181 protein-coding genes, 1 tRNA gene and 1 pseudogene (1 of these 183 running past the window's edge) are annotated in these 230,686 nt (G+C 37.5%); 88 read left to right on the forward strand and 95 right to left on the reverse strand.

From position 1 onward, the window contains the following. On the forward strand, nt 1-473 hold the 3' portion of the coding sequence (locus tag B154_RS0116790) for a T9SS type B sorting domain-containing protein (RefSeq protein ID WP_157580833.1). 1,378 nt of this gene lie to the left of the window's left edge; 473 of the gene's 1,851 nt are visible here — the last part of the coding sequence; its start codon lies beyond the left edge, outside the window; its stop codon occupies nt 471-473. 478 nt (nt 474-951) lie between these two features. Here the strand turns inward: B154_RS0116790 and B154_RS0116800 are convergent, their stop codons facing one another. Continuing rightward, on the reverse strand, nt 952-2,805 hold the full coding sequence (locus B154_RS0116800) for a tail fiber domain-containing protein (protein ID WP_018615426.1): 1,854 nt from the start codon (nt 2,803-2,805) through the stop codon (nt 952-954). A 398-nt stretch (nt 2,806-3,203) separates the two neighbouring features. Here B154_RS0116800 and B154_RS0116810 point away from each other — a divergent pair, with 398 nt between their 5' ends. Next, on the forward strand, nt 3,204-4,058 hold the full coding sequence (locus tag B154_RS0116810) for a sugar phosphate isomerase/epimerase family protein (protein WP_033411897.1): 855 nt from the start codon (nt 3,204-3,206) through the stop codon (nt 4,056-4,058). 4 nt (nt 4,059-4,062) lie between these two features. Here B154_RS0116810 and B154_RS28890 read toward each other — a convergent pair whose 3' ends face one another. The 4 genes from B154_RS28890 to B154_RS0116835 all read right to left on the reverse strand — a co-directional run bounded on the left by B154_RS28890 (nt 4,063) and on the right by B154_RS0116835 (nt 10,353). After that, entirely contained in the window at nt 4,063-5,436 is a 1,374-nt protein-coding gene (locus B154_RS28890) for a Na+/H+ antiporter (protein ID WP_083934982.1), read from the reverse strand. Nucleotides 5,437-5,635: 199 nt separating this feature from the next. Then, nucleotides 5,636-7,126 carry a TolC family protein gene (locus B154_RS0116825; RefSeq protein ID WP_018615431.1) on the reverse strand — a complete coding sequence of 497 codons (1,491 nt, stop codon included), beginning with the start codon at nt 7,124-7,126 and terminating at the stop codon, nt 5,636-5,638. A 169-nt stretch (nt 7,127-7,295) separates the two neighbouring features. Further along, the gene (locus tag B154_RS0116830) at nt 7,296-8,639 is read right to left on the reverse strand and encodes an HlyD family secretion protein (RefSeq protein ID WP_018615432.1); all 1,344 of its coding nucleotides are present in this window, start codon (nt 8,637-8,639) and stop codon (nt 7,296-7,298) included. 1 nt (nt 8,640) lies between these two features. After that, complete coding sequence (locus tag B154_RS0116835; protein ID WP_018615433.1) at nt 8,641-10,353, reverse strand: peptidase domain-containing ABC transporter; 1,713 nt, start codon at nt 10,351-10,353, stop codon at nt 8,641-8,643. Nucleotides 10,354-10,506: 153 nt separating this feature from the next. On the opposite strand from B154_RS0116835, the gene B154_RS0116840 reads away from it, so the two are divergent. Beyond that, nucleotides 10,507-11,457 (forward strand): NADP-dependent oxidoreductase, encoded by a 951-nt coding sequence (locus B154_RS0116840; RefSeq protein WP_018615434.1) that lies wholly within the window; start codon nt 10,507-10,509, stop codon nt 11,455-11,457. 55 nt (nt 11,458-11,512) lie between these two features. Here the strand turns inward: B154_RS0116840 and B154_RS0116845 are convergent, their stop codons facing one another. Together B154_RS0116845 and B154_RS0116850 are read right to left on the reverse strand one after the other, a co-directional pair. After that, entirely contained in the window at nt 11,513-11,953 is a 441-nt protein-coding gene (locus tag B154_RS0116845) for a hypothetical protein (RefSeq protein ID WP_018615435.1), read from the reverse strand. Between the two features lie 214 nt (nt 11,954-12,167). Next, a complete protein-coding gene (locus B154_RS0116850) occupies nt 12,168-12,749 on the reverse strand; it encodes a hypothetical protein (RefSeq protein WP_018615436.1) in 582 nt (193 codons plus the stop codon). Between the two features lie 455 nt (nt 12,750-13,204). Here B154_RS0116850 and B154_RS32505 point away from each other — a divergent pair, with 455 nt between their 5' ends. Further along, complete coding sequence (locus B154_RS32505) at nt 13,205-13,579, forward strand: hypothetical protein (protein WP_157580835.1); 375 nt, start codon at nt 13,205-13,207, stop codon at nt 13,577-13,579. After that, the gene (locus tag B154_RS0116860; protein WP_157580837.1) at nt 13,564-13,875 is read left to right on the forward strand and encodes a hypothetical protein; all 312 of its coding nucleotides are present in this window, start codon (nt 13,564-13,566) and stop codon (nt 13,873-13,875) included. The genes B154_RS32505 and B154_RS0116860 overlap by 16 nt, the downstream gene beginning before the upstream one ends. A 35-nt stretch (nt 13,876-13,910) precedes the next feature. Here the strand turns inward: B154_RS0116860 and B154_RS33435 are convergent, their stop codons facing one another. The 7 genes and pseudogenes from B154_RS33435 to B154_RS0116895 form a co-directional block, all read right to left on the reverse strand. Further along, nucleotides 13,911-14,561, reverse strand: a complete 651-nt coding sequence (locus B154_RS33435) for a hypothetical protein (protein ID WP_245542612.1) — start codon at nt 14,559-14,561, stop codon at nt 13,911-13,913. Between the two features lie 122 nt (nt 14,562-14,683). Further along, complete coding sequence (locus tag B154_RS33440) at nt 14,684-15,193, reverse strand: relaxase/mobilization nuclease domain-containing protein (RefSeq protein WP_245542613.1); 510 nt, start codon at nt 15,191-15,193, stop codon at nt 14,684-14,686. Beyond that, a pseudogene (locus tag B154_RS0116870) lies at nt 15,187-15,549 on the reverse strand (plasmid mobilization protein); the annotation flags it as partial. The gene B154_RS33440 and the pseudogene B154_RS0116870, both read right to left, overlap by 7 nt. A 293-nt stretch (nt 15,550-15,842) precedes the next feature. Then, on the reverse strand, nt 15,843-16,058 hold the full coding sequence (locus B154_RS0116875; protein ID WP_018615440.1) for a toprim domain-containing protein: 216 nt from the start codon (nt 16,056-16,058) through the stop codon (nt 15,843-15,845). Between the two features lie 110 nt (nt 16,059-16,168). After that, the gene (locus tag B154_RS0116880) at nt 16,169-16,642 is read right to left on the reverse strand and encodes a hypothetical protein (protein ID WP_245542614.1); all 474 of its coding nucleotides are present in this window, start codon (nt 16,640-16,642) and stop codon (nt 16,169-16,171) included. 35 nt (nt 16,643-16,677) lie between these two features. Continuing rightward, nucleotides 16,678-16,890, reverse strand: a complete 213-nt coding sequence (locus tag B154_RS33445) for a hypothetical protein (protein WP_245542615.1) — start codon at nt 16,888-16,890, stop codon at nt 16,678-16,680. A 425-nt stretch (nt 16,891-17,315) separates the two neighbouring features. Then, nucleotides 17,316-17,924 (reverse strand): HAD family hydrolase, encoded by a 609-nt coding sequence (locus B154_RS0116895; RefSeq protein WP_018615444.1) that lies wholly within the window; start codon nt 17,922-17,924, stop codon nt 17,316-17,318. A 238-nt stretch (nt 17,925-18,162) separates the two neighbouring features. Between B154_RS0116895 and B154_RS0116900 the strand changes: the two genes are divergently transcribed. The 3 genes from B154_RS0116900 (at nt 18,163) to B154_RS0116910 (ending at nt 20,574) form a co-directional block, all read left to right on the forward strand. After that, entirely contained in the window at nt 18,163-18,732 is a 570-nt protein-coding gene (locus B154_RS0116900) for a hypothetical protein (RefSeq protein WP_018615445.1), read from the forward strand. A 106-nt stretch (nt 18,733-18,838) separates the two neighbouring features. Further along, nucleotides 18,839-19,282 carry a hypothetical protein gene (locus B154_RS0116905; RefSeq protein ID WP_033411901.1) on the forward strand — a complete coding sequence of 148 codons (444 nt, stop codon included), beginning with the start codon at nt 18,839-18,841 and terminating at the stop codon, nt 19,280-19,282. A gap of 107 nt (nt 19,283-19,389) precedes the next feature. Beyond that, entirely contained in the window at nt 19,390-20,574 is a 1,185-nt protein-coding gene (locus B154_RS0116910; protein WP_018615447.1) for an MFS transporter, read from the forward strand. Nucleotides 20,575-20,884: 310 nt separating this feature from the next. Here the strand turns inward: B154_RS0116910 and B154_RS0116915 are convergent, their stop codons facing one another. The 3 genes from B154_RS0116915 to B154_RS0116925 form a co-directional block, all read right to left on the reverse strand. Continuing rightward, entirely contained in the window at nt 20,885-21,667 is a 783-nt protein-coding gene (locus B154_RS0116915; protein ID WP_018615448.1) for a murein L,D-transpeptidase catalytic domain family protein, read from the reverse strand. A 362-nt stretch (nt 21,668-22,029) separates the two neighbouring features. Further along, complete coding sequence (locus tag B154_RS0116920) at nt 22,030-22,854, reverse strand: ferritin-like domain-containing protein (protein ID WP_018615449.1); 825 nt, start codon at nt 22,852-22,854, stop codon at nt 22,030-22,032. A gap of 11 nt (nt 22,855-22,865) precedes the next feature. Then, nucleotides 22,866-23,570, reverse strand: a complete 705-nt coding sequence (locus B154_RS0116925; protein ID WP_018615450.1) for a ferritin-like domain-containing protein — start codon at nt 23,568-23,570, stop codon at nt 22,866-22,868. A gap of 217 nt (nt 23,571-23,787) precedes the next feature. Here B154_RS0116925 and B154_RS28900 point away from each other — a divergent pair, with 217 nt between their 5' ends. Further along, entirely contained in the window at nt 23,788-24,027 is a 240-nt protein-coding gene (locus tag B154_RS28900; RefSeq protein WP_018615451.1) for a DUF6496 domain-containing protein, read from the forward strand. Between the two features lie 83 nt (nt 24,028-24,110). Further along, nucleotides 24,111-24,650: a 2'-5' RNA ligase family protein gene (locus B154_RS0116935; protein WP_157580839.1), complete on the forward strand. Its 540-nt coding sequence runs from the start codon at nt 24,111-24,113 to the stop codon at nt 24,648-24,650. A gap of 39 nt (nt 24,651-24,689) precedes the next feature. On the opposite strand, the gene B154_RS0116940 is transcribed toward B154_RS0116935, so the two are convergent. Both B154_RS0116940 and B154_RS0116945 read right to left on the reverse strand, forming a co-directional pair. Then, nucleotides 24,690-25,802 carry an AI-2E family transporter gene (locus B154_RS0116940; protein ID WP_018615453.1) on the reverse strand — a complete coding sequence of 371 codons (1,113 nt, stop codon included), beginning with the start codon at nt 25,800-25,802 and terminating at the stop codon, nt 24,690-24,692. Between the two features lie 138 nt (nt 25,803-25,940). Next, nucleotides 25,941-27,482 (reverse strand): YifB family Mg chelatase-like AAA ATPase, encoded by a 1,542-nt coding sequence (locus tag B154_RS0116945; RefSeq protein ID WP_018615454.1) that lies wholly within the window; start codon nt 27,480-27,482, stop codon nt 25,941-25,943. 284 nt (nt 27,483-27,766) lie between these two features. On the opposite strand from B154_RS0116945, the gene B154_RS30825 reads away from it, so the two are divergent. The 3 genes from B154_RS30825 to B154_RS0116965 all read left to right on the forward strand — a co-directional run bounded on the left by B154_RS30825 (nt 27,767) and on the right by B154_RS0116965 (nt 30,371). After that, entirely contained in the window at nt 27,767-28,192 is a 426-nt protein-coding gene (locus B154_RS30825) for a response regulator transcription factor (RefSeq protein ID WP_018615455.1), read from the forward strand. 70 nt (nt 28,193-28,262) lie between these two features. Continuing rightward, nucleotides 28,263-29,606 (forward strand): tail fiber domain-containing protein, encoded by a 1,344-nt coding sequence (locus tag B154_RS0116955; RefSeq protein ID WP_018615456.1) that lies wholly within the window; start codon nt 28,263-28,265, stop codon nt 29,604-29,606. Between the two features lie 285 nt (nt 29,607-29,891). Continuing rightward, nucleotides 29,892-30,371 carry a DUF4126 family protein gene (locus tag B154_RS0116965; RefSeq protein ID WP_018615457.1) on the forward strand — a complete coding sequence of 160 codons (480 nt, stop codon included), beginning with the start codon at nt 29,892-29,894 and terminating at the stop codon, nt 30,369-30,371. 183 nt (nt 30,372-30,554) lie between these two features. Here B154_RS0116965 and B154_RS0116975 read toward each other — a convergent pair whose 3' ends face one another. After that, nucleotides 30,555-30,881: a hypothetical protein gene (locus B154_RS0116975; RefSeq protein WP_018615458.1), complete on the reverse strand. Its 327-nt coding sequence runs from the start codon at nt 30,879-30,881 to the stop codon at nt 30,555-30,557. Continuing rightward, nucleotides 30,844-33,489 (reverse strand): bifunctional YncE family protein/alkaline phosphatase family protein, encoded by a 2,646-nt coding sequence (locus B154_RS0116980; protein ID WP_018615459.1) that lies wholly within the window; start codon nt 33,487-33,489, stop codon nt 30,844-30,846. The genes B154_RS0116975 and B154_RS0116980 overlap by 38 nt, the downstream gene beginning before the upstream one ends. Before the next feature lie 283 nt (nt 33,490-33,772). On the opposite strand from B154_RS0116980, the gene B154_RS0116985 reads away from it, so the two are divergent. From B154_RS0116985 to nagB, 8 genes are all read left to right on the forward strand, one after another. Further along, on the forward strand, nt 33,773-34,993 hold the full coding sequence (locus tag B154_RS0116985; RefSeq protein WP_051084318.1) for an ROK family transcriptional regulator: 1,221 nt from the start codon (nt 33,773-33,775) through the stop codon (nt 34,991-34,993). Nucleotides 34,994-35,126: 133 nt separating this feature from the next. Continuing rightward, nucleotides 35,127-38,447: a SusC/RagA family TonB-linked outer membrane protein gene (locus tag B154_RS0116990; RefSeq protein WP_018615461.1), complete on the forward strand. Its 3,321-nt coding sequence runs from the start codon at nt 35,127-35,129 to the stop codon at nt 38,445-38,447. 30 nt (nt 38,448-38,477) lie between these two features. Further along, nucleotides 38,478-40,031: a SusD/RagB family nutrient-binding outer membrane lipoprotein gene (locus B154_RS0116995; RefSeq protein WP_018615462.1), complete on the forward strand. Its 1,554-nt coding sequence runs from the start codon at nt 38,478-38,480 to the stop codon at nt 40,029-40,031. Nucleotides 40,032-40,684: 653 nt separating this feature from the next. Beyond that, nucleotides 40,685-43,765 carry a SusC/RagA family TonB-linked outer membrane protein gene (locus B154_RS0117000; RefSeq protein WP_018615463.1) on the forward strand — a complete coding sequence of 1,027 codons (3,081 nt, stop codon included), beginning with the start codon at nt 40,685-40,687 and terminating at the stop codon, nt 43,763-43,765. A 7-nt stretch (nt 43,766-43,772) separates the two neighbouring features. After that, a complete protein-coding gene (locus B154_RS0117005; RefSeq protein WP_018615464.1) occupies nt 43,773-45,386 on the forward strand; it encodes a SusD/RagB family nutrient-binding outer membrane lipoprotein in 1,614 nt (537 codons plus the stop codon). Nucleotides 45,387-45,520: 134 nt separating this feature from the next. Next, complete coding sequence (locus tag B154_RS0117010; RefSeq protein WP_157580841.1) at nt 45,521-48,862, forward strand: VCBS repeat-containing protein; 3,342 nt, start codon at nt 45,521-45,523, stop codon at nt 48,860-48,862. A 10-nt stretch (nt 48,863-48,872) separates the two neighbouring features. After that, complete coding sequence (locus tag B154_RS0117015) at nt 48,873-50,192, forward strand: vanadium-dependent haloperoxidase (protein WP_018615466.1); 1,320 nt, start codon at nt 48,873-48,875, stop codon at nt 50,190-50,192. A 287-nt stretch (nt 50,193-50,479) separates the two neighbouring features. Then, nucleotides 50,480-52,402, forward strand: a complete 1,923-nt coding sequence (nagB, locus tag B154_RS0117025) for a glucosamine-6-phosphate deaminase (RefSeq protein WP_018615468.1) — start codon at nt 50,480-50,482, stop codon at nt 52,400-52,402. Between the two features lie 92 nt (nt 52,403-52,494). Here nagB and B154_RS0117030 read toward each other — a convergent pair whose 3' ends face one another. Then, the gene (locus B154_RS0117030) at nt 52,495-52,791 is read right to left on the reverse strand and encodes a hypothetical protein (RefSeq protein ID WP_018615469.1); all 297 of its coding nucleotides are present in this window, start codon (nt 52,789-52,791) and stop codon (nt 52,495-52,497) included. 482 nt (nt 52,792-53,273) lie between these two features. Between B154_RS0117030 and B154_RS0117035 the strand changes: the two genes are divergently transcribed. The 3 genes from B154_RS0117035 to B154_RS0117045 all read left to right on the forward strand — a co-directional run bounded on the left by B154_RS0117035 (nt 53,274) and on the right by B154_RS0117045 (nt 56,491). Further along, the gene (locus B154_RS0117035; RefSeq protein WP_018615470.1) at nt 53,274-54,806 is read left to right on the forward strand and encodes a TolB family protein; all 1,533 of its coding nucleotides are present in this window, start codon (nt 53,274-53,276) and stop codon (nt 54,804-54,806) included. 278 nt (nt 54,807-55,084) lie between these two features. Continuing rightward, entirely contained in the window at nt 55,085-55,840 is a 756-nt protein-coding gene (locus B154_RS0117040) for a LytR/AlgR family response regulator transcription factor (protein WP_026260265.1), read from the forward strand. 144 nt (nt 55,841-55,984) lie between these two features. Beyond that, nucleotides 55,985-56,491 carry a hypothetical protein gene (locus B154_RS0117045; protein WP_018615472.1) on the forward strand — a complete coding sequence of 169 codons (507 nt, stop codon included), beginning with the start codon at nt 55,985-55,987 and terminating at the stop codon, nt 56,489-56,491. A 122-nt stretch (nt 56,492-56,613) separates the two neighbouring features. On the opposite strand, the gene B154_RS0117050 is transcribed toward B154_RS0117045, so the two are convergent. The 3 genes from B154_RS0117050 to B154_RS0117065 all read right to left on the reverse strand — a co-directional run bounded on the left by B154_RS0117050 (nt 56,614) and on the right by B154_RS0117065 (nt 59,355). Beyond that, nucleotides 56,614-57,255 (reverse strand): DUF4142 domain-containing protein, encoded by a 642-nt coding sequence (locus B154_RS0117050; RefSeq protein ID WP_018615473.1) that lies wholly within the window; start codon nt 57,253-57,255, stop codon nt 56,614-56,616. A 181-nt stretch (nt 57,256-57,436) separates the two neighbouring features. Beyond that, a complete protein-coding gene (locus B154_RS0117060) occupies nt 57,437-58,324 on the reverse strand; it encodes a flavin reductase family protein (RefSeq protein ID WP_018615475.1) in 888 nt (295 codons plus the stop codon). Nucleotides 58,325-58,326: 2 nt separating this feature from the next. Then, nucleotides 58,327-59,355, reverse strand: coding sequence for a fumarylacetoacetate hydrolase family protein (locus B154_RS0117065; protein WP_018615476.1), 1,029 nt, complete (start codon nt 59,353-59,355; stop codon nt 58,327-58,329). Nucleotides 59,356-59,737: 382 nt separating this feature from the next. Here B154_RS0117065 and B154_RS0117070 point away from each other — a divergent pair, with 382 nt between their 5' ends. Continuing rightward, a complete protein-coding gene (locus B154_RS0117070) occupies nt 59,738-60,688 on the forward strand; it encodes an EamA family transporter (RefSeq protein ID WP_018615477.1) in 951 nt (316 codons plus the stop codon). 127 nt (nt 60,689-60,815) lie between these two features. Here B154_RS0117070 and B154_RS28910 read toward each other — a convergent pair whose 3' ends face one another. Beyond that, nucleotides 60,816-63,158, reverse strand: coding sequence for a PQQ-dependent sugar dehydrogenase (locus B154_RS28910; RefSeq protein WP_018615478.1), 2,343 nt, complete (start codon nt 63,156-63,158; stop codon nt 60,816-60,818). A gap of 933 nt (nt 63,159-64,091) precedes the next feature. Here B154_RS28910 and B154_RS0117080 point away from each other — a divergent pair. Together B154_RS0117080 and B154_RS0117085 are read left to right on the forward strand one after the other, a co-directional pair. Continuing rightward, on the forward strand, nt 64,092-64,886 hold the full coding sequence (locus B154_RS0117080; RefSeq protein WP_018615480.1) for a polysaccharide biosynthesis/export family protein: 795 nt from the start codon (nt 64,092-64,094) through the stop codon (nt 64,884-64,886). Nucleotides 64,887-64,900: 14 nt separating this feature from the next. Beyond that, nucleotides 64,901-67,210: a GumC family protein gene (locus B154_RS0117085; RefSeq protein WP_157580843.1), complete on the forward strand. Its 2,310-nt coding sequence runs from the start codon at nt 64,901-64,903 to the stop codon at nt 67,208-67,210. A 211-nt stretch (nt 67,211-67,421) separates the two neighbouring features. Here the strand turns inward: B154_RS0117085 and B154_RS28915 are convergent, their stop codons facing one another. Beyond that, nucleotides 67,422-68,312: an AraC family transcriptional regulator gene (locus B154_RS28915; RefSeq protein WP_018615482.1), complete on the reverse strand. Its 891-nt coding sequence runs from the start codon at nt 68,310-68,312 to the stop codon at nt 67,422-67,424. Between the two features lie 240 nt (nt 68,313-68,552). On the opposite strand from B154_RS28915, the gene B154_RS0117095 reads away from it, so the two are divergent. The 9 genes from B154_RS0117095 to B154_RS0117140 all read left to right on the forward strand — a co-directional run bounded on the left by B154_RS0117095 (nt 68,553) and on the right by B154_RS0117140 (nt 83,690). Continuing rightward, the gene (locus tag B154_RS0117095; protein WP_018615483.1) at nt 68,553-71,543 is read left to right on the forward strand and encodes a SusC/RagA family TonB-linked outer membrane protein; all 2,991 of its coding nucleotides are present in this window, start codon (nt 68,553-68,555) and stop codon (nt 71,541-71,543) included. 14 nt (nt 71,544-71,557) lie between these two features. Beyond that, a complete protein-coding gene (locus B154_RS0117100; RefSeq protein WP_018615484.1) occupies nt 71,558-73,120 on the forward strand; it encodes a RagB/SusD family nutrient uptake outer membrane protein in 1,563 nt (520 codons plus the stop codon). 286 nt (nt 73,121-73,406) lie between these two features. Continuing rightward, a complete protein-coding gene (locus tag B154_RS0117110) occupies nt 73,407-74,699 on the forward strand; it encodes an alpha-L-fucosidase (RefSeq protein WP_245542616.1) in 1,293 nt (430 codons plus the stop codon). Nucleotides 74,700-74,760: 61 nt separating this feature from the next. Then, nucleotides 74,761-78,306, forward strand: coding sequence for a VCBS repeat-containing protein (locus B154_RS0117115; RefSeq protein ID WP_018615487.1), 3,546 nt, complete (start codon nt 74,761-74,763; stop codon nt 78,304-78,306). Nucleotides 78,307-78,386: 80 nt separating this feature from the next. After that, nucleotides 78,387-80,045, forward strand: a complete 1,659-nt coding sequence (locus B154_RS0117120) for a UxaA family hydrolase (protein WP_018615488.1) — start codon at nt 78,387-78,389, stop codon at nt 80,043-80,045. Nucleotides 80,046-80,150: 105 nt separating this feature from the next. Beyond that, on the forward strand, nt 80,151-80,885 hold the full coding sequence (locus B154_RS0117125) for a (Fe-S)-binding protein (RefSeq protein ID WP_018615489.1): 735 nt from the start codon (nt 80,151-80,153) through the stop codon (nt 80,883-80,885). Beyond that, nucleotides 80,882-82,261, forward strand: coding sequence for a lactate utilization protein B (locus B154_RS0117130; RefSeq protein ID WP_018615490.1), 1,380 nt, complete (start codon nt 80,882-80,884; stop codon nt 82,259-82,261). The genes B154_RS0117125 and B154_RS0117130 overlap by 4 nt, the downstream gene beginning before the upstream one ends. Continuing rightward, nucleotides 82,254-82,841 carry a LutC/YkgG family protein gene (locus B154_RS0117135; RefSeq protein ID WP_018615491.1) on the forward strand — a complete coding sequence of 196 codons (588 nt, stop codon included), beginning with the start codon at nt 82,254-82,256 and terminating at the stop codon, nt 82,839-82,841. Before B154_RS0117130 ends, B154_RS0117135 begins: the two co-directional genes overlap by 8 nt. Before the next feature lie 60 nt (nt 82,842-82,901). Beyond that, nucleotides 82,902-83,690, forward strand: coding sequence for an L-fucose dehydrogenase (locus B154_RS0117140; protein WP_018615492.1), 789 nt, complete (start codon nt 82,902-82,904; stop codon nt 83,688-83,690). Here B154_RS0117140 and B154_RS0117145 read toward each other — a convergent pair whose 3' ends face one another. The 4 genes from B154_RS0117145 to B154_RS32510 all read right to left on the reverse strand — a co-directional run bounded on the left by B154_RS0117145 (nt 83,691) and on the right by B154_RS32510 (nt 86,531). Next, the gene (locus tag B154_RS0117145) at nt 83,691-84,533 is read right to left on the reverse strand and encodes a universal stress protein (RefSeq protein WP_018615493.1); all 843 of its coding nucleotides are present in this window, start codon (nt 84,531-84,533) and stop codon (nt 83,691-83,693) included. Between the two features lie 39 nt (nt 84,534-84,572). Further along, on the reverse strand, nt 84,573-85,442 hold the full coding sequence (locus B154_RS0117150; RefSeq protein WP_018615494.1) for a universal stress protein: 870 nt from the start codon (nt 85,440-85,442) through the stop codon (nt 84,573-84,575). 123 nt (nt 85,443-85,565) lie between these two features. Then, nucleotides 85,566-86,237, reverse strand: a complete 672-nt coding sequence (locus B154_RS0117155) for a BON domain-containing protein (RefSeq protein ID WP_018615495.1) — start codon at nt 86,235-86,237, stop codon at nt 85,566-85,568. A 123-nt stretch (nt 86,238-86,360) separates the two neighbouring features. Beyond that, a complete protein-coding gene (locus B154_RS32510) occupies nt 86,361-86,531 on the reverse strand; it encodes a hypothetical protein (protein WP_018615496.1) in 171 nt (56 codons plus the stop codon). A 138-nt stretch (nt 86,532-86,669) separates the two neighbouring features. Here B154_RS32510 and B154_RS0117165 point away from each other — a divergent pair, with 138 nt between their 5' ends. The 3 genes from B154_RS0117165 to B154_RS0117175 all read left to right on the forward strand — a co-directional run bounded on the left by B154_RS0117165 (nt 86,670) and on the right by B154_RS0117175 (nt 90,681). Beyond that, the gene (locus B154_RS0117165; RefSeq protein WP_018615497.1) at nt 86,670-87,806 is read left to right on the forward strand and encodes a phospholipase D-like domain-containing protein; all 1,137 of its coding nucleotides are present in this window, start codon (nt 86,670-86,672) and stop codon (nt 87,804-87,806) included. A 244-nt stretch (nt 87,807-88,050) separates the two neighbouring features. Continuing rightward, complete coding sequence (locus B154_RS0117170; protein WP_018615498.1) at nt 88,051-88,566, forward strand: hypothetical protein; 516 nt, start codon at nt 88,051-88,053, stop codon at nt 88,564-88,566. Between the two features lie 213 nt (nt 88,567-88,779). After that, on the forward strand, nt 88,780-90,681 hold the full coding sequence (locus tag B154_RS0117175) for a S9 family peptidase (protein WP_018615499.1): 1,902 nt from the start codon (nt 88,780-88,782) through the stop codon (nt 90,679-90,681). 12 nt (nt 90,682-90,693) lie between these two features. Here B154_RS0117175 and B154_RS0117180 read toward each other — a convergent pair whose 3' ends face one another. The 6 genes from B154_RS0117180 to B154_RS0117205 all read right to left on the reverse strand — a co-directional run bounded on the left by B154_RS0117180 (nt 90,694) and on the right by B154_RS0117205 (nt 98,521). After that, nucleotides 90,694-91,293, reverse strand: a complete 600-nt coding sequence (locus B154_RS0117180) for a GNAT family N-acetyltransferase (RefSeq protein ID WP_018615500.1) — start codon at nt 91,291-91,293, stop codon at nt 90,694-90,696. Between the two features lie 428 nt (nt 91,294-91,721). Further along, nucleotides 91,722-92,864: a Gfo/Idh/MocA family protein gene (locus B154_RS0117185; RefSeq protein WP_018615502.1), complete on the reverse strand. Its 1,143-nt coding sequence runs from the start codon at nt 92,862-92,864 to the stop codon at nt 91,722-91,724. Between the two features lie 53 nt (nt 92,865-92,917). Beyond that, nucleotides 92,918-93,937, reverse strand: coding sequence for a DUF3500 domain-containing protein (locus B154_RS28920; protein ID WP_018615503.1), 1,020 nt, complete (start codon nt 93,935-93,937; stop codon nt 92,918-92,920). Nucleotides 93,938-94,128: 191 nt separating this feature from the next. Further along, nucleotides 94,129-94,584, reverse strand: a complete 456-nt coding sequence (locus B154_RS0117195; RefSeq protein WP_018615504.1) for a response regulator — start codon at nt 94,582-94,584, stop codon at nt 94,129-94,131. Between the two features lie 363 nt (nt 94,585-94,947). Then, the gene (locus B154_RS0117200) at nt 94,948-96,114 is read right to left on the reverse strand and encodes a galactokinase (RefSeq protein ID WP_018615505.1); all 1,167 of its coding nucleotides are present in this window, start codon (nt 96,112-96,114) and stop codon (nt 94,948-94,950) included. A gap of 172 nt (nt 96,115-96,286) precedes the next feature. Continuing rightward, nucleotides 96,287-98,521: an alpha-galactosidase gene (locus tag B154_RS0117205; RefSeq protein WP_018615506.1), complete on the reverse strand. Its 2,235-nt coding sequence runs from the start codon at nt 98,519-98,521 to the stop codon at nt 96,287-96,289. Between the two features lie 275 nt (nt 98,522-98,796). On the opposite strand from B154_RS0117205, the gene B154_RS0117210 reads away from it, so the two are divergent. Continuing rightward, nucleotides 98,797-99,327: a hypothetical protein gene (locus tag B154_RS0117210; RefSeq protein ID WP_018615507.1), complete on the forward strand. Its 531-nt coding sequence runs from the start codon at nt 98,797-98,799 to the stop codon at nt 99,325-99,327. A gap of 68 nt (nt 99,328-99,395) precedes the next feature. Here B154_RS0117210 and B154_RS0117215 read toward each other — a convergent pair whose 3' ends face one another. From B154_RS0117215 to B154_RS0117225, 3 genes are all read right to left on the reverse strand, one after another. Then, nucleotides 99,396-100,937 (reverse strand): sigma 54-interacting transcriptional regulator, encoded by a 1,542-nt coding sequence (locus B154_RS0117215; protein WP_018615508.1) that lies wholly within the window; start codon nt 100,935-100,937, stop codon nt 99,396-99,398. Between the two features lie 150 nt (nt 100,938-101,087). Next, the gene (locus tag B154_RS0117220; RefSeq protein WP_026260268.1) at nt 101,088-102,185 is read right to left on the reverse strand and encodes a vWA domain-containing protein; all 1,098 of its coding nucleotides are present in this window, start codon (nt 102,183-102,185) and stop codon (nt 101,088-101,090) included. A gap of 543 nt (nt 102,186-102,728) precedes the next feature. After that, nucleotides 102,729-105,755: a glycosyltransferase family 117 protein gene (locus tag B154_RS0117225; RefSeq protein WP_018615510.1), complete on the reverse strand. Its 3,027-nt coding sequence runs from the start codon at nt 105,753-105,755 to the stop codon at nt 102,729-102,731. 339 nt (nt 105,756-106,094) lie between these two features. Here B154_RS0117225 and B154_RS0117230 point away from each other — a divergent pair, with 339 nt between their 5' ends. Beyond that, complete coding sequence (locus tag B154_RS0117230; RefSeq protein WP_018615511.1) at nt 106,095-106,832, forward strand: DUF481 domain-containing protein; 738 nt, start codon at nt 106,095-106,097, stop codon at nt 106,830-106,832. A gap of 104 nt (nt 106,833-106,936) precedes the next feature. Continuing rightward, nucleotides 106,937-109,414, forward strand: coding sequence for a TonB-dependent receptor (locus B154_RS0117235; RefSeq protein WP_018615512.1), 2,478 nt, complete (start codon nt 106,937-106,939; stop codon nt 109,412-109,414). Between the two features lie 171 nt (nt 109,415-109,585). Here the strand turns inward: B154_RS0117235 and tilS are convergent, their stop codons facing one another. Both tilS and B154_RS0117245 read right to left on the reverse strand, forming a co-directional pair. Next, nucleotides 109,586-110,995 carry a tRNA lysidine(34) synthetase TilS gene (gene tilS / locus B154_RS0117240; protein ID WP_018615513.1) on the reverse strand — a complete coding sequence of 470 codons (1,410 nt, stop codon included), beginning with the start codon at nt 110,993-110,995 and terminating at the stop codon, nt 109,586-109,588. Nucleotides 110,996-111,083: 88 nt separating this feature from the next. Continuing rightward, complete coding sequence (locus tag B154_RS0117245) at nt 111,084-112,769, reverse strand: glutamine--tRNA ligase/YqeY domain fusion protein (protein WP_018615514.1); 1,686 nt, start codon at nt 112,767-112,769, stop codon at nt 111,084-111,086. A 170-nt stretch (nt 112,770-112,939) separates the two neighbouring features. Here B154_RS0117245 and B154_RS32515 point away from each other — a divergent pair, with 170 nt between their 5' ends. Then, entirely contained in the window at nt 112,940-113,083 is a 144-nt protein-coding gene (locus B154_RS32515; protein ID WP_018615515.1) for a hypothetical protein, read from the forward strand. A gap of 69 nt (nt 113,084-113,152) precedes the next feature. On the opposite strand, the gene B154_RS0117255 is transcribed toward B154_RS32515, so the two are convergent. The 5 genes from B154_RS0117255 to pdhA all read right to left on the reverse strand — a co-directional run bounded on the left by B154_RS0117255 (nt 113,153) and on the right by pdhA (nt 116,769). Beyond that, entirely contained in the window at nt 113,153-113,560 is a 408-nt protein-coding gene (locus B154_RS0117255) for an EVE domain-containing protein (protein ID WP_018615516.1), read from the reverse strand. A 110-nt stretch (nt 113,561-113,670) separates the two neighbouring features. After that, nucleotides 113,671-114,402 (reverse strand): (Fe-S)-binding protein, encoded by a 732-nt coding sequence (locus B154_RS0117260; protein ID WP_018615517.1) that lies wholly within the window; start codon nt 114,400-114,402, stop codon nt 113,671-113,673. A 112-nt stretch (nt 114,403-114,514) separates the two neighbouring features. Continuing rightward, a complete protein-coding gene (ribH, locus tag B154_RS0117265) occupies nt 114,515-115,000 on the reverse strand; it encodes a 6,7-dimethyl-8-ribityllumazine synthase (RefSeq protein WP_018615518.1) in 486 nt (161 codons plus the stop codon). Between the two features lie 3 nt (nt 115,001-115,003). Then, nucleotides 115,004-115,699, reverse strand: a complete 696-nt coding sequence (locus tag B154_RS0117270; protein ID WP_018615519.1) for a tetratricopeptide repeat protein — start codon at nt 115,697-115,699, stop codon at nt 115,004-115,006. A gap of 74 nt (nt 115,700-115,773) precedes the next feature. Next, nucleotides 115,774-116,769, reverse strand: coding sequence for a pyruvate dehydrogenase (acetyl-transferring) E1 component subunit alpha (gene pdhA, locus B154_RS0117275; RefSeq protein ID WP_018615520.1), 996 nt, complete (start codon nt 116,767-116,769; stop codon nt 115,774-115,776). A gap of 235 nt (nt 116,770-117,004) precedes the next feature. Here pdhA and recF point away from each other — a divergent pair, with 235 nt between their 5' ends. The 4 genes from recF to B154_RS0117300 all read left to right on the forward strand — a co-directional run bounded on the left by recF (nt 117,005) and on the right by B154_RS0117300 (nt 123,348). Beyond that, nucleotides 117,005-118,087: a DNA replication/repair protein RecF gene (gene recF / locus B154_RS0117280; protein WP_157580845.1), complete on the forward strand. Its 1,083-nt coding sequence runs from the start codon at nt 117,005-117,007 to the stop codon at nt 118,085-118,087. Nucleotides 118,088-118,264: 177 nt separating this feature from the next. Further along, nucleotides 118,265-118,654: a DUF167 domain-containing protein gene (locus B154_RS0117285; protein WP_018615522.1), complete on the forward strand. Its 390-nt coding sequence runs from the start codon at nt 118,265-118,267 to the stop codon at nt 118,652-118,654. 314 nt (nt 118,655-118,968) lie between these two features. Then, the gene (locus tag B154_RS0117295) at nt 118,969-123,036 is read left to right on the forward strand and encodes a T9SS type A sorting domain-containing protein (RefSeq protein WP_018615524.1); all 4,068 of its coding nucleotides are present in this window, start codon (nt 118,969-118,971) and stop codon (nt 123,034-123,036) included. Nucleotides 123,037-123,102: 66 nt separating this feature from the next. Beyond that, complete coding sequence (locus tag B154_RS0117300; protein WP_018615525.1) at nt 123,103-123,348, forward strand: PID-CTERM protein-sorting domain-containing protein; 246 nt, start codon at nt 123,103-123,105, stop codon at nt 123,346-123,348. Between the two features lie 104 nt (nt 123,349-123,452). On the opposite strand, the gene B154_RS0117310 is transcribed toward B154_RS0117300, so the two are convergent. Beyond that, complete coding sequence (locus tag B154_RS0117310) at nt 123,453-124,142, reverse strand: Crp/Fnr family transcriptional regulator (protein WP_018615527.1); 690 nt, start codon at nt 124,140-124,142, stop codon at nt 123,453-123,455. A 102-nt stretch (nt 124,143-124,244) separates the two neighbouring features. Continuing rightward, entirely contained in the window at nt 124,245-125,012 is a 768-nt protein-coding gene (gene cobA, locus B154_RS0117320) for a uroporphyrinogen-III C-methyltransferase (protein WP_018615529.1), read from the reverse strand. 210 nt (nt 125,013-125,222) lie between these two features. Here cobA and nirB point away from each other — a divergent pair, with 210 nt between their 5' ends. The 6 genes from nirB (at nt 125,223) to B154_RS0117350 (ending at nt 136,450) form a co-directional block, all read left to right on the forward strand. Further along, nucleotides 125,223-127,751, forward strand: a complete 2,529-nt coding sequence (gene nirB / locus B154_RS0117325; protein ID WP_018615530.1) for a nitrite reductase large subunit NirB — start codon at nt 125,223-125,225, stop codon at nt 127,749-127,751. Between the two features lie 285 nt (nt 127,752-128,036). Beyond that, a complete protein-coding gene (nirD, locus tag B154_RS0117330; RefSeq protein WP_018615531.1) occupies nt 128,037-128,420 on the forward strand; it encodes a nitrite reductase small subunit NirD in 384 nt (127 codons plus the stop codon). A gap of 78 nt (nt 128,421-128,498) precedes the next feature. Continuing rightward, a complete protein-coding gene (locus B154_RS0117335) occupies nt 128,499-129,842 on the forward strand; it encodes an alginate export family protein (protein WP_018615532.1) in 1,344 nt (447 codons plus the stop codon). A 59-nt stretch (nt 129,843-129,901) separates the two neighbouring features. Next, a complete protein-coding gene (locus B154_RS0117340; protein WP_018615533.1) occupies nt 129,902-131,215 on the forward strand; it encodes an MFS transporter in 1,314 nt (437 codons plus the stop codon). 116 nt (nt 131,216-131,331) lie between these two features. Beyond that, a complete protein-coding gene (locus B154_RS0117345; protein WP_018615534.1) occupies nt 131,332-134,877 on the forward strand; it encodes a nitrate reductase in 3,546 nt (1,181 codons plus the stop codon). Nucleotides 134,878-134,983: 106 nt separating this feature from the next. Continuing rightward, a complete protein-coding gene (locus B154_RS0117350) occupies nt 134,984-136,450 on the forward strand; it encodes a rubredoxin (RefSeq protein ID WP_018615535.1) in 1,467 nt (488 codons plus the stop codon). A 106-nt stretch (nt 136,451-136,556) separates the two neighbouring features. Here B154_RS0117350 and B154_RS0117355 read toward each other — a convergent pair whose 3' ends face one another. Then, a complete protein-coding gene (locus tag B154_RS0117355) occupies nt 136,557-138,311 on the reverse strand; it encodes a sodium:solute symporter family protein (RefSeq protein WP_018615536.1) in 1,755 nt (584 codons plus the stop codon). Nucleotides 138,312-138,382: 71 nt separating this feature from the next. Here B154_RS0117355 and B154_RS0117360 point away from each other — a divergent pair, with 71 nt between their 5' ends. Beyond that, on the forward strand, nt 138,383-138,616 hold the full coding sequence (locus tag B154_RS0117360; RefSeq protein ID WP_018615537.1) for a hypothetical protein: 234 nt from the start codon (nt 138,383-138,385) through the stop codon (nt 138,614-138,616). 54 nt (nt 138,617-138,670) lie between these two features. Here B154_RS0117360 and B154_RS32520 read toward each other — a convergent pair whose 3' ends face one another. After that, the gene (locus B154_RS32520; RefSeq protein ID WP_018615538.1) at nt 138,671-138,835 is read right to left on the reverse strand and encodes a hypothetical protein; all 165 of its coding nucleotides are present in this window, start codon (nt 138,833-138,835) and stop codon (nt 138,671-138,673) included. A gap of 1 nt (nt 138,836) precedes the next feature. Beyond that, on the reverse strand, nt 138,837-141,320 hold the full coding sequence (locus B154_RS0117370) for a PIG-L family deacetylase (RefSeq protein ID WP_026260271.1): 2,484 nt from the start codon (nt 141,318-141,320) through the stop codon (nt 138,837-138,839). A 278-nt stretch (nt 141,321-141,598) separates the two neighbouring features. On the opposite strand from B154_RS0117370, the gene B154_RS0117375 reads away from it, so the two are divergent. Then, entirely contained in the window at nt 141,599-142,642 is a 1,044-nt protein-coding gene (locus tag B154_RS0117375) for an NAD(P)-dependent alcohol dehydrogenase (protein WP_018615540.1), read from the forward strand. Nucleotides 142,643-142,736: 94 nt separating this feature from the next. Here B154_RS0117375 and B154_RS30830 read toward each other — a convergent pair whose 3' ends face one another. From B154_RS30830 to B154_RS0117405, 6 genes are all read right to left on the reverse strand, one after another. Beyond that, nucleotides 142,737-143,528: a toxin-antitoxin system YwqK family antitoxin gene (locus tag B154_RS30830; protein ID WP_018615541.1), complete on the reverse strand. Its 792-nt coding sequence runs from the start codon at nt 143,526-143,528 to the stop codon at nt 142,737-142,739. A 49-nt stretch (nt 143,529-143,577) separates the two neighbouring features. Further along, nucleotides 143,578-144,111: an outer membrane beta-barrel protein gene (locus B154_RS0117385; RefSeq protein ID WP_018615542.1), complete on the reverse strand. Its 534-nt coding sequence runs from the start codon at nt 144,109-144,111 to the stop codon at nt 143,578-143,580. Between the two features lie 428 nt (nt 144,112-144,539). Beyond that, nucleotides 144,540-145,847 (reverse strand): bifunctional folylpolyglutamate synthase/dihydrofolate synthase, encoded by a 1,308-nt coding sequence (locus tag B154_RS0117390; RefSeq protein WP_071595306.1) that lies wholly within the window; start codon nt 145,845-145,847, stop codon nt 144,540-144,542. Between the two features lie 148 nt (nt 145,848-145,995). Beyond that, entirely contained in the window at nt 145,996-146,934 is a 939-nt protein-coding gene (locus tag B154_RS0117395) for a hypothetical protein (protein ID WP_018615544.1), read from the reverse strand. A 213-nt stretch (nt 146,935-147,147) separates the two neighbouring features. Further along, a complete protein-coding gene (locus B154_RS0117400) occupies nt 147,148-147,918 on the reverse strand; it encodes a TSUP family transporter (protein ID WP_018615545.1) in 771 nt (256 codons plus the stop codon). A gap of 84 nt (nt 147,919-148,002) precedes the next feature. After that, entirely contained in the window at nt 148,003-149,301 is a 1,299-nt protein-coding gene (locus tag B154_RS0117405) for a radical SAM family protein (protein ID WP_018615546.1), read from the reverse strand. A gap of 375 nt (nt 149,302-149,676) precedes the next feature. Between B154_RS0117405 and B154_RS0117415 the strand changes: the two genes are divergently transcribed. Then, on the forward strand, nt 149,677-150,177 hold the full coding sequence (locus B154_RS0117415; protein WP_018615548.1) for a hypothetical protein: 501 nt from the start codon (nt 149,677-149,679) through the stop codon (nt 150,175-150,177). Between the two features lie 82 nt (nt 150,178-150,259). Here the strand turns inward: B154_RS0117415 and B154_RS0117420 are convergent, their stop codons facing one another. After that, nucleotides 150,260-151,048 (reverse strand): SDR family oxidoreductase, encoded by a 789-nt coding sequence (locus B154_RS0117420; RefSeq protein WP_018615549.1) that lies wholly within the window; start codon nt 151,046-151,048, stop codon nt 150,260-150,262. Between the two features lie 231 nt (nt 151,049-151,279). On the opposite strand from B154_RS0117420, the gene B154_RS30835 reads away from it, so the two are divergent. The 4 genes from B154_RS30835 to B154_RS0117440 all read left to right on the forward strand — a co-directional run bounded on the left by B154_RS30835 (nt 151,280) and on the right by B154_RS0117440 (nt 154,740). Continuing rightward, nucleotides 151,280-152,086, forward strand: a complete 807-nt coding sequence (locus tag B154_RS30835) for an RNA polymerase sigma factor (protein ID WP_018615550.1) — start codon at nt 151,280-151,282, stop codon at nt 152,084-152,086. A 495-nt stretch (nt 152,087-152,581) separates the two neighbouring features. Then, nucleotides 152,582-153,013, forward strand: coding sequence for a YsnF/AvaK domain-containing protein (locus B154_RS0117430; RefSeq protein ID WP_018615551.1), 432 nt, complete (start codon nt 152,582-152,584; stop codon nt 153,011-153,013). A 72-nt stretch (nt 153,014-153,085) separates the two neighbouring features. Next, the gene (locus B154_RS0117435; RefSeq protein ID WP_018615552.1) at nt 153,086-154,072 is read left to right on the forward strand and encodes a YsnF/AvaK domain-containing protein; all 987 of its coding nucleotides are present in this window, start codon (nt 153,086-153,088) and stop codon (nt 154,070-154,072) included. Between the two features lie 128 nt (nt 154,073-154,200). After that, nucleotides 154,201-154,740 carry a YciE/YciF ferroxidase family protein gene (locus B154_RS0117440; RefSeq protein ID WP_033411929.1) on the forward strand — a complete coding sequence of 180 codons (540 nt, stop codon included), beginning with the start codon at nt 154,201-154,203 and terminating at the stop codon, nt 154,738-154,740. 174 nt (nt 154,741-154,914) lie between these two features. On the opposite strand, the gene B154_RS0117445 is transcribed toward B154_RS0117440, so the two are convergent. The 13 genes from B154_RS0117445 to B154_RS0117515 form a co-directional block, all read right to left on the reverse strand. After that, nucleotides 154,915-156,204, reverse strand: a complete 1,290-nt coding sequence (locus B154_RS0117445) for a sugar MFS transporter (RefSeq protein WP_018615554.1) — start codon at nt 156,202-156,204, stop codon at nt 154,915-154,917. 177 nt (nt 156,205-156,381) lie between these two features. Beyond that, nucleotides 156,382-157,365: a 6-phosphofructokinase gene (pfkA, locus tag B154_RS0117450; RefSeq protein ID WP_018615555.1), complete on the reverse strand. Its 984-nt coding sequence runs from the start codon at nt 157,363-157,365 to the stop codon at nt 156,382-156,384. A 470-nt stretch (nt 157,366-157,835) separates the two neighbouring features. Further along, nucleotides 157,836-158,888 carry a sterol desaturase family protein gene (locus tag B154_RS0117460; protein WP_018615557.1) on the reverse strand — a complete coding sequence of 351 codons (1,053 nt, stop codon included), beginning with the start codon at nt 158,886-158,888 and terminating at the stop codon, nt 157,836-157,838. Nucleotides 158,889-158,924: 36 nt separating this feature from the next. After that, nucleotides 158,925-159,953 (reverse strand): NHL repeat-containing protein, encoded by a 1,029-nt coding sequence (locus tag B154_RS0117465; protein ID WP_018615558.1) that lies wholly within the window; start codon nt 159,951-159,953, stop codon nt 158,925-158,927. A gap of 159 nt (nt 159,954-160,112) precedes the next feature. Then, entirely contained in the window at nt 160,113-161,621 is a 1,509-nt protein-coding gene (locus tag B154_RS0117470; protein WP_026260272.1) for a RagB/SusD family nutrient uptake outer membrane protein, read from the reverse strand. Between the two features lie 80 nt (nt 161,622-161,701). Continuing rightward, nucleotides 161,702-164,782 (reverse strand): SusC/RagA family TonB-linked outer membrane protein, encoded by a 3,081-nt coding sequence (locus tag B154_RS0117475; protein WP_018615560.1) that lies wholly within the window; start codon nt 164,780-164,782, stop codon nt 161,702-161,704. 392 nt (nt 164,783-165,174) lie between these two features. Next, nucleotides 165,175-165,927 (reverse strand): GntR family transcriptional regulator, encoded by a 753-nt coding sequence (locus B154_RS0117480; RefSeq protein ID WP_018615561.1) that lies wholly within the window; start codon nt 165,925-165,927, stop codon nt 165,175-165,177. A gap of 220 nt (nt 165,928-166,147) precedes the next feature. Further along, nucleotides 166,148-169,036 carry a glycoside hydrolase family 38 N-terminal domain-containing protein gene (locus B154_RS0117490; protein WP_157580847.1) on the reverse strand — a complete coding sequence of 963 codons (2,889 nt, stop codon included), beginning with the start codon at nt 169,034-169,036 and terminating at the stop codon, nt 166,148-166,150. A gap of 36 nt (nt 169,037-169,072) precedes the next feature. Continuing rightward, nucleotides 169,073-170,386, reverse strand: a complete 1,314-nt coding sequence (locus B154_RS0117495; RefSeq protein ID WP_018615563.1) for a GH36-type glycosyl hydrolase domain-containing protein — start codon at nt 170,384-170,386, stop codon at nt 169,073-169,075. Between the two features lie 57 nt (nt 170,387-170,443). Then, the gene (locus B154_RS0117500) at nt 170,444-171,850 is read right to left on the reverse strand and encodes a sugar porter family MFS transporter (protein WP_018615564.1); all 1,407 of its coding nucleotides are present in this window, start codon (nt 171,848-171,850) and stop codon (nt 170,444-170,446) included. Continuing rightward, nucleotides 171,851-174,559 (reverse strand): ROK family protein, encoded by a 2,709-nt coding sequence (locus B154_RS0117505; protein WP_026260275.1) that lies wholly within the window; start codon nt 174,557-174,559, stop codon nt 171,851-171,853. 427 nt (nt 174,560-174,986) lie between these two features. Then, a complete protein-coding gene (locus B154_RS0117510) occupies nt 174,987-175,316 on the reverse strand; it encodes a hypothetical protein (protein WP_018615566.1) in 330 nt (109 codons plus the stop codon). Between the two features lie 267 nt (nt 175,317-175,583). Further along, the gene (locus B154_RS0117515; RefSeq protein WP_018615567.1) at nt 175,584-176,000 is read right to left on the reverse strand and encodes a nucleoside-diphosphate kinase; all 417 of its coding nucleotides are present in this window, start codon (nt 175,998-176,000) and stop codon (nt 175,584-175,586) included. Nucleotides 176,001-176,132: 132 nt separating this feature from the next. On the opposite strand from B154_RS0117515, the gene B154_RS0117520 reads away from it, so the two are divergent. Together B154_RS0117520 and B154_RS28935 are read left to right on the forward strand one after the other, a co-directional pair. Continuing rightward, nucleotides 176,133-177,146 (forward strand): DHH family phosphoesterase, encoded by a 1,014-nt coding sequence (locus B154_RS0117520; protein WP_018615568.1) that lies wholly within the window; start codon nt 176,133-176,135, stop codon nt 177,144-177,146. Next, nucleotides 177,146-178,150, forward strand: a complete 1,005-nt coding sequence (locus tag B154_RS28935; RefSeq protein ID WP_018615569.1) for an FKBP-type peptidyl-prolyl cis-trans isomerase — start codon at nt 177,146-177,148, stop codon at nt 178,148-178,150. Before B154_RS0117520 ends, B154_RS28935 begins: the two co-directional genes overlap by 1 nt. Nucleotides 178,151-178,395: 245 nt before the next feature. Here the strand turns inward: B154_RS28935 and B154_RS0117530 are convergent. Next, nucleotides 178,396-178,469: transfer RNA gene (locus tag B154_RS0117530), tRNA-Arg, on the reverse strand. A 61-nt stretch (nt 178,470-178,530) separates the two neighbouring features. Between B154_RS0117530 and ung the strand changes: the two genes are divergently transcribed. The 5 genes from ung to B154_RS0117555 all read left to right on the forward strand — a co-directional run bounded on the left by ung (nt 178,531) and on the right by B154_RS0117555 (nt 183,467). Next, on the forward strand, nt 178,531-179,205 hold the full coding sequence (gene ung / locus B154_RS0117535; protein WP_018615570.1) for a uracil-DNA glycosylase: 675 nt from the start codon (nt 178,531-178,533) through the stop codon (nt 179,203-179,205). Between the two features lie 21 nt (nt 179,206-179,226). Then, nucleotides 179,227-179,964 (forward strand): lysophospholipid acyltransferase family protein, encoded by a 738-nt coding sequence (locus B154_RS0117540; protein WP_018615571.1) that lies wholly within the window; start codon nt 179,227-179,229, stop codon nt 179,962-179,964. 283 nt (nt 179,965-180,247) lie between these two features. Further along, nucleotides 180,248-182,257 (forward strand): T9SS type B sorting domain-containing protein, encoded by a 2,010-nt coding sequence (locus B154_RS0117545; RefSeq protein ID WP_018615572.1) that lies wholly within the window; start codon nt 180,248-180,250, stop codon nt 182,255-182,257. Nucleotides 182,258-182,372: 115 nt separating this feature from the next. Beyond that, nucleotides 182,373-183,059, forward strand: coding sequence for a type 1 glutamine amidotransferase domain-containing protein (locus tag B154_RS0117550; RefSeq protein WP_018615573.1), 687 nt, complete (start codon nt 182,373-182,375; stop codon nt 183,057-183,059). A gap of 135 nt (nt 183,060-183,194) precedes the next feature. Next, nucleotides 183,195-183,467, forward strand: coding sequence for a hypothetical protein (locus B154_RS0117555; protein ID WP_018615574.1), 273 nt, complete (start codon nt 183,195-183,197; stop codon nt 183,465-183,467). A gap of 818 nt (nt 183,468-184,285) precedes the next feature. Here the strand turns inward: B154_RS0117555 and B154_RS30235 are convergent. The 5 genes from B154_RS30235 to B154_RS0117580 all read right to left on the reverse strand — a co-directional run bounded on the left by B154_RS30235 (nt 184,286) and on the right by B154_RS0117580 (nt 188,752). After that, nucleotides 184,286-184,639, reverse strand: a complete 354-nt coding sequence (locus B154_RS30235; protein ID WP_018615575.1) for an MgtC/SapB family protein — start codon at nt 184,637-184,639, stop codon at nt 184,286-184,288. A gap of 10 nt (nt 184,640-184,649) precedes the next feature. Further along, on the reverse strand, nt 184,650-186,053 hold the full coding sequence (locus tag B154_RS0117565) for an MBL fold metallo-hydrolase RNA specificity domain-containing protein (RefSeq protein ID WP_018615576.1): 1,404 nt from the start codon (nt 186,051-186,053) through the stop codon (nt 184,650-184,652). Between the two features lie 244 nt (nt 186,054-186,297). After that, a complete protein-coding gene (locus B154_RS0117570; protein WP_018615577.1) occupies nt 186,298-187,701 on the reverse strand; it encodes an MBL fold metallo-hydrolase RNA specificity domain-containing protein in 1,404 nt (467 codons plus the stop codon). A gap of 31 nt (nt 187,702-187,732) precedes the next feature. Then, nucleotides 187,733-188,224, reverse strand: coding sequence for a hypothetical protein (locus tag B154_RS0117575; RefSeq protein WP_018615578.1), 492 nt, complete (start codon nt 188,222-188,224; stop codon nt 187,733-187,735). A gap of 54 nt (nt 188,225-188,278) precedes the next feature. Then, the gene (locus tag B154_RS0117580; RefSeq protein WP_018615579.1) at nt 188,279-188,752 is read right to left on the reverse strand and encodes a hypothetical protein; all 474 of its coding nucleotides are present in this window, start codon (nt 188,750-188,752) and stop codon (nt 188,279-188,281) included. A gap of 201 nt (nt 188,753-188,953) precedes the next feature. Here B154_RS0117580 and B154_RS0117585 point away from each other — a divergent pair, with 201 nt between their 5' ends. From B154_RS0117585 to B154_RS0117600, 4 genes are all read left to right on the forward strand, one after another. Beyond that, a complete protein-coding gene (locus B154_RS0117585; protein WP_018615580.1) occupies nt 188,954-189,583 on the forward strand; it encodes a TetR/AcrR family transcriptional regulator in 630 nt (209 codons plus the stop codon). Then, the gene (locus tag B154_RS0117590) at nt 189,573-190,919 is read left to right on the forward strand and encodes a TolC family protein (RefSeq protein WP_018615581.1); all 1,347 of its coding nucleotides are present in this window, start codon (nt 189,573-189,575) and stop codon (nt 190,917-190,919) included. The genes B154_RS0117585 and B154_RS0117590 overlap by 11 nt, the downstream gene beginning before the upstream one ends. A 28-nt stretch (nt 190,920-190,947) precedes the next feature. Continuing rightward, entirely contained in the window at nt 190,948-192,069 is a 1,122-nt protein-coding gene (locus B154_RS0117595) for an HlyD family secretion protein (RefSeq protein WP_018615582.1), read from the forward strand. Between the two features lie 359 nt (nt 192,070-192,428). Beyond that, on the forward strand, nt 192,429-194,009 hold the full coding sequence (locus B154_RS0117600) for a DHA2 family efflux MFS transporter permease subunit (RefSeq protein ID WP_018615583.1): 1,581 nt from the start codon (nt 192,429-192,431) through the stop codon (nt 194,007-194,009). A gap of 105 nt (nt 194,010-194,114) precedes the next feature. Here B154_RS0117600 and B154_RS0117605 read toward each other — a convergent pair whose 3' ends face one another. After that, complete coding sequence (locus tag B154_RS0117605) at nt 194,115-194,720, reverse strand: NUDIX domain-containing protein (protein ID WP_018615584.1); 606 nt, start codon at nt 194,718-194,720, stop codon at nt 194,115-194,117. 334 nt (nt 194,721-195,054) lie between these two features. On the opposite strand from B154_RS0117605, the gene B154_RS0117610 reads away from it, so the two are divergent. Then, nucleotides 195,055-195,879, forward strand: a complete 825-nt coding sequence (locus tag B154_RS0117610) for a hypothetical protein (RefSeq protein ID WP_018615585.1) — start codon at nt 195,055-195,057, stop codon at nt 195,877-195,879. 197 nt (nt 195,880-196,076) lie between these two features. Here the strand turns inward: B154_RS0117610 and B154_RS0117615 are convergent, their stop codons facing one another. Further along, on the reverse strand, nt 196,077-196,508 hold the full coding sequence (locus B154_RS0117615) for a hypothetical protein (protein ID WP_018615586.1): 432 nt from the start codon (nt 196,506-196,508) through the stop codon (nt 196,077-196,079). Nucleotides 196,509-196,998: 490 nt separating this feature from the next. Between B154_RS0117615 and B154_RS0117620 the strand changes: the two genes are divergently transcribed. Further along, nucleotides 196,999-198,330 (forward strand): hypothetical protein, encoded by a 1,332-nt coding sequence (locus B154_RS0117620; RefSeq protein WP_157580849.1) that lies wholly within the window; start codon nt 196,999-197,001, stop codon nt 198,328-198,330. 116 nt (nt 198,331-198,446) lie between these two features. Here the strand turns inward: B154_RS0117620 and B154_RS0117625 are convergent, their stop codons facing one another. The 3 genes from B154_RS0117625 to B154_RS0117635 all read right to left on the reverse strand — a co-directional run bounded on the left by B154_RS0117625 (nt 198,447) and on the right by B154_RS0117635 (nt 204,523). Next, on the reverse strand, nt 198,447-200,582 hold the full coding sequence (locus tag B154_RS0117625) for an FN3 associated domain-containing protein (RefSeq protein ID WP_018615588.1): 2,136 nt from the start codon (nt 200,580-200,582) through the stop codon (nt 198,447-198,449). A gap of 154 nt (nt 200,583-200,736) precedes the next feature. Beyond that, on the reverse strand, nt 200,737-202,191 hold the full coding sequence (locus tag B154_RS0117630) for a DUF1501 domain-containing protein (RefSeq protein WP_018615589.1): 1,455 nt from the start codon (nt 202,189-202,191) through the stop codon (nt 200,737-200,739). A gap of 7 nt (nt 202,192-202,198) precedes the next feature. Further along, entirely contained in the window at nt 202,199-204,523 is a 2,325-nt protein-coding gene (locus tag B154_RS0117635) for a PSD1 and planctomycete cytochrome C domain-containing protein (protein ID WP_018615590.1), read from the reverse strand. Nucleotides 204,524-204,835: 312 nt separating this feature from the next. On the opposite strand from B154_RS0117635, the gene B154_RS0117640 reads away from it, so the two are divergent. Then, the gene (locus tag B154_RS0117640) at nt 204,836-206,236 is read left to right on the forward strand and encodes a glycoside hydrolase family 140 protein (protein ID WP_018615591.1); all 1,401 of its coding nucleotides are present in this window, start codon (nt 204,836-204,838) and stop codon (nt 206,234-206,236) included. A 75-nt stretch (nt 206,237-206,311) separates the two neighbouring features. On the opposite strand, the gene B154_RS0117645 is transcribed toward B154_RS0117640, so the two are convergent. After that, nucleotides 206,312-206,878 carry a DinB family protein gene (locus B154_RS0117645; RefSeq protein WP_018615592.1) on the reverse strand — a complete coding sequence of 189 codons (567 nt, stop codon included), beginning with the start codon at nt 206,876-206,878 and terminating at the stop codon, nt 206,312-206,314. 164 nt (nt 206,879-207,042) lie between these two features. Here B154_RS0117645 and B154_RS0117650 point away from each other — a divergent pair, with 164 nt between their 5' ends. Then, entirely contained in the window at nt 207,043-207,411 is a 369-nt protein-coding gene (locus tag B154_RS0117650) for a VOC family protein (protein WP_018615593.1), read from the forward strand. A 65-nt stretch (nt 207,412-207,476) separates the two neighbouring features. On the opposite strand, the gene B154_RS0117655 is transcribed toward B154_RS0117650, so the two are convergent. Further along, on the reverse strand, nt 207,477-208,088 hold the full coding sequence (locus tag B154_RS0117655; protein ID WP_018615594.1) for a hypothetical protein: 612 nt from the start codon (nt 208,086-208,088) through the stop codon (nt 207,477-207,479). Between the two features lie 295 nt (nt 208,089-208,383). On the opposite strand from B154_RS0117655, the gene B154_RS0117665 reads away from it, so the two are divergent. Beyond that, entirely contained in the window at nt 208,384-209,193 is an 810-nt protein-coding gene (locus tag B154_RS0117665; RefSeq protein ID WP_018615596.1) for an SDR family oxidoreductase, read from the forward strand. A 109-nt stretch (nt 209,194-209,302) separates the two neighbouring features. Here the strand turns inward: B154_RS0117665 and B154_RS0117670 are convergent, their stop codons facing one another. Together B154_RS0117670 and B154_RS0117675 are read right to left on the reverse strand one after the other, a co-directional pair. Further along, the gene (locus tag B154_RS0117670; RefSeq protein ID WP_018615597.1) at nt 209,303-209,530 is read right to left on the reverse strand and encodes a hypothetical protein; all 228 of its coding nucleotides are present in this window, start codon (nt 209,528-209,530) and stop codon (nt 209,303-209,305) included. A 10-nt stretch (nt 209,531-209,540) separates the two neighbouring features. Continuing rightward, nucleotides 209,541-209,738, reverse strand: coding sequence for a hypothetical protein (locus B154_RS0117675; RefSeq protein WP_018615598.1), 198 nt, complete (start codon nt 209,736-209,738; stop codon nt 209,541-209,543). 160 nt (nt 209,739-209,898) lie between these two features. Here B154_RS0117675 and B154_RS0117680 point away from each other — a divergent pair, with 160 nt between their 5' ends. Continuing rightward, nucleotides 209,899-211,176, forward strand: coding sequence for a serine hydrolase domain-containing protein (locus B154_RS0117680; protein WP_157580851.1), 1,278 nt, complete (start codon nt 209,899-209,901; stop codon nt 211,174-211,176). A 14-nt stretch (nt 211,177-211,190) separates the two neighbouring features. Here B154_RS0117680 and B154_RS0117685 read toward each other — a convergent pair whose 3' ends face one another. Beyond that, the gene (locus B154_RS0117685) at nt 211,191-213,554 is read right to left on the reverse strand and encodes a PAS domain-containing sensor histidine kinase (RefSeq protein WP_018615600.1); all 2,364 of its coding nucleotides are present in this window, start codon (nt 213,552-213,554) and stop codon (nt 211,191-211,193) included. 350 nt (nt 213,555-213,904) lie between these two features. On the opposite strand from B154_RS0117685, the gene B154_RS0117690 reads away from it, so the two are divergent. Further along, the gene (locus B154_RS0117690) at nt 213,905-214,180 is read left to right on the forward strand and encodes a hypothetical protein (protein ID WP_018615601.1); all 276 of its coding nucleotides are present in this window, start codon (nt 213,905-213,907) and stop codon (nt 214,178-214,180) included. Between the two features lie 68 nt (nt 214,181-214,248). Here the strand turns inward: B154_RS0117690 and B154_RS0117695 are convergent, their stop codons facing one another. Further along, nucleotides 214,249-214,455, reverse strand: a complete 207-nt coding sequence (locus B154_RS0117695; protein WP_018615602.1) for a hypothetical protein — start codon at nt 214,453-214,455, stop codon at nt 214,249-214,251. 191 nt (nt 214,456-214,646) lie between these two features. On the opposite strand from B154_RS0117695, the gene B154_RS0117700 reads away from it, so the two are divergent. Then, nucleotides 214,647-214,868, forward strand: coding sequence for a hypothetical protein (locus B154_RS0117700; RefSeq protein WP_018615603.1), 222 nt, complete (start codon nt 214,647-214,649; stop codon nt 214,866-214,868). Between the two features lie 171 nt (nt 214,869-215,039). Here the strand turns inward: B154_RS0117700 and B154_RS0117705 are convergent, their stop codons facing one another. From B154_RS0117705 to B154_RS0117720, 3 genes are all read right to left on the reverse strand, one after another. Beyond that, complete coding sequence (locus tag B154_RS0117705) at nt 215,040-215,714, reverse strand: DUF4197 domain-containing protein (protein ID WP_018615605.1); 675 nt, start codon at nt 215,712-215,714, stop codon at nt 215,040-215,042. Between the two features lie 419 nt (nt 215,715-216,133). Beyond that, nucleotides 216,134-216,715 carry a hypothetical protein gene (locus B154_RS0117710; protein ID WP_018615606.1) on the reverse strand — a complete coding sequence of 194 codons (582 nt, stop codon included), beginning with the start codon at nt 216,713-216,715 and terminating at the stop codon, nt 216,134-216,136. Nucleotides 216,716-217,025: 310 nt separating this feature from the next. After that, nucleotides 217,026-217,889 carry an alpha/beta hydrolase gene (locus B154_RS0117720; protein WP_018615608.1) on the reverse strand — a complete coding sequence of 288 codons (864 nt, stop codon included), beginning with the start codon at nt 217,887-217,889 and terminating at the stop codon, nt 217,026-217,028. Nucleotides 217,890-217,913: 24 nt separating this feature from the next. Between B154_RS0117720 and B154_RS0117725 the strand changes: the two genes are divergently transcribed. From B154_RS0117725 to B154_RS0117745, 5 genes are all read left to right on the forward strand, one after another. Continuing rightward, on the forward strand, nt 217,914-218,714 hold the full coding sequence (locus tag B154_RS0117725; protein WP_018615610.1) for a Rossmann-like and DUF2520 domain-containing protein: 801 nt from the start codon (nt 217,914-217,916) through the stop codon (nt 218,712-218,714). Nucleotides 218,715-218,944: 230 nt separating this feature from the next. Further along, nucleotides 218,945-219,280 carry a 2Fe-2S iron-sulfur cluster-binding protein gene (locus B154_RS0117730; RefSeq protein WP_026260278.1) on the forward strand — a complete coding sequence of 112 codons (336 nt, stop codon included), beginning with the start codon at nt 218,945-218,947 and terminating at the stop codon, nt 219,278-219,280. Between the two features lie 55 nt (nt 219,281-219,335). Further along, on the forward strand, nt 219,336-219,575 hold the full coding sequence (gene iscX, locus B154_RS0117735) for a Fe-S cluster assembly protein IscX (RefSeq protein ID WP_018615612.1): 240 nt from the start codon (nt 219,336-219,338) through the stop codon (nt 219,573-219,575). A gap of 94 nt (nt 219,576-219,669) precedes the next feature. Beyond that, complete coding sequence (locus tag B154_RS0117740; protein ID WP_018615613.1) at nt 219,670-220,191, forward strand: KdsC family phosphatase; 522 nt, start codon at nt 219,670-219,672, stop codon at nt 220,189-220,191. A gap of 53 nt (nt 220,192-220,244) precedes the next feature. Further along, nucleotides 220,245-221,183, forward strand: a complete 939-nt coding sequence (locus B154_RS0117745) for a geranylgeranylglycerol-phosphate geranylgeranyltransferase (RefSeq protein ID WP_018615614.1) — start codon at nt 220,245-220,247, stop codon at nt 221,181-221,183. Between the two features lie 233 nt (nt 221,184-221,416). Here the strand turns inward: B154_RS0117745 and B154_RS0117750 are convergent, their stop codons facing one another. Continuing rightward, complete coding sequence (locus B154_RS0117750; RefSeq protein ID WP_018615615.1) at nt 221,417-222,169, reverse strand: XRE family transcriptional regulator; 753 nt, start codon at nt 222,167-222,169, stop codon at nt 221,417-221,419. Nucleotides 222,170-222,250: 81 nt separating this feature from the next. Between B154_RS0117750 and surE the strand changes: the two genes are divergently transcribed. Both surE and B154_RS0117760 read left to right on the forward strand, forming a co-directional pair. Next, nucleotides 222,251-223,228: a 5'/3'-nucleotidase SurE gene (gene surE / locus B154_RS28945; RefSeq protein ID WP_018615617.1), complete on the forward strand. Its 978-nt coding sequence runs from the start codon at nt 222,251-222,253 to the stop codon at nt 223,226-223,228. Between the two features lie 5 nt (nt 223,229-223,233). Beyond that, on the forward strand, nt 223,234-223,530 hold the full coding sequence (locus tag B154_RS0117760; protein WP_018615619.1) for a hypothetical protein: 297 nt from the start codon (nt 223,234-223,236) through the stop codon (nt 223,528-223,530). A 227-nt stretch (nt 223,531-223,757) separates the two neighbouring features. Here the strand turns inward: B154_RS0117760 and msrA are convergent, their stop codons facing one another. Both msrA and B154_RS0117770 read right to left on the reverse strand, forming a co-directional pair. After that, nucleotides 223,758-224,420, reverse strand: a complete 663-nt coding sequence (gene msrA / locus B154_RS0117765; protein WP_018615620.1) for a peptide-methionine (S)-S-oxide reductase MsrA — start codon at nt 224,418-224,420, stop codon at nt 223,758-223,760. A 269-nt stretch (nt 224,421-224,689) separates the two neighbouring features. Further along, a complete protein-coding gene (locus B154_RS0117770; RefSeq protein ID WP_018615622.1) occupies nt 224,690-225,829 on the reverse strand; it encodes a glycoside hydrolase family 5 protein in 1,140 nt (379 codons plus the stop codon). A gap of 372 nt (nt 225,830-226,201) precedes the next feature. Between B154_RS0117770 and B154_RS0117775 the strand changes: the two genes are divergently transcribed. Both B154_RS0117775 and B154_RS0117780 read left to right on the forward strand, forming a co-directional pair. Then, nucleotides 226,202-227,167 (forward strand): ion channel, encoded by a 966-nt coding sequence (locus tag B154_RS0117775; protein ID WP_245542618.1) that lies wholly within the window; start codon nt 226,202-226,204, stop codon nt 227,165-227,167. A gap of 862 nt (nt 227,168-228,029) precedes the next feature. Beyond that, nucleotides 228,030-230,618 (forward strand): hypothetical protein, encoded by a 2,589-nt coding sequence (locus B154_RS0117780; RefSeq protein WP_033411878.1) that lies wholly within the window; start codon nt 228,030-228,032, stop codon nt 230,616-230,618. Nucleotides 230,619-230,686: the final 68 nt, after the last annotated feature.

Below are 230,686 nucleotides of genomic sequence, written 5' to 3' on the forward strand. Positions count from 1 at the left end.
CGTATGGAGAGGTAGCTCAACTGCATGCAACAGTCTCAGGAACTGTTACTTCAGTTGCCTGGACCCCTACTGCAGCGCTAACGGCCCCTCAATCATTAACATCCTCTACCGTTCCGCTTACTCATGACACAGTTTTTAATCTGACTATTGTTGATAACAACGGCTGCACGGCAAATAAAGACTTAGCGGTTAAGGTTCTTAACAAACTGTACATGCCGTCGGCTTTTACACCCAATACAGACGGTAAAAATGATGTATTTCGTATTCCTCCGGGTGCTTCTATTAGTTTACGCGAATTTTCGATTTTTAATCGTTTTGGTAATATTGTTTTTAGTACAAGAAATATTGCCGACAGTTGGGATGGAACATATAAGGGGCAACATGTGGATACAGGTACCTACGTTTATTTTATCAAAGGCATTGTCATGGACGAAAAGGTGACTGTAAAGGGAACAGTAACTCTAATAAGATAATTTGTGATGTAAGCTTTGTTTTCGACTTTGTCGTCATCCTGAATTTAATCGAGGCTCATTTGGTGTTTTCCTTAGTCCATAACGGCTATGAAGTAGACAGGCAGAACATTGGGAAGATGATAGCAGCATAGGTTTTTATGGGAAGAACAATTAGATGGTTTGGCTACTTGTGCATTATGAAGCGTTAAGCTGACAAAGCTTATCAGAAATTGGTAGAAGCGTGATTTAAAACTTTCTACAATAAGTTTCCATTTTTAAAAACTCCCGTTTGCCTTTGCGACGGGAGTTTTTTTATTAGCTGCTTCATTTGGTGCTGCTAATGTTATCACTAACAGCATCTTTGGGAAAATTATTTGCAGGTGAAGAACACATGCAAAGGCTAAAAGTAAAATCCTAACACGTTACTTTTTAATTCATATTATAGAATTTGTTTACCTGCCCGTTTTTTTTCCTTCTTAGTTTGCCATTCATTTAATTCTCATGGGGTTATAACGATCTGCTTCGTTTCTATTTTATTGCCGTTAATATACAAAGTGTAGTTATAAGTTCCTGCTGGCAAATCTTCCCTTCTAATAGTTATTTGACCTTCACCCTTTGCTATGGCGAAAGTTTTTACCACACTACCTCTCATATCAGTTACAGTTATTTCAGCATTTTTAGTGCTATAGGGGGTAAAGTAATTTATTATAGCACTACTGTTTAACGGGTTAGGCACATTTTGTTTTAAGTATCCGCCTAAAGGAGCGATTGCTGGACTATTGCCGCTTTTTGAGATTAACAATTTAAGCTCTTTTATTTCGTTTTTCAAATCATCATTTTCTTTTGAAAGTTCCTGCATTCCTTTTATAATGATAGGTATAAGCTCAGTATAATTAACCGCTTTAATATTTATGTTTACTTGAGCTTCTTTTTGTTCGTCTACTTTACTTTCAGGCTTTTCGTTATTTAAATGCTGTTTATCAGTTATTGGTTTAATGTCTCCCAGGCGTTGTGTAGATTCCTTAACAAGATTTGGCAATACCCCTTCAAGTTCCTGTGCAATTAATCCATAATGGTTTCCTTTTGGAAGATTAAGTGATACAAGTTTTTTATCATCTTTAAATTCATAACTTTTCGGTTTCAACTTATTTATAATAGCCATAGCATCTGCAAACTCATGAATATTCTTTTTGAGTCTGGCGTCACTTGTTTGAAAGACTGTTCCTGAACAAGAAATGTCACCAATTACGGTCAATTTAGAACCAGGAGTAGTGGTGCCAATGCCTACGTTCTGGCTGGCAAAATCCATTGTCACCAAATCTACTACACTAGGAACGGTAAAGTTCAATTTACCTGGTGTACCCTGATTGATAGTTAGCGTTTTCCCACCTGAATTTGTATTAGTAATAGCTAAACCCTGGTAAGCATCAAATCCGTTTACGTTAAGGTGGAGTTTGGCATCTGGGGAAAGATTATTAATACCCACATTTCCACCAGCGACAGTCATCGCAGGAAACCCTATAGCATCACCTGTGCCAAGGTGAATTTTGCCGCTTCTATTAGTAAGAATGATATCCCCTTGGACAGTACCTGACATAAAAGCATTGTTTGCTGAAGCTAAACCTAAAGCTCCGAAATGCCCTGAATTATCTCCTAAAGAGAATCCTGCATCCTTAGGTCCAGAAGAAGAACCTACTACGGATATTCCGTCTCCGTCGTAACCTGCTACTACTTGTAAACGGCTACCGGGAGAAGAGGTGCCTATGCCAACCCTTTGACTATTAAAATCCATTGTCACCAAATCAACTACACCCGGAACGGTAAAGTTTAATTTACCTGGTGTACCCTGGTTGACGGTTAGCGTTTTTCCGCCTGAGTTGGTATTGGTAATAGCTAAACCCTGGTAAGCATCAAATCCGTTTACATTAAGGTGAAGTTTGGCAGCGGGAGAAGTGGTGCCTATGCCTACCCTTTGACTGTTAAAATCCAATGTCATCAGGTCCAAAATACCCGGATTAGTAAAGTTTAGTTTTCCTAATGAGCCTTGATTTATGGTAAGCGTTTTCCCTCCCGAATTGGCATTGGTAATAGCTAGACCCTGGTAAGCATCAAATCCGTTTACCTTAAGGTGGAGTTTGGCAGCGGGAGAAGCGGTGCCTATGCCAACATTTCCTACAGTGTTAACTCTAATCCTCTCAATGTTATTTGTGTAAATTCTTAAATTCTGCCCATTTGTAGTTCCGAGTTTAGAGGAATTACTTGCGTTACTGTTACCCTTTAAACTCCAACTTTGTGCATAACCTGAAATTAAAAAGGTAGACAAAATTGTCATGAATGAAAAAAACTTTTTCATAATATTAGTTTTAGTGGATAAAGAGAAAATAAAGAATTGCCTTAATACTTAATCAGTATTTTTCCTAGGGGAGCGAGAGAATAGGCTGTTATATTAACTTTTGTATGAGATTAATAAGATACCTATAAAATGAAAGAATATCCATTTAATGTTTCAGCTACAACAATATGTCCTGGAAGAGTTTCAAAAAATTATAGTAGATAGTTGGCTTAAAGTGTATGTAAATCTACATAAATTAAATAAAAATTCAATAAGACCATGAGGAAATTTTTCTGCCCTCGTTGCTGTTCTTCACCAACAGCATCTGGATAAAATTATGTGGATCTGAAAAGGCTTGTATGCCAAAAACAAATAATCAGAAAAAGGTTAATACCTTTAAAAATATTTTAAAAAAACAAATGAAAAAAACGCTTACTCTACTTGCTTCCCTCGTACTATTTTTTGTTGCTTCCGCTCAGTCAAATCAAAGCACTAACTCTGCTGTAAATCCCGCTAAAGACTGGAAATTTGGAATTGCACTATGGACATTTCATACTTTCAGTTTTGCTGAATCATTGGATAAGGTTGACAGTGCAGGTTTGAAGTATATCGAGCCTAATAACTTTACCAAAACTCTGCCTGAGTTAAATGATTCATCGCTTATGCAATTATCTCCTTCAGGTATTCAAAAATTGAAATCACTCATAGAGCAAAGAGGATTGAAATGCGAGTCGGTTTACCTGGCCGGTGGTAAGGATATCGACGCATGGAAGAAGCAGTTTGAAGCTGCAAAACAATTAGGTGTTCAATTTGTAACAACTGAACCTCCATTAGATATGTGGGATAGCATTGATAGTCTTGCCGGCATCTACGGAATTAAAGTTGCCATTCACGAACACTGGAAAGGTATGAGCCACTACTGGAATCCTGACACTACCCTGCTGGCTATCAAAGGTCATCCAAACTTTGGGGTGTGTGCTGATCTTGGTCACTGGCCAAAGAGTGGCATCAAGCCTTTAGATGCAATCAAGAAGCTGAGCGGCCATATCATTGCTATACATTTAAAAGATATTGCAGCATATAATAATCCAAAATTAGTTGATGTACCTGTCGGCACAGGTGTAATAGATTTTCCGGCTATTTTCAGGGAGTTGAAAAAACAAGGCTTCAAAGGACCTATCTACATCGAACGGGATGCAACAGATCAACCCAGCAATCTCCCTTCAGTGATACAGGAAGTAAAATATTATAATGAACAGGTGAGTAAGTTGTAGTAGCTCAACTCGCGTTACTCAGGCGCTTATTGTTTGCTTTTTCATTGCCGTATTTCTCTTCCAATAATTGCAGCGAAGTGTTTGCCATTTTCTTTTGAATAATTTTCTCTTGTTGCTCATCTGTCATGCTCCGGTATTTGTCTTCGAGGTTGACTTTCCTTATTAACCAGGGAAGTGTTAAGCCTTGTAGTACGAGGGTTATAAGAATGACAATAAAGGTTATGAAGAGAATCAGATTACGGTAAGGAAATGGTTGCCCCTGATTAATTACCAGCGGAATGGAAAGGGCTGCAGCAAGAGATACCACTCCGCGCATTCCTGCCCAACCGAGAACAATTGGACCCTTGAAGCCGGGCTTGGGATCTGCAACGGTTATAAAGTGACTCATAAAAGTTGTGAAAAGACTTGCTCCAAACGTGCAAATAAACCGGGTAATAATTAGTAAGAAACAGATGCCTAAACCGTAGGCAATAGCTCTGCCTAAACCAATATCTCCAAGTTGATGTATAATTAATGGCAACTGAAGACCAATAAGCATAAAAATTAACCCGTTTAGTACAAAGACGAAGTTTGTCCAAACATTTACGCCTTCAATACGGCTGCGATAGTTCAACATGCTTTGCCGTTTACTGGATAAAAAAAGACCGCCACCAACTACTGCCAATACGCCGGAATAATGAAAGTGTTCTGCCGCATAATACATGCAATAAGGGGTTATCAAAGACAAAACAATTTCAATATTTGAAGTTGTTGGTAGCCACCGATGAATAGCATAAAATATGAGTGCAATAAGAAGACCTATTAAGGTACCCATCACAATAACTAATACAAAACTGGTTGCTGCATTACCAAAATGAAACTGCCCTGTAATGACTGCAGCCAAAGCGAAGCGAAAGACAATCAGCGAAGAAGCATCGTTTAGTAAACTTTCCCCTTCAATGATGCTTACTTGTGACTTCGGCACTTTTACATTTCGCATGATGGTTGTTGCAGATATTGCATCGGGCGGTGAAATGATACCGCCTAAAAGAAAGCCTAATGCCAAGGTAAAGCCAGGAATAAGTGCGCTGGAAACAAACGCAACGACACATGAGGTAATGATAACGATGGGAAAAGCAAAGCTCATTATTACCCGCCGCCATCTCCAAAACTCTTTCCATGATGTTGCCCATGCTGCCTCGTACAAAAGTGGGGGTAGAAAAATAAAGAATACGATATTTGGGTCAATAGTATTATCAGAAAACAGGGAGGTAAAACTGAGTAACAACCCTCCCAATACCAGTACAATCGGGTAGGCTATCTTAATCTTATTGGCGAGCATAACCAGCGCCAGGATAATGAGGATAAGAAAAATGTATTGAATAAAAAAGGCTTGCATGAGGTACTTTGTTACATAAAAATATGAAAGCAGTTAACAAGGGCTGCATTCCGGCTTCAACTGCTATAATTTTGAGTTTAACCAATAAAGGACGAAATTGTTTTATAGGAACTATCGGAAATTTTTAAGAAAAGATTTACGTAGACAATATTATTACAGGTAAAAAGGAACACATCTTTAAGTGGGCCCTCCGTTGCCATCATGTTCCCAATGTTCCCGCCGACCACTGTAGCGCAACAAGTTCTTTAAAAAACTTTGTTTTCAATTCCAGCAGCTTTTGCCTTGCTTCTAAAACTTTACTCTCACGGCTATTGAGCAAAAATAAGCTGCTTTCACCGATTGAAAACTTTACTTCCTCAGCTTTAAGTAATCTCAGGTAATTGTCGTACGCATCCTCACCGATCTTTACCTGCTGTCGTAGTGCTAATAGTTGATTATAGGATTTTTTAATCTTGTTCTCGATCTCAAGACCTACCTGGTCTTTTTCCAGTTGATTGATCTGAATTTTAATTTTTGCAGTTTTATAATCACCTCTGCCTTGCCGCAACAACAACGGCAGGCCAAACTCGAACCCATATTTGTAATTGTTCTCAAAAACGTTTTGCCCTATCCCTTTCCACGGTTTGTACCCTTTGCTTAGAAAGTTATAATTGACATTAAGCGTTGGCAACATGCTTTGAAACTTCAGCCTTCGTTCTGCCTGCAATGCGTCCAACTTTCTATCGTAAGTCTGAAGTTTTGGGTGATTTGCTTTTGCTGTTAACAATATATCTTCTAACGAAGGAATTGGGTTGTTTTCGATCTTTACGCCATCCACTAAAGTATCCGGTACGACGTTACTGCTGAGCTCATACGGTTGGTCATTATCCAGCCATAAAAAGTTCGATAATTCAAAGCCAGATGTCATCCATCTGACTTGAGCTTCACTGGCGAGCAGTTGAAAGTTTTGTAATTGCGTCAAAGCTTCAACCGTGTCTATTGCAGCCCTGTCGCCTCCTGCGAACGAACCGCGAACAAGTTTTATACGCTGCTCATTTATCGCCACTGCCTCTTCAAAGATCTTAAACACCCCGTATTCCTTTACCCAATTCCAATATGCAGATGCGGCATCGTACAACAGGTTGTTCACCTCGTTCAAGCGTGCAGCTTCACTTTGACGAACTGTAATTTTTGCTTGTTGAACTGTTGTTCGCCTTTTGTCTGTTGCAAGATTTTTTAACAGCGGAACAGTTACACCAACATAACTGCTTCGTCCCTGCGTTGCTTCTCTTGTAATGCGTTCGCCGCCGTTATCTTCCAGGCCAGCTTTCAGATCAACCCCATACCAGGTAGGAATTTTCAGTTCGGGATTGGTGTAGAAGTAATAGTTTTTGCCGTTGAAGGTTTTTTGCTGGTTGTTTACATAAATCGAAGGATCAAACCCGCCTCTTGCTGCAAGCAGAGCTGCCCTTGCGCTGTCAACTCCTAAAGCTGCCTGCCTCGCTACAGGATGATACTTTTTTACAATGTCTAAAACATTTTCTAACGTCAATACCTGTTGCTGCGCAAAAACCGCGAACGGTGAGGTAAGAGCTAATAGCAAAAGGCCGGTAAATGATCGAAAGAATTTTTTTTGTACCAACGTTAGAATAACTATTAAACACCGTTGCGTCGCACCCTTCAACTGCATCGTATAGTTCGGCCTGCTCATGTAGGAAAAGGAGTTTTTTAATGTTTTTTTTCGGTAGAAACTGACGTTTTTATTCACCGGAATAATCTGTTTGGGCTGCCCAAAGAGATGCAGATGAACGTAGTGCGACCCAACAATGACGCTATGAAATACAACTGCCTGTCACCCAAAACCGAGTGGCATGCCGCAATCATTTCTTATTTGCCAACTGCTTTTGGTTTGTTTTATAATAATCGGCCGGAAAACCATTGATCTGTCGCCATAACTCGTACCACACCGGCACATCCTTCAACAGTGCAAAACCTACAGCTCCGGTTCCCAACTTCAGATCATTTGGCCACGGCCGATCATTTTTATCTTCAACCACCAGCAACCTAAACAAACCATTGTCGTTACGATATCTCTCCACGGCAATTACCTTCCCGCTGAATGTGCCATAGCTCGCTTTCGGCCATCCCGAAAATACCACAGCGGGAAATCCGTCAAAGATGAAGCGAACCTTTTGTCCCGTATCAACCAACACCAAATCATTCGGTTTTACAAATATTTCAACAGCGTAACGTATGCTTGTCGGTACTACCTGCACGATCATGTCTCCTTCTTTCACGATCTCATTAATGCCTGCTTTTACAGCATTCACCACCTGGCCATCCTGCGGAGCAAGCAGCCATCGCTGCGATCCGCGAATGCGGTAGTTTGCCACCTGGTTCTCAAGCTTTGCTACTTCTGCTGCAGTGCCCGCCATTTCGCTTTGGGCTGCAGCTTGCTCACCTCTTGTTTTCAATACCTTTTCAGTCGTTTCCTGTTGTACGCTATTGATTTCTATTTGCGCTATCGTTAGATCCTGCAGTGTGTTCTGGTATTTATTCAGCTTTTCGGTCTCGGCAGCCAGCGACTTTTGATATGAAGCCGTTCTTCTTTCAAAATCTACGAGTGATATGATACCATCATTATGCATACTCTTTGCGCGTTCGTATTGCTGGGAGGCAATATTCTTATCTATAATCGCAGCTCTCCATTCCACTGAATCACTAACAACCTTACGTTTTAGTTGTTCAATCTTATTCCGTAGCGATCTTATTTTCAAATCCCGTGTTGCTTCCAATGCAGTCATTTGACCGTTTGAAGCCTGCACCTTATCAGCGTAGTAATTTATCTTTTGTTTCTTGGCATCTAATTGTTCCTGTGTTCTTGCAACAAGATTAGGATCGAGATAGTCGTCCTTAACATCAGCAAGCATGATCAACGTATCGCCCTTCTTTACATAATCACCTTCCTTCACAAACCACTTCACTATTTTACCGGGAATGATGGCATTTAGTTGCTGCGGACGTTGATCCTGGTACAAAGTAGTGACGGTACCGGTTGCCCTAATATTTTGTGTCCACTGTAAAAAAAGTATTGCGACCAGCAACACAATAAAAACAATCGCCCAGGTTTTAAGCCATTTATGATAACCACCAAAATATATCTTACTGGTGCTTTCTATTTTATAGCCCGTTTCCTTCTCAATCATGTCTTGTAGAACCTGCATCTTAGTATGGCTTAACTGATGAAAGTATTTCACTTGGTTTACCTGCTGCGCTAACAGCGCCTTTATCTAATACAATTATCCAGTCGCATCGTTCAGCAAAAGCATCGTCGTTGGTCACAATAATGGCGGTTGTATTCGTCATTTCGTTCAATATATAGTTTTGAATGCTCTCCCTGCTTTCCTTACTGAACGCAGTCCAGGGATTTTCGAGTAACAACAGCCCCGGTTTATGAACAAGTGCCCGCATGAGCAATAGTTTTTGTACCGTTGATTTTCCAAGCCTGCTACCGGCAACGTCAAGAATAGTATTATAACCATGGCTAAGATTAGGCAGGTATTGGTCAAACTGGATGATGGAGGCAAGCTTGGTAACATCTGGAAGCGTAACGACAGGATTGCCAAGCGTGATATTATCTAAAACGCTTCCATGAAAAATGTCCTGGTCATTCAACATGATACCGGTATGTCTATGAAGCGTTTTTAGATCGTAGTTATTAACAGGAATATGATTGACTAAAACCGATCCACTGTAATCGGTGTAAGCGCCTGTTAACAACCGTAGCAGTACACTTTTACCGGCGCCTTCCTGCCCCATCAAACACACCTTGCTGCCGGCCGGAATATGAAAAGAAACCTTGTCTAATACCTTTTGAGAATTATTGAAGCTATAAGACAGGTCTTTTACCTTTACATCAACCCCGGTGTCATCGCTTTGAAATGGAATGGTTCCATTAGTCTCTAAAGGCATTTCTACGACCTTACTCAATTTGGTTATACTAATAACGAGGTCGTACATAGTATCTAAACTGTAAATGAACTTTTCAACAGAAGCCATGATCATTAAAATAACAATTTCTGCTGCTACAAACTGCCCGATATTAATCTGATTATTGATGGCAAGTACAGCGCCAACGATGAGCATGCCGGCAGTAATAATCACTTTAAAACCGATTAACGACCAATACTGAATCAGCAAAACTTTGAAATGATTAGTCCTTGCATTTAAATAACCGCCCAGCAGTTGATCACTCTGCCGCAAGTGATGGTTTCCATCAGCGCTAAATTTAAAAGTTCTATAAGCCCTTGCCATTTCTTCCAGCCATCCTGCAACTTTGTACTTATAATTACTTTCTTCCAAATTGGTTTCAATCCCGCGCCTTGTAGTAAAGTAAGCAATCAAAAAAAGTATCATCAGTAGTATAATCCCAAACAGAATGAATACTGAGCTGTATAATGAAAGTAGAACAATGCCGAAAAGGATTTGAATTGAAGCAGCAGGAATATCGATCAAAAGCTTGCCAAGGCTTTTTTGAACGCTGACGGTATCAAAAAAGCGATTGACCAGTTCGGGCAGATAGTAATGGTCAACGCTTCTCATATCGAAGCGGGGGATACGGTAAGCAAACTCAAAACCGTACCGGGCAAATACTTTCTGGTTGATCCGTTCAATCAGCCGCATCTGTGTTACCTGAAACATTCCGCTGATCAGAACGCCGATGATCACCAGGGCGATCAGCAGCCATAAACTTGTGCTGAACGTGTACGCCTGTATAAAATTGATGATCATTTGTACTCCCAATGGAATACTCAGTTGTAAAAAGCCATAGATGATTGAGAAGAAATAGATCGAATAGATTTCTCCTTTTTTAAGCCGTATAAGTTCTAATGTACGTAAAAGGGGTATACGTACGTTTAAAGGGTTTGTAGTTGCCATTTTCCTGTGCAGTAATTGTCAAAGAAAATTTCTTTCATTTTCATTAACAGTACTGCTCAACTATTGTTGGCAAGTTTTGTTAATATATGATTAATTTGTTTTTCGACGAGGTGGCATATCATTTGGAACAATACCCCTTGTAAAACATTCATCATGGCAAGACAAATGCGTGCTGCTTATTACGAAGAGTTTGGAGGTGTGGAAAAAATAAAAATCGGCAATATTGATATTCCGGAAATAAAAGAAGGTGAAGTACTGGTAAAAATCAAAGCGGCGGCAGTTAACCCTGTAGACGCGGCTGTTAGGGAAGGGTATTTGAAAGACTATCTGCCATACCGGTTTCCGGTAATACCGGGATGGGACATGTGTGGTACGATCGAGGAAAGAGGGTTCAGTGCAAGAAGGTTTCAGGTCGGGGATGAGGTTTACGCGTATGCACGAAGGCCGTGGGTACATTTCGGAACATTTGCTGAATATATCGTTATTCCAGAAAGCTACCTCGCATTTTCACCCCGTACAATACCCTGGGAAGAAACGGCCGGCATTCCACTCGTCGGACTAACTGCTTACCAATCTATATACGACGCGGGTAACCTGCAGGAAGGGCAGACGGTCTTGATTTTGGGCGCTTCAGGCGGAGTTGGCAGCTTAGGTATTCAACTGGCGAAAATAAGAGGAGCAAGGGTTATTGCCGTAGCCAGTAAGAAGAACCAGGACTATATGAAGGAACTTGGAGCAGATGAGACCATAGATTATACCGGAACAAATATCAGTGAGGCCACCAGGGCTGTATGTCCCGAAGGCGTAGATTTGATTTTCGATTGTGCCGCCGGGCAAACCTTGCAGCAAAGTTTATCTGCGTTGAAGCATACCGGTAAGCTCGTATCCATATTACACCAGGGGCAAGGCTTAGACCCGAAAATCGATTTTCAATATGTTTTTGTTGAGCCTAATTCCAGTCAACTATTGCACATGTCAACATTAGTGGAGGCCGGGAAATTACAAATATGGGTAAATAAAGTGTACACCCTGGATGAAACGGCGGCGGCACTCACACAAATACAGACACACCATACAACCGGTAAAATTGTTATCGTGCCATAAAAATAAAATGGAGATACATGGTTTTGCAGCCTGGGAACTTAGGCTTCCTGTAAACTTATTTATTTGAATCTACCATTCTGAGAACAGAAGTTTTAAAGCTGTCGAATTTGTTTAAGTCTTTATTGATATTAAACTTTTTATTGTGAATTATTAAGCCTACTAATGCGCCTGCTAACGTTCCGAAAATACCTCCTGCCGCAGCCGACGCTCTCGGGCCGAGATCGATAGTAATCCATCCATCAGGTTCCGGCTTTTGATAGGTAGCTAAGCCTATTAAAGTTCCCGTTACTGCGCCCGCTAACGTAGCTATTGCAACACTTCCCCTTCTTACCCTCGTAACACTGTTTATAGTATTGTAACTAAAGGTCTTGAGGCGTATATCCTTTGGTGAAATATTACCGCCATAAGTAACAACATCGCGGTAAATGGTAACGGTTGTATCTGTCACATTATAGATATAACCCTCTGTTCGTTGTGCATCTGTATTGATCTTCATTTTCAGAACTTTTTTTTCTCTGCTTCGGGAGGAGTTTGCGAAACAGAGGTGAAATGTATCAACAGGCAGGACAGACAAAAAATTGCCTCAACACTATTTTTGAAATAGTTCATATAAGTGGTATTTACAAAAAAGGGCAGCAATATTGCTGCTCTCTTAAAATTAATAATTGTCTATTAATTTTTTTGCATTGTCCTGATATGAAGTTGCTGGTTTAGTCGTTAAAAAGATGACCTAAATCTAAAAATGTTAAGTCCTGCCGGGCTCTCTTCCGCGAAGGGGTCATTTTAGTCTGCGGAATAAATCCACTTTTTAAAAGTTTGTCAAATATATTACCTGCAATTTTTTGATACCTGTTGGGTGTAGCAAAGTCGAAGTCCACCCTCAGTTCTCCCTGCCATAGGTTGTGAAGTGAATCAACAGGACTATATAGTGACGCGTAATAATTTTCTTTGTACTGGTTTCCAAATACCATACCTGCTGCTGCGTAGCCTCCCGGCAATGGCGTCCCTACGACAGCAACACTTTTGTGAGTATCTACGTAAGACGTATCCATCGGATTAAATACTAAATATGCATCATATTTGGAAGACACTACGTTATTTAGATTTAAATACGTGCGGCGCGGAATTTTACCAATGTAAGTGAAGTCCGTTTGTATCTTGTGACTGATGAAGAGCTTTATCATCTCGGTGGAAAGATTTTCAAGAAATAAGAGTGAAGCTGTAGATCCTGCTCCTATGATTAATATGCTGGAGTATTGTATAGTAGATTTGCCCGCCTGTGTTTCTTTCAACGATGATTTTCCTATATAAGTCGGAACAAGGCAACCAGAAACGGTGGTAATGAGAATAATTACAGCACTTGTAACTGCCGTAATTCTTAGTATTCTTTCATGAAAATATTGTAGATAACGTGTTACAGAAACGTCGAAAGTTTGTGCTTATTGCTTATTGTGAAATCTTATTCCTTACGTTTTGCTGCGGTCTCCTCTAAAGATCATGTGCGAAGGCCAGGGTAAGCGGCATCAAACCACCAAACCGTGGCAGCAAAAAAAGCGTAAATTCACTACATTTCCAGCTGAAAGCTTGCTGATCATCTTTCCTGCAGGTCATTATGAGAAATATTAAAGGCTTTTTAATCAAAACTTATCTTTCAATATTATTATTGTTGATTACAACGGGCTGCGCGAAAGAATATAGCTTCGAATACAAGCCCGGCTGAACTTTGAAAGATGTCCGCGGCGTCTGTATGCCTTCCTCAATTCATGGCAAGTTTTTTAAAAGTAAGAGCCTCGACAAAGACACCGCTTATCTTGAGCTAAAGGTGAACGTGGCGCTTAAAGGCAAATATCATATTGCAACGGATTTGCAGAACCGTTTTAAATTTGCAGACTCCGGAACGTTTAATACTACCGGCTTACAGGTCATTCGCTTAAAACCTAAGGGTACACCTGTTGATAAAAGCTATACAAATTTTACGGTTTGCTATGATACCAGTTGCTGCCCGATAACGCATGGCAGTACACCGATGTATCGATCGGTAAAACATTTACAGGCAGTTTTAATTTCACCCAATATCTCACTACGCCGGTTTCTACCCTGGTCTTGTTGTGTAAGCAGGTAACCAACCCTGCTGACACCAGCTTTGAGATAAGTTTTACTTTTCCTCCCGATGGCATTAAAACCGGTTCTTTTACGACAGACGACGGCAATGCAGTCTCTTATTCTCACAATGGTATTTGTGTCAATTGTGCCTGGAAAGTGGCTTATAACTTAAATGGCGCTATCACCAATATCATAGTTACCGATTATGATGTAACCACCAAAACCATCAAAGGAACATTCAGCGGTACTACCATAAACGGGCAGAATGCACTAGTGCCGATAAAAAATGGACGGTTTAAGGCTGTGATCGAATAACAGGTTATTACAAGTATAATGGGAAAATTAGCTTCTTATAGATGCACCCGTCGTGGTTTCTTCTTTTTCTTTGTAGTTTGTCGGAGCTCCTGGGGTATAAAGTTTGCGGAAGGACAAGGTTGCAATAACTGCTGAAGAATATTGTTGTGAAAGTTGACGTTAATAGAGCTTTGCTCCAGCCCGTGTTTATCATCTTCAACTGGGCCCGTGCTTGTTTGCCTTGCAAAACTTGATTGCTTTTGACTTGCATCAAGTACTTCCAGTTTTTGTTCTGGCTTTAGTTGTTCCAATACACCTTTGGCACTAAATTCCTTACCCAAGTTGCTGCCATTAAAAACACATTTCGTTTTGAAATCAACATAAGTAATTCCATAAATATTTCCCTGGCTGCTTTCTCGTAATACTACATTAACACCCTCCCGAGCCAAAGCTCTTGTAAACTCCCCTAACGTTTGTTTTTCCTTCACCAGCACCCATTTTATTGCAGTCTTTAATCTTCGCTGATGCTCTTGCCGTAGCTGTTCATTCTGTACAAACTTTTGTTCCAGATACTTTAGGGTTGGCTTGTTGTAAAAAGCACTGGCTTTTATCGGTGTGCCTATTTTATTACCGTTGTCATCTAATGCTGTATAAACTAATCCTCTTTTTTGAAACATTTTGGTATCTTCTTTTCCCCTGTCTGCCATTACATTGTATAACTTCGTACTGCATTCAGCTCTGCTAGAGAGGTGTACTTAAACTGTGTTAGTACTACGTCCAGAACGTTTGTAATAGCTCTTTTTGTTTGTGTTTTTCCATATTGAAATTTTTATGCAGTTAGCTTGATTTCATTTTCCTGCTTTTGGTTACGTCCTTGTGCCTTGATTAGTCCAAATTGAATTTCAACAGCTTTTCGTGCTAGTTCAGATTGATTGCGACCGATATTGTTCATTTCTATTTTACTGCCATCGGCTTGGATATTGGTACTTACAATATGAATATGAGGATGACCTACATCATAGTGTCGATATACCAGGTAAGGTTGCTGCTCAAAGCCAATTCCCTTCATATAAGTTTCTGCAATAGCTAATAATTTTTCTTTGCTTAAAGCATCATTATCATGAAAGTTAAGGGAGATGTGAGCGCTGTTCGCTTTTACCCTCTCGTTTAGTTTGGCCTGGTGCTCCAGCCGGTGCAGCTTTTCGTAGAAGTTCAATCGCTCCAGGTATTTTGGATAATTCACCGCGTGAATACACTCCGCTACTCCGGCCTCTATTTTCTTTTCATTGTAATTCAAACTTCTCGAAAGACTTTGCGTTCTTTTTATCCTGGCTACCATTTTTCTGCAAATTGATTAATACGGTTTTTGATTTGTTCCACCTTATTCAGCAAGATTTTATGGTCTACATCATGCAGTAAAATCCACTCTCTGAACTCCGGAATTTTATCTAATAAATGGAGTTTATGCACTGCTTGATTATAGTTCTTTCCAATAGCATTTAGCTCATTTCTAAGGTTTATCATCTCTGTCATAAAGTCATCGAGGCATTTGTTTCGCGTTAGTACCGTTACCTTCCCTGCTAATAAAACCTTTCTTATATAGTCGCTCAGCTTGCGGCAGGTGGTTGCTCTAAACCTATCATTTATCTGGTTATATTCTGACAAAGTCAACCTCAGCGTTATGTGTTTTGTCCCGTTGTCTTTTGCTTTTTTCCATCACAATTTCATTTATCACGTTAGAAAATATTTCAAATTAGGAGTAGGTATAAGAGCTTTGGAAAAGCCCACTATTTGACTTTTTATCAATTTCATCTATAAATTTTTATCCTCTGTTTCTTTCCCGAAGCGAGTTCCGAGCGAAAGGGTTAAATTATCCTTTGTGTTACAAACGGACATTTAACCAAGTGCGTTAAGAAGCACTTTAATACAGGTTTTTGTAAAACATAAACCAGAGATTAATTAGAGACGTTCATTAACCATATCAACTTTTAAAAATGCCTTCCTAACCTATGGCTATGTTTAAAGTTTTGACTTTGCAGAACCAGGTAGTGATTTAGGTCTTTACAGTTTTCGTACAAAGAACTTTTGTCAATGTACTTTGTGTCCCACTTTATCGCTACCTCAGTGTTCTTTATCCCGGCCTCATCTCTGTCCAGGTAGAGGTTAATCTTGTCGTGTTGCTCCATTAAAATGGAGGTAGACATATAGTTGATTTTAGAAAGCAAATCTGCTAACAAAATCAAGTAAAAGAAAAGGAAGGTATACCTTAAAAAAGGTCAAGGGTATACCTTTTTTAAGCAATTTGTAGGAGTGATTATTTTTTAACGGCAGAATGCTCTTTTAAAACATTTTCAGCAAAGGCAGAAACCTCCTTTCCAAACATTTCGGGATTAAGTGCAATCTGCCTGATCTGTGGTATTAATTGTCCTTTTGCACTGACTGCACTTTTGCTTAGCAAAATCTTTTTATAAGAAAAGTTCTTCATCTCCTCAATCCTGCCTGGTATTTTGCTAAGCTTAAATTTGGCTGAAATAAATTCTTTTAGAGCAGTGGTGTCACGTATAAGAGTTTCATAGTGTAGTTCATTATTATTTATTTCTAAGTAAAAGTGTGTAGCGATAACATATGTACGAATAGGAAAGTCTGCAGCAGATAAAGGTTCTTCATCCGCTGAAGGCTCTTCGAAATTTGCAGGAGGGTTATACATTAAAAGGCTGACTTTGTTTAAAAACTGTTTTATCTCCTCCTTTTTAATAGATGCATCCTTTTTCTGAAACAATAACATCATTTGATTTTTTGTCTCTATGTTTTCCAGGATTTTTGTTACAGCTGCCAGTGCCAAAGACTTTTATTCACTGTGGTTTCCTTCGTCAATTCGATTGCTACCTCAGTAAGGAGATTTTCCAGATACAAAGCTGCTGAAATGGTAGGGTCATCTTTGCTGCAAAAACGAAAGTGGTGCCATTTAAACTTTATATAATTATAAATGGAGGGATTGAAATTATAAATGAAATTTTGTATTACCCAGTTACTCATACTCTTGATTCGCCTATTAAAACTAAAGTTATAAAAACTGAAGTAAGATGAGAAAAAATGAATGTAAGATGTTAATACTCCCAAGCAAATAAAAGGCTTATGAGTTGAATAAATAAGACACGAAGCGTCACGGGTTTTGCGATGGAACAGAGATTTTACTCTTCAAAGAGAAGTTTTTTTCTCTTTGAAATTTGTACCCCAATTTGTACCCCAAAATAAAAACTCCTTCACAAATATTTGATTGTCAAGGAGTTAATTTTACAAAAGTTGCCCGATTAGGATTCGAACCCAAACAGGAAGAACCAGAATCTTCAGTACTACCATTATACTATCGGGCAATTTGGTTTGTAAAAGTAACACAACACGGTAAAAATACAATCAGCAGCCGTTGAATAATTTTGTAAAAATGTAAAAGAAACCTTTTATTAAATTTCAAAATCTCTTGCTAAAAGTTCTTCGGCTAACTGTTGTGGAGTTGTAAAACGAATAGCATCTAACCCTATTTGTCTTGCCGCATTCACATTTCTTAGGTTATCATCAATAAAAAGAGCTTCTTCTGCTTTTACATTGTACCTGTCTAACAATAATTGGTAAAACTCGGGAAAAGGTTTTCTTATTTTTTCAGTGCCCGAAACAACCACTCCATCAAACCAGTTCAAAAATTCATATCGTTGGAGTGCAATCGGGAAAGTTTCTGCGGACCAGTTTGTTAGTGCATACAATTTATATTCGCTTTTATCTTTTAGTTTTCTGAATATCTCAACTGTGCCTTCAATAACGCCACCTAGCATCTCTTCCCACCTGTCGTAATATACTCTTATATTTTCTTCATGTTCGGGGTATTCTTTTATAAGAGTCTCAGTTGCTTCCTTTAAAGTTCGTCCCGCATCTTGTTCTTCATTCCACTCCGGTGTGCATATTCTCTCGAGAAAATTTTTCATCTGTTTTTCATCATCAAAAACTTTTTGATAAAGATATTCGGGATTCCAATCTATTAAAACACCGCCAAGGTCAAATATTATTGCAGTAATCATTTATCTGGATATTTTTTTATTGCAAGAAACATGATTTCTTGAAAAGTTATTTATTTTTTTAAAAGGATTCAATGAACTGAAAATATAAAAGAAAACTCTTTGCAAGAAATATTAAAACAATTTCTAAAAACAAGTACTTTCATGTAGTAATAAATATGTCTTAAATATATTCTTCTAAAAGTAAGATTTAAGACAACAATTGCTGAAAGTACATCAAACTAAAAACCTTCATTTGTATATGGAACAACAAATAATAACAGGCAAAACAGAAGAGGAAATCTGGCAAAAGATAAATGCTCAATTTCTTGCAAACCCTGATCCATTGGAATATTCAGCAGTAATTGAGCAAGGAAAGAGAAAAGTTGTGTTAGATATAGATATAGATTTAGGAGGAGGCTTTGAAAGTGGGTTTGAAAGTACTACATTAACTGCCGCGTTACTTACCATACCTGTTTTTCGGTTTGCCATCCACGAAAAACATTTTACAGATGAGATAGGAAAATTTTTCGGAATGGAAGACGTAGAAATTGGATTTGCTGAATTTGATGAAAAATTAATTATAAAAACAAATGACCGGCTAAGGGTAAAAGAAATTTTTTCTGATGAATTGGTGAGAAAAATTTTTGAATCTCTTAGTGACTTTACTTTTGGAATTACTTACCATAACAGGGATAATGAAACAAATGTTCCATTTCTCGAACTGTATGTAGAACATGGAATTACAGACCCGATAAAGTTAAGAGAAATATATCATGCATTTATTTCTGTTCTTATGTTACTTGATACCGAAGTTGAAATAACACAATAGAATTAAAGAGTAGACTTTAGTTGGTAATGATAAAACGTTGCAATTGGTAAAAGGGTTTTTAGATGTTGCTGGCATTGTATTTTTAATAATTGTTGCTAAAAAACCAATGAAATTATTATCAGCTATAGGAGGCGGAATTGCCGGAGCCATTGCACTTACAGTGATACATGAAACTGCCAGAAGATTAAATGAAGATGCACCACGAATGGACTTGTTAGGTATGGAAGCCATGTCAGATACGTTAGAAAGTATTGATGCCAAAGTGCCAAAAGAAGAAAATTTGTTTAAAGCTACGATGGCTGCAGACATCGTCAGTAACTCCCTTTATTACAGCGTTGCAGGACTTGGAAATGAAAAGCAAGTGATATTAAGAGGTTCTTTGTTGGGGCTAGCCGCAGGGATTGGTGCCGTTTATTTACCAAAACCTCTTGGCTTGGACGAAGCTCCGTCAAGCCGCACTCCTCAAACGCGGTTAATGACTGTTGCTTTGTATTCTATCGGAGGTTTGGTTGCTGGGTCTGTTGCTAAGTTTATTGAAAACCAAACATAAGACGAAAAGTCGCCTCTCGCTCTCAAAATGCTCTTTTCCACTTTATATTTGCAATTTCTTATTGCTTTGACCTACCTGTTCCTTTATTTCTTTTCACTTTTGTTTTTATGCAAACATTATCAGTACCTGCGCCACCGGCAATAGCTACACCTAATCCTTATTCTAACAGATCTCACCGTATTGGTGTAGCGGCATTTTTTTTTATTTTAGGATTTTGCTTTGCAAGCTGGGCATCACGTATTCCTGTCATTCAACAAAAATTAGGACTTACAGACGCACAATTGGGTATCGTATTGTTTGCACTGCCTGTTGGTTTGTTTTTATCATTACCTGTTTCAGGATGGCTGATAGCAAAAAAAGGAAGTAAAAAAGTGGTATCTATTGCTGCAGTATGCTATGCAGGCATTTTGGTTACTTTGGGATTTGCAGAAAAAACATCTCAATTGGTTGCTGCACTTTTTGCCTTTGGGTTTGTAGGCAATATGGGTAATATTTCGATGAATACGCAAGCGGTAGGCGTAGAATATTTGTATAAACGAAATATTATGGCATCTTTTCATGGAATATGGAGTCTTGCCGGTTTCTCAGGAGCTGCAGTGGGTACTTTTATGAACGGAATGGGTATCGCTCCAGGCTATCATTTCTTGAGTATACTAACTTTTTCAGTTTGCATTTTCTTGGCAGCATCACGTTTTCTTTTAATTAAGGACAGGCAAACAAAAGAATCTCCTCCCTTGTTTGCACTGCCTCATAAATCTCTGATTTATCTCGGATTGATTGCCTTCTGCTCAATGCTTTGCGAAGGCGCTATGTTCGACTGGAGTGGCATTTACTTTAAAAAAGTAATACTCGCAAAGCCTTCTTTGGAAGGTGCAGGTTATACTGCTTTTATGAGTACAATGGCACTCAGCCGTTTTTTTGCTGATTATTTCACTTTTCGCTATGGCTTCAAACGTATTATACAGGCAAGCGGATTGATTATAATGACCGGCTTATTGCTCGCCGTTTTAATGCCATATTTATATACTGCCATTGCAGGGTTTTTATTGGTAGGCATTGGCGTTTCATCTGTTGTTCCTTTGGTATATAGTGCAGCAGGTAAATCAAAGATTTTATCACCTGGTACTGCGATCGCATCTGTATCTACAATTAGCTTTTTCGGGTTTTTAATAGGACCGCCACTAATAGGCCTGCTTGCAGGCATAGCTAGCCTGCGTTTATCTTTTGCCGTAATTGCACTAATGGGATTAAGTGTGACGATATTAGCAACAATGAGTAAAGAGGACAATTAAGAAAGAGAATGCTTTTAGTATCAAAAAGTCAAATCGGTATTTTTGCTGAAAATTATCTGCAACCAGTTTCCTTTTAAGAACAGAGGTAGTGAAGTGTTTGGATTTAAAACATAATTATACCTCTTTTCAATTATATGAATGATTTAAAAAAACTGAATAAATCTATTACAGTACAAGAGTGCGACGCAAGAGAAGTTGAATAGATCTATCTCGGATGGGTAATAAAATAACTATACTCCTGAGATTCATTGAATTAAAAAAGCCTGTATATCAAATACAGGCTTTCCGGAAAAAAAATTTATAAATATCGTTATGCAACTTTTTTCAAAATTTCTGAATGAGATGCATAGAATTTATCAGGGCTGTAAAGAAATAGACAAGAGCCGTTTTTGATTTTATCAATAATAGGCTTATAAACATTTTCAGGTAAAGCGGGGCAACCTAAGCTGCGGCCGATAAAACCTTGCATCTTAATAGCGCTCTCACTTACATATGCAGCGCAGTGCATAACAATAGCGCGAGTGTTCGCATTGTCATTAATTCCTTTTTCTTCACCAAATAATCTCATTGAAAAACCGTGCTTTCCCATATATGTATCACCGGTAACGTAAAACCCTAAACTGCTTTTATTGCTCTCGGGCTCATTTGAAAATTCATTGGCCATTTCCCTGCCCGAATTTCTCCCATGAGATACATAAGTGTTATACAAAATTTTTTTATTCTTTAAATCAATAACATATAAACGTTTTTTACTTGAAGCCTGGCTAAAATCAACTATCGATATTATTTCTTCATTTTTTAGTTTTCCGGAGGAAAGAAGGTAATTGAACCCTTTCAACGCATACTCAAATGCATACCTTGATAAACCTAAATCACCTAAGTTAAGACTATCATAAACAGCTAACCTGCTGTTAACAGTATTAACATTTGCTATTGCATTTTCAGCAGCAGGTAATATATTAGAAGCTACTGTATTGTTAGTAACCTCTGAAAATGGTGAATTTATCGAATGGAAAGAGGGAGATTTGGCAAAAACAAAAAGAAAATGAATGATAAAAGCGGAAGATAAAAACAGGAATATTTTTTTACGCATAGACATTTTTGTTTAACGCGGTTTACTATTGTTTATTGAATTCTGATAAATTCAGGATAAGCGTTGTAAAAAATACGGTGCGAAATATGGTTTTTTCTTTACAACAGAGAATTTAAGGGTTTAATATCTCTGGAAACTGGCTGCAAGTTAAACGAGGATATATAGACAGCCAAAATTATAGGGATAGTTAAGTTATTTTTAACTAATACGATTTCCAGTAAAATCACTTGTTTTTTACTGGAAATTATGATTAAAATAGCGAGATACAAACTGTGAAAAACAAAAGAGGCTATACCATGAAGCAAGCCTCTTTTTTCTCTAACACCTGCCAAATGAACCCCTTCAACTATCAATTCTTACGATTATCCGGTAATAAACAATTTAGCTATAGTTAATACATCTCCGTATGCCAGAGGCTCGTCAAAAGCTTCTGTTGCTGCACTTTGTGATATCGTCACTCCGTTGGCAACAATTCCTGTTATTTTAACTGTTGCCTGTGTATCTAATTCTTCTCCGTTGTAAATAGGTTGTGCTGCAGCCGGCAAACCTCCCGGATCTTTTCCTGTAATCCAGGGTTTTTGGTTAGCACCTCTTGCCCGGCGCATCTGCCGCAAATGAGATGCATGGCGAGCCTCTACCGAATGTATATTAAGAGCCGCGCCCAGTACTGTTTTGTTACCTACGAGGTTTGGAGCCTGGCCTTTATAAGCACGAACACCGGTATCTTCAAAGGCTTGAGCCAGGGCGAGAAACACATCATAATTGGAGAACGGATTGAAGCTGCCTTTAGCTGTGAAATCAAAGGTTGGTTTGGCAACTGCAATTGTTCCAAGAACTGATTTAAGGAATGCAACGTGATGATTTTCATCATCGCGTATCTGCGTCAGAGCAGCAACATCTGGTGTTCCTGCCGGTATTAAACCTGGTGTTGCTACACCCATTGTGTAAAATTCAGCTTCAAGATATTCTAATGTCAAAGCAAAATTTAATATAGCATTTACGTCGGTGGGCTGTGTCTGACCATAAGCTTTTTGAAATAAACTGCCCAATGCAAGCGGTAATGCCGACATTGCTACCTTTGTTCCAAATCCTGCCATATTTTTTATTGCTGCACGGCGTGGATTTATCCTTTCATTAAATTCAGGATCGGCTTTTTCTATCTGTTCGAATATATTAAGTAAATTCATTGTTGTATTAATTAAGAAGGTAAATTACTTGCGTTAATTTTTGTTTTGATATACTTGCCTGCGACACTTAGCACCATTGAGGGCGACTTGGAAATCTCCATTCCATTCATATCTATGACATCACTGCCTACAAAAGAACCAGGATTTATAAGATCTCTGATAAAAGCAGCATGACGTGCCTCAACTGAAACAATTTTACCCGCCAGTGTTAAATAATCTTTAGATGTAATTAAAGGACCTGCACCATTGTAAGCAGAAACACCTAAATCCTCAAAAGCTTTTGCAGTACCTAATACACTCTCACGCTTTGTAAAATCAATACTGCTAAAATCAACTTCAAGAGAAGTAATAGCACTTGAGGATAAAGCTGCTTTAAAAAATTCACGATGAGCTATCTCATGATCACGGATGTCCGTAAGAAGAGCTTTCTCATCAGCCGTGATGTTTGCATAAGGTGTAGCAATTACCTGTATATAAAAAGCCGCTTCTAATTGCTCCAGCGCGTATGCATAGTTTAAAATACCTACATCGCCACTTCCTAAATCTACGCCTTCACTCAATATGCTGTTATCGTCTTTTTTACAACCTGCCGCCACTAATACTATTCCCGAGGCAGCAGTTGCATAGTTAAGAAATTTCCTACGCGATAGACTCAATACTCCTTTTTCCTGCTCAACAAGTATTTTGTTTTCTGTTGAGGCTGCGTTTTTTGTCATAGCCAATTTTTTAGATAATTAAAAATATTTCGGAAGGCCTTCCATTGTATTGCTGATAGTTACGAGATTAAACTGCGGGCAGTTTTCATACAACTGATTTTTCTAAAAGTTTTATTCTTATCCGCATTCATTTTTCTACTTATTTTTTATTTCAAAAAAAGAGATATGGCACATTATTTTTATTTAATTAATTTATTATTAATCAATACTTATTATCATGGCAAAATATTCTAAAGGTGCAGGAGAAAAAGTAGAAGAAGTAATGCACGAAATGAAAGAAGGAAAGCTTAAAACCGGCAGCGGAAAAAAGGTCACAAACCCGAAGCAGGCAATAGCGATCGGCCTCTCTGAAGCAAGAGAAGAAGGTGAAAAAGTTCCCAAAAAATCAGGTGCAAAAAAAGCGGAGTCAAACAAAAAAGCTTCCAAAAAGGTAGCGGCAAAAAAGGCAGAAAAATAATTTATTTGAAAAGATAAATTTGTTTGTCATTCATAAAACTTCAACAAAATGTAGTTGCACTACACAGGTTTATTTTTACTCTTATGAAATATTTTATAGGAATTGTTCCTCCTGAAGATATTTATACAACTGTGGTTAGTATTCAAAAAAAATTTGGAGATAATCGGCTTGAACCACACATAACACTTCGAGCGCCGGTAACAGTTATAGAAGAAACAAAATGGATCGAAGCAATTGAGCATATTTGCGCGAATTTTTCTCCTTTTGAAATTAAACTACCTACAACAGGCAATTTTGGGAAACGTGTATTATTTATAGATGTTTCATCAAACGGGCTAAAAGAATTATACAATGCGCTTATGCCGGCTATAGAACTTTTTGAACAACCTGAAATAAATAAAAAGGAAAATACAAATTATCATCCTCATTTGACTCTTGGCCGTTCGTGGTGCGGATTTTCAAAACAGGATTTTATACAGATGAAAGAGTTGGCGAATGAATTTTTATCGCAGAAAAAAATTTCTTTTATCGCACATTCTGTAAGAGTCTATCATAAGCCTTCTGCTTCCGGAAGATATGAAGCAAAAAAGGATATAGCGTTATCTGGAACTGCTGTAATTTAATTATTGTGATTCGCACAGAAAAACCTCAAAATCTTTTCATCATTGTTCTACCATTTCTTCTGCTACTGATTTATTTTTTTTCCTGCGAATCCATATTTGGCCTTTATGTCGCGTGGGCACTTCATCCCCTAATAGTTTCCCCCAGGGTTTAAGGTCATCAATTCTATCAAAAATAATTTTCAAAATAGCAACAGCCGGTATAGAAAGGAACATTCCCGGCACCCCCCATAAAGCTCCACCCAGTAGGACTACTAATATAGAAAACAAGGCATTGATCTTTACTTTAGATGACACAATGCGCGGAACCAAAATATTGTTATCAATAAATTGAATGATGGCATAAGCTATAATCACTCCTAATTGCGTAGAATAACCATCTTTGGTTATTGTTGCCATTAATACCGGTAAAGCAATAGCTATAATTCCTCCTAAGTATGGAATCATATTGAGAATGGCACCTATGACACCCAGAAGTATCGCGTAATCAACACCCAAAATCAATAGCGCGATTGAATTTAAAACAGCCACAACAACAGCCTCAAGCAACAAACCCACCATGTAGCTTTGTATAGCAGTTTTAGTTTGACTAAGAATGTCTCCTACCTGCTTTGTGTTTTCTTCTGAAAAAACTTCATACAGAAAATTTAGAATCAAGGTCTTGTAAAACAGCATAAGAAAAACATAAACTGGCAATAAAAAAATGACTCCCAGCGTACCTAATGCTGTTCCTACTGTTTGACCCAGAATTGCTTTGCTGCTATTCATAGCTTCATTAATAAATCCTACCTGCTTACTTATAGTTAATCCAAATTTTATTTGTAGCCATTGTTGCAACTCATGAAGCAGTGAAGAAAATTTACTTTTAATGAGCGGTAAATTATCACCAAACCCGACAATTTGAGAGGAAAGAAAATACAAAATACCGCAAACAACTACCAGGGCAATAAGCATAGAAATGATGATAGAAAGAACATGCGATATGCCGGATTTCCTAAAACGCGTAACCAGTGGATTGAGCAAGATGGCAATAATAACGGAAAATGAGACAGGTACAAGTATATCCCTCAAATTGATTAATGAATATGTAACCAATATGATTCCGAAAAGAATGACTGTGCTTTTTATGTAAAATGGGTATTGTTTTACCTGCATAATTATGAAATTATAACTTTTCTCATATAGGTACTTAAATTATGCCATCAACATTTTCATAAATTTAAAAAGGAAAGTTTCGCTAATGTTAGCTTTGAAAATATCAGTTAAAACAACACGATTAAATATTTCAATTCACTATCCTGCCCATCCTTCTCTGTCTAAACTTCTGTATTGAATAGCTTCTGCCAGGTGTTCCACTTTAATTTCTGCATTTCCGGCAAGATCCGCTATCGTTCGGGAAACTTTAAGAATGCGGTCATACGCACGTGCGGATAAATTTAAACGTTCCATTGCTTTCTTAAGCAAGCCTTCACCTGCCTGGTTAATCACACATATTTCGCGCAGTTGCTTGCTGCTCATTTGGGCGTTTGCATAAGTTCCCGGTGTGTCTTTGTACCGAAGTGTTTGTATCTCTCTTGCCTTAATAACTCTTTCACGTATTGCGGATGAAGGTTCACCTTTGGCTATATTGCTTAATTCTGTAAATGATACCGGCGTTACCTCCACATGCAAATCAATGCGATCGAGCAAGGGACCTGAAATTTTATTTAAATATTTTTGAACAGTTCCGGGAGGACATGTACATTCTTTTTCGGGATGATTGTAATAACCACAAGGACAAGGATTCATACTTGCTATCAACATAAAATTTGCGGGAAAGTCTAAAGCAATTTTTGCACGAGAAATAGTAACACGTCTTTCTTCCATTGGCTGACGCATTACCTCAAGTACCGTTCTTTTAAACTCTGGTAATTCATCTAAAAACAATACACCGTTATGAGCCAGAGAAATTTCTCCGGGCTGGGGCACACCTCCCCCACCTACCAAAGCAACATCTGAGATAGTATGGTGCGGACTTCTGAAAGGTCGTTTATTAATTAATGATGCATTCTCCGGTAACTTTCCTGCTACGCTATGAATTTTTGTTGTCTCCAAAGCTTCCTGCAGGCTCAATGGAGGCAATACTGTAGGAAGTCTTTTTGCCAACATGGTTTTACCAGCTCCCGGAGGACCAATCAAAATTGCATTATGGCCTCCTGCTGCTGCAATCTCCAATGCTCGTTTTATATTTTCCTGGCCTTTTACGTCAGTAAAGTCAAGCTCGAACTGGTATTGCGAGTTAAAGAATTCTTCTCTTGTATTTACGTCTACGGATTTTAAAGAATTTTCATCAGCAAAAAAATCAATCACTTCCTGCAAATGAGTTACGCCATACACTGCCAGGTTATTTACCATACCTGCTTCCCGCGCATTTGCCTTTGGCACAATTAATCCTTTAAAACCTTCTTTACGGGCTTGTATTGCTATTGGCAGCGCACCTTTAATAGGTTGAATAGCGCCATCAAGACTAAGCTCGCCCATAATAACATAATCTTTCAGCGCATCTGCATTTTCGATTTGTTCGCTTGCGCCAAGTATTCCTATCGCGATAGGAAGGTCAAATGCAGAACCACTCTTTTTAATATCAGCGGGAGCCATATTTACCACAATCTTAATACGTGGCATTCTAAAGCCATTGCTTTTAATCGCACTATCGATTCGTTGCTGACTTTCTTTTATTGCACCGTCTGGTAAACCCACTAAAAAATAACCCTGTCCTTCACATACATTTACTTCAATCGTTATATTAATAGCCTCCACACCATATACAGCACTGCCAAACGTTTTTACCAGCATTAAATTGAAAATTTAAAAGCAAAAAAAAGAAAATTGAAAGTAATGAAAAGAGTGGAAAGAATATTAAAATTTGAATTTAGAATAATTGTTCATCAGCACCCCTGTCATGAAACCAATTTCCGAAAATAAATATTATAAAAGATTTAAAAAAAATTATAATATTATTTAGTTTTATAACTCAGCTTATGTCTAAGTAAGTAGCTTGATGTAGACCTATCCAAACCACTAACACATAGAAGTAAAAGCTTGCTTCCAGGAATAATTTTCCTTTTAAATATTTTAATATGAAAAATCAATTTCATATAATACCTGCCGCAGGTAACGGAAAGAAAAATTGTACCATTAAAAGTGGAAAATCAGAAAGGATAACTGAGTTTTCATATAGTAAAAGAAACATTTCTATAACGAAGACCAATAATCCGAAAACGAATGGGTTTAACTTAACTATAAAAGAAATAGCTATTCTTGATTCATTAGCAAAAGGTAACAGTTACAAAATGATTGCCAATGATTGCAACATAGCTATTAATACTGTGCGAGAACACATTCGAAATATTTATCACAAACTGAACGTACATTCCTGCATTCAGGCAGTATTATTGGCATTAAAAGAAAAACTACTCTCTACTCTTTTTTGTATCAACGTTTTCTCGCATGATAATGCGATTGACATGCTCTCTTCTGCACAATATCTTTACTTTAATTTTTAAACTTTTACAATAGGTAGTCCCGGAAACCTACTAGAAAGCAGAAATCATTTCAATTTTTAAAAATTACGTTATGAAAAAAAATACACTTTTTTCAGGGTCAATCATTTTGCTTATGATAGCCCCACTAATTGGCTTAACCCAAGCTAATAGACAACTTAGTAATCTAATAGCACCTACCCACATTAACCAGCACCTTTGGCCTGCAACTAAATGTACATATGACCTCGGTACTAATTCTATTAAATGGAGATATGGTTATTTTTGCCGTGGCATAGGAATAAGTCCTAATAATGTTGGGCCAAATTATCCTTTGGATATTATTAACCGGGATTATGGCAGAGGCATAAGTGTTTACAATAATTTTAGCGGCAATTCTCATCGCATCGGAGTTTATACGTATTCTGTTAATAACCCGGGATATGGCTATGGCATTCTGTCTTACGGGGGATATATTGGAACATATTCTCTAAATCTTGGCGGTTCGTACACTGGACGTGGTTACGGTGTTTATGCCACTGCTTCGGGAACAGCAGGTACTCGTTATGGTGTTTATGGCCAGGCAACAGGGTCGGGCGGTAATCGTTATGGAATTTACGGTTATGCTTGTGCAGGCCCCTCAAACAACGCGTATGGGGTTTATGGCCAGGCTGCCTGTGGTTCATTTAGGGCTGCTGGCTACTTTGCGGGAAATGTATGGGCAAACAATTACTTTCGTTTTTCGGATAGAAAATTGAAAAAAGGCATAACTCCTTTAAAGAATTCTTTACAACAATTAATGAAGCTAAAACCTTCATCTTATCAATTCAACACGACAGGTATTGAAAAAATGGGATTATCTTCTGGTAATCAAATGGGTTTAATTGCGGATGAAGTAAGACAGGTATTTCCTGAGTTAGTACAAGAAGCAGTAAAACCTGCAGAATATAGTGAAAACGAGACTTTAATAAGTTCTGAAGAAAAATTTGAGGGGGTGAATTACGAAGGATTAATCCCGGTTTTAATTGCTTCAGTACAGGAGCAACAAAAAACAATCGCCGATTTAAAATCTCAAAATGAAGAACTTAAAGTTCGTCTGACAAAATTAGAACAGAGTATAACGCTTAATGATGATAAAGTACCTGGAAAAACAGTTACTTCTGTTTCATTAAACTCTGTGATGTTAGAACAGAATAATCCTAATCCCTTCAATGAGAATACAGTTATTAATTATTATTTACCACAACAATCTGCTAATGCTGTTTTGAACATCACCGATCTCAGTGGCAGGATCATTAAAAGTATACCAATAACTCAAAAAGGTAAGGGTCAAATAATATTAAAAGCAGGGCAATTACAAGCGGGAACTTATCAATATTCCTTAAGTATGGGCGGGAAGTTGCTAGTAACAAAACAAATGATGTTGACACACAAATAAATCTAATCGTTCTTTGGGAGTTTTCTACTGCAGACCTCTTTTACTACCATAAAGATTTAGGGCATAATGACTGCTCTAAATCTTTATGGTTTATTTACGAATTAACCTAAGTGAAATGAACTCAAAAAAGTTGCAGTGCTTTTTTAAAAAAATTATTGGTTAAGAAAAAAAGTAAAGCTGCAAATCAAGCGACATGCAGAGAAATTGGTTTGGTTTGTACAACTCCTGTTTTATGTTTAATTTTAAAAGAAAAAATTCAAAAGTCACTCCTATAAATAAAGTTGAATGAAAAAAATAAATGAAAAAACAATTGGTCAAATTATAAGTCTTGGTATCATTTCCGGTATGCGTTCAACTTTCGCTCTGGCTATTGCTGCTCATTATTTAAGCAAACAACATAATTCTGCATTGTCGAACTCCAGGCTTCGTTTTATTCAATCACCTGTTACTGCAATCGTTACAAAATTACTCGGTGTTGCAGAAATTGCAGGAGACAAACTTCCGAATACCCCTAATAGAATTGTTGCTCCTCAAGTAATTGCAAGGGCAGCCTCAGGTGCATTAGCCGGTGCTATAATTTCTGTTGCCAATAAAGACAGTGTTGCAAAAGGCATTTTAATTGGGAGAGCTACAGCCATAGCTGCTACCTATGGCACTTTTTACCTTCGTAAATATTTAGATAAATCTACTTTTATTAAAGAACCCGTAACCGGAGCAATTGAAGATGCAATTGTTATAGGAAGTGGCATTCTGATTATGGGATAAAAAATTGTCACTAATCTAATTATTCACCCGACACTTTATTTTTAAAAGCCCTCACTTCTTTTTAGGGGAACGAACCTTAAAGCGAAGAAAAGAACGATAACATTGGCGTTTGCATCCTTTATGGAAATCATTTTTAGTTTTTTCTCAACCATCAACCCTAACCTGGCTTTAACTATATTTCTTTTATCGGCTTAGAAAATCAACTACTTTATCAGTTGCAATATTATCTGGTGTTATATTGAAACTATCTTTCTTATTTTCTATTTTGCTCCACTCTGTTACTTTTGAAAATAGTAAAGATGGATGGGCGTTATACATTACCAATTGTTTGTATGTAGCTAATGCGAGAACTGTTTTCAATCCTCCTACTATCATTATCCCCGGTACCTGCAGCTTCAACGTGTTTTGGGCAGTTGAGCAATCAAACTTATCTGAAGAAAGACTCCGTGTACCAACGAGTATATTAAGAATTTTATTTTGATACCGGGTACTTTTTATCTCCTTTTGCATCAAACCACAATATCCTGTTCATATTATCATCGTCGCCTCCGTCAACTTCTTTAAAAGCTGCATCTGCCGACAATTTTGCAAAAATCTTTGCTTTACCTTTTAATAAACTTAATGGTTTATTCATTTCATTAAGTCGAATCTTGTTGGGAATACGGCTATAATTGTAGTTTGATTTTTTATCGCTAAAACAATCAAACATCGGCATGGCTGTAGCATCGATAATGTTCATAGGAGAGAGTCCTAAAATTTGCTCAATCGTTCTTACCATACAGGTTTGGTTGTAATTTGTATGAATGGTTTTGTTAAGAATTGAATAAGGGCTCATCACTAAACCGGTTGTCCTATATGATGAGATATGATCCCACCCTGATTGAGAATCATCTTCTGTTACAAATACAACTGTAGAATCCCAAAAGCGGCTTTTTGTGATGGTTTCAACAATCCTTCCTAATGCAAGGTCGTTGTCCGCCACCATAGCACTCGGTATGGGAAAACCAGGCGACGTACCTGCTGTATGATCATTTGGCAATGAAAGCACCATCAGCTCGGGAAGACTATCGCCCGGAAGATTTTCATAGTTTTTCCATTCTTTTATAAAAACGTCAGCCCTTAGCTGATCAGTAAAATTTATATTATCGCAATCGGGGTAATCTGGTGATATAACAGGTCTTATCCGGGCAATGGTAGTTGTGTTTTTTATAACAAGAGGTTCTTGAGAAGTGTACTTATTATAAATATCTTCCCATTTCATTTTATCGTCGTAGTTCGTCAGACAGGCTTCACCAAAAATGCGCACCTTTTTACCATGGTCCAAAGCATTGGTCCAGACAAAACCGTTTTTATTGTAAGCCATTGCATCTGCAAGACGGTGAGTGTAACTTCTAAACCATGCGCGCACATTTTTCTCGATATAATCAGGAACCATAGCAGCATTTGCCCATACATGCCCTTCCGCTGATGACTTTCCTGATGCATAATAATTATCCATTAAAGAAAAATCCTGTGCAAGTTTATGTTGATTGGGCGTAACAGTGTTTCCAAAAATACATAAACTGCTATCACCTCTACCCTGTTTCATATCACCAAAAACCTGGTCATATGTTTTGTTTTCTTTTATAATATATACTACGTGTTTAAATATTGATGGCTCACCAATTCTTTCCGGTAAAGGTCTTGGTTGTACGTTTTTTCTTGGGAGTCTATTGGTCAATGCTATCCTGTAAAACATGTTTAATTTCCTAACTTTTTCAGTGTGGCTTTTCAGTTCTTTATCAGAAGGCAAAGGAATAATACTAAGAGAAGCCAGCTCTTTATGAATAGTATAAGCATTGGCCAATGTGCTGCTTGCTTGTTCTAACTCTTTCGGTTCTGAAAGCACTCTTGCACCTTTTGCTTCGAGGTTTGCGATATATAAATTTCGATTAAGTAAAGCTATTCCCGAAGGATAAGCTTCTGTAGGGATATAACCTTTTACTTTTGTTTTACCAATACCTTTATAGGAGTTTTTTTTGCCAAGATTTATTACAGCAATCGCATTGTCTAGTCCATTGGCTACATACATTGTTTTCCCCGTAGCATCTATTACAAGCGCATTTGGACTGCTGCCATAATAACTATATTGTTTTGAGAACAAACCGACTTCAATCGAATCGACCACTTTGTCGTTTTTTGCATTAATAACACTAACGTAGTCGCTGTTGCCATTTGCAACATATAAAAAATGTTTATCAGGACTGCAGGTAATAGCATTGGGATGCAGACCTAGCTGCAACTCATTTAATAAACTTCCATTGCTTATATCTATTACTGATAAGCTTCCGTCTTTTACTGCTCCTGTGGCGGGGTTGGTGTATGCCCTCCCCCAAGGCGTACCGGCAAATTCCATTGTTGTATCTGTTACCGTGCGACCTCCCCAATTGGTAACATAAGCTTTGTCGTTTATGATACAAATGCCAAAAGGCGCAACTCCTGTACCTGCAGTCCAGGCTATTTGTTTAGTGTCAACATTTATTTTGATTAATTGATTGTTTCCGTTCAGTACTACGTACAAATAAGGAATACCACTTTCAAACCTGATGTTGATTTGATTGGGCAAAGCTGTAGCCGCAGGCGCAATCGTTTTTAACGCTATTGATGTGATACCTTTCACAGACATTCCATCCCACTGTGCAATCATAACATGTGACAAATTTTTACCTTTATCGACGGCGCTCCATGTTATATACGTGCTATTTTTATAAATAAAAGATGCAATACCAGAGTAGGTGCTCATCAAATCTTTGTATTCTGCATTACCAGAAAAACTCCATCTGTTTGTTATCTTCTTCGTTTTTATGTCGAGAATAGCTATGCCGTACCGGTCTTCTACAACAACATTTTTCCTGTCGGGCAAAACAGTAACGTCGAGGGCATGATTTTCCAAATCAGGGTCGCCATAGGTAACAACCTTTCCTGCTGATTGCAAAAGCCTGTTATAAGGCATTTCTACTAGTGGTTCCTTAGTTTGAGACGTTTTATTTTCTGTAGGCGGAGGATGAGAAAGTTTTGTTTGAGCTTCTACAATAAAGGCTGCAAAAGAAAAGCAAAAAAGTAGCAAAAGTTGTTTCATATTATAGTATTTCTTACAATATTTTATGAATAGAATTAGTAAAAGGTTTATTGCGATTGTAATCTCAACCGGATTTATACTTCCTTTTATTTTACTATTTCAAAAACGGCTGCTTGCGAAATTCGGTTTTTCTTTTTCTTAAAGCATTATTAATTTTTTTTTAAAAAATTGTTATCTTATTATATCTTTTCCTATAACTTTATCTCAATTTTAAAGAAGTAAAAATACTTTTTAAAATATTTAAAAAAGTTTCTGTTTTCTTTTGGAATTATACCTGTTAATTATGGGAAAAAAAAACCAACAGCTCAAGAAGAAGATAATTAAGTACTTATACTATAGTGATACTTTATCAGTAGCAGAATTATGTCTTAAAGCAGATAAAAGCCTCCCCGTTATCTCTAAGTTTTTGAATGAGCTGATCGAAGAAGGTTTGATAACAGAAACAGGCTATGCCGCTTCAAGCGGAGGCCGACGTCCTCTTACATATGCAATCGTACCAAACCTTTTATATGTTGTTTCAGTATCAATGGACCAATATGTGTCGAGGATAGCAATCATGAACCTGAAAAACTCTTTTGTAACCCCGGTCGAAGAATTTGAATTGCCATTGACAAAAAATCCGGATGCATCTTTTGTTTTAGCAGAAAAAATTGAAGAGGTGATAACCAATTCGGGAATTCCAAAAAACAAAATTGCCGGTGTAGGAATTGGCATGCCAGGTTTTGTAGATGCAAAAAAGGGAATCAATTATACCTTTTTAAGTGTCCCAGGCAAAAATGTTACAGAATACATGTCCGAAAAAATAGGATTACCGGTATTTATAGACAATGATTCACGTTTGATAGCATTGGCAGAACTGCGCTTTGGTGCGGCAAGAAATAAAACGAATGTAATGGTGTTAAACGTAGGCTGGGGAGTTGGCCTCGGCATGATACTGAACGGGGAACTTTTTAAAGGTCACAATGGTTTTGCAGGAGAATTTAGCCATATTCCACTTTTTACAAACAGCATACTATGCAGCTGTGGCAAGACTGGGTGTTTAGAAACAGAAACATCGCTGATGGTAGTAATTAAAAAAGTGCAGGAAGGATTAAGGGGCGGTCGTATGTCTGTATTAAAAGATGTGGCAATGGAACATTTTGAACAGGCCATTGAAGCAATAATGAATGCAGCCAAAGAAGGCGACCAATTTGCGGCAGAGCTATTTTCTGAAACGGGTTATAAAATTGGCAGAGGAGTAGCAATTTTAATTCACCTTTTTAATCCTGAAACAGTTATACTGAGTGGCAGAGGATCGCTTGCAGGAAAGATTTGGCAGGCCCCCATTCAACAGGCTTTGAATGAGCACTGCATTCCGAGATTAGCGATGAATACAAACATAGAAATATCAACATTGGGTTACCACGCTGAACTTATAGGAGCTGCAGCGCTTGTAATGGAAAATTTTGAAAGAAGAACAGAGACAAGCGGTACTCCGGAGCCAGACGATCACTTACTGAAATAATTAATCCAAACTATAAAAATACTATCACTTTATATTTCGATTGTACAATTCGACTGTTTAGCAAAAGCATTCATGATTGCATACGATCAGGATTTTAAAAACTGTCTCCATTCATTAAATTAAACAAGCTACAATGAAAAGATTTACAAAGTGCTGGCTTTTTTTGATGCTATTGTTGGGAAGCACATTAGCGTTTAGCCAGAATAAAACTGTCTCAGGTACGGTTACCGACAGTTTGGGAAAAGGGATTCCAAGTGTTACTGTTGCAGTAAAAGGAACTAAAAAAACGGCAGTATCTGATGCTCAGGGCAATTTTACAATTGCTGTCAATTCTTCTAATGATGTTTTACAATTTTCTTCGGTTGGTTTTCAAAAAACAGAAACAAAAGCGGCTGGTGATGCAGGGGTGAACATAACCATGAGGCCCGAAGTTGGAAACTTAAACGAAGTTGTAGTAACGGCTCTCGGCATTCGCAGAGACCAGCGAAAATTAGGGTATGCAACCTCTACTATAAGTTCACAGGATATTTTGAAAACCGCTCCCACCAACTTTGCGTCTGCATTATACGGCAAGGCTCCTGGTGTAACTATTAACACTAACCCGGGTGGAGCAACGAGTGCTGTAAGTATCCAGATAAGAGGATTAAGTTCCATTAATTTCCAAAGGCAACCGCTTATGGTTGTTGACGGAGTTGTAGTAAGAAATGGAGACGCTAACAACGAAGGATATTGGGGTGGCAACCAACGAATAAATGGTAATGGGTTATTAGATATTAATCCTGAAAATATAGCAAATGTAACCATATTGAAAGGTGCAGCTGCATCAGCCTTATATGGTTCCGATGCCAACTTTGGTGTAATTGTTATAACCACTAAAAACGGCCAGGGACACAAAGGATTGGGAGTTGATGTTAATTTATCAGGTAACATAGAACAAGCATCAGTATTGCCTGATCTACAGACCGAATATGGACCAGGTTATGACCGTGGTACTAATATGTCTTCCTTTGGAGCTGATGAGGATGGCTGGATACACAAAAATATAGATGGGAAAGACGTTGTTTATCCTATTTTTAGAGCTTATGGCCAATTCGGACCTAAAGTAGACGGAAGGGAGGTATATTGGTGGGATGGACAAATGCGCCCCTATGTGGCACACGCCAACAACTGGAAACAATTTTACAGAACAGGCAATAACTCGGCGGCTAACATTGCTCTAAGCAATGCAACGGATAAAATGAATTACCGGCTGTCTTTTACCCGCAACGATTATAAAGGAATCCAGATTGGTGGTAAACAGGAAAAAAATACATTTAATTTAAATACCACTTATAAAGTTTCATCTAAAGTAACTACAGACATAGCAATAAGTTATGTAAATGAAAAGGTACATAACAGGCCCCGGCAAATAGACAGGCTTACAAATAACTATGGAGGATTTTTTAGCCCTGTAGATTACATGGATGCATATTTTAATAAATACAAAACCACCAGAGGTTATAAATATGTTCCTTATAATGATACTCAAAAAGATCCCGCAGAAGCTTTAAAATATAACATTCGTGCTTATGATTTCATGGATTTTTTATGGACACAATTAGAAAATAATTACGATGAAACTACCAATCGTTTAATAGCTTCCGGTACCGTTAATTATAATATTATTAAAGATTTAAATTTGCGTGGTCGCATAGGTACTGATTATACAGGATATTATTTAGAGGAAAAAGATAAAAACGAATATCCTATCGCTTTCGGACCGTCAGGCAATTATTCTACTTCTTCTAACAGGTACAGTTTCATGTATGGCGATTTACTGCTGTCGTACAGTCATCAGCTAATTAATAAATTAAAATTAAATGCTTCGGTCGGATACCAGGGCAGAAAAGAAGATTACCGCTACTCTTCTGTAGGAACCGCAGGTGGATTAACAACAGAAAATTGGTTTAGCACGAAAGCATCGGCCAGTAATTATCTTACTGCAAATGCTTATCGAAGCTTTTTAGTAAAAGATGGTTTGTTTGGAATACTAGGATTAGAGTATAATAATTTTCTGTTTGTGGAAGGTACACTACGCAGAGAAAGAACTTCTACTTTATATCCCGGCAACAATACTTTTTATTATCCAGGTGTAAGTGCGGCTTTTGAGCTTAGCAATGCTTTTAATCTTCCTTCATTTGTTTCTTACAGTAAGCTAAGAACAGCATGGGGTATTGTTGGCAATCCTCCGAATCCATATGTTTCTAATATTGTATATTCTGCTGGAAATATTAATGGTATTCCTACATTATATCCTGGCTCTTCTTACGGTAATAATAATCTAAAAAATGAAGAAAAGCACGAGCTTGAGTTTGGCTGGGAAACAAAGTTTTTCAAAAATCGCCTCGGCTTCGATGTTTCTTATTACAATGACAAAATAGTTAACCAGATATTAAATCTTACTATTCCCGGTTCTACCGGCGCAACTGGTATTTTAGTAAACGTAGGTACTTTAAAAAATTACGGACTGGAAGCATCGATAAATGGAGTGCCTCTTCGCACAAGAGATTTTCAGTGGGATACCAGGCTAAATCTTTCTTTCAACCGCAATAAGGTAGTGGCGCTGATGTCAGGTTTAGACAGGTTGACAAACTCTAACATAGATAACGGCTCTTTGCTTATTGTTTCAGAAGTGGGCCAGGCAGCCGGTGACATAGTTGGTTATAAAAGAAGAACCAACGAAAAAGGTCAATACGTTATCAACAGCGACGGCTACTACGATATAAATTTTGATAACCAGGTTAAAATGGGAAACATTCAACCTAAAGGCTCTGGCGGATTTACTAATAATTTTACGTATAAAAACTTTAATTTAACCGCACTGGTTGATTTTCGCTGGGGTGGACAGGTTGTTTCTCCTTCTCTTTTATATGCTACAGGTGCAGGCTTGTATAAAAATTCTCTTGCCGGCCGCGACGCTGAACATGGTGGCCTTCCTTATTACGTAGATGCTAATGGCAAAAATGTACAGGTTGCAGCAAATGCAACTACAGGACCTGGTGGCGAGAAAGTGTTTCACGATGGTATTATCTTAAATGGCGTAAACCAGGGCGATGGCAAGGCTAATCAAGCAGTAGTTGAAGCAGCGAATTATTATTTAAATACTTACACCTGGGGTTCATGGCCGGGTTCAGGTTCTTACAGTACCTATGAAGCAGCTGTGTTTAATAATGATTTTGTCAAATTAAGAGAACTATCATTATCCTATACCCTGCCGCTAAAAATCAAATCGAAGTTGAGCATGCAAAACTTCACATTCAGTTTGTATGGCAGAAACCTGTTCTATTTCTACAAAACTCTACCCTATTTAGATGCTGAGGAAGGCGTCGGTACCAGCTTCGTTTCACAGGCGATGGTTGGTGGCGGCACTGCTGCCTCAAGATCTTACGGTGCAAGTATTCGTGTATCATTTTAAAAAGTAGTAATTGATCAAAAAGATTAAAAAATGAAAAAATTAATAAAGTATAAATTAGTATTTTTTGCATCGGTAGGGCTTATACTTGGCGGTTGCAAAAAATCGGATTTTAATAATAATTATTATAACCCCGAAACCGCGGTGCAAGGCAGCATCGGGAGTTTGTATGCCGGAATGTTTGATAATGCTCGGGTAATACCTCGTTACTGGAATCTATATACTTTCCTTATTCCGGTACTTGGCGAATACAGCCAGACAATCGGCTACACCAATGGTTCAAAGATTTATGAACAGCCGGTAAACTATACGCAAGACCGCTGGAACGATTACTATACCGGAACCATGGCCCGGTATAGAGAAGTAGAAAAACTGTATAATGGACTTACAGATACTGCTGAAAAAAATGGCTACCTGTTGTTCTTAGAAACAGGGCGTATTTACCTCTATGATCAAACTGCTCAAATAGTAGATATGTACGGCGATATACCTTTTTCTACCGCAGGACAATTAAACGCAACAGGTAATATTGTATTAGCAAAATATGATAAAGGAAAAGATGTATATGATTTTATCTTAAAGGATTTAAAACGTATCTCAGATTATCTTGTTACCGTAAACCCTGACGTATTTTATTCAAACCAGTTTAAGAAGTTTGATTTTTTAAATGCCGGAAGTGTTGAAGAATGGAGAAAGTATGCAAACTCGCTTCGTTTACGTTTGGCAATGCGTACTTCGTATTCAGATGAAAATACAGCCAAAGGCATTGCGCAGGAAATATTAGGCAATCCTACTCAATACCCGCTAGTTGAGACGGTTGATGAAAATGTACAGGTAAAACTAACAGGCAATCTGGTATCAACCAGCAATGATATAAGAAGCGGCTTTGGCGTAAACCCTATGGCTCCGGGATATATGGTAGATAATGTAATGGCGCCTACTAATGACCCTAGATTACCGGTATACTTTACTGCAAATAAAAATGGCGAGTATCATGGTGTGCCAAATAACTGGACTGCATCACGGGTAAGCGACTCTACAACTGCTAATTACTTCTCACGCTATGACTCCACAACATTTACTGAAAATAACATGTTCCCTGGTATTATTCTTACTGCATCAGAAGTCAGCTTTATGAAAGCAGAAGCCTTTGAAAGATGGGGAGGTGGCGATGCAAAAGCAGCGTATGAAGATGGCATTAAGAAATCAATACAGTATTACTATTACATAAATAACATCAGCAATTATACATCTCATGATCCAATGCCTGCCGATGCCCAGATAAGCGCTTTTCTTACTGATGCATCCGTAGCCTATGGCACAGATCAGCAAAGTAACCTGAAAAAAATTGCTACCCAGAAATGGATAGATTTTAACGTCATGCAGGCACAACATGCTTGGGCCGAATGGAGAAGAACAAAATATCCTGTGCTCAATTTTCCAGCAGATCCATCTTCTACCCTATCACCCAGCGTTCCGGAAAGATTGTTATTTCCTTCGACCGAAAGAATTTTAAACACAGCCAACTACGAGACGGTAAAAAGCTCGGATAATGTTACAACCAAAGTTTTCTGGGACGTGAAATAAGTAAATCGTAGTTATAATTATTTTATTAGTTATTGTAACAAACGAGACTTTAAAGTGTTAGGTTACTTTAGATAAGAAATAGAAATGATATATAAGAATTAAAAAGAGTTTATCTGAATAACAAACATGATTTTTTATATGGTAAAACATCATGTTTGTTTTTATAATTATTAGAGTTTGAAAATAATGGTTTTATAAATAGTTATAATAAGTGCAGAAAGAATATATGCAGCGAAAATGATAGTTTCTTGTCTATTATAACCAGTAGTATAAAAAAGTAAGTGATTAAATAGTAAAAGATACTTAAGAATAAGTACTCGAATCAATCAACTGATTTTGATACTATTTGATGCCTCGTGAGTTTGATGAATTACAAAACCTTAAAATGTAATATTAAAAGTTTATTTCGCTTTTATTCAACCATAAAAAGAAATAAGAATTAAGAAGTTTGATTACCTGCCTTTGAAGTTGATTTCTCTTAGCTTTTTTTCATTAAAGCCCTTATCCTGATTTATTACTTAGAAATAAAATGCTAGTAATATAGACATTGAAAACCAAATCTTAAAATCCATCGATTGTTGCTTACCTCTTTCATCAAGATTTAAAAGATATAAAATCGCATTTACTTTTTTATTAATAAAACCAAAAACAAAATGAAAAAACTCGAACTCCTTCTTATTTTATTGCTGGTAGGTTGTGTGGGTTTTGCACAGACCAGACAGCTAAATGGAACTGTAAGGGATTCTGCTTCTGGCAGACCTTTGCCTTCAACAACGGTAAAAGTTGTAGGTAAAAACACCACGGCAGTCACCGGTGCTGACGGAACATTTTCTCTGATCGCACCTCTTGGTAGTGTCAGTCTGCAGGTAACTTCTGTGGGATACGCACCACAAACCATTAATGTCGATCCTAACGACAATAACTTAATCATTCAGCTTAGTGTGTCCTCCGCGCGATTACAGGAAGTTGTTGTTACAGCATTAGGCATTTCCAAAGAAGCAAGAAAAGTCGGATACGCAGTAACAACAGTCAATGGCGATCTTTTAAACAAAGCCCGCGAGACAAACGTGGCCTTGTCATTATCTGGTCGTGTAGCTGGTCTTAATGTGCATGGCACTAACGGCGGACCTGGTGGTACTGCCCGTATTCTTTTAAGAGGAATGCCGAGCATGAACTCAGGGGGCGCTCCGCTTTTTGTACTAAATGGCGTTCCCATAGATAATACCCAGCGCGGCAACGCAGGTGAGTGGGGCGGCTCTGATAACGGGGATGGCATTGGTAATCTAAACCCTGATGATATAGAAACCATGACCGTACTAAAAGGTCAGTCTGCTTCTGCATTATATGGTTCAAGAGCTTCTAACGGCGTCATACTTATAACAACCAAGACAGGCAAAAAAGGTAATTTTGCTGTTGACTACAATACAAATTATTCAATCGACAAGGCCATTAATTATACAGATTACCAGTATGTATATGGCCAGGGGCAGAATGGCAACAAGCCAACAACCGCAGCAGAAGCACAAAACACAGGCCGGTTAAGCTGGGGTGCCAAATTAGATGGATCACAGGTTATACAATTCGATGGTAAAACCTACGCTTATTCTCCTTATAAAGACAATATTGCCAACTTTTACAGAACCGCGCCGTCTTTTACCAATACAGTTGCAGTTACCAGCGGAGGCGATAGAGGATCTTTCCGTTTATCTCTGTCTAATTTAGATAACAAATCTATCATTAGAAACAGCGGTATTAACAGAAAAACAGCTAATTTAAATTTAGAGCAAAGAGTCACAGATAAGCTGAAAATAAATGTGGTAGCAAACTACATAGACGAACAGTCTAAAAACCGTCCACAGTTGAGTGATGGCCCGATGAATGCAAATAATGGGCTATTTCTTGCAAATAATATAAATGAAGCAATTTTGGCTCCTGGTTATGACCCGGCAAATAATGGTCGCGAAACCCGTTATAGTGATGATGAGTATGTAACCAATCCATGGTTTGTAGTTAACCAGTATATTAACAATCTAAGCAGAAAAAGATTAATATCTGCTGTTACTGCACGTTACACTCTAACCGATTGGTTGTATGCGCAGGGTCGTGTGGGTTATGATCTGCTAAACGACCGCGCCTTTAGCGTTACTCCATGGGGAACTGCGTATAGCCAAGGCTTTAAAGGAGGATTGAACGATTTATCTCAGTCGCAAACATCAGAGTTAAATATCGACGGATTAATCGGAGCTACACGACACATAACACAAGACCTAGGTCTGGATGTTGCTGTAGGAGCCAATCTTAGAAAAAATCAATTTGAAAGAACCGGTGTAAATGGTGGTCCGTTTGTACTACCCTACTTGTATAGTTATAGTAATGTGGTTAATTATGGCAGATCTTATGGTTTTTCTAAAAAGGAGGTGCATTCAGCATATTACACTGTAGATCTTAGTTACAAAAACATTCTTACCTTAAATACAACCGGCCGATACGATGCTTATTCTACATTGCCAAGCAGCAACAGAAGCATCTTTACTCCGTCAGTGTCTGCAAGTTTTGTCTTTTCTGAGTTGACAAATATTAAAGATCTAAGCTTTGGTAAAATACGTGCTTCATTTGCTCAAACAAGTGGAGAGCCAGGCAACCCGTATCAAACCTCTATTTATTATGGCGTAGGTAATTCTCTCAATGGTATCCCGACCGGTAACTATAGCAGCAATCTTCCCAATTTATTTTTAAAGCCATTTACACTAACTGAGGCTGAAGTTGGGGCTGAACTTAAGTTTTTTCACAACCGCTTAGGTATCGATGTTTCTTATTTTAACCGTAAAACAAAAAACGAAATTCAATCAGCCAACTTAAGTACATCAACAGGTTTCTCCAGTACAGTAGTTGGTACAGGTTCTACACTAAACCGTGGGCTTGAAGTACAGGTGTCTGCTACGCCTGTGCAGGCAAAGAATTTTAGCTGGAACATTACGGTAAATATGACAAACGTTAAAAATAAAATTCTTGAAACTGACGAAAATGGAAATAATGTTTCTTTAGGTACAAATCGTCCAAACCATGGCGCAGCTACTACCGCGTTTATAAAAGGCTTACCTGGTCCGCAGATATTGGTTCATGATTATAAGTATGATGCCAAAGGAAATATAGTTGTAGATGCTTCAGGTCTTCCCGAATCAGGAAATGTAATACCAATGGGTAGTGTATTACCAACATTATACGGTGGAGTAAATAATGAACTTACCTATAAGTCCTTTAATCTTTCATTCTTATTTGATTATAATTACGGCAATAAAATTCTTTCAGCAACTAAGTTTTATACTGTATACCGTGGTCTTGACAAAATGACTCTGGAGGGCAGGGAAACAGGCATTACAGTAGGTGTGCACGAAGATGGATCTCCTAACACAACCGCAGCAAGCGCTCAAAGTTATTACCAGGCGCTGGCACAAAATGTACAGAAAATAAGCGTACTTGATGGAGACTATATAAAACTTCGCCAGATTACACTAGGATATAATATTTCTGAAAAGGTTTTTGCAAATGTTCCGGTATTCCGCTCTGTTACATTATCGCTTGTAGCACGTAACCTGCTTACATTGTTAAAGCATACGGATAACATAGATCCTGAAGCTTCTTTCGGATCAAACGTAGCATATGCCGGTATAGAAGGCACCAGCCTTCCTTCAACAAGAACATTTGGAATAAACGCCAACTTTAAATTCAAATAGAGAAATCATGAAAAAAATACTAGTATATATTGGTTTTGTATTGGTTCTGGCACAAGTTAGCTGCACGAAAAATTTCGATGCTGTTAACACAGACCCAACGCAGGCTACGGCCTCTTCTTTCGATGCAAATCTGCTGCTGCCCAGTATTCAGTGGAATTATGCCAACGGAAACACCGGGTATAACGGTCCTATATTGTTTCAAAGCATGTGGGCTCAAATATTTGCATCAACCTCGTCAGGAGCTGCTAACTATTATGATAATGCAGACAAATATGTGCAAACAACCGGCACTTTCAGTTATGTAGTAGGTTCATGGAACACTGTTTACGGAGCTGCGGGATACGCGAATGAATTACAGAATTTAACCAAAGACAATCCTGAACTTGTTAACCTTAATAGTTATGGCACTATTATGAAAGTAATGTCTATGCAATATCTTACAGATGTGTATGGCGACATTCCCTATTCACAGGCATTACAGGCAAAGACAGGAGTGAATAACCCTGTTTATGATAAACAACAGGATATCTACAACTCGATGTTGAATGATCTGGACGGCGCTATCGCAAAATTAGATGCCGCCAAACCTTTGCCTACATCCGATGCTTTTTCTTACAAGGGAGATATAGTCAAATGGAAAAAACTGGGTTATTCGTTGATGTTGAAGTTAGCTATGCGTTTAACAAAAGTAGATGCTGCCACCGCTCAGAAATATGCTGAAAAAGCAGCTGCAGGTGGTACTCTGGCTGGTGTTGCAGATGATGCATATTTACTTGCTGACGATCCTCATGGTTATACAAATGGTAATGCAAGTGCGCTGGCTGTAGCTGGAGACGTGTACGAGGTAAGATGGAGCAAAACTTATATTGACTACCTGAGAACAAATAATGATCCGAGACTGGGGGTTATAGCAGAAGTACCAAATGCAGGACTTGCGGCTAATCAAAGTGATGCACCCGGTTCCACTGATCCGGCAATTCAGTTAGGGCTTCCAAACGGTTATGACTTAAAACAAGGAGCTACTGATATAACAAAATCACCTGGCTATCCGGGAGGTACAGGCGCAGGCGCTGATGTTACACCGATAGGAAAATACTCCCGTCCAAGGTCGTCTTTATATAGGAACCGGAGCGGGGCGATTTTTATATTAACCTATGCCGAGTCTGAACTTTTACTGGCAGAAGCAGCAGTAAGAGGCTGGAATGTTGGTGGCACATCTGCTCAACAACATTATCAGAATGCTGTTGTCGGTGCTCTACAGTCTTTGGCAACTCTTGGTGCCGATGCAATGATCAGCGCCCCTGTTGCTAACGCTTATGCCGCAGCACATCCGCTGGACGTATCTTCTCCCGAAAATTCTTTAAAACAAATCAACGAACAGTATTGGGCCACCGATGGTTCTTTACTCAATTTTGTTGAAGCATGGAGCAATTGGAGAAGGTCTGGCTATCCTCAGTTAGTACCTGTAAAATATCCTGGAAATTTTTCTGGCGGCCAAATTCCGCGTAGGGAAATTTACCCCGTGTCTGAAAGTTCTCTAAACCCTGCGGCTTACAAAGACGCTGCAAGCAGGCTTACAGGTGGCGACACCTGGAGCGCAAGGGTTTGGTGGGATAAATAACACTTCAAATATTTTTCTATAAAAAGACAGGACAGAAATGTTCTGTCTTTTTAATTTTCACTTTATATTTTCCATTAATTCTGTAGCTTCAGTTATTGCTTGCAAAACCAAAGATTCGATAAATTTGAATGGTTATGAAATCAGTCCCTTTTTTACCCGTTAATAAAAAACATCTCTATATAAAACCTTCGTACAAATTTTTACATATACTTTTTATTATTTTTCTTTTACCTCTTGCAGCGACCCAAACAATTGCCCAACAACCTCTTTTTCAATTTTTAGCCCCACAGCAGACCAACATTAATTTTACAAACCCTATAAATGAAGACGAAAGCCTGAATGTTTTGGCTTATGAATATTTATATAACGGAGGCGCAGTCGCAGTGGGTGACATTAATAACGATGGATTACAGGACATTTTGTTTACAGCAAACAGCAAATCAAACAAATTGTACCTCAATCTTGGAGGAATGAAGTTTAAAGATATCACCAAAGAAACAGGCTTGGAAGGCAAGCCGGGTGGATGGAAAACAGGCGCTACCATGGCCGATGTAAATGGCGATGGATTGCTTGACATTTACCTTTGCTATTCAGGAAAATTGTCGGAGCAGTTAAGAAAAAATCAATTGTTTATAAACCAGGGTAACCTAAAATTTGTCGAGAAAGCAAAAGAATATGGACTGGACGATCCAAGTTACAGCACCCAGGCTGCTTTTTTCGATTTTGATAATGACGGCGATTTGGATATGTTTCTCTTAAATCACAACGTCAAGAAGTATGATAACATGGAGCTGGATAAGTTCAGAAAAGAGACTGATGAACTTGCCGGAAATAAATTATACGAGAACCAGGAAGGGCATTTTGTTGATGTTTCTAAAAAAGCAGGTATTTACCAAAATCCCCTTACTTTCGGATTAGGAGTAGCTATCTCTGATGTCAACAAAGATGGGCTCCAGGATATTTATGTAACGAACGACTACAATGAGCCTGACTATCTTTATATAAATAACGGTAACGGCACTTTTAGTGATGAGACCAAGCAAAGGTTCCGGCACTTATCAGAGTTCTCAATGGGTGTAGATATTGCCGACCTAAACAATGATGCACTCCCCGATATCATTACTCTCGACATGTTACCCGAGGACAACCGCCGCCAGAAGCTATTGCAGTTGCAGGAAAATTATGAGGCTTTCGATTTGATGATGAGTCAAAACCTGTACAAACAATACATGCGCAACATGTTTCAATTAAATAATGGCGATGGCACCTTTAGCGAAATAGGCCGCTTAGCCGGAATATCGAATACCGATTGGAGCTGGTGTCCCCTGATTGCCGATTTTGATAATGACGGATATAAAGACATTTTTGTAACAACAGGCTATCTGCGAGACTACACCAACAAAGATTTCTTAAGGTACTGGGGAGATTACAAGGTAAGAAAGATAATAGATCGTGAGCCAATGCTTTTAATGGATCTTGTAAAAGCAATGCCTACAACGCCCTTCAAAAATTATATTTTCAAAAACAATCACGATCTTACTTTTTCAAACAAACAGGCAGATTGGGGCTTTGATAAAACCAAGATGTCTAATGGCGCTGTATATGCTGATTTAGATAATGATGGAGATCTTGATCTCGTAATAAACAACATTAATGAAAATGCTTTTATATACCAGAACATGTCCCGCGAACAGTCAAAGACTTCTTATTTATCGGTACAGTTAAAAGGAAAAGAAAAAAACACTGCGGCAATAGGTGCAAAAGTAGTTGTATACAATAACGGCAATGTGCAGTACCAGGAAGTAAACCCTAATCGTGGTTATTTATCTTGTGTCTCGACAATACTCAATTTTGGATTAGGCGATGGTAAAAAGGTTGACTCTCTTAAAATTATCTGGCCTGATAATACAGCTCAGATACTTACAAATATCTCCGCTAACCAAAAATTATCGATAAACAATAATAGCAAAAATGAGAGGTCGAAAAGTGAAAGTAATGAGCCGTCAAAAAAGTTATTTGTAAAAACTGATAGTATTATTAATTATAAACATGATGTTTTTAGTGAAAATGATTTTAAAAGGCAACCATTAATGCTTTTTATGTATTCGCAGACGGAGCCGGTTATTGCTAAAGGAGATGTGAACAAAGATGGAATGGAGGAATTCTTTATTACCGGAGATAAAAACAAGCCTGGAAGAATTTACATACAAAAGGCCGGGGGTAAATTTGAGCCTCTTGAAAACGTTAGCATCAGTGATGAAAATACGTCCGCTGTTTCCGCTGCTGTCTTTTTTGATGCGAATAATGATGGAAACGAGGATTTATATGTAGCAAAAGGAGGATATTCAGTATTTGAGCCGAATACTCCGGCGCTCCAGGACGAGTTATATATAAATGATGGCAAGGGACATTTTACTTTAACCACCGATGCATTGCCCGACATGAGTGCGTGCAGTAAATCGTGTGTGCGCCCCTGCGACTTTGATGGTGACGGGGATATAGATCTTTTTATTGGAGGAAGAGTGATACCTGGGATGTACCCTGTTGCGCCTAAAAGCTTTTTACTGAAAAATGACGGAAAAGGTAAATTTACTGCTGTCGATATTCCTTTTGCAACTGCAGGAATGGTTACAGATGCAAAATGGGTTGATTTAAATAAAGACGGCAAAAAGGATCTTATTTTATGCGGAGAAATGATGCCAATTATGGTTTTCGAAAATACTGCGTCAGGCTTTGTTGATAAAACAAACAACTATTTTTCAAAACCTGAAAGCGGCTTTTGGTTCACACTTACTGTTGCTGACATAAATGGTGATGGGTGGCAGGATATTGTAGCAGGAAACCTTGGTAACAACACTCAAATACGTGCTTCTGATAAAGAGCCTGTTGATTTATATTATGCTGATTTTGATGAAAACGGCTCTATTGATCCTTTCCTCACCTGTTACATAAAAGGCGTTAGCTATCCTTTTGTCAGCAGAGACGAATTAAATGAGCAGATGTATTCGATGCGGAAGAAGTTTACATCTTATAAAAATTATGCTGACGCTACGATACAACAAATTTTCACAGCAGATGAATTGTCTAAGGCAAATAAGTTATCAGCAACTGAAAGTCGCAGTGTAGTTTTTATTAATAAAAACGGCAAATTTGAAAAAAGTCCCCTACCCTTGCAGGCGCAATTTTCAGTAGTTAATAATATAATAGCGAAAGACTTCACAGGCGATGGAAAAGAAGATTTACTGCTATTTGGCAATCATTCAGATAACCGCCTTAAGATTGGAAGCGTAGATGCCAACTACGGTTGTTTGTTAGAAGGTGACGGTAAAGGAAATTTTAGTTATATTGACCAGACAAGATCGGGGTTATGCGTAAAGGGTGATGTGAAGTCTGTTGAAGAAATAGTTATTAACAAGCAGAAGTATTTGTTTATTGGTATTTGTGATGATTATCTGCAATTTTATAAAGAGCCTTAAAAATTTTTAAATGAAGCGTATTGCAACTATTTTTTTATTCTTTACCCACGTTGTTGTTGCGCAAAAAGTACCTGACCTACTTACTCATCAAATATCATCATCTGTATTTTCATTGTCCCAGGTAATGATGCATGATGTGGTCAATCCACCTGCTGCCAGCCGGTATTATGCCTACTGCATGTTAGGACCTTATGAGATCATTTCACAAAACAATACCACCCTACCACCTTTACCAACTTTTATAAAAGATTATAAAAGCATTCCTATAACCATTATAAGTAAGTATAATGCCAAAGTTGCAGCAGTGTACTGTATATTGGAAACAGGAAAGTTAATGCTTCCTTCGGGGTACATTTTAAGTGATGACGAAGAAAAATTTTTAGCATCACTTCGTCAGTATAAAATAGACACAGCTGTTATTAATGCATCCGTATCTGTAGCTAAGGAAGTTGCATCAAGAATAGTAGCTTTTTCAAGAACTGATCATTACAACGAATTGAGCGCAAAAATCCGTTACCGGCCAGTTCGTGATGATGCCCATTGGTATCCTACACCGCCTACCTATATGGAAGCAGTAGAACCACATTGGAAAACAATACGGCCTATGATAATTGATTCTTGTAATGAGTTCATACCAAAATCTGCGCTTGCTTTTAGTAAAGACAGCAGCAGCTTGTTTTACAACCTGGCAAAAGAAGTATATGATATCTCAAAAAGTGCAACAAAAGAACAATTGGAAGTAGCGGCTTTTTGGGATTGCAACCCTTTTGCGGTTTCAACAGCAGGCCATATGTCAATTGGTTTCAAAAAAATCAGTCCCGGCGGTCATTGGATGAGTATTGCCGGAATAGCGACGGATAAAGCTCATTTAAGTTTTGACAAAGCCATTTTGCTTAACACGGTTTTATCTGTTACTCTTATGGATGCCTTCATAAGCTGCTGGGATGAAAAATATAGAAGTAACCGAATTCGCCCGGAGACTTATATAAACAGGTACATTAATGCCCGGTGGGAGCCTCTTTTACAAACACCACCATTCCCTGAATATCCGAGCGGTCACAGCGTTATTTCTGTAGCTTCTGCAGAAGTGCTTACCTACCTGCTTGGCGATAATTTTAATTTTACCGATGATTCTGAACGGTTATTTGAATTGCCTTCGCGTTCCTTCAAATCTTTTCGCCTTGCTGCAAATGAGGCTGCGATATCGCGATTATATGGAGGAATTCATTTTCGCGATGCTATAGAAAACGGCCAACAGATGGGACTGGCGATTTCAGCAAAAATAATTTCAAAAATAAAAAAAGCGGGTGTTGGAAAAATAAAGTTGTAGCCCTCATGAAACGACTATGAATTCTCCGCAATTACAAACGTTAATAAGAAAAAATAAAATTGTGCTGTAAAATATAAAAGACCAGGCAAGACGTTTTTCTTTGAAAAAATATGTTTTCCTGTATTTATTTTCCTTCTCAATAAGCGATTCACTACCTCCTGCCACATATTTTTTTTCTAAAAATTGCCGTGTTTCACTCCCATGCTGTTGGTATATATTATATTGCGTTTTATAACAACGAAACGAATAGTCTATTTACATTTTTTAATTGAATAATTCTAACTCACATGACCGCAGACACAATGCTTGCTAAGAAGCACATATCATTTGAAAAAATCCCTACAGCTATTTACAAAGATTCAGAACAACCATCTGTAGCTGTCGCAAGGGAAATTGCAGACATTATTACCCAGGTAAATGCCCAGGGAAGAAATGCAGTGTTAGGGTTAGCAACAGGCTCTACTCCCAAAAAAGTGTATAAAGAATTGATCAGGCTTCACAAGGAAGAAGGGCTCAGTTTTAAAAATGTTGTAACTTTTAATTTAGATGAATATTATCCTTTAGAGCAGGAAGCTATGCAAAGCTATCGTCGGTATATGAAGGAAAACCTTTTTGATTATATTGATATTGCTGCCGAAAACTGCCATGTACCTGATGGCACAGTGCCTCAGGAGTTGGTAAAAGTATATTGTGATAATTATGAAAAGAAAATAGAGGAAGCAGGCGGGCTCGATTTTCAGTTGCTTGGCATAGGAAGCAATGGTCATATTGGCTTTAATGAACCTGGTTCTCACATCAATTCTATCACACGCCTTATCACACTCGATTTTGTAACCCGTGCTGATGCAACTTCAGAATTTGGCGCACTTGCCAATGTGCCGAAAAAAGCGATCACTATGGGTGTCAGTACTATTTTAAAAGCAAAACGAATTGTTTTACTTGCTTTAGGAGAGCATAAAGCCCAGATAATTCAGAAAGCGGTTGAAGGTCCTGTAACAGAATTTGTTCCCGCCTCATACTTGCAGGGCCATAGCAATACATTGGCAGTAATTGATGAGGCCGCATCTGCAGAGTTAACCCGTCGCAAAGCTCCGTGGCTGATAGAAAACGTATTGTGGGATGTAGCGATGATTAAAAAAGCTGTAATTCACCTGGCGCTGGCTGTGCGTAAACCCATACTAAAACTCACCAATAACGATTACAACGAAAATGGTTTAAGTGAATTATTGGCGCTCTACGGACAGGCATATGATATCAATATAAAGGTGTTTAACTGGCTGCAGCATACAATAACCGGCTGGCCGGGTGGTAAGCCAAATGCTGATGATAAAAACCGGCCCGAGCGTGCTAATCCTGCTAAGAAAAGAGTTTTGATTTTTAGTCCACATCCTGATGATGATATTATATCTATGGGCGGTACTTTTCAGAGACTGGTAGATCAGGGACACGAGGTGCACGTTGCCTACCAGGTATCGGGAAATATTGCAGTTGCAGATGATGAAGCGCTTCGTTTTATTGAATTTGTAGTAGATTTCAATAAAGAATTTAATATTAAAAATGACGAAGTAATTAATATCTACAGGCAGGCAGGAGAGTTTTTAAAGAAAAAAGAAAGTGGCGAACAGGACTCTAAAGAACTGCGTTATATAAAAGGTATTATAAGAAGAGGCGAGGCTAAAAATACTTGTCGTTTTGTAGGTGTGCCACCTGAGAATATTCACTTTTTAAACCTTCCTTTTTATGAAACCGGACAGGTCGAAAAAAAACCATTGAGTGAAGAGGATTACCAGATTGTAATGGACGTTATTGAAGAAGTAAAACCTCATCAACTGTATGCCGCGGGAGATTTAGCTGATCCGCATGGAACACATAAGGTTTGCCTCGACGCTATTTTTGAAGCCGTTAACCGGTTGAAAAACGAGGAATTTATGAAGGATTGCTGGGTTTGGCTTTATAAAGGTGCGTGGGCAGAATGGGATATTGATTTAATAGAAATGGCTGTTCCAATGAGTCCTGACGAAGTGCAAAAGAAGAAATTTGGAATTTTCAAGCATCAATCTCAAAAAGATGGAGTCGTTTTTCAGGGTAGTGATGCAAGAGAATTCTGGCAGCGGTCTGAAGACAGGAACAGGGCAACAGCAGAATTATACAATAATCTCGGACTTGCAGAATATGCAGCTATGGAAGCATTTGTACGATGGAAATTTTAACCTAAAAGCTTACTATTACCTTGTTGTAATTTTAATTTATACTAAAAGCCCGTCAATAATCGGGCTTTTAGTATATTAAGACTGTAAAAAAATTATTTTTCTGAAGAAGCTTCTACTACTTCAATTCCTTTTGGAAGTATTCTCGCTCTAATCTCGTCACTAGTGTTACTATAATCAAGAAAGCGCTTAGCCGAGTGATTATAATAAATCTCTCGGTCGGTTGCTATTAACGCATTATCACGTAAAGTATATATGATACGAAACTTTTCTTCATGAGATTTGTCAGATAATAAGTTTTTATCTATTCTATAAAATTTATTATCTTCTTTGAACTGATATAAAAATTTGATTACTTCAAATTGATGTTCTGGTGTTAATTCTTTATCCATTTAATTAGATTTTAATAGTTATTAAATACTACAAACAATCGTTTAAAAAGATAAAAGATGAATTAAAAAAGTATTTAGTTGCTTAATAAATACAATAAATTCAAGAAAGGAAAAACATGTTATTAATGGCAGCGACAGAACGACTCCTGCAAATATAAATCCAAATTCATTTTACTGGAAGAATATAAGATGACCTTTCATTTACCTGTGGTTTTACTTACTTCTTAATAGCCAATTCTATCTCTAAAAAGGTAGGAGGTTTTTGTTTCTTTCATACGAACAAATAAAAATCTTTTTCCGACTTTCATCTCTTTCTTATTCATATTCAACATCATAATCTTTTTGTTTATTCATTTCAATTTACGGCCCTTGCTTTTTTAAACATTTTAAATTATTTTAGCATCATATTAATAAATATTAATATAGCATCATCTCCCCCTCATTGTAAGAAAAATCCTATTTCAAATTTTATTGAATCTTTTATGAAAAAGAAATTAAGTGGAACTGTAGTGGTTACACCGTTATTTTTTTTAGGATTGTTGCTTTTTGTAAACATATTTGTGTTTTCTCAGGCAAAAGGTGTAGGTATTTTTGATGGACAAACAGATATAGGACAAGTAATACAGCCAGGTGTAGCAATGTATGACACAGAAACTGATGAATATGAAATATTGAGTCCTGCAACTAATAACGGGTTGCTAAATCAAGATCCAATTCATTTCGTTTGGAAACAAATTAAAGGAGATTTTATTATTTATGCCCAAGTCAACTTACTGGCAAGGGATACAAATTTATCGACCAGGTTAGGGTGTATGATACGTACAAACCTTGATGCAAATTCCCCTAACATTAGTGCTTCGATAGATGAAAAAGGCGAGACTTCTATAGAGTATGTAAAAGACCCTGACGACAGCATTAATGAAGTTCGGTATGCATTGAAGAATGCAAATGTTATTCAACTCCAGAGAGATGGCAATGACTATATAATAAGGGTAGCGAAATTTGGTGAACCATTTATAACACGACAGGTAACAAATTTAAACCTGGGTGATGATGTTTTTGTAGGATTATTTATTGGTTCAATTAACCAGGATAAAGTTGAAAAAGGTATTTACAACAATATTCGTCTGACAATTCCTGTACCTAAAATTTTATCGATATACAGAACTGATATAGGAAGCAATCTCGAAATCCTTGATATTGAAACGGGAAATCGCAAAATTGTTTACAGCGATACGAGTTCAATTCATGCTCCAATTTGGCAAAAAGATGGGAACACTTTGATTTATGGAAAGCAAGGTCTGTTGTACACTTTTGACTTGGTTAGAAAAAAATGCACATTGCTTAATACTGCAGGAATGAAAAACAACAGTAACGACCATGTGCTGTCGTGCGATGGCAAGATGTTGGGCATTTGTATACGGCCAACAGAAACGGAAGCCCCCATCATGTATACAGTGCCTGCAAGTGGGGGACATCCGAAACGAATTAGTAAAAAAGGACCATCTTTTCCGCATTGCTGGTCTCTGGATGGAAAAATGTTATTATTTGCCGGAAGCCGTGAAGGGGAGTTTGAGATTTATAAAATTTCTGCGAGGGGAGGTAAAGAGTATCGTATTACCAATACTCGTGGAATGGATGACTGTCCCGAATATTCTCCTGACGGAAAATATATCTACTTCAGTTCCAACCGAACAGGCAGTATGCACATTTGGAGGATGAAGCCTGATGGTAGCGATCAGGAAATGGTCACAGCTGGGGGGTTTTATGATTGGTTTCCACATGTTTCGCCTAATGGTAAATGGATTGTCTTCTTATCTTATTCAAAAGATGATGCCTCGCCGAGCGGACACCCTTCTTACCGACAGGTATATTTAAGACTCATGCCAGTTTCAGGAGGTGAACCTAAAATTATCGCGTATGTATACGGAGGCCAGGGTACAATTAATTCACCCTGCTGGTCGCCCGACAGTAAAAAGATTGCCTTCGCCAGCTATTCCGATACCCAGTATTAGACATAAATATCCTGACCTGGGCCTCGTCAAAATCTTATAGACAAATCAAACAAAAACAACGGCAATTTCTATGATTTATAATTTTAATGTCTTAATTTTATATTGACTTTATTTTAAATATATTATCATAGCTAAATCCCTTTTTCAATTCCAACAGTTTATTCTTTAATTAAAAGATATGAGTATTAACTGAATTACTTATAGCAGGCTTTTAATGCACTTAAGATAATCATTACACAAACCCCCGTATTTTTTATAATAGTATTAATGAGATGGAAATGATAAAGGCAGTTATCGTTGATGATGAGGAGCATTGGTGTGAGATGTTGACAGCTTTGATAAAAGAGCATTGGAGCGACATTCAAATTGCATCAGTAACTCATTCAGCTACAGAAGCTTTGCAGGCTATAGAAGTATATGAGCCGCAACTACTTTTTTTAGATATTGAAATGCCAGACATGAATGGATTTCAATTACTGGATAAAGTAAAACCCCTTTGTTTTGAATTGATTTTAATGGCTTATGATGATCATAATGCTGTTAATACCATCAACTCTGGCGCAATCGCCTATTTATTAAAGCCCTTCGGCCCTATTGAGGTAAAAAAAGCTGTTGAAAAAGCGAGGCAACAAATAGAAACAAAGTTTTCACGCGAGCAGCTGGATTCTATCTTGCAAAAAGTGCATCAAAAGCTACATGCAATTGAGAAAGTGGCATTGCCGACTATAGAAGGTCTTCAAATGGTTGCTGTGTCATCTATTATCTACTGCACTTCTAATAGCAATTATACAAATTTCGTATTAAAGGATCATCAAAAGCTGCAAGTCTGCCGCACTTTAAAAGAAGCAGAAAACATACTTGAGGGCCACCCTTTTATAAGAGTCCACCATTCTTACATTGTTAATTTGAATGAAGTAAAGAAATATATAAAAGGCGAAGGTGGAATTCTTATTATGAGTGATAACACTAATATAAATGTGTCTCGAAGCTATAAAGAAATGTTACTAAAAAAGCTGCAGCCTGGCAAACATTGATAGTGCAATTACCAACCGCTGCCCCAAACCGTTTAATTAATCACCAATAATTGCTAGTTACTCATTATATGTCGGAAATAAATAAACGTTATTATATTTTTAATACCAGATTCAATTATTCTTCATAAACTAAACTTTTAAAAAATGAAAGCTAATATAATCTACAAACTCTCTTGTTTCCTGTTAGCATTATTTATTGTAAATATTTTACCAGCCCAGGAAACTGGTATGAAAACACTGCCAGATGTTACTGTAACATCTACAACCAACGTCAGTAAAAAGGTTTCTGACATCTTTAAAGCCACTTTCCCAGATGCTCAAAACGCAAAATGGTCTAAACTCAATAAAGATTTTTTGGTTGAATTTATTACAGCTGATCTTAATAACCGCGTTCTGTTTCATAAAAACGGAGCTATCGTTTACCATATAAAGTACGGAGGTGAAAAAAATCTTCCAACTGAAGTCAGAAAATTAGTAAAATCAAACTATATTGACTACAACATTATAAAAGCAATAAATGTACAGGAAGACAACCGAGACATATGGGTAGTAAACCTGGAAGACAATAAAAAGTATCTTATCGTAAGAGTGGAAGGAGGTGAATTGGAAGAAGTTTCAAATGTAAATAAAAGTGTAGCTTCAAGCAGGTAAATATTCTGGCCGCACAAAACTACTTATTCAAAAAATGTTCATTTAGACACTGCACTAAAATTGTTTATCGAGAAATAAATGAAAAAGCGGCGATTTGCCGCTTTTTCATTACATCCTTCTTCTTATTGTATTACAGAGTTTGGTTCTTCAGTTACTTTGGCTCCTGGTATTTTTGCCAGTAAATCTTTATGCGCTTTTATTTTTGGCAAGGCTTTGCTTATCGCATCTTTTATACCTTCATCGCGGGTCGCGCTTATAAACTTTTCCAGTTCGTCAATTTTTGCCTCGTGCATCGTTAGCATCGCAGATGCCCATTTTGTATTGAAATCATTTCCGGCAGGAATATCAGCCGAAGGCATATCTTGCATGTGGCCATATCTTCGTCCGTTCTCTTTTTTCTCAGCAAGTTTTTGAAGGTCGTTAAGTATTGTTGTATGATCTGATATCATTAAAGCCGCCACTTTTTTAACCGCCGGTGACGTTCCTTTATCGCGACCTAACTTAGCAAGTTTTATCTCCATCATATTATCCATAATGTTTTTGTTTATAAAACCTGTATCCGTCATGGCAGCCATCGGATCATTTGTTTTGCCGGGGTTAACTGCAATGCTATCGTTTGCCTTGCCCGGATTCACCACCATCGGATCGTTAGCTTTACCTGTCTTTATAGTATCAGAAGAGGTTTGAGCGAAAGAATATGAAAAAGTAAAAATAAGCAAACAGGATAAAAATAATTTGTAAGGAAAATCGATAACCTTTTTCATATAATTAATTTTTTTTGTAAAAGAATTAGTTCTTAATAGTCTGTATCTTTTATATAAACCTTAAAAACCGTTCCAACTCATTTTAAAAAAATGCAAAAAAGGGTAAACTATACTGATGCCATAAGTAAACATAACAACCGAAAACGATGCGCCCTTCTTTTCTTTTTTGATAGCAAAAAAATTAATATTTCTTAAAAGAGTTTAATAGTAATAAGCACTGCCAGGCTTCATTTATCTTATCCTCATCCAAAAGTTTTGCAGCAAGGGAATGTAGTTGGCTTTCAGGCGTGTTAATAAAATCGGAATTAATATTTTTAAGGTAATTATTTTGAAAAGCGGGATCAGCATCAGGGATTTTCTCAACCGTGGCAAGTTTCCCTAAATGGTTGCCAGTAAGAGTTTTACTGTTACGAATATTTTCAGGCAATGTGTCTATTCCAATTCCCGGGAACACATTTGGTTTTGGTACAATAAATAAATTATCACTGGATACTTTGCAATACCATTCACCCCCTAGTCGCGCGACCAGTTCGAGTTTCGTTTGTATAAACTTCTTTTCCTTTGTCAAAAGGCTATTGTCTACATGCAAATACAACACTTCACATATAACTAAATTGCCGGCTCCTGCTTCGGCGCCTAAAGATTTTATTTCAAGTACTTTACATTCCAGCTTCACTTTGCTTTCTTTAACCATCGGGGGCGTCACTATTGCTGCCTCCTCTTTTGTAAAACCTGCTTTAATAAATTCATCTGTACCTTTCGGATAATCACCACTTGCTAGTGAGGTTTGCTGTACGAGGTCGTAAGTAACTATATTAATTACGACCTCAGGCACTTCTGATACATTTTGCAATGTGTGCTTTGTAGTATTGTCCCTGACCCGTCTTGAAGGCGAAAAAATAACTATGGGCGGATTGGAAGAAAACATATTAAAAAAACTAAAAGGGCTGAGATTTACAGTTCCTTCTTTATCGATTGTAGAGGCAAAACAAATAGGTCTCGGAGCAATTACATGTTGCAGATAATATTGCTTTTCTAAAGTGCTTAAATCTTTCAGACTAAATATCATCTCTAGTTTGGCTTTGTGTCGCTGTACAAAATCTTCTTTTTTAAGATACTGTAATCCGTATCTTCTGCTACAATTGTATTGGACAACACTCCTAACCGGTCAATTTTCAATTCAACGTGATCACCTTCTTTTAACCACTGCTCCTCGTAATTTTGATCTGTTAGTTTTCCCGTTCCGTTTAATTCAAGAAAGCAGCCTGTCCCGACTGTGCCACTGCCTATTATGTCGCCGGGATAAAGATCAACGCCATATGACGCCCTTTCGATTATTTCTGCAAAAGTCCAATCCATATCACTTAAATTCCCCTCACTCACCTGAAGGCCATTTACTTTACAGGTCATTCGCAAATTCCAGTTTTTACCCCTATGATTATTTTTTGCAGCCACTTCAAATTGCTCCAGTTCATCGAGGGTAACAAGGAAAGGACCTGTTGATGTTGCAAAATCTTTTCCTTTAGCTGGGCCGAGGTTTAATACCATTTCCTCCATCTGCAATTGTCTCGCACTTACATCATTCATGATCATTAAACCTCCTATATATTTTTCAGCTTCTTCTGCCTTAATATTTTTTCCCCGCCTGCAAATAACAATCGCGGCTTCCAATTCAAAATCTAGTTTTTGAAAATGATCGGGCATGCATACAACTTTTCCGGGACCCTGTATTGAATTATGATTGGTAAAGTAAAAGACGGGGTATTGGTCAAATTCGGGAATCATATTTACTTTCCTGTTCCTGCGTGCAGCAGCAACATGTTGCCTAAAGGCATACCCGTCTCTGCAAGAAGTAGGATGTGGAACAGGTGCTAGGATCTTAACACTGTTATAAGGAATACCATTGCTTTTGTCTGTTTTTCCCTCAATTAACAGTTTTTCAGCTATTAAAGCAAGAAGAAAGTTCTCTTCCCAATTTATTAAAAAGCCAGCCATATTACGGGGTAAATAGCGGTGTAAAGAATTGGTATCAAATAAATAATTGTCAATCAACAGGGCTAATTGGTCTCCTCCTTCTTTTAAATAGGAAACTAATTTCATTGAGGTTTTTTCAATTTTGAAACGAAAATATTTTTGTCAATTTATAAAATTAATCAAACTTTTTAGCATTTCCTCCCTTACATAACGGTGATAGGATATGTAACGACCATATTTAATTATTCACAGGAATAGTTGATTTTCGGCAACAAGTAACTGACATAACAAATCAAAGAGCAGTTTAAAGTGCAGAGGGTTTGAGTAATAGTTTGCAAACAAATGTTAGACTTATACCTGAAAACATCCCAGCAAAAAGCCGGAGGCATCGTCATGATAACTAAAGCATTTGAAAAATTATTTTAAACCATAGTATAAAGAAATAGTGTCATAATTTCGGGCGGTTCACGAAACTGAAAAAGCTGTTATTGTACAATCGAGAAAGATTATGAAAGAAACCGTTACTCCGGAAAAACCTGCTAAAGTATTAATAATAACTGCTTTTGCTGCACTGTTTGTAATATGGGGATCGACATATTTAGGTATCATGATTGCGATTAAAAGTATTCCACCATTTTTTATGCTGGGAACCCGGTTTTTCGTAGCAGGATTGTTACTTTATATCTGGTGCGTGATAAAGGGAGAAAAAACACCATCATTAAAATTATTTACCACTATTGGCGTTGGAGGTATACTTATGCTTTTCATGGGTAATGGCGCAGTGACATGGTCCGAGCAATATTTACCTACAGGAATTGCAGCCATTGTTGTGGCGACAGTACCGCTTTGGTTTGTATTGCTTGATAAACGGCAGTGGAAATCAAACTTTTCAAATAAGCTAATTATTGTGGGCTTTATTACCGGCTTTATAGGAGTGCTGTTGTTATTTGCAGGAAAAGGAACTATAGATTTCTTTGGAGATAAATTAAAATTGCTGAGCTTCTTCGTACTTATAACTGGAACAATCGGTTGGGCAACTGGTTCTTTGTATTCCAAATACAAAAAGGTAGAGGCATCTGTAACTATGAAAGCTGCAGTGCAAATGCTTGCCGCTGGTATTGTAGCTTTATTAACGGGGTTACTTACGAATGAACAGGAAGGATTTGATGTAAACAGTGTTTCACTTCCATCTATACTTGCATTGCTATACCTTATTATAATGGGATCGCTGATAACCTATATGGCTTATATCTGGTTGTTAAGCGTAAGACCGCCTTCTCTTGTTGGCACTTATGCGTACGTAAACCCGGTGGTAGCTGTTTTTTTAGGTTGGCTGATTGCAGGTGAAGCTATCACTAAACAACAAATTGGTGCCTTAGCCGTAATTCTTGCCGGTGTGATCCTGGTTAACTTTTCAAAAGAACAGAAAAAAGTGATTGTTTCTGAAGTAACCAGCTGAAAGTTGTATTAATAAATCATTTCCCGGTTGTCCATTTTCAAATAGGTGCTGTTCATCTCAACAGATCTCTCTTTTAGCCAGTCAACTAGGAGTACTTATGTGAAAAAAAATTAAAAAATAAGAATCACTATTTTTTAGCCACAACATTTTTATTTCCGGGCCGGAGAAGCGTAATCCTTCCATCTCCGGCAAATTCTGAAACATATATGTCACCGTTTTTTGTATCTTCAGTAAGATCTAAAGGATCAACAAAGCCAGAAAATCCTTTGATTGCATAACCTTCAGTTGCACTTATAATGTCATTATTTGCACCTCCGCAGGTAAGCGTCATAATATCATCATGCTGGCTGTACCTCACCACCAGCAGCTTGCCTTTCAAAGCACCGTGAAATGTGTTACTCTTGTATTCTATTGCACCGTTTGGAGAGGTATTGCTATGAAAATCGAAAGAAAAACCTTTCCAGTTGCGGTCAGGTAACGTGCCTACAGGATAATAACTTACTTCTGATGGGTCTATTAGAGGAGTAGGATTGCCACCATTCATCACAAACTCTCCACGTAATGGATTAGGATGGCCATAATAACCACCCTTTACAACCCGGAACAAGAAGTCTTTTTCAGTCTGTTTAACATCAGACAAGGCTGGAACAGAAGGTCCACTATAATGAGTGCCATCTGGCCTTAGAACACCTTTGTGCGAGGAAGGAGTATTTCCTCCTGCTGCGGAACCGTTAGTGGGTACATAAAGACAGCCGTTGCTATGCCAAACCAGGTCGTACGCATTGCGTATACCTGAGGCGTATATTGTTAATGGTGCGTTGGGTAAATATGGGTTATAATCACCGCCGCCTTCTGCCGTTTTAGCATCAAGGGGGAGTTTTGATAATTTCGAAATATCTAACCTGAGAATTGAACCGGACAGTAAATTTTCTTCTCTTGATCCCCAGGTATTATCAGCACTACCCATCGCGGTATTGCTGCCCTGCGCAAAATATAATGCCCCATCCGGACCAAATGCAATACTGTTTGCTACGTGATCTTTTGTAGATCTTGGCAGATGTACTATTACATCCTGTACTTTTTCCAGCTTAGGGCCACTTAAACGGCTTAATTTTCCGTCCCATTCGGGACCGTTTTGAAAGACAAATGAGCTATGAGTTACCCATGCTACCAAATTAGAGGCAGTGGCGGAAGGATCAAAAGTCAAACCGATTGCCAACCTCTTTGTTCTTGCTTCATATTCATCCTGCAGGGAATATAACAATTCAGGATCTTGAAGTGTGCCATCCGGATTTATAATAAATCTTTTTATAACTCCATCTATGGACAAAGCATATAATTTTCCATCGGGACCAATGGTAAGAGTTGAATGTTGCCCTTTGGTATTTTGCATTTCGATTTTATCAAACTGAACCTCCCTAAGAGCACTTGAAGAACTTGCAGCAGTAGTAAATGTACTGGAATAAGGAATAAACGAAGAACCAGCTACGTCTTTTACCCCCGCAGTAATAGTAAATCTATATGTAGTATTGAGTCTTAAGGTAGAATCCGGCACTAGCGTTATTGCATCACCTTCCCCGGTACCATTAACATGAGCAGGTACTACAGCGCCTGTAGCTTCTTCGGTTAGGTAAACGGATGACGAGGTAATGGATGCGTTATTGATTCCACCGTGAGGTAACTTCAAAACATTTGTAGACAGGGAAGTATTTTCAGTAACATTTACAGAAGTGTTATCTGGGTTTACAGACACTATATAAGGTCTTTTAGCATCAGACGGATAAACACTAACGGTATTTAATTTAGTGTTTCTTCCTCCAGTACCATCGATAGTTAAACAACCATCTGCTACAGTAACAGTTACTGTAGCAGATTTAAATTTCACCCTTTCGGTCGGTACAAAGTTCGCGATTGCACTTACACCTTCTATATTTATACAATTCCTACTGTCAGTTTTGGAGTCATCGCCAACAGTAACTGTAACATCATAATTTCCGTTTGCAACCTGTGCTTCCCATACTCCTTCGACTGCACTGCCGTCAAAATTTTTGCTACTATCCCCGTTTATATTGATAGAAGTAGCCAACAAGATATCGGAAGGCGAATTTCTTCTACACCCGTTTTTAGTGAAGTCAAGGGGTTTCTTATCAGCTTTATTTATCCAACCAAAAATGTACTTGCTATCTTTACCAGCGCCGCGGCGAATTCCAAAAGCTTGTCCAAAGTCGCTAAGCCAACCACTTGGTGCATTTGATCCAGAATCCTGAAAATTTACCTTTAAAGTTGTTATCTGTTTTGCAGATCTTGGAAAATAAGAAATGCTTAAAATATAAATTACTAAACAACATAAAAGAAGGAAGCCAGATAGAGAATTTTTTAGAAAAAAAGAACGTCTTTTTTTTACTATATCAGAATCATTCAAATGTCTCTTTTTAGTTTCTTCTTTTAATGTTTGGAACCCAAAGGTCATAAATTGTTTTCTCTGTTTGATTTAAAATCACATTTTTCTCATTCTTCTGGTTCTATTTTAAACTTTTTTGTCGCTATTTTATTACATAAATAAGACTCCATCTAATAGAAATGAATTATTTATGTTACAAATTGAATGAAAAATAAATGTTCGTTTAATACTTGCTGCTTCATTTTTCTTGTATATCTCCCGCGATCAGGTAAACACAGCCTGCTCGTTCTCCGTAAAACCATGCCATTTCATTTAAAAATTGATATAGAATTGGATTATCTTTATAAAATATCACAATAAAGGATATTTTACAATAAGTAGGATATCAGATATAAAAAGTTGCTTTTAAAATTTAATAATTAAACTAAATTTTTACCTCGTCTTAGTTTCTGTTATAAAGCAAAGTATTCCTAACGTTGATTTTAAACGCTTAATTATATTTTCTGAGCGATTCTTTAATAATTAGCGCAATTACATAACAAATATTTGCATATTATTTGAATAAATAAAAAATTATAATTATAAAAAAATAATTATATCCTTATTGATAAATTCACCTTGCACATTTTTTTGTGCAACCTTTTTTCATGTCTTGCCATCTTTACTGCAAATCACCATTAACTGACTTGATGTTCGTAGGTTGAAATCGTCGATTTTAAAGAATAACGAATCATTTTTTAATACAATTAAAAGGAAATAAAGGATGTTAAAATATTGTTTTTAATACAAACAAAAACAGTTCTATTTAATTAAAAGTATGATTTTTTATATAAACTTTTTATTTAAGATGAGCCACTTTATGGAAATCTTAAAATTAAATAAAATCTTGCCGATTAAAATAATTCAGGATATTTTCGCGTTTCACTATCAAAATATCCTTTTTTTTCTGAATCACCTTACTTATATCACAAATTAACCTGTTATCACTATTTATATAACCTTATGAAGGACTACATTTTTCATTATTGTAAGTTATTATTACTTTTTATTTTTATAACAAATTTTCTTTTTTCTTGTAAAAGCAGCAGGGAGCTTGCTTATTTCAACAACCAACCGGAGGGAATTTATGATAGCAAAACTCCTGTATTACAGCAAACTATAGTTCCAAATGATTTATTAAGTATTACTGTAAGCAGCCTAAACCCAGAGGCAACCGCAATTTTTAATAATTCCAGTGTCTCTTCAACGCCTACAAACGGAACAACCGTTAGAAATGCAACAGGGTACCTGGTAGAGCAGGACGGTTCAATTCAATTTCCATTGCTGGGAAGAATACAGGCAGCAGGACTGACTAAAACAGAATTGGCAGAATTTCTGCGTAAAACTTTGGAGGATAAAAAATTATTAATTGACCCAATAGTGGTAATAAATTTCCTGAACTACAGGGTAACTGTACTAGGTGAAGTAAACCATCCGACGGTTGTAACTGTACCCAATGAAAAAATCTCTCTGTTGGAAGCAATAGGAATGGCAGGAGATCTTACCCTTTATGCAAAAAGAGAAAATGTCTTACTTATAAGAGAGGAGAACGGTAAGAGGTTACTAAAAAGGATTAATTTAAATTCGGGAGATATTTTTAATTCACCTTATTACTATCTCAAATCTAATGACATTGTATATGCAGAGCCAAATAAAACAAAAGCTTTTACAACGTCTTCAACGAAAGAAATTCTTCCTTTGGTTTTTAGTTTTTTAACTTTGATAACCCTTGTATTATACAGATTGAAAATAAAATGATAAATAGCAATTCGATGAATAATGAACAAAATACTGAAAATTCACAATCTTCTTTTATAGAAGAAGTAACTTATAAGTATTTGCCTTATTGGCCACTGTTTCTATTCTTTATTATAATTTTTATAGCAGGTGCATGGGCTTATATTGCTTACACTAATCCTGTTTACGGTGTAACTGCCACTATATTAATCAATGATGAGAAAAAAGGTGTTGATGAAAACAAAATAGAAGAATCACTGAATTTACTTACTTCAAATAAAGTAGTGGATAATGAAGTAGAGGTACTGCATTCGAGAAAGATAATGAATGATGTTGTAACAAATTTGCGCTTATATGCGCCTGTTTTTGTAGACGACGCATTCGGACCTCCTGCTTCTGCTTATACATCCTCTCCCATTTCTATTGAGGTGGATAACCCTGAAAATATTAAAGAAATTGATTCTATTTATTTTAAATACGATTCAACCAAGAAATCTGTTATTATAAACTCCAAGATGTATCCACTTAACCAGTTTGTGGCTACACCTTACGGTAATATCAAGTTTACAAATAATCCCAGGTATTATTACCCGGCTACAGCACCTCTGTACTTTTCTTTAGTGCCACCCAGGAAGGTCACAAATTCGCTTCTCAATAATACGACAGTTTTTGCTACCACTAAAAATTCAAGTGTTATAAACCTTTACATGACAGATGAGGTGCCGGAAAGAGGTGAGGATGTTTTGAACGCATTGATGAACAGCTACAAAAATGCAAATATTCAATATAAAAATAATTTGGCTAAAAATACGATTGCGTTTGTAGACGAAAGATTGCGTGTTGTTTCGGGGGCATTAACTTCAGTAGAGAAACAAATTCAAAATTATAAAGCAAATCAGGGAGTTACTGATTTAGGTGAACAAGGAAAATTGTATTTGCAAAATGTCAGCAATACCGATCAAAAACTTGCGCAGGTAAATTTACAATTAGAGGTATTAAACCAGGTAGAAAAATATGTAAACAGTAAAAACAATTCGTCAGGAATTGTGCCCTCTACTTTAGGTATAGATGATCCTGTATTAAATAAATTGTTAGATAATCTTTATCAATTAGAAACTGATTATGAAAGACTGAAGAAAACGACAGGTGAAAACAACCCTATGGTTCAGTCTATCGCCACCCAAATAGAAAGAATAAGGCCCAGTATATTAGAAAATATTCGCAATCAAAGAACAAATCTTGAGGCAGGAAAAAATAACCTGACAGCTAGCAATAATACTTATAATTCAACTTTGCAGGCTTTGCCGCAAAAAGAAAGAGAATTGGTAAATGTAAGCAGGGAGCAATCTGTAAAAAACAACGTATACTCCTTTTTGCTGCAAAAAAGAGAGGAAACAGCACTTGCTTATGCTTCAAATGTTGATAATAGCCGAATAATTGCATCAGCCCAGGCGGCAGGCGAACCGGTAAGCCCTAAAAAGAGTATAATATACATAATTGCGGTTATGGTAGGTTTTATAGTAAGTATGGGGGTTGTACTTGCTAAAGAAATGTTTACAGGTAAAATACTATTCCGTTCACAAATAGAAGACTATACAAGCATTCCTATTGTCGGAGAAATATCTTATTTCAAAGAGAAAAAAGGCATGTTTTTAAAAGGACAAAACAACCGTGTATTCCAGGAACAGTTTAGACAATTAAGGGCTGCGGCAGGGCTGTTTAGTAAGACAAATACAAAGAAGAAAATACTTGTAACATCAAGCATTCCTGGTGAAGGCAAAAGTTTGATAAGTGCTAACCTCGCTTTGAGCCTCTCGCGTTCTGGTAAAAAAGTTGTCCTTTTAGACATGGATATTCGAAATCCACAATTTTCTAAAATATTCAATTTACAAAACTCTGCAGGTATTGCAGGCTTTTTAGAGGAGGACATAAATCCTCATGAAATCGTTGAAGCAACTGAATTTCAAAATTTATATGTACTACCGTCAGGTATTACAAAAGCAAACCCTACCGAACTCCTTTTAGGAGGGAAATTAACGGAGTTGTTCAATTATCTTGAAGAAGAATTTGATTATATCGTAGTAGATTCTTCACCGGTTAGCCTGATAACTGACGCGTACATTTTATCAGATTTCTGTGACTTAACGTTGTATGTTGTTCGTCATAAGTATACTGAGAAAGCATTTATTAAAACACTTGACGAAACCAATCGATTTAAACCATTGAAAAACCTGGCAATTGTTTTTAATGGCATTAAACCAAGGGGATTTATAAAAGGTACTTTTGGATATGGTTATGGATACGGTTACGAAAATAAGTATAACGAAAAGTACTTGATTTCGTAGTTAGTGTTGATAATCGTATCATGTTTAAACAATAGCGGCTGTCCCCAAGGACAGCCGCTATTGTTTAAAGGCTAATTAGTAGATGGTTCTCTATAAAAACAACAGTTAGCATGTACCGCAAGTAGAAGACTTGATAAAAAATACCAAGCATGCAAAAGGGTTATCAATATTTCGCTACTTCTCTGATTTCAGAGTATTTAAGAAGCCGATTTCATGAACCTTCAGCCAACCGCATTTTTGTTATGTGATGACGATACTCCTGCGGTGTCTTATTAGTTATAAGTTTAAAAAATTTAAAAAAGTTTACGGGATTATTATAACCACATTCATAGCAAATGTTCTGCACGGAATGATGTTGGTTTTGTAATAGTTTGCAGGCATGACCAATTCTTAACTCGTTCAGAAATCTAACAAATGTTTTTTGTGTTCTTTTTTTAAAGTATCGACAAAAAGAATTCGGCGCCATATTACAAATAGTAGCCACTTCACTCAACATAATGTCAGAAGTAAAATTTTTAAGTAAGAACTGGTAAACTTCGTTGAAGCGGTCCATATCCTGGTTATTATTCGAGTTCTTATAACCAATACTGGCTAAATATTCAAACTCTTCTGTCTTTGTAGTGATATCAATAACCTGTAAAAAATATCCCAGTTGCTCAAGGCCTTCAGTATTGGCCACTTTGGCTACCAGTTCTATAATCTGTTCTCTACTTTGTCCGTAAAAACGCAAACCGCGCTCAGCTTTGATCAACAAGCTATTGTACCGGCTAATGCATTCTGCATCATCAGTAATACTGGGTATAATAGAAGGGGGAAAATAAGTGGTAGTAGCTTTTGTATATAAATCCTCCTGCTGTCGATAAAAAGCAGAATCACATCTCCATAAATGAGGAAGCCCTGCATTTTTAAGTATTAATTCTCCTTCTGAAAAATTGCCTACATAATCACCAATTATCAGTTTACCATAGCCCTTTTGCAGCCATACCAATTCGCATAACTGGTGATAATGAAATGGATGGTCGAAGTACGGCTTATAAATTTTTTTGACCCAAATCTTTTTTTGTCCCATTATAGGGGCGTCAACAACTAATTCTGCTTTCATAGAATGTCTTCTGATATAGCACTTACACCAAATTTAGTTAAAAGGCTTAATTGATAATGGTCTTGATACTCTTTCTGATTAATTATTTTGAAAGTCGCCCTATAAACATAGCTTATGAAAATTTAAATAAATTTAATGGGAATATTTAAGGTTTATGGTAAAAAAGTTTATAAAAGGAGTAAGATACGTTATTCAAATGTTAATAATAGAAATTAAGTTTGGACTTAAATTAAAACGATTATGCACTTGCCAGGAAAACTGCTTCTTGCATTCATCTCATTATTTCTTATCACGTTTGCGAATGCACAAACAAAAAAGATTACAGGTAAAGTTACGGGCCCTGACACCTCCCCTCTTGAAGGTGTTACCGTTAAGGATAAAGGGTCTTCTCTCTCTACGATCACTTCTGCAGACGGTACATTTTCGATAAATGTGCCTGATAAAGTTAAAACTTTGGTTTTTTCCTATATAAGTATGGAAACGCAGGAAGTACCAGTGTCGGGCAAAACGGACATCCAGGTTCAGTTGAAAGCTGCCAGTACATCTTTGTCAGATGTGTTAGTGATAGGATATGGTACTGCACGTAAGCGAGACATAACAGGCGCCGTAGCCAGCGTAAAAGGAGATGAGTTAAAAAATGGAACTGCAGCCGACGCATCGGCTTTATTACAGGGAAAAGCTGCTGGTGTAGTGGTACAGAATAGTGGAGGTTCTCCCGGGCAGGCTCCAGCTATTGTAATTCGAGGCTCCGGAACTTTTGGTAATGACCAACCATTATACGTTATAGATGGAATGATTGCCTCCTCAATGGCATTTATAAATCCTAACGATATTGCATCTATAGAAGTATTGAAAGATGCCTCTGCAGCAGCTATATATGGTAGCCGAGCTGCAAACGGTGTGGTATTGGTTACAACGAAAAGCGGAACAAGCGGGGATATAAAAATTAATTTCAGTGCAAAATATGGTTCACAAAGCCCCACTCATAAGCTGAAGTTTTTAAATGCCCGGCAATATGCCGATTGGAACAACCAGGCCCATGACAATGACGGCACACCTCGTGGCCCGCTAAATGATAGCCTGTTTAACCCTAATATCAATACGGACTGGCAATCTTTATCGCTTGGTACAGCGCCCTTAAGTGATTATAATTTAAGTGTTTCGGGAGGAGGGCAATATTCTAAATTCTTTGTATCAGGAGAGTATTTTGATCAGAAAGGAATCGTAGTAGATTCATGGTTTAAGCGTTACGCGCTGAGAGCTAATTCATTTTTTACAAAAGGAAAATTCAAGTTTACAGAAGCTTTGTCTATTTCACGATCTGTTAATAATCCCAATACTTATTTTGGAAGGGAAAGAGCAGAATTGCCTATTATGCCGGTTTATGATAGTACAAAATTAGGTGGTTTTGCTGGCCTTGAACCTGCAGCTGCCGGTGTAAACAGGATTATTAACTGGTACGGCCGTGCTCTCCTCGATGATAACCGGTATACCACAGACCAGGCATTGGGTAATGTAGGCCTGGAGTATGAAATAATAAAAGGACTAAAATATAAGTTGAATATGGGTGTAGACTATTCTGTGTATCACGCCTATGACTATTCACCTGCATTTTTTATGAGTACGTCGCAGGAGGCAAGCCAGGATCAATCTATTTTGAATGAGAGCTTTACCCGCAGCCTTACCACTCTGGTGGAACACACCTTAAATTACAGCAAAGCTATCAGTGATCATCGTATTGACATACTTGCTGGTTATACCTATCAAAAAGGCAACTCCAGAAGCGTGGGAGCCACAGCTGACACTTACCCTTCAGATTTGTTGAGGGTTGTAAATGCTGCCGCAAATAGGCTCGCAAGCGGCAGCTTGCAGGAAGCTGCGCTTATGTCAATTCTGGGCAGGGTGAGCTATAGTTACCAGTCGAAGTATTTATTGACAGCAACTTTAAGACGGGATGGGTCTTCAAAATTCCGTTATCCAACCAATACTTTCGGAAACTATCCATCCTTTTCTCTTGGATGGAGAGCGAGCGAGGAAAGCTTCTTTCCAAAAAACGGCATCATAAGCGATTTGAAAATCAGGGGAAGTTATGGAAGGCTGGGTTCTCAAAATATTGCCAACTATATCACTACTTCTACACTCAATATAAATGCTGGGTATTACTTTGCCGGTGGCGTGCAAAACGGTGTTGGGTTGACTAATTTTGCTAACCCTGATATAAAATGGGAGTCTTCGCGAACAACAGATATTGGTACAGACATTAGCTTACTGAAGAATAAAGTTCTTATTACCGCTGATTATTTTGACAGAAGCTCATACGACATCCTTGCCAGCATTCCCATTCCTATTTATGGAGGTGCAGGAAGCAGCCTGACTAAAAATGCAGCTTCGGTAAATAACAAAGGTTTTGAAGTAGCTGTCACATATAATCATCAGCCAGTGTCAAAAAATGCGTTTAAATATTCTCTTACAGGCGTTTTTACCACTATTAAAAATAACGTAACAAGTCTTGGAGATGGAGTTAGCCCAATAATTGGCGGCGGCTTTACACAGGAAAGCTTAACTGCAACCAGAACCGATGTCGGGCACCCAATTGGAAGCTTTTGGGGCTACCAGGTATTAGGTATATATCAAAATGCGGATGAGGTTACAAAAGACGGAAGAACTGATGCAAGACCAGGTGATTTCAGATTTAGCAAAGACCCAACGTGGCTGGGCAGCCCATTTCCTAAATTTGACTATGGCTTGACCTTTAACGCATCCTACAAAAATTTCGACCTTAACTTATTTTTCCAGGGTGTAGCCGGAAACAAAATATGGGACGCGAAAAGAGCCTGGCAATATACTTTTGACTATGGAAGCGGAAAGGTAACTGATGTGTTAAGAGCGTGGACTCCTCAAAATACAAATACGGATATAGCAAGGGCTTCTTTCATCGATCCTGCAAACAATAAAAGATCTTCTTCTTTTTACGTCGAAGATGGTTCGTACTTAAGGCTGAAAAATATCAATATTGGCTATAATCTTCCTGAATCAGTAATAACAAAATTAAAAATTTCGAATGCACGTCTTTATGTAAGTGGTCAAAACCTGCTCACATTTACCAAATACAAGGGTTATGACCCTGAAGTTGGTCGTAGTGATCTTACCGGTTTATTTAGTGTAGGTGTCGACGTTTCAGCTTATCCACAAGCAAAACTCATTAGTGCAGGTATTGATTTATCATTTTAAAAAATTGAGCTTATATGAAAAAAACATTTTTGAAATACAAACTGTCTAAATTTTTAGTTATTCCAATATGCCTGTTTGCTATTCCTGTTTTATTGCAGAATTGCAGCAAGAAGAACCTTGATCTCACCAACCCTAACGAATTACCCGTAACGGCTTTTTGGAAAACAGCAGATGATGCAGAAAAAGGGTTAGTTGCATGTTACGGCCCCTTAACCAGTATACAAGGGTGGGGCAGAATGTTGGGAGCTATTTTAACCATACAGAGAGGTGATGACGTAAATCCTTTTCCCAGTACAGGCGTGCAAGACGTAGGTTCTTTTTTGGCACAGCCAACAGATGGAAGGGTAAGTGAAGGCTGGGGAGAACTAAATGCAATTGTCGCACGCACTAATGCGGTCATTTTCAATGTGCCTAATATTCAAATGGATGATGCTGAAAAATCAAGGATATTAGGAGAAGCTTACTTCCTGCGTGGGTTCGCTCATTTTTACCTCCTCAACATGTGGGGGAACATTCCGCTTATTACAAAACCTATTGAAGCAGTGAACGATTTATTTATCGAACAAGCTCCACAGGAAGAGGTATGGGCTTCCATTATATCAGATCTTAAAGAAGCGCAAGGCCGTTTGCCTGAAACAGTAGATGCAAAAGATATAGGTCGTGCTACCTGGGGCGCAGCAACTGCTATGCTCGGTAAAGCAAATTTGTATACTAAAAAATGGGCGGAGGCTGCAGCAGAATTTAAGAAAATAATTGATAAGCCAAATCTCTATAAATTAGTAGCAAACTACCAGGATAACTTTTTAGAATCCGGAAATAACAATAGTGAATCTATTTGGGAGCTGCAATACCAAAGCACTCCAACAGGAAACTGGGGAACCAGCGGAACTCCCAACCCGATCCGTGGACAGGCGTGGGAGCCGGATGTTGCCCCTGTAGGATATACCAGCCAGGGAACAACAACGGTAAACCAATGGGTGTTTGACTTGTTTTTGCAGCAAAAAACCAAAGATGACAAAATAGACCCCCGGGCTTACGCAACAATCGTGTGGGACTACCCTGGGGCTAAAGTTTATCAGGATGATTTCAGAACAGCATTGAACGGTGCTAACAGGAATAAAATCTGGGTACGCAAATATCTCAATTACGACAGAACAAGTTCCCTTACACCGGGTAGTTGGGGTTATGCCAACAATAACCGCAGAATGATTAGGTTAGCCGACGTTTTATTAATGTATGCTGAAGCTCAAAACGAAGCAACTGGTCCTGATGCAAGTGCTTATGCAGCCATCAATAGGGTTAGGGCAAGAGCTAATATGCCAGACATTACTCCCGGTTTGAACCAGGATGCTTTTCGCAAGGCTGTAAGAAAAGAAAGGGTACTCGAATTGTCACTTGAAGGAGAACGTGTTTTTGATTTATTAAGATGGGGCATTATGGCTGATGTCTTTATCGCCCATCCGGAATATCGATCTAACAGCGGCGGAGTATTTATTAAAGGCAAACACGAATATCTGCCTATACCTCAAAATGATATAAGTGCCAATCCAAAACTTAAACAGAATAATGGATATTAATATTTGAATAAATTCTTTTTATGAATCAAACTGCGGTACTGCTTTCGGCCGCTGTTGCGTCGCACTCTTCAACGACCTGTTCCGCAATTGAGCAGGTAGAGTTTATTATTTCTTATGATTACATTTTTTCTGCCTTTTGATACAAATAGAGACGAGAGGATTTATTATAATATCAACAAAAAACGAAATAGCGTTCAACGATTTAAAATATAAATACTACATGAAAAAACTATCGAATTTGTCTTTGTGTTTACTTTTTTGTCTTTCAATTTTTACAGAACCAGTTGTGGCACAATCCAAACCTTCTATTACCCATGAAACACCGGAACAAAAAGCAAAACGGATGCAGTGGTGGACAGATGCCAGGTTTGGAATGTTCATTCACTGGGGTTTATACGCTTTGCCCGCCAGACACGAATGGGTAAAAAACCGTGAACGTATGACGAACGAACAGTATCAGAAATATTTTGATGAATTTAATCCTGATCATTTCGAACCCAAAAAGTGGGCAAAAGAAGCAAAAGCTGCAGGAATGAAATATGCGGTATTGACAACCAAACATCATGAAGGTTTTTGCTTGTTCGACAGTAAATTCACGAACTACAAAGCAACGAACACTGCAGCTAAACGTGACCTGGTGAAAGAATATGTAGATGCTTTCAGGGCGGAAGGAATAAAAATTGGTTTCTATTATTCTTTAATTGACTGGCATCATCCTGATTTTACAATTGACAAAGTGCATCCTCAGAGACCACTTGAAGACAGCGATACGGCATATGCACGACTAAATAAAGGAAAGGATTTTGCAAAATATCGCAAGTATTTATACAACCAGGTAACAGAGTTGCTTTCTAATTATGGTAAGATTGATATTCTTTGGCTCGACTTTTCTTATCCTGGAAAGTACGGCAAAGGCAAGGACGATTGGGCTTCTGTTGATTTATTAAAACAAATAAGAAAACTTCAACCAGGAATTATTGTCGACAATCGTCTTGATTTGAATGACTACGAAGATGGTGCTGACTTTGTAACACCTGAACAGGTAAGTTCAAAAGAACTTGAAAAATACAAGGGAAAAACCTGGGAAACTTGCCAGACCTTCTCCGGTTCATGGGGTTATTACCGCGACGAAAATACCTGGAAAACACACCGCCAGTTGCTTGACTTACTAATTACATCGGCCAGCAATGGTGGTAACCTCATTTTAAACGTAGGCCCTACCGCACGTGGCGAGTTTGATTATCGCGCTAATAATGCGCTTGATAGCCTTTCAACATGGATGCATGCTAACAGCAAATCAATTTATAACTGTACTTATGCTCCGGAAAACTACCAAGCACCATCCGGTGATAAGCTGACATACAATCCTGCGACAAAACGTTTGTATGTACATTTGTATGATTATCCATCGACTGGTACGCTAAACTTACCGGGATACAAAGGCAAAATCAAGTACGCCCAGTTTCTTCACGACAATTCGGAGTTACAATATAAAGAGCAGAACGATGATATTGTGTTGACACTTCCTGTACAGCAGCCGCGTTATGAAATACCTGTTGTTGAGCTGGTATTGAATTAAGCAGTTTAGCAAATCTTTGTTAGTAGTGTTGGAGTAAATTTCAACACTGCTTTTTGGCATCATGAAAAAAAGTTTTTTACATTATTACTTTATTATTGTTGCAATCCTGTTTTCGGCTTGCAAACAAAGCAACAACAGGCTTTTTGAAAAATTATCGTCAGCCAGTACAGGGATTACCTTTTCCAATATCATTACCGAGAATGATTCTGTAAATATTCTTACCTACTACTACTGTTACAATGGAGGAGGCGTAGGCGTGGCTGACTTTAATAATGACGGTTTACAGGATGTATTTTTCACAGCTAACATGGTTTCTTCCAAACTGTATCTCAACAAAGGGAAAATGCAGTTTGAAGATGTTACAACTGCTTCAGGTTTGTCAACACATGACTGGATAATGGGGGTATCAGTCGTAGATATAAACAATGACGGATGGATGGATATATATCTTAATGTCGCAGGACCAAATCGCAAAAATCATCACAACCTTTTGTTCATCAACCAGCATGCAGGCAACGGCGTCATAACATTCAGAGAGGAAGCAGCGGGCTACGGACTTGCTGACAGCTCTTTCTGTGTTCAGTCTGCTTTTTTTGATTATGACCGTGATGGAGATTTGGATATGTATTTGCTCACAAATGATGTGGACGGGGTGGAGAAAACTTTTGTAAATCCTGCGTCTTACCCCATTACAAGAGGGGTAACAGTAGACCGCCTTTACGAAAATGTAGGAGACTCATTGGGTCATCCGTTTTACAAAAATGTGTCAAAGCAGGCAGGTATAACAGAAGAAGGATATGGGCTTGGACTTGCCATAGATGACCTTAACGCAGATGGATGGCCCGATATATACGCTGCGAACGATTTTATGCCAAATGACCAATTGCTTATTAATCAAAGAAATAAAACCTTTAGGGAATCTGCCGCGCAAAGCATGTGCCACCAAACATATAACGGAATGGGTGTGGACATAGCCGATATTAATAATGACATGAAACCGGACATTATGGTATTGGACATGCTGCCTGAAAATAACGAACGTAGAAAAACAATGATTGCCAGGACGGATTATGAAAGCTTTGTTTTGCGTCAAAAAGCAGGTTATGTAGACGAATATATGCGCAACACGCTACAATTAAACCAAGGAACAGATGCAAAGGGAATAACTCATTTTTCTGATATTGCTCAACTTGCAGGATTGCACGCCACGGACTGGAGCTGGAGCGTTTTACTCGCCGATTTTGATAACGATGGTTTTCGCGATAGTTATGTTACCAATGGATTCGCCAAGAATATCACAGATTTGGATTTTCTTAGTTATAATGCTGATAATAACACCTTTGGGTCTGCAGAAGATAAAATAAAAAGAACAAGAGAACTATTTAATAAATTAAAAGGTGTTAAGGTCTCAAATTATATTTTCAAAAATAAAGGAACCCTGGCCTTTGAAAATATGACTGATGAATGGGGAATTAAAAATGCTTCTTATTCCAATGGTGCTGCTTATGCCGATTTAGATAATGATGGCGATTTGGATTTAATTACCAATAATATTAATGAAGAAGCATTCATTTATGAAAATATTGAAAATGATAATAAAAATAAAAATAACTTTCTGAAGGTCACTTTAAAGGGCAGCGATAAAAATATAACTGGTGTCGGCGCGAGTATTAGTGTATACTGTGGCAACGATAAATTTTATTCTTATTACTCACCAGTTAGAGGCTATTTATCCAGCATGGCCTCTCCCCTATCTTTTGGGCTGGGTAAGCATCCGTCTATCGATTCTTTAAAAATTACATGGGCAGACGGCAAAGAACAAGTAATAAGAAACGTAAAAGTTAATCAGCAATTAAAGCTTGACTACAAAGCCTCTCAACCTGTTGAACCTGCAAATATTACCACCCAACCAGTTTTTACTAACGTAAATGATACCTATAATATTCACTTCAAACATATTGAGAACGACTATAACGACTTCAACGACGAATCTCTGCTGCCAAAGTTATATTCCAGAAAAGGCCCAGGCATTGCCGTGGGAGATATAGATAATGAAAATGGACTTGACTTTTTTATAGGAGGTTCTGCCGGAAATGCCGGTTCATTATTCATACAAAAGAAAAACAGCAGTTTTTTAGAAAAAAAGATAAACCTTCAGGATGCAAAGTACGAGGACATGGGGTCTTTATTTTTTGATGCAGATGGTGATGGTGATGAAGACTTGTATGTTGTCAGCGGAGGCAATGAATTTAAAAATACGCCCGGTGCATACCAGGACAGGTTATATATCAATGATAATAAGGGGAATTTCACTAAAAACGAACAATCACTGCCGGTAACGGTGTCGAGTGGCAGCTGTGTCGTAGGTGCAGATTTTGATAAAGACGGAGATATAGACTTATTCAGGGGTGGAGCAAATGTTCCCGGCTCGTACCCTGAGTCTCCACGTAGTTATTTATTAAAAAATGAAAACGGAAAATTTGTTGATATAACAAGCGAAGCAGCTCCGGAACTAGTAAATATAGGTATGGTAAATTCGGCAGTATGGAGCGATTTTGATAATGACGGATGGATGGATTTAATTGTTGTCGGTGAATGGATGCCACCCGTTTTTTTAAAAAATCAAAAAGGCAAATTAGTTAATGTAACAAAACAAACAGGTCTTAGTAATGTCAACGGCTGGTGGAACAGCATTTATCCAGCAGATATAGACAACGACGGTGACATGGATTTTGTTGTTGGGAATATGGGTACCAATATTGATTACAAGCCGGCAAAGAATCAACCTGTTGAATTGTTTTACAATAACTTTAACGGCAGTAACAGAAAAGAGCCCTTATTATCTTGTTACATAAAAAATGAATCAGGAGAAAAAAGGCGCTACCCTTTTGCTTACCGCGATGATTTATTCCGCGTAATGCCAACACTCAAGAAGAAATTCTGGAATTATGAGACATATAGTAAGGCCACTTTAAACGAAGTATTTAAGGCTGATGAATTATCCAAAGCAAAACATTACCAGGCTGACATTTTCGAAAGTTGCATCATAAAAAACAATGGGAATGGAAAATTCAGCATTAGTCCTCTACCGGCAGAGGCACAACTTTCATGCATTAATGGAATAATGACAACTGATTTTGATAAAGATGGAAATATCGATATAATCGTTTCCGGCAATTCACATTCTACAGAAGTTGTTTACGGTCACATGGATGCTTCTTTAGGCGTACTACTCAAGGGCGATGGTAAAGGTAACTTTAGCGCGGTTTCCTCACCCACGAGCGGATTGTTTCTTAAGGGCGATATGAAAAGTCTTGCTTCCTTATTTGATAAAGATGGCAACGAAATTATACTTGCTGCCGCAAATTCTGATAGCTTACAAGCACTACATCCTTCAGTCAGGGAAACTAAAAAAGTTTTCTATGCCAAACCCGGCGATGTATACGCAGAAATAATTTATAAAAATGGTAAGAAAAGAAAGCAGGAGTTTTATTACGGAGCCGGTTATTTATCTCAATCCGCAAGAGCTTTAGAGATTGACAAACTGGTAAACTATATAGAGGTTGTTGATTCGAAAGACAATAAACGAAGGATCAGTTTTAGTTAAAATAATGTTTTAGATAATTGATCAGCTTGAGGAATTAACGGTAATAGTGAGAATATTGTAAATTAAAAAATTTTATTAAGATGATTAAGGAAGAAACAAGGGCCAGGCCTTATTTAAAAATTCATCCCGATGATAATGTACTGGTAGCTTTGCAGGACTTGCCTGCTGGAACCCTTATTTCTTATGATGGACTTGATTTTCTTTTAAAAGAAAATGTAGCAGCAAAGCATAAAATTTTTATTAGAGATTTAGCACCAGGAGACGAGGTGTATATGTATGGAGTTTTGGTCGGAAAGGTTCAAAACGCAATAGAGCAGGGCCATGTAATGACAACTGCTAATACAAAACATGCTGCCGGGGAATATCATTATCGTGCAGTAAACTATAAATGGCAACCTCCTGATGTTTCAAAGTTTGCAAATAGAACTTTTAATGGATATAAACGTAGTGATGGCAGGGTCGGTACAGCTAATTATTGGCTTTTTGTTCCTATGGTTTTTTGTGAAAACAGGAACCTCGATATCATTAAAGAAGCTTTACACAGAGAATTAGGATATGCGTTGTCTGATAAATACAACCGCTTTACCCGCCAGTTATTGGAAGCATATGAAGAAGGAACTGATATAAATAAACTTGACCTCAATTCTTCCGCTTCTATTAGTACAGAAAGATATTTTAAAAATATTGATGGTATAAAATTTCTTAATCATACAGGCGGATGCGGTGGTACAAGGCAGGATTCAAACACACTAGCTACTTTGTTAGCTTCTTATGCTGATCATCCAAATGTTGCAGGTGTGACTGTATTAAGCCTGGGATGCCAACATCTTCAAACTGATATTTTTTTAGACGAATTAAAAAAACGCAATCCTGCGTTTAATAAGCCCTTATTTACTTTTGAGCAGCAAAAGATGCAAAGTGAGGAGCAACTGATTTACGAGGCTATCCGCAAAACTTTTACGGGCTTGGTCGAAGCTAACAAATCAAAAAGAGAGCCAGCACCTTTAAGTGCACTGACGATAGGAGTAAAATGTGGCGGCAGCGACGGATTTAGTGGAATATCCGCTAATCCGTCTGTGGGATATGCTTCAGATTTATTAGTAGCTTTAGGGGGCAAAGTTTTATTAGCGGAGTTTCCTGAACTAGCAGGTGCAGAACAGCAAATTATAGATCGGTGTGTTCGTAAAGAAACGGCAGAAAAATTTATCCGTCTTATGCAGGAATATGATGAACTTGCCCATAAAGTAGGTTCAGGTTTTCATATGAATCCCTCACCGGGAAATATAAAAGATGGTTTAATCACTGATGCCATTAAATCAACCGGGGCAGCAAGAAAGGGTGGAACATCGCCTGTTGTTGACGTATTGGATTATACAGAACCCGCCACCAAAACAGGTCTAAGCCTGGTTTGTACACCCGGAAATGATGTGGAGGCTACAACAGGTAAAGCCGCATCAGGAGCAACCCTGATATTATTTACTACAGGTTTGGGAACCCCGACAGGAAATCCTATAACGCCTGTAATAAAGATATCGACAAATACCAGGTTGGCAACAAAAATGAGTGATATTATAGATATTGATACAGGACCTGTTATCACTGGTGAAAAGTCAATCAAGGAGATGGGGGAAGAGATTTTGGAGTATTGTATTAAAGCTGCAAGCGGAGAAGTGACTCCTAAAGCAGTATTGTTAGGACAGGATGATTTTATACCATGGAAAAGAGGGGTAAGCCTTTAATATTAAATTTTGATTTCTTGTATGAAGCTGATGAACAGCTATCTTTGAAACGGAAGATTATTAAGGATTTTTGAAGGAAGTTTTATAAAAACGAAAAAAACCAGAATGAAGATTGCGCTGTTTATTCCTTGCTATGTTGACCAGTTTTATCCGAATGTTGCAATTGCCACACTTCAACTTTTAGAGAAACTAGGCTGCGACGTTTCTTATCCCTTAACCCAGACTTGTTGTGGTCAGCCAATGGCCAATGCAGGTTTTGCATCAATGACTGCGGGATGCGATAAGAATTTTATCGCGAACTTCTCCGGCTTCGATTATATTGTTGGCCCTTCGGGAAGTTGCGTATTACATTTGAAAGAGCATTTACATGATGATAAACGTCCTGAACAAGCTGCTGCAATTCGAAAGAATATTTATGAATTGACGGAGTTTTTAACTGATGTGTTACAGGTAAAAAATATTAATGCATCTTTTCCTCATAAAGTTGGTTTGCACATAAGTTGTCACGGACAAAGAATGTTACATTTAGCTTCAATGAGCGAAAAAGTAGAACCGGAATTTTCGAAAGCCGAACAATTGCTAAGCCAGGTAAAAGGTCTACAATTATTAAAAACAAAGCGGTTAGATGAATGCTGCGGATTTGGCGGTACTTTTTGTGTAACTGAAGAAGCTGTATCTGTTAGAATGGGACAAGACAGGGTAAAGGAACATGTATACAACAATGTAGAATATATAACAGGAGGTGACATGAGTTGTCTCATGCATTTGGAAGGAATATTAAAAAGAAAAAAGAGCAACATAAAAGTATTGCACTTTGCAGAAATATTAAATGCACAATGAATAAAACAATAGAAGACCATAGCAAGGCTGCGTCTGTTTTTTTACAGGATGAACAGCGGGCAACATGGCATGATGAAACTCTGTGGTTTGTACGTGCAAAAAGAGATAAAGCAGCGCACCAGTTACCAGAGTGGGAAGCATTGCGAGATCTCGCATCGCAAATAAAAGACCATACGCTCTCCCGCCTGGATGAATACCTGGTACAGTTTGAAACAAAAGCGAATGAAAATGGTGTAACTGTACATTGGGCCAATGATGCAGATGAACATAACAGGATTATTCATGGCATTTTAAAGAAGCATAACGCAAAAAACGTGGTTAAGAGCAAATCTATGCTTACCGAAGAATGCCAGCTGAATCATTATTTACGCGACCACGATATCTCAGTGGTGGATACTGATTTAGGTGAATATATCGTTCAACTGAGAGAAGAGCAACCGAGCCATATTGTATTACCCGCAATTCACTTAAAAAAAGAAGACGTTAGTAATACCTTTCACAAACATCTTAATACAGAAAAGGGAAATAAAGATGAAGTATATTTAACACGGTCTGCAAGAAAAGTGTTACGACAAAAATTTATAACTGCGGATGCTGCTATAACAGGAGTAAACTTTGCGGTGGCTGAGACTGGTGGATTTGTTGTATGCACCAACGAAGGCAATGCCGACCTCGGCGCTCATGCCAATAAAATACACATTGCATGTATGGGATTTGAAAAGATCATTCCCAAAGCAGAGCATCTTGGCGTATTTTTAAGATTATTGACACGAAGCGCAACAGGTCAACCAATTACTACTTACTCAAGTCATTTTCACCGTCCAAAAGAAGGACAGGAAATGCATATCGTTATTGTTAACAACGGCCGCGCAAATCAATTAGGCAGGAAGGATTTTAAAAATTCTTTAAAGTGCATCCGTTGTGCTGCATGCTTCAATACATGTCCTGTATACAGAAGAAGCGGCGGCCATAGTTATCACAATTCCGTTGCAGGGCCAATTGGTTCTATCCTGGCTCCTAATCTTGACATGCGAAAGAATGCTGACTTGCCTTTTGCTTCTACCCTTTGCGGCTCATGCACTAATGTTTGCCCTGTAAAAATAAATATACATGAACAACTTTGGAACTGGCGGCAAATACTTATGAAAGAAGGTTATGGCGGCACAGCGAAAAAAGCGTCGATGAAGGTAATGGCTACTGTTCTTGCAAGTCCCACAATTTATTCTTTAAGTGGAAAGATTGGTCGTGGCATGATGCGTATTATGCCATGGTCAGTGAACAACAAGCTCAACCCTTGGTACAAACACCGGGAATTGCCTGAACCACCCAAACAAAGTTTTACAGAATGGTATAAAAAAAAACGGAAGCATGAGTAGCAGAGAACAGATATTGGCATCTATTAAGCAGAATAGACCTACGTTAACGCCATTACCTGATTTACAATCTTTTGATGTTGATATAGACTTAAAATCAAAATTTGTAGAAACGCTTACAGGCATTGGCGGAATGTGTACTATAGTAAATGATTTTGAAACCGTAAAAGATTACTTACTTGAACAGCAGGCAAAAGGGTTAAGTGTTATACAAGGTGTCACTGAATTAGAAGGTTATAATTTAAATACTTATAGTCATTCCCATGCTTCAAATTTAGAAACGATTGATACTGTTTTAATAAACGGGCATATTGCCGTTGCCGAAAACGGCGCGATCTGGGTAAGGGAAAAAGACATTTTAAATCGATTAATACCTTTTATTTGTCAAAACCTTATAATTGTTATTGCTCAAAAAGACATAGTCGCTAACATGCACAAGGCATATGAAAAGATAACAATAGATGAAGATGGATACGGAGTATTTATTGCCGGTCCGTCGAAGACTGCCGATATCGAGCAATCATTAGTAATTGGTGCGCATGGGCCTTTAAGCCTTAAGGTGTTTATCGTGCAACAAAGCTGATAATTTATCTAAAAGTAACAGGCTTCAAATTAACCTGAAGTATAAATAAGGTAAATAAAAATGGATTTACAATTACGCAATAAGATAATAATAGTAACAGGTGGTGCAAAGGGAATTGGTGAAGGCATTGTTAGGGTACTGGCCGCTGAAGGAGCAATACCAGTAATTATTGGCAGATCTGAAACTGATAATTTACGATTGGTTGAAGAATTGAAAGCCGAAGGCAAAGAAGCTTTCCAGGTGCCGTGTGAGTTAAATATTCCGGCAGAAAGTGAAAAGGCTGTAAAAATGGTGACAGAAAAATATGGCCGCATTGACGGAGTGGTAAATAACGCGGGCCACAACGACGGCGTTGGTTTGGAAAATGGCAGTTATGAAAAGTTTATTGAAAGTTTGCATAAAAACGTAGTTCATTACTACCTGATGGTTCATTATGCTTTACCTGAATTGATAAAATCTAAGGGTTCTATTGTAAATATTAGCTCTAAAACTGCAGAAACCGGCCAGGGAAATACTTCAGGATATGCCGCTGCCAATGGAGGACGTAATGCATTAACCCGTGAATGGGCTGTTGAGTTATTGAAATATGAAATAAGAGTAAATGCAATAGTTGTTGCAGAGTCATGGACACCACAATATTCGAACTGGATAAAAACTTTACCCAATCCTGAAGAAAAATTAAAAGAAATTACCTCAAGAATTCCATTAGGAAATAGGATGACCACCATCGAAGAAATCGGTAATACTACAGCATTTTTACTTTCCGAAAAATCGAGTCATACAACCGGGCAATTGATACATGTTGATGGAGGGTACGTACATTTAGACAGAGCTTTGGCAAATGCATGATCACTCCGCTTCATCACCGCTTGTTATTGGTAAAGTCATAATTGGCTTTTCACAAATAACCGGAATATTATCTTGCAATTTTCCGAGCAATAAAATGTCTATCCACGTATGCGGATGGGGAACAGTAACTATAAGATCACTCTGAACTTTTTGTACAAGGCCATTAATTTCTTCAACAATATTGTTATCGCTTTCAAGCGTTATAATTGTGGGCACTACATTTAACGTAACATCCAACCAGTTTAAAAAATTTTTCTCATATTTTTCGTTTGTTTCCTCAGCCTTCTCTATAAGTCCAATTTTCAGTGTAGCTTTAAATTGTTCACAAACCTGTTTTAAAAAATCGATATTAAAATCAGTAAGAAAGTCATATTTGTCAATTACAAGCAAAATACTTTTGAAGGGAGAAAATGTTGCGGTAACAGGAACAGAAATAACAGGTGTACGTGCATGTGTAAGCAGGTATTTTGCAACACTTCCAAAAAACCACCTTTTCATGCCACCCATTCCTTTATTTCCAATAATTACCAGGTCAACCGAGTGACGTAACACAAAGTCCTGTATTTCTATATAATGACCTCCCGCCGTAGTAAATACTTCAAATTCGTAATTATAATTCTGTTTATATTGGCTGATTAACTGCTGCAATTTATCCTTATGCTGCTGCCTGTAGGAATCGTAATTTTCATACGGTGCGACTTCTTCATGTTCTGTTAATAATGGCATGTCAAATACATGAAGGAGGAATATACTCGCATTGTATTGTTCATTAAAACGTAAAGCATATTTAAAGGCATTAATAGAAACTTCAGAGTAATCGATCGGTACGAGTATTTTTTTCATTTGAGGGAATTAACCTGTGAGTTACAATAAGAACCTTAACTATTGTTTTTTGGACAGTGCGCTTTCTTCATCAACAGGATAAGCAGTATCTAATTTACCAGGCAAAATAATTAAAGGAATATTGGCTTCAAATATCATTTCTTTAGTATTGCTTTTAGTAAACAGTCTTTCTAAAAACGGATGATCTTGCTTAACCATAACAATCATATCTACATTGTGCTCTTTTACAAATTTGTTCATAGCATGCGCGACATTGTTATCCACCTCAAATTCGTAAACAGGTTTAAGGTCTTTGAAATGGCTTTCAATCAATGATGGACGCATAAGTATTTCCATTACCTCATCCATTTCTTTTTTAATTACCCGCACCACGAACATTCTACTGCCAAACTTTTGACCAAACTCATGTAAAGGATCTAAAAGCCTCATCATTGTTTCATCCTCGCGATCACTTGCAAGAGCAATATTTTTAATCTCAGTAAACTTAGCACCGTCAGGAATCAAAATTAAAGGACAACTTGTATGGCGACTTAATTCAGTATCTGTGCTTCCAAAAAATTTACGGCCGGTAACGCCACTTTGCTTTATACCTGCAATTATCCATTTCGCATTTACCTTTTTCGCTGCCGATAAAATAGCATTTGTCGTCCAACCTTGTTCTGCAAGTGTTTCAACCTTAACCCCTTCTGGAATTGTAAGGGAATTCAGTTCATGTTGTAAGCGAGACTCACTTGCCGCTCGTACCTCTTCATCGGGTATAACCACTACTGTATCGTTAGGAGAAATGATAGACTGGTAAGCATTAAATAAAACTACATCAGCACCTAAATGTGCAGCTAACTTAACTCCATACGCAGCGGCATTGTGGCTGACAGACAAAAAATCAGTGGCAATTAATAAGGTTTCCATAACGAGTATTTAATGATTGAAACTACGGGGGATATCTGTCGGTTTCTACTGATAATCAATCTCCTAATATTCTTAAAAGCAAAATAATTCTTGTGCAATTTGTTTATAAACCAGCTAACAGACCTAAAAACTATATTCCTCCTGGTCCACAACTTCCAAACGATTGTCAACTTCAATAATACCGGGAGCAGACCAGGCTGCGTTTTCAGCATCATTTCTTTCTGCATAAGAACGTACCTTTCCTTTCAACAATACTTTGTTACCTATTACTTCAACAGATATATGTTGAGCATCTACTGTTGCAACTCGTCGAAAAGCATCCTGTATTTTTTCCTTTATATCTGTTTGAGCTACTCGTGGTTTTACAGTTATAAGATTGATTACACTTTTTACACCGGCAAGGTTTGAGACCAGGTCTTTGACTGATGCTCGCTGGTAAGCCCAATCAACTTCTCCATCTAATGTAACTATTCCATTTTCCACTTTAATTACAATTTTCTCTTCAGGTATCGAGGTATGCCACTTCAAACTATTTAACACAGCTTCAGCGATCTCGGCATCTGTTCTGAAGTTTCCCGGTGAAATACCAACCTGTATATCCAAAGCAACTGCTCTTACACCAGCTACTTTGTGCACAGCCTTTTCAGCTTCAACTTTTTCAAGATAAGAGTCCACCTCACCTGAAAGTGTTACGACACCATTTTTTACTGAAACACCAATATTAGCAGCATGTAAGAAAGGGTTCCATTTCAATTCATTAAGAACGTCTTCCTGGACTACACTATCATTTTTCATATAAAAATTTTTAAAGTCAAAAAAAGAAAGAAGCTTGTAAAATACCTCTGATCACAAATCTATTTCTCTCTGATGCGAATCCACTTATCAGAAAAACCAAATGGAATTATGATAATTGTGTAGTTATATAGCTGGTGGGTTATGTTGAATAAAAAGCCGGTACATTGTATCTAAAACGAAAACGACAATTTTTCTTGCATAACGAAAACCAAAAGCTACTATAAGCATAACTATTAACCATTCTGCATATTGACCATAGTTTGAAATATCTATGGAGGGAGAAGCTAAAATCATACAATCGTTTTTAAATTCATTTAAAGTTAAGAGCAGTATTAAGTCTAATGAATGAGGCGTGTCACATAAGACAATGATTTGTATCATTTGAATTTATTGCGATAGCTTTTATTTTTATGATTATAGCATTACAATGGCATGTCCCCAAACAAGAAACATAATTCACATTATACCACACATAATAAGATACAACTAATAAAAGGAGGCTCGCAGTATTTCAATTTTTTAAAAGAGTTGATTGAAAAGGCAAAGCACTCAATCTATATAAGAATTTATATTTTGGATGATGATACGACCGGACGAGGCATTGCCGATGAATTAATTAAAGCAGCAGAAAGAAAAGTTGCTGTCTTTTTGATTGCTGATGGTTACGCTTCTCAAAGTTTGTCGAAAGAATTCATAAAAAATTTAAAAGATAAAGGTGTACACTTTAAATACTTTGAACCCTTATTTAAAAGCACTCATTTTTATTTTGGGCGAAGAATGCATGAAAAGGTGGTTGTTGTAGATGGAAGATATGCATTGGTTGGTGGAATTAATTTTGCTGACCGATACAATGATATCGATGGTGTTTCTGCCTGGCTCGACTATGCTTTATATGTAGAAGGTGAAGCAGCGTTCATACTCTATAAGTATTGCGTTTCTGATTGGAATACTCGTAAAGATGTTCAATTGCCTGCAGTACCTTATTATTCAGAAGAAAAAGATTGTTCAGTAAGAATTAGACGAAATGATTGGGTTAAAGGAACCTATGAGGTCTGGAGAACGTATTTTGATTGGTTTAACCAAGCAGAAGAAACCATTACCATTATGTGTAGTTACTTTTTACCTGGAAGGGTTTTAAGAAATCGGTTAAGCCTGGCTGCCAAAAGAGGAGTTAGAATAAAAGTAATACTTGCAGGAATTTCAGATGTAATGCTTGCTAAACATGCAGAACGTTACCTGTATACTTGGATGCATAAAAATAATATTGAGATCTACGAATATCAAAAATCTGTTTTACATGCTAAAATGATGGTGGTCGACAATCATTTTGTAACTATAGGCTCATTCAACGTAAACGATTTAAGCGCCTATGCGAGCCTTGAATTAAATCTTGATGTGAGAAACAAACCATTTGCTTCATCCGTTACAAAAATAATGGAGACAATTATCGAAAGGGATTGCACCCGGATTACAAAGAAGATTTTTATTACAAACACAACCTTTATTAAACGTATAGTGCAAAGAGGCTCTTACGAAATTGTTCGGTTTATTTTAAATTTATCTACATAATATTTATTAAAAAAACTGGTATTTGTTTTTCAAACGTTCTGCTTTCGGCAACAGCCTAACGACGTAAGTTGTTGTCGGTTTAATTAAAAAATTGCCTCCATCTTTTCAAGCATCATTTTAATGTTTTTAAAAAATATATTCACAATATAGAAATAGGATTAAGTTAGTCCCTCGCCGTTTAACAAAACTTTGCTGCGCTATCAGCGCTTATTACATTCCTTTGTAAAAACAACAAAAACACAACATGAAAAAATTTCTTCTTCCTGCATTGATAGTTTTGTTTTCATTCACAACGATCGCCGATAACTGGAGAACGATTACACTAATGGATAAAGTAACTATTAGTCTTCCCGGAACGGCGACCGAAGATAAAAGCAATGGAATTTCTATGCAAAAAGTAGTGTTAGCAGACAGTACTGAAATAAATGCTTTTGCTTTGGACTATTCAACCTTTGGCTTAACTGAGCAGATGCTGCAGCAACTAGCGGGCACCGATGCGTTTAAGCAACAAATGGAAACTGGAATTTCTATGCAACCGGGAGTAAAGCTTGTAAAAAACGAAGGAGGAAAGTACAAAGACAAATATGCCTCTTACGACATGACCCTCGATGTAGACAAAGATGGGTATAAAGGCACCGTACACCAACGAACAGTATTTTATAAACAATTTGGTATTACCATGATTTATAAGCAAGGCAAAAAAGGTGAAGATGCAGCTTTAAGAGATAAATTGTTTAATTCTCTACAGATCGCGGAATAAGTTGAAAATAATATTTACAGCAAAAGCCGGATACTGTATGTGTTCGGCTTTTTGTTTTTTATTCAGCTATGTCTCTGATGATTAAAAGTGATAATTTGCTTTGTACTTTAATAATTTTATTTAGAGAATTCAAAACCCATAAATTGCGATGCCGGATTTCGATCTGACCCGGTTTTTTATCTTAAAAATCTTGGTTCTAACAATGTTATTAAAATGAAGAAAATTATATTCATTACAACTTTTACCTGCATTTTCATTTCGGCAATTGCACAGCAAAGGATGACGCCAGAGCTGCTGCTCTCTCTTGGGCGTGTCAGTGGCGTTGGTATTACCAAAGACAGTACGGGTGTTGTATTTACAGTAAGCACACCAAATGTTGATGAAAATAAGAGCAAAAAGAAAACGTACCTGATTTCTTTAGAAGGTGGTACAGCAAAAGAAATTGCTGACAGTAACGATTATGTAAAAGATGAACATATATCTCCAGATGGGAAATACATTCTTACAGCTGAAGATGTAAAATTGAGAAAAGTATTTGGAAAAGATTTTTATCCCGACCTGGCAAAGTCGACCGCGCAGATATATGACCAGCTTGGTTACCGGCATTGGGACGAATGGGAAGATGGAGCATTTAGTCATGTATTTTATCATCGTGTCGATAAAAGCGGTGAACGCAAAGATATTATGGCAGGACAGCCCTATGACTGTCCGCAAAAACCGTTTGGAGGAAAAGAAGATTTTATATGGTCGGCGAATGGAAATATTATTTACGTGACTAAGCCAAAGACAGGCACTCAATATGCATTAAGTACCAATACTGATATCTTTTCTTACAACCTTACTACAGGCGTTACTACTAATCTTACAGCAGGGTTGGAAGGGTATGACCTGGCTCCGGCGTATTCTTCACAAGGGCAGCTTGCGTGGTTTAGTATGAAACGTGAAGGCTATGAAGCTGACAAGCAGGATATAATGGTAAATACCGGCAGCAGTAAGATAAACCTGACACAATACTGGGATGGAACCGTCGAAGGTTTTAAGTGGAGTCTCGACGGGCGCAATATTTACTTCTACGCACCAGTTGATGGCACACTACAATTGTTTGTGGTTGATTACCCGGGACTGACTATGAAGGTGCCTGAAGTAAAACAGATAACTCACGGCGATTTTGATATAACCGAACTTGTGGGACAGGTAGGCAATACCATGGTAGTTACCAGGACCGATATGAATCATGCTGCTGAACTGTACACCGTTGACCTTACTAATGGCAACATGAAACAGCTATCGCATGTAAATGATGATACCTATGGCAAGATCTCACTGGGAAAGTTCCAACGAAGATATGTAACGACTACAGATGGCAAAAAAATGCTTGTCTGGATGATTTTTCCTCCCGGCTTCGATTCGGCTAAAAAATACCCGGCTCTATTATATTGCCAGGGCGGTCCACAATCACCTCTTACACAATTCTATTCGTTTCGCTGGAATATGCAGCTCATGGCAGCTAATGGATATATCATAGTGGCCCCTAACCGTCGTGGTATGTATGGCCACGGACAAGAATGGAATGAAGCCATTAGCAAAGACTGGGGCGGACAAGTGATAAAAGATTATCTTTCTGCAATAGACGATGCAAGCAAAGAAGCATATATCGATAAAAACCGCAGAGGTTGCGTTGGCGCAAGCTATGGAGGTTATTCTGTCTATTATCTCGCTGGCGTCCATAACAATCGTTTTAAGACCTTCATTGCTCATGATGGAGTATTTGACTTAAAAAGCATGAGTGGCACTACCGAAGAATTGTGGTTCACTAACTGGGAAATGGGAGGTTACTACTGGCAGAAAAATAACAAAACAGCTCAAAAAAGTTTCACTCAGTTCAACCCCAGTAACTATGTTGATAAGTGGAACACGCCAATTCTTATTGTACAAGGCGGAAAAGATTTTCGCGTACCAATAGAGCAAGGCTTACAAGCGTTCCAGGCAGCTCAGTTAAGAGGTATAAAAAGCAAGCTACTTTATCTTCCCGATGAAAACCATTGGGTTTTGAAGCCCCAAAACGCCTTGGTATGGCAGAGGGAATTTTACAAGTGGTTAAAGGAAACTTTATAGAACTGAAATCATCTACTGTTTTACAGCATCAGGGAGTCGTCGTAAAAAATATAATTTGAAGCCAAACATTTCTTCAGGCGAAATATGATATACTTCAAACCCATGTTTTTTATAGAAATTTAAATTTTGTTCGTTAGAAGTTTCAAGGTAAATGGGTATTTTTTCATTGTTGCTTCTGTTAATTATCTCTTGCAACATTCCCGAACCTACTCCCTGGCCCTGTTCTGTTTTTTTCAATCCTATAAACCATAAATAAATAAACTCTTCGTCCTTAGGATGAAATTGATTAATGTATTGCTCTCTCCGCAACGCCTTTTTAATACCCTCAATGCCAGTTACTTTCCATACAAATTGTACTGTGAGTAAGGCCTCTTCCAAAATCGGCAATTTATCAGCAGAATTGCTGCAAATAATGACACCTGTTAAATCATCAGTAATATAAATTTCGCCAGCGTCAATACATGCTTCAAAAGAATAATCCATCAAATCCCTTATTCTTTCCTTTCTTTTGGAATCCTGTTTTACAACATAGTTAACACTTTTATTGTTTTCAAAACATTCTGATAAAATCTCTATAACTTTTTCCTTGTGTATTTTATCTGCTTTGATCATACAATCTTAACCTCTTTGAATTATATATAAAGTTACTTCTTTTTAATCCTTGTTATCTTAATCAAATTGCTGAAGCCGAAACGTAACTGTAAAAAATATGGCCTAATCTTTTATTAAAAAATAAATGACACTTTAGCAAAATGCAGCTATAATTATTTCTTTTATTATTTTGGCAGCCTGCAGGAAACTCCAAATTCAATAAAATTGTCAGGAGCATTTTTTGAAATTCCCTTACCCCAAAAATATCTAATTGTGAAGATTAGGCATTACCTGGTAAAGTAGGCCGGCATCAACAGCTTACATAAGTTTTTACAATGACAGAAACGTGAGGATAATACACGGAAACAAACGGGACTGAAGAGTTAAGTTCAAGAACTGGGCTCGAGGATATTTATTGAAATAAATGCATGCTATCCCAATGTCTTTGATTATTGTTTTAAATTAACTGTTTTACCTGTTCTTGCGGATTCTCTTGCAGCATCTAAAATCTCTACAACCGTTACATTATTTTCTAAAGAATAAAGACCGTTACTAGGTACAGGGATCTTTTTATGAACAACGTCAGCAAAGTAAGAAAATGGGTCTTCGTACACAGGCACTTCTTTTGCCGAAACCCGAATATTTAGTTCTGGATTATTCTCTGAATTTCGCATGCGCATATTGGTGTTGTTAGCGGTAATTACATAACCTGTTTCACCATATACTTCCATATCTTTTCTGCCGAATGGCCAGTTCCAGGAGGCTTGTATTATACACTGTGCGGCAGGGTACGTGACAATTATAGTTGCTTCATCATCAACTTTAGGATAAATGGCGGGTTTAAAATGCTGCGTAACTGCTGTTACAGAAACAGGCTTCTCCCCTTTCATCAGGTAAGTCATCAGGTTAGCACCGTAGCAACCAAAATCAATAAGAGCTCCTCCTCCATTTTGTACAGGATCTGTAAGCCATTTAAAGAACTCTTTATTTACACCAATTTCTTTCGGTCCCTGGTGGCCGTCATGTATCACAACTTTTCTCATTTTTCCAACATAATTGCTGTCATTAACCAGTTGGTAAGTTTTTTCTGTGGTGGGATACCATGATGTTTCAAAATCAGTCAATAGAAAAATATTGTATTTCTTTGCGAGTTGCTGCATTCGGTTAGCATCAGTAATATTTGTGGCAAGAGGTTTTTCCACCATTACATGTATACCGCGTGGAGCGCAAGCTTCCACCGCTGCCATATGCTCGTATATTGAGCCAAATGCTACTATCGCCTCAGGTTTTACAACATCCAGCATTTTTTCAAGGTTGGTATAAAACAGATCTTTGCCCAGGTTATACTGGCTGGCATAGCGATGACATAATGCAGTATCCGTTTCATAGATTCCTACAAGTGAAACATCCGTTTTGTCTTTTCTTCCCAATATCCATGGTACATGACCATGGGTTATTCCTACTACCGCTAAACGAAGAGGTTTGTCATTTTTCGCCTGGGCGATTAGTGGAGAACAATTTAGTATAACTGATAAAAAGCAACCAACAAGCAATACTGTTTTTTTATAAGCTCTTACATTCATTTTAATCATTTTTGTTGCTTTTTTTAGTTTTGATATCAATATTATTTAAGGAGAAGTTTTAGCTATTGAGAATGGTCTGATTTGTAATGCTCCAATAAAAGGTCTCCGCCGAAATCATGTTTTAAATCTCTTAGAACGCTATGGACATGATTTGCATTATTCTGCGAATTATCATACTCAATAATAATCGTTGGCCCCTGAATACGATAATAATAAGGTTTACCGGCACCGGGTTTTGTATAGCCGGCCCAGGCAAAACGAAGGTTGTTCAATCCCGCCTGTTGTATCTCCTTCAACATTTGGTCGGCGAATAATTTTGTGTACCTGTGCACATAAACATTAACCAGCTGTAAAAATTGTTCTTGTTGTTGTGGCGACATCTCAGAATATAGAATACCGGCGGGATGGGTAATCATCGCTTTCCTGCTTACAAATGTGATAATTTCACCGGGAGCAGTAGTATCAATGATTGCTTTACTTAATTGTTCTTTAGTTAGTGCATGAAGCAATGCAAAACCGTTTGCTGTTTCTTCCTTTAAAACTTCCATGCCTTTACGCGGTCCACTGGGCACAACCGCAGGATTAGCGCCTAAAAATCCAGGGGTCCCTGCAACTAGTTTTTTATCTTTTGCTGAAAAATGGAAAGATACATGGTGTCCTTCAAGTCGCCAGCCCCATGTTGTGTTATCTGTGGGCAATCCAAAAATTATTAAGTAATAATTTCCCGGATCGCGGTAATGATCATCTGCTTTTCTGTTCTCGATGACTTTCAAAACATCTTCCAACCCCATGATCTGATTAACCTTTTTCGCCGCATTTTCACTCAGGCAGGTTTTAATCAGGTTATTAGCAGCCTGCTTTTGTGAAGCGCTAAGATCATTAAATGGAACACCTTTTCTGCCTTCTATCGGAAAAAAATGGAAGGCATATCTTTCATCAGTATCAAAGGGATAAAGCGTGCGGGCTTTTTGCGCAGAGTCCAGGGTGTTTATAAATTCTTTAGCCGCAGAGACTATTTGTTGTGACCGGCAATTGTAGGCAAAAAGGAGACAATAAGCTGCAAGACAAAGGCACTGTTTCATATAGCAAGGACGTTATTGTGAACAACTTAAAGACCCTAATATACAATACTTGATCTATTAAACTGCAATATTTGTTTTGCTACTTCAATCTTATATAAATTGAGGAAATCTAACTAGGGAAATCTACTTTTCGGGGAGAAATAATGTCTATTGTTCGAAAGCTGCGCGGTATCTTTAAAAGGTACATTATCTTATTCCTTCCATTCCCCGATATTAACCACATTCATTGTTCTTTGTCTTACATCCATTAAATCTTTCAGTTTTTTTATACTCAATGGTTTTTCGATATATCCTATAACCAAAGTATAGTCATTCGCTTTTATTTTGTCTGCCGGATCAATGGAGGAAGACACCATGATAATTGAAAGTTTTTCTTGTAAGTCTTTTGGCAGCAGCTGTAGTTTGTCCAATACATCCCAACCAGATAATTCATGCATGCTTATATCAAGTAAAACAAGTGTTTCAGAAGGATCCTTTCGAAACGTATTCTCGAAATACTCAACTGCTTTACGGGGATCTTTAAATCCGGTGAACTGGTTGAAGTAAAAAAACTTTTTTATTACCGCACTGCTATAAAACAGCGTAGGCTCATCATCATCTACAACAATGAATTGTTTATCCTGTAACATCTCAAAAAATGACTTCATCAAAAATTGATTTTTTTAAAGACTTTAAAAGTATTTTGTTAGTGCTTCAGGTTCAAAATAAAATGAGTTTACAATGCCAGTAAAACAAACACAACGTGTTGGTTACATGATAACGAACTTATTGTATAAAAATTGTTTTAATTATTAAAAATTTTTCCTATTATTTATTAAACAGTGGAATAAGTTGAAACAACAGAAGATATTATAGGTAAAAAGACAAAGAAACTGCTCTCGTCTTACTTCGAACAGATAATAAAACGTACAAGTACTCGTCGCTTAGAAATAATAATTTTTAGTTGCTGTATTGCAGCAAGAAGCCAGCCTTTAAACTTTAGCAATGAACAAATGAACTAAAAAAAATTATTATCTTATTCTTTCAGTTCCGCTTTCAATCTGTGCTATATAAGTAGTTAACTCTAATCCGGTTGCTTTAGTGTAATCCTTACTCAGTTTTTCCTGCAGATCTTTAATGGCTTCCTCTTTTATTATATTTATAGTACACCCACCAAATCCTCCGCCCATCATTCTTGCACCTAAAACAAACTCATTATTTTTTACAGATTCTACTAAAAAATCCAATTCCACGCAACTCACTTCATATTCTTTGCTAAGCCCTTCATGCGTTCTAAACATTTTCTGTCCTAATCCTTTTATATCACCCCTGTCCAGGTCGTTGCACCCCGTTAGTAGTCTGTCTATTTCCTCTACAACATATTTACATCTTTTATAAATAATTTCATCTTTTGTCAATACATACTTATTAAGCATATCCATATTAACATCCCTCAATGCCGTAACTTCAGGATGATGTTCTTTTACCCACGCTACGCCTTGCTCACATTGCTTTCTCCTTGTATTATATTCAGAAGAAGAAAGTGAATGTTTTACGTTAGTATTAAAAAGAACAACTTTATATCCCTCCAATTTCAGAGGTTTGTATTCATATTCCAACGAACGGCAATCGAGTTTTATAACGTGATCTTTTTTTCCAAACATACTTGCAAACATGTCCATAATTCCCACCATTACGCCGGCAAATGCATGTTCTGCTTTCTGAGCCATTTTTACCATTTCTATCTTTTCCATACCTAACGAAAACAATTCGTTTAAAGCAAATGCAGTGGCGCACTCAACTGCCGCAGAAGAAGAAAGTCCGGCACCAACAGGTACATCGCCGTCGAGGACGAGGTTGAACCCACCAATTTTATAACCTTTCTTTATTAATTGATCGACAACTCCCAGTATATAAGTGGTCCACGTTTTTGTTGGTCGTACTTCATTTAGTGATACGGTAAAGTTTTCATTATAATCAACAGAATGAAGATGTATCACTTCATCATTTCTTTTACTGATACCAACATATATTGCCTTATCTATAGCGGCAGGCAATACAAAGCCATCATTGTAATCAAGATGTTCACCAATAATATTTACCCGTCCTGGAGATCTTACTATAATGGGTTCTTCCTTATATAAAGTCTGAAATGTATTTAAAACTTTATCAATTAAAGGTGATTGTACTGGTGTCATTTTCTATAAATTTATTGTAACAGCAATATTGTTATTTGTGTCTGAAGTATCAGTCACATTAAAATAATGAAGGATCTTTTTGGCTCCCAACAGCATAACTTTTATTAAACATCGTTGCGTCGCACTCTTCAACTATTTTATCTGTGATCGACTTTTTTATACCTAAAATATTTTATTTCACTTCATTTATCTCAAGTATCACACTTGTTCTTCTCACGTTTACATTTGGGTTAAAACCAATAGTCATCAAATAATCACCGGAAAAAACAGCATTTTCTTCTAGGGTAGATTTTGTCCCCGGGTAAATATTTATTTCCTTAACGCTGTATTTTTTATCAGCCTGAAGTCCCTTAAGTTTTACAGGCAACGTGCTGCCTGCACCAAACCTGTTATTTACAAGATAATTAAACATTACCGCCTTGCTTCGGTCTTTATTTACATACATTAAAGATGCAAAATCGTTCTCCCGTGGACTCATAAGCCTGTATAAGTCACCATGCCACACTTCATCACTTACTGACTTATAATTGATAACTGCCTGCTGGCAAAATTTTAAATCATTTTCGTTTAGCTTACTTACCACAATATCGAACCCCAGCTTACCCATCATGGCTACATCTGTTCTGAATTTAAGGGGCTGCTTGCCCCAATCCGTTACGTGATTGTCATGTGCAATAGCGGGGAAAAAATAAGAATATTCATATTGCATAAAAATTCTTTCTAACGGATCAGTATTGTCACTTACCCAGAATTCTGTAAAATATTTAAGGGCGCCATAATCAACCCTTCCTCCTCCGCCCGAACAAAGCATCATTGGTACTTTAGGATATTTTGCTCTTACTCTTTCCATCACTTTGTATAAGCCTCTTACATAGTCGATGTACAAGTGGGATTGCTTTTGCTGGTAGGCAGAATGAGCATTGTAAATAACTGCGTTACAATCCCATTTAATAAAAGCAAGACCAGGATTTTTTATAAACAAGGTGTCAAATATGCTTACCAAAAAATCCTGCACTTTTGGGTTACTCAAATCAAGCACCAACTGGTTGCGGTACAAATGCTCAGGACGATTCGGCTCTCTAATAACCCAGTCAGGATGTTTTTCATACAACTCGCTTTTCGGATTTACCATTTCAGGCTCTACCCAGATACCGAATTTCACAGCATTTTTTTGTGCTTCTTTTACCAGGTATCCGATGCCGTTCGGTAATTTCTTTTTGTTTTCCTGCCAGTCACCTAAACCTGCATGATCGTTATTACGCGGATATTTATTGCCAAACCATCCATCATCTAATAAGAATACATCAACGCCCAATTTCTTTGCGTCTTTCACCAGTTCTGACAGTATGCTTTCATTGAAATCAAAATAAGTAGATTCCCAGTTATTAAGCAATGTTTCTCTTGAACCTTTCCCATTTAAAATTCTGTATTCACGAGCCCAGTCGTGCAGGTTTCGGCTCGCTTCTCCTTTTCCTTTTACTGAATATGTGTATAAAAATGCCGGTGTGGTAAATTCCTCTGAAGGTTTTAAAGAATATTCTGAAGCAAAATTATTCATTCCAGCAATCAGCCGAAGATCATTTAGCGGATCCACTTCCAGGTCAACCCTAAAATTACCCGACCATTCTACTGAGCCAAGCAACACTTTACCTTCATCTTCAGTAGCAGGACTATTAAATGACACCATAAAACTTGGCGGTTGGTACAAATTTTCTCGAGTACCCAATTTGCTGTCTAATACTTTTATACCCGGTGTCAAACGTGTTTCTTCCGGCTGCATTTCTCTTGCCCAGTCTCCATGATATTGTCTTAACCAATATTGATTTGCCGAAAAAAACAGGTTAGCGGAAGCAAATTTTTGGAGCATTACATTTCCATTTTCTTTATGCCTGATAACAGACCATTGCTCCATCACATCTTCTTTCTGATACACTTTGTAATACAATGTTACTTCAAAGGGGTAAGCCGGATCTTTAAGTAACACAGTTGTAAGAGAAACATTATCGTCTATTTTTTTGGTTGAATGACTTACATATTGCAGATCAAGAGAAGTATTGCCATCAGCATGAGTAACCTGTATCGCAGGTTCTACCAGGTTACGTGAACCGGCAGGAGTATATGCCGAATGAAAAATACCCGAATAATCTACATCTGCCTGTCTTTTGGTCATCGCCGGTATGCTTTGATATTCGGCCGCTTTTTTAAGTTTCTCACCAAAATATATCACGCCAAGCCTGTTGCCTGTATCAGCCTGCAACACAATGGCATTGTGAGCAGTTTCTATATTTATCAGCGTTTGTTTTTGAGAAAATCCCGGGGTAGTTGATGAAATGAAGAATACAATTAATCCTAAAGTTCTTTCAATTATACATTTTCGTTTTGTAGCAATCGTTACAAATATGTCCATTTATGTTGATTTTAATTTTCCGGCTTTGACTCTTTCACTGCATTAAGGTTGCAAACGGTCAGACAGTGGTAAAGACATTATCAAAGATATAGGTACTGGCTTATGTGACCGACTATAATTTTGGTTCTTCTGAAATTTTTCTTCTAAAAAGTCGTTCTAAATGTTTATCTGGAAGACTAGCTGATATTTTACTTGAACTAAAATTGTATGTAGAAAATAAAAACTTTATCTTTTTCTTTAAAGAGTTTACGATCATTTTAAAAAATTACTAACCCATGAAATTGATCATTCTTACGCTTGAATGTATAATGTGTGTTTGTACTGCTTTTGCCCAAAAAGACACAATAAGATTAAAAAAGACAGATGAAGAAAAAAGAGTGATCGTAACAGACAGACCTCCGCAGGCAGTGTATTTTCAAATAGGTGGTTCGGCCCCGATATTATCAGTAAATTACGACCGGCGTTTTAGCAAACGACTAGATGGAGCCGGGTTTGCTGCAGGAGTTGGTTTTTGGGGAGGAACAGGCGTCGCCATAATTTCCGTACCTGCTTCTTTAAACTATCTTTTTGGCCGCAAATCGCACTTTATTGAGGTGGCGGGAGGAGCAACATTTATAACAGGATCGGCTAGTGATATTTTTGATGATACTAAGAGTACAGAAAGTGGAATAATATATCATTTAAATACAGGATATAGATATCAGCCGGCAACAGGGGGATTCTTTTTCCGCGGTGGTATTAGTCCATTATTTTATAAAAAGGATTATGTTACTTCTTATTACATCGGCTTTGGTCACAACTTCTAAGACAGAAAAAAAGCTGCCTTTTTTTAAGGCAGCCACTAATCCAAAATAAAAAAATCGTTGAAATAATTTTATTTAAAATCATCTTCAGTCAGGTCATCTTCAAAATTCATTTCGCCGAAATTCATCATACTTCCCATTAAATCTTTGAACTGAATTTTACCATCCAACATCTTTTTGCTTATTAATGAGTAACTCGATAATCCATGTAAAACAAACTCCATCAACAAAGCATTTTCCTTATCATTTGCCTGCGGATAATATTTCTTTACAAAAGCATTCAAGCCATCCACCTTATATAAAGCATTAAATTTATTTGCGTCAGTACTGTCAAGTAAAAGATCGAGATAATTACCAGCGTCAAACCAGCGAATGATGCCTTTGTAAGGATTTTCATCTTCAAACTTGGTTTGGCTACCTGGTTTTCCGGTGTTTCTTTTCTTTTTAGCTGCTTCCGGGTTAGGAAAATATTGAATAAACTGTGTACGTATAGCTTTTTCCAAAAGGTTCACCGCCACCTGGTATGGACCTTCCTGCTCACCTTCATAAACCAATTCAATTTTACCTGTTATAGATGGTATGATCCCAACAAGATCACTTATCCAAACCTGCGTTTGTTTTTCGTTGTGAATAATAGCTCTTCGCTCGGCGCTGCTGACAGCATTCTCGTAAGCCGCAATTGTAAGCCTGGCGCTTACACCGCTTTTTTTATCAACATATTCATTACTTCTTGCTTCAAAAGCAACCTGCTCTATCAAACGCTTGACAAGGTCGCTTATGTTTATTTTATTTAACTGCTCCTGCAGCACATCAGCTTCCTGCTCAGTAATTTCTAAAGAAGTTTCAATAGTTTTTGGATAGTGAGTAAGTATCTGGCTTTCTATACGGTCTTTAAGCGGAGTAACAATGCTGCCACGGTTTGTATAATCTTCAGGATTTGCTGTAAAAACAAACAATATATCGAGCGGCATTCTCAATTTAAACCCACGGATTTGTATATCACCTTCCTGTAAAATATTAAAAAGCGAAACCTGTATTCTTGCCTGCAGGTCGGGCAATTCGTTTATAACAAAAATACCCCGGTTGCTACGTGGAATTATTCCATAATGTATCACCATTTCGTCTGCAAAGCTTAGCTTGAGATTTGCAGCTTTTATAGGGTCAATGTCTCCGATCAGATCAGCAACACTTACGTCGGGTGTGGCCAGCTTTTCACCGTAGCGCTCACTTCTATGTACCCAGTGAATTGGTGTATCGTCTGCCTGTTGCGCAATTAAATCTTTAGCATATTTGCTCAAAGGCAGCAGCGGATCATCATTTATTTCACTTCCTGCTACGGTTGGTATGTATTCATCTAATAAGTCAACCATCTGCCTGGCCATTCTTGTTTTTGCCTGTCCGCGCAAACCAAGAAATAAAATATTGTGGCGGCTAAGCAAAGCTCTTTCTGTATCAGGTATTACCGTTTCTTCATAGCCTACAATTCCCGGAAATGTATTTTCCTTAGCCCTTATTTTTCCTATGAGGTTCTCACGTATTTCTTCCTTAATCGATCTTCTTTTATAACCAATCTTTTTTAAGTCACCTAAGGTTTTAATTTTTGTAATATCCATTTATATTTTTTTGGTAATCAACTTTGGTTTTTCAATGCAGCATCGTTGCGTCGCACTCTTGTACTTTTTGGAATTTTTTTCAACAATCCACATCTCTAAAAAATGCAGCTGGTAAAATTCTCAAAAAAGTTCTTTCAATCATGGCTCTGCTTAGTACACGGTTTTTCTCTTTCCGCTTTCAAAATCTTTAAATATAAAAGCTCCAAGCTTATCAAGAGAGGCAAAAAAAGCTTTTCCATTATTCGTTTCGGTAAACTCAGTAACAAATTTTTGCAAATAAGGATCACTCGCGATCATAAATGTGGTAATAACTATTTTAAGCTTTTTGCATTGTGCAGCCAAGTTAATACAACGGTTAACCACTTTTCTGTCTAATCCAAAGCTATTTTTATAATAACGTTTGCCAATCTTCAGACAAGTTGGCTTTCCATCGGTTATCATAAAAATCTGTTTGTTAGGGTTTTTTCTTCTTCTTAAAATATCCATTGCCAACTCAAGACCGGCAACAGTGTTTGTATGGTAAGGGCCAACCTGCAAATAAGGAAGATCTTTTATTTCAATAGGCCACGCATCGTTTCCAAAAACGACAATATCTAAAGTGTCTTTAGGATATTTTGTTGTTATCAATTCACTTAGCGCCATTGCCACTTTTTTTGCCGGCGTTATTCTATCCTCACCGTACAAGATCATACTATGGCTAATGTCTATCATGAGAACAGTAGATGTCTGGCTCTTATAATCAGTCTCCCTGATCTTCAGATCATCTTCCTGCATGTTGAAGCTTTCAATACCGTGGTTTATCTGTGCATTGCGAATGCTTTCAGTAAAGTCAATTTGCTCCATGGTATCACCAAACTGAAATTGCCGGGTGTCAGAATTGGTTTCATCTCCATTGCCGGGTTTAAAAGTATTGTGATTGCCCTCTTTAGACTTTTTAAGTTTGCCAAAAATTTCTTCAAGGCTGCTTCTTCTTATGCCCTGTTCTGTTTTTGCAGTTATAGAAATAGTGCCATTAACAGGATTTTCGTCTATATAGCCTTTTTCCTTCAGTTCGTCTATGAAATCTCCCATTCCATATTCATCGTCGGTAAATCCATATTGGTTGTCGAGCTGGTTTAGCCATTGCAATGCCTCGCCCACATCACCATTGGTGTAAGTCAGCAATTGCATAAATAAATTGAGCAATTGCTCAAATTTCGTTTTCCCATTTGCATCAGGGTCAAACTTTGTAAATCGATGTCCTAACATAAGATACAATTTCGCAAATAAAAGCGATATTATCAGTACAACATGTAAGCCAAAATAAAGTTTAACATTGAACCACAATTAACGCGGTTTTTAGACGCATGAAAAGACATTCAGACAACCACTATTGTCCTTATTTATAGAAAATTGCAAGCAAATGTTTTTTAACTTGTCAACTTGACAGCTTCTCTATCGTAAAAAAAATATTTATAATAAAAGCCTCATTTTGATCAATAATAGTAAACGTATAGGCAAGAGAAGCACGACACCGGGAAAAGGTTAAAAAATTAAAAAAGGTTCTTTTTTCAACCGGGTGGTACGTGCTATCTAATGTTAGTTTAATATCATTTTAAATCTCCCCATAATCTACAAAAGGTTCTGATCAATTAGATCAGAACCTTTTTAAAGAAATGAAATGAATATTAGCAATACTTATTTCAACAATTAGAAATAAAGACCATTTATAGCTACCATTACTTTGAACTATTGGTATCAGTAGTTGTTGCGTCTGGTTTAGCCTTCGGTACAACCGGGTTTACAATGTTATTATTCTCTTCTATTCGTGGAGCTGAAAGGTTTGCCCGAGTACATTTGTTCCAGGCTGGTAAGTGCCTGTAAATAATCCTCGGAATTTTTCTTATCGTATGCCATTGCTTCAGCTTTATTTCCGCTTAAAGAATTATAAAACTTTATTTGTTGCTGCAAATCTTTTCTAACAGAATTTAAAACTTTGGAAGCAAGAGCTTTATCATCAGACCGGTAACAGGCTTCTAAGAAAGAAATGCTGTTTCTATTGTGCATGTTACCACGGCTGATCATTCCATAAGGAAAATTTTCCTGCAACATCATTTTATCGGCTTTTTCCAAAACTGTACGAGCTTCCTCTTTTCTACCTTTGGCAGTCAGGTCAAATGCAAGTTCAGCGTAAGCAGTGCGGATTGTATTGAGATGACGACGGTTTTCCTCGTCAAAATAAACTCCCGGAATATTTGCATTGCCAAAAGCAAATTTATTCATCAGCTTGTCTTTCATCCAATCTGTATTGATCTGCTGACCGATAACAGGAACCAGACGATAAGCTAAGCCATCTTTACGCAAATACTGACCAAATCCCAATTCATCAAAAGCCGCTGTAAAGTAAATAGGACGCTTCCATTTGTTGGCTGCAATTACATTTAAAACTGCAAGGTCATTCTTCATAAGCATATTCTTCGGTATATCAAACCTCGCTTCTTTCACAACGCTATCAGTAAGATTAACCGTTCCATTTTGCCTTACAAGGTTTACATCTACGGGCACTGACACCTTTTTCACAGGGAAAGAATTGATCATGTCGCTGCCGCCAGATGACATCATTTTAGAAGGATCGTCGCTTCCAACGTAGTTTTTCATCATGTCGTACAGGTCAAAATATTGGTTGCCTGGTAAGCCTGATTTATCGTTGTATCTGATATAGTCTCTTTTTCTGCCTTGTATCTGGTCTGCTGTCCAGATCACATCTATCGGATCACTCTGGTTTACTTTATAACGCAACTGGTTAATATACCAGTCGATGCCCAGCAAACTATAATTAATAACGCGTATATCAGGTCTTATCCCTTCAACTTCCTGGGCATACCATAAAGGGTAAGTATCATTGTCACCAAAGGAGAAAAGTACGGCGTTAGGTGCACAGCTTTCAAGGTAATCTTTTGCAAGGTCTCTCGCCAATTCTTTTTTGCTGCGATCGTGATCGTCCCACTCTTGTGCTGCCATAAGCACCGGCACAGCAAGCAGGCATACAACCGTAGCAATATTAGTTGCCATACTTCTGTTCAATGTTTTGGACAACCACTCTCGCACCTGCAAAACTCCAAAACCAATCCAGATGGCAAAAGCATAAAACGAACCTACGTAAGCATAATCCCTTTCACGGGGCTGATTACCCGCCTGGTTTAGGTATAGCACAATAGCCATTCCGGTAAAGAAAAATAACAGGAAAACAATAAAAGTATCTTTTTTATCGGCTTTGTTTTGATACATTAATCCAAGAATACCAAGAATAAAAGGCAACAGGAATAGCTTATTATGAGCCTTATTGTTCTTACTGCTGTCAGGCATAAGGCTTTGATCGCCGTAAAGCGTATTGTCGATAAATGGAATACCTGTTATCCAGTTTCCATCACGCACGTTACCGGTAAAAACACCCTGCACATCGTTTTGCTTACCGGAGAAATTCCACATAAAGTAGCGGAAATACATCCAGTAGGTCTGATAGGCAACAAAAAATTTAATATTATCGGCAAAGTCCGGATCTCTTTCATAAGTTCCATCCTGCATTCTGCCAATACCCAGGAACTGGGCATAATAGTCTGCGTGATTCTGGTCATTGCTAGCATCCCAAACCCGTGGAAACAGCATCATTTGTGAAGGATCATAGACATAATGTCCGTCTTTGCCATTTTCAACATAATGGCCATTCGCCTTTATATATTTTGTTGAGGTTTCTTTATAATCTATTGGCTGGGCGGTAAATTTCTGACCATACAGCAAAGGAAAATCACCATACTGCTCACGGCCAAGGTAACCCACTAAACTCATGGGATTATCTACGTTATACATATCTACAGCAGGGTCAGCATTACTGCGTATCATAGTAGTAATGTATGTGCTATAACCAATAAGCATAAACGCAACTGACCATAAGCCTAAACGTAAAAAACCCCAACCGTTCTTTCTTGCTATCTTCAATCCATACCAGATAGCTACTGCCAAAATAAGGAAGAAGATAATAAAGCCAGTGAAGAATGGCAGGCCAAGGTTATTGACAGCAAAAATATCAAACATGCCTGCACCTTCTATTGTATATTGAATAATAGCCTTCTGTACAAAGCCGGTAACAGCACAAGCAATAAGGAAAGCCCAGATAAGACCTTTTGTTGTGGTTTTGTAACGCTTATAATAATATACCATTACTATAGCCGGTATTGTCAACAGATTTAAAAGGTGTACCCCTATAGACAAGCCCATCATGAAGAAGATAAAAATTATCCATCGGTCTGCATTAATTCCTGTCTGCTCCTCATGATCTACTGCGTGCTCCCATTTTAAAATAGCCCAAAATACAATGGCTGTGAAAAAAGAACTTAATGCGTATACCTCTCCTTCAACAGCGGAGTACCAGAACGAATCGCTAAAAGTGTAGGCAAGGGCTCCAACTGCCCCTGCACCCATTATTGCAAAAATTTCATTTTGACTTAAAACCTGTCCTGCTTTTTGCAAAGCTTTCCGTGCAAAGTGAGTAATAGTCCAAAAAAGAAAAAGAATGGTAAATCCACTTGCAAGGGCACTCATAATGTTTACTGCCTTTGCCGCAGTCATAGGATTATCTCCAAAAAGTATAATAAAAAACCGTCCTATCAAAACAAATAATGGCGCTCCCGGTGGGTGAGGTATCTGTAATTTAAAAGCACTGCTTACAAATTCACCGCAGTCCCATAAGCTTCCTCCCGCCTCAGCAGTAAGTATATAGGTGGCAGAGGCAATAACGCAGACAATCCATCCAACAATGTTGTTGATTTTGTTGAAATTCATTTGGTTTTTTATTTTTTAAAAAGAAAGATGAAAATATTTTGCTTTTAACAAAAGAGATCCATCATTTATCAAGTTTTGGTTTTTAAAAAGACTGGCAAACCTACCTTAAAAAGCGGAAAATCGAAAATCGAAAATTTTATGCATTTTCTTTTTAACCTTCATTTGGCAAAACCGTTGCCTGCCCCGCGACTTATTAGATTTGTACACGGTGAAATCTCACTTTAATACAGCTATTACTTACCGTCAGAATTTTAACATGGATAAAGTTATTAACCAATCCACAATTATCTTTAGCCAAAAATTTACCCTGTCTATTGATTAATATTTGACATAAAGCCGATGATTGTAAAAATTTTACCTGTATTTGTATGTATTATGCTTTCCTGTGTTATGACATTTTCCCAATTCAACGATTCCATTCACCACTATGTAAACTTTGCATCAACAGGTATCATAAATAAAACCAATAACGGCAATTCGTATGTATTAACTAATGGACTGAGATTTAATATCAGCAAGAAAAACATACGCCTCAACAGTACTAACAGTTGGATATACGGAGAGCAACAAAACAGGTTGACAAATAACGACTTCAACTCAACTCTTGATTTTAATTTATATAAAACCTCGTCGAATTTTTATTATTGGGGACTCGCTAATTACGACAAAAGCTATTCGTTAAAAATAAATAACCGGTTACAGGCAGGTGTAGGAGGTGCTTACAATATTATCGATACAACAACTGCTTTTTTAAATGTAAGCGATGGAATTTTATACGAAACCAGTAATTTAAAATTGAATGACAGTACAAACAACTCTTACAGTTTATTTCGAAATTCATTCCGGCTTCGCTACAGGTTTGTAATAAAGGACATCATAATTTTCGACGGAACTAATTTTTTCCAAAACTCACTGTCTGACGGCAACGATTATATAATCAAATCGATTAACAGTGTTTCTGTTAAATTAAGAAAATGGCTTAACTTAACTGCCGCCACAAATTATAACAGGAACCAAAAGACAAACAGTGAGACACTGCTTATTACATTTGGATTAACTGCCGAGAAGTATTTCTAGCAGACCTGTATTTTTTTGGGATAGTTGGGATTTTAAAGATAAGTTTGTTTGCTGTTTTTTATTGTTGCCACACTGTAGTTCGTTTCTATACTTACATACACAGAATGAAAAATACTTACCTTCTGCTTTTTTTTCTTTGTAATTGCTTTTCTGTTTTTGCGCAAAAGAAATCAGCAACTATTTCTGGAAAAGTAGTTAACGAAAACGATAAGCCTCTTTTTAATGTAAGTATCAGCGTACTGGGAAAAGAAAAGGGAACCACCACAAATGATTCTGGTCAGTTTTCTATAACGGTCACTCCGGGCAAACCACTTGCACTTGTATTTTCTTACACCGGTTATAAAACTTTTCAACGAAATTTTAATTTGGTAGAAGGAGAAAAGGAAAATATAACGGTTAACCTGCAACCTCAGGCAAATGTGTTGCAGGAAGTGACCGTAAAAGATAGCCGGCCGCGAACGGAAGCAGGGCGAATAAACATAGACGCTGAAAAAGCTTTACTTAATCCATCGCCATTAGGAAATATTGAAAGCCTCATTAAAATTTTTACAGGAAGCAATAACGAATTAACCAGCCAGTATAACGTAAGGGGTGGAAGCTATGATGAAAACATTATTTATGTAAACGATTTCGAAGTTTTCAGGCCGTACCTTGTTCGTAGTGGGCAGCAGGAAGGCCTTAGCTTTATAAACCCTGAAATGACCGCCAATGTAAAGTTTTACAACGGAGGCTTTCAGGCTAAGTATGGCGATAAAATGAGCAGCGTGCTTGATATAACTTACAAGAGACCAAAGAATTTTAGCGGTTCTGCCTACATAGGTTTGCTTGAGCAAGGACTGCATTTGGAAGGGACTTCAAAAAATGAAAAAGTAACTTATTTGTTAGGATTTCGTAACCGGAGTAATCGCAACCTGCTTAGCAGCCAGGAGACCAAAGGAAATTATATTCCTTCCTCCTCAGATGTACAGGCACTAATAACTTTTCAACCTAATAACAAATGGTTGCTTGAAGTATTGGCCAATGTGTCAGCGAGTAAATTCACTTTGTTTCCGCAGGAAAGCCAGTTGTCCTCTGCTGTTTTCTCCCCGCTGTTTACTCAAAACCTGGCTTTAGATATTTTTTTTGAAGGCCAGGAAAAAGATAAATATTCAACAAATATGGCTGGATTTTCTGCTACATGGCAACCCGGAAAGAACTTTCGTTTGAAAGGTATGCTAAGCAGGTTTGAAAACGACGAGGCTGAAAACGTAGACATAAGCGGTGCTTATCTTTTTGGAGAAAGAAATTTTGATAAGAGCCAGGCGACCTATGGTTTAATTGTAAATCCGCTTGGTGCAGGTGTTTACCAAAATTTTTCGCGAAATAAACTTAACATACAGGTGTACAATGCTTCAATAAAGGGAAGTGTAGATAAAGGAAAACATTTTATACAATTTGGAAACAGCATAGAAAGACAGCAGATTTCAGATAAACTGAATGAATGGGAATACAATGATTCTGCCGGCTATTCACTACCCCATTCTACAAATATTTTACAGCTGAATAATGTATTGAAGAATAATGCTGACCTGACTATCGACCGTTTCAGTGGTTTTGTTCAGGATAATGTTCAATTCAAGGATTCGTCTGATATTACCATGCAATTTGGCATAAGGTATAATTACAATACTTTGAACAAAGAATTTTTGCTGTCTCCACGAGCCGGATTATCTTTTACCCCAAAAAACTGGAAGAAAGATATCATCTTTCGCGCGTCGGCAGGCATTTACGATCAACCACCTTTCTATCGTGAGCTGCGCCGGTATAACGGAACAATCAATGAAAACCTGAAAGCCCAAAAAAGCTGGCAAGTGAGTGGAGGCTTTGATTATAATTTGAAACTTTTGCAACGCCCCGGACGAATAACCACGGAACTATATTACAAAAGCATGTGGAACGTAGTGCCTTACGATATAGATAATGTAAGGCTGCGATATTTTGGTGAGAACATGGCAAAAGCGTACGCTGCCGGAGCCGAAATAAGGCTATTTGGAGAACTGGTAAAGGATGCAGAAAGCTGGGTAAGCCTCGGATTTATGCGCACAAGAGAGAACCTCGACAACGACCATTATTACAAATATACTTTAGACACTGAAAACAAGCCTGTTGACAGCACTCTTGTGAATATTGGATACCTGCGTCGTCCCACGGACCGGATGATAACTTTTGGTATGTTTTTCCAGGATTACCTTAGTACAAATAAAAACTTTAGGGTTTACCTTAATACTTTGTACGGAAGTAATCTCCCCTATAACATTCCGGGAAGTGTAAAGTACAGAAACGCGTTAGTTATTGACCCTTACATTCGGGTCGATCTTGGTTTTAGCGCTCTTCTGCTTGATAGTGATAAATCAAATCGACGCAGCCACAGCCCTTTTAGAAGCTTTGATAACATTTGGGCTACGCTTGAAATTTTTAATCTTATCGACAGGCCAAACACTATCAGTTATTTACTTATTAAGGATTTTGCAAACAATACTTTCACAATTCCAAACAGGCTTACTCCAAGATTATTAAATTTGAAGCTGATAGTCAAGTGGTAGTTTTTTGGGTAGCGGCAAAAAATCTTCGGTTGAGCTTCTGTTGCGACGCATTACGTTCATCGTCAGAATATCTATTGTGCTTTTCCCAGAGCAATAAGGCAACATAAAAAGGCAGGATATATTTCTTTCATTTTATATTCTCTCCAAATTGCTCATTCACAGAATCCTCTATCAAAGATTATGGAGACTTATCTTCAAAACTGTTTTAGTCGAAGGTTGTATCTTACACCTGTCATCAATTCTTTGTCCGACAATCCAAATGATTTTTTTATTCATTTCCAAAACCCAAACATTCTCTTTATCTGTTTTTGACAGCTTTTGATCAATAAAAAACCTGCTCAGTTTTTTCTTCTTTTTCATCCCCAGCGGGTAAAAATAATCGCCCTGCTTCCATTTTCTCAATAGAAGGGGAAAAGAAATTTCAGCACAATCCAATGCAGCAGTATTATTAGAGGAAGGTATCTGAAAAGTTGAACTCTCAATAACTTCAAGACTTAATTCACCATCACTAAACATAACTTTTTTATCCTTTTCTTCTATTAGAATATTTGTCGCTTCCGTCGATTGATTAGGAGAAATAATCAACCAATTCCTGTTTTTAATGATACGGTGCGAAGAAGATGAAATGTATTTACCTGTTTCGCTTTCCAGTAATTCAATAACTTCCTGCACCCTTGTTGAAGTAAAACCAAAATCTTTTATAATTTCATATATGATTGTTGAAAGAGGTGATGTTTTCTGCAACTTCAACACGGGCACGTGCACCTCATTCCCCTTATATTCAAGCAGTTTTTTCTTATGTTTCTCGACAGACTGCTTATACAGCTCTTCGACTTCTGTCAGCCGTTGAATATTATTTAAAAGATTATCCTCAATATTTGGATAAATCTCTTTTAGCATAGGAAATAAATTATGCCTGAAAAAATTGCGGGTATATTTATCAGAAAGGTTTGAACTGTCTTCAACAAAAGGCAGGTTATTTTCCATTGCATAAGCAACCAATTCATCTTTTTTAGCAAACAATAATGGCCTCACTATCTTTCCCTGCACAGGTAAAATTCCGTGCAACCCTGATATACCTGTTCCTTTAAAAAAATTCATTAGCAGTGTCTCAATATTATCATTGGCATGATGAGCAGTGAGAATGTAATGAATTGGGTGAGCGCGGAGTTGTAAATGTGTAGCTGTGAGTGATGAGTCGTCAGTTGGGATGTTTTGATTGAGAGTAGAAAAATTGCCGGAAATTACCTCATAAAACCAACGATACCGTAGTTCCCGGGCCGCAACTTGTATTGAAATTTTATTTTCTGTTGCATATTTATCGGTATCAAATTTCTTCACCAATACCTCTTTTCCATATTTATTGCCTAAACTTCTCACGAACTGCTCGTCTCTTTCACTCTCGGCGCCTCTTAGTTGAAAATTGCAGTGTGCTATAACAAAATCGTATTGTGCAGCAAACATTAAATCACATAAAACTACACTGTCAACTCCTCCACTTATGGTTAACAATTGCTTTTGCTTTTGTTGAATGAAGGAGAATTGCTTAAGATGCTGAATAAATTTTTCCTGTAAACTCATACACATAAAATAAATCAAAAGCCGACTTATTGCCGGCCTTTAATTTCTATAAATTATACTATTCAATTTTAAACAATCGATCGAACACTTATCCCTTCTTAGCTTCCTTTGCCCACGTATCTTTCAACCCTACGGTTCGATTAAAAACCAGCTTTTCTTTAGTACTGTTTTCATCCACACAAAAATATCCTTTTCTTAAAAACTGGTATCGTTCGCCCGGGAAAGCTGCAGCCAAGGCTGGTTCAATATAAACTTTTTGCAACACTTGAAGGCTATCAGGATTTATGTATTCTTTAAAATCTCCCTCTTCATTAGATGGGTCTTCAACTTTAAAAAGCCGGTCGTATAAGCGTACCTCAGCAGTTAATGCATGTTGCACACTTACCCAATGTATTGTTCCTTTCACATTAATTTTACTGCTGTCGGCCCCGCTCCTGCTTTCTGAAATATATTCTGCATACACTTCAGTTACATTTCCGTCTTCATCTTTTTTAAAACCAGTGCACTTTACAATGTACGCATATTTCAACCTTACTGTTAATCCAACCCCAAGCCTGAAGAATTTTTTTGGAGGATCTTCCATAAAATCTTCTCTTTCTATCCAAAGCTCTTTAGAAAAAGGTATTGGCCTGCTTCCTCCACCATTTTCCGCCTCAGGATTATTTTCACCACTTAGTTCTTCTACATGTCCGTCAGGATAGTTGGTAATAATCAATTTTATCGGGTCAAGAACTGCCATGCGACGGGTAGCATTTTTATTTAAATCTTCTCGCACACAAAATTCAAGCAGGCTTAAATCTATCAGGTTTTCTCTTTTTTGAACCCCTATTTTATCACAAAACAAACGAATACTTTCAGGCGTGTATCCTCTTCTTCTTAAAGCTGCAATTGTTGGCATTCTCGGATCGCTCCATCCATCTACTATTTTATCATTTACCAATTCGAGCAATTTACGCTTGCTCATGACCGTATATGTCATATTCAATCTTGCAAACTCATATTGGTGGCTGGGGAAAATTTCCAGCTTTTCTATAAACCAGTCATACAACTCGCGGTGTGGAATAAATTCGACCGTACAAATGGAATGAGTGATATGTTCAATACTGTCGCTTTGCCCATGAGCAAAATCATACATGGGGTATATGCACCAGGCGTTACCGGTTCGATGGTGATCTGCATGCTTGATACGATACATTAACGGGTCACGCATATGCATATTTGGACTAGCTAAATCAACTTTTGCCCTTAAAACCTTTTCGCCATCTTTAAAGTCACCGGCTCTCATTCTTGCAAATAAATCAAGGTTTTCTTCCACACTCCGGTTACGATATTCATTACCTTTTCCCGGCTCGGTTGGTGTACCTTTTTGTGCTGCAATTTCTTCAGGAGAGCTATCATCTACATACGCTAAACCTTTTTTAATAAGTTTTACGGCATATTCATATAAAGTTTCAAAGTAATCAGAAGCGTAGAGTTCGTTTGCCCATTCAAACCCAAGCCATTTTACATCTTCCTTTATACTGTCGACATATTCAATATCTTCTTTTACGGGATTGGTGTCATCAAAACGCAGGTTTGTGCGGCCTCCGTATTTTAAAGCAAGCCCAAAGTTGAGACAAATACTTTTTGCATGACCTATATGCAAATAGCCGTTTGGTTCGGGCGGAAAACGAGTCATTATACTTGTATACTTTCCACTTGCCAGATCATTTTCAACTATTTCTTCTAAAAAATTGAGGCTCTTTTCTTCGGTCTTTATTTTTTCTGCACTCATTATTCATGTATTGGATGCGAATTTACGATATTGACTTTCCATTCAACAAAAACAAAAAGTTACAATCTCATTAAGTATGTGATTTTATATCACATTTACTTTTACCACTTGTCACTTTTGCATTTTTCGTCGCCTTCCTTATCTATTCTTTTGCACGAAAATTAACTGACATGAAAACGATTACAGCTCAATTTGTTTATTTAATATTTATTGCAGGCAGAATAAAACGAAAGATTGAACTTACTATAATTCACCTTACAAATATGAAACCCTTTGCTACACTCCAAAGTATTATAATAAGCATGGCGAATTAAAAAGACAATCTTTAAAACAGGAGTATTTAACTTTCAGAATGAGGCAAGCGTACAGCCAAAGGCTATAATTCATTTCATTTCACCGAGTTCAAGAATTATATTCCATTCTTCATCTGTTATAGGACAAACAGATAGCCGCCCAAGCTTTACAAGCGCAATACCGTCAAGTCGTTTATCGGCTTTTATGGTACTAAGAGTGACAGGTTTTTTTAATTTTTTTACCGGCTTCAGGTCTACTACAACCCAATTGGTATCATCTGTTGCAGGATCCTGGTAGGCTTCTTTGACCACTTTTGCAATGCCGACAATTTCTAACCCTTCGTTGCTGTGATAAAAAAAGACTTGATCGCCTTTTTTCATTGCTTTTAAATTATTTCTTGCCGTATAATTTCTTACGCCATCCCAATGAGTTTGTTTGTCTTCAACAAATTTTTCCCAACTGTATTTAGATGGTTCGGATTTGACTAGCCAATGCATATAAAAGAATTTAAAATTGAAAATTAATAAAGGAAGTTATTTGATGTAAAACTTATTTCAACTTTTACATGTTGCATTTCTGATTTCGCTATTTGCATTTTTCTTACGCCTTACCAACCGTTTGCGAGAACATCTGCTATGTGTAGAGTTTGCAAATTGTAGCCTTTGTTTTTAATGTACCCGTCAAGATGCATCAGGCAGCTCAGATCGGTGCTAATGAGATATTTTGCGCCTGTCTCTAATGCGTGAGTCACTTTCTGATCAGCCATTGCTATGCTTATTGATTCAAATTTTACTGCAAAGGAACCGCCAAAACCGCAGCACGTTTCCACATCTTCCATTTCGGCTAATTCTAAACCTTTTACCTTGCTTAAAAGACGGCGTGGCTCTTCTTTTATTTTACATTCCCGTAGCCCTGCACAGCTATCATGATAGGTTGCTTTTCCTTCGAGTACAGCGCCTACATTATCTACACCTAAAACCTTTACCATAAACTCGCTGAATTCAAAAGTTTTTTCACCAAGCTTTATCGACCGGTTATGAGAAGATGAATTATCGAATAATGTATGATAATAGTTGCGTACAAAACCAACACAACTGGCACTTGGCGCAACTATGTATTCTGCATCCTGGAAGTCTTGTAAAAATTTAGAACATACCGCCTTGCTTTCGTTCCAGAAACCGGCGTTGAATGCGGGCTGACCGCAGCAGGTTTGGTTAGGGTTATAAGAAACTGTACATCCTGCTTTTTCGAGCACTTTTACCATGTTGAATGCAGTTTGCGGAAACAACTGGTCTACAAAACAAGGAATAAATATTTGAACATTCATAAGGCGCTCCATCCACAAGGGAAATTTAAAAATGCTAAATAGGTAAATAAAATTACTAAAAGTACAAGTGTGCGACGCAACCGGGGCTTAATAGTAATTCAAAAGCTCAGTACAGGAAAAAATATCAAACTTGTTGAATACTTCTTTTCAAAGCAATCATTTTAATTGCTGTAATTGCCGCTTCTTCTCCTTTATGCCCGTGAATGCCACCAACCCGCTCGAGTGCCTGCTGTTCGTTTTCAACGGTAAGCACACCAAAAATAGTCGGCACATTAAGGGAAAGATTTAATTGCATTATACCATCTGTTATTCCCTTGCACACATAGTCGAAATGGGGCGTATCGCCGCGAATGACCGTTCCGAGCGCTATATATGCATTTGGTTTTCTTACGCTGTTTGTATGAAAATCTTTTATGGCAAAGGGAATTTCAAAAGCGCCCGGCACAACGACCGTCTGAGACTGTACGCCATTAACCTTGAATACGTTTTCACAGCCTTCCTCAAGCTGGTCTATGATGTGTGCGTTCCATTCCGTTTTTACAATAACTACGAAGGCATCCTGTATAGTTGGGATGCCTTCGTTTAATACAATATTTCCTTTTGTAGCCATATATTATTTTACGCTAAAATCGTTTTTCTCAACACTTAACCGATAAATATATTTATCAATTGAAAAGCCTTTTTCTGTTTTTGGAAATTTATCTTTTATTTCTTTGTAAACGTCTACTGCTTCTTTGTTTTTACCCATTGCCTCGAGCAGGTAGCCTGCACGAAATAAAAATTCTGAAGAATTTGCCTCATCTTCTGGAAAATAACTTCCTGCTTTTTTATAATTATTTACCGCATCATCTTTCTTGCCCTGTTCGCTGTATGCATCTGCTAGACGACCATACGCAATCATTTGAATTTGCTTTGAGTCTGTGGAAAAATCTTTTAAATATTTTACTGCGTTATTAAAATCATTGGTTTTTAAATAAATAATACCTGCATAGAAATGAGCAAGATTTGCAGCTTTTGTACCATCAAAATTTTTAATTACGTTTAAAAAACCTTTGTTTTGACCATCGCCGTTAAGAGCCAACTTAAGACTATCATTGCGAAAAAATTCTTCGGCTTTAAACATAGCCTCAGAAGCTCTTTCCTCTTTAGGCTTTACAATATAGTTTTTGTACAAAATCCAGCCCCCTGCAATTAATATTATTGCCGCTGAAATACCTATAATTATATTCTTGTATTTCTCCCAAAAGTCTCTTGCACCTTCAAGGCCTTCACCAACTTCAGAAACTTCGTGCACTTTTTGTTCCGCCATTTTTAATAATTATTTTAAAACTTTAAATTTTTAAGGGTTTTTGTGTTAGCAGCTACAGTTAAAACTGTTTACTGTTAATCAAGAATAAAAGGGTAATCTTTTTCAGCATAAACGTCTTTCAGCAACTCACTCTCATCGGGCCAGGGACTTTCTTCTGCAAAACGAACGCTTTCTTCCACCACTTCATTTATTCTTGCATCAATTGCATCTAATTCCTGCTGTGTCGCATAATTGTATTCAAGTATGTGCTTGGTAACAAGAGTTATAGGGTCTTTGGTTTTATATTCATCCAGTTCTTCCTTACGGCGGTATTTTTGCGGATCACTGATTGAGTGGCCTTTGTACCGGTAAGTTTTCATTTCCAGCAATGTCGGCCCACCTTTCTCGCGTGCTCTTTTTACTGCCCGGGCTACGGCATCATGCACTGTTTCAGGGTCCATACCATCTACCATGTCTCCGGGCATATCGTATGCATCAGCCAATTTATAAATATCTCTTACATTACTTGTTCTTTCGACAGAAGTACCCATTGCGTAATGGTTATTTTCGCAAATAAAAATTACAGGTAGCTTCCATAACATTGCCATGTTAAAGGTTTCATGAAGAATACCCTGGCGAGCGGCACCATCACCAAAAAAACACAAGACAACATTATCAGTACCACGATATTGCTCAGCAAAAGCCAGTCCTGCGCCGGTTCCTATCTGAGCACCTACAATACCATGTCCGCCAAAAAACTTATGCTCCACACCAAAAAAGTGCATACTGCCACCTTTTCCTTTGGCGACACCGGTAGCTTTACCATATAGCTCGGCCATACATGCGTTGGGAGATACACCTTTTGCCAGGGCCCAACCGTGGTCGCGGTAAGCAGTTATGAAAGGGTCATCCTGCCTTGTTGCGGTCATACAACCCGCAGCTAGTGCTTCCTGACCTACAAAAGCATGAAAAAATCCACGGATTTTTCCTGCCATTTTATATTTTTCTTCTGCCTTTAATTCAAACTGGCGGATAAGCTGCATCAACTCGTACCAGTACAGATATGTTTCTTTTGAAAATTTAGTTGGCACTTGTCTAAAATTTTGAGCGGCAAATATAGGTGAATAGAACCAAAAATAATATTAAGGGAGAACGCATATTTCACGAGAACGAAATATTAGTTTATTTTATGTTAATAGTAGTAGCGCAAGTTGCATGGCCTTCTCCTTGTAAAAGTGCTTCTTTGCTTGTTTTATAAACATTAATTATCGAAAAACAATCTTAAGGTTAAATACATAATTGTATGCATTTAACTTGCAGCCTTCAATGCTGCATCTGCAAAACATATTCGTGTACCAGTTTAAAAACTACCTGCAACAGAGTTTTCAGTTCAATGAAAATGTAATAGGTATTTACGGCAACAATGGTATGGGAAAAACTAATTTGCTTGATGCTATTTATTTTCTATGCTTTACAAAAAGCTATTTCAGTAAAACAGATAGCAATATTGTACAAAGGGGCTTACAGGGCATGCGTATAGAAGGAAATTTTTTAAGAAACGGCGAAGCGGAAAAAATTGTATGCATTATAAGAGAAAACAGTCGCAAAGAAATACGTCGCGACGGAGAAGAATATAAAAGGTTTAGCGCACATATTGGCAGGTTACCTGCCGTGATGATCGCTCCTGATGATGTAGAACTGATAACCGGAACAAGTGAAATTCGAAGAAAATACATTGATACGCTTCTTAGCCAGTTAGACCACCAATACCTGCAGAGTCTTATAGATTACAACAAAGTACTTCAGCAGAGAAACAGCTTATTGAAGTCTGCGACTGATAGGGGTTATTTAGACGAAGCATTGCTTGAGATTTTAAATGATCAATTGGTAAAGCCAGGCAAATACATCTTTAACTACAGGAAAAATTTCCTGCAACATTATTTACCATCCGTCTCAAAAAGCTACCTGCAAATAGCAGGAACAGACGAGCCTATAGTATTACAATACAACAGCCAGTTACAGGAAGATGATTTTGAGAAGCTTTTGGCAATTTCCAGGCAAAAAGATATCATGCTGCAACGCACAACTACCGGCATTCATAAAGATGATATAGAATTGAAACTCAATGACGAAAATTTTAAAAACATAGCTTCCCAGGGACAACGAAAAAGCCTGCTTTTTGCATTGAAGCTGAAAGAGTTTGAAGCATTGGAAGCAGCCAAAGGATTTGCGCCTATATTATTACTGGATGATGTTTTTGAAAAGCTGGATGCAGCAAGAATGCAAAATCTTTTGCACAAGGTATGCGTCGAAAGTAAAAGCCAGGTTTTTATTACTGATACTCATAAGGAAAGACTGCAGCAGGCTTTGGAAAATTTACATGTCCCTTTTCAACTTATAGGGCTTTAGAAGAACATTTCAATTATAAAAATATTATGAATGTTTTTAATAGTATTTCTTCTACATCTTTTATAAAAAAAAATGAAAAACGGGTTAACGTTACTTTTTAAGGAATTGACAAAAGCATTTATTTTTATTTATACACCGACAAGTACTTAAGTGATACTTCCACTTAGATAAAAAAATTTGTCTTTTTTTAAAAACCGGTATGTAAATGGCGATCAACTAATGGCAAAAAAGAAAGTTACAAAAGAGATAAAAAAAGCTGCCAGCACAAGCGCTACAAAAATGAACTCTTTTTATGCCTGGGATGGAGATACTCTTATACTTAACATACTCGGAACTCCTGCCGCTAAAAGGGATGCTATTGGTAAAGTAAAGGGAAGTCAACTGAAAATCAGTGTGTCAGAAGTGCCAAATGCAGGCAAAGCGACCGACCATCTTGTACAATTTTTAGCGAAAGAGTTTGGAGTTTCTAAAAATGATATTGAAGTAGTTTTTGGAAGATTAGCTGTAAATAAACAACTGCGCATTAAAAATCCAAAAAAATTACCGGCAGAAATTTCCCGGGACTAGGCGTTGAAAAAAAATGAAACCATGCTCTTTAAGAAAAAATAAATATAAACGGATAACGAAGGTTTGTGAAACATTATGTAGAATTTATTTTACATTCACCTACTTACCCCTTAAAAAATGCACTGGGAATTTACCCGCTTTCTATTACCATACCTCTTTTGATTCAACAACGTCTAAGCTATTTTTACCTATTTGGCATTTTTGTTGCACATAACACTTCCAATACTTACCCAATTTTCTATAACAAGACTTTCATTTAGTAATAATCCAGTCTCCGCAATTACTACTACTAATTCACAACGAATGCTTGTTATATGACGAAAGTTCATCTTATCCCCTATTTTACAATTTTATTGATTTGCTCATTAAACAGCGAAAAATGTTGGGCGCAAACTTCACCAAACGATTATTTTCGTTCTGCTCAGTCAGGAACGTGGGATGCTGCCAATACATGGGAAAGTTCACCAGATGGCATTAATAACTGGACACCTTCTGCCCTGGCACCTACCGCTGATGCTAATACTATAACAATCCGAAGCGGTCATAGTATAACTATTAGCAAAAGTGCAGCAGTGGACCAGGTAGTGGTAACAACCGGTGGTATTTTAGAGTTGGCGACTCCTGCAGCATCTGTTTTAACTGTTAATAATGGTGTAGGGCCTGATATTACCGTCGAAAGTGGTGGTATATTTAAACACAATATAGGTACCAATTCGTCTTTGCCAACTTTTACAGGTTCTGCCACTCTCGACATACGTGGTGGGGGTATATTAGAGGTGGTTAATAATAATGGTAATCCCAGCAATTATGCAAATACATCTTCCTCCATTGCATCTAATCTTATCTGGAGTGACAGCGCTATCCTTCACTGGAACAATCCGTCTAATCCTGACGAAGGAATTACCTATTTTGCCGAATCATCCGCTATTCCAATTTTTCGCATTTCACAACCTGTCACAATCGGGGGAAGTAACGCAACTGTTATTAATGGTTTATTAGAAGCAAACGGAAATGTGAGCTTCCAGGGAAATGGTTCAAAGACTTTCAGAAATGGAATTACAGGAACCGGTAAAGTTGGGGTGACTGCTGTAAATGGAGGGCAGTTTATCATTAATGGGACTACAGCTAAATTAGGTGGTGCCGGAATTTTAGAATTAAATAATAATGGGTTAATGATAAATAGTGGTACTACATTGAACCTCACCTCTGACAAAACAATTAATAACTTTAATGGGGGAACTGGGAGTATTACAAATGCAGGAACGTTAATTTTAGGAAATTATATCATAAATGGTAACAGTAAAATCAAAATTGATGGCACAGTCAAGACAACCAATGTTAATGGTTTAACTGGAGCAATTAATACAGCTTTTGCTACAGGATTGACCGTAAGTGTATCCGCTTCTTCTACTGTTGAATATAACCGGGACGGTGACCAGGCTGTAACACCTCTCACTTACAATAATCTTTTCATTTCAGGCAATGGTGTTAAAACTGCTTCTGTAGGCTCAGATATTTCTGTTTCAGGAGCTGTAAACATTGCGCTTGGCTGCACTTTCAAATTAAACGGAACTAATCATCTAAAGCTTAATGGTGGAGGGACACTCAATATCAATGTTAATTCAATTTTTGACACCGGAGGTGAAAGCCAGGTCAGCGGAGGAGGTTCTCCAACAGTTAATATTTATGGAACCTTTATTACCAGGGATGCACAGGGTTTTACCGGAGTAAATACTTCGATTCCGGGAGCTGTAGTGAACATTTTTCCTGCCAGCACCATTGAATATGGAAGAGCTGGTGACCAGGCTGTTACTTCCAGAGATGATTATAAAAATCTTATTTTTTCTGGAAGCGGAATTAAAACAATTCCTACATGCAATCCAAAAGGCATGGTAACTATTAAAGATAATGTTATTGCAGATGCTTCCAATAAAACCTTTGGCGACTCAAGCACAAATTTCACGATGACAGGCGGTCGCTTTAAAGTCGGAGGGACCGGTACAAAGCCTGACATTGCAGGTAGTTATAATTTAACAGGAGGTGTAATAGAATTTACAAATTCAGGAGCTACAAAAGAAACTATTCGTTCACCTTTAACCTATTTTAATATAGAAGTCAGCGGGTCAAATGTGTCTAACTCTAGCGGCATTACAACGTTAGCTGATGGAGGATCATTTACAGTTAAAACAGGAGGAATTTTTGAAAACAGTGGTTTAAAAATAGATGGCTTAGCAGGAAACCAAAAGTTCATATTAGAAGCAGGCGCTACATTTTTAACCGGAGTAAAAGGTGGTTTTGCAGGAAACGACTCAGCTGCGCTTAAAAATATTGAAACCTTTTCAATTGATCCTAAATCAACTATTGTTTATAATCGCAAGGGGAATCAAACGATTACACCTCAAAGTGGCTATCCAAACTTATTATTAAAAGGAAGTGGTATTAAAACAGTGACAGGCGGCTTAGTTACAGTATTACCCACAGCCGATTCGGTTGTGATTGATACTACGGTTGTCCTAAAAATAAATTCAGGAGCAAAAGTGGATTTTCAGAATCGTCCTGTAATTATACACAGCAGTGCCGCAAACACCGGTATGATTGGTGAAATTACTGACGGTCCTTCTGCATTGTTAAATGCAACCAACGTTACTATTGAGCGTTTTATTCCTGCAAAAAGATCATTTCGTTTTTTATCTCCTTCCGTTACTACCACTACGAGCCTTAAAGCAAACTGGATGGAAGGTGCTACCAATCCTAACACAACTACGAGGATAAATCCTAATCCCGGCTATGGAACTAATATTACAGGGAGAGGTGGTACAACTAATGGTTTTGATCCGACTGCTACTAATAACCCTTCATTATTTACTTTTAATCCGTCAAGCCAACGATGGGACTCTCTTCCCAATACCAACGGTACTTTGTCTGCGGGCAGTCCCTACTCACTCATGGTAAGAGGCGACAGAAGTATAGATATGACAACAAATACTCCTGCGCCTACCAATACTATTTTAAGAACAAAGGGTACACTTTTTACCGGAACGTTCTCACCTGCTATCAGCCAGGTGGAAGGTAATTACACTTTTGTAGGAAATCCATATGCTTCTGCAATAGACTGGAATGCCTTAGCGAAGCAAGACGTTTCAACCACTTACTACACGTGGGATCCTAACCTGAATGTTCGTGGCGCATACGCCACCTATAACGGATTTTATAATACCACCGTTCCAACGGGATCAAAAATTGATCAAAATATACAACCAGGACAGGCGTTTTTTGTACGAACCCAAAAAACAAATTCTCTCGGTTCTACTTCAATTAATCCTACCTTAACAATTAAAGAAGCTAATAAAACCAGTGTCAATCGTCGCGTTTTCAGGCCGGTTTCTGTCGTACCCAAATTATCAATTCAGTTATTATTAAATAATGAAGGAGGAAGTGAACACACCGCTGATGCAGCCGTTGTTTATTTTGACGATAGTTTCCCAAGAGATATTGCTGGTGAGGATTCGTATAAATTTACTAACATAGATGAAAACATCGCTATTAATCACAAGGGGATTGCGTTAAGTATTGAAGGTCGCCCAACCTTAACCTCCAATGATACTATAGCTTTAAAAATGTGGCAACTAAGACAAAAAACATATTTATTGAAACTTGACGGAATGAATTTTTCGTCATCCGTGCAGGCATTTTTAAAAGATGCATACGGTCACCAGGAAACGGCCCTCAACCTGTCATCGGTAACTTTAATACCATTTACGATAGATACTGCCATCTCAGCTTCTTATGCAACTGACAGGTTTACAATCGTATTTAAAACCAATAATACATTGCCTGTAACTCTTACTAATGTAAAGGCTTACCAAAAAAGTGATGGAATACAAGTGGACTGGACAGCACATTCAGAAATAAATATAAACAGGTATGAATTAGAAAAATCAGCGGATGGAGAGCACTTTGAGCTCGCAATCAGTATAAATGCAAAAGGTAATAACGCTACTAAAGAAATGTATAATTGGTTTGATGCAACAGCAAAAGCTGGAGACAACTTTTATCGTATAAAAATAGTAGAAAAATCAGGCGAAGCAAAATACTCTGAAATAATCAACGTTAAAGTAAGCAAGGAAAATGAAGGGATTATTATATCTCCTAATCCTGTAATTGGAAATGTAATTAACTTGCGGCTAGGCAATATTGAAAAAGGAAAGTATTCTGTAACTATTTATAATAACCTTGCACAAAAGGTATATGAAGGTATCATAGAACATTCCGGAGTTGCTGCCTCGTACACAATACCCGGGCGGAAAATACCTAAAGGCGTGTATAGGCTGGCAATAACCAGTAAAGATAAAAGCATTACTAAAACATTGATTTTTAAATAATAGGATTTGTTTTATATTTTAAATAAAAAAACAAGTGAGAATCCCTTAATAACGTAATTTAGATAGATGAAAAAAGTGATAAAGAAATTGAAGCTGGCATTAGTGATAGGTATGATTACTATACCGACTATTCTGATAGCACAAGGTGGAACTCCGACGGATCCGGGAGATGGTAACAATGATACAAATGATGCGGATGTGCCGTTTGATGGAGGTGTCAGCCTGCTTGTTGCAGCAGGAATCGGATACGGAATAAAAAAGGTGTACGATAAGAAAAAACAAGAAAAAGATCCACAGGTAAGTGAAAAATAAAAGCCGAATTGAACACTCATCAAAAACGCTGCAACATAATCCAAAATTTGAAATTAGGAGTGAAGGAACAGCAGCGGACTCGCTAATTGTTGGTTTAGCAGCGTTCATCCAAAATGAATAACTTCATTTAGCTTTTGCTGATTAAGTATTGAAATATTTTTATCTGCTACAGCTATTATATTCTCACTTGCCAATTCATTCAAAGTTCTGAAAACAGTTTCATATGTGGTACCTACGTATGAAGCCAAGTCTTGTCGGCTAAGCCTTATTGCAAAAAAACCTTCTTCTGTTTCACCAAATTTTTCTTTCAGTTTTAATAGTCCATAAGCAATGCGGCCTTTCACCGACATGTGCGCAAGGTTTCTCATCCTTTTTTCGGATTCCTGCAATTCTTCAGCATAAAACATTAATAAGTTATAAGCATATTCATAATTCACTTTTAGTGTAGTATGAAAAAAATCAAGGTCGATGAAGCACGCACTAACCGATTCAAGTGCTGTACCTGAGATGGGATAAATGGTTTCTTTTCCTAAGCCCCGATGCCCTATGATATCGCCAGGACCTGCAAAACGCACGATAAGTTCTTTATCTTCTCCCCACTTTTTGTGCACTTTTGCCTTTCCTGAAACCAGGAAGTAAATACCGGTTACCTCATCACCTTCTTTAAAAAGTAATTCGCCTTTTTTAAAATCATATGTTTTTCTATTAATATCCAGCGCGGGCAACCATTCCTTTAAACAACCTCTGCATAAAGAACAGCTTTTGAGGTCACAGTTGTTTTTATTCCTCTTCATTAAGGAAAGATAGCGTATACATATAAAGCGGCAAAGACACTGGAAGCAAGAATGTATAATTTTTCAGTTCCGCCTTTTAGTGGCCGTAACTTTTTAAAATAATTATAAAACCATTTTACCAACCTGCGATTTTGCATACTCCTTTATTAAAGTAGGATGAAGATTAACTACCTCTCCTACCATAATAATTGCCGGGTTAGATATCTCTGCATATTGAGCCCGGTAATAAATATCTTTCACCTTACCTATTACCATTTTTTCTTTTGCTGTTGTACCGTCCTGAATAATGGCAACCGGAGTTTCACTTTTACCAAACTCTGCAAATATTTCCATGATTGTTTCCAGCTTGCTCATCGCCATTAATATAATAACAGTAGCACTTGATTGCGCGGCGAGTTTTATATCTGCAGAAATTTCTCCTGACTGAGTTGTTCCTGTTGTTACCCAAAAGCTTTCATTTATACCGCGACATGTTAATGGTATCATCTGAGAAGCAGGCACCGCTAATGCACTGGAAATGCCCGGAATAACTTCTACTTCAATTCCCGCTTCGCGGGCAGCATTTATTTCTTCCATAGCACGACCAAATACAAACGGGTCGCCACCTTTTAGACGCACTACCCTCCCATGTGATATCGCATACTCTATTATCAGGTTGTTTATTTCGTTTTGAGATAAAGCATGACATCCAAAACGTTTTCCTACAAACTGCTTTATTGCACCTGGAGAGGCATATTCTAATAATATATCATTTGCTAATGCATCATATAATATAACATCTGCATTCTGTATTGCTTTTATTGCTTTTAAGGTAATCAATTCCGGGTCTCCCGGACCCGCACCAACTAATGAAATTAAGTTCTTTTTCATATTATTTTTTAAAATATGTAAAGTATTTTTATAAAAAGAACTAAAAAAAGTGCTTTTGTAAAAAAAAACTGTGTAAATTTATGATATAAATCACAAAAAGCAGTTGATTTTGTAATAAAAATAATAAAAAAGATCACATACACTGTTTTTTAATATGTTTTACCGCTTGCCATTTTAATTGTTGTAAATTATTTTTAAACTCCTAACGCTATGAAAATTGTAATCATTGGCAACGGTATGGTCGGCTACAAATTCTGCGAGAAACTGGTAGCAAAGTTTAACGCTCACTCATCTTTATCCATAACAGTTTTTGGTGAAGAAGTAAGACCTGCATATGACAGGGTTCACTTAAGTGAATACTTTGCAGGCAAAAGCGCAGAAGACTTATCTATGGCTCCTGCACAGTGGTATGCAGATAATCATATAAAACTTCACCTCGGCGACCCCGTACAAAGTATTGACAGGTTAAATAAAACGGTGCATTCACTTCACGGAATTACTGCTCCTTATGACTTTTTAATATTAGCCACAGGCTCCTCTGCCTTTGTTCCACCCATACCAGGAGTGGAAAAACAAGGTGTCTTTATATACAGGACTATAGAGGACCTGGAAATGATGACTGAGTATGCTAAGAAATCAAAGACAGGCGCTGTAATAGGTGGCGGCTTGTTAGGTCTGGAAGCTGCAAAGGCTATGTTGGATTTAGGAATAACTGATACACAGGTCATAGAGTTTGCCCCACGGTTGATGCCTCGGCAGATAGATGATGCAGGGTCTAAAATACTTCAATCAAAGCTGGAAGCGCTTGGGTTGAAAATACATACTAGTAAGAATACTTCAACTATACTTGGTGATGATTGTATTACCGGAATGCGATTTTCTGATGATACACATATAGATGTGGATATGCTGGTGATTTCAGCCGGTATAAAACCAAGAGATGAAATTGCAAAGCTTGCAGGTCTAGAAGTTGGGCAGCGTGGTGGCATTGTGGTAAATGAACGCATGCAAACAAACGACCCACACATTTTTGCTATAGGAGAATGTGCATTATATAAAGGAATGATTTACGGACTGGTTGCACCGGGTTATGAAATGGCTGATGTAGTAGCAACCAGGCTTGCAGGTGGAGAAAAAACTTTTACGGGATATGACATGAGCACCAAGCTTAAACTGATTGGCGTTGACGTAGCGAGCTTTGGTGACCCTTTTATACCTCAGGCGGATTGCAGGACAGTTGTGTTTGAGGACACAATGAAAGGTATTTACAAACGAATAAATATTACTAAAGATGGTAAACATCTTTTAGGCGGTGTATTGATAGGTGATGCAGAGGCATACAATATGTTACTGCAAACCACAAAGAGCAAACTTGCCTTACCTCCAAATCCTGAAGATGTAATACTTGGTTCAAGAGGTGGCGCTGAAGGGGAAGGCGGTGCTGGTGTAGCAGGACTGCCTGACGATGCATTAATATGTAGCTGTGAAGCAATAACCAAAGGGCATATTTGTAATTCGGTAACTGAACAGGGATGCGAAAGTGTTGACGCAATAAAGAAATGCACCAAAGCCGGTACAGGTTGTGGCGGTTGTGTTCCTATGCTGAAGGACCTGATGGTGCATACCATGAAGTCGCAAGGAAAATATGTGCGCAATGTATTGTGTGAACATTTTAGTTACTCACGACAAGAGTTGTACGATTTAGTTAAAGTGAAACAATTGAAATCGTATGATGCAGTGTTAGATGAAATTGGTCACGGCGATGGATGCGAAGTTTGCAAACCTGCTGTTGCATCTATACTTGCAAGTTTGTGGAATGAAATGATTTTGAAGAAAGGAAATGATACTGCACAAGATAGCAACGACCGTTACTTAGCTAACATTCAAAAAGGTGGAACTTACTCTGTTGTACCACGCGTTCCAGGTGGAGAAATCACTCCTGAAAAACTGATAGTTATCGGGCAAGTTGCTCAGAAGTATAATCTGTATACGAAAATAACAGGCGGTCAACGTATTGATTTATTTGGCGCCCACTTAAATGACCTGCCTGCCATTTGGAAAGAACTGATTGAAGCAGGTTTTGAAAGTGGCCATGCTTATGGTAAAGCCTTGCGTACAGTTAAAAGCTGTGTCGGTTCTACGTGGTGCCGCTTCGGTTTGCACGACAGCGTCAGCTATGCGATAAGAATTGAAGAACGCTACCGGGGTTTACGCGCTCCGCACAAAATAAAGTCAGCAGTTTCAGGTTGTGTTCGTGAATGTGCTGAAGCACAATCTAAAGACTTTGGAATTATTGCTACAGAAAAGGGTTGGAACCTTTATGTATGTGGCAATGGCGGTTCTAAGCCTCAACATGCTCTTTTACTTGCTACTGATTTAGACAGCGAAACCTGTATTAAATATATTGATAGATTTCTTATGTTTTATATAAAAACAGCAGACCCGCTAACCCGTACCGCAACCTGGCTAAATAAAATGGAAGGTGGAATTGATTATTTAAGAAATGTGGTTGTAAATGATAGCCTGGGTATTGGTCAACAGTTGGAAGAAGAAATGCAACTACTTGTTGATAGTTATGAATGCGAATGGAAAGCTGTTGTAGAAAATCCGGAATTGCAAAAACGTTTCTCTCATTTTGTAAACGCACCAGAAGAAAAAGACCCGACAATAAAATTTGAACCATTGAGAGAACAGAAGAAAGCGACGGAGTGGAAACCCCAACCCCTAAAGGGGCTTTAAGACAAAACTAGAAGACACGTTCAGGACTTTCTGTACTCCCCTTTAGGGGCTGGGGGTAGTGCTAACAGTACAAGAGTGCGACGCAACGGATGTTTCGACAGAGTTACAAATGATTGGTTCATAAAAATTCTTATTATAAATATCTCTCATAAAAAGGTTTAAAACGCCTTTTTATCCTCACGATTTGCCTGCTTTTGATTGCCTTCAAACGACCAGCCTGCCATATGGAATTTTAGGAAAGAATGTTACTGCCATAACTGTTCATAACCTTAAAATTTCATAACAATGAATAATCCCATTACTGAAAACCTTACATGGTTTCCCGCTTGCAAAACTTATGATGTGCCAGACAACGGAGGCGTTTGTGTGAAATATAAACACAAACAAATTGCTCTGTTCAACTTCACTCGTCGTGGTGAATGGTACGCTTCTCAAAACATGTGTCCCCACCGGATGCAGATGGCTCTAAGCCGCGGCATGATTGGTTCTCTTGAAGGAGAGCCCAAGATTGCCTGTCCTTTTCACAAGAAAAACTTCTCCCTAATTGACGGCCGCTGCATGAGTGGCGATGATTACAAGATTAAAACGTACCCCGTAAAAATTGAAGACGATTTAGTGTTCATAGGTGTGTCTGAGGAAGAAGACCATTATGAAACAGTATGCGTATAAAAAGAAGCCCGGACAGGCTGCCACCTGCCGGACTTAAGTTTTAAATAAAAACACTCACTTAAAACCCGGACAAAACTAATGAAAAAACATTCTATCATTCCAGCTGCTACCGTACTCATTTGTTCGGCAGCAGGTATTCGAACGAATGCACAACTTTCGCTATCGGCGCAGCTAAGAACAAGAACTGAACTAAGAGACGGACAGGGGTCACCGCTACCTACAGGAGCTGCCCCTGCATTTTTTACATCTCAACGTACCAGGTTAAACGTTGGCTACAACATGTACCGTTTGAAGTTTGGAGTAACACTGCAGGACGTACGTGTGTGGGGACAAGATGTTTCAACCATTAACCGCACCACAACAGCAGACAACAACAGCCTACTGCTTCATGAAGCATGGGCGGAAATATTGTTGACAGATACAATTGTAAAGAACAAAGCCTTAAGCCTTAAAATAGGAAGACAGGAACTTGTTTATGACGACCAAAGATTAATAGGAAATCTGGATTGGCTGCAGCAAGGTCGCCGGCATGATGCAGCAGTTTTAAAATATGAAACAAAAGGCTGGATGGTTCACTTAGCAGCTGCTTTTAATCAAAACAAGGAAAATGTATCAGGAACCATTTATAATAGTACACCTGCGGGAAACTATACCAGCAGCACCAACGGTGGTACAATGTATAAAAGCATGCAGTTTTTGTATGTCGGGAAAAAGCTAAAAAATGGAAATGCTTCGTTTTTGTTCTTTACCGACCAATTTAGCAAGTACAGTACAGACAGTGTGAATAACAAGACTTACCAGCAGGGAAGCTGGGGCAGGGCAACAACTGGCTTTTATGTAAATAACACATTTAATAAAGTAGGCGTTACCGGTTCTGCTTACTACCAGTTTGGCAAAACTGCTACTTCGCAAAAATTAAGTGCTGTCTTATTAAGTGCGTTCGCCCAATATGGTTTTAGTAAAAAAATTAATGCTGGTGTTGGCGTTGATTACACTTCAGGAGGTTCTAAGGGAACTACCAGTAACACCTTTGACCCTTTGTATGGAACGCCACATAAGTTCTGGGGTTTGATGGATTACTTCTATGCAGCAAATCCGTTTGGTAAAGGAGGATTGACAGATTATTATTTAAAAGCAAAGTATAAAGCATCGGATAAATTTTCACTCGCTACAGACCTCCATCAATTCAGCAGTGCAACCAGCATTGGTACCGGCGATAACAAAAAGAATTTTGGACAGGAATTAGACATAACAGGTTCATACACACTCACAAAACAAATTGGCATAGAAGCAGGATATGCACACTTTTTTGCAACTCCACTACTCACTTCTGCAACTATTAAAAACGTAACAAACGGAAAAACAAGCGCAAACTGGGCGTACGTAATGATAAACATTAAACCAGATTTCCTCTTCAAATAATTAAACGGGTTGCCTGCCATAACCTCAACAAAAATCATACACCCGTAATACATCAACTTATGTCTGTTCCAACATCTCAACAACCACTAACAAAATTAAATATACTTAGCCTGAAAGGCATACAAATGAAGAGCTTCCACACAACGTGGCTCATGTTCTTTGTGTGTTTCTTTGGCTGGTTCGGATTAGCGCCTTTAATGCCAACCATTCGCGAAAACCTTCACCTTACAAAAGGACAAGTTGGTAATCTTATTATCGTTTCTGTTTCTTCAACTATAATTGCACGCCTTATTATCGGTAAACTTTGCGATAGCTGGGGACCACGTAAAACCGCTGTTCGTTTGTTACTGCTTGGTTCACTACCTGTATTTCTTGTAGGTCTCTCAAAAGACTATACAACATTCTTACTGTTTAGGGCTGCTATTGGCATCATCGGAGCTTCGTTTGTAATCACCCAGTTTCACACCTCTATGATGTTTGCATCAAATATAAAAGGCACTGCCAATGCTGTTGCAGGCGGATGGGGTAACCTTGGAGGTGGAGTTACAAACATGGTTATGCCAATCATTTTTGCAACTATTGTAGGTATGGGTTTTACAAAAGGTGAAGCATGGCGTTATGCTATGATTGTTCCGGGCGTAATGATGCTGGTTGTTGCTTTTTTATACCAGAGGTACACAAAAGATACGCCTAAAGGCAACTACGATGAAATCGGCAGAAGTAAGCAATCACGTGCTAAAACTGATTGGTCTGTTTTAAAAGACTGGAGAATATGGGCACTAACTTTCGCTTATGCCATGTGCTTCGGTATGGAGATAACTTTTGATAATGTCGCCTCACTTCACTTTGTTGATACTTTCAAATTATCTCAATCAAGTGCAGGCTTTTGGGCCGGAATCTTCGGCATGATGAACCTGTTTGCCCGTGCTCTTGGAGGTATCGTTTCAGACAAAACAGGTAAAAGATTTGGCATGCGGGGTAAAGGCTTATTGCTTGCTGCAGTGTTGTTACTTGAAGGTTTAGGTCTTATACTTTTTGCGCAAGCAAGTACATTAGTTTTTGCTATCGTAAGCATGTTAAGCTTCGCTCTGTTCCTTAAAATGGCAAACGGCGCTACTTACGGAATTGTGCCTTTTATTAACGAAAAAAATGTCGGTCTTATCAGCGGTATCGTTGGTGCGGGCGGTAACCTGGGGGGAATGTTATTCGGCTTCCTTTTCAAATCAGAAACAATTTCTTATGCCCAAGCTTTCACTTATATCGGCTACATCGTTGTTGCTATTTCAGCAGTTGTGTTAGTAACAAGATTTGTCAGCAAGAAAGAAGTTGTAGCAGAAGAGGTAATGCTGGAAGCAGATGTGGCGGTAGCGTAGGTATCATCGTCATTGCGATGACGCTTATAGCACATCAGTACAAGTGAGTGACACAACAATGCGGAATAGAGAACTAACGATTGCTTCCAAATAATTAAAGATTTATTTGTTTTATCATGGCAGAAACGTTTAAAACAACATGTTGCTATTGCGGCGTAGGTTGCGGAGTAATCTTGCATAAAGACCGTAACGGCAAGCTTCACATAGAAGGTGACAAGGACCATCCTGTAAATAAAGGTATGCTTTGTAGCAAAGGGATGAACCTGCATTATACCGTGATGGACCAAAGCGATAGGTTGTTGTATCCTGAAATGCGTTACAATAAAAATATGCAACGCCAAAGGGTGTCGTGGGACAGCGCTCTTGAAAGAACGGCAGCTGTTTTTAAAACGCTTATCAATAAATATGGCCCTGATTCTGTTGCTTTTTATGCGTCGGGACAATGTCTTACAGAAGAATATTATGTCGTAAATAAATTGATGAAAGGCTTTATTGGCAGTAACAATATTGATACTAATTCCCGCCTTTGTATGAGCAGTGCGGTTGCAGCTTATAAAATGAGTTTGGGTGAAGATAGTGTTCCTGTTAGTTATGATGACCTTGAGCTGGCTGATTGCATTTTTGTTGCCGGCGCAAATCCAGCGTGGTGTCATCCTATTTTATGGCGAAGAATTGAAGCAGCGAAAGCCAACAATCCCAACCTAAAAATTATTGTAAGCGACCCTCGTAAAACACAAACCTGTTCTTATGCAAATGTTCACCTGCAACTGAAACCAGGAACAGATGTAGTATTGCATCACGCGATAGGTAGAGTGTTAATTGAGAACGGAGACATTGATATCAATTTTATAAAAAATAATACAGAAGGATTTAAAGCGTACCGCGATAAAGTAATGCAACGAACTATTGCAGAAGCTGCACTAATATGCGATGTGCCGGAAGAAGCGATAAGAGAAGCAGCGTTATACATTGGTAATGCAAAAGGGTTTATTACGATGTGGACGATGGGATTGAACCAGAGCGTAATTGGTGTAAATAAAAATTTAAGCTTAATTAATTTAAACCTAATTACCGGTCATATTGGTAAACCAGGTAGCGGTCCGTTTTCGCTAACTGGTCAGCCAAACGCAATGGGCGGAAGAGAAGTAGGTGGTATGGCAAACATGCTTCCTGCTCACCGCAACCTTGCCAAGGTAGAAGACCGCGCTTTTATGCAAAAATTTTGGGGCGGCACGACCATAGCATCAAAAGCCGGATATACTGCAACCGAAATGTTTGAAGCACTTAATAACGGCAGGTTGAAAGCTATCTGGATAATGGGAACAAACCCGTTAGTAAGCCTGCCAGATGTTAGAATCGCTGAAGAAGGATTGAGAAAGGCAAAGTTTGTAGTTGTTCAGGATGTAAGCAACAAACCTGAAACAATACAATATGCCGATGTTGTGTTGCCTGCTGCTGCCTGGGCAGAAAAAGAAGGTACCATGACGAATGCAGAGCGAAGAATTGCATTATTGAGCAAAATAGTTGATGCACCGGGTGAAGCGTTGCCTGATGCGGAAATCATTTGTCGCTTTGCTCAAAAAATGGGCTTTCATGGATTTAATTACAAAGCGACTTCAGAGATTTATGCAGAGCATTGCAGAACAACCGAAGGAACCAATATTGATATTACCGGCTTAAGTTATGATGTTTTAAAAGCAAAAAGAAGTGTTCAATATCCTTATACAAGAAAAGAAAAAGGCTTCGGTACTGCACGATTGTTTACTGATAAACAATTTTATACTCCTTCGAAAAAAGCCATTATTCATACTGTTGATGAGGTCAATCAATCGGAACAAACTGCAGATGACTTACCACTTGTTTTAACAACAGGTCGCATACGAGACCAGTGGCATACGATGACCAAAACTGGTAAAGTAAACAAGCTGAAACAACATATTTCTAATTCGTTTTTAGAGATACATCCCGATGATGCGGAAGAAAGAAATATAGATGAAAATGATATTGTTGAAGTATTTAACGGCAGAGGTAATGTAAGGGTTAAAGCAAAACTGACTACCGATATAAAACGAGGAGTAGTTTTTATGCCAATGCATTGGGGAAAGATTTTAAACAGCGACTTAAACAGGGCAAATAATCTTACAAACAATCTTGTTGACCCCATTTCGAAAGAACCTGATTTTAAGTTTTCTGCTGTTCAGGTACAGCAATACAAAAAAGCTAAACAAAAGATTATTGTAATTGGTGCCGGAGCCGGAGCGTATGGTTTTGTAAAAAGCTATCGCGCAATTAATACCGAGGATGAAATAGAGATTTTTAGCAAAGAGAACTTCCCATTTTACAACAGAGTAATGTTGCCTGATTATATAAGCGGAGTGCAGGAATGGCAACAGCTCGTAAAAATGAAAGATGAAGAAGAGTATAATTTTAATATTAAGTTACATAGAGGTGTAAGCATTGAGCATATTGACAGACCTAATAAACGTGTCACAGATAGCAATGGTATTGTGCATAATTATGATGTTTTATTAATGGCAACGGGTAGCCGTGCAACAATGCTAAGAGACATTCCACCAATGGACGGCATCTTTACTATGCGTAGTCGGGTTGATGCAGATAACTTTAAAAATCACATAGACCCCTTAAAAGGTAAAGTGGTTATTGTTGGTGGTGGATTGTTGGGAATTGAGTTAGCAGCTTCATTACGGGAAGTTGATGTTGAGGTAACGGTTATTCAACGTATTTCAAGACTAATGGACCGGCAACTCGATGCATTAGGAAGCCAATTGTTACACGAAGAACTAACCGATAAAGGCGTTGATATTTTTTACAATGATGAAATTGAACGTTTTATTGGCAAACAAACCGTAACGGGTATAAGATTAAAAAGCGGGCGGGAAATAGATTGCCAGGCAATTGTTATAGCGATTGGAACCACTCCAAATATTGAACTCGCCCGTGCATCAGGAATTGAATGCAAACGTGGCGTGGTGGTAAATGAATATCTTTTAACAAACGACCCTGATATTTATGCAATTGGTGAAATTGCAGAATTCAAAGGTTTCTTATATGGAATAACTGCAGCAGCAGAACAACAGGCCGAAATTGTTGCAAGGCATTTAAGCGGAGATATCTCCAATTATTACCAAGGCTCTTTATTAATGAACATTTTAAAAATGCATGGAACAGACTTATGCTCATTGGGATTGGCTGAAGCTCCTGCAAACGACCCCAATTACGAAGAAGTTGTTTTTATTGACAAAGCGAAGCGCTATTATAAAAAATGTGTTATTCACAACGATGTATTAGTTGGGGCAATATTAATTGGAGATAAAACAGAATTTTTAGAATATAAGGACCTTATTCAAAATAAAATTGAATTATCAGAAAAACGTCTTGAATTGTTGCGTTCCGGCAAAAAAGCTGAACCTGTAATTGGCAAACTCGTATGCTCGTGCGGAGGTGTTGGTGAAGGAAATATTGAGAATAAAATAAAAGAAGGCTGCATCGAACTAAAAGCACTTTGCACAGCATCAGGAGCAGGCATGGGCTGCGGAAGCTGCCGACCAGAAGTGCAGGCAATACTTGATAGAAGCCCCTCCGCCCCTAAAGGGGAATTGAGAACCTTTGAGGAAGATGTTTTAAAAACGGTAAGAGCGTGAGGACGGACGAAGATGGAATTAAGACAAGAACCGATAAACTGCTCTTTTACTGCCAACCATTCGCTATTGGCCTATTACTTAACGATTTATCACTAAATGATTTTACATGGCTTCAACAGAAACTATATATATCAATTTTACAGGAGGAATTGTTTCTCCCGGTTACCTCAAAAAAGTACTCGAAATTGCCGCATTGGCTAAAGTAAATAATGTACGTTTTGGATTAAGGCAACAAATACTACTTGACATTCCGGTAAAACAATTCCCAACTTTCAGCCATGCTTGCGTGGAGAATAATATTGAATTCGCAAGAAAAAAAGAAGCACATCCTAACATCGTAAGCTCCTACCCTGCTGTTGATATTTTTACTACAGATACGTGGGTTCGTGAAGGTGTTTATAAAGACATTTTTAATTCATTTGATTATATTCCTAAAGTTAAAATCAATATCACCGATAGCAATCAAACCTTTGTTCCGTTTTTTACAGGCCATGTCAACTGGATTTCTTCTGCTTCGAGTCATTTTTGGTATCTATATGTTCGTTTTCCTAAAACAGAAAAGGTTTACTGTTTTCCCGAGTTGGTTTATACAAATGATATTGCTGCCGTAGCAAAACAAGTCGAAAAAATCTTGGCTTCAAAACATGTTGCGAATGAAAGGGACTTATACAAACAGCTAAAAACATTACCATTTATTTCTAAACAAATAGAAAGGGAACTTGAATTACCAAAATTTTCATTGCCTTACTACGAAGGTTTTAACAAATATGACAACAATTACTGGCTGGGGATTTATCGACGGGAAGAAGCGTTCCCCGTTCAGTTTTTATCAGACGTTTGCTCAATTTGCATGAAGACAAAAATTGGACAAATGTATACGACGCCATGGAAGAGCATTATTATAAAAGGAATTGAAACTAAGGACAGAAATTTATGGGATTATGCTCTTGGTAAATACCGGATAAATGTTCGTCACGCTGCCAACGAATTGAACTGGCAGATTGAAGACAATTGTGAAGATGGTCTACAACTTAAAAGACATATCATACGTTATTTTGACAAAGAAGATGTGCGAACATATGGATTAAGCTTTGCTGTAAAGACCAGACCTTTTTCAAGCATGCCTGGTTCTATAATTGTAAGAAAACAAGACGTAAAAAATCCCGGACGATTGAAAGCATTGGAACGCTTTGAAATTTTATATACCTCCAACTTCAATCCTAACTCTTCCAATTTTATTTCTTTCAGGAAAGATGTTGAAAAAGAACATTTGGGAACATATTTGGTCTCATTATGTAAATATTTTTACGAGCGGGAAAGTGAAGAAAAAACCTTGTCTATTGAAAGCTTTAATCTTCCTGCGAATAACGTCTCAGATATAACTCCTGTTAAAATTGTGCATCAATGTAAACATTGCTTTACAATTTTTGATGAAGGTAATGGTGATGCTGAAAACAATATTGCACCCGGCACTTCTTTTAACGATTTACCCGTTAATTACAAATGTTCTTTGTGCGAATCAGATAAAGAAGATTTCATTGCTGTTAATGTAAAAAATTTACAACTCTATTAAATGTAATTGTTATTCTCTTATATTATTATTTACTTATAATGCTTATAGAGATTGATTACTTTTTTAAGATTTTTAGCTTAATAGGTTAATGAGAACAATTCGCTCACTAAATCCTATTTCTTAAATTCTTTTTTTGGAAATTTATTAGAGGCTGAAGTACAAGGGAAAATATAACCACCAGCAAAGCACCTACCGCATTTAGCCATAAAAAACTAAGACTTATAGTTTGATTTTGATTTAAGAAAAATAAAGCTATAATTACCAGTTCTGATACAACTGCACTCCAAAAAACTGCTTTTGCTCCTACCCACCTTATATAAAAAGCAACAAGGAAAATACCAAGAATTACTCCATAAAAAAGAGAACCTAAAACATTTACTGCTTCAATCAGGCTTCCCATACGATTGGCAAATTGTGCTACGATAATACAAAAGATACCCCAACCAAAAGTATATAAACGCGACAGGCGATATTCTTTTTTACTCTGCTCAATACTTATATCTTCATGAGCATTATGATATCGGCGATGAAAATCTATCATAGTGCATGAAGCAAGTGAGTTTAATGCAGCAGCAATAGAACCCCATGCAGCCAGAAAAATAATAGCTATCAAAAGGCCAACAAGTCCAACGGGCAAATAATCTATCACAAAGCGAAGAAAAATATAATTGGTGTCATTATCATCCTCCCTCGGAACAGCTTTTTTAATGTATCCTTTATATGCTACCCTCAAAGAATCTAATTGTTTGTTATTTACTTCCACACTGTCCTTTAAAGTATTAGTTTCTACACTATTATTAGCTCGATATGCATTTATATAATCTGTGCTTAATGCTGCCTGTTTTTTATTTTTTGCAGCATATATGGTTTGTATAACAGCTAATGAATCTTTATAAACTGTTTGCTGCGCTTTTTGTTCAACTTTTAGGTTATGAAAAACCGGTGAAGGTTTAAATTGATAAAAAGTAAATAACATAGCCCCAATTAACAAAATCAGGAATTGCATTGGAACTTTTACAAGGCCGTTTATTAATAAACCTACTTTGCTTTCAGTACTGTTCTTTGCCGTAAGATAACGGCCGACCTGGCTTTGGTCTGTTCCAAAATACGACAAGGCAAGAAAAAAACCACCAATAATTCCGCTCCACATATTGTATTTATCATTCCAATCGAAATGGCCGTTGCTGCTTCCCGTTGTTATTACGTTTAATTTACCTGCAGCGCCGCTTATTCGTAATGCATCTGTAAATCCTACTCCCTCCGGCAATAAATGAACAATCATATAACCTGCCAGAAACATACCAACGAAGATTATTACTAGCTGAAGTTGCTGTGTATAAGCTACTGCTCTTGCTCCGCCGGTTACTGTATATATTATCAGCAACCCACCCATTACAATATTGGTAAGAAAAATATCCCAGCCAAGCAATGATGATAGTATGATAGAAGGCGCATAAATGCTAATGCCTGTAGATAACCCCCTTTGTAACAGAAAAAGAAAAGAAGTCAGAGAGCGGGTTTTAACGTCAAAACGCTTTTCTAAAAATTCGTAGGCAGTATATACCTTAAGCCTGCTAAACAATGGAACAAACGTAATGCATAGCACTACCATAGCTAGAGGCAACCCAAAATAATACTGAACGAACCGCATGCCATCAGTATAAGCCTGACCCGGGGCTGAAAGAAAAGTAACTGCACTTGCCTGCGTACCCATAATGCTAAGCAGCACCAGGTACCAGGGCAAACTGCGGTTGCTGCGAAAATACCCGTCGAGGTCTTTAGAGGTACGGCTTTTGTACAAACCGTACGCTATTATTCCTATAAGTGTCGCTGATAAAACTATCCAGTCAATATGACTCATGAAAAATAATTAGTAAACCACGTGAAAAAAATAACCAATAGTATTAAAAACAAAATCACAAAAATGTACCAATGGCTCCATTTTTTAAAAAGTGGTATTTTATGGTTTTCCTGCTTCAAATTTTACGTTTTAAATTGTATTGCATCGAGGGCAAAGAACTTTTTATTTCACTACCTGAATCCATTAACATAGTTTTATACAAGCCGTATCCTTATTCTGCCGATGAACGAAATGCGTCGCAACGAAGACTCATCATAGAACAAATGCCGGTACCAAAAAAAATGACAGAGTCAGGTGATAATTAAGAAGAAGACTATTAACCTCACTAATTGTACTTCCCACATTTGAAATCTTACCGCTTATTCATCATGCTTGCCGCTTACCATTCCGCTTGCCAATAAACCAAATACCAAACCTATTATTAAACCTATTGCAACGTGTTTTATGGCTAATCCTAACAATAAACCAATAATAATCAGCATTGCAAAACCAATCTTTTTCCTCTGCCTGTTCTGTTGGGCCATACTATTTGTTTTTTGGAAGCGCAATTAAATTTGCCAATAACCGATATGCGCCGGGAACACCAGCAGGCAACTGCCTGAAGAGTACAAGACTTACATATGCAAAGTTCCCCTTACCGTATTTGGCTATCACAAGACTCCCGTTGCTTTCCTGTTCGCCTGTATCATTCATGCCTATTAATTTTTCGTAATGTTCATCTGTTACATCTGCCTGGTAGGTGCTTCTTTCCTGTACCCAACCTTCAAAATCCTTTGCTGTTATTTTGTTTGGATAATTGAATGCAGGATGATTTGGCAATAAGAAATTTACTTTAGCATTTTCTTCTGTCACACGCGTAGAGGTAACGTTGAAAGGATAGGGACCTACCTTGGGAGCATTTGAAGACTGGCTGCTCTTCATATATTGAACAATAAGATTTCCCCCATTTTGGATATAACGGTTAAAAATATCATTTTTAGTGCTGAGATATCCGTAAATGTTATGTGCCCTCACTCCTACTATTACAGCATCAAACTGCTGCAAGTATTCCGAATTAATATCTCCTTCGTTTAAAAAGGTAACGTTGAAACCCATTGCTGTTAGTGCGTCTGGCACTTTATCACCAGCACCAATAATATAACCTACTTTTTTACCCACGATTTTTATTTCAGGCTTAACCAGGTTGGTTTTTGCCTTAGGAAAATAAGTAATGGTTGGGATGTGGTCGTAAGCAATTATTTTAGTAAAGCCATCATACTTGCCATCACTTGTGCTTAAGCTGATAACTTCTGTTGTATTAAGTTCTTTCGATTTAGCAGTGAATGTGCTTGCCAGGTAACTTTCTGTATTGTTGCCCGGCGCGTAATTAAAAGACGGCGAATTACTTGCCCATTTATCAGAATATTTTTGATTTATAATATAATTGGGATTATCCTTAAAATTTGTCCTTACATGCACCGGGGCGGTTACAGGCTTTCCGTTTAAAGAGAGATAATTATCTTTTACGTAGTTAAATTCAATTTTTGGTAATACGGCTAGTGGCTCATACAATTCACCTTTTGCGAGGTCTGTAACTTTATATTGTACCGGTCTGTTTATAATAAAGTCTGTACCGCTAATATTGACTGTAAAAGTTGCTTCAAATACCGGGTCATTTTCTGCTTTGCCAATCAACTCCTGGTCTCTTACATCAAATGAACCCTCCAATTGAGGATAAACGAGCCAATAAGGTTGAGAAATGTTTTTATCGGAACTAACAGGTAGTTTCTTATTAATAGTAAGTATCTCATTAGGGCTAAGAACAGACGAAAAGGTTGTATCAAAACCATTTAGCTTTATTCTTTTTACTGTAGCATTTACAGATTTTCTATTGTTTAAAAACAAGGTAACATCAAGTACATCTCCCTGCACTACAAATTGCTTGTTGGTTGTTGCCTCAGTAAATAAGCCTGCACATTCCTCAATAATATCCTGCGTTTCTGCTAACTTTTTATCTCTCCAGTTGCTTTCCGGCAATGCTTTGATTGCATTATATAATGTAACCAAAGAGGACACAGACAATGCGGGATTGTCAAATTTGAAATTTGCAGTGATTTCATTTATTAAAGTTTCTATCTTCTCTCCTCCCGGTATCCGTTTCCAGTCAGTTACGATTCCGTCCATCAGGTCATTGCTTTTTGGTGCATTACCTCCTGTTGTTTGAAAATATTCAAAAATTTCTCCCCTTCTTCTTGGCCTGCCTTCACCCTGGCTTTTGTGCATGCTGCGTGCTTCGCCACCTAGCTCTCCATAACTTTCGCCAATCAACGGATTGTAACCGCCAACATCTATTTTCAACTGGTCTTCGCTTGTAGTGTTGTTTCCGCCAAAATTAAAAGTGTTCCAAAATATCCTTTTAGCTTGCCACGGCTTTACGCCATATTTAAATTGTTCTGCGAACCTGTTAGGGTCAGCGGCGGCAGTAAATGCTTCGTCAGCCAAAATTGCGGATGCAGCATGATGTCCATGACCCGCTCTCTTGTCAGGCGGAAAACGTTTAATGATGATATCAGGCTGATACTTACGGATAACCCAAACAACATCACTCAAAATTTTGTCTTTTCCCCAGATGCGCAACGCCTCGTCTGCATTTTTGCTAAATCCAAACTCGTATGCACGGCTAAAAAATTGCTCGGCGCCATCTATTCTTCTTGCAGCCAATAACTCCTGCGTACGTATCAATCCCAATTCAATGCCCTGCTCACTTCCTATCAGGTTTTGTCCGCCATCTCCCCTTGTTAAACTTAAATATCCTGTCCTGTATAATTTTTCTTTAGCCAGGTATGGCAGCAAAGTGTTGTTCTCATCATCAGGATGTGCAGCGATATATAAAACACTTGCTAATACGTTTAATTTTTTTAGCTGCATGTAAATGTCAGCACTGCTAAAAGTGGGTGGTGTCTGACTAAAGGTGGCTAAGCTGTGAAAGAAAAAAGCTATAAGCAAAAAAAGCTTCAAAATTCTCATCATGCTGCGAAGATAAAGTTTGTAAGCATTTACTATAAAAATCAGGAAAGATAGTTTTGGGAGCCGGCAGCGAAACAGGAATTGAGCTCCCGTTGCGTCGCACACTTGTACTGCCTGTTCTATTTTCTTCTTTCAATGCAATCTGAAAATTAAACAACGAATAATAATAACCTTAAGAGTCTGTTATAAAACATCCTAACTCTTCCACTATTGCCGGCTTAATTTCTTTCAACTGAACATTCATCGGTTTGTACTCCCTTACTTTGCAAAAAATTTAAAGTATGACACCAACCAAAGGATATGCTGCACAAGCAGCAACGGAACCGTTAGCACCATTCTCATTTGAAAGAAGAGATTTAAGGCCAAATGACGTTCAGATAGAGATTTTGTATTGTGGAGTTTGTCATTCTGACCTGCATACAGCACGCAACGAATGGCATGGCACTACTTACCCTTGTGTACCGGGCCACGAAATTGTAGGACGTGTAACCAACGTGGGAGAACAGGTTAACAAATTTAAGAAGGGCGACCTCGTAGGAGTTGGATGTCTTGTTGACTCGTGCCAGAAATGCGACAATTGCAAGCAGGGTCTGGAACAATACTGCGAGGAAATGCCTACACAGACCTACAATAGCCCTGACAGAATTGACCAAAGCGTCACCAAAGGAGGATATTCAAATAACATTATTGTTTCCGAAAATTTTGTTTTAAGCGTATCAGATAAACTTCCGCTTGAAGGTGTTGCACCATTATTATGTGCCGGTATCACTACCTACTCACCTATGCGTCACTGGAAAGTCGGTCCTGGACATAAAGTAGCTGTTTTAGGTTTAGGCGGATTGGGACACATGGCCGTAAAACTTGCTGTTTCATTTGGGGCTGAAGTGACGATGCTTAGTACTTCGCCATCTAAAGAAGCTGACGCAAAAAGGTTAGGTGCACACAAATTCGCACTAACCAAAGACCCGGAACAATTGAAAGGTTTGGCTAATTACTTTGATTTTATTATTGATACCGTTTCTGCAGAGCATAATTACAACATGTACTTAAATCTTCTCAACACAGATGGTGTTATGATATGCGTAGGTGCACCTCCAACGCCGGCACAAGTTCCTGCGTTTAACCTTATTTTTCAACGCAGAAGCATTGCTGGTTCTTTAATTGGTGGTTTACCTGAAACACAGGAAATGCTGGATTACTGTGCTGAACATGGTATAACAAGCGACGTGGAAGTAATTGCAATGAAGGACATTAACACAGCTTACGAACGAATGCTGAAAGGCGATGTACGTTATCGTTTTGTAATTGATATGGCGACATTATAAGGATTAAGCAGGAAAGTTGTAAAGTCTATGGATTTAAGGTTTAAAAAGAGAAAGGGCGACAACGGCCGTTGTCGCCCTTTCTCTTTTTATCTTTTTACTGTAATGAACTTTTTTTGCTTTTCTTACTTCCTTCCGCTACCTCGAAGCTTACGTATTGAATTGCCTGGTATATGACCGCTTCGTTGTTTTGTATTGCCGGCTCCCATTGAGGACTATTACTAATTACACTTACGGCTTCTCCTCCACAAGGTTTGCATACAGCCGGCACCGATACAGCCTTAACATTACTGACATATCCTTCTTTGTTTATTATAAACTGAACTGTTACTTCATGCGTCCCGATTGGTGCATTTGCATCTACAGCTATATTCCCGTTAATGTTCTTTTGCAAAAACTTTTTCCAGCCTTCTGCCCCACCTTTAAAACGCGCTTCTTTTTCCACGGTGTAATTACGAATTTCTTTTCCGGTTTCGTCCCAGCCTTTTTGTTGGTCAGCACCCTTGTCATTATAAGTTATCCACGACTTCTTATTGCCGTTCTTATAAAAAAATGTTCTCGACAAAAGTTTTCCATCAGCATATTCAGCTGAAAAGTCCAGAACGCCATTTTCTTTGTAATTCTTAAAACTGCCCACCGGTGTCTTTCCATCTTTTCCTGAGTACTTACCTTCAGATTTAATACTATTCGTCTTTTTATAATACTCCCGACCAAACCATTCATTATCCGATTTGTATAATTTCAGATAGTAAAAACTACTATCCTTGCTAACTTCTTTCCCATCTTTTAAAAAGTAATAATAGCTGGTATCGTTTTGCGCAATTGAGAATTTAGTTACGAACATCAAAAACAGGCTAAATAATAGGGGCTTATTCAATGGTAATTTCAATGGTAATATTTTTAAGGAAGTGTTTAACAACTATATAAACAGAAGTTATTTAATCTTCTCTTTTTCTATATGAAAGAGAATGGGAAATTCGAAATGAAAAGACGTTTAGGGCCGGGTCACCCGCTACAAAAACTCGCTTGTATTGGAGGCCGAGATTAAAAGCTATTCTTCCGGGAAAAATATAGCCTGTTCCCAATCCGGTAGTAATTCCACCCGCCTTTTGTTCGGCGAACTTTCCGTCTATAACTACGTCTTTTTGAATATCGGTCGCACCAATACTGTAGCCAGCGGTAGGCTCGAAGTAAAACCCGCTACCACTTCCATTTAGTGTATATCGGTAGCCTAATAAAAAAGGAACCAGAAGAACTTGATTTTCATTTGGTTTATCTTTAAAACTATAATAACCAGCTTCTGCAGTTACAGAGCTTCCTTCCGTTACAGGTATAGCTACATTTAGAAAGCCTCCAAAACCTGTGGCAGAAAAGCCTTTTGAAGTCAAATGTGCTACCTCAATTTGCGCCTTTGAATAAGTAAAAAAAAATAATGAGAATACGACCAGTAAAAATTTTTTCTTTAAAACCATAAATTCAAATTTCTTTTAAAATGTTTTCAAATCTTTCAATCATCAACTTGATGCTGTGTTGTATAACGCCTTAATATGCCGAGTTAGTATCGTTTAATTTTTTTTAATGAAGCGCTTATAAGGACGAAAAGATGATTTAGATAAGGATTTCGTTTGTGATATTATTCTTAAAAAAGTTTAATATTTGTCCATATTGTAGAAGTGGTGAGACTAACTATTTCCAGGGAAATTCAAAATCGCAGTTATTAAGTTTTAAGTACAATCTTTTTAAAAAGAGATTCTTAAAAAAGCATTGCTTAATAATTGATCAGGAAGTATATCAATATTTTCAAAACGGAGTTTACAAAAGTTATCTTCCCTCCTTCAGATAAATTGCTATGTAAGCTTATTCATTTAATTACTGTTGATTGCATATTAAATAAATCAATTTACCATTTAGCCTGGCTTAGGTCAACTTCGCCCACAATAAAAACACTTCCGCAAACAAGGATCATATCATCTTTATGTGCGTGGTCAATTGCATTTTGAAAAGCTTCCATAACGCTTTGAAATGTTTTACCGTCTAAATCAAATCTTCTTGCTTTATCTGCTAATTCGTTTTCAGGCAATGCTCTTGGTATTTGCGCCTTCGTGAAATAATACTCGGCATATTTCGGCATGAATGAAAGCAGCTTTTCGATGTCTTTATCTTTTACAAAACCTACAACAATATGCAACTTTTGGAAGTTGCAATGTTCTAATTGCTCTACTATTTGCTTGATACCGTCCTGGTTGTGGCCAACGTCTAAAACAGTAAAAGGATTGTGATGAATGACTTCCCAACGACCATGAAGACCCGTAAGTTTTTTTACATGTAATAGCGCTTCATCAACCTGTTGCTCGTCTATTTTCCAGCCTCTAAGCTGTAGTCGATAAACAACCTCCAGCACTGTAAGCAGGTTTTTTATCTGGTATAATCCTGCAAGCTCAAGATGGTAATCTTTTCTTTCATCGGTATGTTTTATACCAACGGTTACTACAAGTTGTTGTTTTTCCTGTTTCCATTCAGGAACCCATCTTAGTTCATTTGCATAATATATTGGGGCTTCTGCCTCTTTGGCTTTTTGTTCAAAAACAGGTTTTGTATCAGGTAATGTTTCACCTACAACTACCGGAATTCGCGGTTTTATAATACCGGCTTTCTCGCCTGCAATTTTTTCGAGTGTATCTCCCAACATGCTCATATGATCATAGCCAATGTTGGTGATTACAGAAAGTTCTGGCGTAATAATATTTGTACTGTCAAGTCGTCCACCTAAGCCCACCTCCACTATGGCAATATCAACCTTTTGCAGGGCAAACCACGAAAAAGCCATAGCAACCGTAATCTCAAAAAAAGATGGTTCAATCTCTTCAATAATTAGTTTTATGCGTTCTGTAAAATCTATTACAAACGATTCTTCTACCATTTCACCGCTAACCTTAATTCTTTCCCTGAAATCTTTTAAGTGCGGCGAAGTGTATAAACCTGTTTTATAGCCGGCTGTCTGAAAAATTGCAGCAAGCATATGACTCGTAGAGCCTTTTCCATTTGTGCCGGCAATATGAATGCTTTTGAATTGTAAGTGAGGATTTCCTACAGCTTCACAAAGTTTAATTGTATTGGTAAGATCGCCCTTAAAAGCAGCAGGGCCAAGCCTGCTAAACATAGGGAGGCGATGAAAAAGATAATCAATAGTTTGTTGATAATTGAGCATAAAAAAACCGTAGCGGGCAAAGCTACGGTTCTGAAGGATTTATTATGAAAAGATTTTTAGAATAATATCAAACTGAGGTGAAAAATTTTTTGTAGAAGCTCAAGCGCAGCCTTCGTGATTTGTAACAAAAATAGTAGGAAATTTTATTTTATCCTTTTAATTTAAAATCGAACAAAATGGTGCCCGTTTGTTCGTCTTCCTCACCTGCATTCAGTTTTAACTGCATTGCTTTTCTTGTGGCGATGGATCGAATTGTTCCGTTTGTTGTTGTAGTTCCTCTTGGATTAACAACCGCTGATATTACATTTCCGTTTTTGTCAACACGTATATCAACAGCCACTTTTGCGTTTTCATTAAAATCATCTTCAAATGACGGAAGACGTGTAAATCTTCTGCCGCTAAGACCACTGCGAATTCGCACCCCACTATTGCCACTGGAAGCATTTCCTTTATAACTATCAGAATTAGGATTTCCATTCGGGTTCCCCTGGTCACCTCTGCCGCCCGCAATTCCCTGGTTACGTACTCCATTGTAGGAGTCAGCTCCGTTACCACCGGCACCATTACCAGAACCACCTTTATATAAAGCTTTTGGTCTTGGAGGGGCGGGTATTGGGTTTGAGACAGGTTGCGAATTGGATTGTGTTTTAGCAGCAGACCTTACGACAGGCTGGGTATTTTCACGAGGCTTAACAGGAGTAGCCTTGGGAACCGTTGTGTGTTTCACAACCTTTGGGGTTGTTTTATTTACAACGGGAGCATCATCAGCTTCATTTTCGTCTGCGTTAATATTTTCTTCCGCCGCTGCCGGCTGTGATTTTGCCGCAGGCGGTGGTGTAGCATTTTCTTCCTTTGCTGCTGCAGGTTCACCAGGTACTTGCGGAGCAACATCGCCTAATCCTTCATCACTATTACCAAGATTAACTTCAATACCTTCATCAAACTTTGGTTGTGCTATTTGTGGCAGTGTCCATTTTGCAAAAAAGAAAATTACAAACAGCATGGCGCACACTATTGCCGTATATGTTGCAGCCTTAATATTTTTTTCTCTTTCAAATGCAGGAGCCATGTGTGCAAAGTTTGACATACAAATATATTTATCTCACTATAGTTTCTTTTTAATGTTGAAAATTACTTCGATTACAGTAGCTGAATGCACAAAGCCAAATAAAAAAAGGTTAAGAATAAATTGCCACGATACTATTTAAAGCTGTAGGTAGCACGTGTGATAGTTTTTATATGAGGACTACAGGTTGGCAAAAGATAAGACACAAGCGAGATTGGACTTACACATACAATTTTAAGAATGCTTAAAAAAAACATCATAGGCAAAACGAAGAATAGTGCCTATAACAATAATAAGAAAGAATACACGAATAAACCTGTTGCCTTTTACAATAGCCAGTCTTGCGCCAAGCGAGCCTCCAGCAGCATTACAAACTGCCATAGGAATTGCAATGGCAAAAATGATACGTCCACTTATGGCAAAGAACAAAATAGAGCCAAGATTTGTGGCCAGGTTAATCAGTTTTGCATGTGCACTTGCTTTTAAAAAATCAAATCCTAATAAAGTAATAAAAGCTAAAATGAGAAAACTGCCAGCACCCGGGCCAATAAAACCATCGTAAAAGCCCAGAATAATACTCGCTGATAAAGAATATATTAATTGCTGATTTAGGGAATGATCTTTTTCGGTATGTGTTCCAAAATTCTTTTTACTATATGTATATAGAGCTACCAGCACTAAAATAACCAGTAGTAAGGGCTTCATAAAATAATTATTCACTTTGCTCAGTAAAAAAGAACCGGCAATCGCCGAGCAGAAAGCCAACAATATCATTATTGACATCAATTTCCAATTTATCTTAACTTTTTGCACGTATTGCACAGAAGCTAACGCAGTACCGCTAAAAGCGGGAATTTTCAAAGTGCCAATAACTGTAGATACGGGAAAGAGAGGCAATAATATTAATCCTGCAGGTGTTTGTACAAGGCCGCCTCCGCCTACAATTGCATCAATAAATCCGGCAGCAAAAGCAGCAAGACAAAGAAGAATCAGTTCGGTAGTCATGTTTTAAGAAACCAGGTTTTGGAACTAATAGTAGATAACACAAAGGTTTTGCGTATCTTTTTTAGCAGAGCAAGTCTTGCATTTTTAATGATGTGCAAAATCCATTGCAAAATCTCCTTTAATCCTTTCCATCGGAGGATTAAAATAACCATATTTAAGATGCGGAAATTCTTCCTGTATTAATTCCAGAAGTTGTTTTACCCCTAAAAATTCGCCAGTATCTGCAACATTTATTTTACCTAAGTACCAGTCAGGGTCAATATTAAAATTCCGCCACTGTATCATTTTTAGCCCCGTGTCTTTGATGATTTTACGCAACGCTTCATATTCTTCTACGCTGTCAGTCATTCCGGGAAAAACAAAATAATTGATGCTTGTCCAGCCACCAAAGCTGTTAACTACGCGAAGGCTTTCAATAATATCTTCAAAAGCATAATTATTCGGACAATAATACGGCTCATAAATATGTTTGCGAACACTGTTTAAACTTACCCGTATACTGTCTAAACCAACTTTACACAGTTCACGTACAGCATCGGGCTTAGATCCATTTGTATTAATATTTATACTGCCTTTGGGTGTGTGTCTCCTGATTTCGATAATTGCCTGCCTGATTGTTTGCCACATCAGGAGCGGCTCCCCCTCGCAACCCTGTCCAAAGCTAACAATTGGATAAGGCGCAGATTCCAAATGCGGAACAGTATATTCAACAATTTCTTCCGCAGAAGGCTTAAAGGTTAAGCGATCTTGTGTAGAAACGATACTTTCCTCTTCTGGCTGAAAGGATATGCATCCGACACAATTGGCATTACATGCCGGTGATGAAGGAATAGGACATTCCCACCGTCCCAGGAAATAATTTCTGGCAGCAGGGCATTGGTAAGTAAGTGCACAATTATTCGCGAGATGTTGTACCAAACGATTGTGAGGGTAGGCTTCCAAAGCTTTCTCAACTCCTTGCTCTACTACCGACTGGTCGTAACCTTCGCAATCCTGCCTTATGTCCTGCTCAATACGTATGCACGGAACGTAAAATTTTTCGTTTAGCCAGCCAGCCGCAGTATAACAAAACAAAGGCAGTGTCGGTGCGTCAGGTGCTGTTTCATAAGCAGCAAGATAAAAACCAGTGTGAGCAGGAGGAATAAATGCAGCCACAGCCCATCCTTTTTCACACAGACGCATTTCACCCGTCTTTGCATCTATTCCAATTCCCCGCCGTCCGGGCAATTCATATAGTTGTCCGCCTTCGGGCAATTCAATCCACTCATCTTCAGGCACCGGCAGTGCGTCCCAGCCGCTTCTGCCCGTTACATATAAAGATGTGTCTTCAAAAATGTTTCCGTTTCCGTCGGAATATAAAATATAGGGTGACTGTGTAAGCATGAATGATATTTTAAGCAGTATTTACTTTAGATTTTTTATTACTGCTTCTTACTTTTTTGCAAAAAAATCCTTTTCGACCTTTTTATCTCTTTTTAACCGTTTTACAATCCTACTAAAAAAATTTTTGCAAAATTAGATTTTAATATCAAATGTTATTGCTTCAATTTAAATTTCGAAGCCAAAGAACCTGTAAATTTAGAGGTCAGTGAATGCTAATATTTCCATTTCGGTTGAAACTTGTTAAAAGATGATCGCTACTATTAACTATTACTGTAACTTTTCATGGCAGTATTTTTACATCTAAGGAGATTATTTATAAAATGAGCAATTATAATATTAGCACTCATTTTAGTAGTCTTAATATTAAAATAATACATGAAAACAGTAGCCGTAATAGCGTTTGTAGTACTAGTCGGCTGTAATAATGCCAATAACAGTTCCGAAATTAACGGCAGTATTACTACAAAAAACGACAGCGTTAGCAATGAAAACGGTACGATAAAAAACAGCACATCGAATGAAGAGGCTGCTGGAAATGACGAGAAAAATGACAGCACAATTCTCATTAGTTTTCCGAAAGACAGTACATGGGTAACAGTTAATGGTAAAATGAAGGGGATGAATCATCCTGTAACGGTTTACATTCCGGTAAAGCAAGGAAAGCAGTTAACAGCTACAATTATACCTGATGACTCAACAGCTAATATTCGAATAAACCAGGTCTTTACTCCCGATGGAAAAGCTGACGGGCCTTTCGGCAGGGAACTGAAACGAACGCTACGTCAACAGGGAACTTATAAATTAATCCTGGCGGAAAACCTGATGCAAGGAGATGAATGGAAGGGTAATTTTAAATTAACGATAAGGGTGGAATAATTCCGGAAATACAATCAAAAAGCAAAATGTGTAGGTTAAAAACAGCAAAAGAATATTAGCCGAATAGCAAAAACATTAGGGTTTACAGGCTTCCTGTCCTTCCTCCATCAACAGGTAAATTTATTCCATTGATATAAGCTGCCGCGGGTGTGCAAAGAAATGCTACAGCAGCTCCAAACTCGGCAGGCTGTCCAATTCTTTTTACAGGAATAGCTGCAATTGTACTTTTCATGATATCATCTTTACTTATGCCTTGTTCCGCCGCTTGTTTGTCAAATAAATAATTAATTCTATCCGTATTGGTAAATCCGGGCAATACATTATTTATTGTAATACCGAAACTGCTGATTTCATTTGCCAGCGTTTTTGCCCAGTTGGCGACTGCTGCCCGCACAAGGTTTGAAATTCCTAACCCATTAATTGGCTGTTTAACAGAAGTAGAGACTATATTAACAATTCTCCCATAACCTTCATTTTTCATACCGGCAACCACTAGTTGCGTAAGCAGATGACTACTTATTACATGCGTACGAAAAGCTTTTTCGATCTCAGCAGCATCAGTATCTATCATTGGGCCGGAAGGCGGGCCGCCGGCGTTATTTATAAGAATATGAATAACATTGCCTTTGGCGAGAAACGCCGAAACAGTTTGTCTTACAGTTTCAGGTTCAGAAAGATCAATAGTGAGATAAGTATGATGCTGCCCTTTTGATGTATCTAATTGCTGAACTACTGACCGCAGTTTTTCTTCATTTCGACTTGCCACTATAACATTTGCCCCCAGCAGGGCAAGTTCTGTTGCGGTCGCAAATCCAAGGCCTTGAGAAGCCCCACAAACCAAAGCAGTTTTATTTGTCAAATCAAGATTCATAATCTAGCGAAGCCCTAATAAACTTTAGGATAATTTACAAGTGAGGATAAAAATTTAAAATTAAAAAACATCTATCAAAATATCAGTCCCGAATAGACAATTTGTCCTAAAAAGAAAATTTTTTCCCTTTCCGGGAAGCAAAAATGCCATTTTTAAAAATAAGAGCAAATGATACTCAGTAAGTTACACTTTGGCACTAATAATGTATAGAGGGAAGAGTAAAATAAAACCATGAATCACCATTTAAATCTGTCTGAAAAATCGCTTATAGACAATTGCATTAATGGAAACAGGAAAAGTCAAAAAGAACTTTACGACAGGCTTTCTCCAAAAATGTTTGCTCTTTGCCTTCATTCTGCTAAAAATCAAACAGATGCTGAAGATATTCTACAAAATGGTTTTGTGAAATTATTCGTTAACCTACACAGGTTTAAAGGTGATAAATCTTTTGAAGAATGGGCCCGAGAAATTTTCATAAATACAGCGTCAGGTTACATTAAACGCAATAAGGTGAAGATCACGATAGATGAAGATTTAAAAAATATGATGACTTATGAGCATGTAGTGAAGCTCGACGAGTTGTACGAGATTATTTATACTAAAACCGCTACCAAAATAAGAAAGCCAGATACATCTGTTTTTAAACTGTATGCTGTTGATGGGTGCCTTATTGAAGAAACAACAGATAACTTACAGACAAATGGCGGTGTTTTAAAAAAGCAGCGTTACTCCCCAAAGCAGCTAATTGGCCTAGAAAAAGACATTACAAGCAAAAAACAAACAGCAAATCTCAAGTACACAATTCAAAAGGGAGATGACAAGAGACTAAATAAAGATGGAGTGTTAAGAGTTTATAATTTAAGTGAACCACTTGATATTCCGGTAAGAAAGGTGTTAGGTAAATGGAAAAAAGAACAAATTGGTGTAACTCTTGTTTTTGTGTCTGGCAAATGGCAAATAGAAGGTGAAATAGTTGAACACATGATTAATAACTTAGACTCGGAATCAGGATTTAAGCGATTACTGAAATTTGTCTAATAAAAAAAAGGACTGTTAGCAATACAAATAGAAAACTGTTCTATTCCTTTTCAATTTATTATTTTTTTATCAAGATTCTATGGTATCTGAAACATTACACCAAATTGGGAAGTGTGTCGTTTCCTTTAATCTATTTTAGTAGAAATTGGTTTGTTTGTGTTGGTAATGAGCTTAATAATAAAAGTCATTTTTAATTTTTCATCTCCATTCTCGCTTATAACAGATTGTTTTCTTTATGTTGATCAACATTAATAATATATCATTTTCTACTGCATAGTAGATGAGGGGTAAATAACACATACAATAGAAAGTTCATGAAATCATTAATATTCTATTAACATAGCTACTCTCAATGTTCCACCACTGTGAAATTTCCACTTAATTTTTGTCTTAATTTATCTACACTTATTTCCTTTCAGTTTCTCCCTTTATTGTAAACGCGCCGGGTAAACACCCATATACTTATGTTGGCATGCTTATATAAGGTTTAAGGGCATGAATAACGGAAACGAACAATTTCGATCCTCAGAAAACTCTCAGCAAGATGCATTCGAAAGGGTTTCGAAAATAACGATTCCTGTAGTAGAAGAGCAAGTGAAAGTAAGTAAAGAAGTGATAGAGACTGCCCGTGTAACTCTATCAAAAAAAGTAAATGAGTCGACAGAGTCTTTTGAAATTCCTCTTACGCAGGAAGAAATCGTTATAAAAAGAATTCCTAAAAACGAATTGATAGATACAATGCCTGCTGCACAAAGGTATGAAGGAGATGTAATGATAATTCCGGTTTTGAAAGAAGTAGCAGTAATTGAGAAAAGAATAATGCTGGTCGAAGAAATACATATTTCAAAACTAAAGACAGAAAAAACTGAGACCAGGGATGTAACCGTACGAAAAGAAGAAGTAAACGTAACACGAAAAGAATTATAACGCCGTCCTTCTCAAATTAATATATAACTATTTATTTTTTAATTTTCAAATACTAAAAAAACGGAGGCTAATATGGCACAAACAGTAATTGGTATTTTCGAAAGTTCTTCCAAAGCTCAGGAAGCTGTGCAGGAACTAATTGACGCAGGTATAACGAGAGACAGAATAGATGTTTCTTCAGGCAATAGTACAAATTCATCTTATTCATCAACCGACTCTACATATTCTTCTACCGCTGTAAGGCATGAAGACGAGCATGAAAGCGGGATTTCAAGGTTTTTCAAAAACCTGTTCGGGGATGACGACGATGATGCAGATAAATACACAAGGGTTGCTTCCCGTGCGCAATCTATATTAACCGTGCATGCACAGTCAAGTGATGAAGCTGAAACAATTGCAGATATACTTGATGATAATGGTGCAGTAGATGTAGACGAACATGCATCAAAATTAGGTTACAGCAAAACTGGTAGTTACTCTGGTACAACAGGTACAGGGGTAACTAATACAGATACTTCCGATTACTCTTCGCTGGCTACTGATACAACAACAGGTTTGGCAGGTGTTACCGGCTCTACAGGTTATACAGGTACCACTGGCACTACCAGTAATCTAGATACAACAGAATCTGGTTTAAGAAATGACTTAACAAGTGATGAAACAAAAAAGATTCCTATAATTGAAGAAAACATCGAAGTAGGAAAACGTGAAGTCAGAACAGGCGGAGTACGCGTACGCAGCAGAATTGTAGAACGCCCGGTAGAAGAGTCTGTACGCTTAAGAGAAGAACGAGTAAATGTAGAAAGAAATACTGTAGACAGGCCTGCAACAAGTGCTGATTTAGAAAACTTCAAGGAGAGAGATATTGAAATGGTAGAACGTGCAGAGGTGCCCGTAGTGAACAAAGAGGCGAGGGTAGTTGAAGAAGTTAGCATAGGTAAGGAAGTAGAAGAAAGAAAAGAAACAATACAAGATACAGTTCGTAAAACTGAGGTAGATGTTGAAAATCTTGAAAAAGAAGATCTTAGGACCAGGGATACAAATAGTAATAATTTATAAAAAGGGTATGAGGTTTCGAACTAAAGCGGCAACATTTGGTTGCTGCTTTTTCTTTTAAAGCAATTGTCTTTTCTTATTTGATATACCAGGTAAGAAATCAAATTTTAGTAACTATTAAAAAAATAATTATGTCAAAATCATCAACAGGCTCGGTTAAGTCATCAGACTCGCTACTTCGGGAATTCTTTATAGATGAATTAAAAGATATTTACTGGGCTGAAAGGCATTTGGTAAAAACGCTTCCTAAAATGAAAAAAGCGGCCACTTCTACAGAATTGCAGCATGCTTTTGAAACTCATCTGGAGGCAACCAATACACACGTATCGCGGCTTGAACAGGTTTTTGAAATATTAGGAGAAAAAGCTGTTGGAAAAAAATGTGAAGCTATGGCAGGAATAATTGAGGAAGGAGAAGGAATTATTTCTGAAACTGAAAAAGGTACGGCGACAAGGGATGTAGGTTTAATCTTTGCCGGACAGAAAGTGGAACATTATGAAATTGCAACCTATGGCGGATTAGCACAGCTGGCTAAAACTTTAGGCATGCAACAAGTTTCTGAGATACTGGGAACAACGCTTGGCGAAGAAAAAGAAGCAGACTTATTATTAACCAAAATAGCAGAAGAACACATTAATTACGAAGCCAAAGCTGAACCTGCCGACAAATAATGACTTTCAGATTAGAAAAAATTTTAAAAAAGAATTTTAGATTAGAAAATTTTGGCTGGAAACTAAAAAAACAACTTTAAAGTTGTTTTTTTAGTTTTATTAAACAGGTACTGCTTACAATTCTAAGATTATTCGCTACTGAATTATTCACTTTTAAATTCAATAGAGAAAATATTATCTTCTTATTTTATGTCCCCAAGTGGCATAATACCCTATAAAAAGATAACATGGAATCAAGATCCAGTAAGCTTGCTGACCATTGAAAACGTCAGCGAGCCGACCATATAATAATGGAAGCAAAGCTGCTCCTGCTATTGCCATTATTAAAAAAGAAGAACCTATTTTAGTAAACCGGCCAAGACCCGCAATTGCGAGAGGCCAAATAGCAGGCCACATCAGTGAATTTGAAAGACCCAACAGAGCAATAAATAAAACTGAAACATATCCTGAAGAAAAAATTGCCGCGAGGGAGAAAATTACACCTAGAATAGCAGAAAACTTTAATGCTTTAGCCTGACTTATAAATTTAGGTATACTAATAATACCAATGATATATCCTACGATCATAGCTACCAGGGTAAATGTAGTAAAAAATTTTGCAGTTGATAATGGTATGCCCTGCGATGCGCCATAACTAATAATGGTATCTCCTGCCATCACCTCTACCCCAGTATAAAAAAACAACGTCAGAACGCCTAATAATAAATGCGGGAATTGAAAAATGCTCGTTTTATGAGTATTAGCGGCCGCTACAGCCTCATCCTCATTGTCAGTATCTATTTCAGGCAATCCAGATTTAAAAATAAGAAAAGCTAAAGCTGAAAGAACAATAATGATAAAGATATAGGGAACTATAACCCTGCTGGCTAATGCATTTAACTCCTGCAATTTTTCTACCGCATTCATTGTTTTAAGACGAAGGACTAATGAGTCTGCATCTTTTAAAGCAATAGAACCTAAGACAATTGGTGCAATAGCGCCGGCAATCTTATTGCAAATGCCCATGATACTTATCCGCTTTGCAGCACTTTCGCGGGGGCCGATAATAGTAATATATGGATTTGAAGCGGTTTGTAAGACTGCAAGACCTGTACCCTGTACAAATAGCCCCAACAAAAAGAGAATATATGTACGTGAGAGAGCAGCGGGAATAAAAATGAGTGCGCCAACAGCCATAATAAAAAGTCCCACTGCCATTCCTTTTTTAAAGCCGGTAACTTTTAATACCCATGCAGAAGGAATAGCCATTACCAGGTAAGCAATATAAAAAGCAAATGCAACTAAGTAAGCTTCAAAATTATTTAGTTCACATGCTATTCTAAGGTAAGGAATAAGAACAGAGTTTAACCATGTAACAAAACCAAAGACAAAAAACAAAGAACCGATTATCACAATCGGACTGAGGCCCGCTTTTTCTTTTTTGTTTTCTTTGACAGTGTTTTTTAAGACTGAGGTGCTTTCCATTGTTTTTTAAAGATATTTAGTGATGATGATTTTCGCTATTATTTACGGTATGATTTATTACAGCTAATAAAGAATTAAAATGAAGATGCATTATTAACAGGCATAGATGCCAGAAGTTGTATAAAATTTTTTTGACGAATAAATTGAAAAAAAATTATTTAGAAAGGATTCTTACCATTAGTAGGCTAATACTTTCATTATCTTTATCCACTCTTCGTTTATGTGCCCTTTCTGTTTGCCTATACTATCTAATGGAACATAATTTAGCCTGTTATTAAGAATGCCAATAAAAACATTGTGTCTCCCGTGTATTAAAGATTCAACCGCATGATATCCCATACGACTTGCGATAAGCCTGTCAAGAGCTGACGGTGAGCCGCCCCGTTGTATATGCCCTAAGATGCATACCCTCGTATCAATATTAGGCAGCCTTTCTTTTACATATTTGGCTACTTCATTCGCCCCGCCGAACTCATCACCTTCTGCCACTACAATAATATTTACCAGTTTTTTTCTTCTTTCTCTTTCCACAAGAAAAGCTATTACGCTTTCCATGTCCGTTTTTCGCTCGGGAATTAAAATATTTCCTGCACCAGTTGCTATACCGCTATAAATCGCAATATAGCCTGCATCCCGACCCATTACCTCTACAATAAACAGGCGATCATGCGCATCAGCAGTGTCTCTTATTTTATCAATCGCTTCGACAGCAGTGTTAACAGCAGTGTCAAAGCCAATGGTATAGTCAGTACCTGCAATATCTTTATCAATAGTGCCGGCAAGACCTATACACCCAATGCCAAATTCCTGGCCTAAAAGGGTAGCTCCCCTAAAAGAACCATCTCCTCCAATCACCACTAATCCATCTATCCCTCTTTTTTGTAGCGTTTCACTCGCTTTCTTCCTGCCTTCGTAAGTGTAAAATTCTTTGCAACGTGCAGTTTTTAAAACGGTGCCACCTCGCTGAATGATATTAGCTACCGAACGTGATTCCATTTTAAAGATGTCTTCTTCAATTAATCCCTGGTAACCTCTCATAACTCCATACACCTCTAAACCATAATAAATACCAGTTCGAACTACTGCTCTGACTGCTGCATTCATTCCCGGCGCATCGCCGCCTGAGGTTAAGACTGCTATACGTTTAATTTTGTTTTCCACTGATACTCTTTTTCATAACTTTTATAAAACAGATAAACATTATTTACAATAAATTCAATAATAATTTTATCTAAAGGCGAGGAAAGATAAACAGGATTTTCAGGTATTCAAAAAATAAAAAGTTTACCGTGAAATTAGAAAGCAAAATCAATCGTACAATTCGAATACGATCAGTTAATTGCAATAAAGAAAAAATTACTTATGAATATTAGTAACGTTTTAAAGATTTGACTAGAAATATTGTAAAACGCAGGTGATCGTATTGCTTACAAACAAATTACATCGCAAGATGTTTGACGATGACCAAATGCAGGCAAAAAAGATTTACCCTAAATGCCTGCAATTAGCTCAAACCGCGATAGCTCGTCTCAAAGTTTATCTAAGAAATGAAACTATAGAAAAAAATGATTCTGAGATTGCAAAAAAGGTTAATGAAATAAATCTCTTATTTAGAATTTTCTAAAAATTTGCTAGCTCCCGGCTTGGTGAAATGCTTCCGGGGCGGCGGGCGTATTTATAGCTTTCATCTTATGTTCCTGAAAATGCTGTTTTAAAAATTCACCCCTCACTTTCTTTGAAGTCTTATGGTCTCCTGTATGACTCCATCCCGGAGGCATAATAATATACAATAGTTTGTTTTTTATCCCCGGCGCCCTTCTTACATCTTTCACCAACGCACCAATTTCTCCAAAGTAAGCATCCAGAAAACTGTTACGTTTCATTTCTCTTGTAATCCCATATTCAACCGGAACATCCTTTTCCTCAGGCTGATAAGTGCCAAATACCTTATCCCATATATTTAAAAGGTTGCAAAAGTTGGTATCCATGTACAATGGATTTTTTGCATGGTGAACCCTATGGTGGGAAGGGGTAAGGATAAATTTGTGCAAAAAACCAATACGGCCATCTTTTACCATGCCTTCACCTATGTGAATGAATCCACCCCAAACTCCATCAATAAACATTATTACGAACAACATCTCGGGGGGAACACCCAGCAATATGCACACAGTGGTTCTGATGAGGTCGGCATAAGGTCCTTCTAGAAAAAAATGAGCGTAAGAAATAGAAAGGTTCATAGTTTCTGGCGCGTGATGTGTAGAGTGTAGACACCAGAATAAGCGCACTTTGTGGCCGAGATAGTGGTAAATGAAGTGTCCAAACTCCCATACTACGTAGCCGTAAATAAACCAGTACCAGGTAAAAGAGATTTTAATTATTGCAAATCTTTGAAAAAGACCTATACAAAAAACGACAGCTGCGATTGAAATAAACCGGCCAATTACAGCATTTAATACAAAAGAGAAAAAAGGTATCTTGTAATGAAGAACTTTAAATTTTCTGTACAATAGGGCCCCTATGATCTCAAGAACAAGAACTATGGGGAAGAGTGGACGGATAATAGAAATGAATCCATCGTAAGTAAGAAAAGAATTATAATTTCCTGATCTAAGAATCTTCAGTAATTGTTCTATTCCAAAGAATCCTATTAACCAATCGTAGATTGCTTTAAAAAATTCCATATGCACAATTTCAATCGTTTTTAAACAATAAGAGCCTTACGCTCTTGTTAACTTGTACGGGTACACTTTGCCTGACGCCCATTGAGCAACATAAATATTTTCGTCCCGGTCAATACAAACATCATGAGGATGAACAAATATTTTGTCGGTCTGACTCATAGGTTGGAGAACACCGTTATCATATTTCGGCTCGCTGCCACCGATATTGCTTATGACTTTATTATTTTTATCAAGAATGGTTACAAAACCTGTTCCGGCTGCATCCATATTGGGTGATCTGAGTACGGCTGCATAGAGGTGATCTCCTTTAATTACCGGCCGACAAACACAAGCTCCCGGAAGTTTTATTATCTCGATAAGTTCACCCTGCTTACTGAATTTTTTAAAACAGTTCCTGGTACGGTCGGTAATTAGCAGCTCATTTTTATTATTGCGTGTATCGAAGCAAATTCCATGTGCATTGTCAAGATGAGCATCACCTTCTCCCCTGCCTCCGAAATAATTTTTTAGTTTTCCCTTATTGTCATATTGAAGAATATATTGAGCACCATAACCATCCGCAATAAATATATCGCCATTAGTATCATCAATAATTGTTTCAGTAGGTACAAATTCCTCTGGCTTCGAATATATTCCGGCATCTAAAGGTGCATCAATGGTAAGCAATACCTTTCCATCTAAAGTAGTTTTATATACCTGGTGTTTTACAGTATCTGTAATATACAAAAATTCGGTACCATTTTCATTGTGAAGTGTCAATCCATGTCCTCCGGGAAAAATGTGTCCCCAGTTATCTAACAATTTGCCACCTGTATTGTAAATAAGAATATTATTTTTTGTCTCATTTGTTAGGAGAATAATTCTTCCTTTTTTATCCTGAACCATTTCGTGGCAATCGTTAACAGGAAATTGAGAAGCGTTTGTTTTAGACCAGGCTGTATCAAGTGTATAGGTCATATTGTTATAACCATACAGTTTATCCGCCTTTCTCGCAAACAAATCGTGCATAATCAGTATTCCTCCTGTCGCCATTGCCGCCTTTTGTATGAAACTTCTTCTTTCCATAATTAATTTATTTTAAACTTGTTAGCCGGTAAAGAGTATGTCTTGAAACTCTAAACCGGCCAATAAGTTATAGCATTTTATCAATATTACAAACTAACTTAGTTAAAATCCCTTAATACTGCTGAAGTTAGTATTGTTGTTTATTTCACTTATGTCGAATTAAAAGCCAGGATTATTTGGCAATAGGTTAGGATTTACATCTGATTCTTGTTTTGGTACAGGAAACAATAATTGCTTTTCAGTAAACGTGGCACCAAAAACCGTTGTATGTCCTACAAAATTATCCCAATTACCGGTCACATCATTATGCACTTTTCTTGTGCGCAGCATATCAAACCACATTTTATTTTCAAAACATAGTTCGTAATAGCGCTGTAACCATACTTCATGTTCGAAATCTGTCTGTGACAAGCTGCCGATGGGAGCAAGCTGGGCACGACCGCGGATTGCATTTACATAAGCAATTGCGTTAGCATTAGGATGGCCTTCTGCTCTATTGGATGCTTCTGCATACATCAGGTAGACATCTGCCAAACGGTATAAGGTATAATTAAGATCAGACTTTGCTGTGCTAACCACCGCAGTAGAATCAAACCATTTGTAGATGTAATGATTTTTGAAAACTACGGTATCTGCAGACTTAATACTCTTATATTTAGTGAAAAAGAACTGGCGCTCCTGTACCCTTTTATCACCTGCAGGAAAAGAAGCAATGAACTGGTTAGTAGGGTAAACAGACCCGTATTCATCAGAATACTTAGAAATACCTGAATAATTGGGAATAGTAAGCGCGGTAAGCGGATTGGTGGATGGAACTGACGCCGCATATTGCACCTGGAGTATAAACTCACCCTTATTTTTATTGGCAGGATTATTCATATCAGTATAATTTGGAAACAGTGAATAACCTCCATTGTCAATAACAGCTTTGGAGCGTTTTGCAGATTCTGAATAATTTTCCGGACCGCCATTTATGGCTGCACCTGCATAAGTCAGGTACACATCTGCCAATATAGATTCCACAGCTCCCATTGATACCAGGCCGGTTTGTGAAGACCATGGAAGAGTAGATTTTTCCGCGATAAGCAAATCAGGAATAATAATACTGTCATATATATTCTTTGCTGCTGACCGGGGTAAATTCAAGTTCAAATCAGTAGGTACTGTCGTTACGTTAGGTACTGCGCCGTACATTCTTACTAAGTAGAAATAATACAAGGCACGTAAGGTATGAGCTTCTGCAAGCATATTGCTTTTATCTGCATCACTCAAACCACCTGCAGTTATTTTTGGAATTTGTTGCAATGCAAGGTTACATGCCCCTACTCCTAAATACAAATGTTGCCACCACGTATCTACATAAAAGGAAGTAGGATTATAACTAAGGTTTTGATAGTTAATAAAACCTGTTTGTCCTAAATCACTATTGGCTTTGCCGGTCATAAATTCCAACAGGTTCCATGTGTTACCTCCATATGAAGAAGGCTGGCCAGACAAAAGGCCTTGCAAATCGGTATAACAACCATTTGCCAATGCTCTTGCAACTTTGGGGCTGGACAGGTTGGAGTTTGTAGTTAAAAAGCTGGTCGGTTTTTCTTCTAAAAACTTTTTACATGAACATACCATCAAGATACAGACAGCTATAGTTAGATTTTTTATTGTTCTCATTTTCGAATTATTTGTTTTTTTTAATTAAGGCAGTATCTATCCATCAATTCATTCAAACGCTGCTTACATTTTTTTTCAGATTAAAAACCAAGTGTTACACCTAAATTCCAAACACGTGGACGAGGATATGAGAAAAAGTCCAGGTTTTGAGAAAATGCACTGTTTGATCCATAACCTGAATTAAATGTATCCACTTCAGGATCGTAACCTGTATATTTTGTAATGAGAAACAGATTTTGCACGCTGGCATAGAAGCGTAAGCGATCTATATTAAGTTTTCTTGTTGCAGCATTGGGCAAACTATAACCTAAGATAAAATTCTGACCGCGGACGAAAGAGCCGTCTTCTACCCACCATGTATCAAAATGAGAGTCTTGAGCAAATTTATAATTACGAACTTGTGAAATCATAGTATTTTGATGTTCAGGAGTCCATTGATTTAATACTGTTGCTAAACTGTTAGCAATAGTTTGCCTGTCTTCACTTGAATGTTTAAATGTAGCTGCTGTATTTACACCTTGTACAAACCTTATATCAAAAGAAAAATCCCAGCCTTTATAATTAATTGTACTGCTAAATGTACCGGTCCACTTAGGATAAGCATGACCTATAATGCTGTAATAAGGGCTTCCGTCTGCGTTGTAAATGTATTTCCTGTCACCTGGCTTCAGGTTATGTTCTGCAGCTAAAGCAGCTTCTTTATCACTATAAGTTCCAATGCGTGTCATTCCCCAGAAAGAACCAATAGACTCACCTACACGTAAAATGTTGGTTTGACCCAAAAAGTTAGGGCCAGGAAATATATCAGCATTACCCTGGTTAAGCTTGAGTATTTTGTTCTTGTTGGTAGAAAAAAGGAAGTTGGTAGACCATGTAAGGTCTTTTGTCTTTACGTTAACTGTATTCAGGCTCACTTCAAAACCGGTATTTCTTACAGAACCAACATTTTCGTAAACACTTGCAGTACGTTCTCCTGCTGACCAGGGAATAGGCGCTTGCAATAATAGATCTTTTGTTGTACGGTTGTAGTAATCAACATCCAGGTTAATACGATTCCTAAACAATCCTAACTCTACACCTACATCGCCCTGCAATGATTTTTCCCATTTAAGATTTGGGTTGCCAATATAACCAGGCAACAGAGTCGACTGATTAGCGCCATTCAATACTGTAGTACTTGCCTGATACTGAGGAATGGATTGATACTGACCGATTTCTTGGTTACCAGAGGCTCCATAACTGGCTCTCAATTTAAGATTGTTGATAACGTTATTACCCTTTAAAAAGTCTTCCTCAGATACACGCCATGCGGCGCCAATTGAAGGGAAGAAAGCGTACTTATTATTTTTACCAAACTTGGAAGACCCGTCATAACGGCCAGTAGCAGTGAATAGATATTTCTCGTCGATATTGTACGTTATACGGGCATAATAAGAATTCATTGCCCATTTGTAACCATTTGACTCAGCATTTGCACGCACTGAACCTGCAGCGAGGTACTGCCATTGGAAAAAATTATCAATAAAATTTTGTGTTTCTGCGCCTACATATTGTTGATTATACTGCTGCCATGAAGCACCTAACAGTGCGGTCATTTTCTGGTTAGCATTTATTTGCTTGTTGTAGGTAAGATAGTTTTCAGATTGCCAGTAAGTATTGGTATAATTTCTTACAAAAGCATCTCCTCCCTGGTCCTGGGATAAGTGCGGAAGATCTGAAGACGAAAAGAAATTGTTCTTTTGAGAGCTTAGATTATAGCCTAAATCTGTTTTAAAATCAAGGTCTTTGGTAATGTGAAATAGCATGTAGGCATCACCTGTACTCTGAAAGTTATTGTTTAAGTTGTACCTGTTTTCTGATATATGCACAGGATTTGGACCGCCCTCAAGACCAGCAATATCAAAGTTGCCAGCCCAGGTTCCATCAGGATATTTTATTGGCACAATTGGAACTTCTTCTGTAACCATCCTCGGTACATTTAAAGCTCCGTTGGCATCAGAAATCAATCGCTGGGTGCTCTTAATTACAGAAACACTTCCACCTACTTTCAGCCATTTTTTTACATCATTGTCTAAAGTAAGCTTTCCTGAATACCTCTTAAACCACGAGTTTATCATCAAACCATTTTGGTCAAGATAACCAAGAGATAAACTGTACACAGATTTTTCTCCTCCACCTTGAAAGTTAAGTTGGTGTGTTTGAGAGAATGAAGGTTTATATACTTCACTTTCCCAATTAGTATTATAAAGAGGTTTATCATTTTGATCAAACAGTAAAGGTAAGCTTGCATGATTAAGTGCAACCGGTGGCGTCCAGGTTCCGCCCTGCGGATCAAACTTGGTTCCATTTGCATAAGACTCATTATATATTTTTACAAACTCATCAGCGTTAAGCGTCTTGAGGTGACGATACAAATCGGTCATGTTTACATTTGCATCATAGGTAACGCGGGTATCTCCACGCTTGCCGCGCTTAGTACTAATGATAATAACCCCGTTAGCACCACGAGAACCAAAAATGGCAGTTGAAGAAGCGTCTTTCAATACTTCAAGTGAGGCAATATCGTTAGGATTAATTGAATTAGGATCTACACCAATTACCCCGTCGACAACATAAAGCGGGTCAATATTTGAATTGATAGAACCAATGCCGCGAATGCGCACTTTCGCACCCTGACCCGGCGCATTGCTGTTAATACTTACATCAACACCCGCAACTTTACCTTCTAATGCCTGTGAAACGTTCGGTGCAGGTTTGTCCATTAGTTGCTCTCCTTTCACTGTAGCAACCGCACCTGTGAGATCTGACTTTTTTACCGTTCCATAACCAATTACCACCACTTCACCTAATGCAGAATTTGCATTTTGGAGTTGTACATTTACGGTCGTCTGGCTACCGACAGCCTCCTCATGGGGCTGCATTCCTATATAACTAAATACCAGTTTTGGATTAGCGGATGTAACGTTAATTGTGTAATTACCGTTTGCATCGGTAAAAGTACCTGCTTTGGAACCTTTTACCTGTACTGAAGCATTGTTCAATGGCGACCCTGAGCTATCAGTAATTCTACCGGAAATCGTTCTCGTCTGGGCTCCGGCGAGCTGAAACAGCAAGAATAACAGAGCACTTAAAAAAGATGCTCGAAGTGTAGTTTTAGTCATATATGGCACATTTTAAAAGATTGAATAATTGAATATAAAAACAGGTAGACTACAAAGGCGTTAACCCTTCTCTTATTAGTCCTTTTATTACTTTCTCAAGGTATAGCAGCAGAAATTTTTATTAAGTTATTCTGACAAAAAAAAATTCAATACAAAGGTTTTATCCTGATCAGTTGAAATTTTAAAGTACATAGGTCAATGAATATAAATTGAGCAAACAGGAAGAATGATCCATTTGCATGTTCAAACATAGTAACATATTTTCTAAAAAAAAATTTTTTTCTAAAAAAATGGTTTTATGATAAATAATTAAGACCGTAACTAAGCGTTGCAAGGCTACACGACGGCTTGCTATTTTTTTAAAAAAGTGAAGGTAAAGGTAAGAATGAAAATTATCCTTCTTTTTTTATTTCAATGGAGTAAGTGAATTTATCAGAGCGGTAATATCCTAAATTATATTCTATCGGTCTGTTGCCGGGATCATATACAACACGTTCCCTAAACAGAATGGGTGACTTTGATGGTACTTTTAATTTTTTAGCAATACCAGCATCGGTAATGGCATTAATATGTTCGCTGGATCGATCTGCCAGAATGCTATATTTTTCTTCTAACAATTGGTAGAGAGGCTTATCCAAATCATCTTCGTAATTTAAATCAATACGGGGGTGAAAATAACTTTCGAAATAAACAATGGGATCATTTTCCAGCCCTTTCAGCTTTGAAAGCTTTACTATTTCAGTTCCTGCAGCGATGTTTAAAAAGTTTGCTATCCGCGCATTTGCTTTCACTTTTTCAAGTTTTAAATCCAGGTTTATGACATTAACACCCCTGCTTTTCATTTCATGAGTAAAACTGTACCAATTGTTTAAACTGGTTTGCAAGGGCGAATGGATAGCCACGGTGGTTCCAATTCCTTTTTTCCTGATTAAAAGACCTTCATGCTCTAATTTATTCGTTGCCTGCCTTATCGTATTACGTGAAATACCAAGACGATTTGCGAGTTCTACTTCTTTGGGAAGAAAAGCACCACTTTTATACTTTGGCAATGATATTAGTTGGCGAAGCAATTCCTCTACCTGCACATGTAAGGGTAATTTGCTTTTGTGATCAATCTTTAGATTTTTAATTTCATTCTCAGGCATAAAAGTATAAGTGAAAAATAATTATTGGAAAATGAGTTCTTGTATATACTTAAAATTAATTCTTATTCAAACTCTTATTATATACGTTTTTTTATTAAAAAAAGTATTAATGACTTCCCGGTTAGAATGAATACCAAATTAAAAAGTTGCAATGCTTTTAGTATTTCTCCCTATTTTTTTAAAAGACTCGAAACTTCTTTTTCTGTTATTCTTCATCTTATTATTCTTCAACTCTAACACTTAAGTTGTCTTTGCCACTAATGCTAAAAGTTGTTGGCATTGCCCTTAATTTTTCTTCTAAAATATTGGTTGTCCAAATATGTATCGTTTTATCTGCACGAGAATTTATCGTAACATTTTCAGCCCTATTACTGGTGTTTACTAATTGCATAATAACACCTTTTCCTGCGGCAGAAGGTTTCATACTTTCAACAAAGACGTGGGTATGACCATTCACAGAAAAAAATAGTTTTTCACCTGCTTTACCTGCAGCCTTTGCTACAATTAATGGTTTGTGATTTTCTATTCCGAAAAGATTTGCACTGAAGGCGTTATAAGCTTTTTCATGTGCTTTTATGAAATAACGAAAAGAGACAACACCTTCCTGGAAAGCAACAAAATTTGTGTGCCAATGATTGTTCATCACCCACGAATAGATGCGAGACGAGGTTGGCTGTTCTTTTATCCATAAGGGAGAGTTATGCAATCCCCCAAGCAAGTGGGCAGTAACGTTTCCTATCTCAAATAGTGGTGCATCAGGACTGGAAATTGTTATTCCATATTCTTTATTAGAGATGTCTAGCCACCGTTGCATTGCATACCAGTTTTTATTTGCATTAGGTAGTTGATCAAAACCATTTAATACACTTGCCCAGGGAATATTGTACCTGAGCTGAGGTTTGGGTATATTAAACGGAAAAGCAAAATGCACTCCTTCTTTTTTCAACACTGCTTTTTTATCGACTGTGTTTATAATCTCTATTTTATCAGAACCCGTGATTAATCGTATTTCCTGCATTAATGAATTGCAGCCCGGCGCACTCGATTTTACAAGAAGACTTGCTACCAATGGCCCATTTTCTTTTATAGTTATAACAGGATTGCTGCTTGTTTGAATGTTTTTTAAAGAATCTCCTAAAAGATACAGATATTGATTAAATGTTACAGAATCCTCCGAAACAAAATTTCTTCCTGAAATTTTGCTTAGCAGTTTTTTTATAGTACCCGTCTGCGGATTTAATTCAACTGTATAAATATCATTTGAAATCGTGTTGGAAGTAATTTTTACAGGATTGCCTTTAAAATATGATTTACCTGAATTGATAGTATAACGGCCTTTAGCGAGGGCAGGAATGTCTGTTGCCATAAAAGCAAGTTCGCCAGTAGACAAACGTTGAGATACGATTTTATGACCGCGAATATCTTTGACAAGGTCTCCGGCAGTACTAAGATTTGCAGGAACTTTTACTAATTCTGTTCTAGTCCAGGAAGAGGTATTGTAAAGGTCAATTGCGTTAGATATTGCCTGCACATCTTGTGTTGCGAGCTGCAATAATTCATCGGCTTGCTTTTTCCCATTAAGAGCAAATCTTTGTTTAATCTTCCATTCTTCTTTAACCTTCGGGTTCTCCGGTTCACTTATACTGTTGTACGCACCCCACGTATGCTCACTAAATAATAAAATATTTTTCCACGTTTCTTCGAATTTGTTTTTAGGATAAGGGCTTTTATTACGAATTGCCCATAAAGCATCTGCCTGTTGCAGCTCTGAAGATGTATTTCGGTTAATGGCTGTTTCTTTGGCAGCAGAACCAACACCATCAGTCCAATATTCAGTATAATCACCCTTTAACACAGGTATTTCGTTTTTATACTTTTTCTCAAAATCTGCAAAAAACTGTTTTGTAGAGGTTATAACAAGACGAGGTGAAGTATAGCGTTCATTCCACAACTTCACAGCATCAGGCAACTCAGGGTCAATTGGTGCATTGTCACTCATGGCCCAGGTAAGAATGGTCATATCATACGGAAATGATTCATCTGAAAGTTTATTAAGGTATTGAAATAGATAAGGATTAAGAAAGTTGTCTGAAGGATGGCCGGTATAAAATGCCTTGGGTTCATCTACTTTAAAGAAATTAGGAATCTTAGAACCTTTTAGTGTGTATCCAATTGAATAAGGCTGACATTGCCAGAATAATAATTTCTGAGTACCGGAAGGAGATAACCAGTAAAAAGGCTTATCCTGCCAATTGGCAGTAGTACCGATACGGTCTGATGCATTGGGACCTGATAAAAAATATTTAATTCCTGTTTGGTTAACCTGCGCCGCCAGACCCCACGATGAACCTGGTACATCTCCCTGGAACATCGTTTCTATGTCTATACCATGTTCTTTTCCAAGCTGTTTACCTGTATGAAACATTTGCATTAACTGCCTGGAATCTGTCAGGCTGGTATTAATATTACCATACGCTGCATCTATATTTATCCATCCTTTTTTAACGGCATCCCAAAACAAACTTTTTTTAGTACTATCTACGTTTTTAAGATAATTGTCAACTACCCATACAGCCTCAGTATTCCACTTATATTTAGCGCCTTCGGGGTAATTTTGTGTTTTTGCAGCAAGGGCAATAGCTTCGTCAATATTATTCATGTGAAGCTTCAATACTTTAGATTGAAGATTTGTATAACCTACGTCAACATGCGAGTGCGGCAATATATAAACTGTCCATTTTTTAGCAGGTTCAACAATGCATCGTGAAGCCAGGTATTTTTCAGCAGATTCTATTTCTATACTTGCCTGGGTATTTTTTGCAATTGGCGGTCCTGGCAATGGCACTTCGAAAGCTTCTATGCCCGCGGCGTCTGCCGGCAAAGAAATAGAATCAGATAATCCGTTAAATGAAATATTTACCTTTAAATCACTATAACTTTTTCCATTTTTAAATAACAGTCTTATCATGCGGCATTCATGACCTTTATAGTTGATATAAGCTACAGTAGGTTGTAGTTCAATATCTGTAAATACCTGGTGTGTCTGTGCATGCATCTTTACGTTGCCCGCAAGCAGGATTATTATGAAAAGGAATTTTAATTGTTGCATTAATATATTTCTTTTAAAAAATAAGACAAGTTGCACTCAACGATTTTGCTTTGTCCACTTCTTAATCATGTTTATGGCATCATACAAAACACCTGCTTCACCCCGAAACTCACCAGAGCCCTTTGGCTTCCCGGTTTTCACATCCCACCATTCATAAAAACCATTGTATTGCAATATTCTATCGAGCATTGGAACCATTTCGTCATAAGCTTCTTTATAAAAACCATTTTGTATTAAAGCCTGAATCATTCTTCCTCCAAACCATGTCCAGTCACCCGCGTTCTGATATGTATACGCAGCCATATTTGGAAAAACAGAGGTGGGATAAGGCGGGTGAACCGTAATTCCAATGGTAGCCTTTGGCTCTGATGCTGCAGCTTTTAAAAATTGGTTATTAATTTCGCGTATCTCTTCTTCAGTATGGATACCAGCTAAAATTGCACAGGTGGTACCACCTGTATACAAAATTTGTTGTTCATCAAAATCTTTTGGAAAAGGTGAGCCATCCAGGTAAATATGAGGTATGTATTTTTTAGTTTTTTCATTCCATAAATACTTCCTTATATTATGCTTTAGCGTAACCGCATTCTGCTCCAATTTCTTTTTTCTTGCATCGTTTTTATCCAATAAGCTCATCAAATCATTCATAGCAATCAGTAGCATAGCATTATCATAAATATCAACAGCCCACTTTGTTTTATCATTGATGGCAACTCCCCACCCTGTTTCAGGCTGTACATCTCCCCAATCAATTGTTGTAGCGCCTTTTATCAATCCATATTCTTTTACCATCCTATCCTTATCTAAATATGCAAGCGCTTTTATCATTCTTTCCAAAACTGTTGCGTCACCAACTTTTTCATTTAAAAAAGCATAATCATTTGTTTTGTCTATATATTTTTTTACTGCCTGAATCAGTGAGGTTTCCTGGTCTGTCTCTACTGTATTTTTATGTGCCGCCCAGTTAGTATCAAGTGCTGAATACCTGTATTTATATCCCGCTGAAGCTTTTGATTTTTGAATAAGGCCATCAACAATATTGCCGTCATCGCCTTGAAATTTAAAGAATAATAATAGCTTTTGCTTCACTTCCTCTGGAGAACCAACATCGAGTGATGCATTGATAAATGTATTAAAATCTCTTATCCATATTTCTCCATAACCTGAACCTGCTGTAAAACCTTTTGAAATCAGGTCTTTAGCTTTCAGAAATACGCTGTCTATTTTTTTATCAGCTAATATTTGTTTCGCTAATGTTTCTGACGAAGTGGTTGTTTGTGCATCAACAGGAAAAGAGACAGACAAGCAAAAAATTACCGATAATGAAAAAATGATTTTTGATACAGGCATTTTAAATGGATTATTCTTGAAAAATCTTTTTGTTGCTTTCGAATGCTCTCTCCTTCCCTACCCTTTCTTCCAAAAAGCTTCTATTTCTTCCAGACTTTTATTTTTCGTTTCCGGAATTGCTTTTATTGTAAGAATGATAGTACACGCACTACATGCTGCAAAAAATAAAAATGCACCCTGCGCACCAATTGTTTCCAGCATCCAGGGAAATATTTGTGCTACAACAGTTGCAGCAATCCATAAGCTCATAGTAGCAACCGTCATAGCTTTTGCGCGTATCTGGTTAGGATAGATTTCGGACATAATTACCCATTGTACAGGTCCCAATGAAAAGGCATAACAGAATATAAAAAACAAAATGGTGATGATAACAGCATAGCCCGAAGTAAGTTTCAGATAAAACAAAACAGCTGCAATTAAAAGTGCAACAATAATTCCTGTTGTACCAAATATTAGCAGCGGCCGGCGTCCTAACTTATCTACATATTTTATCGCCAAAAAGGTTGACAAAACATTTATAATTCCAATAGTAACCTGTCCGTCTAATGAACTGCTTAATGTAAGTCCGCCTTGGTTAAGAATTCTTGGCCCGTAATAAATAATCGCGTTGATACCACTAAACTGCCCTAAAAAAGGCAACAGCACACCTATTAATAAAGCTTTGCGGTAACCAGGTTGTAATAGAATTTTTAAGCCAGGAGAAACAGTATTGAAACTTTCTTTAATATCGCTTATTTCTTGCCTGGCTTCCTTCTCACCTACTGCTTTCTTTAGTACGATAAGTGCTTCATCAATGAACCCTTTTTTAACCAGCCACCTTGGCGTTTGTGGAACATATAAAAGCAATATAAAAAAGATAATAGCGGGTATCACGTTTATTCCAAGCATTGCCCGCCAGGTTTCTTTTACAAGTATTAAATTTAAAAATCCATAAATATTTTCTTTTTGTTGAAAACCGAGCAAATAAGCGTTGGAAAAATAGGCTGCTACTATCCCGATGGTAATTGCCAGCTGGTAAAAAGAGACCAGCCTGCCGCGTATCTGTAAAGGTGCAAACTCAGAAATATATAAAGGTGCAAGCATAGAAGCAATGCCTATACCTATGCCGCCAACTAAACGAAAAGTAATAAGCATCTCGATAGTGGAAGGAAACATACAACCAATTGAGGATGCAATAAATAAAACGGCAGATAATAACAAAATTTGCTTTCTGCCAAACCTGTCGCTAAGGTACCCGGAAAAAGCAACGCCCGTTATGCAACCTACTAATGCGGCACTTACAAACCATCCTTCCATTGCCGTACTTAGCGAGAACTGCTCTTTAACCAAAGGCAACGCACCAGAAATAATAGCAGTATCAAAACCAAATAAAAAACCACCAAAGGCAACAATTAGTGAGATTAGCCATGCGTAATTACTGCTCACGCTTTTTGCATTATTCTCCAGCTGTATTACGTGCGCCATTTATTGATATTTTTTGGGGTTCACAAAAGCCACAACAACTTGTATAACATCTGCGGTAGTATTTTTCAAGGTATATTTTTCTGCTGCTGCAGGAACAAAAAAAGTTTCTGCATAATGAAATTCAGCCGAATAACTGCTAACTGTTTGAACAGTTACCCGTTCACCTTCTACAAGACTCATAATATGACATTCATTTGCAGTATCAATTTCAACAACAGAAAATGGATGAATATGGTAGCGGTAAATATCGTAAAAGTGCTCTTTGTGGGTAGGTAAATGGTAGCACTCCCACCCTTTTCCGCCAGAATATTTGTACGGCTTAGAGATGAGCTCTTCCTTCACTTTTTTACCCTTTCGTTCAAAACAAAGATTATCAAAAGCTCTATCTATGTTTAAAGGGCGAGGATTGCCCTCGAGGTCATTTCGTAACCAGTCATACATCTTAAACGTATAAATATAGGGTGTGCTGCTTATTTCAAGTACAAGATTATTAATGCCTGAACAATGAATTGTTCCATTAGGTATTAAAAAAAGGTCATGTTTATGAGCAGGATGTTTTTGAACAAATTTTTCAACATTTACTTCTTTATTTGTTTCAAAACTTTTTTCCAGTTCAATTTTAAAAGCATGCTCATCAACGTTATCCTGGAATCCTAAATATACAGAGGCGTCTTTCCCACACTTCAAGATATAATATGTTTCATCCTGCGTATAATTCTCGCCAAAATTTTGTTTTATGTAAGCTGTTGACGGATGACACTGAAGGGAAAGGTTACCTCCACTGAATGTGTCAAGAAAATCAAAACGTATTGGAAATTCATCACCAAAACGTTTGGCTGCGTCTCCTGATACCGCTTTATTATCAGAGTACATTAGAAAGTCAAAAGACACCTCGAGCAATAATTTTTTGTATTCAATCAGCAATCCATTTTCGGGCGTAATTAATTCAAAGGACCATGCGTAATTTATTTCATCGTGGTTTAATTCGCTTATATTTTCTTTTATCCATTGGCCGCCCCATACGCCAGGTTCAAACCAAGGTCGTGCCCGCACAACACTTTTTGACATCGCCTTCAAAGTTTCTCTCAATGAATGTCCGTCAGTAAACACCGGATGTTTAGGCCTTTGTGTATCGGCTATTATATCAATATCTGGTAATAAAGATTTTTTATGTTTATTCAGCACAATCCAATCCACGTAATAAAAACGTTTGTACATCTGTTTAGGCGAATAAAAACCGGTTGCACCCAGATTAGTAATAGCAGAAGCACGAGAACGAAATTGTATTTCATTTTTTGGCACATCTGCATAAATTAAAAAACCTTCTTTCGCAACAAGGCTGCTGCCGCAACCATATATAATGTTAATATCTGCATCATGATCGATGCTGAAAGCCGAGAGCCTGTTAATATCAAAAAAATCAATTAATTCACCGGGATAGATAATACCAAACAAAGGGTCATCACCGCCAAGATAAGGTTCAAGCATTTTATTTATCTCTTCTTCACTTTTCAATCCTGCATCTGAACACAACCAGGTTACTTTTTTATTTTGCCTTGTTAAAACAGCATTTAAACAACTTACCATTTCATCCCAAAAAACACCGGAATATCCTTCGATTATAACCGTCTTTTTGTCTTTGATCGCTTCCGCCAGGGTAGCATATCCAGTTTGCATAAACGCACCGCTAAGCGGAAAGGCAGGAAAAATATCATAACCTTTTATTGTATTGACTGGTCTTTCTAGCGGAACAAGAAATTGATTTGTTTTTCGTAAAATTTTTACCCCGTTATCTGTTTTACCTTGTATTTTTTCATATGCCAATTGTGCCGAACCCATGATCGCAGCTTTTTCAGCAAGTGAAGAAAACAAAATTTTTATGTTACAATTCTGATCTTCAATTTGCTGTTGCAATGAGGGTAAAAAGTATTTTGCTGCTTTTGAAATATTGCCACCAAGGACAATACATTCTGCATCAAAAGACAAAATAAACGGCGCCAGGACTTTTCCTAAATTTTTCCCGAATTCAATAAATAGATTTCGGGCAATAACGTCATTTTCCGCCCTCTCATACAACTCTTTTACGCCATCTAACCTTTTGCCTGTCTTTTGCTCGTATGATTGCAAAAACCATCTTGCAGAAATATAATCTTCTGCCATACCTCCTTCAAATGGAACATTGTACAATTCCCCATTCTTCGGTACTTGTTGACCATCTGTAATAAGACAGTTACAAGAATAAAAAGCAGCTCCAAAGCCAGTCCCTAATGTCAGTCCGATTACTTTTGAATAACTTTTTGCAACCCCAAATACAGCTTCACCAACAACGAAACATTGCGCATCATTGTAAAAAGTAACAGTCAATTGCTTTTGAAGCAGGCTTAATCTGTTTATTATAGAGTGAGCCACATCAATTCCAAAACAGCCGTCATATTTATCTAATCCCTCAATCATGCAAATACCTCTTTCATAATTGAAAGGCCCCGGTACTGCAATGCTAATTCCTTGTAACTCGCTCTCATTTATTTGAGACAAAATACTTTTGATTAGGAAGCACCAAGTATTTAAAATATCATCAGGAGATGCTTTACTATCGAGGGGCACATTTTGATAAGTTTCAGTAAATAATTTCTTGCGTTGCATATCCAGTAATGCACCTGCAACATGGCTTCCTCCAATATCTAACGCTATAATGTATGAATTGGCGATAAATTATTTGTTTAAAAGTTTGCGCTATTGGTTATTAAACCGTTCATATTTAACTTAAGATATCAAATAGAAATGCGTATTGTACGATAGTCCTACTGCAACTGCCAGCAGTTATACTGATGAATAAAATAACAAAGTTGTTTAATTTTTACAGCACTGGATTATCTAATTGAATGCTTAGAACAAAAGCAGTTAAGCATTTGTATGTTCAAACATAGTAACATAATAGTTAAAAAACAATTTTTTACCTAAAAATGTAAAAAAAAGTTAAAAGGTAAAAGGTAAAAGTTTTTATGTAAGGTATGATTGAGAGACTTTGAAGATAAGGGCTTTAAAACATCCGTGCATTATGTGTAAAGCTCGTAAATGCTGGATTTTAACCAATAAGGGTCATCGACCTTATTCTACAGCCTTATTTAATTTCAATTCACCATTCGGTACGATACTCTTCGGTTACATCGCCTTCGTATTTCAAACCGTATGTTTCTGCTGCATATTTTATAAAACCTGCTAATTCTTCTCTTTCTGCCATATCAATAAATCCATCGTCATCAAGATTTAATTTGTCAAATCCTTTTACGACAATTTGAATGGCTTTCCATATTTCAGATGTCTCTTTCGCTTTTGATAAATTGTGCAAATAAGTATCTAAAAGTTTATCACTTTTGGCTATAAGGCCAGGGGTAAAAACAGAATTTTCTTCATTTAATCTTTCTGTCCAATATATGGTAGGTTTCTGTTTTACTAAACTCTGCATATTTAAAATGATTATTCTACTTATTATACGTTATGCAATTAATAAAAGTATGCAAATCTGGTATAAAATCAATATTTAAGAGGGAATTCGATATGAAAAGCTTTTAGAAGAAGATAAGAAATTCTTAATAAAGTATGTTAGTATCGTGGTTTTAACCAAGGCTACCAATTGAGACAATTACATTACTACTACTTTGCAAAAGTAAAAACCAATCGTATAAAAAAAGCCCGTTTTACGACGGGCTGGTATACTTTACAATTATACAGTTTAAAACCTTTCAAGAAGGCTAAAAAAGAAATTTCCTTCAATATTTGCATTTTCATCGCTATCGCTGCCATGTACAGCGTTTTCACCTACTGAAGTTGCAAAGTTTTTACGTATTGTTCCTTCGTCGGCCTGAGCGGGATTAGTCGCTCCTATTAGCTTACGAAACTCTGCGACTGCATTTTCTTTTTCAAGAATGGCAGCAACAATAGGTCCACTGCTCATAAACTGAACTAACTCACTGTAAAAAGGTCTTTCTTTGTGCACTTCGTAAAACTCACCTGCTTTGTCCGGTGTAAGTTTCGTCCATTTCATTGCCTTTATAGTGAAACCGGCTTTAACGATCTGGTCTAAAATAGCTCCGGTGTGCCCTTTTGCTGTAGCATCCGGCTTAATCATGGTAAAAGTTCTGTTTGTCATATCTGTAGCGACTTTTGGTGCGCAAAAGTGAGATGAAAACGCTAAAAAGCCTAATATTTATAATGATTTTTGTTAAGACTCTAAAATTGTTTTGCCGTTGTGTGCCAAATCATTCAAATTTGCCGACTTTCTATGCAATCTATAAAAGCTTTTTACCCACAACTGACAGTCCCTAAGAAGGTGGTCATTACCACTCATCAAAAACCTGATGGTGATGCAATGGGGTCTTCGCTGGCTCTATATCATTTTTTAACAGATCTCGGTCATTCGGTTACAGTTATTTCTCCTACTAACTGGGCAGGTTTTTTAAAATGGATGCCTGGGGCAAATATGGTGGTAGATTTCGATTTCTCTAAAGAAGTAGCTACCAAATTATTACAGGAATCAGAACTGCTTTTTTGTCTCGATTTTAATATACTGCACCGCACAAAGAATATGGAAGCAGTATTGGCCGACCTGAGCTGCACAAAGGTTTTAATTGATCACCACGAACAGCCGCAGGAAGATTATTTTACATACGGCGTAAGCAATACTGCGAAAAGCAGCACTTGCGAAATGGTATTTGATTTTATAGTAGAAAGTGGTTTCGGAGAAAAAATTAATGCCACAATAGCCGAATGTCTTTATACAGGTGTAATGACTGATACAGGTTCTTTCAGGTTTCCATCTACAACCGCCAATGTGCATCGTATGGTTGCGCGGTTAAAGGATACAGGTTTTAATCATACACTGGCGCATGAAAACATCTACGACAGTTTCCTAGAGAACCGGATTCGGTTCATTGGTTATTGCCTGTTAAACAGAATGGAGGTTTTATACGAATACAACACAGCAATAATGTCGATCTCGAAAAACGACCTTTTGCGTTTTTATATTAAAACCGGTGATACAGAAGGTCTCGTGAACCAATTGCTGACGATACAGGGAATTCGGCTTGGAGCGTTGGTAATAGACAGGGATGAAGAAAGAAAGTGGAGCTTCAGAAGCAAAGGCGATTTTGATGTAAATACTTTCGCACGCACCCATTTTGAAGGAGGCGGACACTTTAATGCAGCAGGCGGGCGTTCCAGCGACTCTCTCGATGCCACGGTGTGGAAGTTTAAAAAAGTTATTAAACAATACGCAGAACAATTACAACAATCATAATGAAACAAATGTTAGCGATTGCAGCTCTTGCCGGTATAATGGCATCCTGCAACACAAATTACGAGAAGACAGCCTCAGGTCTTACGTATAAGATTTTTAAAGGCAACGGTAAGCAAAAACTCAAGTCTGGCGATATAGTCAAGATTAATGCGACTATTAAAATTACTCCGCGCGATACGATTTTATTTAGTACAGGCGGTCATTTGCCTGAATATGTACCGGTTGATACATCTTCAAGACTTTCACATGACTACAATGAAGTGTTGAAGCTTTGCTCAGTAGGTGACAGCCTTGTAGTGGTTTCGCAGGTAGATACACTTGTAAAAAGAAACATGGCGCAGTACAATAACATGCTAAAAAGAGGAGACCAGATTTTTACCTCAATGAAACTTTTACAAGCGTTTAGCAGCCGTGAAGACCAGGCGAAAGACCAGCAAAAGGAACTTGAAAAAGAAAGAGCCAAAGAAGTCGCAGAAATGGAAAGCTACCTAAAGAAAAAAGGTATAAAAGCACAAAAGACAGAAAATGGTGTATTTGTCGAGCAAACATCTGCAGGTTCGTCTGAAAAAGCTGTAAACGGGAAACAGGTAACTGTTAATTACCGCGGCTCATTGCTTAATACCGGAAAAGTTTTTGACAGCAATATGGATACTTCTTTTCATCATGTACAACCGTTTTCATTTGTATTAGGCGCAGGGCAAACCATCCGCGGGTGGGAAGAAGGCCTGCAAACCTTAAGCAAAGGAGCTAAAGGAAACATTTATATTCCTTCTTTATTAGGCTATGGTCCTCCCGGAGCGCCGCCAGCTATTCCTGCATATGCCCCATTAAAATTTGAAGTGGAAATATTGAATATAGCTAATGCACCAGCGAGACCAGCGCAAATGCCAGGCGCAGGCATGCAGGGAGACCCAAGGCAACAAGATCCACGCGAGCAGCAACAAGGCCAGGAACAACAAGACCCGCATCAACAACAAGGCGCCAACCAACAAAGCCCGAAATAAGAATAATAGACGTAAAGTTTTATAACAATTTTTGATATTAAGCAAAAAGGCCCGGTGACGGGTCTTTTTTGTATTAGTTGCAATTTACAGGTTACACTCTTGGACCTAAATCCACATTAGAAAAATGGCAAATGTGTAAATACAATATCCCTTAATAAGAATTTCCAAGAAAAAATTAGCAGAATTACTTAAATAAAAAAGAGCTACATTTCTGTAGCTCTTTCTTTTTCCGTCATTTTAAGTAGTGATCCGGACAGGATTCAAACCTGTGACCCGCAGCTTAGAAGGCTGCTGCTCTATTCAGCTGAGCTACCGGACCTGTTTTCGCGGTGGCAAAAGTAAATTTTAATTAGTTTGCATCCAAACCAAAGTTTAATAAAATGGATGTGAAAATAGAAAAAGGCTGGAAAAATGTTTTAAAGGCAGAATTTACTAAACCCTATTTTCAACAAATAGTAACTTTCATAAAAGTAGAAAAATCTCAAGGCAAAACAATTTATCCTCCCGGGCCATTGATTTTTAACGCTTTTGATAAAACGCCATTTGATATTGTAAAAGTCGTTTTATTGGGGCAGGATCCATATCATGGCTATGGCCAGGCTCATGGTTTGAGCTTTTCTGTGCCTGATGGGGTCGCTCCTCCCCCATCTCTTATAAATATTTTTAAAGAATTAAACAGTGATATTGGTTTGCCAATTCCTAAAACTGGCAACCTTACTAAATGGGCAACACAAGGAGTATTGCTTTTAAATGCTGTTTTAACAGTAAGAGCAAATGAACCAGCGAGTCATTCAAAAATAGGATGGATGGAATTTACCAATGCAGTTATAAGTAAAATATCAGAAGAAAAAGAAGGAATTGTTTTTTTACTTTGGGGACGATTTGCACAGGAAAAACAGGTTTTGATTGATGAAACAAAGCATCATGTTCTAAAGGCTGCACATCCTTCTCCTTTTAGTGCGGACAAAGGATTTTTTGGATGCAAACATTTCAGCAAAACAAATAATTTTCTTATGAAACAAAAACAAGACCCTATCGACTGGAATCTGGATTAATTGACTCTCTACATTTACAACATGAAAATTTTAAAAAATATTTTTGGTGCAATATGGGCAGTGTGGGGTTTGATATCTTTCAGTGCTACTTTGCTTATTATAATTATCCCGGTTTGCATTACATTTTTTATAAAAGAGCCGGCAGGAACCGAAGCTTTCCGGCAGATTACAAAAGTATGGATGAATGTATGGTTGATGTTAATTGGGTCTCCCTTGAAGGTTGTTGGGAAGGAAAATTTTGAAAAGGGAAAAAATTATGTAGTGGTGTGTAATCACAATTCTTTGATGGATGTACCTATAACAACTCCTTTTGTTCCCGGCGCAAATAAAACTATTGGGAAAAAATCTTTTGCAAAAACTCCGGTGTTTGGCTGGGTATATATTCGTGGAACCGTTCTCGTGGACCGCGACAGCGAAGAAAGCCGCCGCCAAAGTTTTGAGGATATGAAAAAGACGTTATTACAGGGATTACACATGGTTATTTATGCGGAAGGAACAAGAAACCGTACCACCGATCCTTTAAAGTCTTTTCACAACGGCGCGTTTAAACTGGCAGTTGAAGCTCATAAAGACATCATACCTACAGTTATATTTAACACCCGGACAGTTTTACCTCCCAAAAAAAAGTTTTTTCTATGGCCACATACGCTCGAGATGCACTTTCTTCCACCGGTAAGTTCGGAAAATATAACCAGCAAAAATTTGAAAGAACAGGTTTTTAAAATCATGTGGGATTATTATTTAGAACATAAGAAGTGAAAACGGTAATTATATTTAGGATCAACTTATTACTGTTTAATTAGAACTGAAATTTCTTAAATCATACCATTATGTTTTAAATCGGCATTTTGGCAATAATCCCTGGACTCGCAATTTTCAATACTATGATTGCGAGAATAGAATTAAAAAGATGAGTTCATTCATATAGCCTACTTCACCTTGTCTTCTGACTTTTTCATTTCTATAACAATTTCCAACCGGTTTTTTATCAATCATAAAAAACCTGATAATTGCACAGGTATTAATCTTTTATCTTTACCGCATGGCATCAACCAGAAACTTCTTCCTGTTTTTGATTTCATTTTATTCATCGGTTTTACATGCTCAAACATGTTCAAACCTGGGCCAAAACCCCGGTACTGCATTTCCCGTTTGTGGTTCGTCAGCCTTTTCACAAACTACTGTTTCTACATGCGGCGATCGTGAGATACCGACACCCTGCACAAGCACTTCTGCTTTGTTCCAGGACAAAAATCCCTACTGGTATAAATTCACTTGTTTTACTGCCGGCACTTTGGGTTTCCTTATCACACCTAACAATCTGGATGATGATTATGACTGGCAGCTATTTGATATTACAGGGCATGCCCCTGAGGAAATATACACAGACAAAACATTATTTGTAGCATGTAACTGGTCCGGCGATCCGGGCAAAACAGGAGCTTCTTCCCAAGGTACATCTTCACAGCTGTGCGACGGGCCAGGTGTTCCTCTTTTTAGTTCTATGCCCCAACTGCAGAAGGGACATAACTACCTGTTACTGGTAAGTCATTTTACAGACTCTCAAAGTGGTTATTCTTTAGATTTTGCCGGAGGATCAGCAAGTATAACAGATACAACCCCACCGCGGCTTCAGGCTGCAAAACCTTTGTGCGACAGCAAGAGGATAAGTATAAAACTAAATAAGAAAATGAAATGCAGCAGCCTTTCGGCTAACGGAAGCGATTTTACCATTTCAAATTCCTCTGTCTCTGTAACCGGAGCTGCTGCAGCAAGTTGCAGCACCGGCTTTGACATGGATTCTCTTGTTGTTACTTTAAGTGATCCACTCGCGCCGGGCAATTATACTATTTATACTGCAAAGGGAACAGATGGTAATACATTGCTTGATAATTGTGATGCTGCTGTTCCTGTAGGCGATGGCCTGGCATTCACTATTCTTCCACCTCAACCTGCTGCATTTGATAGTATAACCCCTCCTGCATGTGCACCAAATGAATTGAGTGTAGTTTTTAGTCAGCCAATTTTATGTAACTCAGTAGCAGCAGACGGAAGTGATTTTATACTAAGCGGACCATCTTCTGCCGTAATTACCGGGGCAACCACAACTTGTAATAATAATGTAACTACCGGTATACAGCTTAAACTATCAACACCAATTTCTAAGGCAGGTACATACACCGTCAGGTTAAAAAAAGGAAAAGATGGAAATACTGTAATGAATGAATGTTCTGTTGAAACTCCTGAAGGTGCAAGCGTAACCTTTGCTACGAGTGATACAGTCTCTGCTGATTTTACTTACTCTTTAAAGCTTGGATGCAAAGCCGATACGGGAATTTTTTACCACAAGGGTGGTAATGGAATAAACAACTGGAGTTGGCAAATCGGCAATGCTCCAGCTTCAACCCAAAAAAGTTTTGTACATGTTTTTTCTAATTTCGGTCAACAGGAAGTAAAACTGTCTGTTTCTAATGGAACTTGCACAGATTCTACCCAGGTCACTTTTAATCTTGATAATGAATTAAAAGCCAACTTTACTGCACCCGGTATGCTTTGCCCGGAAGACGTAGCTACCTTTAAAGATACAAGTATTGGTAACGTTATTGCATGGGACTGGAATTTTGGTAATGGCAACTCCAGCACAAGTAAAAATCCTCCAGTACAGGCCTATCAATTAACTACTTCCGAAAAAGATTACCAGGTCAGACTTATTGTTAAAAATGACAGTAACTGTTTTGATACTGCCTATAAGCAGGTAAAAGTGTTATACAATTGCTATATCGCCGTTGCATCCGCATTTACACCTAATGGAGATGGCCTGAATGATTATCTCTACCCAATTAATGCCTATAAGGCAAAAAATCTGATTTTTAAAATTTACAACCGTTTTGGACAGGTAGTGTTTCAATCAACAGATTTTATGACAAAATGGGATGGGACCTTTAAAGGCATAAAACAACAAACAGGTACTTATGTATGGACGCTGAAATATATTAACACCGATACCGGCAAGCCATTTTCTTTAAAAGGAACAACAGTTCTGATAAGATAGAGTATTTTCTGATCTTTTTATTTAATCGGGAATGATTTTAGCATATAATCACAAACATATTTTACCATCCGTTTGTTAAACAAAGCGGATTGATTAACAATAAAAGACTAATAAAATGAATGTATTATTTGTATTAACATCCCACGACCAACTGGGTAACACAGGGCATAAAACCGGTTTCTGGATAGAAGAATTTGCCACCCCTTATTACACACTCACAGACGCAGGCGTAAATGTCACTCTTGCTTCTCCCAAAGGTGGCCAACCTCCTATTGACCCTAAAAGTGATGCTCCTGAAAACCAAACAGAATCAACAAAAAGATTTAAGCAGGATGAAGCGCTAAAAGAAAAGTTATCGCTCACGATGAAGCTTTCTGATATTTTTGCTGATGAATTTGATGCAATTTTTTTTCCCGGCGGGCATGGGCCAATGTGGGATTTGAATAAAGACCCGAACGTTGTCCGGCTGGTACAGAACTTCTATAAACAAAACAAGCCTGTAGCAGCAGTGTGCCACGGACCGGCAGCATTGTTAAATGCTAAAGGAGACAATGGCGAGCCACTTATAAAAGGCAAAAAAGTAACCGGGTTTACAAATACTGAAGAAGAAGCAGTACAATTGACAAATGTTGTTCCATTTTTACTGGAAGACGCATTAAAGGCTGCAGGTGGAGAGTATACCAAAAAAGAAGACTGGAAATCGTATACGGTGCAAGATGGCTTGTTGCTTACCGGGCAAAATCCTGCATCATCAGAGCAAGTGGCTAAGGATCTGTTGCAATTGCTTAAAGCGGGAAAGTAGTTATCAATAAATTAATTTTATTGGTTAAACTACTATAAAAAAAGGTAATCAAATAATAACATGTATCTTTTTGCCCTGATTAATTCTTAATTTTGTGGCGACATATTCAGGTAACAGGACATTATATATTACTTTATGAAAATAGAATTTATAAAAAACATCCAGTTTACTAAGCTGGTTAAGGCAGACGGACAATTGAGGGAGTTTAACTTCAGGAAGATAAGCGGGTCGAAGGAAGGGTTGTTTTCTGTTGATGTAAGCGATGATCGAGGAAATCGAAAAATGTTTAAAATGCAAAAAATAGATAATACCTGGAAAATACTGGCTGATGATCAATTACCTGATTGGATCTGGAAAAACGAAAGTATTTTTAATGATTTAATTGAAGAGGAACTTCGCAACAATTAAATACATTTCACTGCAAAAGGGTTTTAAAGTTTTAAGGAAGGCTAAAAACGGTAAGACAAAAAAATCTAATGTACTATCTCGGTTACGCCGCTTAAAAAAATATTAATTCAGTGGTATAATTTATAAAAAGCTATCTCTTATTATCAGGGATAGCTTTTTTATTGAACTTATTTTTACCACTATAAGTAATAGCCTAGGCTGTAATAAATGCCTGTGCTCTTTAAGTTTAATTTGCTAGCCTTCTTACAAAAAATAAGGATCTAAACAAAAGCCGCCACAAAAATGTAGCGGCGATATTGTTTAAACAATTCCATCTTTCGTTAGAATCCTTGAATTTAAAATTCTCTATTAAACAAGCAATCAAACATAACTAAAGGTAGAAAACAATTATTGAAGAAATAGGGGGGCAAATACTCGTTAAATCATATTCATTAAACTGCAAACATCATAGTATTTTTACCATTACGTTTGCATCTATTACTACATTTTACGGGCGGGAAAATTGAAAACCAGTTAATTTCGTGAGAATTGACCTACATAAGTTCCTCAAAATACTTAAGGTCGTTATTGTTTAAGATATAGTTATAAAAGTCAGATTTTTGTTTTTTTGAAAGCCTTATTCTGTATTCTGCTATAAACTTATCATTATCTTTTATAAGACTGCTTCTTGTAAAAGAAATTTTTTTCTTTTTAAATTCTGTTTCTAACTGATCAATAGAAAGGTGGTCTTTCAGGAAGGAGAACTTGTATTTTTTTACCTCTTTTTTTGCATCTAATACCTTTTCTACACTTGCTAATATTGTAAGAATGGTTAATGTTCAGATGAGTGTGACAAAACCGATCCAATAATTACCAAATCCTATGGCCATTCCTATAGCGGCGGCTACCCAGATAGTAGCGGCAGAAGTAAGGCCGTAGACATTCATCCCCTCTTTAAAGATTACTCCGGCTCCCAAAAAGCCTACACCTGTTACTACGTTACTTGCAATACGATCAGGAGATTGTGTGTTTATTGTAAGATTTAACAAAGAAAACAGGGCTGCACCGACTGTAATTAAGATAATAGTTCGCATCCCGGCCGGTTTATCACGATACTCACGCTCTATCCCTAATAATGTTCCGGCAACAAAAGCACATCCGATTTTTAATATTTCACTCCATGGTATTTCCATTATCACACTTTTACTCCAGGATAAACTCCTGGTGCATAGAAGGCATTTCTACTTTTTCAAAACCTTTTCGGTTCAGTCTTGCTGCAAGTTCCTGTTGTGCCAGGTATTCACCGTGCACAAGAAAAACTGTTTTTACTTTTTCCGTATCCTGGCATCCAACAAAACGACACAAGTCATCACTATCTCCGTGTGCACTCATACTTTTTATTTGTCCTACTTCTGCCTTTACATTGCAAGTATCACCAAAAATCTCTACCTGCTGTGCACCGTTCAACAGCCTGCCTCCCAAAGACGATGGCTGACAATAGCCAGACATCAACACAGCGTTCGCTTCTCCGTCTATGCAACTAAAAATATGATGTTTCACCCGGCCTGCATCGGCAGTACCACTGGATGAAATAATAACACAAGGCTCTTTATATTCTACCAGTTGTTTGCTATCATCAGCAGTATCAACATATTTCAACCCTTTAAACAAAAAAGGATCTTCATCTATTTTCAATATGTTTTGCAAACGGTCATTATAGTCATTCTTATAACTTTTAATTACCTCTGTCGCTTTTGTGCCCAATGGGCTATCTACAAAATAATTTAATTCAGGCAACCTGTGCTCCAGTTCCAGCTGGTTTAGCGAATACAATATTTCCTGGGTACGGCCTACACTAAATGCCGGAATAATCAGTTTTCCTCCTCTTTTAATACAAATCCTTTTAATCCATTTTTCTAAATTTTCAATTGTACTAAATGCAATATCATGCATCTTATCTCCGTAGGTGCTTTCTAAAATTACATAATCTGCCTGAGGAAATTCGGCCGGCGGTTGCAAAAGAGCACTTCTGTACCTGCCAACATCACCGCTAAAAGTAATCGCTGTTGTTTTTCCATTTTCCGTTGCCCTGATATTTATAGCTGCACTTCCTATCAAATGCCCCGCATTGGAATACATAACTTCTACATCTTCATCTATTTTTACCCATTCATTGTACTCAATTGTTTCAAACAAAGACATCGCTGCAACCACATCATCCACGGTGTATAGGGCATGACACGCTTCTCCGTTCGTGGCTCCTCTCCTTTTGTTCATATAATCTGCTTCCGAAACCTGAATTTCCGCGCTGTCATATAACAATATTTCACTCAAATCTTTTGTAGCCTGGGTACTATATATTTTACCTGTAAAACCCTCTTTAACTAACTTTGGAATAAGACCTGAATGATCTATATGAGCATGCGATAAAAACACGCAGTATACCCCTTTCGCATCAAATCCAAACTCATTGTTTAAAGCATCTGTTTCAGCACCCATCCCCTGAAACATTCCACAATCCAATAAGTATTTTTTTCCGTTGTCTAAAGTCAGTAAATGTTTAGTTCCCGTAACTGTTCTCGCTGCACCGTGAAAAGATAGCTTCATAAATCTCTGTTACTAATAAATATAAATAATTTTCCTTTATTCATATTTTGATAATTATTTTAAAAAATATTTTTTACAACTTATTTTATATACTGGTATTTATTGTATCTGTTTTTGATCCAGGCATGCTTACTATTTAGTATTTAGCTTGCTTGCATACCACTTGTGCGATCCTCTCTTTACTTAACCGCCAACCCAAATGTTAGCACGAGATGTAACCCCCCAAAAAATGATTATAAGTTCGTTAATTGCCGAGCGTAAGTGCATAATTCATACCCGGTATTTCTACATCAAATCCCTTTTGCATAAGCTTCTCTGCGAACTGTGTTTGTACATCATATTCCCCATGTACAAGAAAAAGTTTCTTTATCTTATTTTGATCCTGGTTAGAGATAAAATGACACAAATCGTTGTAATCGCCGTGCGCACTCATGCCGCCCATTTTACCTATTTCTGCTTTTACGATAAGATCTCTGCCATAAATGTCAACCTGTTTCACGCCATTCATTAACTTTCCAGCAAGTGAAAATGGAGAAGCGTGACCAACCATAAGAATTGTGTTTTTGGGATCCTCTATGTTGTTTTTAATATGATGCTTTACCCTGCCCGCCTCCGCCATGCCACTTGAACTTATAATAACGCAAGGCTCATTAAAAAAATTAATCTGCTTGCTTTCGTCAACTGTTTTAATATACTTCAGCCCCTTAAACTTGAAAGGATCGTTGTCGTGAAGCAATACATCCAGCAATACCGGGTTAAAGTTTTCAGGATGATTTTCTATAACTTCTGTAGCTTCAAGGCTCATAGGGCTGTCAACAAAATAAGTAAGGGCGGGAAGCTTGTTTTTATTCTCCAACTGGTTTAGCATGTACAGCAATTGCTGCGTGCGCCCCACGCTAAAAGCAGGAATTATTAATTTCCCTTTTTTCTCAAGACATGTTTTTATAATCCAGCCTAAAAACGCTTCTGCAGAGTCTTTTACTTCCTCGTGAAGTCTGTTTCCATAAGTGCTTTCCAATATTAAATAATCAGCTTGTGGACATTCTTCGGGCGATTTTAAAATAGCGTCTGCATACCTTCCCACATCTCCGCTAAAGGTGATACGCGTTGTATTTTCGTCTTCCACTAATTGCAGGTTTACAGCAGCGCTTCCAATGATGTGTCCGGCATCTGTAAAAAGAAGTTTTATTTCATCATCTATACTAACCCATTTGTCGTACTCTACAGTGCTAAACAATTCCAGGCAATTTTTTACATCTTCTGTCGAAAACATGGGCTCAAATAGCGGCAATCCTTTTTTTAATCTTTTCCGGTTAATATACTTTGTATCTGCCTGTTGTATCTCGGCGCTGTCTATTAATAATACTTTACAAAGATCTTTTGTTCCGGAAGTACAAAACACAGTACCTCTAAAACCTTCTTTATATAATTTTGGTATTAAACCCGAATGGTCTATATGAGCATGCGATAAAACAAGGTAATTTACTTCAGTAGGATGAAAACCGAATTGACTATTTAATTCATCAGTCTGTCGTCCCATTCCCTGGAACATACCACAATCTAATAATAGCTTTTTGCCATTTTTTAGTGATATTAAATGCTTGGAACCTGTTACTGTTCTCGCTGCGCCATGAAATGATATTTGCATAAAACCTGGCTTTTATACAAATACTAAAATATCAGGCCTTTATTCTCGCTTTAAAACTCCAGGTAAAATAAAAGTCAGCCACAATTTCTTCCTTCTCATTTTTACCTATGCTATGGCATCTTACTGCTGTGGCTTCACCCGTAGATACAGCTTTGTTAATCGCATTACTTACAAGCATTCCATCCGTACAGGTAAAAACAATTTTTCCTGTTGCTTTTTTTAAAAAATCACCTTCTGTGTGTACGAGCAACATGCTGACAGCAGGAGTTCTTTTATATAAATAACCAATACATAAAATACCAGTGCTTATTTCGGCAGGCATTAAGAGAACAGCAAAATAAACCGAACGAAAAGGATTTTTAGTAAACCAGTTGTACTGAACACTTATTGCAGATTCTTCCATTTCTAATTTCTCAAGCCTTACACCAGCAAAAAATGCTGCAGGAACTTTTGTTAGCAAAAAAGTTCGAAAGACCAGGGCATTAGCTAGTTTTTTTTTGAAAGTGAGAAAGTTAGATGACAAGTTAGAAGGTTTAAATGATTTTTATAGAATTTCTCACTTTAGCTTACTACTTAATTACCCTAATTCTTCCAATTGCTTTTTATAATCAAACCTTAAGTCTTCATGCACTTGCTCTACAAGTGTATTCAGTTTTTTAAGCTGCATTTCGTATAGATTTGATAATGCTTTATTTGTCCGAAAGCGAATGCCCGAATTATGTAAATTTTTACAGAAGTGAATGAGCATTTCAAGTTCCGACTCTTTTTTTACAGTATGCTTACTATACTTAGCAATTGACCTTAATATTTTACGAAGTCCTTTCTTTATAAGGTACATGTTCCCCCTTGGCAAATTCCAAAATCCGTCATTAATTTCCTTTTTAATTTCTTCAACATATCCTTCTTCATTATGCGCCTCAAACAGAAGATAACTCAGAAGCTCTTTGTTTTCTTTTTTAAATTTAGCAAGCTTCAGACATAATTCCAACACTGTTTTAGGTGGAAGTGTCACTAGTTCCTGTTTCAATTCGCTTATGCTTGCTGCTTTCATTAATAATATCTTTTTATGACTAAAAAAACAAAAATCATTCTTTCTTGTAATAATCTGATTATTCTTTAAAAAACAAAATTCATTCTACTATTACCTCCGCCCTATCAAAATGAGAAGTGTTAACACAAACAAAAAAAGTTAAACAAATATTTGTTTTAAATTAAACGTTTATTTAGTTTTGCCTCCGAATTTTAAAAAGAGATGGAATATAACGAAAAACAGAAACAGATTTTAGTAACGGCAGAGCAACTTTTTTCTACCAAGGGATTTGACGGCACCTCAGTTCGTGACATTGCTGATGCAGCGGGAGTGAATATTGCGATGATTTCCTATTATTTCGGTTCAAAGGAAAAATTAATGGAAGCATTGTTTGAACAAAGAACTACAAATATTAAAGTAAAAGTAGAAAGTTTACTGAAGGACGATTCCACCACTCCTTTTCAAAAAGTGGAGATACTTGCTGAAGACATAATAAATAAAATTATGAGCAAGAAACAATTTTTCAAAATTATGATGTGTGAGCAGGTTATCAACAAGAATCCTGTTGTGATGAATTTAATGTATGACCTGAAAAAAAAGAACCTGGAAGAATTCGGTAAAATTATAACGGACGGCCAGCAAAAAGGGGTATTTAAAAAAGACATCGATTTCTTGCTTTTGTATAATATGCTGGTAGGTTCTATATCGCAAATGATGATTACAATTGATCAGTACCGTGAATATAATAATCTTACGAATATTCCTGAAGAGCAGGTATATGAACAAATCAAGAAGAAATTAAGCGAAAATATTAAAGTTTTATTTAAAGCACTATTAAGTTATGAAGCGTAAAGTTTTGGTAGCATCGATAATTTTAATGGCAGCGTTGGCAATAGTTCAAACCAATTCATTTGGACAGACTTCGAGGCCGCTGACTATTAAGGAAGCAATCGATCTCAGCATTAAAAACAGTAAGAAATTAAAAAACAGCACAGCAAAAATTGAAGAAGCTACAGCAGCTCTACGCGAAGCTGTTCAAAACAGGTTGCCTGCGGTTGGAGTGTCAGGTTCGTATTTAAGATTGAATAATCCTAACATAGATATAAAGACCAAATCAACTAATTCCGGCGGTAATACTGGGGGTCAAAGCACAGGGAAACCATCTTCGGCCTTATACGGTATGGCAAATGTTTCATTACCTATTTATGCAGGATTAAGAATAAAATATGGAATAGAATCATCAAAATATTTGCAGGAAGCTGCTAAACTCGACGCTGATAATGACCGTGAGGCAGTGATTTTAAATACGATAGAGGCATACGAAAATCTTTACAAATCAAAAGCGGCAGTTGATTTGGTAAAAGAAAACCTGGAAAGTAACCGTCAAAGGGTAAAGGATTTTACGAACCTTGAGAAAAATGGTTTATTAGCAAGAAACGATTTATTAAAAGCCGAACTGCAGGAATCTAATACAGAATTATCGCTTTTAGACGCAGAAAACAATTGGAAACTTGCGAATATAAATATGAATCTAATGTTGGGATTGCCGGATAGCACCTTATTAACTGTGAACGAGGGTGATTTACAAACAACAACAAACCAATTAAAAGGTGTCGAAGATTACGTACAATTAGGGCTACAAAACAGGAAAGACGTATCTGCTCTTTCACTTAGAAAAAAAGCAGCGAATACGGGTGTAAAAGCTGCAAAAGGAGAAATGTATCCCTCTATTGCGCTTACTGGTGGTTACGTAGCAGCCGATATTCCTAATGTATTAACGGTTACCAATGCAGTCAATATAGGAGTTGGAGTAAAATATAATCTAAATCTGGGAAAAAATAACTCACAGGTGCAGCAGGCAAAAGCGAGGGAAAAGCAACTGGAAGCCAACCAGGAAATGCTTGCCGATGCAATTCAGTTAGAAATTAACCAGGCATACCAGAATTACCTGCTCAGCCAAAAGAAAATAGACGTGTACGAAAAAGCGATAGCGCAGGCCGAGGAAAATTATAAGATTGTAAAAAACAAGTTTGATAATGCTTTGGCAACTACAACTGATTTGTTAGATGCAGATGTGGCCCAGTTACAGGCAAGATTAAACGGGGCTTTTTCAAAAGCTGATGCTTCAGTAGCATATAACAAACTGTTGCAGACAGCAGGATTATTAGACAACACACAAAGTAAATAACACAGCAAAACATAAATAAAGGTTTTTTATGGAAACACAATCAACTGAAAAAAGAGAAACAATTTCAAAAGACGTTGTTCAGAAGCCAAAACGAAACAAAGTTTTTCCAATCATTTTATTACTGCTGATTATTGCAGGTGCATGGTTTGGAATTAGCAAATACATACACGGCCAGCACCACGAAGAAACCGATGACGCACAGGTAGAGGCTAATATCAGCCCGGTTATTCCCCGCGTTTCAGGCTATGTGGCAGAGGTGCGTGTAAAAGACAACCAAAGAGTGCACAAAGGAGATACTTTGCTCATTTTGGATCAACGTGATCTGAAATTAAAACTTGAGCAGGCACAAGCTGCATTGGCTACGGCCCAAAGCAATCTTGGTGTAGCAAGAACAACAACTACCGCTGCAAAATCAAATATTGCGACTTCACAAGCATCTATCGGTACAATAAATGCGCAAATAGAGGCAGCGAAAATTAATTCGTGGAGAGCTAACCAGGATTACGATCGTTATGCCAACCTGATTAAAGATCACTCAGTTACTCAACAACAATATGAGCAGGCTCTTGCTGCAAAACAAACAGCAGAGCAACAATTACGAATATTAGAAGAACAAAAAAACCAGGCTACCTCACAGACAAGTTCTGTAACCAGCCAAAGTGGTGCTACAGCTTCCCAGATACGAGTTGCAGGTTCTATAATCAAGCAACGCCAGGTAGAGGTAGATGAAGCTCAACTTAACCTTTCGTACGCCATCATCACTGCTCCCGCAGATGGATTAGTTTCTAAAGTAAACGTACAACCCGGACAGTTTTTACAAGCGGGGCAATCTCTGTTTAGTATTGTACTAAATGACGATTTATGGGTTGTGGCAAACTTTAAGGAAACACAGTTTGATAAAATGAAAATCGGGCAGAAAGTGATTGTACATGTAGATGCTTTTCCCGGTCATGAATTTGAAGCAAAACTTGCTTCTTTCTCTCCTGCCACAGGTGCTCGTTTTGCTTTGTTGCCTCCCGACAATGCTTCAGGAAACTTTGTGAAAGTTGTTCAAAGGGTGCCTGTACGAATAGAATTTACCAAAGCTGATGACAGCCTGGTAAAACAACTAAGACCGGGAATGAACGTGGATGTTGATGTGAACCTTTAGAACGAACAAAACAGTAATTGTTTTTTGATTTGGAAGGAAAGAGTGTGACAGATTTTAAGTCATTATGATAATGAGGAATAGGTCTACAATTTTAAAAAAAGACTTTTCTGTAGTCGGACCTGAAGAGCTTAACTCAACTCCGGTTGTGTCACTCACTGCATCGTTTAGTAATTCTATTGAGCCAGTATGTAGTACAAGAAAAAACGAAAGGCTATATTTTCAGATGATTTGATAGTGCAATAGAATTACTAACTGCAGAAGAGTGCGACGCAACTGATGATGAAGATAGATTTAAAGAAGGCTACCTAAAATGCTCTCCTTCAAAACAAATAACAAAGAGAATTATATAATAATATTTTATGCAACAGGCAAATTCATTAGTCGAATATGGCGCCAGACGGGTTATTATCACAATAACCGCTATTCTTTGCGCCTTGCTTGAGATTGTTGACAGCACCATTGTAAACGTTGCTTTAAACGACATGCGAGGCAACCTTGGCGCGACCATGACCGAGGTGGGTTGGGTCATTACTGCCTATGCGATTGGTAACGTAATTGTAGTTCCTATGACAAGCTGGCTCTCGCAGCAGTTTGGCCGCAGCAACTACTTCGCGGCTTCTATCATGCTTTTTACCATTTGCTCTTTTTTATGCGGTAATGCCAACGGTATTTGGGAGCTAGTCGCCTTCAGGTTTTTGCAAGGTGTGGGTGGTGGTGCGTTGCTGGTTACTTCACAAACCATCATTACCGAAAGCTACCCGGTGGAAAAAAGAGGCATGGCACAGGCAATTTATGGATTAGGTGTTATTATTGGCCCTACGTTAGGACCGCCGCTGGGAGGGTATATCACTGATAACTTTTCATGGCCTTATATCTTTTATATCAATATTCCCATAGGCATTATAGCAACTTTGCTTACACTGCAATTTGTACGCAGTCCTAAATATGGCGAGAAAAGTGCGGCCAAAGATGTTGATTGGCTCGGTATCGCCCTACTTGCCATGGCAGTTGGCTCATTGCAGTACGTTTTGGAAAGAGGACAGGATGATGACTGGTTTGAAAGTATGGGTATCATAATCTGTTCCGTTATTGCTGTGTTTGGATTATTTTTCTTTATATGGCGGGAGCTTTCATTTAGAAATCCTATTGTAGAGTTGAGAGTATTGCGAAATGGTAATCTGAGGGTGGGAACAATATTGTCTTTTATATTAGGATTTGGGCTATACGGCTCTACCTTCATTATCCCTTTGTATACACAATCTACTTTAGGATGGACAGCTACACAATCGGGAATGCTCATGATACCCGCAGCGCTTACAACTGCTTTTATGATGCCCATAATTGGGCAACTACTTCAAAAAGGCGTTCCCCAGCAATATCTTGTAGCATTGGGAATGTTGTTGTTCTTTGTGTATAGTTTTTGGGGTTATAAAATAATAACACCCGACACGGGCAAAGACGCTTTCTTTTGGATGCTGATTGTTCGCGGGGTTGGTATGGGTATGTTGTTTATACCTATTACAACACTTTCACTATCTACTTTACGAGGGCAACAGATTGGGCAGGGAGCCGCTTTTACCGGTATGATGCGACAGTTAGGAGGCTCATTTGGTGTAGCTACAATTACCACTTTCTTAGCCCGCCGTAATATGGATCACCGCAGTGACCTTGTCAGTAAATTAGACATCAATGATCCTGATGTGCAACACCGAATACAGGCACTTCAACATAGCTTTTCTGCTAAAGGTATACCTGCAGACCAAGCCTTGAGAACAGGTTATAAAGCACTGGATTACATAGTTACAAAACAGGCTGCGGTTTTATCATACATGGATGCATTTCTTTACCTGGGAGTTATGTTTTTAGTATGTATTCCTTTTGTATTAATGGTAAAAGGCAATAAAGGTAAAAAGATTGACATGGCTGAAGCAATGCACTAATTTTAATAATAATGTATTTAAATTATGAAAAAGCTCTTAATCAAATAAGAGCTTTTTCATTACATATTTTTTTTATAAACTGTACTTAAAACCCAGGGTGGTATTCTATAAAATATCAAATACTTTTTCTCCTTTAAATAAATAAATACGGGCATATTGAAGCAGCAAAGCCGTTTTTGCATCTTTAATTTCGCCTGATTGAATCATATTATACGCTTGCTCAAAAGGCATCTCAATTACTTCAATATCTTCATTTTCATGGTCTAGTCCACCACCATCGCTTACCTTTTGTTCGGGTGTATATTCAGCAACAAAAAAATGCAGCATTTCAGCTACTGAACCCGGTGTCATGTACATCTCAAATATCTTTTTTACATCGTGCACCTTATAACCCGTTTCTTCCTCAATCTCCCGGATAATAGTATCCTTCGGGTCTTCATCTTCTTCCAGCAAACCCGCACAGGCCTCTATTAAAAATCCTGTCTCATTTTTATTTAAGTAAGTTGGTAACCTGAATTGTCTCGTAAGTATAACACTCTCATTATCCCGATTATACAACAGTACTGTAGCGCCATTTTTAGATAAATAAACTTCGCGGCTCAGCTCTTCAGTGTTACCGTCTTTTTTTTGTATTTCGTATCCAACCTTTTGTAAAGGAAAAAAATTGTTGGAAAGTACTTCTGTAGATATAATTTTCACGTTTTGTGCCATGGATGTTTTTTTTATGTATAGTACAAATCTTATGCTACCTCATTTTTAAAGTTGCTCTCGCATTGTTTTTCTGTTTATAGAGTTGTATGAAATAAAAATCAAATTATTAAAATGAGCTTCTTAGAATCAGATAGTAAAAATTAAGATCACAATAATCAGAATTTTTCAGAAAGACAATTCTTTATTACAAATAAAATAGATTTATAGCAAATAGAAACCATTAAATAGTGACGAGGATCAGTAATCAAATTCTCTGAAATCATCTGTTTACCCTCAGTACGAAAATATCTTGCATCCAAAATTAGATGCTCTAAATAGTTTAAACCCCTTAGTAATGAAAAAGATTTTAGTTGCTTTTAGCGGAAGTTATTTTCCAGATGGTGCTTTAGAGTTTGCATTTCAGCTTAATAAAACACAACCGATTCTGTTGACTGGCGTCTTTATTCCACAAGCTACCTATTCTTACTTATGGAGTGCCGCAGCAACTTTGGGAGGGCCGGTATTGCCGCCTTTATATGAAGAAGTTACAAGTGAAGTAGTCGAGGAAAATATTACGAAATTCAAATCTCTGTGCGAATTAAATAACATTAAGTATAAAGTGCATAGAGACGTGTATGATTTTGTTCTTCCTGAACTGACAAAAGAAAGTCGTTTTGCAGATTTACTGATTCTTAGCAGCGAAAAGTTTTATGAAAGTCTAAGTAAAGAAGAAACAATTGATCGCTTAAAAGATATATTACAGGCTACAGAATGTCCTGTACTTGTTGTTCCTGAAAATTTTAAATTTCCCGAAAAAAATATTTTGGCTTATGATGGAAGTGCGTCTTCTGTTTATGCAATTAAGCAATTTGCGTATCTTTTTCCTGAACTCACTAATAATGAATCTTTGCTGATATTTTCAAAAAACGAAGAAGAGGCAGAATTACCATATGAAACATTCATCGAGGAATTAGGAAATCAGCACTATAAAAATTTAAAGCTTTTAAAACTGAAAATCAATCCAAAAAAGTATTTTACCACCTGGCTAAATCAAGAAAAAAATGTTATTCTTGTAAGTGGTTCTTTTGGAAGATCATCAGTATCTCAATTATTCAGGAAAAGTTTTGTAACAGAAGTAATTTCAGAACATAAACTTCCGGTATTTATTGCGCATAGGTAATATTACATCACGTTCATTCCTTTAAGCCTGTCTTCGTTTATTGATACATGTTGGAAGCTTCATTCAAAAATAAATTTTCAACGACGGTAAAAATATTATTCAACTGATCTCACATGATACGCTTGCCTAACCGTTAAAAAAAGTAAAAAGCCCGGCTTGAAGAGCCGGACTTTTTAAAAAATAAAATTGACTGACAGTTAATTAACATTATAAACAGAAAGACCTGATTTACTCGCTTTCAAAATAACTGACTCCTTTTCATTTTCTGCAGATATAAAATAAGCGGTACCATCTTCTCCATCAAATTTTATTGCTTCTTTTACTGTATATCCGGCATATTTTTTTGCGAAGCTCCTTTTTGCTGCCACGGGCAAGTCTTCAATCGCAATAGCGTGTGTTGTTCCTATAAATTCTCCATCGAGCGTGTAGAATGCTTCTGTTCGTATATTGTCTAAAACGAAGGTTGCTTTTGCATAAGAAGAAGAAACGTCCCACGCCACACTTCCAACATTTTTGAAGTCATTGTTAAAGCTATTGGTAACAAAAGAATTTACTTTTTTAACTGGAGCAGCAAAAGCAAATGAAGTAAGAGATACAGCGATAAGGGCTGTTAATAGTAACTTTTTCATAATTATAGTTTTTAGTTTTTTTATTAATTATGATGTAAAGCTACAGTACCATGCAAAGCATAGTACATTGCAAAGTATTGAACGGTAATTTTTATTGATAAAAGGTAATAATCAATTATGAAGCAAAATCAAAGGGCAATAACAAGTTTATGAAGTTGGGAGTAAGCGATTGAGCTAATAAAATAATAACTTAGAGTAGCCAAAAAGGAATGGCAGCAAATAAAAAAGTTCTTACTGCTATAATTTGAAACTCAACCTAATTGAAGGCTTCGTGTTTTGGTATTTTCAGTAAGACTTGTAAATATAGCTCGTGCTTCATTGTGAATACACGTTCAGCAACGTAGGTAATTGTAAAAAAGGAACTATTAGATCAAGAGCAGAAAGGTATTTTGATAAATAATTTAAGAAAAAGATTTTATTAAAGGCTTTTTTTATTTTAGTATTTTAGATAAAATAGTAATTACAATTTTAGTTAATGCTATATTCAGTTATGAAAGTTTCTAAAGTATTACTGCTTGCTGCTTTTTCAATAACGGCTATTCTCTTTTCTTTTGGTTTTGTTTTTAATAAGCCTGATGCTTATGTAAATGATAGCGCAAAAGCTGTTCTTGTACCAACTGAGAAATTTTACTTTAATTCTTTTGTAGACTGCAATATGGCTGAGGCCTGGATCGGAGACACATTCAGGATTTTTCCGGGCAAGTATGGTGAGGATCCTTTATGGGGATATGCTCATGACTTGAAATATGCCAGTGGTCTTTCAGTAGACGAAGTATTCCGCAAAAAATCAACAGAATTTATTGAACCAAAAATGCCTGAAAATGCTCAGCCTGGCACACCGGGTTTGCACGGTGCAGTTTGGTTTGAGACTCTTTATAAAGATATTAATGATAAAAATGGCCGAACTTTATTTGCCCTATATCACAATGAAAATTACCCTTCAACCCTGCCCTATGACTCGTCAACAGGAAAAGGATACATAGATGAGAACTGGCCCCAGGGACTCAAAGGGCCATCGACAAAAACAGCAGTATGCCGGATAGGAATTATGAAGTCTAAAGATGGAGGAAAAAGCTGGGTAAATAAAGGAATCATATTAGAGGATTACCAGCCCAGGCTAATCTTAAGACCGCACAATACAGGGATTAATTTTGCGGGAGGCGTAGGCGATCCTTCAGCAATAGTAAGCGGAAAATATTTGTATATTTTTTACGGGGAATACGGTTATCCCGGCAAATATAATTCAGCTTCTTATGATACTGCTTTTGAGTGGAGTGGCCAGTGTATCAGTATTGCGCGCATTTCTTTATCAGACCTTAACAATCCTGTTGGTAAAGCCAAAAGGTGGAACGGTTCTGGTTTTTATGCTTCGTCTGACAGCGTTGGTGTTCCTGTTTCTACTATCCAGATTCCGCTTGGGGCGGGAGGCGGTCCTGCCTCCTCTCCCACCGCAAAATATTTCTGGGGACCATCGGTCAGTTGGAATACGTATTTACACTGTTGGGTAATGCTAATGGCAAAAGCAGAAGGACCTTCCTGGAAAGGTAGCAGCATCTATATATCTTATAACAAAAATGCAGATCTTGGCTACTATGATAATTCACAAAAATGGTCAGTGCCTGAATTATTGCTAAGTAAGCCCGGACATACGCTTTGGTACCCATCATTGCAACCAATAAATTCTAATGAAGACAAAGCAAATAAGTATACTTCCTTGAAGTTAGGACAAAAAGCAAGACTATTTTTTAAAGATATGCATGGAGATAAAAGTGATTATTTATCAGAATATATAATTGAGTTTAAAAAACGATCAGATAAATGACAGGTCAAAAGCTTTCTATTTTTCGGTTTTTCCTTAAGTAGAAATAGTAAGAAGTAGAGGGACTACAAATGGTGACATTAAATTAAACAGTAGTTTATACAAACCAAAAGCAAATATTAATTAGCGACAACTTCACTTACTAACGTCCATCCGGGTTTGCCTTTCGAGGAGTGCCACTGTGGAAGTGATTTAATCGGCTTAGCAATAATTTTAAGGTATTTTACAGGTGTAGAAGCAAACGTAACCTGCTCCGGCACAACTGAAGGCGGTTCATCCTTAGCAGGCATTTTAGGATGTAATTGTCCCAATTGCTTACAATGATTTTTTTCCATTCCGCCCCACACTTCTAAACTGGAAGGAGGGAAAATATGAGAACCTGTACTTTTTAATATTGTCAACAAAACACTTTCCACCTGTACGGCCTTATTAAAATACAAATAAAAGACTGCATCATTTTTAGTATAGCCTAACCATTGACCATTGCCAAAATTTACATCTCCTATATCCCGGTCATCCAATAACTTGCCTGGGCCTTTGTATTTCTCATCTGGTTTGCTTGCAAGTTCGATCGAGTCAGGTTTACTTCCTTTTTTAATATAAATTGCTTCTGCAGATGTACTTCCATACCATCCCTTTTTAAATGCTCTTGCTTTTAAAGTAATATTATTCTTAATAACAATAGGGCTTTTATATAAAGGACTTTTTATACTGTCAGGTTCAGTATCATCTAAAGTGTACCGAATATCTACTCCTTTAAAAGGATGTTTTACAACAATTTGTGTATCTCTGTCAAATATACATGTGGTACTTTGGATCATTGGAGGTGATAGCGCCATCATTGTTCCGTCATCTTTATAACCGGTTTCTATGCTTACCTGTTTAAACTTATTCTGAATTTTTGCTACTTCATTGCTACCTATTTTTGTATTCCATATATATATGGAACGAAGTGATGGCAGCTTTACTATTTTTTCTAAAAACTGCTTGTCAATTGCCGTACCTGACAGCGATAATTGTTTTAGCTTTTTAAGCTGTAAAAGCTGCCCAAGTCCCTTGTCTGTAATATCAGTATAATTAAGATTGAGTTCATCCAGATTAACCATTTGGCCTACTATAGCTAATTCATCATCTTTTACGGGCATACGGGCAAGGCTTAACTGTATTATCTGTTGCTTTAGTGGCAGTAGTTCTTCCAATGATTTTTTTGAGTAGGCGTATTTGCCGTAAAAATGAACTGACAAGGCAGGAGAACCGATTCCCTGCGGCTCTATAACACGATAATTATTATTTAAAGCATTTATTTTTTTATCGTCAGCAGCAGGAAAATCATATACTATTTGATTTGATTCTTTACCTGACGGAGCTAAAAATTTTGCAGCCACTATTCTAAATGAATCCTTTTCCGGCACATCTGTCAGTTTCTTATTTATCCATGCACCAGATTTTATCCATGCCCGCAATAACGCAACTTCATCATCTGCCAGAGCAGGTTTAGAGATGGGAGGCATGTGTTTTTTGTCGTCTCCAGGTAACAGTATTCTGTGCATTAGCAAACTGGCATCAGGGTCTCCGGCAGTAAAAAGAGGTCCTGTCTTTCCTCCTGCTTCAATTCCTGCAGAGTCTTCTAACATTAATCCGCCTTTCATAATCCCGGCTCCATGACAACTGAAACATTTTTTTTCAAAAATCGGTTTAACCACATCTGAAAAAACAATTGCTTCATCTATGGAAACAGCTTTTTTTTCCTCGGTATTCACGGGAGCTAATAAATAATTTTCCCCATGGGTGAGGCTGGCTCCGAAATGTCCGGCTACAACAATACAAAGGCTGGCAATAAGCGTGAACGGCCGACCAATAATTTTTTTACTGAAAAAATGATGAAAGGAATAAAAAAGATAGCTGATGACTGCAATACTTACACCGGCCCACTTATGCCATTGCAATGTAACTCCGCTTCTTCCGTCTTCAAGCGATAAAAGAATTCCCATAACAGCAGTTACCATGGCAGATAAAGATGCAACAAGTCGCAATAGGTTAAACCACTCTTTATTCTGCGATTTCTCGGGTAACCAGAATGTAAAGAAAGAAAGCAACAGAAGCACAATAGGGAAATGCAGGAACATCGGATGCATTCTCCCTACAACCTGCAGCCATGGTGGCACATGTAATCTGTTCTGAAAAACCAATATAAAAAGAAGGAAAATAATACCGGCAGTTAAAATTCCTTCGCCGATTTTTTTTAAAGTATGCATATGGCTGTTGCTCTATCTTAAACACGGGTAAAACTTAAAGTTAAACTTTACCGGAACCAATGTTATATAGTTAATCGTTAATGAAATAAGTTATTACAGTACTAGTGTACATTACAACAGAAGTATCATTTGATAATTAATAATTTGAAAAAATTTATGCAAGAATATCTCGTACTACTTTCCCTTCTACATCTGTTAGACGGAACCGACGTCCCTGGCTTCTAAATGTCAGGCGCTCGTGATCGAAGCCAAGCTGGTTTAAAATAGTAGCCTGGAAATCGTGTACATGCACAGGGTTATTAATTATGTTGTAACCAAACTCATCGGTTTCTCCATATACCATTCCCGGTTTTATACCTCCACCTGCCATCCAGATAGAGAAGCACCTTGGATGATGATCCCTTCCATAATTATCTACTGTCATCTTTCCCTGGCAATAATTGGTACGGCCAAATTCTCCGCCCCATATCACAAGTGTTTCATCCAGCAAACCTCTTTGTTTTAAATCTGTAATCAGCGCTGCAGATGATTGGTCAACGTCTTTTGCCTGTCCACGCATTTCATTAGGAAGATTACCGTGCTGGTCCCATCCCTGGTGATACAATTGTACAAAGCGAACGCCATTTTCTGATAATTTTCTCGCGAGTAAGCAATTCGCAGCATAGGTGCCAGGAACAAGACAATCTGATCCGTATAATTTTACAATGTCATCAGGCTCTTTGCTTACATCTAAAATTTCGGGCACGGCGGTCTGCATACGATAGGCCATTTCATACTGCTGGATTTTCGTTGCAATTTCAGGGTCACCGAAATTTTTATATTCCATTTCATTCAAAGCTGCTACTTTATCCAGCATACTTCTTCTTGCTTCCCTGTCTATTCCATCCTGGTTTTGCAAATATAAAATAGGATTTTCTCCACTGCTGAATTGAACTCCCTGGTGTATAGAATCTAAAAATCCGTTGCTCCATAATTTTGAGTAAACTCCCTGGCCATTTCCTTTTCCGCGTGATAGCAAGACACAAAATGCGGGTAAATTCTTATTTTCCGTTCCCAAACCATAGCTTACCCACGAACCCATGCTTGGCCTGTTTCCCTGTTGTGCGCCCGTCTGGAAAAAAGTTAATGCAGGATCGTGATTAATTGCTTCAGTATGCATTGACTTAACAATGCAAATGTCATCTACAATTTTAGCCATATGAGGAAATAACTCACTGACCCACGCCCCAGACTCTCCATACTGGTTAAACTTATAAAAAGAACCCACAAGCGGAAACTTTTTCTGTTGCGATGTCATACCTGTCAACCTCTGTCCCTTACGGATAGACTCCGGCAAATCCTGCCCCATCAACTTTGTAAGGGTCGGCTTATAGTCGAAAGACTCTAACTGTGATGGAGCTCCATTTTGAAACAAATAAATGACTCTTTTTGCCTTAGGAGCAAAATGAGGGATGCCAGGCAAAAAATCTGCTTCATCATCTTTTGACTTGTTGAAAAGATCAGGGATAAGTAATGATCCAAGCGCAACACTCCCAAGACCGATGCTAAGATTAGACAGGAAGTGACGCCGGTTTATATTTAACCCATGCTCTAAAATCTCTTTGTCCATAATTAAATTAAGTTTTAGTAATGGCTTCCTCCATATTATATATTACCTGCATTACCTGCATCATCGCTGCTAAATCTACATTTGATTTAACCGCAGGCTTGTACTCTCCCACTTTTATTACTTTGTTTGCGGCATCGGGATTTGCTGCAAATGAATCATGTCTTTCCTTCCAGTAATTAAAAAGAATCTTAATTTCTTTATCATCTGGTTTACGACACACAATTCTTCTAAACCCATTGCTTATGGCGGCTTCTGTAGCATTGCTATATTTCGTCAATAAATGATCAGACAAGGCTAAGGATGCCTCGAGCACAATTGGGTCATTCATCATTACAAGGGCCTGTAACGGCGTGTTGGTGTGTGAACGTTTGACTTCGCATTGGTCACGGTTGCTGGCATCGAATATTATCATGTTAGGCGGAGGCACTGTACGCTTTATAAAAGTGTACATTCCCCGTCGATACAATAACTGGCCGGTGTCTTGCTTATAGGTTGCTAACTGTCCTCTTCCAGATGTGGCCATTTCCCAAAGGCCTGCAGGTTGATATGGCTTTATACTGGGTCCGCCGATTGTTTTATTCAGTAGTCCGCTGCTCTCCAGAACCATGTCTTTTACCAATTCTGCCTGCATTCTTATTCGTGGCGCATAAGAGTAGAAAACATTCTCCGGATCAGCTTTTAATTTTTCTTTTGAAATGATGGCTGACTGGCGATATGTGGCGGACATTACAATTTGTTTAACCAGTCTTTTTATATCCCATCCATGTTCCCTAAAGTCTACGGCCAGCCAATCGAGCAATGCAGGGTGTGAAGGCAAAGAACCTTGCATACCAAAGTCAGCTGCAGATTTTACTATACCTTTTCCGAAAAATTCCTGCCATAATCTGTTCACAAAGACCCTTGCTGTCAAAGGGTTCTGAGGGTTAAACAACCATTTCGACAATCCGAGGCGATTATGCGGATATTCTTTAGGAAAAGGCAAAATCGAATGAGGTGTTGACGGCTCTACCTCATCTCCATGCTGATCATAATTCCCCCGAAGCAGAATAAAAGTCTTTCTCAATGTATCCCTGTCTTTCATTATAGATACTTCTAATTTATTAGTATCTGTTTTATTGAGATAATGCAGAATCCCCTTGAGATCATCGTTAGTAATTTCCATGCGAGGATTCTTCGCATAAGTTTCCCTGCCGCCAACGGTTGATTCAATACCGACTTCTTTTATATTATTAAAAAAAGCAGACATCTGATAATACTCCTTTTGGGAAAAAGGATCAAATTTGTGATCGTGACATTTGGCACATTCAATAGTAGCACCCAATATGCCACGACCTAAAGTTGTGACTCTGTCGTCTACATACATCACACGATATTCTTCATCTATCACACCTCCTTCTTCTGTTATCTTATGGTTACGATTAAAGCCTGTTGCCAACAACTGTTCTTTTGTGGCATTTGGCAAAAGATCGCCTGCCAGTTGCCAGGTAATAAATTGGTCATAAGGCATGTTGTTATTAAATGCATGAATTACCCAATCTCTCCATGGCCATTGCGTCCGGTAATTATCATCCTGGTATCCATGAGAGTCTGCATAACGGGCTACATCAAGCCATGGAATAGCCATTCGTTCGCCGTAGGAAGGTTGTTTTAGTAATTGATCTACCATTTTTTCGTAAGCATTGGTAGAATTATCCTTTAAAAAAGCATCTGTTTGTTCAGGTGTGGGAGGCAAGCCTGTAAGGTCAAATGAAATTCTTTTTAATAATCTTTCTTTATCAGCTTCGTCGTTTGGAGTTAGTTTTTTTTCTTCTAACTGCTTTAAGACGAAATAATCAATTTCATTTTTTGGCCATTCTTTATTTTTTACTAGGGGTAAAGGAGCTTTTTTCGGAGCAGTGAAAGCCCAATGTTTTTCATACTTAGCACCCTGTTCTATCCATTTTTTTATGATAGCTATTTCAGTTTCTGACAGTCCCGGCAAATTGCTGGAAGTAGGCGGCATCTTTATAGCCGTATCAGTACTGCTAACACGAACAAACAATTCGGAAAGTTCTGGTTTGCCTGGCACCAACGCATGTGCCCTGGGATGTTCTTGTAGTGCTTTATAAGCTTCTTCAGCTATATCCAAACGCAACCCTGCCTGCCGCTTATTTGCGTCAGGACCGTGACAATTAAAACATTTGTCAGAAAGTATTGGGCGAACCTGGAAATTGTAACTGATACTTTCATCTGAACTGACTTTGTCGCTATTATTAACACTGTTGCAGGATGATGTATATATAAATAGTAATCCCGAAATAGAAATTAATAAAAGAACGAGAACTTTCTTCATAGACAAACTTTAGACAATGGCAATCGAATAGAAAGCGTAAGTTAGTAAGAATTTCCCTTACATATAACGAGATGTTTAATACCAGGAATAAAAAATTTCTGCTCAAATGGCATATATCAGGCATTTAAAGAGCGATTAGTCCCTCTTTAAATTGGGTTTAAAATATTCGATATATCCATTACAATCGCTTTTATCAACATTTAATTTGGCAAAAAAATTTTTCTTTAAATCACTTACGGCATAAAAGTTTTTATTTCAAAACGCTCTATTATAATTTCATTAGTTCTTAACTTCCCGATTCAATTAAATCTGATGCGTTTTATTGCTTGTGTTGTTTTTTGTTTTGTTTTAAATACAGATCTTTCCTCTCAATCCTTATTTAAACACGGTCGCTTACAAGTTGCTAAAGATAGACGGCATCTTCAATTTGCAGATGGAAAGCCTTTTTTTTGGTTGGGTGATACAGGCTGGGAATTATTTCATCGTCTTACATTAGAAGAAATAAAACAATACCTGGACAATCGTGCAGCAAAAGGTTTTACAGTGATACAAGCGGTAGCTTTAGCAGAATTTGATGGCTTGCGGAAACCAAATCAATATGGCGAAGTACCATTTAAAAATTTAGATCCTACGCAACCCAATGACAAATACTTTAAAGTCGTTGATAGTGCTGTTCACATGGCAAAACAGCGAAATTTATTTATTGGATTACTGCCAACGTGGGGCGATAAAGTAACGAAACTTTGGGGAGAAGGACCGGTTGTATTTGACAGCAGCAATGCATACACTTACGGTAAATGGATAGGCAACAGGTATAAAAAAGAACCGAATATTATTTGGATACTAGGTGGAGACAGGCCGGCGGTTAATGACAGCAACGACTGGAGACCAATTTGGAGGGCAATGGCGAGAGGTATTATTGAAGCCACCAATCATCACTGCATTATTACTTATCATCCCTCGGGCGGCGAAAACTCTACTTCTCAATGGATACATAATGAGCCCTGGTTAGACATGAATATGTTTCAATCGGGCCATGGTGGCGGACACGATGTAGCATGCTGGGATCTGGTAAAAAGAGATTATACGTACTCTCCTGCCAAACCAACTTTAGACGGAGAACCAAACTATGAAGACCATCCTGTTAATCCATGGCCAAAATGGAACCCCGATAATGGCTATTATCGTGATTATGATGTTCGCAAACAAACTTATCGTTCGGTTTTCGCAGGTGCATGTGGTGTTACTTATGGTCACCATGCTATCTGGCAATTTATGAGTGCAAGAGAAGAAACTATTAACTATCCTGATCGCGGCTGGATCAATGCTATGGATCGGCCGGGGGCATACCAGGTTGGGTATTTACGAAAGTTGATTGAGTCAAGACCGATGCTGCAAAATGTTCCTGATAATTCAATTATAGCGAAAGGCCAGGGAGAAAAAGGTGAACATATAGAAGCCTTTCGTGCACAAGATAAAAGTTTTGCAATGATATATTTGCCGGTAGGAAAAACGATTACAATCAACACGAAGAATCTATCTAATCAAATTGTCGGATGGTGGTTTAATCCCAAAGATGCTACAACAGAGCAAGCACAAATATTAGAAAAAAAAGATACAATGGAATTTACTTCACCAACAACCGGTACCGGAAACGATTGGGTGTTGGTAATTGATGATGCAGCCAAGGGTTACAGAGCACCTGGTAAATAAGTTATGAGGTTTCTCCGAAGAAAGATACATCTTGTATTTTACTTTAGGTAAATGAACTATTAATTGTTTTGTGTATCAAAATAATCTCTCAGCAGGCGGGCGTACACCGGCCAGACGTAGATAAACAGTAGTTTGACCTCTATGGTGAGTCTGATGTTCAAACGCTTTCATTAACCACCTTAATCTCGATGCTGTAAAAGACTGGCCCATATTAAGTGTAACGGGTTCCATAAGAGATGTTGCGTTCAACTTTTTTATAGCATTTATGGCAAAATCGTAACCCATATTAACGTAATACATAACAGAATCAGCTGTTTGGGCAGAAGTGCTTTTTTCAAGATCAGGACCAGAATAAGAAGATTTTTCTCCGGTGGCAGTTGACACAAAAAACATATTAGCCTGGGTGAGATGTAATAATTGCTGTGCAAAACTTCTAACACTATCAGTAGCCCTTAGTGAATATTTGTCGGAAGGCATAGCTTTCATATAATCCTGCGTATACTCCCTGGCGCGCTCCCAATCTTTAACAAGCATATTCTTTATTGAATCAGGAGAAATATTTGCCTGGCAAAAGGTATCACGAGTATTACCGAAACAAAGAACAACTAAAACCATAAGTTTTGGAATATAATTCTTTATCATAAAATATTTTTCTCCAAAATACAATATGTTTTAAAGATCTAATAGCATTAGAAAAATTATTTAAGAAAGCAGAACAGCTCATTTGTATTGAATGTACAAAGACTGTATTGCAAATAAGAACTAAATAAATTATATTTATTCTACCAAAACTAAAATATTTTTTTATGAGCAACAGAGTGGTTCATTTTGAAATTCCCTGTGACGATCCGGATAAAACAATGGAATTTTTTAAAGAAGTATTTGGATGGGGTTTTCAGTCGTACGGGCAGGAGCAATATTGGTTAGCTACAACAGGTGATGATAAATCGCCGGGTATAAATGGAGCTATAATGAAAAAGCGCGATCCAAAACAGCCTTTGGTTAATACTCTTTCAGTTACAAACATCGATGAAAGCATTCAAAAAATTGAAAAAGCCGGAGGAAAAATAGTAATGCCCAAAATGGCTGTTCCTTCTATGGGCTGGGTAGTTTACTTTACAGATCCTGATGGTAACATTCATGGAGCCTGGCAGGATGACAAAGATGCAAAGTAGTCTTAAGCAATGATTGAGAAAGTGTTTGCCTTTCAAGCGAGAAAACCTGCAAGGCCTACAATTAATTATTGCCTTTGAAAAGTAATTATAAAAGTACCCTGAAGAGTAGAAGTGGTCGTAGCGCCGTCTTCAGTATTTGTTGTTGACTGCGTTGCTGATTGAATTAAATATAGCTTGTCACTTTCAAGTTTTATTTTTGCACCGCTTGGTTCTGTCATCTGAGTTATATCGCTCATGAACGTAGAACCTGTTTCGAAATATACTGAATCTGCTCCCACCATTTGATATGTAGTTGAGGCACTTGATGCAGGAGCAGCAAACTGAACAGGTAACGAAAGGGTATCAGTAAGTTCTCCATTTTCATAAATAGAAGATTTTGAGAATGCATTTATAGAGTATGAAATATTATTTGTAGTCATTTTCGTTCCATCTATTCTAAGCGTACCAGCATTTTTTTCGGAGATATACTCACTCATCGTCACCGTTTTTACAACATTCGATCCTTCGGTTATTTCCTGTGCATTACTTGTTCTTCCTTCTATCGAAATAAATCCCCAGTTACCAGTTATACCAGATTGAATGGCTACTGTTTGTGGCTGTTCAATACCTTTTTGACAGCAAACGAAAGCAAACGAAATGATGACAGAGGAGAATACAATGATGAGATTCTTAGACATATAGGTTTAAATTAAGTAAATCAATGAATTGATAATTATGGTTTGACTCCAACGAAATATTCCCGGAATTTATTTTTAGTCAAATAAAATATTGCGGTGCAATCGTTCATTTTATTGTAGTTAAAGAATTCCCAAAGAAGCATTTGTAAAACAACTTTTGGGTTGATGGGTAGCTAATGGCATATGGGCACTAAAACTCTAACAACATATGATGGCTTGGGAGGCATAAAAATTTTATCGATATCTGATGAAGCTTTAGTAAACATTTTTTGAGTATAAATTTTAATAAGAACAAATGCAAACAAATCCAAAATTAAAAGGCCAGTCAGCATTAGTAACGGGAGCAAGCAGCGGCATTGGAAAAGCAGTTGCAATAGCATTGGCAAATGAAGGGGCAAATGTTGTAGTAGGATGCTCTTCTCACCCTGAACATGGTCAGCAAGTTGCTGACGAAATAAAAGCAAACGGAGGAACAGCAATGGTTTACCAGGCCGATGTAAGCAACGAAGAGGAGGTGCTGGCAATGTTTAAGGCAATGTATAAAGAGTTTGGGACTATCGATATCTTAGTAAATAACGCAGGTTTGCAAAAAGATTCCTCTTTTGTTGATATGACCCTTGCAGATTGGCAAAAAGTAATTGATATAAATCTTACAGGCCAGTTCTTATGTGCCAGGGAGGCTGCAAGAGAATTTATAAGAAGAGGAATAGTGAGTGAACGAAGCGCTGCGGCGGGAAAAATTATTTTCATGAGCAGTGTACATGAAGTAATTCCCTGGGCTGGACATGCAAACTATGCAAGCAGTAAAGGTGGAATAATGTTGCTAATGAAATCGATAGCCCAGGAACTTGCACCGCAAAAAATAAGAGTCAACAGCATTGCGCCAGGCGCTATTCAAACCCCTATAAACAAAGAAGCATGGGAAACACCTGAGGCCTTAAATAAATTACTAACGTTGATTCCGTATAAGCGAATAGGACAGCCTGAAGATATTGGAAAAGTAGCTGTGTGGCTCGCAAGTGACGAATCTGATTATATAACCGGAGCGACGATTTTTGCAGACGGAGGCATGACTTTATTTCCAGGATTTGCAGGAAATGGATAAGTGACAGTTCGATTAATTACCTTCATAAGATCCCATTTTCTTAAGTAATAATTGAAATCGATAATAAAATACCATCAATCGCATTATTTAAAAATACGGCTGCTAACGTTTAACTTAAATATTTAAGCACCGTTTGCTTATAATTTTCGAGGTCTTCTTCAGTAGTTAATTCATCAAACTTATATACAGCGCCATCAGGAGTACGGCGGACCAAAACAACTGTTCCGCCCTGTACTACTGTGCTTTGAGCTTTTGCAAACATTTTATTTAACTCAGTCACATTGCTGATAGTTTGCAATTCCTCTACTTCACTTACGTTTATAGTATATTCACTCATTTTGTAAATACTAGTAAGCTGGTTTAAAACCTTCGTCAACATTATAAGCAGGCCCTGTGTTTTCTTTCAAATCGTAGCTCGCTATGTCTTCATCCGTGACATATCCTTCATCGTCTCCGTATAAATATTTATCATTTTCCGTAACAAAGTAAATGGCAATAGCAGCAGCAATGCCGGCAATGCCTGCAAAAATCAGAATGTTTTTCATGCTATAATTTTTTAAGTAATCTACTATTGCAATTCATATACCACCAGTTGCTTCTTGGTATAAAGGTCTCAACGTTTACAAAAAGGTTAGTGACGAAAATTTATTTCATTATAAATCATAGTATCTTTCGATCTAAAAAATTGCTTAATAAACTTGCCAAATGAAATATCGTTCTCTAAACACTATCGTGGTTGTAATGTCTTTTTTGTTGATAGCTCCGTTTGCCCGGGCACAGGAAATCGATGTTAATTCAAAACAAATTACTTCAGTAAATTATGATCGTTTAAAAAGAATAGATACCCTTGTTAATGATTACATCAGTAAAAACTTTTTAACTGGCGCAGTAACACTTGTCGTAAAAGATAATCACCTTGTACAATACAAAGGATATGGCTTCTCAAGTCCCGAATCAAAAAAGCCGCTAGAAAGGGATGCGATTTTTAGAATTATGAGCCAGACAAAAGCGATTACAAGTGCAGGCATAATGATCTTGTATGAGCAGGGAAAGCTTCTTCTTGACGAACCGATTGCAGACTTCATTCCTGAATTTAAAGACCCTGTGGTAATAGATAAATTCAATGTTGCAGACACTACCTACACAACCGTTCCTGCTAAAAGAAACATCACCTTTCGCGATCTGCTTACTCACTCTTCAGGCATTGGTTATGCTGACATTGGAACTCCTATGGCAAATGCTGTTTATTCAAAAGCCGCTATTCCTTCCGGGCTCGGATATTTTGATGAAAGCCTTCTTGGGAAAATGAAAGCGCTTGGAAAACTGCCGTTAATGTTTCAACCCGGTGAAAAATTTGAATATGGTTTAAATTCAGATCTTTTAGGTTGTTTAATAGAAGTGATAAGCGGGAGGAACCTCGAAGATTTTCTTCGTCAAAATATTTTTGAACCTTTAGGCATGAAAGATACCTATTTCAATTTGCCGCAGTCCAAGGCAAATCGGCTTGCACCTGTTTATACAGAAGACTCTTTACATCATATCATTAAATGGAGTCACACATTCCGTCATATAGACCCAGATTACCCGGTAATGAAAAAGAAATATTTTTCAGGAGGAGCTGGCCTGTCTTCTACCGCATTTGATTACGCAATTTTTTTACAAATGATGCTGAATGGAGGGATTTACAATAAACATAGAATTTTGTCGCCGCGCTCGGTGGAACTGATGACCAGCGGACAGCTTGATTTTCTTTATAATGGTGTAGATAATTTTGGTTTGGGTTTTGCAATTACTTCGGCAAAATCTGCTGCAAGAAATCCTCGAAACGAAGGCTCGTTTGCATGGGGAGGATATTATGGCACTATTTACTGGGCAGACCCAAAAGAACATCTTGTTTGCCTCATAATGACACAGCATACACCAAACAGCCACGGAGATATGGCATCAAAGTTTGAGACTTTGGTATATGGGAGTCTTAAATAAATACAGGTTTTAATTCAACTAATAACTGGAAGAATGATATGAAAGGCAGCTCCATTATCTGGTGTTGACGAAGCAAAAATGTCTCCTCCGTGATTTAGAGCTACTTTTTTGCATAGCGCTAACCCGATTCCTGTACCTCCGTATGCAGTTTTACCATGTAGTCTCTTGAAGATCGTAAAGATCTGCTCAGCATACTTTTGGTCAAACCCAATGCCGTTATCTTTTACTATAATTTCGGTATATTTCTTTTCCTTCTTATAAGTTGTATTCTCTTCATCTTTAAAATCAATATCTTTTACAGTTATTTCTATTAAAGGCGGAATGCCCGATTTAGAAAATTTAAGAGCATTATTTATAAGATTGTAAAACAACTGATGCAACTGGTGAGGCACACCTGTAATGGCAGGTAAAGGTTCAACGGATATCGAAGCCGATTTTTCACTGATCACAAGCTCAAGATCATTCAATACATCAGACAGAGTAACATTTAAATCGACGTTGATGAACTGCTCTTCTTTTTTTAATTGGGTATATTCCAGTAAGGCATTTAAAAAAGCAGTCATTCGTTCCGCCGATTCGCTCGATTTATCCAGGTGCATTCTAGACCGGTCACTTAAAATTTCATAGCTTTCACTTTTAATCATCTGGTTAAAAGTTCTTATCTTTCTGAGCGGTTCTTTCAAATCATGGCTGGCCACATCTGCAAATTGTTCGAGCTCATTATTTGACCGGGCTAATAACTCATTAGCTTCCTGCAACTCCTTTGTACGCTCTCTTATTTTTTGCTCAAGTGTTTCAGCGCTTCTTTTTTCGTCAGTTATATCCATCACGGTACCTACAGTGTATTTGGGAACACCATTTTCAAGTCTGTGTTTTCCATTTACTTTCACCCATCTCAAAGTATTGTCAGGAAGCAGAACCCTTACTTCATAAAAAAGCTCGCCTGTTTTTGATGATTCTGCGTAAGCCTTATTTCTTATTGGCAAATCAGGTGGATAAATTGCTTTTAATAAAAAATCATGAGGTACGTTTTCTTTAGAATCATAGCCAAAAATCTCAGAAGTGCGGGAAGATTGGATAATTGTTTGTTCCGCTATATCAAACTCATAAGTGCCCAGGTGGGCCGCATCAACCGCGAGTCTTAGACTGGCTTCGCTTTGCTCAAGTTTTTGCCTCGCAATTACCTGTTCCGTTACATCTATGGCCATGTTAAGTATTCCATAGATTTCTCCCTCGGAATTTCGAAGTGCTTTATACGTAAAATTAAATAAGAAATCCTGTAGCTTTCCATCAACCATCAGTCTCACCCGATCTTCTTTACCCCAATAAGTTTCGCCCGTATTATAAACATCTGCAAGCAACTGGTGAAAAGGTTGCCCTTCCAATTCTGGCAGAGCTTCCCGCAGCGTCTTTCCAATGATCTTTGCATCTTTTCCCCATACTTTTAACATTACTTCATTAGCATATTGTATCTTCATTTCCGCTCCTATATACAGACCTGTGGCTACAGTTGCTTCAGAGATGATATTTTTGAGACGTTGTTCACTTTCTTCGATTTTTTTTCTTGCACTTACCTGCTCTGTTACGTCAGTCACTATACACATTACACCTGAAATAGTTCCATTTTCTTCAACATAAGGGTGATACACAAAATTTACGTAAACCAATTCCTCTTTACCATTGCGCATTAAAGTAGCTGCAATTTCGTTTGCATAATATGCTTTACCACTTCGTAACACTTCATCCATCAATTCTATAAATCCCTGGCCTTCTATTTCCGGCAGCGCCTCCAATATCGGCTTTCCAATCACATCTGCACTTTTCCCAATTAACGTTAAATAATTACTATTGACTAACTCAAGTACATAATCCGATCCTCTTAAGATACCAATCGCAACAGGGGCCTGCATAAAAAGATTATAAGCCTTTTTATCAAGCTGTAGGTTTTCTATTTTTTTATGATTTTCTACCTGTTCGGTTACATCTGTTACACTATGTATAATATAACTCACCTCTCCTTTATCATTCAAAACAGGAAAATTCTTTAAATTCCAATATCTTATTTCAAGGTCTTTTGTGGCGGGGCTTACAAGGTCATATTTATGAAAAGCCATTTCATCAGGTTTCTTTTCGTTTATTACAGTCAGAAGAGAAGAAGTTAGTTGAGCTTTGCCGGTGGCACGAAAATCAGCAGGATTATCAGGAAAAGCATCAAACAAATTCTTTCCTATGATGTTTTCTCTTGTTGTAAGGGTCACTTTAGCATACTCATCACTTGCAGCAAGTATAGTAAAATATGGGGCGTCAGGTTTTAAAATTAAATAGTTACCTGGAAGAGATTGAAAAATAGCCTGAAAGTCAATTGTATCGTTGTTCATAAATATATTGAAGCGCTAAAATTAAACAAGTAAAAGTAATGACAACTTTCCTTTTAAATTGTTTACTTATAAAAACCAACAAATCGTCGCAAAAGCACTTAAAGTTTATTTATCATCAGTTTGGTGTGTCAAAAATTTGTATCCATTCTACTTAGAAGGATAAAAGGTATTTGGCGACGAGAAGCATAAGAAACCTACAAACAATGTAGTCAGGAATAATAATGTAAAAAAGAAAGTTTTCTAGATAAAATTACTGTCGAATAAGTTGGACCTTTGCAGGGAAATGATAATTTAAATTGCATTATTTCTCGCTGCTATTTTTATTGTAAATTGTACTAAAATCAAACAAAATGAAAAATTTAAACAGCTCAATAAATGAAAGTGAGTTTTCTTTTCAAAAAGAAACAGATCCTGAAGTAGAGCCAAATGAAACGCCTGGGACAAAACCATCTGTATCACCTGAAATTGAACCTGAAGTTTTACCGGAGGAAGAACCAGGAATTCAACCCGGTACAAAGCCTGGAAAGAAAGATGATGATGACGATGATGATGATGACGATCCTTTTACTGAAACTGAAATTGGAGATGATCCCGATGAAATAGAAAAGAAAACTACAATAATGTAATTTCTAATTGTAAAAAGAATTTACAATTAGAAATCAGTTTTTATTTTAATAAAACGTCAGTCTTTATATTAATTAGGACTGACGTTTTTAATTGGTGCTGAATGTTGTATTGGTGTTGAATGTTGTATTGGTGAATTAATAGTAGCGGCCCTGCTATTATTACAATGTCCTAACGCATACCATATCACTATAAAAATAAGAACTGTACTAAAACATCCGCCACCTAATTTTTTTGCACCATACCCAGCAATTAATGCTCTGAAGAAGTTATTCATTTCGTAGGTTTTATTTAAGCAAGCAAAATAATTAAAAATTGTTCTTTAAAAAATTATTATTAGAGAGTGTGTATTAAGACTAAAGCCATTAGCTTTGCTTTGTTCATCGCTTATGTAATTCTTATAGATGGTTGAGTGATCATCTTATACGAAAAAGCAATTGACAAACTATAAAAATTAATAACCCTGTTATGGATATTGAAAAATTTAAGAAATTGACTTTGGATGAAAAGCTGTCTGAGCTGCGATATTCGGGGAAATTATTAGGATCGTACGAACGAAACAGTGAAAATAGTGGAGCAAAAGTTCCGGGCGATATTTATGAGTTGTACGATTTTTGGGTGTACCTCAGTGAAGATGAAAAAACTGTTGTGCCCTCCAGAAGAAATCCATTGCCTGTACAGGAACATTAGCGAAACCATGTTTTAGTTTTAGTAGACAAACATCAATTGTCTTTTTAAAGAATATATTTATATCATAAAAAAGAGGACAGGAGTATTTTTCAACTTCCACCTGTCCTCTTTAATTTATATTATTTAATATTTATTTCAAACGTAACTTTTGCAATATTCATTGCTAAAGCTTTAATAATAGTTGCCTGAAAAAACTTTTTTCAAAAGTGATGTAGTTCTTGCCGAAGCATCTTTTCGTACCTGCACTTCTCTTTCAGCAATTTTTCTAAACATTGCCTCGCTAACAGCACCTGCCATAAGTGTTCCCAAATCAAGATTAAGTTTATTACCAGCAATTGCCTTAGCAGGCTTAACTATATTATTCCATTGTTCATTTAGTTTATATTCCTCCAAAGCAGATAACATGATAGGTCTGATAGAGCTGCGAAGAGTATCTCCTGATGAAACTCTTAAGTAATCTGTAGCTGCAGTACCTCCGCTTTTAATGATATGTATGGCATCAGAAAATTTCATATTTCTGATACTATTTTCAAAAATAGGAATTGAAGCTGTGGCAGTCTTTTCCGCTGCACTACTTAAGGTAGTTGTAAACCTATCTATTTCGCTGGTAAGACCAAGTGTATTCAAAGTATTTAATACCTTATGTACAGGTTCAGGAAAAAGTGTGGCAAGAATAGTTTCTTTGCTAAATGCCCCTGATACATTATTATCCCTTGCTCCCATACTGAGTAACTGCCTGATCGCATCTGCAGCGTCATTTTGATTAAGCGTATATCGTAATGTGCCACATGAATAAGTCAAAGGCAATAAGATGATAAACAGGAAGGGAAGAAAAACTTTTTTCATGGTAAGTATTTTAAAAGGTTATCCCAGAGCGGGTTGTCTTGGCATAAGAAAATAACCTGCCGAAATCCTGTTTTATTTTGTTAAAATCATAGTCCTCAAATATTTACAATTCCTTTTAAATATTGAATTATTAAAAGGTAAATGATTGAATGTGCAATGAAAATAATGAACTGAATTTGATCAATTATTTTATTATAAAAAAGCAACAAGTATTAGTGGATAAAAATTTGAAGTTTTTTTTAAGTTATTACGTAAGGTAACTGCAGAGTTTATTTCTCCCGTCAATGTCTTTTTTGATTGATTTTATTTCTTTCTGCACGAGGATGAATTTATTTTAAAACAAGGATTTATATAACGAAAAAAGCACGGATAGTATCCGTGCCTTTGCTGATGAAAAAAGTAAATTTGAATTTTTTATACTATTGGGTATTAGTTGCAGCCTGCCTCACCGTACGGCCAGGTAAATAAATCTGGAAACCAACATTGAGATTTAAATTACTACTTGTTGTCTCGTTTCCGAAACCAACACGACCTCTGTATTTTAATAATCCTTCAAGTCCGATATTAGGAGTAATAAAATAAGCAATTCCAGGGCCTACGCCAAGACCGAGTCCATTAGTGCTATTACCAGATCCGGAAATATTTTGGCCCTCAATGCCAACATTGCCTTCAAGAAAAAAACGAGTATGCTTTACGGCATTTAACGCATTTCCGCTAAGGTATTGACGCGCCAAGGCACCAACACCATAATTCACTGTTGTACCTGCATCGCCTCCTGTTACAAGTCCAAGTTCTGCATAAGCACCGATAGCTGTGTTATCTCTTATAAACCAGGCTGCTTTAGGATCAATTAGCATGCTAAATTGTGAGCCTTTATTAAGACCCAAATTAAAATTTGCAATATCACCACCTACCAATACATTTCCCCGTTGAATTTGTGCTTTTCCCACATACGAGCTCGCTATCATTATAATTGCAAGCATTACTGTAATTTTTTTCATGATTATTGTTTTTTTTAAGATACTTAATTTTTATGCCAGCCTGTTATTATATTACGATTGCTTTTTATAAATTTTATTATTAATTGAAGTATCATCATCTATACCAATACCGCTTATAAAAGTCATTTTATCCTCTCGATAATGCAACTTTTTCATTTTATACGCACAATAAAAGCAGAACGTTTTGTTTTGAGTACAATAGCAATGTCAACCGTCGGTGACAAGCAAATAAAATTTGAGCCAATTTTAAAAACAAATTTCCCGACTGTTTAAATTAAAGGACATCTACCGTTAATTAAACGATGCATTCTCAGCTTTTTATTCCTGCAATAAATGAGAGTATTTTTTCAGCAATTGTATCATCGCGGTAAAGACTGTGCCCAAGACCTTCGGTAATGACAAAATCAACATTAGGCAATTCTAACCGGGTTAAAAATTCCATGTCTTTATACGGAGTTATTGTGTCGCCTTTATCGTGAAGCCACAAGGTTGGGATTGTTACAGATTGTATAATTCTTGCTACCGAATACCAGGAAGAAGGATGCCCCTCAATTTGCAATATCAATTTTTCCATTTCCTCTTTTAACTTGTCACTTATTGATAGAAAACGGCAGAAGTCATTTAAAGAACGAGTTGTCTCAGTAGCCGGAGCCACTAATACAAGTCTTTTCAGATCATTCATTTTCACTTTTTCAATTGCAAGCGCCACCGCAATTCCGCCAAAAGAATGAGCCATAATAGCCTCAAACGGTCCATAATCCGCATTTATTTTTAATATCATATCCCTATACAACAACGCGGTAATCGTTTTTCCTGAGCTTACTCCATGACCTGGTGCATCAAAAGCAAATACTTCAAAACCTTCTTTTAATAACGGCTCAATGTATCTTTCAAACCTGTAACTATTGCTATCGAACCCATGGCAAATTAATACTTTAGGTGCAATTGAATTGTCCGGTTTCCAAGAAAAACCGTTTATGTCATGATTCTTAAACGTAAAAGATAATTTATTAGCTTTTAGAAACACAGAAGGAATATCGTAACTCCTTCTTTTTGAATACGGTGTACAAAATAATTCAAATACTTCTTTAGTTGCTTTTGCCAGAGATACCCGCTCAAGCGCTTTGAATTTAATTCTATAATACGCTAAGACAATTCTTTGTATTAATTTCATCGTATGTAATTAATTCAAAAGTATATGAAAGTTGTTATTATAGGTACAGGAAATGTAGCCACCGTATTAGGCAAAAGAATACAGGAAGCCGGACACGAAATTATACAAGTGATAGGCAGACATTTTGAAAAAGCGAATTCCCTGGCTGCTCAACTACATACTGGTTCAGCTTATAATGTTCGTTATATAAACTTATGGGCAGATATTTATGTCATAGCTGTTTCAGACACAGCTATTTCTGCTGTAGCTTCCCAGTTAAAGTTGAATAACAAGATTGTGGTTCATACTGCTGCTGCTGTATCAAAAGATGTATTGGCAGGATGCAGCGAGAACTACGGTGTTATGTATCCTTTACAAACTCTTACTAAAGAGACAGCTTCAATACCTCCTATTCCCATCTTAATAGACGGAAATAATGACGTTACCAAAAAAACACTAAAAGAGTTTGCAACAGATTGGGCCGATACTGTAAAAGTTGCAAGCGATGAAGAAAGATTGAAACTGCATGTTGCAGCTGTATTTGTTAGTAATTTCTCAAATTATCTTTTTACAATTATAGAACAATACTGCACCAAGGAACAGTTGAAATTCAATATATTATATCCTTTAATTGAAGAAACAATAACAAAGCTGAAAGCCTTCAATCCTGCCGCTGTACAGACCGGTCCTGCTGTCAGAAAAGATTACATCACAATTCAAAAACACAAAGATGTCTTGCAGAATTACCCGGAATTAAGCGATTTGTATAACTTATTGACAAACAGTATCATAGCGTTTTATGATAAAAATAGTACTTTAAGTAGTCATGAAGAAGTGCCTTTATAAAGAAGCAGAAAACTTCAATTTTCTACTTCTTATAGTTTTTCTTTCGATACCGTTCCTTATACAATAAAAGGGAATGTCTTATTACAGATTAATTGAAATCATGTCTAATTATTCATCTATGTTTTTATACAGCTATTTGTGATTATATAAAACGCAAAATTCCCCCCTTATTTAATTTCAACACTTTTCGACAATGATTTCTAATACTTTTGCAGCCAAAGAAAGAAATTATGTACACTGTAAAGTTGAGATTTGAAGAGAAAGGCCGGAAACCCGTTACGTTGACCAATATTGAACCAGATCAAAGTATACTCGAAGTAGCTTTGCTTAATGATATAGAACTTCATCATAATTGCGGCGGCGTTTGCGCTTGCAGCACCTGTCATGTTTACATTGATAAGGGTGAAGATTATCTAGAGGAACTCACCGACAAAGAGGAGGACTTTATTGATCGGGCCGTTAATCCCCGAATCAATTCGCGGCTTGGTTGCCAGTGCGTTTTATTAGATGGAGATGGAGAAATTGAGGTAACATTGCCCGACCAGACACAATTTCTTGGAGAATAAAGAATAAGTTTTGCTTAATATTTCAATTTAAAATTTAATTACAAAATCACCAGATATGGCTCAGTACGAACCACCGATTTATTGGAAAGATTATGAAGATGTGGCCTTAAAACTTTATGAACGATTCGGTGATAGTTTTAATGAAGGCAAAATTTACCGCGTTCGTTTTACTGACCTCCTAGAATATATACTTCAAATTGAAGGTTTTGCGGGCGTGAGGGAAGAAAGCAATGAAGGTCACTTAGAAATGATTCAAAGCGCCTGGGTATATGAGTGGAGAGACAATCAGAAATAGACGGCTTTCCCAGCTATTTAAGAATAACAATAATAGGTAGCTTAATTTAAAATATTACATTCTATATCACATCATCAGTTTAATCTGTTAATCAATGAACCTCCTGGAATTGTTTAAGTCTGTTACCACACTTGCTTTTGATGTCGATGGCGTTTTAACGGATGGCTCACTAACTATTTTACCAAATGGAGTCATGGCAAGAAAGATGAATGTAAAAGACGGTTACGCTATACAGTTAGCAATAAAGAAAGGTTACAACATAGTGATTATTTCTGGTGGCAATTCAGAGGAGGTGACAGATCGATTAATCAAACTGGGAGTCAGCGATGTGTTTATGAAAGTAACCGATAAAGTGAGTGTATTAAATAACTATTTGCAAAAACACCATCTTTCCTGGAAAGAGGTACTATATATGGGGGACGACATACCAGATCTTATTGTTATGAAAAAGGTTGGCATTGCCTGCTGCCCTTCAGATGCAGTTGAAGAAATAAAGGAACTTTCTCACTATATATCCCCGCGACGCGGTGGCGATGCGTGTGGCCGGGATGTAATTGAAAAAGTTTTGAAGTTGAGAGGACATTGGAGTGATGATACTCATATACCATCTAAATAAATTAATAAGAATTTCTCTATTTCCTACTTTAATTTACTTATAAATCATTTTTTTTGAAACTTACCCAGGCATTTTTGCGGTTAGTGCGGTGGCCCAATTTGGTATTCATTGCTATAACACAAATTTTATTTGTGTATTGCATTGTTCATCCTGTTATGTTTTCCGCGGGTGCCACTCCTAACATTCATGGAGTTTATTTCATTTTATTAATGATTTCTTCGGTTATCATTGCTGCTGCAGGATATATTATAAATGATTACTTCGACATCAACATTGACCTGATAAATAAACCAGACAAACTTGTTGTTGATAAAATCATTAGTCGCCGATGGGTAATTTTCTGGCACCTTGTTTTAAGCGTCGCTGGCATTATTATGGGGCTTTATATTGACTGGAAAACAAATGTCCGCTTTCTCAGTCTTGCTAATTTGGCTTGTGTAGCATTACTGTTTTTCTATTCTATTTCTTTAAAAAAGAAGCTGTTATCTGGCAATGTTGTCATTTCAGCTTTAACTGCATGGGTGATTCTTGTTGTTGGCTGGTGCGAAACTTCCAACTTGCTTCAGCCGAATCTTATTGGCTCCTTCACTGAAAAAATCACCCGGATATCTTTTTTTTATGCAGGTTTCGCATTTATCATTTCATTGGTAAGAGAGGTGGTAAAAGATATGGAAGATATGGAAGGTGACAGGCGCTATGGATGTAATACAATGCCCATTGCCTGGGGTATAAATGCCACAAAAGTTTTTTTAGCCGTATGGCTGATAGTACTAATCAGTGCATTGTTGATTGTACAATTTTACGTATTGGTATTTCACTGGTGGTGGAGTGCCATTTATTGTATAATACTAATTATTATTCCTTTATTGTACATTTTTAAAAAACTGTTCTCGGCTAAGAACAGTGATGACTATCACCGGTTAAGTTCACTTATAAAACTTGTAATGTTTACCGGCATTCTTTCCATGATATTTTTCAGGTTATATTTATAGTAACCCTGTGAAGGAGAAATAGACTTTGCCAAATGCTGTTCAACAAAAGGCACCTAATAAAAATAATCGATTTCAATAGCAGTTGAAGCATCGAGCAAAAAAAGGAATTCTCTTTTCAAGAAATAAAACTGCACGTTCAGCGGTAAAATTTTGAAGGTATCAGGTTTTTAAAGCTAGCAATAATGCAGATAAAAATTCATATTCTTTCTGTATATATATCTAGCACAATGTGTTTAATTCATTTTCTTCTTTAAAGTACTTACTTGTTCCTGGAGATTGTTTACAAGATTAGCCAGTTGATTTACGTCCCACCGTTGTTGAACATTTGCTTTTGCAATAATCATTTGAGCCTGCCACAATTCAACTATTTCCTCTGTATTTACCTGGTAAGGTTCATACAAGGGGTTGTCGCTTACAAGTGTTACTTTGTTTTTACTACGGTTGCTTCTTAAAACTCTTTTATAAACAATGCCCTCACTTCGCGAAACAACGATGTAGGTATTGCTGCTTTTTACCTGGTCTATCTCTTCCACTTTCTCGCCCACTATTACGGAGCCACTTAGCGTTGGCAGCATACTGTCTCCAATTATTTCAAACGCCCGGTAATTACCTGCGGCAAGCATGGGTAGTGTAAAAGTATTGAGTTCATCAATAAATTCGGGATCAGCATAACCGGCAAGATAACCAGCAGCAGCCTTTACAGGAACAAATTGAATTTCACTGGTAGCAGAAGACATTTTCAGATAACGTCTCTTTTCTAAATAAGAGCTTCCTTTAGCACTACTTACATCCTGCAGCAGTAACTCGTCTAAAGACATTTTAAAAATTCCACTAACGGTCTCCAACACTTCAATCCTCGGCTCCGCCCGCTCCTCTTCATATGCTCCTAAAAGTGACCGTTTGATTTTAAGCTTACTTGCAAATTCTTCCTGGGTCCATCCACGCAGTTTGCGAAGGTATTTAAGGTTCTTACCAGCTTGTGACATAAGAAGGCTAATTTGTTTAGCCGCAAATTACTAATTTTATTAGCTTATGCAAAAGATTTTTTTGGGAACAATATTTTTATAATGACTTTTGTAACGAAAGCATTGAATAATATGGCAAAAGTTAAAAAAGAAACTTTAGATAAAAACGGAATAAAAGCATCAGAAACTACAACAAAACTAAAACCCGGACAGGGGCCTGAAGAAACCCAGATCAATACTAAAGTAAAGGCAGCAAAAGAGCCGGAAGCAACTTTTCCAAAAAAATCAGAAAAACCTGCAAAATATCCTAAAGAGGAACGTATCATATTAATCACCAATGATGATGGTGTAACTGCTCCCGGACTAATGGCACTGGTAGATGCAGTAAAAGACTTAGGAAAGATAGTGATAATAGCGCCCGATAAAGCACAAAGCGGAATGGGGCATGCCATTACAATAGGTTACCCTCTACGTATGGTAAGGGTAAATTATTTCGGTGACAATATCGAGGCTTACTCCTGCAGTGGAACGCCAGTAGATTGCGTGAAACTGGCAGTGGATAAAGTACTTCATAGAAAACCAGATGTTTGTTTAAGCGGGGTAAACCATGGAGCTAATCACTCTATAAATGTTATTTACTCAGGCACCATGTCTGCCGCCCTGGAAGCTGCTATTGAAAGTATTCCCAGTGTTGGTTTTTCTTTGCTTGATTACAGTCTCGATGCAGATTTTTCAGGTCCTAAAAAATATGCACGGTTGATTGTGCAGCAAATACTCGAAAACCCAATTGACAAGCATCTTTGTTTAAACGTAAATTTTCCTGCTGTAGGAGTTGATGAGCTAAAGGGGGTAAAAGTTTGTCACCAGGCATATGCAAAATACGAAGAAGACTTTGATGAGCGAGCAGACCCCACGGGGAAAAAATATTACTGGCTTACTGGCGAATTTGTAAATTTCGATAAAAGCAAAGACACTGATGTGTGGGCACTCAATCACAATTTTGTAAGCGTGGTGCCGGTTCAGTTTGACTTAACTAACTACAAGCTAAAGGAAAAGCTAAAGAACACTTTTAATTTTTAACCTGCATGTTTAAAAAGAACAACGTTGGCTTTGGATTGCTGTTGGGTTTTATTGCCCCTATTGTAGGATTGTTGGTTTATTATCTTGTACAATTTAGAAATGTTACAAGCCTGTCGGGCTTTTTTTATTACGTTGCAACAGAAAAAGCATTACTGACAGCAGTAATTAGTGTACTACTTGTTGCAAACGCAGGAGTGTTTACCTGGTATGTTAATAAAAGAAAAGACCTCACAGCAAAAGGTGTTTTTATCTCAACCTGTATTTACGGACTCACAGCCTTAATATGGAAATTTCTTTCTTAACAGATTTGGAAATTGGTTTTTAAAACATCGCATTCATTACCACAATTATATTCTATTTAAAGCGCTTAATAAGATCTGTTAGTTATACCAGCTTCTGTATTTCATGGTTCATGGTTGCATCGCAATCACTTTAGTGGTAACGCAATTCTCAGCGTTAATCTTTATTGCTAATCTTTCTAAAAAATGTAATACGCTTCTAAAAAGATTTATTGGGTACCAGTATTTTCTTAATAAATATGATCGGGCTTAACAAGCTGTGGATATTCTTTCTGTAGCTTTTTTATTTCAGGTATACTTACCATTTGTACATACCCGCTTCCGGGATTACGATCTATATAATTTTGATGGTATTCTTCGGCCTGCCAGAATTTTGTAAAAGGCATTAACTGTACAGCAATAGGAGCCTCATACTTACCCGAAGTTTGCATGCTTTTAATATAAGCCTGTGCTAATCGCTTTTCCTGATCATTTCTATAAAAAAGTATCGAACGATATTGCGTACCATGGTCTGGTCCCTGTCCGTTTACCTGGGTAGGATCCTGGCCTGAAAAATATATTTTTAATAATGTAGGATAAGTAACAACACTTGAGTCATAGTAAACATTCACAGTTTCAGCATGATCGGTTGTACCGGTTTCGCAAGTTTCGTAAGTAGGATTATTTGTCGTGCCGCCTGCATAGCCTGATACCGCTTCCTTAACTCCTTTTATGCTTTCAAAAAGCGCTTCTTCATGCCAAAAACATCCCGCTGCAAAAGTTGCCTGGCTATATCCTGAAAGTTGCTTCGCTGTTAAATGTGGTTCTATTATTTGTTTTCTTGTTTTTTGTGCGCATGATGTTATAGTAATAATTAATAACACAGAAAACAGTAAACGCGATACATTCTTCATATAAATGTTTTTATAAATATACGAAGTGATTATTCGGACGGTTGTTAATGAATTGTATAGGATGAACGAGACTCTTTAATTCAACCTCGCCCCGTGAACTTCTTTCATAATGTCATTCTTTAAGTCTATAGATGCTGAAATGAGCTCAGTATGATAAATAGGAATGTAAATGCCATACTGAGCTTGTTTCAATATCATCGTGAACCTTCTTTCAGTACCTCGTCCTGCTAAAATAATTCTGATTAATATATCAGTCTGTAGTATAAAATTTAATACTTCATCATCAATTCGAGAAACTTCCTGTCGAGTTTATGCCCATGCCAGTCTTCGTAAGCAACATCTGTACGACCAGAATCCAATACGCCAAAATCTCCTATAAAATTCCAAATAGCAAAGCCTATATTATTTGATGAAAGTATGCTAAGTACATCTGTAAACCAGGCAATGAAAACATCATGCGGCGTTTTATTCCAGCAACCACATTCTCCGCAATGAACACCGACGCCCTTTTTGGTCAAATCAATCCATGGTTTATAATATTCTTCAAGCATGGCTTTGCTTAAGTATTTGTCCCCTACCTGCCCCGGCCATTTTGGTTCAGGCAGGTGCTCCGGATCTTTATTTGCCCAGGGGGCTTTGTAGTGAGAAATAGCATGAGGGTAGTAGCCTCTGCAACTCTGCGCAATATTCAAATCAATAATTTCAGGAATAATAGAATTACCAACATTATTGCCGTCTGCAATTACGAGAGCATCTTTGTCTTCTTTGCGTATTGCCTCTGCAGCATCTTTAGCAACTTTACGATAAATATCTCCTGGCACAGCGCTTGATTTTGAATGCTGGTCATTCATATCTTCACGCATGCTAGGCTCGTTAAGCAGATCAAAACTTATCTTCTTTGAAGAAACATTCTTAAAGCGTTTTGCCCACATTGCCCAATGAAAGTAAAATGCTTTTTGCGCTTCAGAGTCTATCCATAAGTTATAGGGTTCATGAAAGCCGGCATTAATGCAATAGCCGGGTGCGCGGTGAAGATTAAGACTCACATGCATATTGTATTTATGCGCCATGTCGACCAATTTAACAATACGGTCAACTGCTTCTTCATTTATATTATACACTTCTGCAGGTGTAATGTTTCGGCTACGATCAAAAGTAAGATAGTAAGGATAGGCTATTGGAATTCTTACAAAATCAAATCCCCAATCTCGCATCCACATAAAATGCTCTTCTGTTGTAGGTTTGCTGGCAGATGTGGGATTAGGAGAAAAAAAATCAAGCAGGTTAAAACCTTTCCAACGTGGAAGTTTATTTTGAGTAGCTTGCCATGAGGCAACAGCCGCTATTTCAGATAAAGCCAATCCGGCGGAAACAAGGCCTGCCTTTTTTACAAATGTTCTGCGTTTCATGCAATCGTTTAAATTAAATGTATTTAATTATTAATAAAAGTCGTGTTGCGACTGAGTTTACAAAATGGTAAAGTACGCTATTATTTAAAATATTGGAGAGCAATTTTTCCATCCCAAAAAGTGATAAGGATGTACCGAGGAAGAACAGTCTGCAAAAAACATCTACATCATTTTTGCTATGGTTGTAATCTTTTAGCTTGTTTAGAAAATTAATATTAAAAATCCCAACAGGCTTATGGAAAGATAATATTTTTGTACGTCAGCTTTACCCCATAACTTATATAAAGCAATCAACAGAAATAACGTGTGGATGATTGTTGATAAATTTACCAGTTTTTAAGACAACTGCTATTTTCTTTATTAATCCTGATAATGATGATCTCTACAAAAAAAGTCAATACTTCTTCCAAAGCTAATCCCGACACCGGCTTTGGAGTACAGGCAAACCAGATAGGCGGAAGGTTTGTAAATAAAGACGGTTCTTTTAATATGAAAAAAGACGGTTTGCCAATTCTAAATCGTATTAGTTTTTACTCCAACCTTTTAGAGTTATCGTGGACACAGTTCTTTGCATTTATTCTTCTTTTTTATCTCCTTGCAAATATTGTTTTTACAATATTATATTTATTGGCAGGGTACAATGAGCTACAAGGATTGATTGCAACAACAATGTGGGGAAGAGCGAAAGAAATATTTTTCTTTAGCACAGAAACATTTACAACTGTAGGATATGGAAGAGTTAATCCTATAGGCGATGAGGCACATCTGATTGCTTCATTAGAGTCGATGACAGGCTTTTTATCATTTGCATTATTAACAGGTTTGCTTTATGGAAGATTTAGTCGTCCAAAGGCTTATATCGCCTTTAGTGAAAATGCATTAATAAGTCCTTATAAAGATGGCATTGCTCTTATGTTTCGCATGGTTCCTTATAAAGTCTATCACGATTTAACAGATGCACAGGTAACCGTAAATCTTGCTTTTACAGAAATGGAAGAAGGCAAACCGGTGTATAAATTTTACCAACTGAAACTGGAACGGGAAAAGATAAATATTTTTAGCATGAACTGGACAGTTGTACACCCTATAGATGAAGAAAGTCCGTTGCTTAATTTTACTAAAGATGATATGAAGCAGTCAGATCTTGAACTCTACGTGCAGGTTAGTGGCTTCGACAATATCTTTTCAAATATGGTGATGCACCGCAGCTCTTACACTTATGAAGAAATTATATGGGGTGCAAAATTTAGGCCTATGTATCATGAGTCTCCCGGCGGCAACACAACCATACTTGAATTGGATAAATTGAATGAATTTGAGAAAGTGAATTTGCCTTAGTTATACAAAGAGCTCACCCTTTAGAGATCGAAACAATATAAATTATTTCTTTCACAACTGCAACTCCTTTACCCAATAATGCACATTAACTTTTTTTAATATTTTTATTAAAAACCCATTAAAATCTCAAAGCAATATTGCATTAGCAAATCATTAACAATACATTTGTGCACCTGATTATATTGATTTTCTTCTTCTTTTTTTTCAGGATACTCACTTTGGAAAACGCATAATTGCAAAATTTGCAGAAAAGATGGTCATTTATTCTTATTTAAAATAACCTGTTTAACGAAATAGATTGAACAATATACAAATATGAAACAAGAGGAATAGAAGCTGTAGAGAAAGCTAAACAAGACCCAACCCGTTATTACTCTGGCATATACAAGGTTTAGTCAAAACTGCTTAAAGCATAAAAACCAAAATGAAAACAGAATTATACTGTAACCGATTATCTTCTTTGTTAGAACATTCTCCGCCTACTTTCTAACTATTTTTTCTTTTCGAGCTTCATCCACGACGCTGCCTTACGATTTTTTTTCTCTTAAGAAAGGCACATAGGAAATTATTTGCGCTAAATTAAAAATTGCATAGGTCTGACTCCTAAGCTACTGCTTTGCCTGTCTGTGAGACACCTGCCCTAATTACCTTCTAAAAAAAACAAGAAATGAATATTGATTTACTCATTTTTTCTTGCGGCACAACATTGTGCCCCAAACATTTCATATACCATACGTTTTCTCTTTCAGATAGTTCTCCGCCCTATTACACCTTACACCTTAATCTCTCTTCTTCTTTTGCTAAACGAGTAAAAAAATTCAAAAATTTTTATTTATTAACCATTACAATCAAACTATTTTATATGATCAAGTTTACCATATCCGGCTTTACCTACCCACAGTTGGGTAAGCGGTGCAATTATATTACGTCAAGAATTAAAATTTTTCTGACATTATTTGTCATTTTATTTATTTCTTCTTTTCAACTTTTTGCACAAGTAGCACCTGTCAACCCTCCTATAGGTGGATTTCATATTGATGGGGGGTTGAGGGCAAATACACCTACACTTGGTGTAGGTGACTGGGTAGTTGGTACACCGGCAGTTACTGGTGCTGGTGCTACAGGTGGATCTGTCTTCACCGATGCAGGAGCAACACAGCCTGGGCTTAATGCGAAACTTATTTCACCTAGGGATCCGTACAATAGCTCATCGGATATTATTTTTACTCAGGGTAGTAAATTCGATTATAATCCAAATAATTGGGCCTGGACTACCGGTGCTCCTCCAAATAAAGATGACATTAATAATGCTATGTACCTTGTTACTAAAGGGACAAATGGCAATGACTGGTTAATTATGGGAGGGGACCGTTTATCAACTAATGGAACGAGCTATCTTGACTTTGAGTTATTTCAAAATACCGTAACCCGGACAGGCAACGGTACCTCTGGCGCATTTACTTCTTCCGGAACACAAGGAGGCAGAACTGTGAATGACCTTGTTATTTCGATGGAATATAGCAATGGGGGAAGTAAGCCAATTGTATCTATTTATCAATGGCGCCTGGTGTCGTCTAACACTTATGACTACGTATTAATACCTTCAAGTACAGCCATTCCCACCGAACCTGGAAAAACAATAGGAGACTATGCATTTGCAGAAACCAACAGAACAGGTACCGAAAACGTACCTTTCAGCGCTTTTGGAAGCACTACCTATCAACAATTTGCTTTTGTTGAAGCCGCGGTTAATATGACCAAGATTATAAGCGCATTAGGAGACCCCTGTCTTGGCTTAAGTGTCAAAACCATTTTTATCAAATCTAAGGCTTCTAATTCTCTAAATGCAGCGCTTAAGGATGTGGTAGAGCCAATACAAGTTAGCATAAACTTTGGCTCAGCAACGATTGCATATGGAGGACCATACTGCCCAACTGGTACTGCATCTGTAACACAAACAGGCGTTACGGGAGGTACTTATAGTTATGCTGCTAAATCACCGACCCCAAGTACCAACACGTTATCACTTAATACAACCACAGGCGAAATAAATTTGGCAGCGAGCATGCCTGGCACTTATACTGTTACTTATACATACACTACAAATGGTTGTACTAAAACTGCAAAGGCTGATGTTACCATTAACGCCAATCCAGCTGCACCAACCCTTGGCGGCGCAGATCCAACATGTTCAGACAATACAGGTTCCATCACCCTTACTGCGACTACAGGATCTACCTATAGCTTTGATGCTGGTGCATATCTTGCTTATCCAACAGGTGGCTGGACGGGTTTGGCGGCTGGTTCTATGCATACGGTTTCTGAAAAAAACAGCGCTGGTTGTACCTCTCTTAATGCTTCCAGGACCATTGGTAATGTTGTGTCTACACCAGCTGCACCAACCCTTGGCGGCGCAGATCCAACATGTTCAGACAATACAGGTTCCATCACCCTTACTGCGACTACAGGATCTACTTATAGCTTTGATGCTGGCGCATATCTTGCTTATCCAACAGGTGGCTGGACGGGTTTAGCGGCTGGTTCTATGCACACGGTTTCTGAAAAAAACAGCGCTGGTTGTACCTCTCCTAATGCTTCCAGGACCATTGGTAATGCTTTGTCTACACCAGCTGCACCAACCCTTGGGGGCGCAGATCCATCATGTTCAGACAATATAGGTTCCATCACCCTTACTGCGACTACAGGATCTACCTATAGCTTTGATGCTGGTGCATATCTTGCTTATCCAACAGGTGGCTGGACGGGTTTAGCGGCTGGTTCTACCCACACAGTTTCTGAAAAAAACAGCGCTGGTTGTATCTCTCCTAATGCTTCCAGGACCATCGCTGCACAGCCATTAACACCACCAAGGCCTGCTGTAACTATAACAGAACCGACCCTATGTGGTACTTCCACAGCCACTATAACTATCACATGTCCGCTTACTTACACTGCTAATGGTACTACTATCACCTATGAATACAAAAATGGAAACGGACCGTGGCAACAAAGTCCTGTATTTAGTGGCTTAACAGCAGGCTCAGGCTTTAGCATTACAGTCAGAAATGCAACTACTCTTTGTGAGTCTGCTGCAACCGATTGTAATAACTATTCTGGGTATACTTGCACACAGCCGACCTCTGCAACGCAAGCAAGGGCTGTAACCGTGATGCCAGCTATACAGCCTGAAACAAAAGTGACAGCTTATCCCAATCCTTTTAATGATAAAGTAAAGTTCTCTTTCAAACCTGCACTATCGGGCATGGGTTCCCTGGACTTATACAACATTATGGGACAAAAGGTTAAAACTGTTTTTCAAGGCCACGTTGAAGCAGGACAAGTACAAAATGTTGAATACGCTGTGCCTAACGCTCAACGTTCTAATCTGATTTACATTTTCAGAGTGGGCAACCAAAGATCAACTGGTAAGCTGATTAATTTGAAAAGATAATATTGCTGTAAAGAACATTTGATTTAGGAGGCCGCCTCAAAAAATTTTGAGACGGCCTCCTTTTTATA

This window comes from Segetibacter koreensis DSM 18137, assembly GCF_000374045.1.
GTDB lineage: Bacteria > Bacteroidota > Bacteroidia > Chitinophagales > Chitinophagaceae > Segetibacter > Segetibacter koreensis.

What these genes read in the sequence shown, in the direction of transcription:
- B154_RS0116800 (WP_018615426.1), bottom strand. Translation starts at nt 2,805, where the DNA reads ATGAAAAAGTTTTTTTCATTCATGACAATTTTGTCTACCTTTTTAATT.
- B154_RS0116810 (WP_033411897.1), top strand. Translation starts at nt 3,204, where the DNA reads ATGAAAAAAACGCTTACTCTACTTGCTTCCCTCGTACTATTTTTTGTT.
- B154_RS28890 (WP_083934982.1), bottom strand. Translation starts at nt 5,436, where the DNA reads ATGCAAGCCTTTTTTATTCAATACATTTTTCTTATCCTCATTATCCTG.
- B154_RS0116825 (WP_018615431.1), bottom strand. Translation starts at nt 7,126, where the DNA reads ATGAGCAGGCCGAACTATACGATGCAGTTGAAGGGTGCGACGCAACGG.
- B154_RS0116830 (WP_018615432.1), bottom strand. Translation starts at nt 8,639, where the DNA reads ATGCAGGTTCTACAAGACATGATTGAGAAGGAAACGGGCTATAAAATA.
- B154_RS0116835 (WP_018615433.1), bottom strand. Translation starts at nt 10,353, where the DNA reads ATGGCAACTACAAACCCTTTAAACGTACGTATACCCCTTTTACGTACA.
- B154_RS0116840 (WP_018615434.1), top strand. Translation starts at nt 10,507, where the DNA reads ATGGCAAGACAAATGCGTGCTGCTTATTACGAAGAGTTTGGAGGTGTG.
- B154_RS0116845 (WP_018615435.1), bottom strand. Translation starts at nt 11,953, where the DNA reads ATGAAGATCAATACAGATGCACAACGAACAGAGGGTTATATCTATAAT.
- B154_RS32505 (WP_157580835.1), top strand. Translation starts at nt 13,205, where the DNA reads ATGCCTTCCTCAATTCATGGCAAGTTTTTTAAAAGTAAGAGCCTCGAC.
- B154_RS33435 (WP_245542612.1), bottom strand. Translation starts at nt 14,561, where the DNA reads ATGGCAGACAGGGGAAAAGAAGATACCAAAATGTTTCAAAAAAGAGGA.
- B154_RS33440 (WP_245542613.1), bottom strand. Translation starts at nt 15,193, where the DNA reads ATGGTAGCCAGGATAAAAAGAACGCAAAGTCTTTCGAGAAGTTTGAAT.
- B154_RS0116875 (WP_018615440.1), bottom strand. Translation starts at nt 16,058, where the DNA reads ATGTCTACCTCCATTTTAATGGAGCAACACGACAAGATTAACCTCTAC.
- B154_RS0116880 (WP_245542614.1), bottom strand. Translation starts at nt 16,642, where the DNA reads ATGATGTTATTGTTTCAGAAAAAGGATGCATCTATTAAAAAGGAGGAG.
- B154_RS33445 (WP_245542615.1), bottom strand. Translation starts at nt 16,890, where the DNA reads ATGAGTAACTGGGTAATACAAAATTTCATTTATAATTTCAATCCCTCC.
- B154_RS0116895 (WP_018615444.1), bottom strand. Translation starts at nt 17,924, where the DNA reads ATGATTACTGCAATAATATTTGACCTTGGCGGTGTTTTAATAGATTGG.
- B154_RS0116900 (WP_018615445.1), top strand. Translation starts at nt 18,163, where the DNA reads ATGGAACAACAAATAATAACAGGCAAAACAGAAGAGGAAATCTGGCAA.
- B154_RS0116905 (WP_033411901.1), top strand. Translation starts at nt 18,839, where the DNA reads ATGAAATTATTATCAGCTATAGGAGGCGGAATTGCCGGAGCCATTGCA.
- B154_RS0116910 (WP_018615447.1), top strand. Translation starts at nt 19,390, where the DNA reads ATGCAAACATTATCAGTACCTGCGCCACCGGCAATAGCTACACCTAAT.
- B154_RS0116915 (WP_018615448.1), bottom strand. Translation starts at nt 21,667, where the DNA reads ATGCGTAAAAAAATATTCCTGTTTTTATCTTCCGCTTTTATCATTCAT.
- B154_RS0116920 (WP_018615449.1), bottom strand. Translation starts at nt 22,854, where the DNA reads ATGAATTTACTTAATATATTCGAACAGATAGAAAAAGCCGATCCTGAA.
- B154_RS0116925 (WP_018615450.1), bottom strand. Translation starts at nt 23,570, where the DNA reads ATGACAAAAAACGCAGCCTCAACAGAAAACAAAATACTTGTTGAGCAG.
- B154_RS28900 (WP_018615451.1), top strand. Translation starts at nt 23,788, where the DNA reads ATGGCAAAATATTCTAAAGGTGCAGGAGAAAAAGTAGAAGAAGTAATG.
- B154_RS0116935 (WP_157580839.1), top strand. Translation starts at nt 24,111, where the DNA reads ATGAAATATTTTATAGGAATTGTTCCTCCTGAAGATATTTATACAACT.
- B154_RS0116940 (WP_018615453.1), bottom strand. Translation starts at nt 25,802, where the DNA reads ATGCAGGTAAAACAATACCCATTTTACATAAAAAGCACAGTCATTCTT.
- B154_RS0116945 (WP_018615454.1), bottom strand. Translation starts at nt 27,482, where the DNA reads ATGCTGGTAAAAACGTTTGGCAGTGCTGTATATGGTGTGGAGGCTATT.
- B154_RS30825 (WP_018615455.1), top strand. Translation starts at nt 27,767, where the DNA reads ATGAAAAATCAATTTCATATAATACCTGCCGCAGGTAACGGAAAGAAA.
- B154_RS0116955 (WP_018615456.1), top strand. Translation starts at nt 28,263, where the DNA reads ATGAAAAAAAATACACTTTTTTCAGGGTCAATCATTTTGCTTATGATA.
- B154_RS0116965 (WP_018615457.1), top strand. Translation starts at nt 29,892, where the DNA reads ATGAAAAAAATAAATGAAAAAACAATTGGTCAAATTATAAGTCTTGGT.
- B154_RS0116975 (WP_018615458.1), bottom strand. Translation starts at nt 30,881, where the DNA reads ATGCAAAAGGAGATAAAAAGTACCCGGTATCAAAATAAAATTCTTAAT.
- B154_RS0116980 (WP_018615459.1), bottom strand. Translation starts at nt 33,489, where the DNA reads ATGAAACAACTTTTGCTACTTTTTTGCTTTTCTTTTGCAGCCTTTATT.
- B154_RS0116985 (WP_051084318.1), top strand. Translation starts at nt 33,773, where the DNA reads ATGGGAAAAAAAAACCAACAGCTCAAGAAGAAGATAATTAAGTACTTA.
- B154_RS0116990 (WP_018615461.1), top strand. Translation starts at nt 35,127, where the DNA reads ATGAAAAGATTTACAAAGTGCTGGCTTTTTTTGATGCTATTGTTGGGA.
- B154_RS0116995 (WP_018615462.1), top strand. Translation starts at nt 38,478, where the DNA reads ATGAAAAAATTAATAAAGTATAAATTAGTATTTTTTGCATCGGTAGGG.
- B154_RS0117000 (WP_018615463.1), top strand. Translation starts at nt 40,685, where the DNA reads ATGAAAAAACTCGAACTCCTTCTTATTTTATTGCTGGTAGGTTGTGTG.
- B154_RS0117005 (WP_018615464.1), top strand. Translation starts at nt 43,773, where the DNA reads ATGAAAAAAATACTAGTATATATTGGTTTTGTATTGGTTCTGGCACAA.
- B154_RS0117010 (WP_157580841.1), top strand. Translation starts at nt 45,521, where the DNA reads ATGAAATCAGTCCCTTTTTTACCCGTTAATAAAAAACATCTCTATATA.
- B154_RS0117015 (WP_018615466.1), top strand. Translation starts at nt 48,873, where the DNA reads ATGAAGCGTATTGCAACTATTTTTTTATTCTTTACCCACGTTGTTGTT.
- nagB (WP_018615468.1), top strand. Translation starts at nt 50,480, where the DNA reads ATGACCGCAGACACAATGCTTGCTAAGAAGCACATATCATTTGAAAAA.
- B154_RS0117030 (WP_018615469.1), bottom strand. Translation starts at nt 52,791, where the DNA reads ATGGATAAAGAATTAACACCAGAACATCAATTTGAAGTAATCAAATTT.
- B154_RS0117035 (WP_018615470.1), top strand. Translation starts at nt 53,274, where the DNA reads ATGAAAAAGAAATTAAGTGGAACTGTAGTGGTTACACCGTTATTTTTT.
- B154_RS0117040 (WP_026260265.1), top strand. Translation starts at nt 55,085, where the DNA reads ATGATAAAGGCAGTTATCGTTGATGATGAGGAGCATTGGTGTGAGATG.
- B154_RS0117045 (WP_018615472.1), top strand. Translation starts at nt 55,985, where the DNA reads ATGAAAGCTAATATAATCTACAAACTCTCTTGTTTCCTGTTAGCATTA.
- B154_RS0117050 (WP_018615473.1), bottom strand. Translation starts at nt 57,255, where the DNA reads ATGAAAAAGGTTATCGATTTTCCTTACAAATTATTTTTATCCTGTTTG.
- B154_RS0117060 (WP_018615475.1), bottom strand. Translation starts at nt 58,324, where the DNA reads ATGATATTTAGTCTGAAAGATTTAAGCACTTTAGAAAAGCAATATTAT.
- B154_RS0117065 (WP_018615476.1), bottom strand. Translation starts at nt 59,355, where the DNA reads ATGAAATTAGTTTCCTATTTAAAAGAAGGAGGAGACCAATTAGCCCTG.
- B154_RS0117070 (WP_018615477.1), top strand. Translation starts at nt 59,738, where the DNA reads ATGAAAGAAACCGTTACTCCGGAAAAACCTGCTAAAGTATTAATAATA.
- B154_RS28910 (WP_018615478.1), bottom strand. Translation starts at nt 63,158, where the DNA reads ATGACCTTTGGGTTCCAAACATTAAAAGAAGAAACTAAAAAGAGACAT.
- B154_RS0117080 (WP_018615480.1), top strand. Translation starts at nt 64,092, where the DNA reads ATGAAGGACTACATTTTTCATTATTGTAAGTTATTATTACTTTTTATT.
- B154_RS0117085 (WP_157580843.1), top strand. Translation starts at nt 64,901, where the DNA reads ATGAATAATGAACAAAATACTGAAAATTCACAATCTTCTTTTATAGAA.
- B154_RS28915 (WP_018615482.1), bottom strand. Translation starts at nt 68,312, where the DNA reads ATGAAAGCAGAATTAGTTGTTGACGCCCCTATAATGGGACAAAAAAAG.
- B154_RS0117095 (WP_018615483.1), top strand. Translation starts at nt 68,553, where the DNA reads ATGCACTTGCCAGGAAAACTGCTTCTTGCATTCATCTCATTATTTCTT.
- B154_RS0117100 (WP_018615484.1), top strand. Translation starts at nt 71,558, where the DNA reads ATGAAAAAAACATTTTTGAAATACAAACTGTCTAAATTTTTAGTTATT.
- B154_RS0117115 (WP_018615487.1), top strand. Translation starts at nt 74,761, where the DNA reads ATGAAAAAAAGTTTTTTACATTATTACTTTATTATTGTTGCAATCCTG.
- B154_RS0117120 (WP_018615488.1), top strand. Translation starts at nt 78,387, where the DNA reads ATGATTAAGGAAGAAACAAGGGCCAGGCCTTATTTAAAAATTCATCCC.
- B154_RS0117125 (WP_018615489.1), top strand. Translation starts at nt 80,151, where the DNA reads ATGAAGATTGCGCTGTTTATTCCTTGCTATGTTGACCAGTTTTATCCG.
- B154_RS0117130 (WP_018615490.1), top strand. Translation starts at nt 80,882, where the DNA reads ATGAATAAAACAATAGAAGACCATAGCAAGGCTGCGTCTGTTTTTTTA.
- B154_RS0117135 (WP_018615491.1), top strand. Translation starts at nt 82,254, where the DNA reads ATGAGTAGCAGAGAACAGATATTGGCATCTATTAAGCAGAATAGACCT.
- B154_RS0117140 (WP_018615492.1), top strand. Translation starts at nt 82,902, where the DNA reads ATGGATTTACAATTACGCAATAAGATAATAATAGTAACAGGTGGTGCA.
- B154_RS0117145 (WP_018615493.1), bottom strand. Translation starts at nt 84,533, where the DNA reads ATGAAAAAAATACTCGTACCGATCGATTACTCTGAAGTTTCTATTAAT.
- B154_RS0117150 (WP_018615494.1), bottom strand. Translation starts at nt 85,442, where the DNA reads ATGGAAACCTTATTAATTGCCACTGATTTTTTGTCTGTCAGCCACAAT.
- B154_RS0117155 (WP_018615495.1), bottom strand. Translation starts at nt 86,237, where the DNA reads ATGAAAAATGATAGTGTAGTCCAGGAAGACGTTCTTAATGAATTGAAA.
- B154_RS32510 (WP_018615496.1), bottom strand. Translation starts at nt 86,531, where the DNA reads ATGATTTTAGCTTCTCCCTCCATAGATATTTCAAACTATGGTCAATAT.
- B154_RS0117165 (WP_018615497.1), top strand. Translation starts at nt 86,670, where the DNA reads ATGTCCCCAAACAAGAAACATAATTCACATTATACCACACATAATAAG.
- B154_RS0117170 (WP_018615498.1), top strand. Translation starts at nt 88,051, where the DNA reads ATGAAAAAATTTCTTCTTCCTGCATTGATAGTTTTGTTTTCATTCACA.
- B154_RS0117175 (WP_018615499.1), top strand. Translation starts at nt 88,780, where the DNA reads ATGAAGAAAATTATATTCATTACAACTTTTACCTGCATTTTCATTTCG.
- B154_RS0117180 (WP_018615500.1), bottom strand. Translation starts at nt 91,293, where the DNA reads ATGATCAAAGCAGATAAAATACACAAGGAAAAAGTTATAGAGATTTTA.
- B154_RS0117185 (WP_018615502.1), bottom strand. Translation starts at nt 92,864, where the DNA reads ATGATTAAAATGAATGTAAGAGCTTATAAAAAAACAGTATTGCTTGTT.
- B154_RS28920 (WP_018615503.1), bottom strand. Translation starts at nt 93,937, where the DNA reads ATGAAACAGTGCCTTTGTCTTGCAGCTTATTGTCTCCTTTTTGCCTAC.
- B154_RS0117195 (WP_018615504.1), bottom strand. Translation starts at nt 94,584, where the DNA reads ATGAAGTCATTTTTTGAGATGTTACAGGATAAACAATTCATTGTTGTA.
- B154_RS0117200 (WP_018615505.1), bottom strand. Translation starts at nt 96,114, where the DNA reads ATGACACCAGTACAATCACCTTTAATTGATAAAGTTTTAAATACATTT.
- B154_RS0117205 (WP_018615506.1), bottom strand. Translation starts at nt 98,521, where the DNA reads ATGGACATATTTGTAACGATTGCTACAAAACGAAAATGTATAATTGAA.
- B154_RS0117210 (WP_018615507.1), top strand. Translation starts at nt 98,797, where the DNA reads ATGAAATTGATCATTCTTACGCTTGAATGTATAATGTGTGTTTGTACT.
- B154_RS0117215 (WP_018615508.1), bottom strand. Translation starts at nt 100,937, where the DNA reads ATGGATATTACAAAAATTAAAACCTTAGGTGACTTAAAAAAGATTGGT.
- B154_RS0117220 (WP_026260268.1), bottom strand. Translation starts at nt 102,185, where the DNA reads ATGTTAGGACATCGATTTACAAAGTTTGACCCTGATGCAAATGGGAAA.
- B154_RS0117225 (WP_018615510.1), bottom strand. Translation starts at nt 105,755, where the DNA reads ATGAATTTCAACAAAATCAACAACATTGTTGGATGGATTGTCTGCGTT.
- B154_RS0117230 (WP_018615511.1), top strand. Translation starts at nt 106,095, where the DNA reads ATGATTGTAAAAATTTTACCTGTATTTGTATGTATTATGCTTTCCTGT.
- B154_RS0117235 (WP_018615512.1), top strand. Translation starts at nt 106,937, where the DNA reads ATGAAAAATACTTACCTTCTGCTTTTTTTTCTTTGTAATTGCTTTTCT.
- tilS (WP_018615513.1), bottom strand. Translation starts at nt 110,995, where the DNA reads ATGAGTTTACAGGAAAAATTTATTCAGCATCTTAAGCAATTCTCCTTC.
- B154_RS0117245 (WP_018615514.1), bottom strand. Translation starts at nt 112,769, where the DNA reads ATGAGTGCAGAAAAAATAAAGACCGAAGAAAAGAGCCTCAATTTTTTA.
- B154_RS32515 (WP_018615515.1), top strand. Translation starts at nt 112,940, where the DNA reads ATGAAAACGATTACAGCTCAATTTGTTTATTTAATATTTATTGCAGGC.
- B154_RS0117255 (WP_018615516.1), bottom strand. Translation starts at nt 113,560, where the DNA reads ATGCATTGGCTAGTCAAATCCGAACCATCTAAATACAGTTGGGAAAAA.
- B154_RS0117260 (WP_018615517.1), bottom strand. Translation starts at nt 114,402, where the DNA reads ATGGAGCGCCTTATGAATGTTCAAATATTTATTCCTTGTTTTGTAGAC.
- ribH (WP_018615518.1), bottom strand. Translation starts at nt 115,000, where the DNA reads ATGGCTACAAAAGGAAATATTGTATTAAACGAAGGCATCCCAACTATA.
- B154_RS0117270 (WP_018615519.1), bottom strand. Translation starts at nt 115,699, where the DNA reads ATGGCGGAACAAAAAGTGCACGAAGTTTCTGAAGTTGGTGAAGGCCTT.
- recF (WP_157580845.1), top strand. Translation starts at nt 117,005, where the DNA reads ATGCTGCATCTGCAAAACATATTCGTGTACCAGTTTAAAAACTACCTG.
- B154_RS0117295 (WP_018615524.1), top strand. Translation starts at nt 118,969, where the DNA reads ATGACGAAAGTTCATCTTATCCCCTATTTTACAATTTTATTGATTTGC.
- B154_RS0117300 (WP_018615525.1), top strand. Translation starts at nt 123,103, where the DNA reads ATGAAAAAAGTGATAAAGAAATTGAAGCTGGCATTAGTGATAGGTATG.
- B154_RS0117310 (WP_018615527.1), bottom strand. Translation starts at nt 124,142, where the DNA reads ATGAAGAGGAATAAAAACAACTGTGACCTCAAAAGCTGTTCTTTATGC.
- cobA (WP_018615529.1), bottom strand. Translation starts at nt 125,012, where the DNA reads ATGAAAAAGAACTTAATTTCATTAGTTGGTGCGGGTCCGGGAGACCCG.
- nirB (WP_018615530.1), top strand. Translation starts at nt 125,223, where the DNA reads ATGAAAATTGTAATCATTGGCAACGGTATGGTCGGCTACAAATTCTGC.
- nirD (WP_018615531.1), top strand. Translation starts at nt 128,037, where the DNA reads ATGAATAATCCCATTACTGAAAACCTTACATGGTTTCCCGCTTGCAAA.
- B154_RS0117335 (WP_018615532.1), top strand. Translation starts at nt 128,499, where the DNA reads ATGAAAAAACATTCTATCATTCCAGCTGCTACCGTACTCATTTGTTCG.
- B154_RS0117340 (WP_018615533.1), top strand. Translation starts at nt 129,902, where the DNA reads ATGTCTGTTCCAACATCTCAACAACCACTAACAAAATTAAATATACTT.
- B154_RS0117345 (WP_018615534.1), top strand. Translation starts at nt 131,332, where the DNA reads ATGGCAGAAACGTTTAAAACAACATGTTGCTATTGCGGCGTAGGTTGC.
- B154_RS0117350 (WP_018615535.1), top strand. Translation starts at nt 134,984, where the DNA reads ATGGCTTCAACAGAAACTATATATATCAATTTTACAGGAGGAATTGTT.
- B154_RS0117355 (WP_018615536.1), bottom strand. Translation starts at nt 138,311, where the DNA reads ATGAGTCATATTGACTGGATAGTTTTATCAGCGACACTTATAGGAATA.
- B154_RS0117360 (WP_018615537.1), top strand. Translation starts at nt 138,383, where the DNA reads ATGGCTCCATTTTTTAAAAAGTGGTATTTTATGGTTTTCCTGCTTCAA.
- B154_RS32520 (WP_018615538.1), bottom strand. Translation starts at nt 138,835, where the DNA reads ATGGCCCAACAGAACAGGCAGAGGAAAAAGATTGGTTTTGCAATGCTG.
- B154_RS0117370 (WP_026260271.1), bottom strand. Translation starts at nt 141,320, where the DNA reads ATGATGAGAATTTTGAAGCTTTTTTTGCTTATAGCTTTTTTCTTTCAC.
- B154_RS0117375 (WP_018615540.1), top strand. Translation starts at nt 141,599, where the DNA reads ATGACACCAACCAAAGGATATGCTGCACAAGCAGCAACGGAACCGTTA.
- B154_RS0117385 (WP_018615542.1), bottom strand. Translation starts at nt 144,111, where the DNA reads ATGGTTTTAAAGAAAAAATTTTTACTGGTCGTATTCTCATTATTTTTT.
- B154_RS0117390 (WP_071595306.1), bottom strand. Translation starts at nt 145,847, where the DNA reads ATGCTCAATTATCAACAAACTATTGATTATCTTTTTCATCGCCTCCCT.
- B154_RS0117395 (WP_018615544.1), bottom strand. Translation starts at nt 146,934, where the DNA reads ATGTCAAACTTTGCACACATGGCTCCTGCATTTGAAAGAGAAAAAAAT.
- B154_RS0117400 (WP_018615545.1), bottom strand. Translation starts at nt 147,918, where the DNA reads ATGACTACCGAACTGATTCTTCTTTGTCTTGCTGCTTTTGCTGCCGGA.
- B154_RS0117405 (WP_018615546.1), bottom strand. Translation starts at nt 149,301, where the DNA reads ATGCTTACACAGTCACCCTATATTTTATATTCCGACGGAAACGGAAAC.
- B154_RS0117415 (WP_018615548.1), top strand. Translation starts at nt 149,677, where the DNA reads ATGAAAACAGTAGCCGTAATAGCGTTTGTAGTACTAGTCGGCTGTAAT.
- B154_RS0117420 (WP_018615549.1), bottom strand. Translation starts at nt 151,048, where the DNA reads ATGAATCTTGATTTGACAAATAAAACTGCTTTGGTTTGTGGGGCTTCT.
- B154_RS30835 (WP_018615550.1), top strand. Translation starts at nt 151,280, where the DNA reads ATGAATCACCATTTAAATCTGTCTGAAAAATCGCTTATAGACAATTGC.
- B154_RS0117430 (WP_018615551.1), top strand. Translation starts at nt 152,582, where the DNA reads ATGAATAACGGAAACGAACAATTTCGATCCTCAGAAAACTCTCAGCAA.
- B154_RS0117435 (WP_018615552.1), top strand. Translation starts at nt 153,086, where the DNA reads ATGGCACAAACAGTAATTGGTATTTTCGAAAGTTCTTCCAAAGCTCAG.
- B154_RS0117440 (WP_033411929.1), top strand. Translation starts at nt 154,201, where the DNA reads ATGTCAAAATCATCAACAGGCTCGGTTAAGTCATCAGACTCGCTACTT.
- B154_RS0117445 (WP_018615554.1), bottom strand. Translation starts at nt 156,204, where the DNA reads ATGGAAAGCACCTCAGTCTTAAAAAACACTGTCAAAGAAAACAAAAAA.
- B154_RS0117460 (WP_018615557.1), bottom strand. Translation starts at nt 158,888, where the DNA reads ATGGAATTTTTTAAAGCAATCTACGATTGGTTAATAGGATTCTTTGGA.
- B154_RS0117465 (WP_018615558.1), bottom strand. Translation starts at nt 159,953, where the DNA reads ATGGAAAGAAGAAGTTTCATACAAAAGGCGGCAATGGCGACAGGAGGA.
- B154_RS0117470 (WP_026260272.1), bottom strand. Translation starts at nt 161,621, where the DNA reads ATGAGAACAATAAAAAATCTAACTATAGCTGTCTGTATCTTGATGGTA.
- B154_RS0117475 (WP_018615560.1), bottom strand. Translation starts at nt 164,782, where the DNA reads ATGACTAAAACTACACTTCGAGCATCTTTTTTAAGTGCTCTGTTATTC.
- B154_RS0117480 (WP_018615561.1), bottom strand. Translation starts at nt 165,927, where the DNA reads ATGCCTGAGAATGAAATTAAAAATCTAAAGATTGATCACAAAAGCAAA.
- B154_RS0117490 (WP_157580847.1), bottom strand. Translation starts at nt 169,036, where the DNA reads ATGCAACAATTAAAATTCCTTTTCATAATAATCCTGCTTGCGGGCAAC.
- B154_RS0117495 (WP_018615563.1), bottom strand. Translation starts at nt 170,386, where the DNA reads ATGCCTGTATCAAAAATCATTTTTTCATTATCGGTAATTTTTTGCTTG.
- B154_RS0117500 (WP_018615564.1), bottom strand. Translation starts at nt 171,850, where the DNA reads ATGGCGCACGTAATACAGCTGGAGAATAATGCAAAAAGCGTGAGCAGT.
- B154_RS0117510 (WP_018615566.1), bottom strand. Translation starts at nt 175,316, where the DNA reads ATGCAGAGTTTAGTAAAACAGAAACCTACCATATATTGGACAGAAAGA.
- B154_RS0117515 (WP_018615567.1), bottom strand. Translation starts at nt 176,000, where the DNA reads ATGACAAACAGAACTTTTACCATGATTAAGCCGGATGCTACAGCAAAA.
- B154_RS0117520 (WP_018615568.1), top strand. Translation starts at nt 176,133, where the DNA reads ATGCAATCTATAAAAGCTTTTTACCCACAACTGACAGTCCCTAAGAAG.
- B154_RS28935 (WP_018615569.1), top strand. Translation starts at nt 177,146, where the DNA reads ATGAAACAAATGTTAGCGATTGCAGCTCTTGCCGGTATAATGGCATCC.
- ung (WP_018615570.1), top strand. Translation starts at nt 178,531, where the DNA reads ATGGATGTGAAAATAGAAAAAGGCTGGAAAAATGTTTTAAAGGCAGAA.
- B154_RS0117540 (WP_018615571.1), top strand. Translation starts at nt 179,227, where the DNA reads ATGAAAATTTTAAAAAATATTTTTGGTGCAATATGGGCAGTGTGGGGT.
- B154_RS0117545 (WP_018615572.1), top strand. Translation starts at nt 180,248, where the DNA reads ATGGCATCAACCAGAAACTTCTTCCTGTTTTTGATTTCATTTTATTCA.
- B154_RS0117550 (WP_018615573.1), top strand. Translation starts at nt 182,373, where the DNA reads ATGAATGTATTATTTGTATTAACATCCCACGACCAACTGGGTAACACA.
- B154_RS0117555 (WP_018615574.1), top strand. Translation starts at nt 183,195, where the DNA reads ATGAAAATAGAATTTATAAAAAACATCCAGTTTACTAAGCTGGTTAAG.
- B154_RS30235 (WP_018615575.1), bottom strand. Translation starts at nt 184,639, where the DNA reads ATGGAAATACCATGGAGTGAAATATTAAAAATCGGATGTGCTTTTGTT.
- B154_RS0117565 (WP_018615576.1), bottom strand. Translation starts at nt 186,053, where the DNA reads ATGAAGCTATCTTTTCACGGTGCAGCGAGAACAGTTACGGGAACTAAA.
- B154_RS0117570 (WP_018615577.1), bottom strand. Translation starts at nt 187,701, where the DNA reads ATGCAAATATCATTTCATGGCGCAGCGAGAACAGTAACAGGTTCCAAG.
- B154_RS0117580 (WP_018615579.1), bottom strand. Translation starts at nt 188,752, where the DNA reads ATGAAAGCAGCAAGCATAAGCGAATTGAAACAGGAACTAGTGACACTT.
- B154_RS0117585 (WP_018615580.1), top strand. Translation starts at nt 188,954, where the DNA reads ATGGAATATAACGAAAAACAGAAACAGATTTTAGTAACGGCAGAGCAA.
- B154_RS0117590 (WP_018615581.1), top strand. Translation starts at nt 189,573, where the DNA reads ATGAAGCGTAAAGTTTTGGTAGCATCGATAATTTTAATGGCAGCGTTG.
- B154_RS0117595 (WP_018615582.1), top strand. Translation starts at nt 190,948, where the DNA reads ATGGAAACACAATCAACTGAAAAAAGAGAAACAATTTCAAAAGACGTT.
- B154_RS0117600 (WP_018615583.1), top strand. Translation starts at nt 192,429, where the DNA reads ATGCAACAGGCAAATTCATTAGTCGAATATGGCGCCAGACGGGTTATT.
- B154_RS0117605 (WP_018615584.1), bottom strand. Translation starts at nt 194,720, where the DNA reads ATGGCACAAAACGTGAAAATTATATCTACAGAAGTACTTTCCAACAAT.
- B154_RS0117610 (WP_018615585.1), top strand. Translation starts at nt 195,055, where the DNA reads ATGAAAAAGATTTTAGTTGCTTTTAGCGGAAGTTATTTTCCAGATGGT.
- B154_RS0117615 (WP_018615586.1), bottom strand. Translation starts at nt 196,508, where the DNA reads ATGAAAAAGTTACTATTAACAGCCCTTATCGCTGTATCTCTTACTTCA.
- B154_RS0117620 (WP_157580849.1), top strand. Translation starts at nt 196,999, where the DNA reads ATGAAAGTTTCTAAAGTATTACTGCTTGCTGCTTTTTCAATAACGGCT.
- B154_RS0117625 (WP_018615588.1), bottom strand. Translation starts at nt 200,582, where the DNA reads ATGCATACTTTAAAAAAAATCGGCGAAGGAATTTTAACTGCCGGTATT.
- B154_RS0117630 (WP_018615589.1), bottom strand. Translation starts at nt 202,191, where the DNA reads ATGGACAAAGAGATTTTAGAGCATGGGTTAAATATAAACCGGCGTCAC.
- B154_RS0117635 (WP_018615590.1), bottom strand. Translation starts at nt 204,523, where the DNA reads ATGAAGAAAGTTCTCGTTCTTTTATTAATTTCTATTTCGGGATTACTA.
- B154_RS0117640 (WP_018615591.1), top strand. Translation starts at nt 204,836, where the DNA reads ATGCGTTTTATTGCTTGTGTTGTTTTTTGTTTTGTTTTAAATACAGAT.
- B154_RS0117645 (WP_018615592.1), bottom strand. Translation starts at nt 206,878, where the DNA reads ATGATAAAGAATTATATTCCAAAACTTATGGTTTTAGTTGTTCTTTGT.
- B154_RS0117650 (WP_018615593.1), top strand. Translation starts at nt 207,043, where the DNA reads ATGAGCAACAGAGTGGTTCATTTTGAAATTCCCTGTGACGATCCGGAT.
- B154_RS0117655 (WP_018615594.1), bottom strand. Translation starts at nt 208,088, where the DNA reads ATGTCTAAGAATCTCATCATTGTATTCTCCTCTGTCATCATTTCGTTT.
- B154_RS0117665 (WP_018615596.1), top strand. Translation starts at nt 208,384, where the DNA reads ATGCAAACAAATCCAAAATTAAAAGGCCAGTCAGCATTAGTAACGGGA.
- B154_RS0117670 (WP_018615597.1), bottom strand. Translation starts at nt 209,530, where the DNA reads ATGAGTGAATATACTATAAACGTAAGTGAAGTAGAGGAATTGCAAACT.
- B154_RS0117675 (WP_018615598.1), bottom strand. Translation starts at nt 209,738, where the DNA reads ATGAAAAACATTCTGATTTTTGCAGGCATTGCCGGCATTGCTGCTGCT.
- B154_RS0117680 (WP_157580851.1), top strand. Translation starts at nt 209,899, where the DNA reads ATGAAATATCGTTCTCTAAACACTATCGTGGTTGTAATGTCTTTTTTG.
- B154_RS0117685 (WP_018615600.1), bottom strand. Translation starts at nt 213,554, where the DNA reads ATGAACAACGATACAATTGACTTTCAGGCTATTTTTCAATCTCTTCCA.
- B154_RS0117690 (WP_018615601.1), top strand. Translation starts at nt 213,905, where the DNA reads ATGAAAAATTTAAACAGCTCAATAAATGAAAGTGAGTTTTCTTTTCAA.
- B154_RS0117695 (WP_018615602.1), bottom strand. Translation starts at nt 214,455, where the DNA reads ATGAATAACTTCTTCAGAGCATTAATTGCTGGGTATGGTGCAAAAAAA.
- B154_RS0117700 (WP_018615603.1), top strand. Translation starts at nt 214,647, where the DNA reads ATGGATATTGAAAAATTTAAGAAATTGACTTTGGATGAAAAGCTGTCT.
- B154_RS0117705 (WP_018615605.1), bottom strand. Translation starts at nt 215,714, where the DNA reads ATGAAAAAAGTTTTTCTTCCCTTCCTGTTTATCATCTTATTGCCTTTG.
- B154_RS0117710 (WP_018615606.1), bottom strand. Translation starts at nt 216,715, where the DNA reads ATGAAAAAAATTACAGTAATGCTTGCAATTATAATGATAGCGAGCTCG.
- B154_RS0117720 (WP_018615608.1), bottom strand. Translation starts at nt 217,889, where the DNA reads ATGAAATTAATACAAAGAATTGTCTTAGCGTATTATAGAATTAAATTC.
- B154_RS0117725 (WP_018615610.1), top strand. Translation starts at nt 217,914, where the DNA reads ATGAAAGTTGTTATTATAGGTACAGGAAATGTAGCCACCGTATTAGGC.
- B154_RS0117730 (WP_026260278.1), top strand. Translation starts at nt 218,945, where the DNA reads ATGTACACTGTAAAGTTGAGATTTGAAGAGAAAGGCCGGAAACCCGTT.
- iscX (WP_018615612.1), top strand. Translation starts at nt 219,336, where the DNA reads ATGGCTCAGTACGAACCACCGATTTATTGGAAAGATTATGAAGATGTG.
- B154_RS0117740 (WP_018615613.1), top strand. Translation starts at nt 219,670, where the DNA reads ATGAACCTCCTGGAATTGTTTAAGTCTGTTACCACACTTGCTTTTGAT.
- B154_RS0117750 (WP_018615615.1), bottom strand. Translation starts at nt 222,169, where the DNA reads ATGTCACAAGCTGGTAAGAACCTTAAATACCTTCGCAAACTGCGTGGA.
- surE (WP_018615617.1), top strand. Translation starts at nt 222,251, where the DNA reads ATGACTTTTGTAACGAAAGCATTGAATAATATGGCAAAAGTTAAAAAA.
- B154_RS0117760 (WP_018615619.1), top strand. Translation starts at nt 223,234, where the DNA reads ATGTTTAAAAAGAACAACGTTGGCTTTGGATTGCTGTTGGGTTTTATT.
- msrA (WP_018615620.1), bottom strand. Translation starts at nt 224,420, where the DNA reads ATGAAGAATGTATCGCGTTTACTGTTTTCTGTGTTATTAATTATTACT.
- B154_RS0117770 (WP_018615622.1), bottom strand. Translation starts at nt 225,829, where the DNA reads ATGAAACGCAGAACATTTGTAAAAAAGGCAGGCCTTGTTTCCGCCGGA.
- B154_RS0117775 (WP_245542618.1), top strand. Translation starts at nt 226,202, where the DNA reads ATGATGATCTCTACAAAAAAAGTCAATACTTCTTCCAAAGCTAATCCC.
- B154_RS0117780 (WP_033411878.1), top strand. Translation starts at nt 228,030, where the DNA reads ATGATCAAGTTTACCATATCCGGCTTTACCTACCCACAGTTGGGTAAG.